This is a genomic window from Mesorhizobium humile (assembly GCF_033977215.1).
Taxonomy (GTDB): domain Bacteria; phylum Pseudomonadota; class Alphaproteobacteria; order Rhizobiales; family Rhizobiaceae; genus Mesorhizobium; species Mesorhizobium humile.
This window is the reverse complement of the sequence record NZ_JAVIIV010000002.1, coordinates 225007-455692: the sequence shown is the minus strand read 5'-3', so window position 1 is coordinate 455692 and position 230686 is coordinate 225007. Positions and strand designations below refer to the sequence as shown.

The following is a 230686-nucleotide window of genomic DNA, read 5'->3' as shown; positions in this document are numbered from 1 at the left end:
TCCCGTCCGGCCAGATATGCGGCTGGTTCGGGAAGAGATCGTCCAACCGCAGGAAGACACGGCGGTTGCTTAAGGTGTGGTCGGACGCGACGTCGAATTCGATGATCCGGTTGTCCTCGGTCTCGACCAGATAGAGCATCTTGCCGTCATTCGACATGACGAGGCCATTGGCATTGTGCAGGTCGCCGGCGACCTTCTTAACGCTGCCGTCCCTGCCGATGTAATAGGCGGAAGCGTCGATCAGCGGGCCGCCCTTGCCGGAGCCGGTGAAATAGACGCCGCCGTCCTTGTCGGGCGCGAAATCGTTCGGCCCGCTGAACGGCTTGCCGTCCGTGTCCTTGTCATAGGGCGGCAGCGTTTTGCCCTCGGCCGAGATGCGGCCGATCGTGTTGTTGTCGTAGCAGGTGACGAGGAACTCGCCCGCCGTCGTCGGCAGCACCGCCGACGGGCCGCAACCATCCATCTTCCAAAAAATGTCGTTCTTCTTGCCGTCCCAGACGGTCACCGTGCCGCGACCGTATTCGACGTAGAAAAGCTTGTCCTGATACCAGATCGGACCTTCGGCGAACCACGCGTCGTCGTTGACGACCTTGACGTCGGCCGCCTGTGCGGCAGTCGTCAGGGCCAGGGCAAGCATCGTGCCCAGCAAATGCCGTTTGATCATGCGATTCCCCTTTTGTTTATTTGCTTGAAGTCCTCTTCGAATATCCCGTGCTCCCAGTCGCCGGGCGTTCGCGGCTTACGACCGCAGCCGCTTGCCTTCCGGGTCGAAAGGCGGATGCGCGAGCAGGACGGCGTCGTGCGGCCTGCCCAGTATGGCGACGGTCACCTTGTCGCCGGCCTTGGCGGTTCCGGCCTTGACGTAGCCCATCGCCAGCGACTGATCGACGAAATAGCCATAGGCGCCCGACGACACCTGGCCGATCGGCGTGCCGTCCGGCAGGAAGATCGGCTCGCCGCCGGTGGCGTCGGCATCCTTGGCCGAGACTGACAACATGATGAGTTCATCCCGCGCAGGCTTGTCGGCGACGGCGAGATAGGCTTCGCGGTTGAGGAAGTCCTTGTCCGTCCTGATCAGCCGGTCGAGCTTGACCTCTTGCGGCCAGTATTCCGGCGAATATTCGCGGCTCCAACTGCCGTAGCCCTTCTCGACCCGCAGCGACATCAGGGCCCGCGAGCCGACCGGTCCGGCGCCGACTTCCGCGCCTGCCTTGAGCAGCGCGCCATAGAGCTCGACCTGGTCGGCGGCCTTGCAGTGCAGCTCCCAGCCGAGATCGCCTGTGAAGGAGACCCTGAGCGCCACGACATCGACGCCGGCGACGGTGATCAGGCGCGAGCGCATGAACGGGAAGGCTTCGTTCGACAGGTCGTCATTGGTCAGCCGCTGCAAGAGCTCGCGCGATTTCGGCCCGGCGACGTTGAAGCCGCCGAGATCCTCGGTGCGCGAGCGGAAGGTCGTGCCTGCAGGCAGCGGCACGGATTTGAAGAAGCGCTGATGGAAGCGCTCGGCCATGCCCGAACCGATCACCATGAACTCGTCTTCCGCTAGCCTCGTCACGGTGAAGTCGCCTGCAATGCCGCCGCGCTTGCCGATCAGCGGCGTCAGGCAGGAATTGCCGACCTTGGTCGGCATGCGGTTGGCGAACACCGCGTTCAGCCAGGTCTCCGCGCCCGGACCCTTCACCTCGTATTTGGCGAAGTTGGAGATGTCGATGATGCCGGCATGCTCGCGCAGCATACGGGCTTCGCGGCCGACCGGCGTCCACCAGTTCTGGCGCGTAAAGCCGATCGTCTCCTCGCGCGGCTCGCCTTCCGCCGCGAACCACAGCGGATGCTCCCAGCCGAAATTGAGGCCGAACACGGCGCCCATCTCCTTCTGCATTTCATAAACGGGCCGGGTGCGCACCGGGCGCCCGGCGGCGCGCTCTTCGTTCGGGAAATGGATCTTGAAACGGTGGCTGTACTGGTCCTGCACGCGGGCCTTGGTGAAGGCCTTGCCGGCCCAATGGCCGAAGCGCGCCATGTCCCAGCCGAACATGTCGAGCGTGGGCTCGCCCTCGATCATCCATTCGGCCGCGAGCTTGCCCATGCCGCCCGACTGCGAGAAGCCGGGGATGATGCCGTTGCAGCAGAAATAGTTGCTGAGCTCCGGCACAGGCCCGAACAGCACGGCGCTGTCCGGCGACCAGATCATCGGGCCGTTGATCACCTTCTTGACGCCGGCGGTAGCCGCCGCCGGAACACGCTGGACGGCGCGCATCATGTTTTCCTCGATGCGGTCGAGATCGTCGGGAAACAGCTCGTGGCCGAAATCCATCGGCGTGCCGTCCTCGGCCCAGAATTTCATGTTGCGTTCGTAAGCGCCGATGAGCAGCCCCAGGCCCTCCTGGCGCAGATAATATTCGCCGTCGCGATCGGCGACCGATGGCAGGCGGCGCCCCATGGCGGCGATTTCGGGGATCGTCTCAGTGACGAAATACTGGTGCTCGGTCGGGATCAGCGGCAATTGCAGCCCGGCCATGGCGGCGACCTCCCTGCCCCACAGGCCGGCGGCGTTGACCACCCATTGGGTGCGGATGTCACCCTTCGGCGTGCGCACGATCCAGCTGCCGTCGGCTTGCGCCTCGGTCGCCGTGACCGGCGTGAAGCGATGGATCTCCGCGCCGCGCTGGCGCGCGCCGGCGGCATAGGCCGCCGTCACGCCCGACGGATCGACATTGCCGCCCTCCGGCTCGTACATGATGCAGCGTATGCCGCCGAAATCGACCAGCGGATGCAGCCGCTCGGCTTCGTCGCGGCCGACTTCGTAAAAATTCATCTTGTAGCGCCGCGCCTTGGCTTCCTGCAGCCTGAGCTGATGCTCGCGCGCCTCCGTCTGGGCGAGATAGAGCGAGCCCGGCTGGAAGATGCCGCAGCCCTGGCCGGTCTCGGCCTCCAGCTCCTTGTAGAGCGCCATCGTGTAATGCTGCAGGCGGCTGATATTGGTGGAATCATGCAGGCCGTGGATGTTGGCGGCCGCGTGCCAAGTCGAACCGGAAGTCAGCTCGCTGCGCTCCAGGAGGACGACATCCGTCCAGCCGAACTTGGCGAGATGATAGAGGATCGAGCAGCCGATCAGACCGCCGCCGATGACAACGGCTTGTGCATGAGTACGCATATCGAGGTTTCTTCCCTTTGTTCGGCGACTTGTTTCGCGCTCTTTCGAAACGCTCCGCGAGTTGGTTTAGCCGACTGGGCAATCACAGTCGCCGGCGAATTCAGGGGCGCAACACGCGCCCCTGAGTTACTTGTTGCGATTGACCGCTTCAGGCCTTGTCCAGCCAGACCTTGTCCAACTGCAGCTCGAATGTCTGGTGCATGCCAAGGTTCTTCACATAGGCGGCGTGATGACGGTAAAGCGATCGCCAGAACGCCTGAACGAGAATGCCGGAGTCCTGCAGGGTGAATTCGACGTCCTTCATCAGCTCCTTGCGCTTCTCGGGATCGGCGATGGCCATCGCCTCGTTGAGCTTTTTGTCGAAGTCTGGATTGGCATAGCCCGACTCGTTCCACGCCTCGCCGCTGCGATAGGCGATCGCCAGCACCTGAACGCCCAGCGGCCGCATGCCCCAGTCGGTGGTCGACCACGGATATTTCGTCCAGTCGTTCCAGAACGAGGAGCCCGGGATGATGGTGCGCTTGACCTTGAATCCGGCGTCGCGCATCTGCGCGGCGACCACGTCGGCCGGATCTTTCACATAGTCCGCGTCGTAGGAGATGAGCTCGAACTCGTGATCCGTCTGGCCTGCTTCGGCCATCAGGGCCTTGGCCTTGGCGAGGTCGCGCGGAACTTTCGGCAGCGCGTAATATTCCGGATGGATCGGGCAGACATGGTGGTTTTCGGCGACCTGTCCGAGGCCGCTATAGCCGAGCTTCAGCACCGTCTCGTTGTCGACCGCGAGCTGGATTGCGTTGCGCACCCGCTTGTCGTCGTAGGGCTTGTTGGTCACGTTGGTGCGCAGCACGATCGTGCCGGCGGTGACCACCTGCTCCTTGACCAGGCCCATGCTGTCATAGAGGTCGACGGTGCCACCGACGGTCTGGTAGTTGCAGTCGATTTCGCCGGCCTCGAAGGCGCTGCCGATTGCGGGATTGGAGGCGTCCGATCCGTAGTCGACCCAGTCGACGCCGTCGAGATAAGGTTCGCCGCCGAACCAGGCGAAGTCCTTGCGCCGCCTGACTGAAGCCGATTCACCGACCTTGTAGGAGATCAGCTCATAGGGGCCGGTGCCGGGCGTCTTGAGCATGTCGGCGCCGTTCTTGTCGAAGTCGCGATGGACGATGACCGCCGGATAATCGGAAAAGCCCGGGATGATGGTGACGTCCGACTGGCGGCATTTCAGCTTCACCGTGTGGTCGTCCACCTTGGTGATGGAGCCGGCGGCGGCCTGCTTGGTGGCGGGATCGATCAGGGAGCTCATGCGACCGGCCATCGAATTGCCCTCGGCCGCCTTATCGCACCAGCGCCCGATGTTATAGACGATGTCGTCGGCGTTGAAGTCGTCGCCGTTCGACCATTTCACGCCCTTGCGCAGATGCAGCGTGTATTCGGTGGCGTCGTCGCTCACCTCCCAGCTCTCGACCAGATGGCCTTCGAAAGTGAAGTCGGTGGTGTAGCGGATCATGTAGTCGTTGCACTGGCGCATCACATTGGCGATTTCCGACCAGTCCCAGGAGCGCGGATCCTTCATGTCCTTGATGATCATCTGCATCTTCAGGATGCCGCCCTTCTTGCCGGGCACGATCGCCGCGGCCTTGGCCGGCTCGATCCCTGCCATCGAGTAGGCGAGCGCCGTGGAAGCGCCCATCACGCTTGCCATGGCCAGGAATTCGCGGCGGTCCATCCCGCCCTTTTTGACTTCGGCTGCATAGCTTTCGATGACCGCCGGGACGCGGTCACCGTTGCTCTTGAACATTGTCATCGTTGTTCTCCGGTTCAGGGCTTTTTGCCCGTTGCATTCCCCTTGCGGCACGCATGTTAGGGTCGATGCAAAAATCCCGGAAGGGCTCGAACGGCCACAAACCGCAGAAACCCGGCCGTTGAGGCCTAAAAAAACGACGCCATTGGCCCGTCAAATTTTTGAGGGCGAAAATAGGGCTAAGGTCGCGCGGCGTCTTCCCTGGCCCTGGACAATATCCATTCCCTGACCGTGCGGGCGATGTTCCCTTTCGAGAGCTGACTCTCGGTCAGATAGTAATTCCAGGGGCTTGGCGGCCGGACCGGAAACGGCTCGACAAGCAATCCGCGGCGCATATAGGCATGCGCAAGCGAACGCTGCGTGGCGACGAGGCCGGCTCCCATCGCGGCGAGCTCGAGCGCGATGTTGGAGGCGTTGGTCGAAAGACCCTTGTCGTGATCCTCCATGTCGACGCCAAGCGCATCGGTCACCACCTGCCAGTATTCCTGGCGGCCATGCACGAAGATCCAGTCCACCTTGAGCATGTCCTGCGGCGTCTTCAGCGCATGTCCGCCCTCGAGCAGACCGGGAGCGCAAAGCAGGACCAGTTCGTCGTTCCAGAGCGGGGTCGCCGAAGGCGGCCTGTCGTCGAAGCGCCGCGTCGAGATAGTGATGTCGGCGATCTGCTCGCTCAAGTCTTCCCAGATCGTGCCGTGCAGCACGATCTCGATCTCGGGGTGCTTCTTGCGGAAGGCCGCCATGCAGCCGGCCAGCCAGTTTTCCGCAAGGCTCATCGGACATGAAACCACCACAGTGCGGTTGCGCGAGGAAGCAACGATCGCTTCGGTCGCCTGGTCGATCTGGTCGAGCGCCTGGCGCAAGGTCGGCAGGAACGCCTCCCCCATCTCGGTCAGCTTCAGGCTGCGCGGATAGCGGATGAAGAGCTGCCGGCCAATATAATGTTCGAGCGCGCGCACATGCGTGCTGACCGCCGCCTGCGTGTAGCCAAGCTCCTTGGCCGCCGTGGTGAAGCTCAAATGGCGGGCCGAGCTCTCGAACGAGCGGATATAGTTCAAGGGGGGTGGCGGCTTCATCCCGGTCTCCTAAAGAGCAATTCCAGGAAAAGTGTGAGCGGTTAGGCTCGGCGACTTCGCCGTAGCCTTCCGTCCGGAATTGCATCAAAACAAAGCGATAGTGCGGTTCGCCGTTTCCGTGAAACGGTGGACCGCACTAGCAATCGCCATAGCTATCGCACGGGCGACCGGCCATTCAATCGCAGACGAGCGACATGGCATCAATATTTTTGGCCAAAGCCGCCAAACTAATCGCGTGCCTGCGCGATGAACCCAATTTATTGATGTTGTGGAGAGACAGGGGAGATAAGCGCGTGGCTGTGCCGTCATACCGGCGTGAGGGGCCTGTCGTCAGTTCCGATACGTTCGCGCGCCTTGCCGATTTCGTGCTGCGGCGTCCCGCCTCCGTCTTCCCCCAGCCGGTGCTGGAACAGGCGCGTTACCTCCTTCTCGACACGCTCGGCATCGCCATTGCGGCCGGACCGATGGAAGCAGGCCGGATTGCCCGCGACACCGCCGTGCTTCTCTATGGCTCGAACGACCCGCAATACTCGGCCCGCATGCTGTTCGACGGACGCCGCGCCAGCATCGCCGGCGCGGCCTATGCCGTCGCCACGCAGACCGACAATCTCGACGGCCATGACGGCTACAGCCCGACCAAGGGCCATATCGGCGTCGCGGTCGTGCCGGCGCTTGCCGCGCTCGCCGAGGCGAGGCCCGACCTTACCGGGCCGGAAGCGCTGGCGTCCCTGGTGATCGGCTACGAAGTCGCTGGCCGGGCCGGCATCGCCTTGCATGCGACAGTGAGCGACTACCATACCTCGGGCGCCTGGAATGCCTTGGGCGTAGCGGCGGTGGCGGCACGCCTGCGTCGGCTCGACGAAACGCAATTGCGCGAGGCGCTCGGCATTGCCGAGTATCACGGCCCGCGCAGCCAGATGATGCGCGAGATCGCCACGCCGACGATGCTGCATGACGGCTCCGGCCCCGGTGCTCTCATCGGCCTCTCCGCCGCGGTGCTCGCCGAACGCGGCTTCACCGGCGCGCCGGCGATCACGGTCGAGGCGCCGGACGTCGCGGCGTATTGGCAGGATCTCGGCGTCTTCTGGCAATCATTGCATCAGTATGTGAAGCCTTACCCGATCTGCCGCTGGGCGCATGCGGCGATCGACGCGGTGCGCGGACTTTGCCTGGCGCACAATCTGACCTCCTCCGACATCGCCCATGTCCAGATCAACAGCTTCCACTATGCCGCCACGCTGTTCGACGGCATGCCGGACACGACCTCGAAGGCGCAGTACAGCCTGCGCTTCGCCGTCGCGACCTTCATCCTTCATGGACGCATCGGGTTGGAGCATATTTCCGGCGCCGGCCTCGCCGACGCCGCGGTCGCCGACATGCTCACCCGCATCATCGTGACCGAGACTGAGCGCCACAGCGCCCGCTTCCCGGCCGGCCGCTGGGCCGACGTCGTCATCACGACCAATGATGGACGCGTGCTGATGTCGGGCGACGTGCATGCGCGCGGCGGCCCGGAAGCGCCGATGACGGTGCAGGACGTCGAGGCCAAATACATGGAATTCGCCGCGCCGGTGCTCGGCTCCGACCGCGCCACGGCGATCCGCGACGCGGTGCTCTCGCTGGACGACCGCGACAGCCGCTTCTCCGATCTCTCGGCGCTGCTCTACGATCCTCCCAAGACGTTGAGCTGAGCGCGCAATGCCCCTCAGGCTTCTGAAATACGGTCTCAGCAGGGACTATCCAGTCAGCGGCGACATCCCCGCCACGCCCGAGCTGAAGCCGGTTTACGACGTCGTCATCATCGGCGGCGGCGGGCATGGGCTGTCCTGCGCGCATCATCTTGCCAAATACCACGGCATAAGCAGCGTGGCTGTGCTGGAGAAGGGTTACCTCGCCGGCGGCAACACCGCGCGCAACACCACCACCATCCGCTCCAATTACATCACGCCGGAAGGCATCGCTTTCTACAAGGAAGGCGTCGAGCTGTTCGAGCGGCTGTCGCAGGAGCTCGACTTCAACGTCATGTTCTCGCAGCGCGGCCAGCTCACGCTTGCGCATAGCGAGGCGACAATGCGCAGTTTTCACATGCGCGCCGAGATGGGCAAGCATATGGGCACGCGCACCGAGGTCGTCGACCAGAAGGGCGTCGAGGAGCTCTGCCCGCTGCTGAATATGGACTATGGCGGTCCGCTCGAAATCCTCGGCGGGCTCTGGCATGCCGACGGCGGGACGGCGCGCCACGATGCCGTGGCCTGGGGCTATGCCGCCCAGGCCTCGCGGCGCGGCGTTGAGATCCACCAGCGCACCGAGGTGCAGGGCTTCGAGGTGGTCGGCGACCGGGTCCAGGCGGTCAAGACGAACAGGGGCCGCGTCGCCTGCGGCCAGGTGCTGATCGCCACCGGCGGCATGAATTATGACGTGGCGCTGATGGCCGGTGTCGAGCTTCCCATCCGCTGCTATCCGCTGCAGGCGATGGTGACACAACCCTTGAAACCCTGGCTCGACACGCTGGTCTCGTCGGTCTCGCTGCACACCTATCTGGTCCAGTCGTCGCGCGGCGAGGTCGTCATCGGCGGCGGCTCCGACCCCTACCAGCTCTATTCGACGCGCTCGACACTCGACATGAAAGAGCACCTCGCCGAAGGCTCCGTCCACCTCTTCCCCTTCCTGCAAGGCGTGCGCCTGCTGAGGCAATGGGCCGGCATCACCGACATGACGCCGGACTACAGCCCGATCATGGGCGCAAGCCCGCTCGCCAATCTGTGGCTCGATTGCGGCTGGGGCACCTGGGGCTTCAAGGCGACCCCCGTCGCGGGCAAGCGCATGGCGCAGACGATCGCCGACGGCCGCGTGCCCGATATCCTGAAACCCTTTGCATTGGAGCGCTTCGAGACCTTCAGGCTGCTCAATGAAATGGGCGCGACCGCGGCGAGCCATTAGACCATGAAACTGCTCACTTGCCCCATGAACGGCCCGCGCAACATCGACGAGTTCCAGTCCTTCGGCCCGGTGCGTGCGAAGCTGGATCCGAACAGCACTGCCGACGCGGAATGGTCGCGCCATCTGTTCCGCGCCGAGAACCGCAAAGGCATCGTCGTCGAGTGGTGGCGGCACGTGCCGAGCAATTACTTCTTCCTGGCCGAGCGCGATCTCGTCAGCAACGAGATCATCCGCACCTTCGACGCGTCCGAACTGCGGGAGCGCGCATGAACCGGCTGCCCGCCCCTTTCGGAAACCGCATCGATCGCAGCCGTCGCATCCGCTTCACCTTCGAGGGCAAGCCCTTCGAAGGTTATGAAGGCGACAGCATCGCCAGCGCGCTTGCCGCTTCCGGCCAATGGGTGTTGTCGCGCTCGTTCAAGTACCACCGCCCGCGCGGCATCCTGTCGATGACCGGCGCCGACGCCAACGTGCTGGTGCAGCTGCCGTCCGAGCCGAACGCCGGCGCCGAGCGCACGCCGGTCAGCGAAGGGCTGCGGGTCAGCGCACAGAACGTCAACGGCTCGCTCGAGCGCGACCGCGACGCGATCATGGACAGGTTCGGCCGCTTCCTGCCGGTCGGCTTCTACTACCGCACCTTCATGGGTCCGCGCCGCGACAGCTGGCTGAAATTCTGGGAGCCGATCATCCGCCGCAAGGCGGGCCTGGGCGTGGTCGACACCAAGGCTCCACACCGGCATTTCGACAAGACGCACCTGCATTGCGACGTGCTCGTCGTCGGCGCCGGTCCGGCAGGACTGAACGCGGCGATTGCCGCCGCCGAGGCCGGCGCCGACGTGGTACTGTGCGACGAGAACCCCGAGATCGGCGGCTCGCTGAGTTATGGCCGCTACGATCCGGCCATCCTCTCCAACCTGTCGTCCCGGCTGAAGGCGCTGCCCAATCTCAGGGTGCTGACCGGCACCGTCTGCAATGGCTGGTATGAAGACAACTGGCTGCCGCTGATCCAGGGCAACCGCCTCCATCGCACACGCGCCCGCGAAGTGATTCTGGCGACCGGCGCCATCGAGCAGCCGGCCGTCTTCCGCAACAACGACCTGCCGGGGATCATGCTCGGCGTCGCCACCCAACGGCTGGTCCGGCACTATGGCGTGCGGCCTGGTCGGAGCGCCGTGGTGCTGGCCGCCAATGAGGACGGTTACCGGACAGCGCTCGATTTATTGGACGCAGGCGTAGCGGTCGTCGAACTTGTCGATCCGAGATCGGTCGGCGATGCCGGGCCGCTGGAAGCCGAACTTCGCGGCAAAGGTGTCGCCATCCGCAAAGGCGCAACCATCGAAGCGGCGGCAGGCACGTCTGGAAATCGTCACCTTGCCCGCGTCCGTGTCGGCGGGAGCTGGATCGCCTGCGACCTGCTGGCCGTTTCGATCGGTCAGGCGCCGGCGTGGCAATTGCCGTGTCAGGCCGGCGGCAAGGTCGGCTACGATGCCGCCGCGGAGATGATGACGATCACACTCCCGGAAGGCTCCGTCCATCTTGGCGGCGCCGTTGCCGGAACGGACGAATTGCCGGATGCAATCGGCAGCGGCCAACGAGCAGCGGCAGCCGCCCTTTCGCGGCTCGGCCATGCCATGGCGGTCGAACCTCCAATCACGCCGAAGAGCGTCGGGCCACGCTATGTTCAGCCGATCCTCGCCGATCCCAAGGGACGCGACTTCGTCGACTTCGACGAGGATCTGCAAGTCAAGGACCTGCAGAACGCGACCAAGGACGGCTATCGCGAGATCGAGCTCGTCAAGCGCTTCACCACCGTTGGCATGGGCCCGAGCCAGGGACGTCATTCGGCCCTGGCGACAGCCCGGGTCGTCGCCGAGGCGACCGGCCGGTCGGTCGCCGAGATCGGCATCACCACGGCGCGGCCTCCGGTCGGGCCGGAAACGCTCGGCGTGCTCGCCGGCCACCACGAAGCGCTGGAGCGCCGCACGGCGCTGCATGCGAAGCACGTCGCGCTGAACGCCGCGATGAAGCCGATCGGCGCATGGTGGCGGCCTTACTACTACGGCGACGCAAGCGGCGCTGAAGAAGCGGTCCGCGAGGAAACCCTCGCCGTGCGAGAGGGCGTCGGCCTGCTCGACGTTTCGACGCTCGGCAAGCTGGAGATCCGCGGGCCGGACGCCGGTGAATTCCTCGACCGCCTTTACACGATGGCGCATGCCAACCAGCCCATCGGCCGCGTGCGCTATTGCCTGATGCTCAACGAGATGGGATCGGTGGTCGACGATGGCGTCGCCTACCGGATGGCGCAGGACCAGTTCTATGTGACGGCGACCACCGGCGCCGTGGCGCGCGTCTATGCCGACATGCTGTTCCGGAATGCCGAATGGCGCCTGAAGGTGGACGTGCTCAACCTTACAGGGGCGTTTTCAGGCCTGAACGTCACCGGACCCAAGGCGCGCCTGGTTCTCGAGGCGCTGGAGAGCGACATCGATTTCAGCCGCGACGCCTTCCCCTATCTCAGCGGCCGCGAAGGCACCGTCGCCGGTGTCCCGGTGCGGGTGATGCGCATCGGCTTCACGGGCGAGCTCAGCTACGAATTGCATTGCCCGTCGAGCCAGGCGCCTCATCTCTGGGACGCGGTAATGGCGGCGGGACGGCCGCATGGCCTGCGCCCCTATGGGCTGGAGGCGTCGCGCATCTTGCGCCTGGAGAAAGGTCACATCCTGATCGGCCAGGACACGGATGCGATCACCACGCCGGATGAACTGGGCTTCGGCTGGGCCGTCTCGAAGAAGAAGCCTTTCTTCGTCGGCAAGCGCTCCATCGAGATGCGTGCGAGGCTCGGGCAGACCCGCAGGCTGGTCGGCCTGCAATTCCCCGCCGGCGCCCGCAACATTCCCGGCGAAAGCTGCCTGGTGCTGCGCGGCGGCGCGCCTGTCGGCCAGATCACGTCGGTCGGGTACTCGCCGTCGCTCGGGCGCCATATCGCGCTCGCCTATGTCCATGTCGACGACCAGGCGGAAGGCAGCCGCGTGACGGTGAAATGCCGCGACGGCGAACTGGTCGAGGTGCCGGTCGTCGCCCACGCCTTCTTCGACCCGACCAACGCGCGGCAGGAGATCTAGATGGCCGCCGACATCGCGACGCGCATCTATCCCTTCATGCCCGGCGGCGCGGCCGACGGCACGAAGCTGGTTTCTGGCGCGGTCGTGCTGAGCGATCTCACGGACAAGCCGCGCTTCGGCCTGAAAGGCGGCGGCAGCGCCGCCTGGCTCGCCGCGCAGGGTGTCAAACCGCCTGCCGTCAACCGCATCGGCGACCACCGTGGCATGCGGATCCTGCGCCTCGGCAACGAGGACATTCTGCTTCTCGCCGAGGGCGCCGGCGAGACGCTCGCCGAAATCAAGACCGCCTGGCAGACCGCGCCGTCGCCGAAAGGCTATTCGTCATGGCGCGAAGAAGGCTGGGCATGGATGCGGCTTTCCGGCCCTCGCCTTGCCGAAGCGATGAGCGGGCTTTGCGCGCTGGACCTTAGACCCCAAAAATTCGGTGCCGAAGACATCGCCCAGACCCGCGTCGGCCATATCGAGGCCGTGGCGTTCCGTTCGCCGGCGGGTTTCGACATACTCTTCGACGTCACCGCTTCCGCCTACTTCGCCCGCGCCGTCGCGGCGGTGGCCGGCCACACAGACCAGCATAGAGGACATCCATGACCCGCCCGCAAGGAACCATCGCCCCGATCCTGACGCCGTTCGAAGATGACGGCCGCATCGCGCGCGATCTCTGGATTTCCCACGCCAAATGGGTGCTCGGCCAGGGTGCGCATTTCCTCTCGCCCTTCGGCACGACGGGCGAAGCGCTCTCGGTATCCTTGCGCGAGCGCATACAGGCGCTGGAATGGCTGGTCGAGGCAGGCATCGCGCCCGACCGGCTGATGCCCGGCACCGGCGTCACCGCCCTGCCCGAAACGGTCGAGCTGTCGGCGCATGCCGTCAGTCTCGGCTGCGCCGCGGTCATGGTGCTGCCGTCCTTCTTCTACACCGGCGCCGGCGACAACGGTCAGGCGCGCTGTTACAGCGAGTTGATCGAGAAGGTGGCAAAGCCCTCGATGCGCGTGATCCTCTACCACATCCCGCAGAACTCGGGCGTGCCGGTCAGTCCGGCGCTGACAGCAAGGCTGAGCAAGGCTTTCCCGGACACCGTCGTCGCCTACAAGGACAGTGCCGGCGACTGGAACAACACCGCCGCCGTCATCGCCGCCGCGCCCGGCATTTCGGTCTTTCCGAGCTCCGAGGCGCAGCTCACCAAGGGTCTCGCCAGCGGCGCGGCCGGCTGTATTTCCGCCACCGTCAATCTGAACGCCGCCGCCATCCGCCGGCTCTATGACGCGGCCAGGAAGGGCGAGGATGTCGCCGAGGCGGATGCCGCCATCAAGGCGTTCCGAAAGGTGATCCAGGATGCCGGGCTGATCCCGGCGATGAAGGCGGTGCTTGCGGTCAAGTCCGGCGACCGGCGCTGGCTGAACCTGCGCGCGCCGCATGAGAATGCGACGCTGGAGAACGGCCAGGTCCTGCTTGCCGCCCTCGGCAGCGCCGCCGATCATATCGGCCGTAGCTGAGGTCGCGATGTCGGCGCGCCCAACCGTCATCCTGCACACCGACAAGCCGGCGGGCGCGCTTGCCGTGCTCGCCGAGACGCATCCGGACCTCGACGTCCATGCCTGCGACACCTATGCCGGCCTCCCCGCGCTGATCGAGCGGACCGCCGCGGAGGTGGTCTATTCGATCCGCTTTGACGGCACGCCGCGCTATCCGCGCCAGGCCCTAGTCCAGAGCCCGACCGTGAAATGGGTGTCGATCGGCGGCTCCGGCACCGACCATCTCGGCCGCTGGGATCCCGCGCATGTGACGGTGACGAATTCAGCCGGCGTCGCCGCCGGCATGCTGGCCGAATATGCGCTCGGCGCCATGCTCTCCTTCTCGCTCGACCTGCGCGGCTTCGAACGCCGGCAGCAGGCCCGCCAATGGGGCGGCAGCCGCGTCGAGCCGATCGAGGGCAAGACCGTCCTCATCCTCGGCCTCGGCAAGACCGGCGAGGCCGTCGCGCGCCGCGCGCAGGCGATGGGCATGCGCACGCTCGGCATCCGCGCGCGGCCGAAACCGATGCCGTCGCTCGATGAGGTGCATGGCCCCGACGCGCTGCTGGCATTGATCGGCCGGGCCGACTTCATCGTCTGCTGCGTGCCGCTGCTGCCCACCACGCGCGGCCTGCTCGGCGAAGCCGCCTTTGCCGCCATGAAGCCGTCCGCCGTGCTGATCGACATTTCGCGCGGCGGCGTCGTCGAGGAGAAAGCACTGCTCGCCGCACTCGACAACGGGCGGATCAAAGGCGCGGCGCTCGATGTCTTCGCCACCGAGCCGCTGCCGACCGGGCATCCGCTCTGGAGCTACGACAACGTCGCCGTCACGCCGCATTGCGCGGCGGTCTATGAAGGCTGGGACATCAAGTCGGTGCGCATGTTCGCCGACAATCTGGCCCGCTACCGCAAAGGTGAGCCGCTGGAAAACGTGATCAATCCGGAACGTGGGTACTGAGAGCAATTCCAGGAAAAGTGTGAGCGGTTTTCCGTCCGGAATTGCGAAAAAGAGAATCGGGAGGAATCCTATGTCACAGGACAGGCGCGGCGGTGGCCGCAGATCGAAGCTCGGACGCAGCGGTGGCGGCATCGCGCAATTGCCATGGCAGAGCGTCAAGAACCCCTACCCGCCCATGCAGATGCTCGATGAAGAGCGCATGGAGCAATTGCACAAGACCTCGATGCGCATCCTGTCCGAGCTCGGCATCCGCGTCATGAGCGAAAGGGTGATGGATCTGTTCGCCAAGGCTGGCGCCATCGTCGACCGCGAGAGCAACACCATCCGCATCGACGAGAGCATTGTCACCGAGGCACTGCGCAAGGCTCCCTCGTCCTTCACGCTGACCAGCCGCAATCCGGACAAGCAGGTTGAGTTCGGCGGCAATTCGCTGGTCTTCGGGCTGGTCGCCGGTCCGCCCAACGTGCATGACCGCGTCAACGGCCGCAGGCCGGGCAATCTCCCCGACTATCAGAACTTCATCCGGCTGGCGCACCACTTCAACGCCATCCATATCATCGGCAACCAGGTGGTGGCGCCGATCGAGTTGCCGGCCAATTCGCGCCATCTGGATACCTACTACGCCAATCTGACGCTGAGCGACCTCTCCTTCCACTGCACCGCCATCGGCCGCGCCAGGGCGATGGACGGCATCAACATGATGGCGATCGCGCGCGGCATCTCCGTCGAGGAGATGCGGGCTTCGCCGGGCGTGACGACGATCATCTCGATCAACTCGCCCCGCCTGTTCGACGACGCGATGGCGGAGGGTCTGATCGCCATGGCCGAGCACGGCCAGCCGGTTACCGTCACGCCATTCACGCTGATGGGCGCGATGACGCCGGTGACACTTGCCGCGGCACTTTGCCAGCAGAATGCGGAAGCGCTGTTCGGCGTGACGTTGACGCAGCTCGTCAATCCCGGCACGCCGGTGATGTATGGCGCCTTCACCTCCAATGTCGACATGAAGTCCGGTGCGCCGGCCTTCGGCACGCCGGAGAACGCCAAGGCCAACATCATCGCCGGGCAACTGGCGCGGCGCTACAACCTGCCCTATCGCACCTCCAACGCGAACGCCTCCAATGTGGTCGATTTGCAGGCGGCCTACGAGACCGAGATGGCGACATGGGGCGCGGTGCTCGGCGGCGCCAATTTGATCTATCACGCCGCAGGCTGGCTGGAGGGTGGCCTGACCGCGTCCTACGAAAAGCTCGTGCTCGACGTCGAGATCCTGCAGAACATGATGGAGTTCCTGCGGCCCTTGCCATTCCAGGAGGACGACCTCGGCTTCGAGGCGATCAAGTCGGTGCCGGCCGGCGGCCATTTCTTCGGCGCCGAGCACACCATGTCGCGCTACACCACCGCCTTCTACCAGCCGATGTTGTCCAACTGGCAGAACCATGGTGCCTGGCAGGAAGCCGGCGGCAAGGATGCCCTCGAACGCGCGACCGAGCTCTGGCAGCAGGCGCTGCACGATTACGAGGAACCGGTGATAGACCCCGCCATCCGCGAGGAGCTCGACGCCTATGTCGCGCGCCGCCGCGAGGAGATCGCCGCCAATCCGGAAGCTTAGAGCATGATCCCGAAAAGTGGGGACCGGTTTTCGGAAAAGATCATGCTCCATCAAAAGAGTTGGAAAGCCGTCTGATGCCCTATGATCTCCTCATCCGCGACGCAACGCTGATCTCCGGAGACGGCTCTGACCGCTTCCAGGCAGACATTGCCGTCACGATGGGCCGCATCGCGGCGATCGGTCGGCTGGACGACGCGCAAGGCATCGAGGAAATCGACGCCAAGGGCAAGATCGTCGCGCCCGGCTTCATCGACGTGCACACCCATGACGACGGCGCGCTGCTGGCGCCGCGCGGCATGGACCCGAAGATCAGCCAGGGCGTGACGACGGTGATTGCCGGCAATTGCGGCGTCAGCCTCGCACCTCTGCTGCTCGACCAGACCCCTCCACCGCCCTTCACGCTGGTCGGCGGCCGCGAGAATTTCCGCTTCGACCGTTTTGCCGACTATGTCGCCGAGTTGAAGCGCCGCGGCATCGCCACCAACGCGGCCCTGCTCGTCGGTCACACCACCTTGCGCCAGCGCTGCATGCCGGTGACCGACCGGCCGGCCAATGCAGCGGAAACGGCGGCGATGCAGGAAGCGGTCGCCGAGGCGATGGCCGAGGGTGCGTTCGGCCTCAGCACCGGGCTCGACTATCCGCCAGCCGTCAACTCCTCGACCGATGAGGTCAAGGCTCTCGCCGCCACGGCGGCAGGCCTCGGCGGCCCCTACGTCACCCACACGCGCAATTATTTCGAGACGATGGACGAGGCGATCGAGGAAGCGATCGACATCGCCGACCATGCCGGCGGCAAGCTGTTCATCTCGCACCACCAGTGCACCGGCCGCGCCAATTTCGGCAAGAGCCGGCCCTCGTTGGAGAGGATCGACCGGGCGCGCGAGACGATGGACATCGGCATGGACGTCTACCCCTATGCCGCGAGCTCGACCGTGCTTCGGCTGGAGCGCTGCGACACGGGCTTAAGAATCCTCGTCACCTGGTCCGATCCGCATCCGGAGATGGCGCGGCGCGAAATCGCCGACGTTGCTCGCGAATGGAACTGCACCGAGCGCGAAGCCGGCCAGCGTCTGCTGCCGGCTGGCGCGGTCTATTTCCAGCTCGACGAGGACGACGTCCGCAACATCATCGCCCATCCGCGCACCATGATCGGCTCGGACGGCCTGCCGCACGACATCCACCCACATCCGCGCCTCTGGGGCACGTTTCCACGTGTGCTCGGGCACTACGCGCGCGATGTCGGTCTGTTCAGCCTGGAGGAGGCCGTGTTCCGCATGACCGGCTTGCCCGCGCGTGAATTCGGCACCCAGGAGCGCGGTATTCTGGCCGAAGGCAATTTCGCCGACCTCGTCATCTTCGACCCCGAGACGATCATCGACACCGCCACCTTCGAGGAACCACGCCGACCCGCCGCCGGCATCGACCATGTGTTCGTCAACGGCGTCTCAGTCTGGCGCGGCGGCAGGGCGACCGGAGCGCTGCCCGGCGCGGTTCTCAAGCCCTCAGCTTCAAAGACGCTATTCAGAGGCGCATGTGGCTGCGGCGCCGGTCACAGCGACTCGTAGATCCGGTCGACGCTCTCCAGCGTGTAGGCGAACTCCACCGGCCGCGTGCAGCGCCAGCCGCCGAAAGGCTGGCCGGCAAGCGCCTTCAGTGCTTCGAGCTGGCGCAGTATGCCGCCGCCATAAAGCCGGTTCGCCATGTCGAGCAAGCCGGTGCGATGCATGGCCTCCGTCATGCTGCCGCAGGCTTCCTTGACCAGCCAGACGCGAAACCCCTGATAGACGGCGTCGAACACGCTTTCCGTCACGCAGCTGTCGGTAAGGACCCCGGTGACAACGAGGTTCTCGATGCCGAGTGTGGCCAGCCGTTGCGAAAGATCGGTGCGGCGAAAGGCGCTCGGCCAGTGTTTATGGATGACGATGTCGCCGGGCGCTGCCGCCACCTCGTTGCAGATATCCGCGCCTTCGCTGCCGGCCACAGCGGAGCGGAATTCATCGGTCAGGATTTCCTCCTGCCGCGCATAGCCGTCGCGCTCTTCCGGCTTCACCCAGGCCTGCGCATGGATGACCGGCATGCCAGCCTTGCGGGCGGCTTCGATCAGCGCGGCCGCATTGGCCAGCACGTCGTCATAGCCGACGACCGGCCATGCCGCGCCGAGGCGGTATTCATTCTGCAGGTCGATGACGAGCAAGGCGGTCCTGGCAAGGTTCATCTCTGGTCCGGTGAGTTGTCGAAATCGGTGACGAAACGCAGGAGCAGCCGGATCGCCTGATCGAGATCGGCGATCTCCATCGCTTCATGCGGGTTGTGGCTGCCGTGTTCATTGCGCACGAAGAGCATGGCGGTTGGGATGCCGGCGCCGGCGAAGGTGGCTGCATCGTGCCCCGCCCCGCTCGGCACATGCGGTGCCCGCATCCGCATCTTACTGGCGGCGCTGTCGAACCTCGCGATCAATGCCGGCGACATCGTCGCCGGCTCCCAGGTGAAGCGCGGCCCCGGCTCGAAGGTGACGCCGCGTTTGGCACTCACTTCAGCGAAAATCTCATGCAGCCTTGCCTCGATCCGATCCAGGACGGCGGCTTCGGCACTGCGCACATCGAGCGTGAAACCGAGCTCGCCCAGCACCCGGCTGCCGCCGTGCTGCGTCGGATCGGACTGCACGCGGCCGAAGGTGATAGTGGCCTCGCGCCCTTCGCGTTCGAGCGCGTCCCATTCGGCCTCGAGGTCAGCGATCAGGTCGGCAAAGCCAAGCACGCTGTCATGCCGCGCAAAGCGCGGCTCGGCGCCGGAATGGGCGTAGGCGCCAAGGCATTTCGCATCGACATAGCGGAAGCCGCCGGCAATCCCGGTGACGATGCCGACCGGCGCATCGGCGGCAACCAGCCGCGGTCCCTGCTCGATATGCACCTCGACGAAGGCGGCGATCCGATCGACATCGATGCCGGGCACGCCACGCCGCACGGCGTCGGGGTCGAACCCTTCCTCGCGCATGTGCTCGGCCAGTGTGCGACCGCTGTCGGACCGCTTCGCATCGAGCGCCCGCGGATCGAGCAGGCCAAGCGCCGCCTGGCTGCCGGGATAGGAGAGCGGAAACCAGACGGCTTCCTCGGCACGAGTCGCCAACACGACGAGGTCACGCGGCAACCGGATGCCTTTCTCGACCAATTCGGCGATCACCGCCAGGCCGGCCACGACGCCGGCAGCGCCATCGAAATTGCCGCCATGCGCGACGCTGTCGAGGTGCGAGCCAATGACGATTGCCGGCAGCTCGGGGTTACGGCCGCTGAGCGTCAGATAGAGATTGCCGGCGGCGTCGACGCGCGCGACCGCGCCGAGTTTTTCCCCGTCATTGCGCACGAGATCATGGGCGAAGCGCTCGCCGGGTCCGTAAGCGACGCGCGTGATCCCCGGCGCGTCCGTCGTAGCTTCGGCGAGCGCGTCCAGGATACGTCCCGCCAGTTTGCCACCGACCGTCAATGCGGCGTTGCTCATGAGGCGGCCAGCCGAGATTGAGCACCGCGCAGCCGATGCGGCGTGAGTTCTTCGAGCGATACGCCTTGCCTTGCGACATCGTCCGGCAGGCCGCCGCCGGCGATCAGGCTGGCACAGACGCGCGACAGTGCCGGCGACGTCTTGATGCCGTAGCCGCCCTGCCCGACCAGCCAGACGAAATCCGGGAACTCGTCATCCGGCCCGACCACCGGCGACCCGTCGGCGACGAAGGTCCTCAGGCCCGCCCAGGAACGCGACACGCGCTGAACTTCGATCGTGGTTGCCCGTTCGAGACGCTCGGCGCCGATCGCGACATCGATGTCTTCGGCAAAGGCGTCCACCGGCGCCGAAGGCGTCGCATCGGCTGGCGACACGAACAACTGCCCGGCATCCGGCTTGAAATAGAACTCCGCGCCGACATCGTTGACCAGCGGCCAGTCGCTAATGTCGAGGCCGGCCGGCGCCGGGATGTTGAAGGCGGTGCGGCGCTTCGGCTGTAGGCCGACCGGGCACACGCCCGCCATCGCCGCGATCTCGTCGCCCCAGGCGCCGGCAGCGTTGACGATAAGCGGCGCAAGGAATGTCCCCGCTTCCGTCTCGATCCGCCATTGACCGCCCTGTCGGCCGATACCTCTCACCCCGGCCTTGGTGACGATGCGAGCGCCGCGCGCCCGCGCGCCGCGCAAAAAACCCTGATGCAGGCCGTTGACGTCGATATCCATCGAATGCGGTTCGATATAGGCGCCGGCGAGATAATCCCGGCGCAGCACCGGCACGCGCGCGATCGCCTCGGCCGGCGTAATCGCGACGATCGAGGGAACGAGCGCCTGCGCGGCCGCCAGATCCTCGCGCAAAAGGTCAAGCTGGTCGGCGCGCGACACGTTGATCATGCCGCGTTTGCTGAGCAGCGGATAATCGGAAAAACCCGTCGGCGGCTCGGTGAGAAATGCCCGGCTGGCGAGCACGATGCGGCGGATGACGCCGTTGCCGTAATTCTCGGTGAAGCTCGCCGCCGAGCGTCCCGTGGTGTGATAGCCGCAATGGCTCTCGCGCTCGAGCAGAACCACCTTGCTGTCGCGCGAAATCTCGAAAGCCGCGCCGGCGCCAGCCATGCCGCCGCCGATGATGATAACGCCGGTCTGCTCGCTCATGCATCCCCCAAAACTGCCCCGCGCGGCACCGCGGGCGGTTCGCCCAGACGGCCGCGGCGCGCACGATCGCGGGCGCCGCGCCCTTCGGCCAGATTCTCGGCCAGCGAATTCTGCGCGGCGCAATCCCGTAATGCCAGGTCGCTGATAAAAGGCACCGGCTTGCCGGCGATAGCCATGCCCTTCAGCCGCGCCCAGACCGCGCGCCGCTTGCGCACTTGATGCGACTGCAATTCGCTGATCTCGGCGATACTGCTCTCGCGCTTGATCTGTAGCGCGCCGGCCCCGACAGCCGCGTCGAACAGCTCCAGCCCGCGCTTCGTGCGCACGATGATGCCGTTGAGAGATTCATCCTCGACGGCCGGTCCGCCATTCAGCCATGCGTCAGATACCGCGATATCCGCCACTTGGCCGATGGCATCAGGGCAGATTTTGCAGCGCGGCTGGATCATCCATTTGTCCTCGTCTTCCCACAGCTGCCGGTAGCTGATCTCGAAGCCGCGGCCGTCGCGAGTTTCGATGCGATTGAGGCCCGGGTTGCCGTGGCCTCGGTAGCGGAAGAGCGTCAGTTCGTCCTCGCTCAATCCGAAACGCTGCAGCACCTGTTCCGACTTGCTCAAGTCCGAAGCGCCGCCGCAGACGAAGGTGAGCGCATAGCGCATATATTCGTCGACGCGCGGATCGAGCCGCGCCAGATTGCGCACGGCGGTGATGTCGCAAGGCTTGGCGATCAGCGCGAACGGCTCGCCGCGGTCGAGGACGGCGTTGAAGTCGACCAATGTCGCCGCCGGACCATAGCGCGAGCCGGCGCCTTCGAGCACCGAAACGGCATCGAAGCTCAGCCGGCGTTCCGTGCGCATCGGCATGGAAGGCGATGCCACCACATGCAGCACGAACTTGACCCGTCCCGAGTTGAGCAGGAACTGCCCGAGCGCCGTCAGCGTCCCGCCGCCGGAGCCGACGAAGCGAACCGTAGGATTTCCGGCAGAGCCGAGCACGAGCCGTTCGACCGGCCCCCAGACCGTGTCCGTCAACGTGGCTTCCTTCATCTGGGTTGCCGGCGGACCGGCGATGCGCGTTCCCGGGCAGACGGCGTTGATCCTCGCCAATGTTGGCTTGTCCAACGCGCGTAGCGCCACCGGCCGCTCGCGCCCTTCCGGCGTCATCACTATGTCGACATCGCCGGCACCGGCGATAGAGCGACAGAGGCCGCAGCCGATGCAAAACCCGTTCTCGACGATCTCGCCGAGCGTCAGCGGCTCCGACGAGAGCGGCGGCGTGCCTTGGAGGGGCGGCGTGCGTTGGCTTTGGCGTGTTTCGATCGGGCCCATCGCGGTCTCAGACCGACTCCGAAATGCGCCGGTACTGGTCGGGGCGGCGATAGAGCGAAAAATTGAAATTTACCTTCCGACAGACCTCGATCAGCTCGAGATCGGCGCGATGGACGATGACCTCGTCGTCGAGCGACATCGCCTGCGCGGCAATCTCTCCGGTCGGCGCGATGATGCACGACCCGCCGATCAGCATCTGCCCGTCTTCCAGGCCGGCCTTGGCGGCGGCAGCGACCCAGAGCGTGTTCTGGTAAGCACCGGCCTGCATCGGCAGATGGTTGTGGAACATTCTCAGATGCGCCAGCGCCGGCGCCTCGTCGAGCAGCAGCGGCGTGTTGTAGCCGAGCAGCGCCACCTCGGCGCCGTTGAGGCAGAGCATGCGGTAGGTTTCCGGCCAGCGGCGGTCGTTGCAGATGGCCAGCCCGACCCGGACGCCGCGATAGTCGAAAACCGGAAAGCCGAGATTGCCCGGCTCGAAATAGCGCCGTTCGAGATGCGTGGTCGTGCCTTCTTCCGGCTCGCTCGAACCCGGCACATGCATCTTGCGATAGCGGCCGATGAAGGCGCCATCCGGTCCGACCAGATCCATGGTGTTGAAATGGCGCGTGCGGCCTTCTTCCTGCGTAAGCTCGCAATAGCCCAGCGCGAAGCCCACCTTCAGCCGAGCGGCGGCATCGTAGAGCCGCTGTGTCTCGGGTCCCGGCATCGAAGCTTCGAAGAAGGCGTCGATCTCGGCCTGGTCGTCGATGCGCCAGCGCGGGAAGAAAGTGGTGAGCGCCATTTCCGGAAACACCGCGATCTCGGCGCCGGCGGAAGCGGCCCTCTCAAGGAGATGGACGAGCCGCCCCACCGTCTCGGCGCGCGTGGCGCTGCGCTGGATCGGTCCGGTCTGGCAAACGGCGATGGTCAGGCATCGAGCCATGGTGTCCAATCCTCGACTGGTTTCCGGGAAAGCGCCGGATCGGCGGCAGCGCGCGCCACAAAACGCCCGAACCCCGGTTCGGCCCGCAGCTTGCCGTCGGCGACCACCGGCACGCCACGCACCAGCACGGTGGTCGGTCGGCCGGTGACGACCTTGCCCTCATAGGGCGTAAAATCGACTCGCGAATGCAGCGCCTCGTGCCCGAGCGTCCAGCGCGCCGTCGGATCCCACAGCGCCAGATCCGCGTCGAGCCCGACGGCGATGCTGCCTTTGCGATCGGCGAAGCCATAGATCGAGGCGGCATTGCGCGAGGTGAGGTCGAGATAGCGCCCGAGCGTAAGCCGGCCGGTCAGCAGCCCTTCCGAAAACAGCAGCGGCAGGCGCGTCTCGATGCCGGGAATGCCGCTCAGCGTCGTGGTGAAACCGGGCGTCTCGGAGCGGCCAATCTTGTCGGCGAAATAATATGGCGAATGGTCCGACGACCAGAGGTCGATGCCGCCATTGATCAGCTCTTGCCACAGATGCTCATGGCTGCGCGGCGAACGCGGCGGCGGTGAAAAGACGAAGCGCGCCGCGTCGATTGCCGAGCGGTCGAGATCGGCCGCGCCGAGAAAGAGATATTGCGGGCAGGTTTCCGCGATAGCGTCGACGCCGCGTGTCTTCGCCCGTGCCACCTCCTCGGCCGATTGCCAGGAGGAAACGTGCACGATGGTCATGCGCGCGCCGGTCATCTCGGCAAAGGCCAGTGCGCGATGCGTCGCCTCGCGCTCCATTGTCTCGCTGTGGGCGACGACATGGTAGCGGATATCGGTGCGGCCGAGATCGATGAGCCGCTGCCGCGTGCGCCGGATCGCGGCGTCGTTCTCGGCATGGACCATGACGACCCAGCCAAGCTCCCTCGCCGTATCGAGGACCTTGAAGAAGAGGTCGTCGTCGACGGCAAAACCCTGATAGGTCATGAACAGCTTGACCGAGGCGATGCCGCGTACCGCAAGCGCCCCAAGCTGGGCCTCGACATCGGCGCCGGTGCCCATGGTGACCACGGCATGCAGCCCGTAGTCGATCACGGCGCGTCCCGCCGCGCGCTCCAGCGCGCGGTCGATGGCGCCGACAGTCGTCATGTCCTGTCCTGGCATGCCGAACGGGACGATGCAGGTCGTGCCGCCAAAGGCCGCGGAGATCGTGCCGGATTCAAAGTCGTCGGCGTTGCCCGCCCCGCCCCAGACCGGCTGGTCGAGATGGCAATGCGCGTCGATGCCGCCGGGCAGCACCCAATGGCCGCTGGCGTCGATCGACGTCTCGCCGGACAGGCTTTTGCCGATGGCGGCGATGCGGCCGTCGTCGATGCCGACGTCGCACTCGGCCCAGCCGTCGTCGAGCGCCACGCGCCCGCCTCTGATCACCAGCTCATGCATTGACCAGCTCTTCTATTCAAATTGGCCCTCGCCGGCCGGCTTAGCCAACGGCCGCCGTCACCATGATCTCGACGCGATACTGGTCGCCGGCAAGCCGCGCTTCCACCGTGGCGCGCACCGGCATGGCGCTCCTGTCGATCCAGGCGTCCCATGCCGTGTTCATCATCTCGAAATCGGCAATGTCCCTGAGCCATATCTGCGCGCTCAAGAGCTTCGACTTGTCGCTGCCGGCCTTGGCCAGAAGCGCGTCGATCTTGGCCAGGATCTGCTTGGTCTGGCTGGTGGTGTCGCCGGAAAGATCATCCGCGGTCAGGCCGGCCACATAGACGGTGCCGTTGTAGCGGAGCACCCGGCAGAAGCGCTGGCCGTTTTCGAGGCGTTCGATCGTCATATCGTTCCCTTCCGCTGGTTCCCGGAGTTTTGGCTTTTTGCCTATGGTACGGAGGGTGCAAAACGACTGTAAAGCCCGCCGCGACCTGAGATGCCGCTTTCCTTCGCCGGCATGGCCAAAAAAATTCGAGCCATAGCCGCGTCAATCTTCGTTTGTGGCAATCGCCACAAAGTGTAGGTTCTGCTCGGGCTGCCGTCGGTCAACGGTGCCGCCAGGGAGCCGCCGCAGCCGCATTCATGAGGTCGATCGCTCAATCCGCGATGAGGCTTTGGCAAAATGCAGAGCGCTCCCGCGCCATGCTGCCGATCATGGTCGGCATCTGCCTCGCTTGTATCGGCAGCGCCATGCTGACCACCGCCGTGTCGCTGCATCTCGGCAAGCCCGGCATTTCTCCGCAAGTCGTGCAGATCGTGCTGACAGCCTATCCGGTGGGCTTCCTCGTCGGATGCCTGGTCACGCGCCCGGCTGTCGCCCAATACGGCCACGAGCGCACCTTCGTCACGATCCTGGTGCTGGCGCTGCTGGCGGCGTCCGGCTTCGCCTTCACCGACTTCCTGCCGAGCTGGATTTGCTTCCGCCTGCTCGGTGGCATGGCGATGGCGTCGCTATTCGTGGTCTGCGAAAGTTGGATCAACCTCTACGCCGAGCAGCACAATCGCGGCGCGTTGTTTTCGCTCTACATGCTGACGACGGCGATCGCAGTGCTGTTTGGACAACTCCTTGTCGCGCTGGTCGGCCCGCAATCGCCGCATCTGTTCCCGGTCGCGGCCGCGACCGTGCTGCTGGCGCTGATCTCCAAATTCATCGGCGGACGCTGGCCGGCGCTACCTACCGCCGATCCGGAGCATGCGAGTTCCGCAAGGCCGGTCAAGCGTCTTGGGCCGCTCGCGCTCTTCCGGCTGGCGCCGGTTACGGTCGTGGCGATCTTCCAGGGCGGTATCACCAACATGAACATCTTCGTACTGACGCCGATCTATGGCACGCAGATCGGGCTGTCGGCGGCAACGACAGTCGGGCTGGTCACGACCATCAGCATTGCCGGCATGCTGGCGCAGACGCCCGTCGGCTGGCTGTCCGACAGGTTTGAACGTCGCATCATACTGCTCGTCCAGGGCATCCTGTCGGTCACGCTCTGCGCCGCGATCGCCTGGCTCGGCAATTTTTCGGTGCCGCTGCTCTTCGTGCTGTTCTTCCTCTATGGCTGCACGGCGCTGACCGTCTATCCGGTGGCGATGGCCTTCGGCGCCTCGCAATTGCACAGCCGGCACATGGTGGGCGCCTCCGGCACGCTGCTCCTGCTCTATTCGATCGGCAATGTCGCGACGCCCGGCATCTCCGCCGGCCTGATGGACCATATGGGCGCGCCGGCCATGTTCCTGCTGCTCGGCGGCGGCGCCGTGCTGGTCACCCTAGCCGCCTGCTACAATCTGTTGCGCCGCCCAGTCACGCTGGCGGCCATGCAGGCGATCGAGGAGCGCGCCTGATGACGGATGCAGCAACGAACCGCCTCGAAGGCAACGTCATCCTTATCGCCGGCGCCGCCAGCGGCATCGGCGCGGCAATCGCACGCCGCTGCATTGCAGAAGGCGCAAGGATCGTCTGCGCGGATTACGAGCTCGAGCCCGCGACGAAGCTTGCCGAAGCGCTCGGGCCCACCGCCGCTGCTTGCCAGTGCGATGTGATGAAGATCGAGTCCGCGAAGGCGGCCGTCGAATTCGCGAAGCAAAAATTCGACCGGCTCGACGGGCTGGTGCACAATGCCGCCGCGCCTTCGACCAGCGCCACCGTCGTCGATCTCGACGAAAGCGCCTGGCGGCATGAGATCGACGTCGGCCTGACCGGCGCCTTCCTGATGAGCAAGTTCGCCGTACCGCTGATCGCGGCAAGTGGCGGCGGTTCGGTCGTCTTCATCGGCTCGCAATTCGGACGCGTCGCCACGACCCGCGCCGTCGCCTATTGCGCCGCCAAGGCTGGGCTGATCCACCTCGCCAAGGCGATGGCCGTGGATCACGCCGCCGAGAAGGTCCGCGTCAATAGCCTCTCCCCAGGCGCCGTGGCGACGACGCGCCTGTTGCGCAGATTTGCCGATTTCGAAGCCGCCAATGCCGGTCTCGGTCCTGCCCATCTGCTCGGCCGCATTGCCGAGCCCGACGAGATCGCCGCCGCGGCAGCCTTCCTGCTTTCTTCCGATGCGTCCTTCGTCACCGGATCCGACATGCTCGTGGACGGCGGCTTTGCGACGCGCTGAACCCGAAACCTCATTTCCGAAGGAGCTCCCATGACTCTCCTCGTCACCGGCGGCACCGGCTTTGTCATGAGCGTGGTCGCGCGCGCATGGCTGGACCGCGATCCGCACGCCCGCGCCGTGATTCTCGATCGCTCCGGCCTCGACGCGGCGGCCGAAAAGCATTTCGCTCCGGTGCGCGACCGGCTCACGGTGATCGCCGCTGACATCCTCGACCCGAAAGCCTGGTCCGCGACGCTCGACCAGCAGGGCATCACGGCAATCGTCCATGGCGCGACGATCACGCCGATCTCGCGCGGCAGCGCCTCGGAGGCCAAGCGCCAGCCGGAGGCCGAAGACCCGGCCCGCATCGTCGACGTCAATCTCATGGGCACCGTGCGGATGCTGGACTGGGCGCGTGCAAGGCCGGACCTCAAGCGCTTCATCTATGTCAGTTCCGGTTCCGTCTACCGCCACAACGGGCCGGACTGGAGCAGCGAGCCATTGCCGGAAGACGGCTATGTCGCGCCGCTGACGCTCTACGGCATCTCGAAATTCGCCTCCGAGATGGTCACCAACCGCTATGCCGACCTGTTCAGCCTGTCGGCGGTCTCGGTGCGGCTTGCTTCCGTCTACGGCCCGATGGACCGCGCCACCGAGAGCCGCAATTTTCGCCATGTCCCCAACCGCGTCGCACATATGGCGTTGGCCGGCGAGACGATCAGGCCGAACAGCCTGGAACCTGTCGGCGACTATGTCACTTCCACCGACGTTGCCGCCGCGATCCTCGCGCTGATCGATGCGCCGCGTCTCAACTATCGCCACTACAATATCGGCTCCGGATCCAGCCAGACCATCGGCGAGATCATCGGCTGGGCAGCCGAACGCGTGCCGGGACTGAAGGCCGAGGTGACGCCGGGAGACGACGCCAACATCGTCCAGGATGTGACCCTGAAAGGCGGCATGTGGGGCGCCTATGACATCGCCCGCATCCTGCGCGACACCGCTTGGCGGCCGCGTCCCGGCAAGGAAGCCTTCCATGCCTACATGGACTGGATCACCGCCAACGAGAACTGAGCCAACCAGATCAGGAGACAAGCCGATGCCGACCGATCCGCAGCAAGCAGCGCAGCCGCGCGATTTCGTCGGCTACGGTCCGCATCCGCCCTTCGTCACCTGGCCGGGCGGCGTCAAGCTCGCCGTCAACCTCGTGCTCAACTACGAGGAAGGCTCGGAATACAACTGGCTGGAGGATGGCCGCAACGACAATTGGGGCGAGTATAATCTCGCCTCCAGCCCGCCGGTGCGCGACCTCGGCACCGAGACGCATTTCGAATATGGCAGCCGCGCCGGCGTCTGGCGCCTGGCCAGGCTGTTTGACCGCTACGACATTCCCGTCACCTTTTCCGCCTGCGCCGTGGCGCTCGAGCGCAACCCGCCTCTGGTAGAGTGGATGAAGGCGCGCAGGCATGACCTGATGGGCCACGGCCTGCGCTGGATCGACTACACGACCATGGAGCGGGCTGAGGAAGAGCGTCATCTTCATCAGGCGATCGCGCTTTATGAAAAACTGCTCGACAAGCGTCCCATCGGCTGGAACTGCCGCTCGCTGCCCAGCGTCAACACGCGCGACCTTCTGGTCGAGGAAGGCTGCTTCCTCTACCATTCCGATCCCTGCAATGACGACCTGCCCTATTTCCTCGATCATCGCGGCACCGAGATCCTCGTCGTCCCCTACTCCAAGACGCTCAACGACAGCCGCTATCTCGTCGCGCCCGGCTACAGCAATCCGCGCGACTTCGCCGAGGACTGCCGCGCGGCCATCGACTATATGCTCTCGGAAGCCGGCGAGACCGGCGGTCGCATGCTGACCATCGGCATCCACGCCCGCTGGACCGGCCAGCCCAACCGTGCATCGGGGCTGCGCGAGGTGATCGAGCATGTCCAGCAAAGCGACGGCGCCGCCTTCATGCGCCGCGAGGACATCGCCCGCTTCTGGCATGCCAACCATGCCCGCTTCGAGCAGCGTGGTTGAGGGCGTGTTCGAAACATTGATCCGTGGTGGAACCGTGATCAACGCCGACGGCCTCAGCCGCGGCGATATCGGCATCGCCGCGGGCAAGGTCGCCGCAATCATCGCGCCCGGCGAAGCCGCCGAAGCAAGGACGGTCGTCGACGCCTCCGGCAGCTTCGTGCTGCCCGGCCTCGTCGATGCGCATGCGCATCTGCGCGACCCCGGCCTGACCCACAAGGAGGACTTTTCTTCCGGCACCCATGCGGCCGCGCTCGGCGGCGTGACGACAGTTCTCGACATGCCGACTGACGAGCCGTGGACCGCGACGGCTGAGCAGCTAGACGACAAGATGGCGACGGCCGAAGGCCGCATCCATGTCGATGTCGGCCTGCAGGCCGTGGTCAGCCGAGATCTGTCGCCTGTCCCTCGCCTGCTCGGCCTCGCGCCGGTGTCGTTCGAGCTGTTCACCGCCGACGTGCCGGATGCCTTCCTGTTCGACACGCTCGACACGGTCGCTGGGGCGCTGAGGGCTTTCAGAGACGCCGACACCTTGATCGGCATCTCGCCCGGCGACCAGTCGATCCTCACAGGCAGCACTGCGCGCGACCGCTCCGGCACCATCGCCGCCTTCCTGGACAGCCGCCCGCCGCTGGCCGAAGCCAACGGCATCGCTCGCGCGCTTGTCGCCGCGGCCTCAACCGAGGCGAGGGTCCACGTCCGGCAGATCAATTCCGAATTGGGTGTCGAGACCTGGAGCCGGCTGCGCGGCATGGCCGACGCCACCGTCGAGACCACGCCGCAAAACCTGTTCTTCACGGCGCAGGATTACGAGGCGCAAGGCGCCAATCTGAAGGCCTCGCCGCCGTTGCGCTCACCGCATGATATCGACGCGCTGCGCGCCGCGCTCAGCGCGGGACTGATCGACATCGTCGCCACCGATCACGCCCCGCACGCGCCGGCCGAAAAGGCGGCATCCTATTCGGCTTTCGCCGACATCCCCGGCGGCATGCCGGGACTGCAGACCCTGCTTCCCACCATGCTGAGGCTGGTGGACGAAGGGCTCATCGCGCTGCACGATCTTGTACGCATGTGCTCCAGAAACCCAGCCGAGCGCTTCGGCCTCGGCCGGCGCAAGGGGCGTGTCGCCGTCGGCTACGATGCCGATCTGCTCATCCTCGACCCGCGCCGATCCAGCACGGTCGCCAATGCCGACCAGGTGTCGCGGGCGGGCTACACGCCCTTTGACGGCTGGACGGTGAAAGCGCGCCTGACCAACGTCTTCCTGCGCGGCCATGAGATCGTGCGCGAAGGCAGGCTGGTCGGCCAGGCGCAAGGAAAGATCGTCACCCGGGAGAGCTGAACACCATGGCCTTGCTCGCAGGTAAAACCGCCATCGTCACCGGAGCAAGCTCCGGCATCGGCCGCGCGATCGCGCTGAAGTTCGCCGCCGAAGGCGCCAACGTCGTCGTCGCCGACACGGTCGAGCAGCCGATCGAAGGCGGCGAGAGCACCGTCGATAGGATTCGTGCTGCCGGCGGCACAGCCATCTACTCCAGAACGGACATCTCGGATTGGAACGCCGTCGATATGCTCGTCGGGGCAACGATCGCGCAATTCGGCCGGCTCGACGTGATGGTCAACAATGCCGCGATCTACACCAGCACCAACCTGATCGAGACCACGCCGGAACAGTGGAACCGCGTCATCGGCGTCAATCTGACGGGCTTTTTCTACTGCAACAAACGCGCCGTCATGCAAATGCTGGCCCAGGCGCCGGTCAACGAGGTGCGCGGCCGCATCATCAACATCTCCTCGCAGCACGGTATGGTCGCCTGCCCCGGCGATTTTCCCTATTCCGTGAGCAAGGGCGGCATCGTGCAGATGACGCGCCAGATCGCCGTCGACCATGCCGACGACCTGATCGTCTGCAACGCGATCGCCCCGGGCAAGATCATCACCGGCAAGCCGGGCGTCGCCAACGATCCTGACGCGCTCGACTATTCGCGCCGGCGCACACCCTGGCCGCGGCTCGGCCAGCCGAGCGACGTGGCGGGCGCGGCGTTGTTCCTCGCCAGCGACATGGCCAGCTACGTCACCGGCATAAACCTGATGGTGGACGGCGGCTGGATGGCGGGCTGACGGTCGCCAATCGGCCATTGCCCGGCACTCAGCGACAGGAACCTTTGCGGAAACCACCCGTTGACCCTGCTGCGAGGGGGGCCAACGATATCTGGAATCCGTTGCCTTGGACGCAAAAACTGAAAGAAAAGAGCGCGAAACCGCTCCCGCCGAGGAAACGCGGGCTCAGCCCCGGTCCGATCAGCAGAAACGCCCGGCGGGCGACGACAAGCCCGTTAAAGACAAGCGCGGCAACGAAGGGCTGGCGCAAGACACGCAGGCGGATAACGGTCCGTCGGACAGGTCCGGCCTCATCAGGCGCCATCCCTACATAGCGGCGATCGTCGCGATCCTCATCCTGTTGGTCATCGCCGCCGTGGTCATCTGGTGGATCAACGCACGTCAGTATGAATGGACCGACGACGCCTTCATCGACGCCCGCACGGTGACGGTCGGCGCGGAAATTTCCGGGCGCATCACCGATGTCGCCGTCACCGACAACCAACCGATCGAGGCCGGCGCGGTCCTTCTGCGCATCGACGACAGCGACTACCAGGCTTCGCTCAAACAGGCGGAAGCCGGCGTTGTGGCGGCGCAGGCCGAGATCGCCAACGTCCAAGCCCAGACCCAGGCGCAGAACGCCAAGATCGATGCCGCCGGCAAGCAGGTGGCGCAGGCGCAGGCTGCGCTCGAATTCGCCAGGTCCGAGGACCAGCGCAACCGCGAGCTCCTGGCCAAGGGCACGGCGACGCAACAGCAGGCGCAGCAGGCCGCTTCGACCTTGCGCCAGGATCAGGCGGCGCTCGATGCCGCCAACGCCAATGCCGAGGCGGCGAAAAGCCAGGTTGCGGTTCTCCAGGCACAAGGCAAGAGCGCCGAGGCCAAGCTTCGGCAGGCCGAGGCCAGCGAGGACCAGGCCAAGACCACCCTCACCCGCACGACCATCACCGCACCCGTCGCCGGCCATGCCACCAACATCACGGCCGCGAAAGGCACCTATGCGCAGCCCGGCCAGGTGCTGATGATGTTCGTGCCCAAGGACGTCTGGGTGAAGGCGAACTTCAAGGAGACGCAGCTCGACCTGATGCGGCCGGGCCAGCCTGTCGATATCGCCATCGACGCCTATCCCGAAAAGACATTCCACGGCCATATCGACAGCATCCAGGCCGGCAGCGGCACGGCGTTCAGCCTGCTTCCGGCCGAAAACGCCACAGGCAATTTCGTCAAGGTGGTGCAGCGTGTGCCGGTCAAGATCATGTTCGACCAGCCGCCCGGTGTCTATCTTGGTCCGGGCATGTCGGTCGTGCCGACGGTCAAGGTGCGATGAGTGACGCCGTAACAGCCCATGGCGACCAAAGCCGTTCGGCGGCTGGCGGCCGCAATCCCTGGCTGATCGCGATCGTCGTCTCGATCGCGACCTTCATGCTGGTGCTCGACACCTCGATCGCCAATGTGGCGCTGCGCAACATCGCCGGCAGCCTGGCCGCAGGCATGGACGAGAGCACATGGGTGATCACCACCTATCTCGTCGCCAACTCCGTCATCATCCCGGTCAGCGGCTGGCTGACCAGCGTCATCGGCCGCAAGCGCTACTACATGATCTGCGTGGCGACCTTCACGCTGGCGTCGCTGCTCTGCGGGCTGGCGCCCAACCTGCCGACGCTGATCGCGTTCCGTATCCTGCAGGGGCTCGGCGGCGGCGGCATGGCACCGAGCGAGCAATCGATCCTTGCCGACACGTTCCCGCCCGAGAAACGCTCCCAGGCCTTTGCGCTCTACGGCATCGCGGTCATTGTCGCCCCGACCGTCGGGCCGACCATCGGCGGCTGGCTGACCGACAATTTTTCCTGGCATTGGATCTTCTTCATCAACGTGCCGTTCGGCATCATGTCGCTGGCGCTCGTGCAATGGCTGGTGATCGAGCCCGACATTCTCGAGCGCGAGCGTCGCGAGCGGTTGAGCAAGGGGCTGAAAGTCGACTGGATCGGCTTCGTCCTGGTGGCGCTGGCACTCGGCTGCCTCGAAGTCTTCCTCGACGAGGGCCAGCGCAACGACTGGTTCGCCTCGACCTTCATCACCGCTTTCGCCGTGATCTCGGCCGTGTCGTTCCTGCTGCTTGTCCCTTGGGAGTGGACGAGGCGCGACCCGATCGTCGACATCCGCCTGCTTTTCAGCCGGCAGTTCGGCATGTCGTTCCTCGTCATGATGGCTGTGGGCGCGGTGCTGTTCAGCAGCACGCAGTTGGTCCCGCAACTGCAGCAGACGACCTTCGACTACACCGCCACCCTTTCCGGCCTGTCGATGATGCCCGGCGGCATCGCCATGCTCCTGCTGATGCCGATATCGGGGTTTGCCGCCGGCATCGTCCAGCCGCGCTATCTCATCATGATGGGCATGTCGGTGGTCGCGGTCGCGCTCTGGCACATGACCTCGCTGACGCCCGACGCCAGCTTCGGGTTCTTCGCCTACGCGCGCGTCTATATGATGATCGGCCTGCCGTTCCTGTTCATCCCGATTTCGACGGCCGCCTATGTCGGCCTGCCGCCGCAGAAGACCGACCAGGCATCCTCGCTGATCAACGTCGCCCGCAACATCGGCGGCAGCATCGGCGTGTCACTGTCCAACACGGTGATCGCCCAGAACGCACAGCTCCATCAGTCGGTGCTGGTCGGCCACACGGCGCAGTCGAGCGAGGCCTATCAGCAGACGCTTCGCCAGGTGACGGACCATTTCGTCGCCGAGGGCTCGCCGCTGGTCGAAGCCAGGCAGCAGGCCGTCGGCTGGATCGGACAGGAAATCGGCCGCCAGGCCTCGCTGCTCGCTTATGTCGATGTTTTCTTTTACTGCGCGATTGCAACGGCGCTGCTGGTGCCGTTTGCCCTCCTGCTGCGGCCACCCAAACAGTCGCCAGCGAAGCGTTAGCTATCCTGTCACCCGGAGCTTGCGCCTCAGCGCCCGCCGCGCCAAGCTGGTGGCTTCTGGAGGAACCTCATGCGCACCATCCTGGCATCGGCGCTGCTTTTGGCGGCGGCATTTTTCACGACCAATGCAAATGCTCTCGACAGCTCGAACACGCCGGTCGTGGTGACGCCGCTGGCGTCGAAGACGACGACCGCATCGGGCCAGCCGATCACGCTGCCGCAGAAGAATGTCGAGGTTCAGGTCTCGTCCTACCAGATTGCGCAGGGAGCGACCTTGCCAGTGCACAAGCACCCCTTCCCGCGCTACGCCTATGTCGAGCAAGGAACGCTCAAGGTCACCAATGTCGAGACCGGCGCCGCCAACACTTACAAGACCGGCGACTTCATCATCGAGACGATCGGGCAATGGCACCAGGCCACCAATATCGGCACCGATCCGGTGAAGCTTCTGGTGATCGACCAGGTCGAGCAAGGCGCCAGGAACACGATCCTGAAACAGTAGCCGGCAAGGCCTCGAAGCCGGCCTCTCGCCTCATCCCCAGGCGCTCACCGGTTGCCTTGTGGTGGCGTTCAGGCGGTTAAAGGCGTTGATCAGCGCGATCTGGATCACCAAAGCGGCGAGCGCCTTGTCGTCATAGTGGCGCGCCGCCTCGTCCCAGACGTCGTCCGGCACCGCGTCGGAGCGGTCGGCCAGCCGCGTCGCAGCTTCGGCAAGCGCAAGCGCCGCGCGCTCCGGGTCGGTGAAATATGGCGTTTCGCGCCATGCCGACACCGCAAAAATCCGCTCGTCCTTCTCGCCAGCCTTCTTCAGCTCGCGCGCATGCATGTCGACGCAGACGGCGCAGGCGTTGATCTGGCTGGCGCGCAGGTGAACGAGCTTGCGCGTCACATAAGGCACGTCGCCGGCCTCGGTCGACTTGTCGAGCGCGAGCAGCGCCTGCAGCGCGCCGGGAATGAGCATCACCGGGTTCTTCAATCTTGCTTCCATCATCCGTCTCCTCGGCTTCGCGCGACCGATAAGGCCCGCGCCAATCAATAACTTTCCAGTTATGAGTTATCCATAACTTTGCGGTTATGCATTGTCAAGCGAGATGCATGTCTGGCGAGTTGTATGGGCTGGCGAGTTGCATGGCTGGCGACTTCCATGGCTGGACCGATCGTTGCCGCTTTCGCGACGGCGCGCCCGATGCTAGGGCTGCCCATCTCGTCGAAAGCATGGATGGAAACCGATGGCGGACACGCAAAAACCCCTGATCGAAATCTGCGTCGAAGGCATTGACGGGCTGCTTGCCGCGCAGGCCGCCGGCGCCGACCGGGTCGAGCTCTGCGCCAGCCTGGTCGAGGGCGGCATCACGCCGAGCCTCGGCACGGTGCGCGCCGCGCTCGAAAGCGCGACCATCCCCTTCCATGTCATCGTGCGTCCGCGCGGCGGCGATTTCCTCTACAGCGAGACCGAATACCGCTCGATGCTCACCGACGTCGAAGCGCTTCGCGAGCTCGGCGTGACCGGCGTCGTGGTCGGCTGCCTGACCGCCGACGGCGCCATCGACGAGGCGCGCATGAGCGCGCTGGTCGAGGCCGCCGGCCCGCTCAACGTCACCTGTCATCGCGCCTTCGACATGACGCGCGATCCGGCCGAGGCGCTCGAAGCCCTAATCCGCTGCAAGGTCGGCCGGGTGCTGACCAGCGGCCAGCGCGACACGGCGGTCGAAGGCATCGAGCTTCTGGCGGAACTCGTTCGCCAAGCCGGCTCACGCATCATCATCCTCGGCTGCGGCGCGCTGGCGCCCGACACGATCGGCGAGGTACGCAGGCGGACCGGACTGGCCGAGATGCATTTCGCAGCACTTGCGGACGTGCCGAGCGCCATGCGCTACCGCAACCCGGATGTCGGCATGGGCGGCACCGACCTCGACCGCGAATACCGCACCACGGTGACCGACCAGGCCCTGGTGGCGGCGACGATCGCGGCCGCGAAGGCCTGACGATGATAATCGAACGCATTTCGCCCGCCGACGAGGCCGCCATCCTCGCGCTCAACAACGAGCATGCGGCGGAGCTGTCCTGGCTTGAGCCGGAACGGCTGTCCCATCTGCTCGGGCAAGCGTTCTACACCCGCCGCATCGGCGCGCTCGAAGCCTTCATCATGACCTTCGACCAGGATGCGCGCTACGACAGCCCGAACTTCCTCTGGTTTCGCCAGCGTTATCCGCGCTTCGTCTATGTCGACCGTGTGGTGGTCGCTGCCGTCGCGCGCGGCCGCGGCCATGCCCGCCGGCTCTATGAGGATCTGTTCGAGCAGGCCCGGCGCGCCGGCCACACGATCGTCACCTGCGAGGTCAACGCCGATCCGCCCAACCCTGCCTCCGATGCCTTCCACGCCGCGCTTGGCTTCGCCGAGGTCGGCGATGCGGTGATCCACGGCGGCAAGAAGTCGGTGCGCTATTGGGCAAAGCCGATCGCCGCCTGACCCCCCGAACCCGCTGGCCAGGAAAACAAGCCGAAGCTAATATAGAAGCTCCGTTGGCTGGGGGGCGGCATCATGGCGAGCAATGTCTTCCGCTTCGACGAAAGTTGGGACATCCCCGAAGGCACGCCGCAGGAAGTGTGGGACGTGCTGTCGGACGCTGAGCTTCTGCCACTCTGGTGGGGCGATGCCTACAAGGAGGTCGAGCCGCTCGACAAGAAGGGCAAGGGCGTCGTCGGCGCCCGCGCCAGGGCGAGAGCGCGCGGCGCCCTGCCCTATGAGCTGAACTTCATCATCGAGGCCGCCGAGCTCGAGCCCGGCCGGCTGGTGGTGGTGAAGACCTTCGGCGATTTCGACGGGCTCTGGCGAGCCGAGCTGTCGCCGTCCGGACAAGGCACGCATGTCGATCTGGTTTGGCAGGTCACGGTCGAGAGGCCGATCCTCAAGCTGCTGGCGCCGCTGCTAAGGCCAGCCTTCGCCTGGAACCATCGCTGGACGACGCCGCGCGGCGAAGCCGGGCTTCGCCGCTATCTCGCGGCGCGGAAGAACGGCGAGACCTGATCTCACCAGTTGCGGTTGAGCCAGCCGCGTGCGGGCTTTTCGACGATATAGTAACTGGCCAGCGCGCAGGCGAACACGGCCGCCAGCATCGGGATCGGCGACCAACCGTGCTCATCGACGAATTTGTAGAAGGGCTGCTGCCACAAATAGAGCGAATAGGACCACAGCCCGAGCATCACCATAGGCCAGGACGACAGCAGCCCCTTCACATAGCCGACCGCGAAGTCGAGCGTGTTGACCGCGAGCGCCAGCAGCGGCACGCCGACAAGATAGTGGATCGGCGTCGGCACCCGGTCGAGGAACAGCAACAGGCCGCCAACCGCGGCCCCGAGCGCCACATGCTGGCTTTGCAGGAAAGTCGGCAGGCGCCCGTCAGCCTTGAGCAGGCAGATCGCCGCGGACAGCAGGATCGAGGCGATATGCACGTCGGTGCGCCAGTAGGTGGTCTCGTAGCCCATGCCGAGAACCCCGTACGAAATCGCGCCGTTGGCCATTGCCAGCAAGGCCAGCACCAGAAGCAGCCGGATAACATTGGCGCGTCCTGAAACCACCACGCTGATCAGCGCGAGCAGGATATAGGAATGCTCCTCGACGCAGAGCGACCAGATGTGGTCGAGCGCGCCGGCGCGATTGATGAAGATGCCGGCGTAATTGTAGGTGAAGGTCAGCGCCGTCAGCGCCGCCTTCCATTTGAAGGCGATGAAGGTTCCGGTCAGGCCGATCATGGCGGCTATCGCGAACACCAGCAGCGCGGGATAGATGCGAGAGAAGCGGCGCTTGAAGAATTTCTTCAGCGGAAAGCGCTCGATGAACAGGATCTCGCCCATCAGCCGGCCGCTCAGCACGAAGAAGAACTCGACGCCGAGCACGCCGAGATTGAGCCCCGGGACCGGAAAGAAATGGCCGATCAGCACCATCGCGATCGACAGGCCTCGCCAGCCGTCGAGATAGGCCAGCCTTGCCCTGGCTTCCCTGTCGGCCGCGGCCCGCGGCAGGACAACGGACGCTGCGGAGATGTCGGTCATACCCTGCCTTCGCAACTCGAGGTCCGCATGCGAAGCGTTGCCCGCGTCTCGGACTGTCTGGTATTCCCGCCATGGTCATTTTGCAGTGCGGGATACTATTGTGCAAGTGCGAAAGCGGGAATACTCAGGTAGTTCCCGCCAAGTCGTTGCGAATACAGAAGGAAAAGGGGCCGCGAGGGCCCCTTTGTCTCACCCAGGCTGAGGGCGTTCAGGCGTTGGCCGCGGCCACCGCGCGCTTGGCCATCACCGCGATCAGGTTGGCGCGGTAGTCGGCGGAGGCATGGAGATCGCTCATCAGCCCCTTCGCCGGCACTTTGACGCCACCGAGCGCCGCGGCGTCGAAATTTTTCGCCAGCGCTGCCTCGATTTCCTTGGAGCGGAAGACGCCGTCCTCGCCGGCGCCGGTCACCGCCGCCCTCACCCCGTCCTTGCCCTTGGTCACGAACACGCCGACGATGGCGTAGCGCGAAGCCGGGTTGCGGAACTTCTGGTAGGCCGCCTTGGCCGGAGCGGTAAAGCTCACCGCGGTGACGATCTCGCCTTCTTTCAGCGCCGTCTCGAACAGGCCCTTGAAGAATTTGTCCGCCGGGATCTCGCGCTTGTTGGTGATGATCGTCGCGCCCAGCGCCAGCAATGCCGCCGGATAGTCGGCGGCCGGATCGTTGTTGGCGATCGAGCCGCCGATCGTGCCCTTGTGGCGCACCGCCGGATCGCCGATCAAGGACGCCATATGCGCAAGCGCCGGGCAGGCCTTCTTCAGCTTGTCGTCGGTGGAGACGTCGTAATGCGTCGTCGCGGCGCCTATTGTGACCGTCTTGCCGGACACTTTGACGCCCTGCAGGTCCTTGAGCCGCGACACGTCGACGAGGTCCGACGGCGCTGCCAGCCGCGTCTTCATGGCGGGGATCAAAGTCATGCCGCCGGAAAGCAGCTTGGCATCGCCGTTCTTCAAGAGCTTGGCGGCATCGGAGACCGAGGCAGCGCGGTGATAGTTGACTGAGTACATGTGTTTTTCTCCCTTCGGGAGAAAGCGAATAGGGAGTAGCGAATAGCGAATAGAACCTCCTCTATCCACGCCGCTTTTGTTCCCTATTCGCTACTCCCTATTCGCTATGCGCTTTTCAGTGCTTCGTCGCCCGGATGGTTGCCCACACCGTCGCTGGCGACGCCGGCATGGCGATGTCGACGACGCCGAGCGCATCGGTGATGGCGTTGATGACCGCCGGCGGCGAACCGATGGCGCCGGCCTCGCCGCAGCCCTTGATGCCGAGCGGATTGCCCGGACATGGCGTGTTCGAGGTCGAGACCTTGAAGGAGGGCAGGTCGCCCGCGCGCGGCATGGTGTAATCCATGTAGCTTGCCGTCAGAAGCTGGCCGCTTGAGTCGTAATGCGCGCCTTCCAGCAGTGCCTGGCCGACGCCCTGGGCGATGCCGCCATGCACCTGCCCCTCGACGATCATCGGATTGATGATGTTGCCGAAATCGTCGGCGGCGACGAACTGGATGATTTCCGTCGTACCGGTTTCCGGATCGATCTCGACCTCGCAGATGTAGCATCCGGCCGGGAAGGTGAAGTTGGACGGATCGTAGAAGGCCGTCTCCTTCAGCCCGGGCTCCATGCCCGCCGGCAAATTGTGGGCGGTGTAGGAGGCAAGCGCCACCTGGAACCAGGGCAGGCTCTTGTCGGTGCCCGCGACCTTGACCTCGCCATTCTCGATGACGATGTCGCCCTCGTCCGCTTCGAGCAGGTGCGCGGCGATCTTCTTGGCCTTGGCCTCGACCTTGTCGAGCGCCTTGACGATGGCCGACATGCCGACGGCGCCGGAACGCGAACCGTAGGTGCCCATGCCCATCTGCACCTTGTCGGTGTCGCCATGGACGATCGACACCGAATCGAGCGGGACGCCGAAGCGTTGGGTGACCAGTTGCGCGAAGGTCGTCTCATGGCCCTGGCCATGGCTGTGCGAGCCGGTCAGCACCTCGATCGTGCCCACGGCGTTGACGCGCACCTCCGCCGATTCCCAGAGGCCGACGCCGGCGCCGAGCGAGCCGACCGCCGCCGACGGCGCGATGCCGCAGGCCTCGATGTAGCAGCTCATGCCGATGCCGCGCAGCTTGCCCTGCTTGCCCGCATCCGCGCGGCGCTTGGTGAAGCCGGCATAGTCGGCGGCTTTCATCGCCGCGTCGAGCGATGCGTTATAGTCGCCGGCGTCATAGTTCATGATGACCGGCGTCTGATGCGGGAAGGACGTGATGAAGTTGCGGCGCCTGAGCTCCGCCGGCGACACGCCGAGCTCGCGCGCGGCGGTTTCCATCGTGCGTTCCAGAAGATAGGTGGCTTCCGGCCGCCCAGCCCCGCGATAGGCATCGACGGGCGCGGTGTTGGTGTAGACGGTGCGCACATTGGCGTGGATCGCCGGGATGTTGTACTGGCCCGACAGCAGCGTGGCGTAGAGATAGGTCGGCACGCAGGACGAGAACAACGACATGTAGGCGCCGAGATTGGCGATCGTGTCGACCTTGAACCCGGTGATCCGGTTGTCCTTGTCGAAGGCCATCTCGACGGTCGAGACGTGGTCGCGGCCATGCGCGTCCGACAGGAAGCTTTCGGTGCGGTCGGCCACCCATTTGACGGGGACGCCGGTCTTCTTCGACGCCCACAGGCAGACGATCTCTTCCGGGTAGATGTAGATCTTGGAGCCGAAGCCGCCGCCGACATCCGGCGCGATCACGCGCAGCTTGTTTTCCGGGGCGACGTTGTAGAAGGCGCTCATCACCAGCCGCGCGACATGCGGGTTCTGCGACGTCGTCCAGCAGGTATAATGGTCCTCGGCCTTGTCGTAATGGCCGAGCGCGGCGCGCGGCTCCATGGCGTTGGGCACGAGGCGATTGTTGACGATCTTCATGCGCGTGACATGGGCCGCCGACTTGATCGCCGCGTCGGTCGCCTTGGCGTCGCCGATCTCCCAGTCGAAGATCAGGTTGTTGTCGGACTCGGCGTGGATCTGCGGCGCGCCGGCTTGAATGGCCTTCGTAGCGTCGACAACGGCCTTCAGTTCCTTGTAGGTGATCTCGACCGCTTCCGCCGCGTCTCGCGCCTGGCCCTTGGTATCGGCGACGACGATGACCACGGCATCACCGACATAGCGCACCTTGTCGATCGCCAAAGGCGACCACGCGCCCATCTTCATTGGCGTGCCGTCCTTGGAGTGGATCATCCAGCCGCAGATCAAATTGCCGATCCCGTCGGCCTTGAGCTCCTTGCCGGTGAGCACGCCGACGACGCCGGGCATCGCTTGCGCTTTTTTCACGTCGATCTTCTTGATCTGCGCATGGGCGTGCGGACTGCGCACGAACACGGCGTGTTTCATGCCTGGAACCACCATGTCGTCGACATAGCGGCCGCCGCCGGTGATGAACCTCTTGTCTTCCTTGCGCGCCACGCGGGCGCCGACGCCTTCGATACCCATTGCGGAAATTCCTCCGGAATTCAGTGAATGGTGAATTGTGAAAGGGTGAATGGCCAAAAGGAAAAAAGCCGGCGGCTCTATTCACCATTCACCATTCACCACCTAAGCTGCCTGTTTCGCCCTGCCCTTGGCACCCTTCGACATCGCTTGCGATGCCGCGAGGATGGCCTTGACGATGTTGTGGTAGCCCGTGCAGCGGCAGATATTGCCTTCGAGCTCGGTGCGCACCGTCGCCTCGTCGAGCCCCTCGGGATGGCGCGCGATCATGTCGGTCGCCGTCATGATCATGCCCGGCGTGCAGAAACCGCATTGCAGCCCGTGATGCTCCTTGAACGCGGCCTGCACCGGATGCAGCTCGGCGCCGTCGGCGAGCCCCTCGATGGTGACGATGGTCGAGCCCGAGGCCTGCACGGCCAGCATCGAACAGGACTTCACCGCCCGGCCGTCGACATGCACGACGCAGGCGCCGCATTGCGATGTATCGCAACCGACATGCGTGCCGGTGAGTCCGAGATGTTCTCTGAGGAAATGCACCAGAAGCGTTCGGTCCTCGGCGTTCCCGCTGACCCGCCTCCCATTCACAGTCAACGACACGTCCGACATGCAACCTCCCTGGGTATCAACCTTGGTCATTGCCGAATGCCGCGCTTGTGCTTCGGCAGTGCGTTATTCGCGCACCGTACAACGGGCAAAACAGCCCTGCCAGCGGCGGTTCCATTGTACTTTCGATCATGGCAAAAGCTATGTGCAGCGCAGCAACCGGCCCCATTGCCAAATCGGGGATTGAAGGCAAAGATGCCTGCGACGCGCAGGCGTGCCTGACACGCATAAGAAAAGACACGCATAAAAATCAGCGTTGGAGGAATTGCGGAGAAGGCAGCTGGCCAGTTCTAGCACACGCTATGCATCGGGCCTTTCGGCGCTCACCACGGATGAGCCCGACCCGAATGCCTTTGCCCGGGCGGTCGCGGTCGAAGCGGCGGCCGTCGACGCCGGCTTCGCGCTTCTGTTCTTCTCCCAAAGCCTGGTCGACGCGGCGGCGCTTGCGCAAGCGCTGAAGGTCCATGCGCCATCGCTCGCCTATGCCGGCTGCTCGACCGCCGGCGAAATCACGCCGCAGGGACTGGAGGAAGGGCATATCCTTGCCCTGCTCTTGCCGTCGGCGTCGTTTTCGATCGTCTCCACCATGGTCGAGAACCTCTCCTCATCCGGCATGGACGGGATCACCGGTGAGGTCGTGGCGCTGCGGCGGCTGCTGAGCGGGCGCGCCGGCCAGGAGCGGGCGAAGAGCGTCTTCGCCCTCTGCTTCATCGACGGGCTTTCTTATGCCGAGGAAGCGGTGACCTCGGCCATCCACTGGGGGTTGGATGACATCCCGCTGATCGGCGGCTCGGCGGGCGACGACCTGAAATTCGAGACGACCAGCCTGATCTCGAACGGCAAGGTCACTTCCGACAGCGCCATCATCGTGCTGGTCGCGACCGAGATCCCTTTCCACGTCTTCAAGACCGACAATTTCATTCCGACCGACGAGAAGCTGGTGGTGACGGCGTCGGACCCAGATCATCGTGTCGTGCGCGAATTCAACGCCACCAACGCCGCGGAAGAATACGCGGCCTCCGTCGGCATCCTGCCGCAGACGCTGACACCGCTGAGCTTTGCCTCGCACCCCGTCGTGGTGAAGGTCGGCGGCGAATATTACTGCCGCTCTATCCAGCGCATGCATCCCGACGGCTCGCTGTCCTTCTTCTGCGCCATCGACGACGGCGTGGTGCTGTCCATCGCCCAGCCCAAGAACATGGTGGAAGCGACGCGTAGCGCTCTCCAGGATGTCGAGCATCGGCTCGGCGGCATCGACATGATCCTCGGCTTCGACTGCGTGCTGCGTCGGCTCGACGCCCACAACCGACAGGTCTTCCGCGATATTTCCGAGCTCTATCGGACCAACAAGGTCATCGGCTTCGGCACCTATGGCGAGCAGTATCGCTCGATGCACCTCAACCAGACCTTTACCGGCATCGCCTTCGGCGAGCGCCAGGCGGCCGAGTGAGCCGGATGCCGCTGCGCGACATCAACGACCTCGAACGGCTGAAGAAGATCAACGCGGCGCTGGTCAGCCGCGTCGAGCGGTCGATGGACCAGCAGGGCAACGCCTTCTCGCTGTTTCAGACCGCCATTTCGCTGGAAAACCGGGTGCGCAACCGCACCGAGGAATTGCACTCCACGCTGCGCCGGCTAGAGCAGTCCAACATCGACCTCAGCGCGGCGAAGGAAAACGCCGAGCTGGCGAACCTCTCCAAGACCCGGTTCCTCGCCGCCGCCAGCCACGACGTGCTGCAGCCGCTCAACGCCGCGCATCTGTCGGTCTCGGCGCTGGCCGAGGTGCAGACCAGCGATGAAGGCAGAAAGCTGGTACGCCAGGTCGAGCGCTCGCTGGAGACGATGGAAGACCTTTTGCGCACGCTGCTCGACATATCCAAGCTCGACGCCGGCGTGGTGCAGCCCGAAATCGGCGACGTCAGCCTGGAGGCGCTGTTTTCCTCGCTGCGCTCCGACTTCTTGCCCGAGGCGGAAAAGAAAGGCCTGTCGCTGAAATTCCGGCCGGTCAACGTCGTCGTGCGCTCCGACCGCACGCTTTTGCGCCGCATCCTGCAGAACATCCTCTCCAACGCGCTGCGCTATACCCGCTCCGGCGGCGTTCTGGTCGGCACCAGGCATCGCGGCGACACCATCCGCATCGACGTCGCCGACACCGGCTGCGGCATTCCCGAGGACCAGCGCGAGGCGGTGTTCGAGGAGTTCCACCGAGGCACCGCGACGCTTACCGATACAGGGCTCGCCGGCGGGCTGGGTCTCGGCCTCGCCATCGTGCGCCGCATGGCGGCCGCGCTCGGCCACCCGGTCACCTTCTCCTCGAAGGTCGGGCGCGGCACCATCTTCCATATCGACGTGCCGGTCGGCATGGCCCCGGCCGAGCCGGCGATGGCCGCCGCCGACATGGAGCGACCGCGCGGCTACGGCCTGTTCGGCACCAAGGTGCTGCTGGTCGAAAACGACATGGACGTGCTCTCCGCCATGACGTCGCTGCTCGAGCGCTGGCAATGCCTGGTGCGCGCCGCCACCTCGACCGACGATGCGCTCGACCTGCTCGGCGACACCGCCTGGGTGCCCGACATCATCATCGCCGACCAGCATCTGGACGGCGGCGACCTCGGCACCGCGACGATCGCCGAGGTGCGCGACTATCTCGGCCGCCCGGTGCCGGCGCTGATCGTCACCGCCGACGGCTCGGAGCCCGTCGCCAAGGCCGCCCGCGCCGCCGGCATAGAGCTGATGCGCAAGCCGCTGAAGCCGGCGCAATTACGCGCGCTGCTGGCACATCTGCTGGCTTAAGAGCGTTTCATCGTTTCACAGGAACGATGAAACGCTTTTTGTTCCTTACGCAGTTCCGAGCGGAAGCCGTTACACACTTTTCCTGGATATCTGCCTCCTTCTTTCGCTAAGTAAGTAAGAGCGCCATCTTTGTTTTGAGGTGATGCGTTGGATAAATCCGATAGAGCCTTCCAGCGCATCGAAACTTGGCCGTTTTTCGGTTGCTTGATCTCCGCTCACTTCGATTATCAAATAATTCTGTGGATAAGTGCCTCGTGACAATCCTGTGTCGTATTCGATACGCGCGAATTAAGTACCGTCAAGCAACTTGCTCGGGGGGGGGGGATTCATGAATAGGTTTTTTGTTGGCGCGGCAGTGCTTGCTGCGGGCGTTGTCGGTGCGGATATTTCTGCTGTTTCTTATATTAGCGGAAGTGCGGGGACAGCATCGCTGGCGCAAGAGGCGCAAGGCTCAGCCAATACCGGCTTTGGCAATGGCGGAGCGGCGCTAGGGTTGGTATCCCCCGATCAGCCCCAGACGAGCGGGTCCAGGTCGGGCGGCAGCCAGGCGACCGGGAGCCCGGACGCAGCCGCCAAGGTGGGGGCCCAGCCGGCGGATGCAACTGAGGCCGGCAGCGGCACGGAAGGCAAGGCAACCAACTCGGGTACGGCCAACCTAAATACGACGGACGCTGAAGCTACGTCGGAAGGGGCAACCACCACCGCCGCCGCAACCACGCCTGATAGTGCCGATATCGGAATGATTGGTGCGCCCAAAGTGGACATTCCAAAGGCTACTGGCAACGGCAGTCTGGGCTACTCCATCGCCATCGACGTTCCGGTCTTTCACGATATCGAGCCGCGGATGGCGCTCAACTACAACTCGTCCCGCAAGACCAAGCTCGGCGGCCTTTACCAGGGCTGGCTGGGTTATGCCTGGGGCCTCGACGGTTTCGACGTCATCGAGCGGGCGACGCCCGGCTATGGCATGCCGGCCTATGATACCAATGACATCTATCTGATCGACGGCCAGGCCATGGTCGCCTGCGTTGCCGGCATGGTCTCGCCGTCGTGCTCGACCGGTGGCACGCATGCGACGGAGAACGAAAGCTATCGCCGCATTGCGCTGAGCGGCACTACCAATGAATGGACGGTGACCGACACGGACGGTACCGTCTCGACCTTCCGCTCTGTCGGTGCGGTCGCCAATCTCAATCCGGCGGCCGGCACGCCGGCCTATGATCTGGCCTTCAGCTATCGCTGGCTGTTGACTTCCGTCACCGACACCAACGGCAACACGGTCACGTACAGCTACACCTGTCCGGCAAGCCCGGTCTGCCATCCGGCAAGCGTCACCTATGACGGCGCCAGCATCCAGTTCTACTACGAGACGCGTCCCGACCTGATCCGGATGGGCAATGGCCGTGACATCTCCGAGACCACGCAACGCATCAAGACGATCGGCATCTCGGTCTCCGGCGCCATGCGAGGCGCCTACAAGCTCACCTACGACCAGGCGCCGTTCTCCACCGCCTCGCGGCTGACGCAGGTCACCCGTTACGGCACTGATGCCGCCATCGCCGCCGATGGCGCCATCACCGGCGGCACCTCGAAATCGCTCGGCCAGATAACCTATCAGGATACAGACGGGGCGTACGGAACGAACAACACAAAGATATATGGACTTCTGCCGCCATTCAATTTTGGCATCAGCGAGAATGATTTTCCAAGCAAGGTCGGAGACCTAGACTTCGACGGTCGTGACGAGGTCTTCGGCAATTTCAGAACGTCAGGTTTTTGCTGTCGATACAAAGCGATCATTAAATTCGGAACTAGCGGCCTACCCGTAGAAACGAAGACTCTGAGCGCGGCTCCTGGTTCTGTCACCGACGATCCGGGCCGGTTCTTGCCCACCAAGCGGACTATGGACTTCCGGGAACGTACCGTTCCAGCAGAGGGGCAGTCTGGATCGCCGACCAACTGGTTCCTGCTTAGCGACGGTCAGTTGAATCTTACGAAAGCAAATTGCAAGCCGACCGCTCCAGCAGGTTATGACGCTAACTGTGTGGATGGGCGTCTATTCATTGCTGATATCGATGGCGATGGGGTAGATACTGCCAATTTGCTTGATCAGAATACTATTTCCTCACCCCGGTACAGAGGAGAATCGGATTTTTTCGGAAATGGCAGGCGTATGCCGTGGTTTGAAGATGGAAATAACATTCGTAAAGGCGTATTGGACGGTGGGCTTTGGAAGGCAGACAATCAGTCAATACCGATTGATTGCTATAGGTTTGGGGTTGATGTGCCGTTTTGCTTGAGTGGCGATATCAACGGTGACGGAGCCGACGATATTCTTCGTTACGATTTTGCGAATAATAAGGCGAAGGTTTATTTATCGACAGGGATCGGCTTTAAGAGTTATGCTGAGGTTACTGGGATTGAAGGTGGCTTTGGCATATTGCGAGATTTTGACAACGACGGTAAGGTCGACATCCTTACCATGACTGACTACCCAAAGTTCACAGGATTTGATACGCGCTACTTTAAAGTATATTCCATAAGGTCGTCGTTGTCTGGCGCCTTTTCTTCCGAAAGCTTCCCACTTCCTGCAGCGATAAAGGCAGGAATAGTTGTGGGCGATTTCAACGGGGACGGTCTTCCTGACTTCACCGACTACAACAACATGTTCATCTCGAATGCGGGGACGGGCAATCCGAACCTAGTGAAGCAGATCGCGACGGAGCTCGGCGGCACGGTGGCAGTGGAATACACGCCATCCTCGACCTGGGCGAACAATTATTTGCCGCAGGTGGTGCATGCGGTGACGAAGCTGTCGGTGAGTGACGGCCGCGGCCAGACGGCGGTGAGCACCTATCAGTATGCCGGCGGCAAATACGATCCCGTGGCGAGGAAGTTCTTAGGCTTTGCCTCGATCGTTGAGACCAAGCCGCTCGCCAACGGCGAGGTGGCGGCGCCGACGGTGACCACCACCTATCGCCAGGATCTGGCGAGCTATGGCCTGCCGTCGCTGACTGTGTGGAAAGATGGCGCCGGCGCGGTGCGCAAGCAGGTGGCCGAGACCTATGCGGTCAACACGGCGACAAAGCCCTACACCGTGCAGAACATGACGACCGACACGACGGTTGCCGAGAACATCATGCTTTCGACCAGGGTCGAGCGGACGTTCGATGCCTACAACAACGTCACAGATATCAAGGACTATGGCCGCACCGATGCTAGCGGTGATGAGAGCTGGACTGCCAGACGCTTCGTGCCGAACACTGGCGCCTACATCGTGTCGCTGCCTCGCGCCGAGAGCGTACGGGCGGGCATGGACGAGGCGTTGCCAATTCTTCGCTACCTGCTGAGCTACTACGACGGCAGCACGGCGACCAGCGATGCGCCTGTGAAAGGCAACCTGACGTGGCAGGTCGACTACGCCGATCTCGCCACACAAAGAGCGGCCCAGCAGATCATCACCTACGATGCGTACGGCAACAAAATCTCAGTCGCCAATGGCCTCGGCCACAAGACCGAATGGGACTATGACGCGACCTACCACGTCTATCCGGTGACGGAGCGGGCGCCAAAATATTTTGCCACCAGCGGGCAGACTGCCGACACAAGGTTCGTCTCGACCGCTACCTTCAATGCGGTGTGCGGCCTTCCTGCGACCAAGATCGACCCCAACGGCATCGTCAAGACCTTCACCTACGACCCGTTCTGCCGGCCCTATCAGGTCTCGCAGAACGTGCTTGGCGCCTATGTCAAGACGCGCTTCGAGAACGAAGGCAATCCGGCAACCCAGGCGCTGGTCAAATACACACCGCTGCCGAACGGCGCCGGCGAGGACTTCACCCGCTCTTACTATGACGGGCTCGGCCGGGTCTACCGCGTCGAGACGCCCGGAGAGACGGCGGCCGGCGCCAGGCGCATTGCCGACACCGACTATGATCAGCGCTCCAATGTGCTTCGCACCGCCTTCCCAAGGTTCGTCGGCGATACGGCGCAGTGGACCACCAATTCCTACGACTGGTCGGACCGACTGGTGAAGACCGTCAACCCGGACACCAGCCAGCGAACGTACACTCAGTGGCTCGACGCTGGCACCGGTGGCGTGAACCCACGCTACCAGGCTGTGCTTGCCTCCAACGAGCTTGGCCGCCGAACGGACACCTACACTTGGGTGCATGGCGAGCCGGTGATCATCATTCGCGATTCGACTGGCCTCGCCCTGTGGGAGAACCGGACCTACGACACCTTCGGACGACTGATCAGGCTGTCCGATCCCGGCGGCTCGACCTGGACCTACACCTATGACATGCAAGGCAACCGGCTGTCGGCTTCTGATCCCGATCTCGGCACCTGGACCTATGTCTACGATGCCGCCAACCGGCTCATCAGCCAGACCGATGCCAGGGGCACCGTCACCACTCTGAGCTACGACCAGATGGACCGGCTGACGCTGAAGACGGCAACGCCTTCAGGCGGCAGCCCGGTGACGCTGACCCAGAACACCTATGACCAGGCATCGGCCGGCAATTACAACGTCGGCCAGTTGACCCGTTCGGAGAATGCCGCTGCCGTCCAGCTCTATAATTACGACGGCCTCGGCAAGGTCGCGCGCCAGGACGCTACCATCGCCGGGATCACGCATGTCACATTCAACGTCCACGACGGGTCCGGCCAGAATGTGTATGTGCAGTATTTTCCCGTGCAACTCGACTTCGGCTCGAACGCCAACCGGCTGCAATACACGGCCGGCAACAGGCTCGCCTCCGCCCCCGGCTTCATCGCCTCGACGCTCTATGAGGCCGATGGGCAGACCAAGGAGATCAACTACGCCAACGGCGTGAAGACCGCCTTCACCTATTCGCCCACCCGCCGCTGGGTGACGCGCGTCACCACCTCGCGGGGCGTGACGGTGCTGCTCGACAACCAGTATGCTCGCGACAATCTCGGCCGCATCACCGGCACGACAGGGCTCACCGCCTCCGACAGTTGGACCTATGGCTATGACAATGCCGACCGGCTGACCTCGTCCGACAATCTCGGCGACAACACGCTCGACGAAACCTTTGTCTACGCCGCCAACGACAACATCGTCTCGCGCAGCCGTGTCGCCGGCACCTACACATACCCCGCAGCGACATCGCCCCGGCCGCATGCGCCAACCATCGTCGGCATCAAGACACTAGCCTATGATGCCAACGGCAACCTGACCTCCGACGGCAGCCGCACACTCACCTGGGACGAGGCCAATAGGCTGAAGACCGTTACGCTTGCCTCCAACACCGTCAACCTCACCTACGGTCCTGACGGCGCGCGGGTGAAGAAGGCTTCGACCTTCGCCACCACGCTCTATCCCGATGCTTCCGTCGAGATCGATCCGGCAATCCCAGGCTCGGAGGTCTACACCCGCTATCCGCACCCCGATGTGAAGGTGATCGGCGGAGCAAAATACTTTCTGCACCGCGATCACCTGGCTTCCGTGCGCATGGTCACCGACAGCTCGGGCTCAATCACTGAGGCCACCAACTACGCCACCTATGGCGAGCGCCTCAACTCAGGCTTCCAGACCCAGAAATCCTATATCGGCGAGCGCTTCGATCCCGAGACAGGCCTCCTCTACCTCAACGCAAGATACATGGATCCGGTGCTCGGAAGATTCATCTCGCCCGACGACTGGGATCCCACCAAGCAAGGCGTCGGCACCAACCGGTACGCCTATGCCCAGAACGATCCCGTGAACAAGAGCGATCCAAACGGGCATGCTGGGCTAGGAGGGTGGGAACCCCACGACGCCTGGGATGGCGATCGAGACGACGACGGAATACCGGATTCCTTTGATAGGTATCCGGGTATCGATGACCGCGCCATGCAGCAAGTAAATCCCATTGCATCTGAATTCGAGTTCGGCAACGGCCGCATCGGAGGAATGAGTAAGTGGACCGCGGCCAAGATTGCGGAGCAACTCGCCAATACAAAGCGTGTTGCGAAGCAGCAAATGATGGTAACAAACCGGATGAATGGCCGGTTCGCTGAAAAGATGGCACTCAACGCGTTTAAGGAGCGAACCGGCAAAGAGCCAACGACACAAGTTTCGTTCCGTGACCCTGTAAGCGGAGCTTGGGCAAAGATAGATGCCGTTGTATTTGATGGCAAAACGCGTAGCTTGCGCATCGATGAAGCCAAGGCGAACATGGGTGACCTAAACACGGCGCAGAAAAAGGTAATGACAGCTATTGCAAGTGGAACCGCTATTCCATTCGGCAAGAAGGCCCAAGACGCAGGCTTAATTCCTGGCCATGCCGTAGGAAAACAAGCTGACAGCATCACCACGACCAAGACAACCGTAGATACGGGATCTGGTAAGATTGACACCACGCCCTATCCCTGAATCGCGGAAAATTCGGGAAAGACGATCAAATATGTTGGACTCAAAAACTATCCGACAGAAAGTCACGGAAGCACTACGAGCGCACTTTGGAGCGAAATGGTTCAAGCCAGACAGTACGAGGCTGGTTATCGCAGGTACAGAAAACCGGACGGATTTCATTGTCGAAATTGACATCTATACCGAACGGCGGTACGGAGACTATGATTGTTCTGCAGTGGTCGTCATAAAGTGGAAAAAATTTTTGAACACATTCAAAGAATTCATTATTTGGTACAATAAAGTTTATCAAGCGTCTGCCCAGCCCTTAAAAAGCTTTCTAAGGGCGTCATTTAACGGAATTGAAGGAGATTTCTCGGCTAAAAGCCGAGATGCGTTTTTGGTTGAAAATGAAGAGCACGTAAATATATTTATAAAACAATGTATCGACGATCTTGACGGAAAAGTCGGCGAGTGGATTAAGAACTGGTTCACTTGGACATCTGCACTAGCCACCATGGACGACAATGAAAATCTGTGCGGGTCGTGGCGAGACACTGCATACTTCTGTCTGCTAGAACGAATTCAAGGACGTGAAGCTGCCTGCTCATGGGCTCAAGCTCTAGATTCGGAAAGTTGGCCAGAACTTCAAGCTGCTCAAATCCGGTACCTACGGTCAGAAGTTTGCAGAGGTACCTGATTGGAACCTTCGATAGCGTTCGAAATCTTTTTGCCCGTCAAAACCCCGCCTGATCCCGAAACAGCTCCGCATTGTCGAGCTTCGACACCTCGATCACCGCTTGCGTGCGACTGTAGACGTTGAGCTTGCGCAGGATCTCCGAGACATGCGCCTTCACGGTGGTCTCACCCACCTGCAGCTCATAGGCGATCTGCTTGTTCAGCATGCCCTGGCGCAGCATCTGCAGGACCCTGAGCTGCTGCGGTGTCAGCCTCGCCAGCCGCTGCACCATGTCGGCGCGGTCGGTGCTGTCGGGATCGGGCGGCTGGCCCTCGTAATTTTCCGGCACATAGACGGCGCCGTCCATCACCGAGCGGATGGCGGCGGCGAGATCGCTCTTGCGGGCGGATTTCGGGATGAAGCCGGCCGCGCCGTAGGACAGCGCCTCGGAGATGATCTTCGGCTCCTCATAGCCCGACACGATCACCACCGGCAGCCGCGGATAGCGGGTCCTCAGCTGCAACAGCCCCTCGAAGCCATGCACGTCGGGCATGCTCAAATCGAGCAGCGCGAGGTCGAACGGCTTTGCGTCGGCAAGAAGCTCGATCGCTTCCGAGATCGAACGTGCCTCGACCGTGTCGACGTCCGGATAGGCCATCTGCACGGCGCTGTGCAGCGCCTCGCGAAACAGCGGGTGGTCGTCGATGATCAGGAAGCGGGCGCGATCGCTGACGGAGGTCATTGCACAGGTTCAGTCATCGGTTCGGTTTCGGCCGCCACAGGATAGTCCCCTGACCATGGTCAGATTATTGGCAAATAGTACACGCCGCCCAATGGCACAGCGCATTGTCACTGAAACGACAGGCCGATGTGCCGGGACGTCGAGTCTTGCCCGCCCGCCAAAATCGGCGGAAGGTGCTAACGATTCATGCCAACACAGAGAAAAACCATGCCAGAATTCGTCCTTCCGCCGCCGGCGATTGCCTCGGTTGCCGTCGCAGGCTCGGCGGAGAGGTTCGCCGTGCGCCGCATCTTCTGCGTTGGCCGCAATTACGCGGCGCATGCGCGCGAGCTCGGCAATGACGAGCGCGACCCGCCCTTCTTCTTCACCAAGCCCGCCGACGCGGTGGTCGACAGCGGCGCCGAGATCTCCTACCCGCCGCTGACTTCGAACCTGCATCACGAGATCGAGCTGGTCGTCGCTATCGGCAAGGCCGGCTTCCGTATTCCGCGCGGAGACGCGCTGACCCATGTCTGGGGTTACGGCGTCGGTGTCGACCTGACCCGCCGCGACCTGCAGGACCAGGCGAAGAAGGCAGCGCGCCCCTGGGACTGGTCGAAGGCGTTCGACCAATCTGCGCCTTGCGGGCCGCTGGTGCCTGCCGCGAAAACCGGGCATCCGGAGAAAGGCCGCATCTGGCTTGCCGTCAACGACGCGGTGAAACAGGACGGCGACCTCGCCGAGCTGATCTGGCCGATCGCCGATATCGTCTCGATCTGCAGCGAGGCGGTCGAGCTTCAGCCCGGCGACCTGATCTTCACCGGCACGCCGTCCGGCGTCGGCGCGGTCCAGGCCGGCGATCAAATCACCGGCGGCGTCGACGGCATCGGCGAGATCGCGGTGACCATCGGGCAGCCGAAACGATGAGCGACCTCGTCCTTCACAATTACTATCGATCCTCCACCTCCTACCGGGTGCGGATCGCGCTGGCGATGAAGGGGCTGGACTATACCTATGTGCCGCATCATCTGCGCCATGGCGAGCATCTCGAGCCCGCCTATCTCGCCGTCAACCCGCAAGGCCTGGTGCCGGCGCTGGTGCTGGATGCCGGCAGGCTGCTGACCCAATCGCTGGCGATCATCGAATATCTCGACGAGATTAAGCCCGAGCCGCCGCTGCTGCCGAAAGATGCGCTGGGCCGGGCGCGTGTCCGCATGCTGGCGCAGATGATCGCCTGCGATATCCACCCCGTGAACAATCTGCGCGTGCTGACCTCGCTGCGCACTTTGTTCGGCGCCGGCGACGAGGATGTCGTCAACTGGTTCCGGCATTGGGTGAACGAAGGTTTTCAGCCGCTTGAAAAGATTCTCGCCTCCTCGCCCGAGACCGGCGCGTTCTGCCATGGCGACACGCCGGGCATGGCCGACATCTGCCTCGCCGCCCAGGTCACCAACAACGCCCGCTTCGGTGTCGACATGGCGCCCTATCCGGTGATCACGCGCATCAACACCGCCTGCATGGCGCTGCCGGCGTTCCAGAAGGCAGCACCGCAGAACCAGATCGATGCCGAGTAGAGAAGCCAGGGACGCGGACGAGCAAAAGGCGCTCGCCGACATCGAAGAGTACGGCTGCCACATCCTCTACGTGCTGGAGGAGGACGAGCACCCACCCTTCGCCTACTCGGTCGGGATCGAGCACAATTTTGGCGTCCCTGAACTGGTCGTCATCGGGCTCAAGCCGGAGCTTTCGCAGACCATCATCAACGAATATTGCCGACGCGTGCGCAGCGGCGAGAGATTCGGCGTCGGTGAGCGAGCGTCGGGTTTCTTGGGAGGTGGCTTCGACTGCCAGTTCGGCGCGGTCCACCCCGATCACTACCCTGAACATTTCGGTTGGGACATATGGTTTTACGATGGGCCTGATTTCCGGATCGTGCAGCTTATCTTTCCGACAACGTCAGGCGTTTGGCCGTGGGATGCCGAAGCCGATGAATGGTTTCGCAAACGACAGCCACTGCTTGACAGCCCGCCATAATTAGCGCAACGCCCGCCAGGCCGAACAGGCCGATCTCGGTATGCGACAGCGAAAAGGGCGGCGCGGCCAGCGGCAGCACCAGCGGCGCCCACAGCACGTTGAAGCTGGCGAAGATCAGCATGGCGGGCACCGGACGGGCAGGCCGATCCGGCGCCTTGAGGTGCATGCGGAGGATGAACGCCTGCTTGCGCCCGGCGAAACGCGGCTTACCGATTTCCGCCAGCAAGCGTGGCAGAATCGATTTCCGGTCAACCGGCGGTGGAATCGGCTATCGTCACTTCAAAATACGCAATTGTGGGAGTTGCCGATGAAAGCCGTCGTCTTCGAGAAATTCGGTCAGGCACCGACGATTCAGACCGTTCCCGACCCGAAGCCGGCCGCCGACGGCGTGGTCATCAAGGTCGAGGCTACAGGTCTTTGCCGCAGCGACTGGCATGGTTGGATGGGCCATGACGACGGCATCACGCTGCCCCATGTTCCCGGACATGAACTGGCCGGCGTCGTCGTCGCCGCCGGCAAGCAGGTCAGCCGCTGGAAGGCCGGCGACCGCGTCACCGTTCCCTTCGCCGTCGGCTGCGGCCGCTGCTTCGAATGCAATTCGGGCAACCATCAGGTCTGCGAGCACCAGACGCAGCCGGGCTTCACCGGCTGGGGCTCGTTCGCCGAATATGTCGGCATCGAGCATGCCGACACCAATCTCGTGCGCCTGCCCGACGCGATGGAATACGCCACCGCCGCCAGCCTCGGCTGCCGCTTCGTCACCTCCTTCCGCGCCGTCGTCGACCAGGGCCGGGTGACGCCCGGCGAATGGGTGGCGGTCCACGGCTGCGGCGGCGTCGGCCTCTCGGCGATCATGATTGCCAGCGCCATGGGCGCCAATGTGATTGCCATCGACATCGCCGACGACAAGCTGGAATTCGCCAAAAAGATCGGCGCGGTGGCGACGATCAACGCCTCGACGACGCCGAACGTGGTCAAGGCGGTGAAGCAGATCACCAATGGCGGCGCGCATATGTCGATGGACGCTCTCGGACACCCGACCACCTCCTTCAACTCGATCGCCAACCTGCGCCGGCGCGGCCGCCACGTTCAGGTCGGGCTGATGCTGGGCGAGCACGCTCGCCCGCAAGTGCCGATGGACAAGGTGATCGCCTTCGAGCTCGAAATCCTCGGCAGCCACGGCATGCAGGCCTACCGCTACTCCGCAATGATGGAGATGATCCGCACCGGCAAGCTGAAACCGGAACTGCTGGTCGGCAAGAAGATCAGCCTCGAGGAGGCCCCAGCCGCCCTGATGGCGATGGGTGGTTTCGAGGGCATCGGCATCGGGGTCGTGACGAAGTTTCAGTAGGCACCATCGAAAAACACCTTTACAACCAATGCGCGATAATTCAATCTTAGATTGAATACATCCGTTGTCGGGGGCAGCGATGCCTTCTTTTGCTTTGGCCGGTGTTGGGAGCGCGCGCGGAAGATAGTGCCGTTGCTAGCGGCCCTCAGACGCCCAGCCAAAGCGCCTCTATGGCGGCAAAAGAATCCACTCTGCGATTCGAGGATTTTCCCGCCAAGGTTTTCCAAAAGAAGCCCGCGAGGAACATCCAGATTCATCCTAATGATTCCTGGGCGCGCTGTAACACCGGATATTCGCGAAGCCATGAAGCGAGGCGCTGATTTCGCCGGGCACTTCGCAGTCGTTCTGGTCAATTGCGGCAACGCCTGCATTGCCGCGCGCATGATTGATTTGCGCACAGGTCAACTCTTTTGGATTCCGGGGGGCTATCAGCTTGATTTGGAGTATTATGTGCGCAGTCGCTTGATGAGGGTTGCATGGGCAGACCCTTCCGAAAATCCCGTATGCGTGCGTCAAGATTTTGAGTGGACGGGGCGCAAATTCGTCAAGCGCTACGAGGATCGCGAGAAAGCAGTAGATACCTCCGAGTGCCCTGGTTTAGCGTACATAGGCAAGCCGCCTCAGTAAGCATCGGCAAGGGCAGTACCCCTACCGCGCGAACTTCTTCGCCCCGAACACGCAGGCCACCACGCCGAGCGTGACGACCACCATCATCGGGCTTACCCGCTCGTGCAGCAGGCTCGCCGCCAGCGCCAGACCGAAGAAGGGTTGCAGCAACTGCAGCTGCCCGACAGCGGCGATGCCGCCTTGCGCCAGGCCGCGATACCAGAAGATGAAGCCGATCAGCATGCTGAACAGCGAGACATAGGCAAGGCCGATCCACGCGCCCGAGCCGATGCCGGCGAAGGATGGCGGCAGCGTCAGAAAGCTCAGCACCAGCATGACCGGCAGCGACAGCGCCAGCGCCCAGCAGATCACCTGCCAGCCGCCGAGCCGGCGCGACAGCGCCGCACCCTCCGCGTAGCCCAGCCCGCAGACGATGATGGCGCCCAGCATCAGGCTGTCGCCGACCGGTGATGCGGAGACACCTTGCGACAGGGCAAAACCCGCGACCAGCGCGCTGCCGATGCAGGAGAACAGCCAGAACGCCGGACGGGGACGGTCGCCGCCGCGCAGCACGCCGAAGATCGCGGTCGCCAGCGGCAGCAGGCCGACGAAGATGATGGAATGGGCGGTGGTGACGTGCTTGAGCGCCAGCGCGGTCAGCAAGGGAAAGCCGACGACCACGCCCAACGCCACGACTGTCAGCGATATGAGATCGCCGCGCCCGGGACGCTTCTGCCGGAACAAAAGCAGCATCGCGATACCGAGCAGACCGGCGATCGCGGCGCGGGCGGCGGTCAAGAATGTCGGATCGAAATCCGCCACCGCCACATGCGTTGCCGGCAGCGAGCCGCTGAAGATCAGCACGCCGATGAATCCGTTCAGCCAGCCGCTCGCAGTCTTGTCCATTCGAGGCTCCGTCGTTTCGCCCTCTATCGGCCGATGTCTATGGTCTCGCCAGAGACAATGGAGTACAATTCTACCGAACTGTAATGGCGTTTCAGGCAGTACGGATGGTGGATACCCCTTTGGAAATCGACGGCTCGCGCACGCTCGTCGAAAGCGTGATGGCGACGATCCGCCATCGCATTGCGGCCCGCACGCTGACGCCCGGCGCCCGCCTGCCGTCGATCCGGGCGCTCGCCAAGTCCTTGCAGGTGTCGAAATCAACGGTGGTCGAAGCCTATGAGCGACTTGCCGCGGAAGGCGCGATCCGTTCGCGGCCCGGCTCCGGCTTCTACGCCGCCGGCCAGCTCGCGCCGCTGTCGCTTGCCGAGATCGGTCCGAAGCTCGACCGGGCGGTCGATCCGCTGTGGGTGTCGCGGCAATCGCTCGAAGCGGGCGAGGAGATGTTGAAGCCCGGCTGCGGCTGGCTGCCCGCTTCCTGGATGCCGCAGGCCGCCTTGCGCCGTGCGCTGAGAACCGTCGCCCGCGCCGACGATGTAGCGCTTGCCGATTACGGCACGCCGCTTGGCCTGCCGCCGCTTCGCCAGTTGCTGGCGCGGCGCATGGCCGAGCACGGCGTCGAGGTCTCGCCCGACCAGATCATGCTGACCGATTGCGGCACCCAGGCCATCGACCTTTTGTGCCGCCTCCTGCTCGAGCCCGGCGACGCGGTGCTGGTCGACGATCCCTGCTATTTCAACTTCCATGCGTTGCTGCGCGCCCACCAGGCCAAGGTGGTCGGCGTTACTGTCACGCCTTCGGGTCCGGATATCGACCTCTTCGCCGAGGCGCTCGCCGAGCACCGGCCGCGCCTCTACATCACCAATTCCGGCATCCACAATCCGACCGGCGCGATCCTGTCGCCGGTCACCGCGCATCGGCTGCTGAAGCTCGCCGACCAGGCGGACCTCACCATCGTCGAGGACGATATCTTCGCCGACTTCGAGCACAGCCCTGCCCCAAGGCTCGCGGCCTTCGACGGCCTGCAGCGCGTCGTCCAGATCGGCTCCTTCTCCAAGACGCTGTCGGCCTCGGTACGCTGCGGCTTTATTGCCGCGCCACCGGACTGGATGGAGGGCCTGACCGATCTCAAGATCGCCACGACGTTCGGCGGCACGCGGCTGTCCTCCGAACTTGTGCTGAGCCTTTTGAAGGACGGCAGCTACCGCAAGCATGTCGAGCAGTTGCGCACGCGCCTGTCGCGCGCCATGGCCGAGACCGCCGGCAGGCTGAAGGCGATGGGCATCACGCCCTGGATCGATCAGCCCGCCGGTATGTTTCTCTGGTGCCGCCTGCCCAACGGCATCGACGCCGCCGATGTCGCCCGCCATGCGCTTTCGGACAATGTCGTGCTGGCGCCCGGCAACGCCTTCAGCCTGTCGCATACTGCCGGCCGCTTCATGCGCTTCAACGCCGCGCAGTGTGGGGACGAGCGTGTTTTCGGGGTGCTCGAGAAGGCGATGGCCAGGTCTCTTCGCAAAGTTGCTTAGCCTCGCCTAACGGCTTCCCGCTTTGGGTCGATCGAGATTCGGGCCGACCCTAGAGCAATTCCAGGAAAAGTGCGTAGCGGTTTTCCGTCCGGAATTGCGCAAAAACAAATGCTTAGAGCGGTTCGGCGATTCCGTGAAACGCTGAACCGCTCTAGGCCCGCTTGCGGCGTTCGTACATCATCACCAGCGTCTCGGCGGTCAGCGCCGGCTTCTGCTCGCCTTCGATCTCGACGGTGTTGGCCGCCTTCATCAGATACTGGCCGGGGCCGCGATCCTCCATGGAAAGCAGCGTGGTGCGCAGCCTGATGCGCGCGCCGACCCTCACCGGCGCCAGGAAGCGCACCTTGTCGAAGCCGTAGTTGAAGGCGGCCTGCGTGTTTTCCGGCACGATGCCCATCTCCAGCGCCAGCGCGCCGATGATCGACAAGGTCAGGTAGCCATGCGCGATCGTGGTGCGGAACGGGCTCTGCCGTTTCGCCCTTTCGGGATCGACATGGATCCACTGATGGTCGCCCGTGCATTCGGCGAACTGGTCGATGCGCTGCTGGTCGATCGTCGTCCAGTCGGACACGCCGAGCTCCTGCCCGGACATCGTGCGCAACTGTTCGAAGGTCGGCGGCGTCCTCGGCCGTGCTTCCGTCATTCCGGCTTTCCCATTACTCTTGCCTGTCTCCCGACCATGAAGCGGCGGCCTCTGTCAATTCGCCGCGCCGCGATTTTCGCCGGTAGAGTTGATGCTTTACGGCAAGCCGAAAACGTTCGGGCGCTTGGGCCGGTTGCATCGAATGTCAACCGATGATCGGTCCGAAGCGCCGGACAGCCTATTTCTTTTCGTAGCCGGCGCGGATCTCCGCCATCGCATCCCTGATCCGGTCGCGCAGGATCTCGACCGATTCGGTGCTGGATTTGCGCACGAGGTCAGCCACTTCGCTGGCATTCTTCAGCGTGGTCTCGAACGACCTGCGGGCAAACTCGGCCTGCCTGGTCATCAGCTCCTGCGGATTGCCGGGCGTCTGGTAGTTCTGCGCCATCCGCGTGATCTCATGCATGGCATTCTGCACCATCTCATGCTGCCTCGCCAGCACCGAGGATGCCCCTGCCGCACCCGCCCTCGCCGACTTTTCCAGGGCTTCGAGGTTCTTGCGGTGGTGGTCGAGGATCGACTGGACATCGACATTCGGCAGCTTGAGGTCGCGGCCGAACCTGCTGAACATGTCGAGGAACGAGTCGGATTCCGGTTGTTTTGCCATGCCCTGCCTCCCGATTTGCCGCCTTTGCGGCGTGCCAGAAGGAGAATAGTCCCAGTTGGGCCGGCGTCAATTGACCAGGAAAAGTCGCTCCGCCGTGTAAAGCGCGAGACCGGCCAGCCCGCCGATGATCATGCCGTTGAAGCGGATGTATTGCAGGTCCTTGCCGATGTTCGTCTCGATCAGCCGCGTCAGCTGCGCCAGGTCCCAGCGCTTGACCTGGTCGGCGATGAATTTCGACACGCCGCTCTTCTGGCTTTCCACGAACGAAGACAGCGCCACGACAAAGCCCTGGTTCATGTCGGCCCTGATTTGCGCGTCGTCGGCCAACTGCCTGCCGACCTCGACAAACATGTTGGCGAGGTGCTCGCGGATCGTCGAATTCGGCGCATTGACGTCCTGCTCGATGAACAGGCGCAGGCTCGCCCAGGTATCGCCGGCCAGCGCCCTCACCTCCGGACGGCCGAGAAAATCGCGCTTCAGCTTCTCGGCGCGCCTCGCATACTGCTTCGAGGTCCTGAGCCGCTCGATGAAGCCGAGCGCGAAGCGGTCGAATTCGGCGCGCATCGGATGATCGGGATCTGCCCTGACCTCATCGAGCAACGAACCCGCCGAAGCGACGATCTTCTTCAACAGATAGGCATCGGCACGAAACAGGTTGAACAGCGACGGCAATTCCTCGCGGATCTTTTCGCGCATCGTCGCCAGCGCCTGCTCGTCGTTCAGGAAACGCCCGACGACCCGGGTGAACTCGTCGAACAGCTTCTGGTGGCGGCGATCGTCGGTCAGCGCCGACAAGAGATCCGCCGCGAGCGGCGCCAGCGGCACCTTTTCGATCTGCTCCAGCACGCGGCTGGTGACGAAGTCGCGCAGGCCGGATTGCTCCACCGCCGTCAATGCCTGCGGCACCAGCCGCGCGACGAATCGCGACAGGCCGGCGGCGCGCTCGGCATCGCCCAGCCAGTCGGCGACCAGAGCGGCGAAGTCGACCTCGGCGAGCTTTTCATGCACCGGCTCCGGCGCCAGGAAATTGGCCTCGATGAAGCGACCGAGATTGTCGGCGATGCGGTGCTGGTTCTCCGGAATGATGGCCGTGTGCGGAATCGGCAGCCCCAGCGGCCGCCTGAACAGCGCCACCACGGCATACCAGTCGGCGATGCCGCCGATGGTCGCCGCCTCGGCGAAGGCGGCGATGAAGCCGAGCCACGGATAGGTAGCCTGGAAGGACTTGGCGAGCGCGAAGACAACGATGCAGATCGCGAGCGCTGCGGCGGCGATGAACTTGGTCCGTCGCAAGGCCGTGAGCTTCGCCTTGGCGTCGGCGTCGAATCGAACCGGCGCGAGGGCCGGAGCTGATTGTGACATGGAAAGGCCGTTTCCTGTTTGCACCCGCATCTATCTAGTGGCTGCGCCGCTAAAACGCTCGTTCGAAGCGCCGGAGCCATACCGGGCCGCTATCCGCGCCGGCACGCACAAAAAGTTGACACGACTATTCAGCTATGTACCGGTCCAGTCTGGAATTGTTCCAAACTATGGGCCATATTCGGCCCAAGCTAATATTTCGCGAGGATACCATGCGGCTCACGCGCCAGACCAATTATGCGATGCGCATCCTGATGTATTGCGCCGCAAATACCGACAGGCTGAGCCGCATCCCCGAGATCGCCGCCGCCTATTCGGTGTCCGAACTCTTCCTGTTCAAGATCCTGCAGCCGCTGGTCGAGGCAGGCCTGGTCGAAACCGTGCGCGGCCGCAATGGCGGTGTGCGGCTCGGCCGTCCGGCCGAGCAGATCAATCTGTTCGATGTCGTGCGCGTCACCGAAGAGAGCTTTGCCATGGCCGAGTGCTTCGAGAACGACGCCGCCGAATGCCCGCTCGTCGACAGCTGCGCCCTGAATTCGGCGCTGCGCGAGGCGCTCAACGCCTTCTTCGCCGTGCTTTCCCGCTATACGATCGCCGACCTAATCGCCGCGCGCCCGAACGTGCGCCACCTGCTCGGCATCGACCTGTTGGAGCAGCGCGCCCCGGCGGCGTGAGCTAAGCGGCCGACTGCGGCAGCACGAACGGCACGTTCCCCGCGGGCAATGCGCCGACCTTCAAGCCGCATTCGAACACCTTCTCGATCAGCTCGTCATTGAGCACGTCCATTGGCGCACCGGCGGCGGCCAGCCGACCGCTATGCAGAACGAAAATCCGGTCGGCATACATGGCTGTCAGATTGAGGTCGTGCAGGATCGCCACCACGCCGCCGCCGCGCCGGGCGAAATCGCGCGCGATGTTCATGATGATGAGCTGGTGCTTGACGTCGAGGCTGGAGACGGGCTCGTCGAGGAACAGATAGCGCGGCTGCCCTTCGAGCACCGGCGCCCACACCTGGCAGAGCACGCGGGCAAGCTGCACGCGCTGCTGCTCGCCGCCGGAAAGCTCCTGGTAGAAGCGGCCGGCAAAACCGTCGAGATCCACTCGCGCCAGTGCCCGCTCAGGCAAACGCGCATCCTCGCCTGGCAGCACCCCGGAGCGCCCGCCGATCAAACCCAGGCGCACGATCTCGCGCACGGTGAAGGGAAAGGATAGAGCCGTCGATTGCGGCAGCACGGCGCGCAGCGTGGCTGCCTTGACCGGCTTCATCGCCGACAGATCGCGGCGGTTGATCGTGACGGTGCCGGTGTAGGCGAGCTCGCCGGTCAGCGCCTTGAGCAGGGTCGTCTTGCCGGACCCGTTCGGCCCGACGATAGCCGAGACCTCGCCGGGCCGCGCCGCGAGGTCGACATGCGAGACAATGCGCTTGCCGCCGATCGCCACCGAGATGTCGCGCGCTTCGATCATGGCAAGCTCACAGATCAATGACGCCGCGCTTGCGCAGCAGGATCCACAGGAAGAACGGCGCGCCGGCGACCGCCGTGACGATGCCGATCGGCAGTTCGGCGGGCGCGACGATGGTGCGGGCAACCGCGTCGGCGAGCAGAAGCAGCGAGGCGCCGAGCAGGGCCGAGGCCGGCAGCAAATAGCGGTTGTCCGGTCCGATCGCCAGCCGCAGCACATGCGGCACGACGATGCCGATGAAGCCGATGCCGCCGCTGACCGCGACCGAAGCCCCGACCGCCGCCGACACCGCGACGATGGCAGTGTATTTCAGCCGCTGCACGGGAATGCCGAGATGACTCGCGGTTGCTTCGCCCAGCGCCAGCGCGTTGAGGCCGCGCGACAGGAACGGCATCGCCGACAGCGCCAGCACGATCACCGGCCCGACGGTGCCGATCTTCGGCCAGGTCGCACCGGCAAGCGAGCCGAGCTGCCAGAAGGTCAGGTCGCGCAGCTGCCGGTCGTCGGCCATGAAGATGAGGATGCCCGTGAGCGCCATGGCAAGGGCGCTGATGGCGATGCCGGCAAGCAGCATCGTGGCGACCGATGTCCTGCCTTGGCGCGTGGCGATGGCATAGAGCAGCAACGTCACCGCGAGCCCGCCGAAGAATGCCGCGAGCGGCAGCGCGAGCGTGCCGAGTAGAAGCGTGATGGGCGCAAGCCATGTGCTGCCGACTACGATGATCGCCACCGCGCCAAGGCTGGAGCCGGCGGAAACGCCGATCAGGCCGGGATCGGCAAGCGGATTGCGGAACAGCCCTTGCATCACCGCGCCGCAGACGGCGAGTGCGGCGCCGATCAGCATGCCGAGCAGCAGGCGCGGCATGCGGATGTCGTAGACGATCAACTGGTCGCGCGCGGCAAGCCCCGCATCGGCGGGCACGGCGCCGGTAAACCAGTCGCGGATGACGCGGACGGCCGACGCATCGGAAGCGCCCGACGTCAGCGACAGGAACACGCAGAGCGCGAGCGCCAGGCACAAGAGCGCGATGACGAACCTTGCGCGCGCCGAGCGGTCGCCATCGGCTGCCATCGCCCGGCCCGGCGCGCCTGCTATCGACTGCTCGGCCATGGCCACTCAGTCCGTGACCTGGTTGCCATAGAGCTCGACCGCAAGATCGTGGATGGCTTCGGCGGTGCGTGGGCCGAAGCCGAGCAGATAGCCGCCCGACATGCTGATCGTCTTGCGATCCGCGCCTGCCGGTGTCAAAGCGACGGCAGGGTTGGCAAACAATTCCTCTTCCGAGATCGGCGGGCCGCCGCCCTTCATGGTCAGGATGACGTCCGGCCTGGCGCTGACGATCGCCTCGTCGGTCATCCCTTTGTAGCCGGAAAAACCCTCGACGGCGTTGACCGCGCCGGTAAGCTTGATGATGCCGTCGGCAGCGGTGTCGCTGCCCGCGGCAAGGATCTTGCCACCCTGCGTCGACAGCACGAACAGCACGCGCTTGCGCTCCTTGATCGCAGCCGTCTGCTTTTCCGCCGCTGTCAGCTTCGCGTCCGTCTCCGCAGCCAGCTTCTCCGCCTTGGCCTCGACGCCCAGCGCTTTTCCGACGATGCGGATCTTTTCGAGGATGCCCCGATGATTGTAGTGGTCCGGCACCTCGATGAAAGGCACGCTCGACTTCTTCAGCACGTCGACCGCCTCTTTCGGGCCGCTGCCGTGCAGCGCCAGGATTCCGGTCGGATTGACCGACAGGACGCCCTCCGGCGACAGCGCGCGCATGTAGCCGACATCCGGCAGCTTCGCCGCCGCCTCGGGATAGGTGCTGGTCGAATCGCGGGCCACGAGACGGCCTTCCTCGCCGAGCGCATAGACGATCTCGGTGATCGAGCCGCCTATCGAGGCGATCCGCGAGGTGTCGGCAAAGACAGTCGTGCCTTCTTCCGCCTCGGCTGGCTGCATGGCGACAGCAAGCAGGACGCCAAACATCGGCGCAAGCGCCGCGCGGAAACTGAGAACAAAGCGCATTGGGTGCTACCTCATGCAGCGGTCGGATTGGGAATGCGGGGCAGGTTCTCGGCCAGGAAGCGCCAGTCTTCCCGCTCGCCTTCGCCTTCATGGCGCTTGCCGAAGAACTGGATGATCATGCCGCCATTGGCGTCATAGGCCTCGAGCGAGGTGACATGGCCGTCCTTGGTCGGCTTGCGCACCGCCCAGACTTCGTGGATGTGATCGGTCCTCAGATGCAGGTGGAAGGTCTCGTCCAGCACGTTGATCCATGGGCCCATCGGCTTGACCGATTTGATCGGCCCGGAATGGATCTGGATGCAGCCGCGGTTGCCGACGAAGCACATGATCGGCATCTCGCCTGCCGCCGCGTGGTGGAACAGGGCGCTCACCGCGTGATTGTCGAGCCGCCAGGCATAGTCCTGGCCCACCATGCGCACCGCCTCGCGGCGGCTGAGCTTCAGCGTCTTCAGCATGCCGAAGAACTGATGCACGTCGGTGAGCCCGCTCCAGCGGTCACGCAGATCGTCGATCGAGGCGACCGACCCCTGTGCCTCGCCCTCTCCTTCCGCCGCGCTTGGGAGGATCGCGACGGTCGGTTCCTGGTTCGGCGATTCGAGGCCCGCCACCAGTTTCTGATAGGCATAGAGATTGGATGCGGGCTTTAGATGCACCTTGTGCATCGCCTCGCCCGCCGCATCGAAGAACTGCAGGCTGCGGCGGATTTCGCCGCCGTCGCGCTTTTCGACCGCAAAGCCATGCGCCCAGACTTTCGGGAAGATGCGCAGGTCGATGTTCTCGCCAAGCACCATGGCGTTGTGGTTGCCGGTGACGACCTTGTCGTAGACGCCGATCTTTTCATGCACGGCGCTTTCGTTGCGGGTCAGCGCCATCACCTCGCCGACCGCCTCGAGGCCTGTCAGCAGATCGTTGACGCGCGGCTCGACGCGGACAGTGCCGACGCCGCAATGCGCCGCGACCAGCTCCGCTTCCGAAATGCCCAATTGCGCCGAGAGATCGCGCTCCCGCATTTTCGGATTGTCTTGCCTTGCCCGCCGGATTTCTTCCGGTGACGGCTTCACGCGCTGGTCCATGTCTTCCACTCGCAATGTCGTCCACCTGTATTGCCTGATGTCTGCTCGTCTACCGCCCGCCGGTTCCGATCACTTGTTGAGGATCAGCTTGCCCTGGCGGGTGATCTTGAGGCGGTAAAGCGCGCCGTGATGCTCGATGCCGATCTCGTGCTCGCCCTGGAACAGCGTGTTGCTGGAGAGCGTCCTCACCGCCAACGGCACCCTTTCGTAACGCATCTGCGTGTCCTCCGGGCGGCGGAAGCGATAGCGGAAATCGTTGGGGTTGTGCGTGTTCATCGGGTCGGTCCTTTCCTCTGACGGCCACCTCGGCCGCAGCCTCATAAAATGCCGATTAAATTCTTGACTCGAATAGTCATGTTTACTAGTCAGTGCATTACCGGACTAAATGAGTCAACATTTAAGACGCCGGACGTGATCAAAAATGCGAGCGAGCCACCGGCCAGCCAGCCACGAGCCTGAAAATCTGGAGTTGGGGCATGGGGTTGGTGACTTGGCGACGGACGGGCCTGGCGGGCGATAGCGCGGGCCCGGGCTTCCGATCGTTGGCGCGCGCAGTGGCGATATTGATGGCCGGTTCGGCGGCGATCGCGCTTGGCGCACCCGCGGCCAAAGCGCAGCAGGCCGCGCAGCCGGCGGCCGAGCAGCAGGCCGATCAAAAGAAGAAGGCGGATGAAAAGGCCGCTGCCGAAGGAACCCTTCTCGACAAGATCCTCGTCATCAGCCGCACCGGCGAAACGGCGATTCAGTCGCTGGCTTCCGCTAGCCATGTCGACCAGGAGCAGCTCGACCGCCGCATGGCGACGACGCCCAACGAGATGCTGCTCGGCGTGCCCGGCGTCGCCGTGCAGGCCGACGCGCGCCGCGTCTCTTCCAGCATAAACATTCGCGGCCTCCAGGATTTCGGCCGCGTCGCGGTCATCGTCGACGGCGCCCGGCAGGATTTCCAGCGCTCGGACCACGGCACGCAATCGACCTTCTATGTCGATCCCGAGCTGATCAAGTCGGTCGACGTGATCCGCGGCCCGACCGCCAACACCTACGGTTCCGGCGCCATCGGCGGCGTCGTCTTCTTCGACACCAAGGACGCGGCCGATTTCCTGAAGCCGGAAGAGACCTGGGCCGGCTCGCTGACCGGGCGCTATGAAAGCAACGGCAAGGGCTGGACCACCAGCGCCACCGGTGCCTACAAGATCAACGAGAGCTGGGACGTTCTCGGCAACATCGTCTACCGCGACTACGGCGACTACAAGAACGGCGGCGGCGACACCGTCGCCGGCACTGGCTTCGACGTGCTGAGCGGCCTGCTCAAGACCTCCATACGCCCGACCGAAAACAGTGAGTTGAAGCTCGGTTGGGTCGGCTCCAGCGACAGCTGGACGGAAACCAGCGGCGGCGTGCCGGCCAACGACGTCGATCTGAAGTCGAACACCTTCACCGCCCGCTATAACATCACCGATGATGCCAGGAGCTGGCTCGACCTCCACATCAACGCCTCCTACAACAAGACCAACCTCGACCTGACGACGCTTACCGCACAGAACCGCTTCGATCCCACCACCGGCCTGCCGGTGGTGCTGCCGGTGGGCTCAACCTCCACCTTCGATGTCGGCACGACCGGCATCGACATCTGGAACACCTCGCGTTTCGAGACGGCGAGCGTCGCCCACGAATTGACCTATGGCGGCGACTGGGTCGGCGACGATGTCGAGACCGGCGGCACGGCCGGCGGCGACAGCTTCTACACGCCGTCGGGCAAGCGCAAGGTCTCCGGCGCCTACATCCAGGACAAGCTGACCTGGGAATGGCTCGAGGTCATTGGCGGCCTGCGCTACGACAATTACAGCCTGAAGGACGACACGAACGAGACCTCCGGCGACCGGGTGTCGCCGCGCATCACCATCGGCGTTTCGCCCTTCGAAAGCGCCGGCCTGGCCGGCCTGCAGTTCTACGGCACCTATGCGGAAGGCTATCGCTCGCCCTCGCTGACCGAGACGCTGATCAGCGGCAACCATCCGGCCGGCGTCAGCTTCCCGTTCCTGCCCAACCCGAACCTTAAGCCCGAGACCGGCAAGACTGTCGAGTTCGGCGTCAACTACAAGCAGAACGACGTCATCGAGGGCGGCGACGCGCTGCGGCTCAAGGCTGCCTACTTCAACAACAATGTCGACGACTATATCGACCGCGTGACGCTCTCGCCCTTCGACCCGACCAGCGGCTGCCCGTTTGGCCCGGGCATTCCGATCTGCCTCCAGTACCAGAACTTCGCCAAGGCCAAGATCAACGGCTTCGAGCTGGAAAGCGTCTACGACGCCGGCTGGGGCTATGCTGGCCTGTCGGCCTCGATCATCAGTGGCCATACCATCTCGTATGAGGGCGAGCGCGCGGACCTTGCCACCATCCCCTCCTCGCAGGTGACGGCCCAGCTCGGCTTGCGCTTCCTCGAGGACAAGCTGACCGTCGGCGGCGAGGTGCAGTACAACGGCAAGCCCAGGGGCAATCCGGTGGCTAAGGACTTCACACTGGTCAACGCCTTCGCCAGCTACCAGGCGACGGACAATCTCAAGCTCGACTTCCGCGCCGACAATCTGTTCGACGTCAAATACACCAACCCGCTCAACGGAAGCACGACCGCCGTACTCTACGAACCCGGCATCACGCTGAAGCTCGCGGCAACCATGCGCTTTGGAGGCTGAGATAGACATGAAACGCTTGACGGCATCCTTTCGTCTGCTGACCTCGACGTTCGCGATGTCGCTTGCGATGGTGCCGGCGTGGGCCCAGTCCGCGCCGGCCCTCAGTCTCGAGCTCAACGCCGCGCAGCCCTCCGACAAGGGTTGCCGGCTGACGTTCGTCGTGAACAACGCGCTCGGCGCGGATCTCTCCAAGGCGGCTTTCGAGATCGCGCTGTTCAACGAGGCCGGCGTCGTCGACCGCCTCACGGCGCTCGATTTCAAGGACCTGCCGGCCGGCAAGACCAAGGTCACGCGCTTCGACCTCGCCGGCGTCGACTGCGGCAAGCTCAGCCGCGTGCTGATCAACAGCGCGACCGAATGCTCCGGCACCGGCGTCGAGCCGGCGGCCTGCATGCGCGGCCTGAAGACTTCGACCAAGACAGCCATCGCTTTCGGCGTCTAGAGGATGGGATTGCATCCAGCCTTCCCGCGAGACGCAATGGCGTGGCTTGCCCCCGGTCCGCCGCCATGGCCGGCAACCGATCTTGATTTGACAAGTCCCTATCGCGCGCGGCAGGTCTCGCCGCCAGATATGCAGGACATCAATCACACACCCGACGCGGACAGCGGACTGTCGGCTATGCCGACCGAGTCACTGCAGCCGCGGCAGCCGGCCGGTCGGCGCAAATGGCCGCTGGCCATCGTCGCTTCCGGCCTGCTTCATGGTGCCGCGGCCGCCGCGTTCCTGCTCGCGCCTGCCGGCACATTCGACTCCCTGGACGCCATCCAGGCCGAGGGCAGCGACCAGTCCGGCGCCGACGCCCAGGGCAGCGCCCTGAATGATGCGGCATCCGGCGCGGTGGATGTGACCTTGGTGCCGGATCCGCAGCCAGTGAAACGTCAGGCTGTCCAGCCCACGCCGCCTGCCGAAGCGCCCCAACCGGCCAACCAACCGGTGACGCCTCAACCACCCGCTGAAGCGGCCGACGAGGCCGCCTCCACGCCGCATATTCTGACGACCACCACTGCACGCCCAGACGATCAGAGTGTGCCCACGGGCAGCGAACCGGCGCCTGCAATCGAGCCGCAAAACGCCGAGGCGTCGCCTGCCGAGCCCGAACAGCCACCGGCCCCGGCCGCAGCGCCGAGCACACCAGCCGGATCGGCGGGGTCAGGCAAACCCGTTGAAACGCGCGGCACGGAAACAGCAGACGGCGATACGCGCGATGCGCCGGTGGTCGCCAGCAAGGGCAAGATAAAGGCCGCCGCCGGCACGGCCCTGGAATCCCGCTACAGCGGTGAAATCCAGAAGAGGCTTGCCCGCGCCAACCGCCGTGTTTCGAAATCGGTCCAGGCGCAAGCTCGCAACAACGCCAGGGTGGTTTTCGTCGTCGCGGCCGACGGCAGCATCAGCGACTTGCAGCTCGCCGAAAGTTCTGGGTCCGCCGAGCTCGATCAATTCGCTTTGACGCTGGTGCGCAAGCAGGCGCCGTTTCCACCCATTCCACCCGAGACCGGAAGGTCAAGCTGGGTGTTCAAGGCGCGGATCGGCCCTTTTTAAAACCGCGCGTCCTAGGAATTCGTCCATTTCGAAAGGAAGCCAATGTACATCGCCATGAACCGCTTCAAGGTCCAGAACGGCTCGGAAGAAGCCTTCGAGGACGTCTGGAAGAACCGCGATTCCAGCCTTTCCGAAATGCAGGGTTTCAGGGAGTTCCACCTGCTGCGCGGTCCGGTCAATGAAACCGAGGGCTATACGCTGTTTGCCTCGCATACCGTCTGGGCAAGCCAGGAGGATTTCGTCGCCTGGACGAAATCGGAAAACTTCCGCGCCGCCCATCGCAACGCCGGCGGCTCGAAGGTTCACTATCTCGGCCATCCGCAGTTCGAAGGCTTTTCGGTCGTCGAAGGTGCCTGAAACGCGCCGCCGTCAACTCGTCTCGATCTGACTATGCTGCGGCAAGCAAGCTGGCGTTGCCTCCCGCCGCCGTCGTGTCGACGCAGACCGCGCGCTCATGCGCATAAGCGGCCGGGTTGAGCACTTCGCTGACCAGCGGCACGATCGGCCCGCTGCGTTCGGCAATCACCTTGCGCACGATGCGCGCCGCCTCCGGCGTGCCGGAGAAAGCGACGACGTCGACCCGCAGCGAGCGTGCCTCGACCGGATCGGGACGACCGTCGATGGCCGCCAGCGGCAAGCCCTTGCCGGTCAGCGCCGACAGCGCCGCCGGCGCGCCCGGCGCCACCGCAAGCACGGCGTTGCCGGCCGCGAGTGCCTGGATCGTCTGGGAAAGCAGCGTCTCGGCATCCGGGCCGAGGCAGAGCACCCGGCCGCGTGGCGATAGCGACAGCGTGTTGGCCTCGCCGGTCGGTCCTGGAAGGTCGACCTGGCCGAAATCGAGGCTTGCGGCAGCGGCGATCGCCGCCGCGCCCTTGCCGCGCAGATGCTTCCTCAGGATCGCCACGCGGTCCGGCCGCGTCGACCAGCCGCCGAGCGTCGGATCGGGCAGATTGTCCGCAAGCTCGGTCGCCGTCACCTTGTGGCCCTCGCCAAGTTCGGTGCCGGCCTCGGGCCCCTTGCGGAAGCGGCGCAGGTAATGCGGTCCACCCGCCTTCGGCCCGGTGCCCGACAGCCCCTCGCCGCCGAAAGGCTGCGAGCCGACCACGGCGCCGATCTGGTTGCGGTTGACATAGATGTTGCCGGCATGGATGCCGTCGACGAAATGCTGGACGCGGCCCTCGATGCGGGTGTGCAGGCCGAAGGTCAGGCCGTAGCCCTTGCGGTTGATGGCGGCGATCACCTGGTCGATCTCGTCGGCATCGAAGGTCGCGACATGCAACACCGGGCCGAACACCTCGCGCTCCATCTCCTCGATGCCTTTGACGCGGAAGACATGCGGCGCGACGAAGCGGCCGGTTGCAGGCGCTTCGAGCTTGGCTATCAGCCGGCCTTCCAGTCCCTTCTTCTTGCAATAATCGCTGATCGAAGCTTGCGCCTCGTCGTCGATGACCGGGCCGACATCGGTCGAGATGGCCCAGGGATTGCCGATGTTGAGCGCTTCCATCGCGCCCTTCAGCATCTCCAGCATCTTCTTCTCGACGTCCTTCTGCACATAGAGCACGCGCAGCGCCGAGCAGCGCTGGCCGGCGCTCTGGAAGGCCGACGCGAGAATGTCGCGCACCGCCTGTTCCGGCAGTGCGGTGGAATCGACGATCATCGCATTCAAGCCGCCCGTCTCGGCGATCAGCATGGCATCGGGCGCGGCGGTTTCCGCCAGTTGCTTTTCGATCAGCTTGGCGACCTCGGTCGAGCCGGTAAAGCAGACACCGGCAATGCGCGGATCGGCGGTGAGCGGCGCGCCGACGGACGGGCCGTCGCCCGGCAGAAGCTGGATGACGTCCTCCGGCACGCCGGCCTCGCGCAGCATTTCGACGGCGCGGAAGGCGATCAGCGGCGTCTGCTCGGCCGGCTTGGCGATGACCGAATTGCCGGTGACCAAAGCCGCCGCGATCTGGCCGGTGAAGATCGCCAGCGGGAAATTCCACGGCGAGATGCAGACGATCGCACCGCGCGCTTGCGTGCCCGCTTCGGCATTCGCCGCCTCGGCCGCGTAGTAGCGCAGGAAGTCGACCGCCTCGCGCACTTCGGCCACGCCATCGGCGAGCGACTTGCCAGCCTCGCGGGTCGCGAGAGCGAAAAACTCGGCGGCGTTGGCCTCGTAGAGGTCGGCGGCGCGGTTGAGGATCGCGGCGCGCTCGGCAACCGGGCGCTTCGCCCAGGCGGGTTGCGCGTCGACGGCGATGCGCACGGCGGTCGCCACCTGCTTGGCCGCGGCCTCATGCACGGTGCCGACGATCTCGTCGGGCTGGGCCGGATTGACGACCTGCCGCTGCTTGCCGTAGCCGGCGGCGCGCGTGACCGGCTTGGCGTGCCAGCGGTCTGCTCCGGCGAATTCCGCCCTCGCCTTGTCGATGGCCGCCAGCGTCACGGTATCGGTGATGTCGAAGCCTTTCGAGTTGCGGCGTCCGGCGCCGAAGATCGCGGCGGGCCGGGCGATCGCCGGATTGGCGGCGGGCCCCTGCGTCTCGACGGCCTCGAGCGGATCGCGCGCGATCTCCTCCGGCTCGACCTCCTCGTCGGTCAACTGGTGCACGAAGGAGGAGTTGGCGCCGTTTTCCAGCAGGCGCCGCACCAGATAGGCAAGCAGGTCGGAATGCGCGCCGACCGGCGCGTAGATGCGGCAGCGCGTGCCCTCGGCCTGCCGCACCGTCTCGTGCAGTGCCTCGCCCATGCCGTGCAGGCGCTGGAACTCGAAGCTGTCGCGATCCTTCGCCATCGACAGGATCGCGGCAACCGTGTGCGCGTTATGCGTGGCGAACTGCGGATAGATGCGATCGGTCATCGACAGCAGTTTCTTCGCGCAGGCCATGTACGAAACGTCGGTGTTGACCTTGCGGGTGAAGACCGGATAGCCGGTGAGGCCGAGCGTCTGCGCCCGCTTGATCTCGGTGTCCCAATAGGCGCCCTTCACCAGCCGCACCATGATCCGGCGGTCATATTTTTTCGCCAGCGCATAGAGCCAGTCGATGGCGAAGGCCGCGCGTGGCCCATAAGCCTGGACGACGACGCCGAAACCGTCCCAGCCGGCAAGTTCCGGCTCGGCCAGCACACGTTCGATGACGTCGAGCGACAGGTCGAGCCTGTCGGCCTCCTCGGCATCGATGTTGAGGCCCATGCGCGAATGCCGGGCGGCAAGCGCCAGCGACAGGAGGCGTTCGGCCATCACCGGCAGCATCGTCTCGCGCTGCGCCACCTCGTAGCGTGGATGCAGCGCCGAGAGCTTGACCGAAATGCCGTGATTGTAGCGGATGTCGGGGCCGTTCGATCCAGAATCGAGTGACGAGATCGCATCCGCATAGGCGCGGTGGTAGCGGAGCGCGTCGGCCTCGGTGCGGGCCGCCTCGCCCAGCATGTCGAAGGAATAGAGGTAGCCCTTCTGCGTCATCGGCCGGCCGCGTTTGACGGCCTCGGCGATGGTGCGTCCGAGCACGAACTGCTCGCCCATCTCGCGCATCGCCGCGGCGACCGCCTTGCGGATCACCGGCTCGCCCAGCCTGCGCACCATGGCGCGCAGCGTGCCCTCGATGCCGCCCTCGCCTTCGTCGAGCACGCGGCCGGTCAGCATCAGCGCCCAGGTCGAAGCGTTGACGAAGATCGAGCTTGAGCCGCCCGAATGCGCCGACCAGTCATGCGGCGCGATCTTGTCGGCGATGAGATCGTCCATCGTCTCGGTGTCGGGCACGCGCAGCAGCGCTTCGGCCAGGCACATCAGCGCCACGCCTTCCTTGGTCGACAGGCCGTAGGCCGAGAGGAAGACCTCCATCAGCCTGGGATCGGTCGAGCCGCGCACCGCGCGAACCAATTCGGCGGCGCGGGCCGAGATCGCCTTGCGCTCCTCGGCCGAAAGCCCCGCCGTCGCCGACAGGCGTTTCACCGCCTCGTCTTCGTCGGGCAAATAATTGGCGCGGATCTGCTGGCGGATGGCGTCGAGCGGCATGTCGGGTCCATGAAAACGAGCGTGAGCGAACGGTCTGGCGGTCGCCGGACCGAATGGCGCAAGCTAGCACAGCTGCAAATTTCAGTCGGTCCAAAGAAATCGACAAGACAGTCCATTCAGACTATCATAGGGCAGTGTTTCAAATCGAATTGACTGCTATATCGGTGATCGAAGACCAATTGGACCGCATCGACCGTAATATCCTGGTCGCCCTTGGGCGCGACGGCCGGCTGTCGATGTCTGAACTCGCGAGCAAGGTCGGCCTGTCGAAGACGCCGGTGCAGGCGCGCGTGAAGCGGCTGGAGAAGGACGGCTATATAAGAGGCTACCGCGCCGTCATCGACCGCGAGCGCATGGGCGAAGGCCATGTCGCCTTCGTCCAGGTGAAGTTGTCCGACACGCGCTCGGCAGCGCTCGATGCCTTCAACCGCGCGGTGCAAGCCGTGCCGGAGATCGAGCAATGCCACATGATGGCGTCGAGCTTCGACTATCTGTTGAAGGTCCGCACCACCGACATCGCCGCCTATCGCCGGGTGCTCGGCGAGCGCATCTCGGCCCTGCCCCATGTCGCCCAGACCTCGACCTTCGTGGCGATGGAGACGGTGAAGGACAGGTAGCCCTCAATGACCAGCACGCGACTTCGGCTTCCCGGACTCGAAGCTAATACGGAGTTTTGATCCGGTCGCCTTTGCGAAACGCTGCAAGGTTCTGGTTGAAGGCATATTCCGACCGCTTTCCAGTCGGGCGATTACGGCTTGCGTCGTTCCCATGGCTGCCGCAACCTCTTCCTGCGTCATATCGGCTTCACCACGGGCTTTGATCAAAGCCTCAGCGATAGCGAACTCTTCCTCCAAAGCTTCGTATTCAGCAACGAATTGCGGATCTTTGAACCATTCCTTTGCCGCGTCTTCAACGGGAATTGTTTTCCGGCTCATTGAACCTCCTTTGCTCGCTTCAGAGCCAGTTCGATCTCGCCTCTTGGCGTCTTCTGTGTCTTCTTGATGAAAACCCGCACGATAACGACACGACGCTCAGTCGCGGTCACATAGACCGCACGGGCAATGCCGTCGCGGCCTTTCATTCGCATTTCCCAAAGTTTGCCTTCCAGGTGCTTCACATAGGGCTCGTGCACCTTCTGCAAGCCGTGAGCCTCGATAAGCCGTGATATCCGCAGAAAGCTTGCAAGAATGTCTTTCGGCTGAGCCTCAAGCTCCCGCCGCACTTCGGCATTGAGAAATTCGACGACCCAGCCCGTCGAAATAAATATATCTTTTTTGCAATGTATTTCAACAAGGATCGATGACAGAATTCATTCCGACAGCGTTTTCAGGAACGCCACCAGCGCCGCACGCTCGCGCTCGGACAAATCGAGCGGATGCACTTCGGAGACTCCCTCGACGGCAAGCGGCGCCTTCGAATAATGCGCCACCACCTCGTCGAGCGTCGCGAACTGCCCGGCATGCATATAGGGCGGCCGATCCGCCGCGCCCCTGAGCGACGGCGTCTTGTAGGCCCGCATGATCTGCGGACCGTCCTTGACCATGAAGCGCAGCTCGCGGCAGGCGCCCTCGTCGCCGTCGCGGAATTTGCCGAGGCAGTTGAACGGGTCGGCCTCGACCTGCGCCACGGCGTCGACCCGGCCCCGATCCAGCGGCAGCCCGTCGACCGGCGGCACGCCATTGTTGTGGAAGGAATTGTCGGTGAAGCGCGGCCCGTTGTGACAGCTCACGCAGTTGGCCTTGCCGATGAACAGCTTCAGCCCAAGGATCTCTTCCGGCGAGAACGCCGCGTCCTCTTCCGGTTTGGCGCCTGTCGCCAGATCGATGGCAAAGCGGTCGAAGCGCGTTTGCGCGGGCTCGATTGAGCGCTCGAAGGCGGCGATCGCTTTGCCGATATTGGCATAGACGCGGTTGACGTCGTCTTGCTGGCCGGCGGGCATGGCATTCCATGCCGCCCTCTCGGCGTCGCTGTCGAGCGGGCTGGCATTGGCCGGCACGGTGGAAAGGTCCGGCAGCGGCCCGAAGATGCGCTCATAGCGCTCGCCGAACCGCTTCTTGATGTAATGCGCGAAAGCGGCCCGGTTGCCGGCCTGCTCCAGCGGGTTCTCGAGCGGCGTCAGCGCCTGCGCCCAGAGGCTGTCGCGCCTTCCGTCCCAGAAGAACCAGGGATTGCGGGCCACGCCCGCCAGCGGCATGGTGCGCCGGTTGGTGCGGCCGACGCCGACCGCCTGCGGCAGGTCGTCCTGGAACTGGCGGTCGATCTTGTGGCAGGTCGAGCAGGACACCGTGCCGTCGCGGCTCATGCCGGCATCGAAGAACAGCGTCGAGCCGAGTGCGGCGGCCGCCGGCACATCAGCATACTGGTTCGTGGTATCGGGTTTTAAGGATGGCAGCGTGTTCAGCGCCAGCGACGCAATGGCCTTCTTCTCGGCGTCGCTGAACCGCGGCTCGCCGCAGCCGCCCAGTAGAGCGAGAACGGCCAGGGCGAAGAGGCTTACAACGCTGATCAGACGCTTCATCGTCCGCTCACAACACGACGTTGAAGACGACGGAATCGGAGCCGGCCGCCGCCGAGATGGCAAAGCGCAATTGCCACCAGCCGCTCATCGTGAATTTTATGCCGTCGATACGGTAGCGCCCGTCGCCCAGGTAATCGGTCGCCTGCGGGCTGGTCGGCAGGCCGTGATCGTGCTGCGGCATGCCGCCGGAGACGGTGATGGCCGCCCCCTCCACCGGCGCGCCGGCGGCGGTCTTCAGCGTCAGCAGCCAGGATTGCAGCTCGCCCTGCCGGACCACGCCGTGCTCCGGCTCGAAGCTCGCGACGAAAAGACCATTTGCCGTCTTCTTGGAGCGTGAAATGTCCGGGCCGGAGGCGGATTGCGGCAGCGTCAGATAGACCGCGGCCACGATGCCTGCCAGCAGAGCGGCCAGGCCGAGGCCCGCAAGAATGTAACGCCATATCGATGCCAAACCCGTTCCTCTTCGGCTGCTAACGTCGCGGGCCGCTTGTCGCGTCCCGCCCTGCCTGTGGGAAATCGCTTCTGGCGCAAAATTCGCCGCCAGCCAAGCATGGCGCTGCGGGCTGCAAAAAGCTACAGCAACAAGATCTTAGGAAGGGATACGTCCGCATGGCCAAGGGTATCGCGTCGATCGGCGAATGCATGCTGGAACTGTCGGGCCAGAGCGGCCCGAACTGGCGCATGGGTTTTGCCGGCGACACCTTCAACACGCTCTGGGCATTGCACGCCTTGAGCCCGGATCGGCCCGCGACCTACGTGTCGGCCTTCGGCGACGACCCCTTCTCGCGCGACCAGATCGCCTTCCTTGCCGCGAACGGCATCGGCGTGGGCAACAGTCCGGTCATTGCCGGCGCACGCCCTGGCCTTTACGCCATAACGCTCACCGGGGCCGAGCGCGCCTTCACCTATTGGCGAAACGACGCTGCCGCGCGCCAGCTCGCTTCGGATTCGGCCGCGCTGGCAAAAAGCCTTGAAAACCAGGCGCTTGTCTATTTTTCCGGAATCACCCTGGCAATTCTGGATGCACCGGCGCGCAAAACCCTGCTTTCGGCCGTGGCCACTGCTCGCAAGGCCGGCTCGCTCGTCGCCTTCGACCCGAACTACCGGCCGCGTCTGTGGCCGAGCCGCGAGGCGGCCCAGGCCGCGATCCTGGAGGCACTTGCGGTGACGGACATCGCGTTGCCGACTTTTCCGGACGAGCAGATGCTGTTCGGCGACGAGACCCCGCAGGCGACCGCGGAACGCCTTGGCAAGCTGATCGGCGAGGTCGTGGTCAAGAATGGCGAGCAGCCGGCCCTGGTTGGGCTGAACAGCGCTTCACAAATGGTTGACGCGGTGCATGTGGCCGCCCCCGTCGACACCACGGGCGCCGGCGATTCCTTCAACGGCGGCTATCTCGCCGCGCGAATTACCGGTCATGCGCCCGCCGACGCGGCGCGTCGTGCCCACAAAGTCGCCGCCGCGGTCGTGCAGGTTCGCGGCGCGTTGGCGCCGTTCGAGACATTGCGAACCGCGTTCGACAGTTAAGCGTTATCGAAGCTTCAGGCAGATTCACTTCAATAGGGAAGAACTTTAAGGCAACCGGAACCGATATTCCGTGACCTGATGATAGATCTGCCCGGGCCACAGCGTCGCCTGCGGGAAATAAGGCCGGTTCGGCGCGTCCGGCCAGGTCTGCGCCTCGAGGCAGAGGCCTGAAAACGCCTTGTAGTGGCGACCGTCGAGCCCCGGCGATGTCGGCGCGACGAACTGACCGCTATAAAGCTGCAGTCCCGGTTCGGTGGTCCACACTTCCATCTCGACGCCGGAATTGGCGCCTTGCACCCACGCCGCCTGGTGCAGCGGCCCGCGGCTGGAAGCCAGGCAGTAATTCAGGTCGTAGCGAAGCTGCTCGCCTTCCATTTCCATGCGCAGCGCCCGCGCCTGCCGGAAATCGAAAGGCGTGCCGTCGACCGGCTTCACAACGCCGGTCGGAATCATCTCGTCGTCGACGGGCGTGTAGGCGCCGGCGTTGAGCATCAGTCGGTGGTCGAGGATGTCGCCGGCCCCGCCATCGTCGAGATTGAAATAGGAGTGCTGCGCGAGGTTGCAGAGCGTCGGCTCCTCGCAGGTCGCGGTCAGTTCCATGCTGAGCGTGCCGGGGATCTTCAGCCGGTAGGTGCAGGTGACGTCGAGCGCGCCGGGGAATCCCATGGTCCCGTCCGGGTCGTGCAGCGTCAGCGTCACGAAATCGCGGCCGTGCAGCGAGACGGTCCATGGCCGGTGGAAAAAGCCTTCCGAGCCGCCATGCAGCGTGTGCTTGCCGAGAAAATTCTGCTCGGTCTGATAGCGGTTGCCGGCGATGGTGAAACGGCCGCCGCCGATGCGGTTGGCAAAGCGGCCCACGACCGCTCCAAAGAAGGCGCGGTCGGTCTCGTAGGGTTCGAAACGGTCGTAGCCCAGCACCAGCGGCGCGTCATGGCCACTGAGCCGGAGATCCTGGACGATGGCGCCGAGGCCGATGATGTTGGCGGTGAGGCCCCCGCCGCGGATGGCGAAGCGGCGCACGGCCTCGCCCGCCTGCGTCGTGCCGAAGACCTCGCCGTCTTTCATCGCCATGCCCGAAATGTCATTTCCGATCCGTGGATTTAGGCCGGCCGCGTATCATCCGGCAAGGGCAGGCTAAAGCAATTCCAGGAAAAGTGTAACGCGGTTTTCCGTACGGAATTGCGTCAAAACAAAGAGATAGAGCAGTTCACCGTTTCCGTGAAACGATGAACCACTCTAGCGCCTGCCCTGTCCCGGGGATCGATATCAGAGACCGAGGCCACCGATGCAGACATATTTGGTGTCGAGATAGTCCTCGATGCCCTGATGTCCGCCTTCCTTTCCGAGGCCCGATTCCTTGACGCCGCCGAAGGGCGCCTCGGGCGTGGTGATCAGGCCTTCATTGACGCCGACCATGCCGTATTTCAGCCCTTCCATGACGCGGAAGGCGCGGCCGAGATCGCCGGTGTAGAAATAGCAGGCAAGGCCGAACTCGGTGTCGTTGGCCAAAGCCACGGCCTCTTCCTCGGTCTCGAACTTGAACACCGGCGCCACCGGCCCAAAGATTTCTTCCTTCATGAAGCGCATCTTCGGCGACGCGTCGGCGATCACGGTCGGCTGGAAGAACGAGCCGCCCAGCGCATGGCGCTTGCCGCCGGCGACGACCTTGCCGCCCTTGGAGGTAGCGTCCGCGATCAGTTCCTCGACCTTCTCGACCGCCTTCTCGTCGATCAGCGGACCCTGCTGCACGCCTTCCTCCAGGCCCGAGCCGACCTTGAGATTGTTGCTGGCGGCGGCCAGCTTCTCGACGAACTTGTCATAGACGCCGGCCTGCACCAAGAAGCGATTGGTGCACACGCAGGTCTGGCCGGAGTTACGGTACTTGGCGGTGATCGCGCCGGTCACGGCACGGTCGATGTCGGCGTCGTCGAAGACGATGAACGGCGCATTGCCGCCGAGTTCCATCGACACTTTCTTGACCGTCACCGAGGACTTCTGAATGAGGAGTTTGCCGACCTCGGTCGAGCCGGTGAAGGTGATCTTCGACACCAACGGGTTGGCGCAAATCTCGTCGCCGATCTCGGCGGCCGAGCCGGTCAGGATATTGACGACGCCCTTGGGGAAGCCGACTTCCTCGGCGAGCGCGCCCCAGGCAAGACCGGAATAGGGCGTCTGCGTCGCCGGCTTGACCACCGCCGTGCACCCGGCCGCCAGCGCCGGACCGAGCTTGCGGGCCAGCATCGAGGACGGGAAATTCCACGGCGTGATGGCGGCGATGACGCCCACCGGCTCCTTGGTCACCAGGATGCGGCGGTCAGCCCATGGCGACGGCACGACATCGCCATAGGTGCGGCGGCCCTCTTCGGCGAACCAGAGGATGTAAGCAGCGGCCGAGCCGATCTCGCCCTTGGATTCGAACAGGGACTTGCCCTGCTCGATGGTCAAGAGTTCGGCCAGCACGTCCTGATTGTCCATCATCGCGTCATGCAGCTTGCGCAGAAGTTTGGAGCGCTCGAGCGCCGTCGTCTTGCGCCAGCTCTTGAACGCTTCGTTTGCCGCCGCGATGGCGCGGCGGGTCTCGGCCTTGCCGGCCTTCGGCACGGTGCCGATCTTGAGGCCCGTCGCCGGATTGTTGACGTCGATGGTCTGGCCGCTGTCGGCCTGCACCCATTCGCCATTGATGAGATTGGCCTGGCGCATGAAATGGCTGGTTTTCTGAAGCATGGTCTGGCCTCCGTTCGGCGCGCTGATCGGGCCGTTTTTCTGGATATCCGTTGAGGCGTGCTTAAGAGCCGCACGCCGGCGCATTGCTCTTACCTAGGGAAAGGCGGGCAAGCAATCACAAGATGGCATATAGGGGTTGGGCCAGCAAAGGCGAGCGAGTTCGGCGGCTCTATCCGAAGACGTGGATGACCACCGTCAGCCAGAACGACGTGGTCACCACCGCGCTGGCGGTGGCAAGGGTCATCTGGTTCGAAGCCAGCGCCTGGCCGGTGTTGAACTGAACGGCGATCAGGTAGGAGTTGATACCCGAAGGCAGTGCTGCAGCCACCACAGCGACCTTGGCCGTCAGCGGCGGCAGGCCGAGCAGCCAGACGAACACCAGCACCAGCGCTGGCATCAGGAACAGTTTCAGGCCCGACAGCGCCAGCGCCGGCCGGATATTGCCGGAGATGCCGAAGCGGCGCAGGCTGAGCCCCATGGCGAACAGCGCCACCGGGCCGGCTGTGTCGGCGAGCGTGTCGACCAGCCGTTCGACAAGGTCGGGCAGAGGCGCGCCGGTGAGGCGCCAGGCAAGCCCCGCCAGGATGCCGATGATCAGCGGATTGATGAACAGCCGCCTGAGGAAGCTTTTGATGACACGCAGCGGATGGACCGTCTCGCCGCTGCCGCGCCCGAACATCTCGAACAGCACGATCGAGGCCATCATCATGATTGGCAGGTGGACCGAGACCAGCAGCGACAGGACCTCGAAGCCGCTCGCGCCGAAGATGCCGAGGATGAAGGGCGCGCCGAGCAGCACGACGTTGGAATAGGCCGATGACACGCCGCCGACGATGCCCGCGCGCGCATCTCGCCCGAACAGCCGGGTCATCACCAGATGGCCCGCGGCCCATGTGATCGCCGCGGCCGCGAAATAAGCGCCCCACAGCGACCAAGGCGTGACGCCGTGGAAGTCCGATTTGACCATGGTCTGGAACAGCAGCAGCGGCATCGCCACGTTGACCGCGAACTCGGAAATGCCCTCCCCGCTCGCCGGCTTCAGATAACCGGTGAGCCCGGCCAGATAGCCGAGCGCCACGAGGCTGAAGACGAAGAGGACGGTTTCGGTGAGCGGAGTCATTTTCTGGGCGGAGACATTTTTCCCGTGATAGGCGAGCCCTGACCGCCATGCAATTGGCGCCATGCGCCGCTCCCCCGTAGCCGCTGCTTGTTTTCCGGCCGGCTTTGCGGTCCCTATATGCCAATCACGGCCTTGGCCCCTCCGGGCCGCCGAAGGACTTCCGATGCTGCGAATTGTTCTGGCGCTTTTTCTCCTAGCTGTTCCGAGCCTTGCCCATGCGACCGACGCCGGCTGGGCGCTGCTGCGCGACGGCGGCCATATCGTGCTGCTTCGCCATGCCTTCGTCACCGGAGCTGCCGACCCGGCCAATTTCGACGTCGGCAATTGCGCCACGCAGCTCAATTTGTCTGAGCGCGGCAAGCAGCAGGCAAGCCGTATCGGCGCGCTGTTTGCGGCACGCGCGGCGCCGATCGATCACGTGCTCTCCAGCCGCTACTGCCGCTGCCTCGACACGGCCCGCATCGCGTTCGAATCCGAGCCGCAGCCCTTCGCGCCGCTTGACCTGCTTAAGACCGATCCAGAAGAGAAGGCCGCGCAAATGGAAGCGGTCATGAAGGAGATCCGCGGCTATTCCGGCTCCGACAATCTGGTGCTGGTCACGCATCTGGAAAACATCCAGGCGCTCACCGGCATAGCGCCGCGCGAGGGCGAGGCCGTGGTGGTGGCGCCGGAAGGCGACGGCCTCAAGGTGCTGGGACGCGTCACATTCTAAGGGCGCCGGCCCGCGCGGCTCACTACTGTAGCCGAAATGCCACACCCGGAAGAAGCCGCAAATGCGCCGCGACAATGCCGCTTGCGACAACCCGTCGCAGGGTCTATAGGCGCGCTCCCGGTCACGAAAACCGAAGCGAGCACAACGGTTGGAGCTTTTGTCTCCGCCCGTGCAGGCGGCTTTGCCGCTCTGTATACGGCGCCGTTTCGGGTGTTGGGATTGCGGGTGTAGCTCACGGAGAGCGCCGGATTTGGGTCCGGAGGCAGGGTTCGACTCCCACACCCACGACATGGATAGCTCAGTTTGGTTAGAGCGTCAGACTCATAATCTGATTGTCGAAGGTTCGATTCCTTCTCCAACGGCCTGTTAAGCCGACACCCTTCCAAGGTGTTATCCAAAACGGTCCGGGGGCCGGAATGCTGAAGACTTGACGGACGGCTGAAGCCTTCGGGCCGAGGCCGTATCGAACGGTCCGAGGCCGTCGGCTCGCGGCCAGGCCCGCGGTGACGATCAAGGCGCGGTGTCGTCGGCAAGGGAGGCTTGGCCTCCGGCGCCCGCTTCACCGCCCCGCGATCCGCTCCCGAAGGCCCGCTTCGCGCGGATGCCACCGGTCCCCGGATCATTCATGCCGGGACATGAAGTACGAAACGACGTGAAACGAGAAAAGAAAAGGACGATCGACGCATGACGTGACGCCTCGCATGGGGCCATGCCCGACAGGAGTAAGACAATGACGACTATTCTCGACAAGGTTCTTGGACGCGAGCGCGTCCTCGTAAAGGAAAACGAACGTGCCCTCACCCTCTACAAGGGTGAGATCAAGGCTGTCCTGATGCCGGGTGAGCACGCGCTCGCCAACCGGCGCGGGAGCCTCGAGGTCTCCAGGCACGATCTGAAGAATCCGGAATTCGTTTCGGCATACGAGAAGGCGTTGTTCGACAAGCTCCCGGACGTGGCCGCGCGGCACTTCACGGTCGTTCGCACCGGGCGCACGGAGGTCGCCGTCATCGAGCGTGACGGGAGCCTCCACGCCGTGCTGGCGCCGGACCGCAAGCTCGTGCTGTGGACGGATGCCGGTCCGTGGAAGGTGACGACGATCGACACTTCGGCCGATCTCGCCATCGATCCGGCGGTCATGCGCCGGCTTGGCCAGGCCAGGAAGGCGGAGCTGATGTCCGTCCATCCAGTCGTGGACGGTCAGACCGGGCTGCTCTTCGTCGACGGTGTGCTTGTGCGCACCCTGACGGCGGGCGTGCATGGCTTTTGGAGCGTCGGACGCATGGTGCAGATCAAGGTCGTCGACCTCAAGCGCCAGTCGCTCGACGTCGCCGGGCAGGAAGTGCTGACCAGGGATCGCGTGACGATCCGCGTCAACATCGCCGCCGAGTACCAGGTCGTTGATCCGGTCAAGGCGGTGGCGACGGTGAAGGACTTCTCCGAAGCCCTCTACCGCGCCCTGCAGTACGCCTTCCGCAAGACGCTCGGCGCGCTCACGCTGGACCAGATCCTTGAAAAGAAGGTGACGGTCGACGAGGACGCCGCGGCCAAGGTGCGCGAGGACATGGCCGCGATCGGCCTGGAGGTCAGCGATATCGCCCTCAAGGATGTGATCCTGCCGGGCGATATGCGCGAGATCCTCAACCAGGTGGTTTCGGCCGAAAAGCAGGCTGAGGCCAACGTCATCCGGCGCCGGGAAGAGACGAACGCCACGCGTTCGCTGCTCAACACGGCCAAGGTGATGGCCGAGAACCCGGTGATGCTGCGGCTGAAGGAGCTCGAGGCTCTCGAGGCCATCGCCGGCAAGGTCGAGCGGCTCACCGTCCACAACGGGACGGGCGGGCTGCTCAACGACCTGGTTAAGCTCCGCGACTGATGCATGTCGCCCAAAAGTGGTTCCGGTTTTGGGACAATGGCATGCATTGGAATAAAAGCCGACGCAGCGCAAAATGGAAGGGCCGCCGGGTCGACCGGCGGCCCTTCTTGCGTTTGCCCGGCCCCCTACCCATCTGCGGCCGGCGCATCAGGCCTTTTCCTGCCGGGAAAAACCGATTAGACAGCGCCCAAAGCAAGATGCGGACAGATTCCGCCCGCAACCGAAGGAAGAGCCCTTGTCCACCACGTTCGAGAAAGTCGCCAAGATCATTGCCGATACCAGCGAGATCGATATCGACACCATCACGCCCGAGAGCCACACCATTGACGACCTCGGCATCGACAGCCTCGATTTCCTCGACATCGTCTTTGCCATCGACAAGGAATTCGGCATCAAGGTGCCGCTCGAGAAGTGGACGCAGGAAGTCAACGACGGCAAGGCTTCGACCGACGATTACTTCGTCATGAAGAACCTGTGCGCCAAGATCGACGCGCTGGTCGCGGCCAAGGCGGCCTGAGACTGTTCGAGCGCTGCCTTGACGCGCCCTGTCTGCTGACCCACAACAGCCGCCCATGAGTTCCCACGACGTCGTCATCACCGGTATCGGCCTTGTCTCTTCACTGGGAGAAGGTCCCGACGCGCATTGGCAGAAGCTCACGCAGCCCGGCTTCCAGCCGGTGCTCGAGGCTGAGCGCTTTGCGCCTTACACCATCCATCCCCTGCCCGAGATCGACTGGAACCTGCAGATCGCCAAGCGCGGCGACCAGCGCCAGATGGAAACCTGGCAGCGCCTCGGCACCTATGTCGCCGGCCTGGCGCTGGATGACGCCGGCATCAAGGGCGATGATGAGCTTTGCACGACCATGGACATGGTGGTGGCGGCCGGCGGCGGCGAGCGCGACGAAGCCGTCGATGCCGCGATCCTCGCGGCCTCCGAGAGCCGCAACGACCGCGACGTGCTGCTCAACGAGAAGCTGACCACGGAACTGCGGCCGACGCTGTTCCTTGCCCAGCTCTCCAACCTGCTCGCCGGCAACATCTCGATCGTCCACAAGGTCACCGGTTCGTCGCGCACCTTCATGGGCGAGGAGGGCGCCGGCGTATCGGCCGTCGAGACGGCGGCCGCGCGCATCCGCTCGGGACAATCGACCCATGTTCTGGTCGGCGGTGCCTTCCAGACCGAGCATTCCGACATGCTGCTCGGCTATGAGCTCGCCGGTTACCTGCATCGCGGCCCATGGAAGCCGGTCTGGCAACGCCAGGGCGCAGAAGGCGGCGGTGTGGTGACGGGCTCGGGCGGCGCTTTCCTGGTGCTGGAGCAGCGCGAGCACGCGAAAAACCGGGGCCGCAAGATCTACGCCGAGCTTGGCCCCGTAGTCTCCGGCCGTGCAAGGCGCCGGCGCGGCGAACTGAATGCCGAAATCGCGGCGCTGCTGAAAAAGGCCGCCCTTCCGGACGGCGATCTGCTGACGATTTCCGCCGCCTCCGGCGCCCACGCCGCTACGGCGGCCGAGAAGGCCGTGCTCGACGCCAACCCGGCTTTGGCCGTGCGTGCTTTCTCGACGCTGACCGGCCACATGAAGGAGGCTCAATTCCCCTTTGCGGTTGCGCTCGCGGCAATGGCCGTCGACCGCAAGGCCGGCTACCCTGTCTTCGATGCCACAGTGGAGCGCCCATTCCAAGGCGCCCCCAATTCCGTCCTTGCAACCGCGATCGGCTATCACCAATTCGAGGGCCTTGGGCTGGTGAAAGCCGCCTAGATCGGTTTTTCCGCAATTCCGGGCGGAAAGCCGCTACACACTTTCCTGGAATTGCTCGATAACGAGGCAGACAAAGCATGGCCAATCTTCGCGACCACATGGGCAGGCCAATCGTCGCCGTGACCGGCATCGGCGTGGTGACCTCGCTCGGCGTCGGCAAAGCAGACAACTGGGCAGCGCTGACCTCGGGGAAATCCGGCATCCATCCGATCACCCGCTTTCCCGTTGATCAGCTCAACACGCGCATTTCCGGCATGGTCGACTTCCTGCCGTCGAGTTCCAGGGGCGCCAGTCACCTCACTTACGAACTGGCCGAGACCGCCGCCCAGGAAGCGGTGTCGGAAGCCGGCCTCGATAGTGGCGATTTCGGTGGACCGCTGTTCCTCGCCTCGCCGCCGGTCGAGCTCGACTGGGCCGACCGCTTCTCGCTCTACAATGCCGACAAGCAGGATGGCGGCGCAGAAAGGCTGCTGCGCGTCGCGCGCGGGCTGAAGGAGCTCGACATCTTCGAGACCACCCAGTTCGGCTCGATCGCCGATCGTCTCGCCGACCGCTTCGGCACGCGCGGCCTGCCGATCACGCTATCAACGGCCTGCGCTTCCGGCGCCACGGCTATCCAGCTCGGCGTCGAGGCGATCCGCCGCGGCGAATGCGACAAGGCGCTGTCGATCGGCGCGGACGGTTCGGCGACGGCCGAGGCGCTGATCCGCTTCTCGCTGCTCTCCGCTCTCTCCACCCACAACGACATTCCTGAAAAGGCCTCAAAGCCTTTCTCCAAGGATCGCGATGGCTTCGTGCTGGCCGAAGGATCCGGCGCGCTGGTGCTGGAATCGCTGGAAGCCGCATTGGCTCGTGGCGCGACGGTCCTCGGCATCATGAGCGGCTGCGGTGAAAAAGCCGACGATTTCCACCGCACCCGCTCCAAGCCCGATGCCTCGCCGGCGATCGCGGCGGTGCGCGCCGCCCTTGCCGATGCGGGCATGAGCGAGGACGAGATCGAGTATGTCAACGCGCACGGCACATCGACGCCGGAAAACGACAAGATGGAGCATCTGTCGCTGTCCACCGTCTTCGGCGAGCGTATCGGCTCGATGCCGGTCTCGTCGAACAAGTCGATGATCGGCCACACGCTGTCGGCCGCCGGCGCGGTGGAGGCCGCCTTCTCGCTGATGACCATGCGCGAAAGCGTCATCCCGCCGACCATCAATTACGACAATCCCGATCCGGCGATCGTCCTCGATGTCGTGCCGAACAAGAAGCGCAACGCCGAGGTTGGCACCGTTTTGTCGAATTCCTTCGGCTTCGGCGGCCAGAACACCTGCCTTGTCATGGCGCGGGAACCGGTCTAAGCGGACTTTTTCAGCCAATGCATGTCGCGCAAAAGTGAAATCGGTTTTGCGATGACGACATGCATAAACAAAGAACTAAAGCGCAACGCGCTTTAGAACTGAACCGACAGGCCCTATGCGCGCATTGCAACTTATCGAGGACCGCCGCCTTGAAACGGTGGACCTGCCGCCTCCCCCGCCGCCTTCGCTGGGCGAAGTGACGCTCCGCATCAAGGCGGTGGCGCTCAACCATATCGACGTCTGGGGCTGGCGCGGCATGGCGTTTGCCAAGCGCAAGCTGCCGCTGGTCGTCGGCGCCGAAGCCGCGGGCGAGGTCGAGGCGGTCGGACCGGGCGTCTCCAATCTCTTGCCGGGGCAATTGGTGTCGATCTATGGCGCCCGCACCTGCGGGCTCTGCCGCGCCTGCCGCGAAGGCCGCGACAATCTCTGCGAGCATGTGTCCGGCGTCCATGGCTTCCATCTCGACGGCTTCGCCCAGGAAAAGATCAACCTGCCGGCACGCCTGCTGGTGCCCGCTCCTCCCGGCGTCACCGAGATCGGCGCCGCGGTCGCTCCGGTCACCTTCGGCACGGTCGAGCATATGCTGTTCGACAACGCTAGGCTGGAGCCCGGCGAAACCATCCTCGTCCATGCCGGCGGCTCCGGCATCGGCTCCGCCGCCATCCAACTCGCCAAGAAGATGGGCTGCACCGTCATCACCACGGTGGGCTCGAACGACAAGATCGACAAGGCCAGGGCGCTTGGCGCCGATCACGTCATCAACTACCGCGAGGACCGTTTCGAAGGCGTGGTGCGCAAGCTGACCAGGAAGAAGGGCGTCGACGTGGTGTTCGAGCATGTCGGCGCCGACACCTTCGCCGGCTCGATGCTGTGCCTGAAGCGCGGCGGCCGCCTCGTCACCTGCGGCTCGACCTCAGGCGTGTCGACGCAGGTCAACCTGATGCAGCTCTTCCAGCAACAGCTGAAGCTGCTCGGCTCCTTTGGCTGCCGCATGGAGAACATGGCCAACGCCATGCAGAAGATGGCGGCGGGGCTCGTTGCCCCGGTCATCGATACCGAGGTGGGTTTCGACGACATCGACGCCGCGCTGAAGCGCATGGAAGGCCGCGACGTCTTCGGCAAGATCATCCTGCGCGTTTCCTGAGACAGGATGGTCGGCAAGGTGTTCAGGAAAGCCCGCCGGGACTTGATGTTCCGCTACGGCTTGCGGCTGCGCCAGCTGGAGCACTGGCTGGTCGCCAAGCTCGCCATCGTGTTGCTCTCGCTGCTGCGCCTTCTGCCGCCGGACAGCGCGCTCAACTTCGCCGACCGCGTCACCCGCCGCATCGGTCCGCTGGTCGGGCGCCATCGCGTAGCAGTCAACAACCTGCGCCTCGCCTACCCGCAAAAGAGCGACGCCGAGATCGAGGCCATCGCACGCGACATGTGGGGCAACATGGCCCGCCTCGCGGCCGAATACATTTTCCTCGACGCGCTGTTCGACTTCGATCCGGACGCCTCTGAGCCGGGCCGGGTCGAGGTACGCGGCGTCGAGCATTTCCACGAGATCGCCGGCGAGAAGAAGCCGCACATCCTGTTCACCGGCCATCTCGGCAATTTCGAGTTGCTGCCAGTGGCCGCCGCCACGTTCGGCATGAACATCACGGCGCTGTTTCGCCCACCGAACAACCCCTATCTCGCCGACTACATCCACTCGACGCGCCGCTCCTCGATGGGCGCCCTGCTGCCCTCCTCCACCGGCGCGTCCTTCGCCCTTGCCGCCATCCTGGAAAAGGGTGGCAACATCGGCGTGCTGGTCGATCAGAAATTCTCGGGCGGCGTGGACACGACGTTCTTCGACCGCCCATGCCAGAGCAATCCGATGCTCGGCATGCTGGCGCGCCACTATGACTGCGATGTCTACCCCGCCCGCTGCGTCAGGCTGCCGGGCAACCGCTTCCGCCTGGAAATCGAGGACAAGCTGACCTTGCCGCGCACCGAAGGCGGCAGCGTCGATGTCGCAGCCACCACCCAGCTGCTCACCGATGTCGTCGAGCGCTGGGTGCGTGAGGATCCCGGACAGTGGATGTGGTTCCACAAACGCTGGGAAATCAGCGGCCGCCGCCGCAAGCGCGGACAGGCAAAACCCGCCAACTGAGATTCCGAACCACCGAGGCTAGAGCAATTCCAGGAAAAGTGCGTAGCGGTTTTCCGTCCGGAATTGCGTAAAAACAAAGACTTAGAGCGGTTCTGCGTTTCCGTGAAGCGCTGAACCGCTCTAGCGTATTTGCGGCCGGAAAAGCTTCGGGGACTTCACTACACACAAAATAGAAAAGCCGCGAAGATTGATCTTCGCGGCATCGATATTGGCTTGGCGATCAGGCCAGCAAAGCGATCTCAGAAGATCGGCACCCCGAAGTTCGGCCGGTAAGTGTCCATGGTCGCGCCATTGCGGTCTTCTGAAAGCAGGGTATCCGAGCCGAAGCTGGCCCTTAGCCCGACCACATACTTGTGGACGTTCACGCTGCCCGACGCCTCGGATATCGTCAGGTGGTCCCACTGATAGCGCCCAAACACGGACCAGGGCGTGCCGGAAAACCTGTAGGTCGCCTGCAGGGCGCCTGTGAGAGTGTCGAGATGACCGCCACCCGCGGACAGTCGCGAGTATCCAAGTTCACCATCGAAGCGAAGGTTGTCCTGAGCAAAGAAGCGCACCACGCCGCGGCCGCCCCAATTGTCGAAATGCTCGGATTCGCCGCTTGCCCGCAACTGGCCGTAGTAAACTTGGCCATAGAGCGTCACGTTGCCGAAATACGCCTGAGCCTCAGGACCGACAGTGAAGCTATAGAGGTTCGCGTCGCTTAGACCTTCGTCGCCGCCATATCCATTGAGCGTCGCAAACCCGCCAAGTGCATAAGAGCTCGGGTCGCGCCAGTAGCCATGAACGGCCCCGCCATAGCTGTAGATGTTCGTTCCCTGCACCCAAAGCGAATCGACGACGGCATCGGTCTGGATGTTCCAGCGGGCATCAATCGGGAAATTGACGCGAGCGGCGCCACCGGCCGCCGTGCCCGTCTCGTGATCGCCTGGGACCGAAAAATAAAGGCCGCCGAGATAGAGCTCGCCATAGCCCGAAATATGCGGCTGTGCGAGTTCCTGATCCAGAACAACCGGCGCATCGGCAGCGAAGGCTGAGGTGGCCGTTGCCGCGAGTGCGGCGCCTAGAAGAAATCGATACATCTGTAGTCCCCAAGCAAACGAGATTAGCGTCTGCTTATCTACCACTGCGCATTGATACAAACCAGTCGAACATGGCGTAAGCCATTGTTTTTCGTGGCATGTGAGGCTTTAAGGCAACGATCACCGAGGCGTAGGCAGCAGTCGCCGCCTGCGCCGGGTGAAATCCCCGGTCCGGCCAAACTCAGTTGGCCACGACGATCCGCGTGTTGCCGAAGCCGACTTCCTTGACCATCGCATAGAACATCGCGGCGTTGGCCGGATGCAGGCGCACGCAGCCATGCGAGGCCGGGCGCCCGAGATTTCTCACCGCCCCGGTGCCGTGGATGGCGTAGCCGCCGTGGAAGAACACCGAATAGGGCATCGGCGAGTTGTCATACTTGCGCGAATACCACATCCGGGCGGCCCATTGCGGCCGGTAGCTGCCGCGTGGCGTGAAGTAGCCCTTGCGCGCGGTCGACACGCTCCAGCGGTAAACAACCTGGCCGTATTTGCTGACGGTCATGGTCTGTGTCGAGACATCGATGTTGGCGACCAGCGTGGCCGCCCGGCTTGCGAAAGCCATGCCGAACAACGCGGTTGCCAGCACGGTTGCCATGAGAACGAACTTTTTCATGCGATCAAACCCCTTTGATTGCCCCCTGCCATTCGCGCGGTTTTTCCATCTTTTTGCCGGCAGATGCGTTAAGTACCACACACTCGTTGACGAATCCGCCAATCCAATGCGGTGAATTTGAACGATTTTCCCGGTATAGTTGCCGCTGCGACACTCACCCTCTGGAGTTTAGGAAGGCGCGTTGGGCCATGCCCGGATCGTCGTGTGGCAATGAGCGACTGGCTGCTTGCAAAAGTGCCGCGTTCCTTCTTCAATCCGCCGGATGAATGAACGACTTCTCAAGGCGGTCGAGGATCGGGTCGACGACCTCGTTGCGCTGACCGCGGACCTGATCCGCTTTCCGACCGTCAACCCGCCAGGCGAAGCCTACCGGCCATGCGCCGAGTTTCTCGGCGCGCGTCTCAGGAAACGCGGCTTCGAAACCGAGTTCATCCGTGCCGAAGGCGCGCCCGGCGACAGCGACCGCTATCCGCGCGTCAATGTCGTCGCCCGTTTCGACGGCCGCTCGCCCGGACCTTGCGTGCATTTCAACTCGCATATCGACGTGGTCGAGGCGGGCGAAGGCTGGACCGTCGATCCCTTCGCCGGCGTGGTGAAGGACGGCAGGGTCTATGGCCGCGGCGCCTGCGACATGAAGGGCGGCCTGGCGGCCTCGGTCATCGCCGTCGAGGCCTTCATGGAGGTCCATCCGGATTTTCCCGGCGCCATCGAGATATCGGGCACGGCGGACGAGGAATCGGGCGGTTTCGGCGGCGTCGCCCATCTGGCGCGGCTCGGCTATTTCTCGAAGCCGAAGGTCGACCACGTCATCATTCCCGAACCGCTGAACAAGGATCGCATCTGCCTTGGCCATCGCGGCGTCTGGTGGGCCGAGATCGAGACCAAGGGCGAGATCGCGCATGGCTCGATGCCGTTCCTCGGCGACAATGCGGTGCGCCATATGGGCGCCGTCCTGCAGGCTTTCGAGGACGAGCTGTTCCCGGCCCTCGACCGCAAGATGACGCGCATGCCGGTGGTGCCGGAAGGCGCCAGGCGCTCGACCATGAACATCAATTCCATCCATGGCGGCCAGACCGAGGATTTCCGGCCGGGGCTGCCCTCGCCCAACGTGCCGGATTCCTGCCGGCTCACCATCGACAGGCGTTTCCTGCTGGAAGAGGACATCGCCACCGTCAAAAGCGAAGTCACAGGCATCCTCGAGCGGCTGAAGCGCGAGCGCAAGAAATTCGACTACGAGATCCGCGACCTGATGGAGGTGCTGCCGCTGATGACCGAGCGTGACGCGCCGGTGGTGCAGGCCGTCGCGAAAGGCATCATGGCGGTGTTCGACCGCGAACCCGACTACGTCATCTCGCCCGGCACCTACGACCAGAAGCATGTCGCGCGCATCGGCCACCTCTACGATTGCATCGCCTATGGCCCGGGCATTCTCGACCTCGCGCACAGGCCGGACGAATGGGTGGGCATCGCCGACATGGTGGAATCGGCCAAGGTGATGGCGATCGGTCTCAACATCCTGCTGAGAGGCACGACGGACTGATTGCGCCGATCATGGGAAAAACATTTCCCGCGGCGGGACACGGCAGCATGAAACGCGATTTACTCGCGCGCGAAATCACGCTTCTATCCGCCAGCTTGACCACGTTTTGAGCAATGGGAGTTCAGCGATGAAACTGTGGAAGACCATCCTGGCCGCGGCTGTGCTGTCGCTTGCCGCCGCCACGTCGGCCTTTGCCGCGCGCACTGATCTCACGCTCGGGATCGTGCTCGAGCCGCCACATCTCGATCCGACCGCCGGCGCGGCCGCGGCCATCGGCGAAGTCACCTATGCCAATGTCTTTGAAGGGCTGACGCGCATCGACGACAATGGCCGGGTTCAGCCCGCTCTCGCCGAGAGCTGGGCAGTCTCCGACGACGGCAAGGCCTACACGTTCAAGCTGCATTCCGGCGTGAAGTTCCACGATGGCTCGGCCTTCAGCGCCGACGACGTTAAATTCTCGCTGGACCGGGCACGTGCCAAGGATTCGCTCAATCCGCAAAAACAGCTCTTTGCGCACATCACCGATGTCACGGCGGTCGATCCGGCGACCGTTAAGGTCACCCTCGACGGGCCGCAGGGCGATTTCCTCTACGACGTGGGCCAGGTTGCGGCGGTGATCGTGGCGAAGGGATCGGCCGACGGCAATAAGGACAAGCCGATCGGCACTGGTCCATTCAAGCTCGATCACTGGGCGAAGGGTTCCGAGATCACACTCGTCAAGAACCCGGACTACTGGGGTACACCCGTCGCGCTCGACAAGGCGACATTCCGCATCGTTCCCGACGCCGCCGCGGCTGTCCCCGCACTGCTCTCGGGTGACATCCAGGCTTTCGCCAACATGCCCGCGCAAGACGCGCTCGGGCAGCTCCAGTCCGACCCCCGCTTCAGCGTCGTGATCGGCTCGACCGAGGGCGAGACAATCCTGTCGATCAACAACAAGAAGCCACCCTTCGACAAGCTTGCGGTGCGGCAGGCGCTCGCCTCGGCGATCGATCGCAGCGCCATCATCGCAGCGGCCTCGAACGGTCTTGGAAAGCCGATTGGCTCTCATTTCTCGCCAGGCGATGCGGGCTATGTCGATCTCACCGGAGTCTATCCGCACGACATCGCCAAGGCCAAGGAGTATCTGAAGGAAGCGGGGCTGGAGAACGGCTTCTCGGCCACGATCAAGCTGCCGCCCGTGCCCTACGCACGCGACGGCGGCCAGGTGATCCAGTCCCAACTGAAGGAGATCGGGGTCAATCTGCAGATCATCCCGGTCGAATGGGCGGAGTGGCTGAGCCAGGTCTTCACCAACAAGGATTACGACCTGACGATTGTTTCCCATGTCGAGCCGAACGACATCGATATCTATTCGCGGCCCGGCTACTATTTCCAGTATGACAATCCGAAGTTCAACGATGTCATCAAGGCGCTCGGCACCACGGTCGACAAGGACAAGAGGCTGGAACTGCTGGGCGAGGCGCAGAAGATTCTCGCGCACGACGTGCCCGCCGTTTACCTGTTCGAGCTGCCCAAGATCGGCGTCTGGGACGCCAAGCTGCAGGGCATGTGGACGAACTGGCCGATCGAGGCGGACGATCTCACCAAGGTCAAGTGGACGGATTGAGGGCAGTCGGCCAAGGGCAAACGTTGCGTTCCGTCGCCCCCCTCTCTGCCCTGCCGGGCATCTCCCCCTCAAGGGGGGAGATTGCGCTCCCTTCGCTGCTTTCGCCAATTTCCTGCGCCGCGTTGGTGTCACCGGCGCGGAAACTGCTGATCTCCCCCCTTGAGGGGGAGATGGCCGGCAGGCCAGAGAGGGGGGCGACAGAACGCCATCTTTGCCCAGTCTCTGCACCCGCCAACCAAACCATCCCGCAATGACAGCCTATCTCGTGAAGCGCCTGATCATTGCGGCCCTCACACTGGTGCTGGCCTCGATCGTGGTGTTCGCGGTTATGGAGATCCTGCCCGGCGACCCGGCGCGCCTGATGCTGGGCATGAATGCCAGCGCCGAGCAGGTCGAAGTGTTGCGCGACCAGATGGGGCTGAACGCGCCGTTGGTGCTGCGCTATCTCCACTGGGCGGCGGGCTTGCTCAGCCTCGATTTCGGCCGCTCCTACACCTATTCGGTGCCGGTCATCGACCTGGTGCGTGAACGCGTCGTGGTCTCACTGCCGCTGGCGCTGATCGCGCTGGCGCTCTCGACCATCATCGCCATTCCGGTCGGCGTCTTCTCCGCCAGCCGCCAGGGCCGGGCGAGCGACACGCTTTCCATGGGCGCCGCCCAGCTCGGCGTCGCCGTGCCGAATTTCTGGTTCGCGCTGATGCTGATCTATCTGTTCGCCGTCTGGCTGCGGCTGGTTCCGGCCGGCGGTTTCCCGGGTTGGAGCGCCGGTATCTGGACGGCGCTGAAATCCCTGATCCTGCCCGCCATTGCCCTCGCCCTGCCGCAGGCGGCGATCCTGGCGCGCGTCGCCCGCTCGGCGCTGATCGAGGTGCTGAACGAAGACTATATCCGCACCGCGCGCGCCAAGGGCCTGCCCTACCGGGCCGTGCTGTGGCGCCATGCGCTGCGCAACGCCATGATCCCCGTGCTTACCATCCTCGGCCTGCAATTCGCCTTCCTGCTCGCCGGCACCATCATCATCGAGAATGTCTTTTACCTGCCTGGCCTCGGCCGGTTGATCTTCCAGGCCATCACCCAGCGTGACCTGATTGTGGTCGAGAGCATCGTCATGCTGCTGGTCGCCGCCGTGATCCTGATCAACCTCGTTGTCGACTTCTCCTACGCCATCGTTGACCCCCGCCTCAGGGGCCGGCAATGACCATGCGCGTCGACCTGCCCGAAGAGACCATTGCCGGCGTGCTGGCCAAGGCCTTCGGCAACCGCTCCTTCCTGATCGGGCTCATCATCACGCTGCTGGTCGTGGCCGTCGCGCTCCTCTCCTTCCTGTGGACGCCCTTTGACGTCACCAGGCTGGTGATCGCCGACAAGACGCAGCCGCCCTCCTGGGTACACTGGTTCGGCACCGACCATTTCGGCCGCGACATCCTGTCGATGATCATGGTCGGCGCCCGCAATTCGATCGCAGTCGCGCTGGTCGCGGTCGGCATCGGCATGGGCATCGGCGTGCCGCTCGGCGCCTTCGCCGCCGCGCGCGGCGGAATGGCCGACGAGGCGCTGATGCGCGTCAACGATCTCGTCTTCGCCTTTCCGGCTCTGCTTTCGGCGATCATGATCACGGCGATCTTCGGCCCTGGCGCCGTCAACGCCATCATCGCCATCGGCATCTTCAACATCCCGGTCTTCGCCCGCGTCGCCCGCGCCGGCGCTTTAGCCATCTGGCCGCGCGAGTTCATCCTTGCCGCGCGTGCCGCGGGGAAGGGCATGACGCGCATCAGCGTCGAGCACATCCTGCCCAACGTCGCGACGCTGCTGCTTGTCCAGGGCACGATCCAGTTCGCGCTGGGCATCCTCGCCGAAGCCGGGCTTTCCTATGTCGGCCTTGGCGCCCAGCCGCCGATGCCGAGCTGGGGCCGCATGCTGTTCGACGCGCAGACCCGCATGGTGACGGCGCCCTGGATGGCGATCTTTCCCGGGATGGCCATCGTCGTCACCGTGCTTGGTCTGAACCTGCTCGGCGACGGCATCGCCGACATCCTCGATCCAAAATCGCGGCGGCGCAGATGAGCCTGCTCGAGATCGAGAACCTGTCACTGACGATCGGCGCCACACCGATCCTCAAAGGCGTCGAGCTGACCATCGCGCCAGGCGAGGTGGTCGGCCTGGTCGGCGAATCCGGCTCCGGCAAGTCGATGACGGCGCTGACGATCATGCGGCTTTTGCCGCATCTGGCTCGTGCCGACGGCCGCGTCGCCTTCAACGGCATCGACATCCTTACCGCGAGCGAGGATCAGATGTGCGCCCTGCGCGGCGACGATATCGGCATGGTCTTCCAGGAGCCGATGACGGCGCTCAATCCGGTCAAGACCATCGGCGAGCAGGTCGCCGAAGGCATCCGCTGGCACACCAAGGCCGGCCGCGCCGAGGCCGAGGACCGCGCCCGAAAAATCCTCGACCGCGTCGGGCTGCCCGAGGCCAAATTCCCGCTGTCGCGCTACCCGCATGAACTGTCCGGCGGTCAGCGCCAGCGCGTCGTCATCGCCATCGCCTGCGCGCTGAAGCCGAAATTGCTCATCGCCGACGAGCCGACGACGGCGCTCGACGTGGTGCTGCAGGCGCAGATCCTCGATCTTTTGCGCGATCTCGTGCGCGAGAACCGCATGGGGCTGCTGCTCATCTCGCACGACCTCGCGGTGGTGACCGAGATGGCCGATCGCCTGACCATCCTGCGCCGCGGCGAGGTGACGGAGGCCGGCGACACCGCGCGCACGTTGTCGGAGCAACAGCATCCCTACACGCGCGAGCTGGCGCTGGCCTCCATGCACGTGCCGGCGCGCCCGAAACCGCACCTTGCCGGCTCGGCAAAACCCTTGCTCGAAGTCGATGGCGTCGGCCGGGATTATCCGGGACGGCGCATATCCTTGTTCCGGCCGGCGCGACCGATCCGGGCCGTCGACGATGTCTCGCTCACCATCGAGCCCGCGCAATCGGTGGCGCTGGTCGGCCGCTCGGGCTGCGGAAAGTCCACGCTTGCCCGCATGATCCTGGCGCTCGACAAACCGACGGCGGGCACGATCCGCTTTCGCGGCGAGCCCATCACGGGCAAGCCGGAAGCGGCGCTGAGGCCGGCCCGGCGCGATATGCAGGTGGTGTTCCAGGATCCTTACGGCTCCTTCGACCCGCGCCAGAAGGTGGAGAAGCTGGTGGCCGAGCCGCTGCATCTTCTCGAAAAGCAGCCGCCCCTGGCCGAACGCCGCGAGATGGTCGCGCATGCGCTGGATGAAGTCGGTCTCGGTCCCCGCGACATGGACAAGTACCCGCATGAATTCTCGGGCGGCCAGCGTCAGCGCCTCTCGATCGCCCGCGCCATCATCACGCGGCCGAAGCTGGTGGTCGCCGACGAGCCGGTCTCGGCACTGGACGTCTCGATCCGCGCCCAGATCCTCGACCTTTTCGCCGAGCTCAACCAGAAGCTCGGCATCGCCTATCTTTTCATCACCCATGACCTGACGGTCGCCCGCGCCATGGCCGACGAGGTGCTGGTCATGCATGAGGGCAAGATCGTCGAGCGCGGCCGGGCCGCCGATGTGCTCGACCATCCGCGTTCGGAAGCGGCGCAGGCGCTGGTCGCGGCGGCGCCCGACCTCCACCGCGCCATCGCGCGCAAAATGCAGGAACAGGGGTAGACGAACAGTCGGTTTCAGCTCTCCGGCTTCACCACATCGACTGGACGGATATCGAGCAGGTCAAGCGTGCGGCGCAGCAGCCGGACTTCGCTCTCCGCCAGCTTGGAATCGGCCTTGGCGATCTCGGCCATGTGGCGCGCAAGCAGCTTTCGCCGCTCGACATCGAGATCGCGGAACAGCGCGATCGCCTGCGAGCCGTTGGTCTCGTAGCCATAGTCGTTGAGATATTCGATGACACTTTCGATGCTGGCCTCCGGGATGCCGAAGGCTTCCTTGCAGATGTGCCGGAAGACGACCATCTCGCTCTCCGAGACCGAGCCGTCAGCCAGGATCATGCGGAACAGCATCAAAAGTTCCGCCGACAGCACCGGGTCGTCCGCCACCTTGCGCACACCCGGGTCACCGTCGAAGATCGAACGTATCTGGTCGAGCAGCGCCATCGCTATCAGCCTCCTCCGCGATTCCATCTGATTGTTAGAGCAATTCCAGGAAAAGTGTGAAGCGGTTTTCCGTCCGGAATTGCGCCAAAGCAAAGAACAGAGCGGTTCGGCGTGGAACGGCGAACCGATCTGGCGTGGAATTGGTCTTGCGCAAACTGGTCGAGCGTGATGCAAGCTGCGGCTCTCCTCGCCGCGACTTGCCTGATGATCGACCTTACCCTGCAGACCATCCTCATTTTGATTGCTGCCGCCTTTGCCGCCGGCTTCGTCGACTCGATCGCCGGCGGCGGCGGGCTGATCACGATCCCGGCGCTGCTGCTCGCCGGCTTTTCGCCGGTCGCCGCGCTCGGCACCAACAAACTGCAGGGCATGTTTGGTTCCGGCTCGGCCACCATCCACTATGCCGCCAACGGCCAGGTCGACCTGCGCCGTCAGCTGCCGTCGGCGCTGCTGGCGCTTGTCGGCGGCGCGGTCGGGGCACTTTTGGCGACGGTCGTTCCCGGCGATTTCCTGCGCGCCCTGCTGCCGCTGCTTCTGATCGCCATCGCGCTCTATTTCGCGCTGAAGCCGAACATGGACGACGTCGACCGCGCCGAGCGGCTGTCGCCTTTCCTGTTCGGGCTGATCATCCCGCCGCTGGTCGGCTTCTATGACGGCGTCTTCGGCCCCGGCGCCGGCTCCTTCTACATGCTCGCCTTCGTCACCCTTGCCGGCTATGGCGTGCTCAAGGCGACGGCGCATACCAAGCTGCTCAATTTCGCTTCCAACATCGGCGGCTTCATCGTCTTTGCCGCCGTCGGCGTCATCGATTGGAAGATCGGCCTGATGATGGGCGTGGCGCAATTCCTTGGCGCCCGTGTCGGCGCCAGCCTTGCCATCCGGATCGGCGCAAAGCTGATCAAGCCGCTGCTGGTGGTCGTCTGCCTGGCGCTCGCCGCGAAGCTGCTTGCAGACCCCGCCAATCCCCTGCGCCAGCTCATTGGTGTCTGAGGCGCCTGCTGATACTATCTGGGTGTGCGAATCATGTTGGAGGGACGGACATGAATCTCAGTGCACCTACCCAGATCGTGTTCATTATTTCATTGGTCATCGCCATCATCGGCCTTCTCGCCGCTCTTGGCGTTCTTGCATTCATTCCGCTTGCGTCTGTTTGGATCATGCTCATCGCCTATATCGTGCTCGCCGCCGGCTGCCTGATGCGCGGCGCGTGAGCGCAACATTCTCTGGCAACTCGGAGCGCCCGGCCCTGCCGGGCGCTTTTGATTTGAGGACGCGGTCTGCTAGGCTTGCGCCATGTCCGACGAGCCAGAGCGCCATCGACAGGATAATCGCTCTCCCGCCCTCCATTTCGAAATGGTCCGGCGCAAGCCCGCTGCCTCGCTCGCGGGTATCGTCACGGATATCTGCGGTTATCGGGAGACTTGCTCTGGCCATTTCCGCATCGTCGAATACGCCTCGCTGACCATACCGCTGGTGATCAGCTTTGCCGAAGCCTTCGCCATCGGACTCGGCCACACACCGGGCGACAACGATCGTTACGCCAGCTTTGCCGCCGGCCTCTATGCCGGTCCAGTCATGATCGAATCCTTCGGCGGCGCCTGCTGCGTCCAGGTCAATTTCACGCCGCTTGGCGCCAGGCAGTTCTTCGGCCTGCCGATGAGCGAGTTGCGGGACCGCATGATCGGGTTGGACGACGCGCTGGGTTTTGACGGCGTCGCTCTGCGCGAGCAACTCGGCGAGGCGTCGGGTTGGGACGCGCGCTTCGACATTACCGAGGATTTCATCGCTGGGCGTCTTGCCGAAGCAAATGGGCTTTCGCCCGAAATCGCCTGGGCCTACAGGACGGTCATAGAGTCGGGCGGCCGCACCCGCATTGCGGCCCTCGCCGGCGAGATCGGCTGGAGCCGCAAGCATCTGGCTGCCAAATTCACCGACGCGATCGGCATCGGCCCGAAGACCTTGTCACGCATCGTGCGCTTCAATCGCGCGCTTTCGCTGTCGAAGCAGCAGGACGATGACTGGGCCGGCATCGCCGCCGACTGCGGCTACGCCGATCAGGCGCATCTGGTGCGCGAATTTCGCCAGCTTGCCGGCGAAACGCCGACGGCGCTCGCAGCGTCGATGTAGGCGCCGGCGCGGTAACATTTCTTCAAGACGGGGAAACTGCCTTCGCACAAACTGGCATTCATCAACCGGCACAGGGAGATTGTCATGCCGACAGCAAACGAAGCACCCCGTCTCTATCCGGCCCTGCGTTACAGGAACGCCGCCGAGATGATCGACTGGCTGTGCGAAGCCTTCGGCTTCGAACTGCGCGCCCGCTACGGCGAAGGCGACACAATCCACCACGCCGAGCTGACCTTCGGTTCCTCGATGATCATGTTGGGCAGCGCGCGCGACGACGATTACGGCAAGATGGTCGGTGATCCAGGCGGGGGCGGCGGCAAGTCGATCTACATCGCCGTCGATGACGCCGATGCCGCCTACGCCAAGGCGAAGACGGCCGGTGCCAGGATCATCCAGGAACTGGTCGACCGCGACTATGGCAGCCGCGAGTTCATCTGCCTCGACCCGGAAGGCAATGTCTGGTCCTTCGGCACCTATTGGCCGAAGGCGGGAGAGAAGGCGTAGGACGTCTCGCCGACGTTGGGGATTGGCGACAGCGTCTCAACTTCGTCATCCACGGGCGAAGCAAGGAGCGAAGCGACGCGCGCAGACCCGAGGATCCATGCCGTTACTTTCGCCGAGGGACGCAGCGGAGCAAAATTCTGCACCGTTGCTGCGCCTTAAAGCATGTCTCCCGAAAGTGGGAACCGGTTTCGGGATAAAGACATGCGTAAAATCAAAAACCTAAAGCGCATGGAGCGAATCTGAAAGATCGCGACGCGCTTTAACGTCACGGAATGATTCTATGGTCTGCGCGCGTCGCTTCGCTCCTTGCTCCGCCATAGAATGACGATCCGATGAGCGTTTTCGCCAATCTCAGACGTTGGTGAGAGGCCTATCGCGCCAATCCGAAAATCGCGTCGCAGTCGAGATGCTTCTCCAGCTCGGCCGCGACCTCGTCCAGCGCCTTCTCGACGTCCGCACGATAATCGATGCCGCCTCCCCTGACGCCAAGGCTCTCAAGGTAGGCGGAGCGAAAAGCGTCGGCGGAAAACAGCCCGTGCAGGTAGGTGCCGATCACCTTGCCGTCGGCGGAGACCGCGCCGTCCTCGACGCCGTTTAGGATCGCCGACGGCCGCGCCGTGTCCGGGCCGGTGGTGCGGCCGAGATGTATTTCGTAGCCTTCGAGCGGCAGGCCGAACTGCACCGAATGCGCGCTTGAATTGCGCACGGTTTTTTCCGGCTCCATCACCGTTTCGATATCGAGCAGGCCGAGGCCCTCGGCCTCGGTTACGCTGCCTTCGATGCCGTCGGGATCGCGCACCATGCGGCCGAGCATCTGGTAGCCGCCGCAGATGCCGACGACATGGCCGCCGCGCTTGCGGTGCGCGAGAAGGTCGCGATCCCAGCCATTCTCGCGGAATTTGATGAGATCGCCGATGGTCGATTTCGAACCGGGGATGACCACCAGCCCGGCATCTTCCGGCAGCTTCTTGCCGGGCGGCACGAACACAACCTCGACCTGCGGCTCTGCCTTGAGCGGATCGAGATCGTCGAAATTGGCAATGCGCGCCAGCATCGGCACCGCCACCTTCAGCGCCCGTTTCTCGGCGGATGCGAGGCGTTCCAGCACGACGGAATCCTCCGAAGGCAGCCGGCCGGCGGCCTTCAGCCACGGCACGATGCCGAAGCAGCGCCAGCCGGTGAATTTTTCGATCGCGCCGATCCCGTCGTCGAACAAGGAGACGTCGCCGCGGAACTTGTTGATGAGATAGCCGGCGATCATGCGCCGGTCTTCCTCCGGCAGGATGAGATGCGTGCCGGCCACGGAAGCGATGACGCCGCCGCGATCGATGTCGCCGACCAGGATCACCGGCACATTGGCGCGCGTCGCAAAACCCATATTGGCGATGTCGCGGCTCCGGAGATTGATCTCGGCCGGCGAGCCAGCGCCCTCGACGATGACGAGGTCGGCGCCCTCGCCGACCTTGTCCCAGGAATCGAGCACCGCGTCCATCAGTCCGGCCTTCATCGCCTGGTAGTCGCGCGCCCGCGCCTCGCCATAGACCTTGCCCTGCACCACCACTTGCGAGCCGATATCGCTCTGCGGCTTGAGCAGCACCGGGTTCATATGGACGGTCGGCCGCACGCCGCAGGCCAGCGCCTGCAGCCATTGCCCGCGGCCGATCTCACCCTCGCCGGCCCTGTTGTCGTCGGGGATGTCGGCGACGGCCGCGTTGTTCGACATGTTCTGCGGCTTGAACGGCCTGACCTTCAGCCCACGATTTCTCGCGGCGCGGCAAAGCCCCGCGACCAGCACCGTCTTGCCGACATCGGAGCCGGTGCCCTGCAGCATGATCGCCTTGGCCATCAGCCCCTGCCCCTCAAGTCGTTCAACGAGCCGATCGTCGATTTCTGCGCCAGCGGCCCGCCGCGCCAGAGATAGAGCGCCATCAGCGGCTCCTTGCCGGTGCGCATGGCGTGGCTGACATTGGAGGCGTGGTGAATGACCTCGCCGGCCTCGCGGACATGGAAATCGCCCTCGCCCATCCGCCATTCCGTGCCGCCGGTCAGTGGGATGTAGATTTCCTCGGCGATGTGGTGATGGTCGGGATAGACGATGTCCGGCCCGAGGACCAGCAATCCGGCGGCGACCGCGTCATTGACGAAGTGTCCGCGCGCGCCGAACACTTCCAGCCAACCGTAATTGTCGATGAAGGTTTGCCCGAAATCGGCCGCTGTATAGGTCTGTCCCCAGCGCAACGCGCCCCGATGGTCGGCAACAAAATGCGCCAGCGGCTTGGCGTCGGCCGGTGCAAGCTCGGCGATGCGATCGAGATGGCGGAGGCAGCCGAGCGCGCGCGAATCGAGCGAACGGACAGGCATGTCCCAGCCGATGCGCGCGATCTCGTCCGCGACCCGGTCGCTGTCGACGCCGGCGATATAGGCGCGGAACCGCTCCAGCAACTCATCGAAAATTGTCGGCACGCAAGAGCTCCGTTAGTCATTCCATGCACAGCCGGTTCTCAACGGCCCGGGTTGCGCGGCGGCATCATTGGTCTAGATTGAGCGGCGCGCAAAGCCAAAAACGACAGGCCAGAAGGCCTGAAGCGACAGGGAGCACGCCATGGACGCGGCAGTCGATGCGGGCACTGGCCAATTCGAACTCAACGAGGAACAGCGCGCCATACAGGAGATGGCCCAGGCCTTCGCGGCGGACCGCGTCGCGCCCAATGCGCTCGACTGGGACAAGGCAAAGCACTTCCCCGCCGATGTCATCCGCGAGACCGGACCGCTTGGCCTTGGCGGCATCTATGTGCGCGACGATGTCGGCGGCTCGGCGCTTGGACGGCTCGATGCGGTGCTGATTTTCGAGGCGCTCGCCCACGCCGACCCGGCCTTCTCCTCCTTCATTTCCATCCACAACATGGCGGCCTCGATGATCGACCGCTTCGGCAGCGAAGAGCAGCGCCAGCGCTTCCTGCCGAAACTGACCTCGATGGAATGGCTGGCGAGCTATTGCCTGACCGAGCCCGGCTCGGGCTCGGATGCGGCTGCGCTGAAGACGCGCGCGGTGAAGAGCGGCGGCGACTACGTGCTCAACGGCGCCAAGCAGTTCATCTCCGGAGCCGGCGACAGCGACCTCTATGTCGTGATGGCGCGCACCGGCGGCGACGGCCCGAAAGGCATTTCGACCTTCGTCGTGCCCAAGGATGCACCCGGTCTCTCCTTCGGCGCCAACGAGCACAAGATGGGCTGGCACATGCAGTCGACCCGCCAGGTCATCTTCGAGGATTGCAAGGTGCCGGCCGAGAACCTGCTCGCCACCGAAGGCGCCGGCTTCGGCATCGCCATGGCCGGGCTCGACGGCGGCCGGCTCAACATCGCCGCCTGTTCGCTGGGCGGGGCGCAGTCGGCGCTCGACAAGGCGCTTGCCTATACGGGTGAGCGCAAGGCCTTCGGCTCCAAGATCAACCAGTTCCAGGCGCTGCAGTTCAGGCTGGCCGACATGGAGACGGAACTGCAGGCGGCCCGCATCTTCCTCTACGCAGCCGCTTCCAAGCTCGACCGCAAGGCGCCGGATGCCGGCAAATGGTCTGCGATGGCCAAGCGCTTCGTCACCGATATCGGCTTCGACATCGCCAACCAGGCGCTGCAGCTGCATGGCGGCTACGGCTATCTGCACGATTACGGCATTGAGAAGCTGGTGCGGGATCTCCGCGTCCATCAGATCCTCGAAGGCACCAACGAGATCATGCGCGTCATCATTGCGCGGGCGATGATTGGTAGGCAGTAGGCAGTAGGCAGTAGGCAGTAGGCAGTAGGGAAAGATGTCCGGCAAGATCAACTCGTACAAGGATTTGATCGTCTGGCAGCAAGCCATGGATTTGGCTGTCGCTACCTACTCATTGACCAAGGCATGGCCAAAAGAAGAATTGTATGGGTTGACCAGCCAAATTCGCCGCTCGGCCACATCTATCCCCGCAAACATTGCGGAGGGTTACGGCCGAGACAACACCGGCTCTTATCAGCAGTTTCTCAGAATAGCACAGGGCTCTCTGAAGGAGGTCGAGACGCACCTCCAGATCGCAGAACGCATCGGCCTGGCCACTCGTGATGAGGTTCATCACATGCTGTCAGCCACAGAAGCCATCGGAAAAATGCTTCGCCAGCTTATTATCAAGCTCGCACCTGAATAAACCCCCTACTGCCTACTGCCTACTGCCTACTGCCTACTGCCTACTGCCTACTGCCTACTGCCTACTGCCTACTGCCTACTGAAATTACGGAGCATCACTATGACAACCATCGCCTTCATCGGCCTCGGCAACATGGGGAATCCCATGGCTGCCAATCTCGTAAAAGCTGGCCACGCTGTGCTGGGCTTCGACCTCGTACCCGAAAACCTTACAGTCGCAAAAGAGCATGGTGTGACGGTGGTGGCGAACGCCGGCGCCGCGGTGAAAGACGCCGATGTCGTCATCACCATGCTGCCAGCCGGCAAGCATGTGCTGTCGGTTTACGAAGACATCGCGCCGAAAGCGAAGAAAGGCGCGCTGTTCATCGACTCCTCGACAATAGATGTTGAATCGGCGCGCAAGGCGCATGCGGTTGCCGCGAAGCATGGCCTGCAGTCGATCGACGCCCCGGTCTCCGGCGGCACCGGCGGCGCCACGGCCGGCACCCTCACTTTCATGGCCGGCGGCTCCGATGAGGCCTTCGCCACCGCCGAGCCGATCCTGAAGCCGATGGCCGGGCGCGTCGTCCATTGCGGCGGCGACGGTGCGGGCCAGGCGGCCAAGATCTGCAACAACATGATTCTCGGCATCTCTATGATCGGCGTCGCCGAAGCCTTCGTGCTGGCCGAAAAGCTCGGCCTTTCGCATCAGGCGCTGTTCGACGTCGCCTCCACCTCGTCGGGCCAATGCTGGTCGCTGACCACCTATTGCCCGGTGCCCGGCCCGGTGCCGGCCTCGCCGGCCAACCGCGACTACAAGCCGGGCTTTGCCGCCGCTCTGATGCTGAAAGACCTGAAATTGTCGCAGGAAGCAGCACAAGGCGCGGGCGCCGTGACCCCGCTCGGCGCCGAAGCCGCGCAGCTCTATGCCCTGTTCAACGCGCAAGGCCATGCCGGCGCCGATTTTTCCGGCATTATTAATTTCCTGCGTGGAAATTCAGCATAAGCTATTGCTTTTAAATCGTTATTTTCGATATTTTCTGGTCAGAAGCCGGCAAATTTAGATTTGCTTAAGGTCTCGCTAACTCACCGGTAACGATGTGCCTTTAAAACGGACTGCGAGGCGGACATCGCGTCTGCCCGGCGCTCCGGATCAGGTCTCGCGTACCGGAGCCCGTAAGTTTCGCAAGTATTGTCGTCGCGAAACGCCATGCGTATCTGGCAGAGCCGCGTTCCCGTCGGGACGCGGTTTTTGCGTTTTGAGGGCGTCACCAATTTCGTCATTCCAGGGTCTTCGCGACGGAGCTTCGCTCCTGCTGCGCCCTGGAATGACGACCGGTTGCGTTTCGCCTTGTCAGCGCTTCCGCAAATCGGCATCCGCGAGATCGAGCGCCTTGGCGATGCGCTCGCAGGCCATGTCGATCGTGTCGCGCGTCCAGATCAGCGGCGGCGACAGGATCATCGTGTCGCCGGTGGCCCGCAGCATCATGCCGTTCGCGATCGCATGGTCGCGCACCACGACCGCGGCACTTCCCGACGGCAGATAGCGTTCCTTGGTCGCCTTGTCCTTGACGATCTCGATCGCGCCCATCAGCCCGATCGAACGCACTTCGCCGACCAGCCTGTGCCCGGCGATGCGCTCCTGCAGCGCCTGCGCGAAATAGGGGCCGGTGTCGTTCTTGACCCGCTCGACCAGCCCTTCCTTCTCGATGATCTCGAGGTTCTTGAGCGCGACCGCGCAGGCCACAGGATGACCGGAATAGGTATAGCCGTGATAGAACTCGCCGCCCTTCTCGACCAGCGTGCTCGCAACGCGGTCGCCGACCAGCAGCGCCGACAGCGGCTGGTAACCCGAGGTCAGGGCCTTGGCCGTGGTGATGGTGTCGGGCTCGATGCCGAAGGTCTGCGCCGCGAACCACTCGCCGGTGCGGCCATAGCCGGTGATGACCTCGTCCAGCATCAACAGCACATCGTATTTGCGGCAGATGCGCTCGACTTCCGGCCAGTAGCTCATCGGCGGGATCTTCACCCCGCCGGCGCCCATCACCGGCTCGCCGATGAAGGCGGCGACCTTGTCGGCGCCGGCTTCGAGGATCGCGTCCTCGACCGCCTTCGCCGCGCGAATGCCGAAATCATGATCGCTTTCGCCAGGCAGCGCCAGCTCATAGGCGTAGGGCATCATCACATGGACGATGTTGGGCACCGCGCCGCCCAGCTGCTTGTGCATCGGCTCCATGCCGCCGAGCGACGTGCCGGCGACCGTCGAGCCGTGGTAGGCCGACTTGCGCGAGATGATGCGGTTCTTCTCCGGCTTGCCCTCGAGCGCCCAGTAGTGGCGCACGAGCCGCAGTGCCGTGTCGTTGGCTTCCGACCCGGACGAGCCGTAGAAGACCTGACTGACATGCTTGGGCGCCAGCTCCGCCAGCTTCTTCGACAACAGCACCGGCGTCGGCGTCGAGCATTTGAAGAAGGAGTTGTAGTAAGGCAGCTCCTTCATCTGTGTGTAGGCGGCCTCCGCCAGCTCGTCGCGGCCATAGCCGACATTGACGCACCAGAGGCCCGCCATACCGTCGAGGATTTCGGTGCCGTCGGCCTCGTAGATGAACGGCCCTTTGGCACTCGTGATGATGCGGGAACCCGCTTCTCGCAGTTCCTTGTGGTCGGTGAAGGGATGAAGGTGATGCGCGGCGTCGATCTGCTGAAGCTGCTTCAGCGAATAATTCTGATAGGTCATGGATTTGATCTTTCCTCTTGAATCAATCCGGCGGGAGCCGGGGGTGGATTCGTCAGAGGAAACGGGGCGGCGAATAGCCGATGCGGGCGCACAGCCGCAACAGCTCGGCGCGCAGCGTCCGCGGTGACGGCGTCACCGCGACCCCGAAGGCGCCTGATGTGCTGAAGCGGATCATGGCAACAGCTTATGCCGCCTGAGGCCTAGAATTCAAGCCGTTCCGGTTAGCGCCCGCTTGAGGAACATATAGCGCATCGCCGTCTGCGCCGCTTGCGGCCGGCGATCGCCGCGCCCGCCATGGCCGCCTTCGGTCTCCTCGAAGAACAGCGTCCGGCCGTGACCTGCCTCCTGCAGCCGCGCCGCCATCTTGCGGGCATGCCCGGGATGGACGCGGTCGTTGGCGGTCGAGGTCATCAGCAGCACTGGCGGATAGACGACATCGGCAGCGACATGCTGATAGGGCGAATAGGCGCCGAGCCATGCCGCCTCCTCCGGCTTCGACGGATCGCCATATTCGGCGACCCACGAGGCGCCGGGCGGCAGTTCGGTGTAGCGCAGCATGTCGAGCAACGGCACGTCGATGATGACCGCGCCGAACAATTCCGGCCGCTGCGTCAGCGACGTGCCGGTGAGCAGGCCGCCATTTGAGCCGCCCTGGATGCCGAGCTGCGCCGCCGTGGTGATGCCGCGCTTGACCACATCCTCGGCCACCGCCGCGAAATCGTCGAAGGCGTTCTGGCGCTTGCCCTTGAGCGCCGCCTGGTGCCAAGCCGGACCGAATTCGCCGCCGCCACGGATATTGGCCTGGACATAAGCGTTGCCCGTGTCCAGCCAGAGCTTGCCGCGAATGCCGGCATAACCGGGCAACAGCGGCACTTCAAAACCGCCATAGCCGTAGAGCAGCGCCGGCACCGGTCCCTTCTGGTCGCGCCGCCGCACCACGAAATACGGGATCATCGTGCCGTCCTCGGAGCGCGCCTCGAACTGCTCCGAAACATAGGGCGAGGCGTCGAAGCGGGCCGGCTGCGACTTCACGGTTTGAAGCATCTCGCCATTGTCGTCCGACCAGATGATCGAGCTCGGCGTCAGGAAATCGGTGAAGGAGAAGGAGACGCTCGACCCGAAATGCTCGACATGGCTGATGCCGACATTGCCGTTGTCGGGCAGCGCGACCGGTTTGAGCGACCAGCCATTGGCGGTGCGGTCGCAGGCGATGACCTTGCCACGCACATTGTCCATCAGATTGATGAACAGCCGGTCTTGCGTCCTGGCGAGGCCGGCGATCGAAACGCGATGCGCCGGTTCGAGCACGGTTTCGAACGGCCCGAACGTACCGGTGGCGATCCAGCGGTCGAAATCGACCGAATAAAGCCCGTCGGGCAGGCAGCGCGTGCCGTCCGGGGTCGTCCATGGGCTGCGCACGCCGAAGATCAGCTGTCCCTTGAAGATCGCGGTGTCGGTGGCGTCGTCGGGCAACGGGATGCGCCGGTTCTCGCCCGAATCCAGGCGCAGGAAACTGTGCGAGGTGAAGAAATCGAGCGTCTTGCCGAGCAATATGTGCCGCTTGTCGTCGTCGTACTCCACGCCGCCGCCGACCGCGAGGTCGTGCTTCGCGCCCTCGAAAATCAGCGTCGCGTCCTCGAGCTTCGTGCCGCGCCGCCAGAGCTTGATCACGCGCGGATAGCCGGACTGCGTCTTGTCGCTCTCCTCGAAAGCGGCGGAGACGATGACGGTATCCTTGTCCAACCAGGAAAAGCCCGACTTGGAGGCGCGCGCGGAAAAACCGCCGTCGACAAAGGATTTCGTCGCGATATCGAATTCACGCATCTCGCTGGCATCGCCGCCATCGGGCGACATGTGGAGCAGGCAGCGGTCGAAATCGGGATAGAGCCGGCTGGCGCCGCCAAAAACCCATTTGATGCCTTCCTTCGCCGAGAGCTGGTCGAAGTCGATGATCGTCTCCCACTCCGGCTTCTCGGTCTTGTAGGAAGCGACGGGCGCGCGCCGCCACAGGCCCAGCGCATTGGTTTTGTCCTGCCAGAAATTGTAGACGTGGCCGGCAAGTGCTGCCCCGACCGCCATATTGTCCTCGGCGGTCATCAGGTCGAGCGCGGTTTCGAAGGTGGCCTGATAGGAAGGATCGCCCTGCAGTTCGGCGACCGTCAGCACATTCTGGCGATGAACCCAGTCCAGCGCTTCCTTGCCGTTGCGATCCTCCAGCCAGAGGAACGGGTCGTTCGCGGTCGACTCGGGCTGGGTCTTGGTCATCGTGCTGGTCATGCGGGTCTCCATCTGGCGGCCCCGCCTACATCGCCTTCGCTGCCCTGATATTCAAGAGCCGTGGCGGGACTGATTACAAAACCCGCCGGCGCACGATCGTAAGGCCCACCGGAGACGAAAGCGGATGCTCCAGCCAAACCCTGTCAGGAACGTCGGCGCTGCAAGGAGCGATACAAGGCGAACGCCACCAGCAGCACATCGAGCCCGACGATGACGGTAGGCAGCCCCAACGGCCCGATCGCCTGCATCAGGGCGCCGGCGCCGGGCGGCCCGACAATGCCGCCGACGCCCCACAGCAACGCGAAGGCCGCATTGCCGGTAACCAGCAGTGAGCCCTTGAAGCGACTGCCGAGCTCGACCAGCGCCATCGTGTAGACGCCGTAGCCCACCGCGCCCATCACCAGAAGCACGCCCCAGATCAGCGGCGTGGTGATCAACAGCGGCAACAGGATCGCGCAACACGTCGTCGCCATGGCGCAGGCGAGGATCATCGGCCGCCCGCCGAAGCGTTCGGCGAGCAGGCCGAGCGGGATCTGCAGCACGATGTTGCCCAGGGAGAGCATCATCACCAGGGCGGCAAGCGTCGCTTCGGGCAATCCATAGCCGGCACCGAAGACGGGGACCAATGCGTAGGTGCTCTGCTGCACGGCTGCCGAAACCAGAACGGCCAGAAGCAGCGCCGGCGCCAGCCGGGCGAAACCGAAAAAACTGCCGGCGGGCTGCCCGTCATCCTCGAAACCGGTGAGCTTCGAGGAGACGAGCCGCAGAATGACCGCGCAAAGCGCGAAGCCGGCAATGCCGACGCCGAAAGGCGCCCAGCCGGCGGTGCCGACCAGCGTCAGCGTGAACGGCCCGGCCGCGTAGCCGGCGCCCATCAGCGTGTTGAACACGCCCATCACGCGCCCGCGCCGCGACGGCGGCGCCAGCGACAGCGCCCAGACCTCGCCCAGCACATAGAGCGGGTTGATGACCACGCCGATGATGAAGCGGATGACGTACCAGGCGACCCAGTTCTGCAGGTAGCCGATGGCCAGGAAGCACAGCGCGCCAATCAACGAGCAAGCGACAGCCAGGTTGCGCGCGCCGACCAGCCGCACGGCCGCCGGCACGAAGGAAGCCGACAGGATCAGCCCGACCGGCATCATGGCCGCGGACAGACCGATCAGGCCCGGCGAGAAACCCTGCTTCTGCATCAGCAGAGTGAACAGCGGCGAGCTCAAGCCTTGCGCCGCGCCGAACATGGCGAGCGCTGCCGTGACCCCGGCAAGGGCCGCCCATTGCGGTCGAGCTTCAGCGGTCTGGACGGAAGCGGTCATTGTGGCTCGCGGTTGAACATCACGGCATCATTATCAGCGGCGAGGGCCGCCCTGATGCCTCAGCTGGAGCAATTCGGCGATCCAGCGCGCTCCCCTTCCGTCATGTCGCTTCCCTCGCCCTAGTGGTCGCCGCCTCCTTACCGGCGGCATTGCCGCCAGTTCATTATGCCGCCAATTTCGCATCCTCACGAGGCTTCTCATGACTGCCGCCCTTCATCCCGCCGAGCCGGCACTGGCAACCGATCGCGCCCGCCGTGGCGGCCGCGCGGGAAAACGCGCCGGCGGCTCGGCCGCTTTCGAGCAGCCCACCTTCCGGCAGTTGAAGAACCCGCTGACGCCAACAAAGCTCGTTTCCGACGACGAGCTGGAATCGATCCACCTCGCCTCGCTGCGCGTGTTGAAGGAGATCGGCGTCGACGTTCTGCATGAGGAAGCCCGCCACATCATGAAGGCGCATGGCGCCGACGTGCGCGAAGGCTCGGAGCGCGTGCGCTTCGACAGCGACATGATCCTCGAGCTTGTCTCGCACTGCCCGTCGGAATTCACGCTGCACGCCCGCAACCCCGCGCACAATCTGCGTTTCGGCGGCAACAACGTCATCCTGTCGATGATGGCGTCTGCGCCAAACTGCTCCGACCTCGATCGCGGCCGCAGGCCAGGCAACCAGGCGGACTACCGCAATTTCCTGCGCCTGGCGCAGATGCACAACATCCTGCACTGCACCGGCGGTTACCCGGTCGAGCCGATCGACATCCATCCCTCCGTTCGGCATCTCGAGTGCGTCCGCGATCTCGCCATGCTGACCGACAAGGTCTTCCACATCTATTCGCTCGGCAAGGAGCGCAACGTCGACGGCATCGAGATCACCCGCATCGCGCGCGGCATCAGCCGCGAGCAGCTGATGCAGGAGCCGTCGGTCTTCACCATCATCAACACCAATTCGCCGCTCAAGCTCGACGTGCCGATGATGGAAGGCATCATCCAGATGTCGAGCATGGGCCAGGTCGTGATCGTCACGCCGTTCACGCTCTCCGGCGCCATGGCGCCGGTCACCGTCGCCGGCGCGCTGGTGCAGCAGAACGCCGAGGCGCTCTCGGGCATCGCCTTCGCGCAAATGGTGAAGAAGGGCGCGCCGGTCGGCTATGGCGGCTTCACTTCCAATGTCGACATGAAGTCTGGCGCGCCGGCCTTCGGCACGCCCGAATACATGAAGGCGCAGCTCGTCGGCGGCCAGCTTGCCCGCCGCTACAACATCCCCTACCGCACCTCCAACACCTGCGCCGCCAACACGGTCGACGCTCAGGCCGCCTATGAAAGCGTGTTCTCGCTGTGGGGCGCGATCCAGGGCGGCGGCAACCTGATGATGCACGGCGCCGGCTGGCTGGAAGGCGGCCTGCGCTGCTCCTACGAAAAGACCATCCTCGACATCGATCTTTTGCAGATGGTGGCCGAGTTCCTCACCCCGCTCGACCTCTCCGAGAACGCGCTCGGCTTCGACGCCATCCAGTCGGTCGGCCCGGGCGGCCATTTCTTCGGCACCCAGCACACGCAGGAGCGTTACAAGACCGCCTTCTATTCGCCGATCGTGTCCGACTGGCGCAACTTCGAGACCTGGACCGAAGCGGGCTCGCCAACGGCGATGGAGCGGACCAACAAGGTGTGGAAGGAGCGCCTTGCCTCCTATGAGGAGCCGTATATGGATCCGGCCATCCGCGAGGAACTCAACGATTTCGTCGAGAAGCGCCGCGCCGAAGGCGGCGCGCCGACGGATTTCTGATCTGCGGTCGGCCGGGCAACTGCCCACCGCTCGTCTTCATTTCTGATTCCACATTGCACAAGACGGACCTATCTGTATGAAATCTCACGTAAAAGCGGTTGTCATCGGCGGCGGCGTCGTCGGCTGCTCGGTGCTCTATCACCTCGCCAAGGCCGGCTGGACCGACATCATGCTGATCGAGCGCTCGGAGCTCACCTCCGGCTCCTCCTGGCATGCGGCGGGCGGCTTCCACACGCTCAACGGCGACCCGAACGTCGCCAAGCTACAGGCCTATACGGTCCAGCTCTACAAGGAGATCGAGGAGATTTCCGGCCAGTCCTGCTCGCTGCATCTGACCGGCGGCGTCATGATGGCCGACACGCCGGAGCGCATGGATTTCCTGCGGCTCGCCCACGCCAAGGGCCGTTATCTCGGCATGGACACCGAGTTGATCACCCCTTCGGAAGCCAAGGCGATGTTCCCGCTGATGGACGAGAAGAACTTCGTCGGCGCCATGTGGGACCCGGTCGAAGGCCATCTCGACCCGTCCGGCACCACCATTGCCTATTCCAAGGCTGCGAAGAAACTCGGCGCCGAGATCGTGCTACGCAACCGCGTCGTCGACCTGACCCAGCAGCCGGACGGCACCTGGAACGTCGTTACCGAACAGGGCACGGTCCATGCCGAGCATGTCGTCAATTGCGGCGGCCTGTGGGCGCGCGAGATCGGCCGCATGGTCGGCGTCGAATTGCCGGTGCTGGCCATGGAGCACATGTATCTGCTCACCGAGCCGATGCCTGAGGTTGAGGAATTCAACAAGTCGACCGGCCGCGAGATGATCGGCGTGCTCGACTTCAAGGGCGAGATCTACACCCGCCAGGAGCGCAACGGCATTCTGCTCGGCACCTATGAAAAGGCATGCAAGCCGTGGTCGCCAGTCAACACGCCGTGGGATTTCGGCCATGAGCTCTTGCCACCCGACATCGACCGCATCGCGCCGTCGCTGGAGATCGGCTTCAAGCATTTCCCCGGCATCGAGAAGGCCGGCATCAAGCAGATCATCAACGGCCCCTTCACCTTTGCGCTCGACGGCAACCCGCTGGTCGGCCCGGTGCAGGGCCTGACCAATTTCTGGTGCGCCTGCGCCGTCATGGCCGGCTTCAGCCAGGGCGGCGGCGTCGGCCTCGCGCTCTCCAACTGGATGGTGCACGGCGATCCGGGCTTCGACGTCTGGGGCATGGACGTGGCCCGCTTCGGCGAATGGGCGAGCCTTCGCTACACCAACGCCAAGGTGCGCGAGAACTATTCGCGCCGCTTCTCGATCCGCTTCCCGAACGAAGAGCTTCCGGCCGCCCGTCCGGCGCAGACGACGCCGCTCTACGACACCATGCTCGCCAACAATGCCGTTATGGGCGATTCGTGGGGCCTCGAGACCCCGCTCTGGTTCGCGCCGAAGGGCACGGAGCCCAAGGACATCGTCTCCTTCCACCGCTCCAACGACTTCGGCCCGATCGGCGAGGAAGTGCGCGCCACGCGCGACAAGGTCGGCGTCACCGAGATCGCCAACTTCGCCAAATACGAGGTCTCGGGCCCGGGCGCGGAGGATTTCCTCAACCGGCTGATGACCAACCGCATGCCGAAGGTCGGCCGCATCGTGCTGACGCCGATGGTCAACGAATTCGGCAAGCTGATCGGCGACTTCACCATCGCCAAGACCGGCGAGGACCGCTTCATGATCTGGGGCTCTTCGGCCGCACAGAAATACCATATGCGCTGGTTCGAGAAGCACCTGCCGAAGGACGGCTCGGTGCGCATCCATCGCTTCGACCAGACGCTGGTGGGTCTCTCCATTGCGGGACCTAAATCGCGCGATCTCTTGCAGAAGCTGGTCGATGTCGACGTGTCGACCAAGGCCTTCCGCTTCATGGATTTCCGCGAGATGGCGGTCGGTGGCGCGCCCTGCATGGTCAACCGCATCACCTATACAGGCGACCTCGGCTACGAGATCTGGATGGCGCCCGCCTATCAGCGCCTGGTCTATAAGGCGATCAAGGAAGCCGGCGCGGAATTCGGCCTAGTCGATTTCGGCATGCGCGCGCTGCTGTCGATGCGTCTGGAAAAGAACTTCCCGACCTGGTTCCGCGAACTGCGTCCGATCTACGGACCGTTCGAAGGCTCGATGGATCGGTTCATCAAGCTCGAGAAGAACGACTTCATCGGCCGCGAGGCTTCGGCAAAGGAGCACGCCGAAGGTCCGAAGCTGCGCCGCGTCTCCTTCATCGTCGACGCCATCGATGCCGACGTGATGGGCGACGAGCCGATCTGGGCCAAGGTCGGCAAGGATTACGGCACGGTGGAGAAGCCGCATGGCTACGGCGCGCCGCGCTTCGATGGGACGGGCAAGGAAGTCCGCGGCTCGAAGGCCGCCGAAGGCGCTTCCGCCGTGCGCGGCATCGTCGATGGCGAATGGCGCGTCGTCGGCTGGGTCACGTCGGGCGGCTATGCGCACTACGTACAGAAGTCGATGGCGCAGGGCTATGTCCCCGCGGCCCTTGCCGAGGACGAAAGCGCCGGCCTGTTCGAGATAGAGATCCTTGGCCATCGCCGCCCGGCGCGCATCAATGTCGAGCCGCCTTTCGACCCGAGCGGCGAGAAGATGCGGACCTGAAGCCCCACGAATTGTTGGATTGCGTCGGTTGCTATGGCATGGTCGGAGCCCGCGACCGACGTATCAACATGAGAAGACCATCCCCTTGCGGCAGCTAGAGAAATGGACCGACTGGCTCTGCGATAGACGGGTCGGCCCGGTCAGCGCCGGGGTCGCGTCGGTCCTCCTCTACTGCCTGACCCAGATCGTCGTGATGGCCCTGTTGTCCCATATTGCGGGCACGGGCGTCGGTGTCGACGATTCCGAGCAGTTGATGGAAATGCGGTTCCTGGCCGCCGGCTACGGCAGCTCGCAGCCGCCTTTATATACCTGGCTCGCCATGCTTGCGGCCTCGCTGGTCGGGACTAGCGTCCTTGCCCTCAAGATCGTCAAATACGGCCTGCTGGCCGCGGGCCTGGCAGCGTATTTCACGGCCATACGTCGCCTGGGCTACTCGAACCGTGCCGCTGCGGCCGGCATGTTCGGGGTGCTTCTGTTTCCCCAGATCTTCTGGGAGATGCAGCATGCCCTCACCCACTCGGTCGCCATATTCTGTTTCACCTCTGTGCTGCTTCTGGCGCTGGTCGAGGTGGAGAAGCGACGATCGGCCGTCGCCTATGCGTTTTTCGGTCTGGCGACGGCGGCCGCGATGCTGTCGAAATACAACATCGTCATCTTCCTTGCCGCCCTGTTCCTGGCATCCCTCTCGCTGCGCGAAACGCGTGAGGCCATCTTCGATCGCCGCTTCCTGATCAGCGTGGCCATAGCCATTGTCGCTTGCCTCCCGACATTTCACTGGAACATCACGCACCCGGATGACTTCCTGGCGCACAGCGGTGGCTTCGGCGCCGGCCAAGGTGATAGTCTCCTAGAGGCGGCAACACTCGCCCTGCGGGGCCTGGGCAACGCGATACTCAATTTCGCAGCTCTACCGATTGCTATCATCACCGTGGCGTTTTTCCTGGTGGCACGGAAAACTGCGACAACCCCACAGCCGGCGCGGTGGTCCGAGAAGCTGTTTTGGCGAACCATCGCCTTCGCCTTGCTGGTCACGCTGGTGGTGGTTCTGGCCGGTGGCATCACGCAGTTTCGCGATCGCTGGGTGCTGCCCGTGTTCGTTCTGTTGCCCGCGGCCCTTGCCATGCGCTTCGATGCAATCGGCGAGAGGGGCCGAAAAACGCAAGGTACCATCGTCTTTGTCGGCGCCGTCCTTGCCGTCCTTGTGCTGCCGCTGAGCTGGTACATGCATCTGCATGGCGGCGACAGCCGGGGCAGTATCGTGCGCATGGATTACCGGTCGCTCTACGACCAGATCAACGCCGACGGACCGGTCAGCACCGTGGTGTCGAGCTGGTTCTGGGTCGGCAATCTGCGCCTGGTCAATGCCGATCTCATTGTGCTCGATGACGAGATACCGGACTTCGCCCGGTCGATCCGCGAGCCGGCGGTGCTTGTCCTGACCGATGACAGGGAACCGTCCTCGGACGTCTTCGAGGAGATGGCGAAGGCCGGATATGGGATGGACACCGTCCACCGCACTGTCGACGTACCGCAGGCGTTCGGCTTTCCGCCGCGCAAGGTCACGATCACCAGGCTGCTCAAGAAGGCCGCGCAGTAGGTTTCGGGGGAACGAATGGACAAGCAACGCTTCGGCCGTCACCGCAAGATCATGCCGTTCGAACCAGGCTCGGTCGAGGCGCTGCGCGAGGCCTCCCGCGAGAAGGCGGCCTCGCTCAACCAGCATGTGCTGGGCTATGGCGCGGTGGCCGAGGCCGAATGGGCGGCGGCCGATATCGCCGCGCCCGACTTGGACGAAATGCGCAGGTACCGCCTGGCGCGCATTCGCTCCGAGCTGAAGCGCCGCGACTATGCCGGCGCCCTGCTCTACGACCCGGTCAACATCCGTTACGCGACGGACTCGACCAACATGCAGCTCTGGGTCGCGCACAACCCGACACGCCACTGTTTCGTCGCTACCGAAGGACCCGTGGTGCTGTTCGACTATTTCTCCTGCGAGCACCTGTCCGACCATTCGGGCGTCGTCGACGAGGTGCGCCCAGCCGTATCGTGGATGTATCTCTACAGCGGAGAACTCACCGAGCAGAAGGTCCGGCGCTGGGGTGCCGGCATCGCCGAACTCGTTGACGAGCATGGCGGCGGCAACCGCCGCATCGCCGTCGACCACATCAATCCCGAAGGCGTGGAGGAACTCGCCCGCCGCGGCATCGCGATAGGCAACGGCGAGGCGGTGATGGAGAATGCGCGCCTCATCAAATCGCCGGACGAGATCCTCGCCATGCGCCGCGCCATCGTCGCCTGCGAGGCGGCGATGGGCGAGATGGAAGCGGCGCTGAAGCCCGGCATCTCGGAGAACGAATTGTGGGCGGAGCTGCATCGCGGCAACATCGCGCGCGGCGGCGAGTGGATCGAGACGCGCCTTTTGTCCTCCGGACCACGCACCAATCCCTGGTTCCAGGAATGCTCCGCGCGCATCGTCGAGAATGGCGACCTTGTCGCCTTCGACACTGACCTCATCGGCCCCTACGGCTTCTGCGCCGACCTTTCGCGCACATGGCTCTGCGGCGACAGGCAACCGTCGAACGAGCAGCGCGACCTGTTCCGCATCGCCGCCGGCCAGATCTCTCAGAACACGGACCTGATGCGGCCGGGCATTTCCTTCCGCGATCTCGTCGAACGTTCGGCGGTGCCGCCGGACGACTGCTATCCGACACGCTACGGCGTGCTTTATCATGGGGTCGGCCTGGCGGACGAATATCCGACGCTGCCGCATGCCGGCGACTGGACCGCCGACACGCCGGACGGCGTGCTCGAACCCGGCATGGTGCTTTGCGTCGAAAGCTATATCGGCAGGCTTGGCGGACGCGAAGGCGTCAAGATCGAGGAGCAGATCCTGATCACCGAGAGCGGCAACGAGAAGCTTTCAGCCTACCCGCTGGACGAGCGGCTGCTCTGATCCGCTTTCGATAGAAGCGACGGCCTCGCGCATCGCGGTAATGATCTTTTCCGGCGTCGTTCTGGCGGTGATGTAGGGCAGGCCCTTGCGCCGCGCCGTCCAGCCGACCACCTTCACGCCTTTCGCCGCCGGCTCGAAGCGCTGCGCCAGCGCCCAGCTTTCGCAATCGATGGCGGCGACATCGGCCCTGCCTTCCGCGACCGCCACGATCGACGACCGGTGGCCGCCGCTCTCACTGCGCGAGGCGAAGATGTCCAGGCTCTCGCCCATGGCCTCCAGGTCGCGCGTCAGCCCGATCAGCCCGGACATCGAGTCCGGATTGTTGAAGGTGAAGCGCTTGCCGCGAATGAGATCGAGCGGGATGACAGCCTTGCCATCCCCCGGCGCGACGACTGACGGTCCGCCGTCCGCAGCCATCACCAAGGCGCTGGAATAAAGCTCCCCCTGCCCGCCTTCATAAACGTCGTAACTTGGTTGAGAAATCACCTGCACATGCTGAGTCAGGCCAAGTTCCATCGGCCCCCAGCAGGTTTGTCCGAAAAGCAGCGCCGGGCTCAGCCAGAGTTGGTGAAAATCGAGCTCGTCCGGGGGCAGCGTCGCGGGGTCGGGCGCGATCGGCTTGCCGACGTCGTCGAGGATCCCGCCTGGCACCGCCGGCAGTTCGCGATTGCTGCGCACGACGGCATCCGGCGCATCGATGCCCCTTTGCCGGAAGGCGTCGCGGAGCCGCGCCCATTGTGCGTCGACTTCGCCACGCATCTCAGGCCAGTCATACATCGGCAGGGCCGCAACAAACTTGCTCATGTCGAATGGCTTTCAAAGACAGGCGATCTTCAGCGCCTGCGTTCCGCCGCGGAAAAAGCGTCGCGGAAAGTCGAGATTACTCTTTCGGCGGCTCCGCCGGAACTGGCGCGGTGCCCAGTCCATTGACGTTGCGCGCCCTGACTCGCGGCTTGAAGGCGCGTCCGGGTTCCGGCGTGCGCCGCAGAACCGGGTGGACGATCGGCTCCTTGGCCTTGAAGGCGTGGGCTTTAAGCATCGCGAAATAGTTCGGATAGGCGTAACCGTTGTTCATCCGCAGCCACTCTTCGCGGCGCTCGCGAAACAGCTTCGGCAACCTGTACCAGGCGATGGTCGGGCTTTTGTGATGAACGAAATGCAGATTGTTGTTCAGGAACAGGAAGGAAAGCGGCGAACGCTCGACGATCACCGTGCGCCCTTCCGGATGCTCCGACCACTGGTGCTCGGCATAGGTGCGGATCGAGATCAGCGACTGGCCGAGCCACACCGGCACCAAGATGTAGAGCCACAGCGGGATGCCGAAACCAAACGTGACGATCGGCACCACAATGGCGAGACCGATGGCATGCAACAGCCAAGCCTTGCGGATCGCCTTGTCGCCGGCGGCGATCTGCTTGGCGTCGTCGATGAAGAAGCCGACCGAAGACAGCCAGGGACCGAGGACGCAGCGGCCGACCATGGTGTTGTTGATCCTGAGCAGAAACTTCATGGTCCGCGGCAGTTCTTCATGCATCCAGAGCGCCTGGTAATAGCTCTCCGGATCGTCAAGCGGATCGGTCAGGCGCTCGTCGGCGTGATGGCGAAGGTGGATCGTCTTGAAGCGGCGGAACGGCCAGACCATCCCTATGGGCAGGAAGACGAAGGCTTCATTGAACCTGGCGTTGCGGGTCGGATGACCGTGCAGCACTTCGTGCATGATCGAGGATTGCAGAGCCAGGATAAAGGGCAGGACGGCAAGCGCCAAAAGCGGATGGGATGGCCAGAGCAGGAAGCCGGTCGCGAGCCACGCGCCGTAGCAGAAGAGTGTGAGGATGGCTGTCGGCCATTCGACCGCCGGATTATCGCTTCGTCTCGTGCTGCTACGTCTCTTGTTCATGCTCGCCATGCTATCGACCACTGCCCTCCAGTCGCCGGAACCAACTCGATTCCTGACAACATTGTGTCAGGAGCCTGCCGTTACATCAACGCGACAATGCGCACAAACTGTTGCGAATGCGCATTTCTGGCCGCATATGTTATACATTGTAAACAAATGTGGGGATTCATTTCCACCTGAGCCACGTTCAGAACGGCTCTGGCGCAAATTTTTCCTCTCCGAAGCAGGAGCAGCGTGGTGGACAAGCGTGATCTGTCGACGACCTTTCGGGAGCGCCTGAAATTGCTCTTGACACGGTCCGACTTGAACCAGTCGGCCTTCGCGACGGCGGTCGGCATCGATCGTTCGGCGCTGTCGCAACTGCTCTCCGGCGCCTCGACCCGCCTGCCCCGCGCCGAGACGCTTCTCAACATCGCCGCCGAGTTCAAGGTGTCGCTCGACTGGCTGCTGGGCCTCAGCCAGGACGAAGGCGTCACCGGCGAAATAAGAGAAAGCCTGGAGATCGAGGAGGCGCCCGACGGCTTCGACCGCACGCTTTTGGCCAAATGGCATGCCGAGGCCGCCGGCACGAAGATCCGCTATGTGCCCGCCGGCATTCCCGACCTTCTGAGGACCGAGGCACTGGTGGAATACGAGGCCGGCATCACCAACAAGAGCCGTGAGGCGCAGGCTGGCGAGACGCAATACCGCATCGACTACACAAGGCGGCCGGAGACCGACATGGAGGTCTGCATGCCGCGCCACACGCTGGAGATCTTCGCGCGTGGCCTCGGCGTCTGGGATCGCTTTCCGGAAGCGGAGCGCCGCAAGCAGTTGCTGCACATGGCGGCGCTGCTCGACGACCTTTACCCGACTTTCCGGCTGTTCCTCTATGACGGCCGCATGCGCTATTCGATCCCCTATACGATCTTCGGCCCCTATCGCGCCGCGATCTATGTCGGCGACATGTACTTGGTGTTGAACGCCACCCAACCGGTCCGCACGCTCACCAGCCATTTCGACAATCTGATCCGGGCCGCCGACATCAACGCGCACGAGGCCGCGAGTTTTGCGCAAAGGCTGGCCGCAATGTCGTTCCCATCAGGCTCTGTCTGATCGCTGGCTTCGATATCATCTTGATGGTCGGCCAACGTCCTGGCCGCCGATCGTCGTTTCAGGGAAACCCATGCAAGAACCGCGTCACCTCGTCGTTCCTCCTCAGTCGGGCCGGTCCGTGCGCGTCAGGCGCGGCGATCTGATCCGCATCGTCGATCCCAGGGGCCAGCAGGTCTCGGACCTCTGGGCCTTCTCGACCGAGGGACGGCTCGACTGGTTGAGCACGTCGCAGACCCGCGACATCACCGAGCGGCTGTTCCCGAAACCCGGCGACCATTTCTACAGCGCCGCCGGCAAGATCATGCTGACGCTGATCGAGGACGCCTCGCCCGGCCCGCACGATATGCTCTACCCGGCCTTCGACAGCGCGCTTTACGAACGCGCCGGCCTGCCCAACCATCCGAACTGCCGCGACAATCTGATGAAGGCGCTCGGCGCGGAAGGCATCGAACTCCCCTTCGCGCCCGACCCGGTCGATCTCTTCCAGAACTCCATGCCGCAGCCCGACGGGACTTTGGTGGTCGAGGCCTCGATCAATCCGCCCGGCGGCTACGTCACGCTGCGCGCCGAACAGGACCTCCTTCTTGTCGTCACCGCCTGCTCGGTCGATCACCACCCGACCAACGGCGACGCCTGCACCGAGATCGAGGTCGAGATCACACCGGCTTCTTAAGGCCTTCACGGCCGCAAGCTCGTTGACTGGACATAAAGACTTCTTTATATCGTTATTTGAATTCGAGATACGAAAGCCAAAGCCATGACCGCGACCAACCCGATTGACGCACTGCTTGCCGAAAAGGGCGTGCTCCTGGCCGACGGCGCCACCGGCACCAATCTGTTCGCGATGGGTCTCGAGGCCGGCGAGGCGCCCGAACTGCTTAATGAGATTTCGCCCGAGACGATCGCCAACCTGCATCAGAACTTCGTCGATGCCGGCGCCGATATCATCCTGACCAATTCCTTCGGCGGCACCCGCCACCGGCTCAAGCTGCATCATGCGCAGGATCGCGTGCACGAGCTGAACAAGCGCGCCGCCGAGATTGCCCGCTCCGTTGCCGACAAGGCCGGCCGCAAGGTCATCGTCGCCGGCTCCGTCGGCCCGACCGGCGAGCTGCTGGTGCCGCTCGGCGCCCTGACTTACGACGATGCCGTAAATGCTTTTGTCGAGCAGATCGAGGGTCTCAAGGCCGGCGGCGCCGAAGTCGCCTGGATCGAGACGATGTCGGCGCCCGACGAGATCCGCGCCGCGGCTGAAGCCGCCATCCGCGTCGGCCTGCCTTATACCTATACCGGTTCCTTCGACACGGCCGGCCGCACCATGATGGGCCTGCTGCCGAAGGATATCCACGCCGTCGCCGACGGCCTCTCGCAGGCCCCGCTCGGTGTCGGCGCCAATTGCGGCGTCGGCGCTTCCGATATCCTCGCTTCGCTGCTCGACATGACCGAGGCGAAGCCGGAGGCGACCGTGATCGTCAAGGGCAATTGCGGCATTCCGGAATTCCGCGGCGCGGAGATCCATTATTCCGGCACGCCGGAGCTGATGTCCGATTATGTGCGGCTGGCGGTCGATGCCGGCGCAAAAATTGTCGGCGGCTGCTGCGGCACCTCGTTCGTCCACCTCGCCGCCATGCGCAAGGCGCTCGACGCGCACACCAAGTCGACGCGCCCGACCGTCGAGACGATCGTCGAGCGCATCGGCCCGATGCGCAACAAGACTGCAAGCGCCGGTGACGCAGGCGAAGGCCGCCGCGAACGCAGGCGCAGCCGCGCCTGACGGGCCCGATTATTTGCTGTTTTCGTCGTAGCGCGACAACGCCGTATTGAAATCGACGACGTTCTCGGCGCCCATCGTCATCAGGGCGCCCGATGCACCGGGGTCTGTGATCTGTTCCAGCATCACGCGAAAACGGTCGTTGTTCAGCGCCGAAAGCGCCGTATTGCGGGCCGCATCGACATCGCTCCTGATGCGCGCGGATTCCGCTGAAGGCGCGGATGGTCCCCGCAGCGGCGCATTGGCCGCCGTCGCGTTCGCGTTGCCGATTGTCGTGATATGCACTGCTGATCCCTCAAACCTTATCAGCACGGACTAACAGAAGCCCGTTGCGACGAGGTTCCGGAAAAGCCGCGCAATTTAACGATCGCAAAAAAGGCCGGCGGAGTTTTGTCGCACCGGCCTTCATCATTCGGTCTCTGCCTTTCGGCTCTCTACTTGTTGCCGTCCAGCGACGAGGCCAGTCGCACCAGCGACAGGAATTCGGCTCGATAGCCGAACGGATCGGCGCCGCGCGCGGCGTTGGCGATCTCCGCGATCCGGTCATAGCCGAAATTGGCGATCTGATCCTCGTCGCGCAGCTTCTGCCCGAAGGCGGCGACCGCAACCGAGAAGCGCTGGTCGACGCCGGCCTCGTCGAAGGACTTGACCTCGTTGGCCGCCGTCACCGGCGTGGTGATGAGCTTCGAGACATCCTCGTTCGGCAGCTTGTAGCGGATCTTGACGAAGGCATATTCGTCCGCATTGGCGACGCCACCATTGTCGACCTTGGCCTGGCCGTAGCGCAGCGGATCGACCTGCTCGCCGCCGCTGCCTTTCGGCGTGATCTCATAGACCGCCGTCACCGAATGTCCCGAGCCGATATCGCCGGCATCGACGCGGTCATTGTTGAAATCCTCGCGCTTCAGGGCGCGGGTCTCATAGCCGACAAGCCGATACTCCGAAACTGTGGCCGGGTTGAATTCGACCTGGATCTTGACGTCCTTGGCAATGGTGAACAGCGTCGAGGACGCATCGTCGACCAGCACCTTTTGCGCCTCGGCAAGTGTGTCGATGTAAGCCGCCGTGCCGTTGCCGTTCTGCGCGATGGTCTGCATCATCTGGTCGTTCAGATTGTCGTGGCCGAAGCCGAACACCGACAGGAAGACGCCGGTCTTGCGCTCCTGCTCGATCAGCCGCTTGAGATCCTCGTCATCGGTCTGGCCGACATTGAAGTCGCCGTCGGTGGCCAGCATCACGCGGTTGACGCCGTCCTTGACCAAGGATTGCTGGGCAAGCTTGTAGGCTTCGCGGATGCCTTCCTCGCCGGCCGTCGAGCCGCCGGGTTCCAGATTGTCGATGGCTGCAAGGATCTTCTGCTTTTCCGCCGCCTTCGTCGGCATCAGCACCGTGCCGGCATTGCCCGCATAGGTGACGATCGAGACGGTGTCGTCGGGCTTCAGCTTGCTCACCAGCAAGCGGAAGGCGGATTTGAGCAGGGGCAGCTTGTCCGGCTCGTCCATCGAGCCCGAGACGTCGATCAGGAAGACCAGATTGGCCTTAGGCTGCTCGGCCGGCTTCACGTCGAAACCCTTGATCGCCACATGCATCAGCTTGGTGTGCTCATTCCACGGCGTCGGCATGACGGTGACGGTCGAGTTGAAAGGCGTCTTGGCCGAATCCGGCCCTTTCCAGTCATAGGGGAAGTAGTTGATCATCTCCTCGACGCGGACCGTGCCGGGATCGGGCAGAGTGCCTTCCTTCAGCGAGCGCCGCACGAAGGAATAGGAGGCGGTGTCGACGTCGATCGAAAAGGTCGAGACCGGATCCTGTGCGGTTTCATGCACAGGATTGGTCTTGAAGGTCTCGATGCGGTCGCGGTTTTCCTCCTGCGGCTGCATCTGGTCGGCCGGCATGGGCGCGGGCTGCACCATTAGCTTGGAATCGGTGACGGCACCGGCAGGGATCTCGGCAGACTGCATGGCTGTTGCCGGCGCCTGGGCATTCGCGCGCCCGCCTGCGGCCAGTTGATCAACCTCCGCAGGTGCAGGCGGCGGCGCAGGCAATGCCTCGGGAGCCTGCTTGGCATAGTCCTTCAGCGTCCCGTTTTGCTGCCTCGTCTGGTCGTCGGATCGACTCAATTCAGTTTTCGGCGGCGACGCCGGCGCGACCTGCGCTTCATCCTCGACGCGCCTTTCATTGTCGGCGTCGGTTTTCTTCTCCTTGGCGGGCGCAGCCGCGAGCGGCTCGTTGATGGCCGGCTGGTTTGGCGCAGGCTTCTGCGCCGCCGGCTTATCGGCAACGGTTTCGGTGACCTTCCCGTGGTTGCCGCCGATGACCGGCGGCTGTTCCTTCAGCATCTCGAAAGCGGCATAGCCGGCGATAGGCAGCGCGACCAGCGCGGTGATGGCCGGCGTGGCAATGAGTTTCCGTTGCATGATGTCTCTCCAGAGCTTTCTTGCTCGCTCCGTGAGACGAAGGCCTGCGGGCATTCCTTGGGGGACCGGCGAAATTTTTTCGTCCAAGTCGAAAGCCTGCATCGCGGCGGCCAGCGCGCGCGCCTTCGCCTCGCCGTCAGGCGCCGGTATAGCGATGTCGCGCAGCCTTACGAGTTCGTTGTCGTCGACCATGGTCACACTTCCCCGGCTGAGCGCATCAGCACTTTCAGCCGTTTCTTCGCTTCATGGATGTGCCAGGAAACCGTCGTCTCCGAGATCGCCATCACCTCCGCCGCCGCGGCGTGGTTGAGGCCTTCGCCATAGACAAGCAGCACCGCGTCGCGTTGCTTGTCGGGCAGCATCCGCACCGCCGTCCACAGCGCCTCGGCCGGATCGTCGGCCTGCGCCTGCGCTTCGCCGCCAATCGACGCATAGGCGCCGAAGGCATCGGTCTTGGCAGTGTCGCGGGCACGCTTGCGCATCATGTCGCGCGCCGCGTTCAGCGTCATGGCATAGAGCCATGTCGTGAAGGCGCCGCTGCCCTGATAGTCGCGGATCGCGCGGCCGAGCCGCACGCAGACGTCCTGGGCGATGTCCTCGACATCGGCTTTCCTGCCGCACCAGCGATAGGCGGCGCGATAGACGAAGCCATAGTGCCTTTCGAGCAGTTTGCCGAAAGCCCCCCTGTCTCCGCCCCTCGCCCGCGCGATCAATTCGGCATCGGAGGCTTCGCTGTCGTCCAGCATCATCGCCATCATTTGTCTGTTGGACGAAGGCTAATGGCCAATCCTTGGGGCGATGAAAAGATTTTTCTGCGGCAGCGCCTTTTCCTTCTCCCCGCTCGCGGGGAGTGAGGAGTGGTCCGCGTAGCGGACGAAAAGCCAATTGCTTGGCTTTTCGAACGACGAACGCCCGAAGGGCGGATGAGGGGCAGCGCGAACGTTCGAAGGCTCGCGCCACACGGTGCTCTCTCCATGATCGGCGGGGAGACGGCTAACCCAATGTTTCTTTGAAGAACGTGGTCAGCCGCTTCCAATGCCGCTCGGCGCCCGTCTCGTCATAAACGCTGTGGTCCTTGACGCACCAGCCATGGCCGACGCCGACATAATTCTCGATGACGTGGTCGACCTCGGCCACCCGCAAGGCCTCCGCCAGCCGCGCCGACTGTTCCGGCGGGAAGCTGCGGTCGACGCCGGCGACCCCGACATAGACGCGCGCCTTGATCGAAGCCGCCTTGCGGTGCGGGCTGTCGGCCGCATCGCTTGCCAGATTGCCGCCGTGGAAGCTCGCCGCGGCGACGATGCGGTCGGGATTGGTCGCCGCCGCGTTCAGCGCCCGCGCTCCGCCCATGCAATAGCCGACGACACCGACCGGTCCCTCAATGCCTTCGGCCGCGAGCGCATCGAGGAAGCCGGCATTGTCGCGGATGGTCATCTCCTGCGTCGTTCCGGTCACCAGCGCCATCAACTTGGTCTTGGTTTCCTCCACCGTGAAGGCGGTCTTGGCGTCGAACGGACCGTAGGGCGCGTTGCGATAGAAGAGGTCGGGCACCAGCACCGCATACCCGTCGCCGGCAAGCCGTTCAGCCATCTCGTCGAGCGCCGGACGCGGCCCGAAGGCGTCCATATAGAGGATGACGCCCGCCCTGGCCTTGCCGGACGATCGAAAAAGTCCCGCCTTTGCCTTGCCGTCCCTGGTCTCGAACTCGATCTGCTTTCCGGTCATGATGCTCTCCGTTGCCTGTCGCGCGTTAGATATCGGCGAGCACCGTCCCGGCAAGCCATTCCCAGACCAGGCTGTTCAAGATTTCGTGCGGCCGCCCGGCCCCTTAGAGCCGCGCGAAAGCCGCCATGTGAAAAGCCTGCACCTCCGGCGGATAGCGATAGTCTGTACCAAAAGGGCAGGCGTTGCGGTCGAGGCAGCCACCGCTTCGGCACGGCTCGCCACGGGGGCCTCGAACATGGCCGAGACAGGCTTCATGGGCAAAGCCCTGCCCGGAATAGGCGTCGACCGGACAGGATTTCAGGCAGGGTTTTTCGACACATATGTCGCAAAGATGAATGGCCACGTGAGCATCGGGTAGCGGAATCTCATCCTCGAACAGCAAGGCGCCGCGATAGGCATGCCAGAGCCCGTATGTGGGATGCATGAGGATGCCGAGCGGTGACGGCTTCAGCCCTTCCGCCCTCATCGCCCATTGCTGGAACGGCAGATAAGGCCGGTCGGAAGGCGATACCGCGCGAGCGCCACGGCCTTGCGCGACCGCGCCGATCACCTCGCGCGACCAGGTGTCGAGCGGATTGGCGATGTCCCTCGCCTGCTGTCCCAGCCAACGCTGAAAATGCGGCCAAGGCGCCGCGCCCGCCTGCCCGACCAGCAGCACCGATTTGGCCGGGGCGCCGGAGGGTCCGGCCGGTGCAACCTGATCGTCGCCAAAGCTGAAACCGCCGCGAAGGATCAGACCGCTGGCCGCGAGCGCGGCCGCAATCTCCTCGACCGCGCCGCGGGAAAAGGTCATCCCTTCCGGTCCGGGTCGGAGAACGCGCTCCGCCAGACTTCCTTGTGAATGATGTTGGCGACTTTAGCCCGGCCTGACTCGGGCTCCTTTCACGTGAAGGCGTCGGCCATCGAGCCCTTCTTCTTGGCGATGAAGTCCTTCAGCGCCTCGTCGATGGCCGGATCGAGATGCGGCGCCTCGTAGCTTTCCAGCCAGCGGCGGGCGAGCTCGTTGGCGCGCTGCGGCGCGGTCTTCTCGCCTTCGGCCAGCCACTGCTCGTAGGAATTGTTGTCGGCGATGTTGGAGCGGTAGAAGGCCGTCTGGAAATTCGCCTGCGTGTGATCGCAGCCGAGATAGTGGCTGCCCGGACCGACCTGGCGGATCGCGTCCATCGCCTGGCCGTTTTCCGACAGGTCGACGCCCTCGGCAAACTTCTGCTGCATGCCGAGCTGGTCGATATCCATCATGAATTTCTCGTAGCAGGAGGCGAGACCGCCCTCGAGCCAGCCGGCCGAATGCAGCACGAAATTGGTGCCGGCAAGGATCGTCGAGTTGAGCGTGTTGGCGCTCTCGTAAGCCGCCTGCGCGTCCGGAACCTTCGAGGCGCAGAGCGAGCCGCCGGTGCGGAACGGCAGGCCGAGCCGGCGCGCGAGCTGCGCGGCGCCGTAGGAGACCAGCGACGGCTCCGGCGTGCCGAAGGTCGGCGCGCCGGACTGCATCGAGATCGACGAGGCGAAGGTGCCGAACAGCACCGGCGCGCCGGGCCTGATCAGCTGCGTGAACGAGGCGCCGGCGAGCACCTCGGCCAGCACCTGCGTCAGCGTGCCGGCGACCGTCACCGGGCTCATCGCGCCGGCCAGGATGAAGGGCGTGACGATGCAGGCCTGGTTGTGGCGCGAATAGACTTTCAGCGCGCCCAGCATGGTCTCGTCGAACACCATCGGCGAGTTGGCGTTGATCAGGCTGGTCAGCACCGTGTTGTTCTCGACGAAGTCGTCGCCGAACACCAGCTTGGCCATCGCCACCGTGTCCTCGGCCCGCTCCGGCGCCGTCACCGAACCCATGAAAGGTTTGTCGGAATAACGGATGTGGCTGTAGATCATGTCGAGGTGGCGCTTGTTGACCGGCACGTCGACCGGCTCGCACACCGTGCCGCCCGAATGGTGGATCGACGGCGCCATATAGGCGAGCTTCACGAAATTCTGGAAATCCTCGATCGTCGCGTAGCGGCGGTTGCCGTCGAGGTCACGCACGAAGGGCGGGCCGTAGACCGGTGCGAATACGGTCGCATTGCCGCCGATCTGCACCGAGCGCTCCGGGTTGCGCGCATGCTGGGTGTAGATCGAGGGCGCGGTCTTCAAGAGCGAGCGGCAGAGGCCCTTGGGGAAGTGCACGCGCTCGCCTTTGACGTCGGCGCCTGCTTCCTTCCACAGCGCCAGCGCTTCGGCGTCGTCGCGGAAGATGATGCCGATTTCTTCAAGCACCGTGTCGGTGTTCTTCTCGATCAGCGCCAGGCCTTCCTCGTTGAGGACCTCATAGACGTTGATCTTGCGCTTGATGTAGGTGAGCTGCGTGCCCGGACCGCCGCCCGAACGGGCCGCCCGGCGCGCCGCAGCGCCGCCGCTGGCGCCGCGTCCGCGCCGTCCGCCCGACGCTTCCTGCTCGACTGCCGCGTTATCGCTCATGATCGTTCTTCCTATAACTGGCCTGAATTGGCTGGAGCGGCCCATCGTCGCCGCTTCTTGCCGGATCGTAGCCATGCACCCTATTGGAAACGGCCAGCCAGCGCCAACGCCTGTCGCAAAATCGACAAGAAAAGCGCCAATTTTTCAGTCGCTTTCCTTTTGCGGGAAGTCGCAAATCAGCTATGGCTAGCTTGCCCTCGCGGGTTAGGTATTGGCGCATCGATTTTTAGGCTGCCGCAGTCATTCCGAGCAGCAAGGAGCCCGAGAAAAATGTCCGACGACGAGATCATCCTTTCCGAGCTTTCCGACGAGGAACTCGTGCAGCAGATGCATGACGACCTCTATGATGGTCTGAAGGAAGAGATCGAGGAAGGTACACGAATCCTGCTCGAGCGCGGCTGGGCGCCTTACAAGGTGCTGACCGAGGCGCTGGTCGAAGGCATGCGCATCGTCGGTGAGGATTTCCGCGACGGCATCCTGTTCGTTCCCGAAGTGCTATTGTCCGCCAACGCGATGAAGGCCGGCATGTTCATACTGCGCCCGCTGCTCGCCGCCACCGGCGCGCCGAAGCAGGGCAAGATGGTGATCGGCACCGTCAAGGGCGACATCCACGACATCGGCAAGAACCTCGTCGGCATGATGATGGAAGGCGCCGGCTTCGACGTCATCGACCTCGGCATCAACAATGCGGTCGAGAAATATCTCGACGCGATCGAGCAGCACCAGCCCGACATCATCGGCATGTCGGCGCTGCTCACCACCACCATGCCTTACATGAAGGTGGTCATCGACACGATGAAGGAAAAGGGCATCCGCGACGATTATGTCGTCCTGGTCGGCGGCGCGCCGCTCAACGAGGAATTCGGCAAGGCCGTCGGCGCCGATGCCTATTGCCGCGACGCGGCGGTGGCCGTCGAGACCGCCAAGGACTACATGAAGCGCAAACACAACGTTCGCGCTTCCGCCTGACCCAAGGCATCAGGATGGATCGACAAGAAAAGCCGCGCCTTGCAGCGCGGCTTTTTTGTTCCCAGATGATGGATGAGGCTGCTGATCAGTTGACCGTGTCTTTGACCGCCCTAGCCGTCGATTTGACGTCCTTGCCGACGCCCCGGATGGTGTTGGCGCAGGCGGTGAGTGCAAGCGCGCAGGCCAGGATGGCGATCGGCGCGATGCGTAGCAGTTTCATGGACGGTGTCTCCCTCGACAGATATTAAGCCCCGCAGCGAAAGCCGGCCCGACTTGGTCAAGACGCAAAAAACGGAACCGAATCAAACAGACAGGCTGCTCGTCATCGCCTGCGGGATGATTGCGCGCGAAGTTTTGGCCGTCAAGCAACAGCTAAAGCTCGACCATCTCGATCTGACCTGCCTGCCTGCCGAGTTCCATTTCTATCCGGACCGCATCGCGCCGGCGATGGACAAGGCGATCGAAAAGGCCAAGACCGAAGGCTACCGGCACATCTTCGTCGGCTATGCCGATTGCGGCACGGGCGGCCTGCTCGACCGCGTCATCGAGAAGCACGGCGTCGAGCGCATGGCCGGGCCGCATTGCTTTGCCTTCTACCAGGGCATGGACGCCTACGCGAACGTCGCCGACGGCGACATGATGTCGTTCTACATGACCGACTTCCTCTGCCGCCAGTTCGAGGCCTTCTTCATCAAGCCGCTCGGCCTCGACAGGCATCCCGAGCTGATCAAGGACTATTTCGGCAACTACGAGAAGCTGATCTACCTCGCCCAGACCGACGATCCGGAGCTCGACAAGGTCGCCGAGAAGGCAGCGGCCATGCTCGGCCTCGCCTATGAGCGCCGCTCGACCGGCTATGGCGACCTGACCGTGGAACTGGCGCGGGTGGCTCAGGGCGCTGCCTGAGAAGATCGGTTTTACGCCTCGTCCAGCGCGGCAAGCACATCGGCAAAACTCGTCCTGCAAACGAAGCCCAGCTTCTCCCTCGCCCGCGTCGGATCGTAGACGCGGTCGATCGAGGAGAACATCGTCCAGCCCTTCCTCGCATAGAGCCGGGGATAATCCGGGAAATAGCGCGCGACGACCGTCGGTGCGTCGGCGATCAGCTCGGCGCAATCCTTCGGTCTGAACGGCGTCGGCGCCGAGACGATGAAGATGTCGAAACCCAGGCTGGGCGCCTTCTCCAACGCCGCCACATGGGCTTCCGCCGCGTCCTCCACCGTCAGCCGCCGAAACAGCAATTCGTTGGCCTTGGTGTTGGCGTCCGATTGCTCGATCGCGTGCGCCATGTCGTCCGCCTCGGGAAAGAAGCGTGCCGTGCGCAGCACCACCACCGGCAGTCCATGCTCGATATGGTAGAGGCGGCAGAGATGCTCGGCTGAAAGCTTGGTTACGCCATAGATGTTGCGCGGCTCCGGCGACATCTCCTCCGTCAGCCAGGCCGCCTTGCGCGCCCCACCCTGAAAGCCTGCGCGGATCGCCTGCGAGATCATCAGCGATGTCGTCGAGGTGAAGACGAAGCGCTGGACGCCATATTCGACGGCCGCATCGAGCAGATTGAGCGTGCCTTGCACATTCGTCGCCACGAAGGCTGTATTCTCATGATGCTCGATGTTCGGCTTATGCAGCGCGCCGCTGTGAATGATGGCCTCGATGCTGTGCTCGCGGACAGTCTTCAGGACAAGATCGCGATCCGCGATCGAGCCGACGACCTGCGTGCGCGCCGAGGCAACCGGATCAAGGCCGATGATTTCATGGCCGAGTGCTTCGAGCCTTGGCCCGAGCGCGCTTCCCAACCAGCCGGACGATCCCGTGAGCAAGATCCGCATCGATCGAACCACCATTTTTCCGAGCTGCTGTTGTTAAGCACGGATGACAGACGATCGCGAACCGGTAAGTTGTGCGCCAGTGATAGAAAGAAGTTTGTTCCCGCCATTGATTGAGGAAACAAGATTTCATGACCTCTCGCCTGCTTCTTGCCGCCCTCGGCCTCATCGCCCTCACCTTGCCCGCCCATGCCGACGGCGAAGTGCAGAAGCTGATCACCGCTGCCGACAAGGCGCGACTGGATAAGTATGGCGAAACGCGCAAGGCCGCTCTCGAAGAGGCAAAGGCCGGCAATCCGACGGAGGTCAAGCAGTTGGATGAACTGCTCGCCAAGCCGCTCGTCGCCTTCTCCGACAAGGACCTTACCGGCAGCTGGAAATGCCGCACCATCAAGGCGGGCGGCTTGAGCCCGCTCGTCATCTACAGCTGGTTCAAGTGCAAGGTGACCGACGACGGCTCTGGCTGGCGGCTTGCCAAGATCAGCGGCTCGCAACGCACAACCGGCCGCTTCTTCGACGATGGCGAGAAGCGCGCCATCTATCTCGGCTCGTTCTCGGTCAACGAGGACAAGGCCAAGCCCTATGGCAGCGGCTCCGAAAGCGACCAGGTCGGCTACGCCTTCCGCAACAGCGCCACCGAATGGCGCATCGAATTCCCCGCGCCCTATTACGAATCGAAACTCGACATCATGGAATTCAAGCGCTGAACCGGACCTTCGACGCCGGCTGAAACGCCTTCGGCACACCAAGGATTAACCCGCCCCGCATAGCATGCGCCCGTTTTGGAGCGGGTGCTGGCCATGGCGGCGTCGGAATCGAATACGCGACCGGTCGTGGTCGTCACCGAAGGTGGCCCGCATATCTGGGCCATCGTCAACGCGCTTGCCGATCGCGTCGGCCCGGTGAGCGTCATTCTGGAATCCCCTGAATCCAAAAAACGTTTGCTGCGCGGCCGCGCGCGGCGCCAGGGCTGGGTCTCGGCGATCGGCCAGCTCGGCACGATGGTGCTGACGAGGCTCGGTAAGCGCTTCCTGGCCGGCCATGCCGAGCGGCTGATCGCCGAGGAGAAGCTCGACACCGAGCCGCGGCAAGGCCAGACGATCATCCATGTGCCTTCAGCCAACGGGCCGCAATGTCTCGATGCGGTCGCCAGGATCAATCCTGGCGTGGTGCTGCTTGCCGGCTGCAGGCTGCTGTCGAAGGATACGCTGGCAAGAATGCCTTGCCCGGTCCTCAACTACCATGCCGGCATCGCGCCGAAATATCGCGGCATGAATGGCGGCTACTGGGCGCTGGCCTCCGGCGATCGGGGGAATTTCGGCACCACCGTGCATCTCGTCGATGCCGGCGTCGACACCGGCGGCGTGCTCAAGCAGGCGCGCGGCAAGCCCAAGACGGGCGACACCATCGCCAGCTACGCGCTGCGGCAGGCCGCGTTTTCGCGCGATATCTGCGTCGAGGCGGTCGGCAATGCACTGGCCGGCAGGCTGGAAACAATCGATCCCGGCCTGCCGTCGAAGCAGTGGTATCACCCGACGATCTGGTTCTATCTCCGGACGGGCCTGACCAAGCGCGTCTGGTAGTCAGCCGGCCACAGATTTCAGCATTCGCTTTGCGTCATCGGCAGCGTCGCTTTTGAAGGCGCGCGCGTCGTCCCATAACAAGCGGCCTCATGGCGCTTGCGGCAATGCTCGCATCATCAAGGAGCAAGAGTTTCATGGCCGATCTGATCGTCGTCTATTGGCGCGACATCCCCGCCCAGGTCATCGTCAAGAAAGGCCGGCAGAACGCCAAGCGCGAGCTGCCGCTGCGCTTCACCGAGGCGATCGACATGTGCGCCATGCGCACCGGCGCCGGCGGCACCGACGACTATCTGGCCGAATGGCGCAAGGCCGAGCCAGTCCCGGTCGGCGACGACATCGAGGCCGAGGTCGAAAAGGCTTTCCAGGAACTCGACGCGAAATATGACCGCGAGCGGCTGGTCGCTCTGGTCAAGGCTGGCGGGAAAGAAAATGTCTGAGAAGCAGCCGACGGTCACTCAGGCCACTCTGGTCAAGAAGGCGGCGCCGAAATCCGACTACAAGCCTGCCGACGTGTCTCCGCAGCGGCGCGTCCAGCGCACGTTTGCCGTAAGACTGTGGTCCATCCGCCATTCGCGACTGCTGGAATGGTTCTACAGCAGGTTCGCCGACGTCTTCCTGCTTCTGCATCCGCTGTGGAAAGGCATCGGCTACGGCCGCGTCGAAGCCCCGGTGAAGTTTGTCGAGAAGCGCGTCAAGGGCTTCATGTTCGACTGCCGCATGTGCGGCCAGTGCGTGCTTTCCTCCACCGGCATGTCATGCCCGATGAACTGCCCCAAGCAGTTGCGCAACGGCCCGTGCGGCGGCGTGCGTGCCAACGGCAATTGCGAGGTCGAGCCGGACATGCCTTGCGTCTGGGTCAAGGCCTGGGAAGGTTCGCGCAACATGGTGCATGGCGACAAGATCCTGACCGTGCAGAAGCCGGTCGACCAGTCGCTGCGCGAAACCTCGGCGTGGCTGCGGGTGACCGCGCAGTCCGCCGCCGCGCGTGAAACGGCCCAGAACCCCGGAGCTTCGGCATGAACGCCCGCCAGCTCGACGAGAATCCGGCCGGCATCCATTTGCCGCTCGATCCCCTCCCCGGCCACACGTCGCGTGGCCGGCTGGAGCGCGTGCTGCGCCGCGGCGAATTCGCGGTGACGACCGAGCTCAACCCGCCCGACAGCGCGGATCCCGAAGATGTCTACAACCGGGCCAAGATCTTCGACGGCTGGGTCGACGCCATCAACGCGGTCGACGCCTCGGGCGCCAACTGCCACATGTCCTCGGTCGGCATCTGCGCGCTGCTCACCCGCATGGGCTACGCGCCGATCATGCAGATCGCCTGCCGCGACAAGAACCGCATCGCCATCCAGGGCGACGTGCTGGGCGGCGCCGCGATGGGCGTCGCCAACATGCTGTGCCTCACCGGCGACGGCGTCCAGGCCGGCGACCAGCCGGGTGCCAAGCCAGTCTTCGACCTCGATTCCATGTCGCTGCTCGAAACCATCCGCATCATGCGCGACAACGGCAAGTTCCTGTCCGGCCGCAAGCTGACGACGCCGCCTCAGGTCTTCCTCGGCTGCGCGGTCAATCCTTTCGCGCCGCCTTACGACTTCCGCCCGATCCATCTCGGCAAAAAGATCGCAGCCGGCGCCCAGTTCGCGCAGACGCAGTACTGTTTCGATGTGCCGATGTTCAAAACCTTCATGCAGAAGGCCCGCGACCTCGGCCATACCGAAAAGCTCTTCCTGCTCTGCGGTGTCGGTCCGCTCGCCTCCGCCAAGACGGCGAAATGGATTCGCTCCAACGTGCCCGGCATCCACATCCCCGATGCGGTGATCAAGCGGCTGGAAGGCGCGCAGGACCAGAAGAAGGAAGGCAAGCAGCTCTGCATCGACATCATCAACGAGGTGAAGGAAATTCCGGGCGTCGCCGGCATCCATGTGATGGCCTACCGCCAGGAGGAGTATGTCGCCGAGATCGTCGATGAATCCGGCGTGCTGAAAGGCCGCCAGCCCTGGCAACGGGAGATCCGCCGCGACGACCAGATCGTCGCCGAGCGGCTCGACCACATACTGCACGACGAGATTACCGAAACCCAGGTGGATATGGTGAAGACCGCGCATTGATGTATGTCGCCCAGAAGTGGGAACCGGTTTTGGGACAACGTCATACATTTACTTAGAGGCTAAGGCGCTGCCTGCACCCATCCGCTTGAACCAAATCAGATAACGATATAAAGAACTCTTTATATCCCGACGGAGAGATCGCATGACCCGCACCATCGTCGCCTCGGCGACCCGAGAAATCGTCATCGGCTTCGATCAGCCCTTCTGCGTGATCGGCGAACGCATCAACCCGACCGGCCGCAAGAAGCTCGCCGCCGAAATGGTGGCCGGCAACTTCGAGACCGTCATCAAGGACGCGCTGGAACAGGCCGCCTGCGGCGCCACCATGCTCGACGTCAATGCCGGCGTCACCTCGGTCAACCCGAATGAGACGGAGCCGGGCCTGCTGGTTCAGACGCTGGAGATCGTGCAGGGACTGGTCGATCTGCCGCTGTCGATCGACTCTTCCGTCAGCGCCGCGATCGAGGCTGGACTGAGGGTCGCCAAGGGCCGCCCGCTGGTCAACTCCGTCACCGGCGAAGAAGAGAAGCTCGAGGCCATCCTGCCGCTCGTCAAGAAGTACAATGTCCCGGTCGTCGCCATCTCCAACGACGAGACCGGCATTTCGATGGATCCGGATGTCCGTTTCGCCGTGGCCAAGAAGATCGTCCAGCGCTGCGCCGATTTCGGCATTCCCGCGCATGACGTCGTCGTCGACCCGCTGGTGATGCCGATCGGCGCGCTGGGTGATGCCGGCCGCCAGGTGTTCGCGCTGCTGCGCCGGCTGCGCGAAGAGCTCAAGGTCAACACCACTTGCGGCCTCTCCAACATCTCCTTCGGCCTGCCGCACCGCCACGGCATCAACGCCGCCTTCATCCCGATGGTGATCGGCGCCGGCATGACCTCGGCAATCATGAACCCGGTCCGTCCGCAGGAAATGGAAGCCGTGCGCGGCGCCAATGTGCTGAACGGCACCGACGAGAACTGCACCAACTGGATCCGCACCTACAAGGACTACAAACCGGCCGAAGGCGGCCAGGCCGTCGCGGCTCCGACCGCGGTCAACGCGCCGGGCGAAGGCGGGGCCAATGGCGGACGCCGCCGCGGCGGCCGTGAAGCCCGCATGGCCAGGGGATAAGCGCGCAATCGTGAGCCGCACCGCAAACAAGGCTGATCCGATCGCATCGTGGATGCGGTCGGACAGCTCTGCTTTGCGTTCAGGCCATGCCCAATATGGCGTCGAACAGCGCCATTCCCGCCCAGGATCCAAAAATGCCCGTCACGCCGCCGACGATGAAATCATCGTCATAGGCGGGCCAGTATGCGTGCAGCACCAGAGCTCCGACGATCGCGCCGAGAATCCCGGTGGCAAGGTATTGCGGATTGCGCAGCCACGAGCCCTTGATCACGCGCACCATGGTGAACGCGGTGAAGACGGCGGAGAGCAGCAGATCCGACATGGTTGGCCCCTGGACCAGCAGACTCTCCACCCAACAGTAAAACGATCCGTTAAACGGCATTTGCAATTGCCATCGAGACACGTGCCAGCATGAATCCTCCCCCCAACATCACCGATCCGCTTGTGCTGTTCATGCCGTCGGGCAAGCGCGGCCGGTTTCCCGTTGGAACGCCGGTGCTCGATGCCGCGCGCCAGCTCGGCGTCTATGTCGAAAGCGTGTGCGGCGGCCGCGCCACTTGCGGGCGCTGCCAGATCGAAGTGCAGGAAGGCAATTTCGCCAAGCACAAGATCGTCTCGTCCAACGACCACATCTCGCCCAAGGGCGCCAAGGAAGAGCGTTACGAGCGCGTGCGCGGCCTGCCTGAGCGGCGTCGCCTCTCCTGCTCTGCGCAGATCCTCGGCGACCTCGTCATCGACGTGCCGCAGGACACGGTCATCAACGCCCAGACCATCCGCAAGGACGCCGACACCAGGGTGATCGCCCGCGATACGGCGATCCGCATGTGCTATGTCGAGATCGAAGAGCCCGACATGCACAAGCCGCTCGGCGACCTCGACCGGCTCAAGATCGCCCTGATGAAGGATTGGGGCCTCAAGAACCTCGAATTCGACTTCTATCTCATGCCGCAGGTGCAGGGCATCCTGCGCAAGGGCAACTGGGCCGCGACCGCCGCCATCCACAAGGATGCCGACAGCGACATCGCGCGCGTCATCGCGCTGTGGCCCGGCCTTAAGAACGAGGCATACGGCCTCGCCTGCGACATCGGTTCGACCACCATTGCCATGCATTTGGTGTCGCTGCTGTCGGGCCGCGTCGCCGCGTCCTCCGGCACCTCCAATCCGCAGATCCGCTTCGGCGAGGATCTGATGAGCCGCGTCTCCTATGTGATGATGAATCCGGACGGCCGCGAGGGCATGACGGTTGCCGTGCGCGAGGCGGTTTCCGGCCTCGTCGACAAGGTCTGCGCCGAAGGCAATGTCCAGCGCGCCGACATTTTGGATTCCGTCTTCGTCGGTAATCCGATCATGCACCATTTGTTCCTCGGCATCGATCCGACCGAGCTCGGCGGCGCGCCCTTCGCGCTGGCCGTCTCCGGCGCGGTGCGCATCAAGGCCTCCGATATCGGCTTGAAGCTGAACCAGGGTGCGCGTCTTTACATGCTGCCCTGCATTGCCGGCCATGTCGGCGCCGACGCGGCCGCCGTCACCTTGTCGGAAGGCCCGCATCGCCAGGACGAGATGATGCTGATCGTCGACGTCGGCACCAATGCTGAAATCGTGCTCGGCAACTCGACGCGCGTCGTCGCCGCCTCCTCGCCCACCGGCCCGGCCTTCGAAGGCGCGGAAATCTCCGGCGGTCAGCGCGCCGCGCCCGGCGCCATCGAGCGCGTGCGCATCGATCCGGACACGCTGGAACCGAAATACCGCGTCATCGGCTCGGAACTGTGGTCCGACGAACCGGGCTTCATCGACAGCGTGCAGGCGACCGGCGTCACCGGCATCTGCGGCTCCGGCATCATCGAGGTGGTGGCCGAGATGTATCTCGCCGGCATCATTTCCGAAGACGGCGTCGTCGACGGCTCGCTCGGCATGCGCTCGCCGCGCATCGTGGCGAACGGCCGCACCTTCTCCTATGTGCTGAAGGAGGGCGAGCCGAAGATCACCATCACCCAAAACGACGTGCGCGCCATCCAGCTTGCCAAGGCGGCGCTTTATGCCGGCACCAAGCTGCTGATGGAAAAGCAGCACACTGACCATGTCGACCGTATCCATTTCGCCGGCGCCTTCGGCTCCTTCATCGATCCGAAATACGCCATGGTGCTCGGCCTGATCCCGGATTGCGACTTGGACAAGGTCTCGGCGGTCGGCAACGCCGCCGGCGCCGGCGCGCGCATGGCGCTGCTCAATCGTGGTTATCGGCGCGAGATCGAGGAGACGGTGAGCCGAATCGAGAAGATCGAGACGGCGCTGGAACCGAAATTCCAGGAGCACTTCGTCTACGCCATGGCGTTGCCGAACAAGGTCGACCCGTTCCCGAAGCTGGCGGCGGCGGTGAAGCTGCCGCCGCGCAAGGCGATGAGCGAGGACGGCACCGCCGGCGACGCCACGCCGCGCCGGCGCTCGCGCGAGGAGCGCGCGGCACGGCGCGGCCGCGACTAATTTTGCGACATCATTCCGCGGCCCCCTGCGGCCGCGGCCTTGCTTGCCTTGACGGCGCCCTTGGCACGCTGCGGGTGCAGCAGCCCGTTCAACGGCTTTTCGACTACCAGATAGAGCGCCGCCGAGAACGCGAGCGTGACGACCAGGATCGTTGCTGGCTGCAAGACCGCCGGGAGGCCGGCCCTCAGGACGACACCCGTCGCCAGGACACCGACCACGACATGCCATAGGTAGATCGAATAGGACGCATCGCCGAGAAAGCTGGGCAAGGAAGCGGGCTTGAACGGTCGCGCCCGCTCGGCAAAAACCGCGCCCGCCACGATGAGCGTGGCCGGAAGCCCCCAGTACAACGCGCGAGCCATGCCCGCGTCGAACAGCGGACTGGCCGCAAGAAGCAGAAATCCCACGCCAACCATCGCCAGCGTCACCCCGAGCGGGAGCCTGGCGCCCTGGAGCCACAAGTGCCCCACGACGACGCCGGCCGCGAACTCGAGCACGACCGGATCGGTGAAGGCGCGTGCGTATCCCGCGGGCAGGACGAAATGCAGCGCGACGACGGCAACAAGGGCGCCCACGAGAACGCCGAACCGCCAGCGCTCCCCTAGGAACAGGGCCAGGGTGAAGACGACATAGAACATCATCTCATAGCAAAGCGTCCAACCCTGTATGACGATGGGATGCGGCGCCCCCTCCTGCAGGACCGGCAGGAAGAACAGCGAGCCGACGAAATTCGCCACGCTGAAGAAATGGCCATAGAAGAACTGCGGCTTGATCAGGATGCCAGCCGCGGTCAGCAGCGTGACGATCCAGTAGAGCGGCACGATGCGGGTGATCCGGCGCCTCATGAAACGCCAGGGGTCCGCCGGCTTGCCGGCCGTCGTCACCCACATGATGAAGCCGCTGATGACGAAGAAGACGTCGACGCCGGCTGCTCCGACGTTGAACGGGCCGCCGAACTGTTCGCTGACATGGAAGCACACCACCGCGCATGCGGCGAGGCCCCGCAGATATTGAATACTGTGGATGCTGGTCACGATGCTCGGGTCCCAATCGAGCTACGCTGCAGTGCATGCAGTCGATATCGCATTGCACAATAACAATGCAGCAGTCCGTTGCTGTCAACCCGCGGATAGCCTCTATCGGGATGGAAGCCGGAATGCCCGCCGGCTCAATTCATTTGTATGCAAATGTTTCCGGATTCGCGCGATCCTGAAACCGAAACGCGGTTTTCGCGAAATCGATCCGATACATGTGTAAGCGATTTAACCGGCATCGAACGGCGGCTACGGATAACCCTCGGCCGCCGCTGCTCTTCAAGGGAGATGAAAATGTCGATGTACGATAACCTCAGCCGCTTCGGCGTGACCATCAGGCAGGCTCATGCCAGGAACAAGGCGATCCGCGCGCTGAACAGCCTGCCGGCGCATGTCCAGAAGGATATCGGCTGGCCGGCTTCGCCGCCGAGCGATCCGCAGGCAGCCCTTCATGCGCTGCTTCTGGGCACGCCGCGCTGATGACCTTCGCCGACAAATGCAAACTGCTCGGCAAGCGCCGGGGCCGCGACGCGGCCTTGGCGACCGGCGACAACAAATTGCGCGCGGCGCTGCTACTGAAGCGGCGCTAGAGCAATTCCAGGAAAAGTGTGACGCGGTTTTCCGTCCGGAATTGCTCAAACAAGAAACTGGCACCATCGGATCACGCCAATGTGCCAGCGGCGAAACCTTGAAATTTTTAACTGACATACAATGTTCGGAGAACGGGGGAATTCTCTTAGTCGGCTCCGCCTAGATCCGTGTATCCGTATGCCCAGTTTGAAAAGCCATCTCGTTTCATTCGTTCTGCGGCACAGCCGCAAGAAGGCGTTTTCCAGTCCCGAGAACCTGCAGCGCTGGATCGCCTACGCCCGCAAGACCGAGGACTATCATCCGCCTGCCTTGCTTAAGGGGCGGCTGGACATCACCGAGACCGACGTGGACGGCTTTCCCGTCTACGAGATCGCCCCGAGAACGGGCGAAAGCCGACGCATCCTTTACATGCATGGCGGCGCCTATGTTTTTCAAATCACGTCCTACCACTGGGGGCTGATCGGCGAGATGGCCGAGCGTCTCGGTTTCGGCATCACCGTGCCGATCTATCCCATCGCGCCCGAGCATGATTTCCATGACATGTTCGGCATGGTCGGCGACGTCTACCGGCGCATGCTCGAAGACACCGACGCCGAGGACATCGTCTTCATGGGCGATTCCGCCGGCGGCAACATGGCCGTCGTGCTGACCATGATGGCGGCCGAGGAAGGCCTGCCTTCGCCATCGCGTCACGTGCTGATCTCGCCCGGCCTCGACATGTCGCTGTCCAATCCGGAAGTGTTCGAGGCCGAGCGCAACGATCCCTGGCTGGGCATCCCCGGCGGACTGGAAGCGATCCGCCTCTACAGCGCCGGCATCGACCGTTCCGACTGGCGCATCAGCCCACTTTACGGCGATCTCTCGGTGCTGCCGAAGACGCTGCTGCTCACCGGCTCGCGCGATCTGCTCAGCCCTGACAACCTGATCTTCGCCGAACGTGCGCGCGCCGCCGGCGTCGAGGTCGACGTCGTCTATGAGGAGGGCATGTTCCACGTCTGGCCGCTGATCGAGATGCCGGAGGCGCGCCGCGCGCGCGACAGCATCGTCAACTTTCTTGCAAGCCCGGCACCGCGCCGGGCTCGGGCGCGACGCGGGACTAAGGCCGCTTTCGCGGGCCGCCCGGCACCCGCCGCTGAATAACTCAAAACTTGCCGGTTTCGCGGAACAGCTCGAACGTCGCGCGGATATGGTCGGCGACGGCCTTCACCGGCGCGCTGGCGTCCGGCGCCACCACCATGGCGAGATTGTAGGTGCCGATCTCCGGCATGCCGTCCTTGGCGCCCAGCGACACCATCTCGTCGCCGAGGAACGACTTCGGCAGCGGCGCCACCGCAAGATCCGCCATGATGGCGGCGCGCTGGCCGGCCGTGTGGGCGCTCATATAGGCGATGCGGTAGTTGCGGCCCTCGCGGCCAAGCGCTTCCAGGGCCCCTGCCCGCCATGCGCAGCCTTCTTCCCACAGCGACACCGGCAGCGGCTCGCGCAGATGCGCGCAGCCGCCCTTGGCGCCCGCCCACACGATCGGCTCGGTCAAAAGCACCTCGGCGCCGATCGCGCTGGTCTTGTAGGAATTGGTGAGCAGCGTGATGTCGAGCGCGCGGTCGTCCATGCGGCGGCGCAGATTGATGCTCTGGTCGATCGTGACGTCGACGGCGATCGACGGGTGCGACTGAGCAAAACGCTTCAGCACGTGCGGCAGCACGCGCTCGCCATAATCATCCGGGGAGCCGAGCCGCACCACGCCGACAATGTCGGGGATGATGAACTTCGACACCACTTCGCGGTTGATCGACAACAGCCGGCGCGCATAGCCGAGCAGCATTTCGCCATCCGTGGTCAGCGTTACCGAGCGCGCGTCGCGCGCGAAGACGGAACGGCCGAGGATGTCCTCCAGCTTCTTGATCTGCATGGAGACGGCCGACGGCGTGCGGAACACAGCGTTGGCGGCGGTGGTGAAGCTGCCCGTCTCGGCAATCGCCACGAAAGTGCGCAGCACGTCGAGATCAAGCAACGGCAAAGGATGATTGAGCGGGGCGTTCATGGCATCTTGCCTTCAATTTTTCTGATGCAATCCATCATTCCATTTCGTTTGATTGAACATCACTCCAGGCGCATAGTCAACTCGATCGATGCAGGATGCTGCCAAGAGCAGCCATGAAACGACCCTGACGCAGTCCTGCAATCGACATGAAATGAAGCTGAAACAGACCTGACTTAACGCAAATGACGGGCGCCTCCCTGCCCGCATCGAGGAGAAAGAAATGTCTATCCTGTCGTCCATCGGTCGGCTTGCGACCGAATTCAGCGCGGCCCGCGCCCGCTACCAGACCGAACGCGCCATCCATGCGCTGCCGTTCGAACTGCAGAAGGATATCGGCTGGCCGGAAGCCGCCGATGCCAAGACCGGCTTGCGCTTCGGTGTCGGAAGCTGGGCCGGAGCGAAGTAATCACGTGTGTATGGAGTTCTGAAGGCCTGCCGCCTCAGTTCGGCAGGCCTTTTTGTTTGTCTCGGGTCTTTTTTATTTGCATTCAAACGACTTTTGCAGCCATGCGGCAGCTGCATGACGCATATGAACCACCCGCATAGCGGGTTAACAAGCCGATTAAAGCCCTGTAAATAATGGGAAATCTTGGGCAAGCTGCCCAAAAATGTCGCAAACCATGTCGCTTTTCATATCAAGCGCTTCGTATTTGCGATTTAGTTTTTGCTGAAGCGAGCCTATATGAGCGTCAGCAAACGAGCTGCCCCACTCCTTAAGCGAAGGCGACCCGTCTGAGCAACCAAATGGAGATGATGATGAAGCTCTTTGCCCGCCTGTTCGCCCGCCGCGAAATGAACCTGACGACCGCTTTGGAGCGTCAGCGCCTCGCCAAGACCATGCCTGGCCAGACCGGCGCCGTGGCCGCTGCCCGTCTCGGCTTCATTGCCTGAGACGATCCGACATGCTGAATTCGACGCCGCCCGGCTCCGCCGAGGCGGCGTTTTCATTGAGAGCAACCGTCGCGAAACGACGAAACGCCTGATGCGCCGGCTCTCGTCGCCCATGCAGCGACGTGCTGTGGTTGCACGAATTGCCCATTTGCGACCCGTGTCGCAAATTTAATCTTCACTTAGCCGTCTACCCGATTGACAGGAATGGTTTTTCCTGTTGTCGCTATGCTGTTCGCGACATCCTGTTCGCGTCATGGCTGCGTGAGGTTTCCCCGTGAATGCCGTAAAGCATGCGATCAAGAGATCGTTTGTATTCTTCCTCATTCCCGATTTCACCATGATCGCCTTCGCGACGGCGCTCGATCCGCTGCGCTCGGCCAACCGGATGCTCGGCTATGAAGCCTATCGTTGGCGGCTGGCCAGCATAGACGGCAAGCCGGTGCGCGCTTCGAACGGCGTCGAATGCGCCGTCAACACCTCGCTCGAGGAAGAGCGCAAGAAGATGGCCGGGCCGGATCGGCCGAACATGGCGATCGTTTGCAGCGGCATTAATGTCGAGCGCTACCACAACAAGTCGGCCTTCGCCTGGCTGCGCGAGGAGTATAATCGCGGCGTCGCCGTCGGCGGCCTGTGCACCGGCGCGCATATCCTGGCCGCAGCCGGTCTCTTGTCCAACAAGCGCTGCGCCATCCATTGGGAGAACCTGCCGGGCTTCTCCGAGGCATTCCCGAAGGCCAATGTGTTTGCCGACCTCTTCGAGGTCGATCAGAACGTCTACACCTGTGCCGGCGGCACCGCCGCGCTCGACATGATGCTGAAGCTGATCGGCGACGATTTTGACGAGAGCCTCGTCAACCGCGTCTGCGAGCAGGTACTGACCGACCGCGTGCGCAGCCCGACCGACCGCCAGCGCCTGCCGCTGCGCGCCCGCCTCGGCGTGCAGAATTCCAAGGTGCTGACCATCATCGAGTTGATGGAGGCCAACCTTGCCGAGCCGCTGTCGCTGATCGAGATCGCCGACCATGTCGATCTGTCGCGCCGGCAGATCGAACGCCTGTTCCGCACCGAGATGGGCCGCTCGCCCGCCCGTTACTATCTGGAGATCCGGCTCGACCGCGCCAGGCACCTGCTCATCCAGTCGTCGCTGCCGGTGGTCGAAGTGGCGGTCGCCTGCGGTTTCGTCTCCGCCTCGCATTTCTCCAAATGCTACCGCGAGCTCTATGCCCGTTCGCCGCAGCAGGAGCGCGTCGACCGCAAGCAATTGCTGGCGGCTTAATCCAATAAGGCAGCGCCATGGTTACAAGCACCGCCCCGAGTGCCGATACACCGCCCGATCGCCGCAGCTTCCCCTTGGATACTGAGAAATGGGAGGCATTCCTGGCGGCGCTCGACGCCCCGGCGCGTGACCTCCCACGCCTAAAGCGCTTGCTGAGCGAGCCGAGCGTCTTTTCCGATCGCGATACAGCCTAAGCTGGTCTGGCTAAGTCTGCGCCGTCCGCATCGCCTCGATGCGGATGTCCTCGGTCAACTGCGCTTTCAGCACCGAGAATTCCGGGCTGGTCTTCAGCGTGTAGTGGCGCGGATGCGGCAGGTCGACCGCCACGTCCGACTTGATGCGGCCGGGCCGGGCGCTCATCACGATCACCCGCGACGCCATGAAGATCGCCTCCTCGATGTCGTGGGTGACGAACAGCACCGTCTTCTTGCGGCGCTCCCAGATGCCGAGCAGCAATTCCTGCATCAGCCCGCGCGTCTGGTTGTCCAGCGCGCCGAACGGCTCGTCGAGCAGCAGGATCGCGGGGTCGTTGGCGAGAGCGCGCGCGATTGCCGTGCGCTGCTGCATGCCGCCCGACAGCTGTTTCGGCCAATGGTTCTCAAACCCCTTCAGGCCGACGAGATCGACATAGGAAGCGACGATCTCTTTGCGCTCGCGCTCGGGCCTGCCTTGCTCGCGCAGGCCGAAGCCGATGTTTTCGGCGACCGTCAGCCAGGGAAACAAGGTGTAGGACTGGAACACCATGCCGCGATCCGGTCCCGGCCTGGTGACCGCCTTGCCGTCGAGCAGCACCTTACCCGTGCTTGGCGCCTCCAGCCCGGCGACGATCCTGAGCAGGGTAGACTTGCCGCAACCGGACGGCCCCAGGATGGTGATGAAATCATTGGCCGCGACCGCGAGATCGACCGGCTGCAGCGCCCGCACCGGCTCCCCGCCCCTGACCCCGGCAAAGGTCCGCGACACGCCCTCGATCAGAAGCTTGCTCACGCCAGGCTCCATGGATAGAGCCAGCGGTTGAGCGCCTTGAAGGCGAAATCGGACAGAAGCCCGATCAGCCCGATGACGATGATGCCGAAGATGATCTGCCCCGTCGCCAGCCGCGACTGGCTGTTGATGATCATGTAGCCGATGCCCGACGAGGAGCCGATCAGCTCGGCGACGATCACATAGGTCCAAGCCCAGCCGAGCACCAGCCGCAGCGTCTCGGCAATCTCCGGCGCGTTGGCGGGCACGACGACGCGCTTGACGACGCCGTTGTCGTTCGCCCCCAGCGTATAGGCGGCCTCGACCAGGTCGCGGCGCGTGGCGCCGACCTTGACCGCGATGATCAAAATGATCTGGAACACCGAGCCGACGAAGATCACCAGGAGCTTCTCCAGCTCGCCGATGCCGGCCCACAGGATGAGCAGCGGGATGAAGGCGGATGCCGGCAGGTAGCGCGCGAACGACACGAACGGCTCGAGGAAGGCTTCGACCGGCTTCCAGGCGCCCATGGCGATGCCGATCGGCACCGCGACGACCGAAGCCAGCACGAAACCGCCGAAGACACGCCAGATGGTGATCAGGATATCCAGCCAGAAGCCATCCTCGGTGAGCAGCCGCCAGCCATCCTTCAGCATCGACAGCGGATCGGCGAGGAAGATCCGGTTCACATGGCCGCCGAGCGTGATCCACGCCCAGAAGGCCACGAACAGCACGAAGAAGGCGATGCCGAGCACGGTTCGCGTGCCCGGCTGAACGGGGTGCAAGGGACGCAACATCAGGCCCTGTCCTTGAGGAGAAAAACCGATGGCGGCCTGGCGCCGCCACCGATTGGAGGACGCGCAATCAGTTGGCGACCGCGCTGGTGTCGGCAAGCGTCGTCACATCAGGCACTTCCTTGATCAACCCCATCTGCAGCAGGAGTTCGGCCGCGGTCTTGGAAAAGTCCTGGAAATCCTTGGTGAAGAACTGCTTGTTCTCCGCCTTGTCGGCCCATTTCAGGTATTTGGCCGAATCCTCGAACTCCTTGGCGGACTGCTTCACGTCGGCGCCCATGATCTCGTAGGATTTCTGCGGGTCCTTCTTGATCAGGTCGAGCGCGTCGAAATAGCTGTCGGCGAGCGCCTTGGCGGCATCGGGATTGGCCTTGAGGAAATCCGGCGTGCAGCCGACCGTATCCAGCACCATCGGATAGTCGAGCGTGGTGGCCAGGATGTGGCCCTGGTCGGTCTTGTCGCGGACTGCCGAAATGAACGGCTCGTAAGTGACGGCGGCATCGTTCTGGCCGGCGAGGAAGGCTTGCGCCGCCGCGTCCGGCTCCAGGTTCACGACCGTGACGTCCTTGGTCGACATGCCGTTCTTGTTCAGCACCCAGGCGAGCAGGAAATAGGGCGAGGTTCCAGGCGCGGACGAGGCGACATTCTTACCCTTGAGGTCGGCGACGGTCTTGATGTCGTTGCGCACGACGATGCCGTCGGCGCCGTAGGATTTGTCGAGCTGGAAGATCTGCTTGGTGGTGACGCCGCTGGCGTTCCACACCATCCAGGTCTCGACCGTGGTCGCCGCGCATTGCAAATCACCGCTGGCGATCGCCAGCGGGCGGCTCGCCTGCGGCACTTTCTTGAGCGTGACGTCCAGCCCGTGCTTTTCGAAAAGCCCGGCCTGCTTGGCCAAAGTCAACGGCGCGAAGCCTGTCCAGCCGCTGATGCCGATGGTGAGCGACGTGGCGGCCATCGCCGGCACGCTGAGCACGGCGGCCGCCGTCAGCGCCGCCGCGAAAATGGTGGTCCTGTTCATTGTGGTTCCCCTTTTTTGTGGTGAGCGCAAATTGTCTCACAGACGCCAAAAGGCTTGTCAATGAAGCAGACGCCGCTCTCGACGATGGTCCAATCCGACGCTTCCCGATCCGTCAGGGCATGCCCCGGCCGCGGTTGCGCCACATCTTCTCGCCAGCCAGGCAGTCGGCGGCAGGTTTGTCGTCGGCGAGCACGACCGGCGGATGCGCGGCCTCTTCCGCCGCCCATTGCGGCGAAGCGGGGCCGGCAAGCTCAAGCACCAGCTTACGGCGGATCGCTTCGGGGAACTGCGTCCAGTCATTGACCGGGATCATGAAGGCGCCCGGTCCGCCAATGACGCAGTCGCTGTAATAACGGTCGAGATTTTCCACATCGAAGGCGCCGCTGAAACCGCCGCGCGTCATCAGCGGCAGGCCGTTGATGGTGATGCCTTGCCTGACCACCTCGTCGCGCGTGAGGTCGACCGGCGCGCCCTGGTTGTTGGGTCCGTCGCCCGAAACGTCGATGACGCGCTTCGTGCCTTGAAAGCCACTCTCGGCGAACAGGTCGCTGCCGAAGCTCAGCGCGCCGGAGATCGAGGTGCGCCGGGCGCTGTCCGGCGGCCGTGCATTGAGTTGCGCCACCACCCTCTCGGCGTCGGCGCGATTGGCGATCACCGTCCACGGCACGATGACGCGCTGCCAGGTCGTGCCCGCCCATTCGACATAGGTGACGGCGATCTTGCCATAGGCGCCGTCGGCGATGGCCTTCAGCACATTGTCATGCGTCAGCGCCGCCGCATAACCGTGGCGCTGGATCTCCAGCTCGGCCGGCGACATGGAAAGCGAAACGTCGACCGCCAGCACCAGTTCGACATCGACCGGCTCGGCGGGAGAAGCTGGCGGCGCCAGCCAAAGCGCCAGCGCCAGCGCGGCACTGCCTGAAAGGATATGCCTTGCACGGGCATAAGCAGACATGGAGGAAGGTTAGGCGAAAATCGCCGCGCGCAAAAGCCGGGAATTCCGGGGCGCCGGGTTCCGACCGCGCGGGACCTTCCTAGAAATAGCGCGCGAGATTCGAACGGATGCGTTCCAGCACTGTATCGCCGGAAAGGTCGGGCACGAATTTCACGCCGGTGATCGCCTCATAGGCCTGGATATAGACCGCCGAGGCCTGGTTGACGATTTCGTCCGGAATTTTGGGAATCGGGTCCTTGTAGGGATCGCAGCGCGCCGACACCCACGAGCGGACAAAATCCTTGTCGAAGCTCTGCGGCCGCCCGCCGCTTTCGACCGCCTCGTCGTAGCTCGCCGCGATCCAGTAGCGGCTGCTGTCGGGCGTGTGGATTTCGTCCGCAAGCACGATGGTGCCGTCCGGCGCTGTGCCGAATTCATATTTGGTGTCGGCCAGGATCAGGCCGCGTTCGGCGGCGCGCTGCTGGCCGCGCGCGAACAACTGCAGCGCATAGCGCGATACGGTGTCCCACTGCGCCTGCGTGAGCAGCCGCTCTGCGATGATCTCGGCTTCCGACAGCGGCTCGTCATGGCCGCCATGGGCAGCCTTGCTGGTCGGCGTGATGATCGCTTGCGGCAGCTTTTCGTTGTCGCGCAGCCCATCCGGAAAACTGTGGCCGTAGAAGCTCCGCTCGCCCTTCCTGTACTTGGTCAGGATCGAGGTGCTGGTGGTTCCCGCGAGATAGCCGCGCACCACGATCTCGACCGGCAGCATGTCGAGCCGCGTGCCGACGACGACATTGGGGTCAGGATATTCCAGCACATGGTTGGGACAGATGTCGGCGGTTTCCTCGAACCAGTAGCGCGCCGTCTGGGTCAGCACCTCTCCCTTGAACGGGATCGAGGCCAGGATCGTGTCGAAAGCGCTCAGACGATCGGTGGCGATGATGATGCGGCGCCCGTCCGGCAGATCGTAATTTTCGCGCACCTTGCCATTGTAGCGGTTGGGCAGTTCGGGAATGAAGGCGTCGGACAGGATGCGCATGGACGTGTTGCTTTCACGGGCTTCTGATCGGGCCACATAAGCCGCTGGCCCCCTGTACATCAAGCCGGATGCTGCGGAACGGGCTTCTTGTTGCCGGCAGCGCGAAACGCCCGCCAGTTCGGCCCGAAGGACGGCGGAATCCACACCAGGATACCGGCTGTGGCCGCAGCCACAATGACCGCGAAACGCAGTATGGAAAGCACGACGCCGCAGAAGCCGACGATCCGCGTGGCGGTATCAGTGCCGAAGCGCGGCACAAGCAGATGCCTGGCGATCGCTCCGCCATCGAGTGGATAGGCCGGAAGAAGGTTGAGAATGGCCAAAACCGCATTCACCAGGGCGCCAAGCCAAAGCGTCCACTCAAGAAGCGTGCCCGGTCTCGGCAGCGGCGAACTGAAAAGACCGTCCGGATCGACCGGCAACAAGGGCCGGGCAAAAAGGTAATAGGCAGTTGCGAAACCCGCCGCCAGGACGATGTTCACCAGCGGCCCGGCGAAGGAGATCCACGCCCAGCCATAATGCGAAGCCACGCCGGGCTTGAACCAGGCAATTCCGCCGAAGAGGTAGAGGTCTATCCGTTGGGTGCCGATGCCTTGTCGCCGCGCTGCCCAGACATGGGCAAGCTCATGCAGAAACACCGACAGGAACAAAAGCGCGGCAAAGACGAGGGTATGGGTTAGAGCGGCCTGTGGACGCCTCGACCACTCATGCAGGAACGGCAAGGCGGCGGGAATGGCAAAGGTCCAGCTGACGCGAACGGCAACGTTCCCCTTCATCGTGAAGACGAATGCGTCGTTCTTCCTGTCCCAGCCGAACCACTGCAAGCTGACCACTCCGCCCAGCGCAACGCTATGCGAGAATCCTGCCGCGCAAAAGCAAAAAGCCCGACCGAGGTCGGGCTTTGCGTTCATCGCCTAGCTCTCAGCTTCTCGGCTTGAGGTTCTCCGGGTCATAGAGCGGCTTGTAGCCGACGCCGGCCACCTCGACCGGATAGGTTTCGCCAAAATACTCGACCTGCAGCTTGCGGCCTTCCTGGGCGAAGGCCCAGGGCAGATAGGCGAGCGCGATGTTCTTGCCGATCGTCGGACCATAGGCGACGGAGGTGGTGAAGGAGCGGCGGCCAAGCTCGTCGACCAGCGTCTCGCCGGTCGCGGGGTCCTGCACCGGCATGGTGCCGACCGGATAGCGCGCGACGCCCTTGGAATCGGTGTTCTCGGTCATCACCAGCGTGCACAGCATCGCCGGCTGGTGCTCGCGGGCGCGATATTCCAGATGCTTGGCCTTGCCGCAGAAGTCGTTCTCCTTGACCTTCGGGCGGGCAAGGTCGGCCTCGAGCAGATTGTACTCGGTGAGCAGGTCGGCGTTCTGCAGCCGCAGGCTCTTTTCCATGCGGCGCGTGTTGGCGTAGGTCTCGACGCCGAAAGGCATGACGCCGGTCGAGCGCAGCGCATCCCAGACGGCCAGCCCGTCCTCGTAACGCATATGCAGTTCCCAGCCCTGCTCGCCGACATAGGAGATGCGGAAGGCGGTGACGTCCTTGCCGCCGATGCGGATCGGCTTGATCGCCGCGAACGCGAAATTCTCCGGGGTCAGGCCGTTCGGGTCCTCGACCACCTTCTGCAAGGTCGTGCGGGCGTTCGGCCCCCAGATGCCGATGGTGACGTATTTCTCGGTCACGTCGGTGACGGTGGCATCGAACCCTTTGTCCTGCGCGGTGCGCTGCATGTAGCGGAAGTCGCGCGGGCCAGCGTCGGCGCCGTCGATCACGCGGCAGCGGTCGGCCATGCGGATGACGGTGAAGTCGGCGCGCACCATGCCTTCCTCGTCGAGGAAGTGGGTGTAGATGCCCTTGCCGATATTGTTGTCGCCGCCGATCTTGGCCGCGCACAGCCATTCGAGCAGCGCGACATGGTCGGGGCCTTCGACGTCATACATCGAGAAGTGCGAGAGGTTGACGATGCCGCAATCCTCGCTCATCGCCAGATGCTCGGCATTGGAGACGCGCCAGAAATGGCGGTTGTCCCATTCGTTCTCGCGCACCGGCACGCGGTTGCCGTACTTCTCCAGCAGGTGCTCATTGGCGGCGTAGCCGTGCGCGCGCTCCCAGCCGCTCAGCTCCATGAAATAGCCGCCGAGCTCCTTCTCGCGCTCCCAGAACGGCGAGCGGCGGATGTTGCGGCCCTTGGAGAAGGGCTCGCGCGGATGCACCGCCGGATTGTAGACCTTCATCGCCGTCTCGGTGCAGCGATCCCAGATAAACTGTTCCTGCGTCTGATGCGGGTAGAAGCGCGAATAGTCGATCGCATGATGGTCGACCTCGGTCCTGCCATCGGTCATCCAGTCGGCGATCAGCTTGCCCATGCCCGGGCCGTCCTTGACCCAGATGGCGACCGCGTACCACAAGCCCCTCACCTTCTGGCTTTCGCCCATGGACGGGCCGCCATCGGTGGTCACCTGTAAGAGACCATTGAAGGAATGGCCTTCATTGTAGCCAAGCTCGCCCAGGATCGGCGTCAGCTCCATGGCGCGCTCCAGCGGCGCCATGATCTGCTCCATGTCGAGATCGCGCTGCGACGGCGACAGCCGCGCCTGGTCCTTTTCGAGAAGATCGCGCGGGTGGCAGAGACGCGGATTGGTCTCCTCGTAATAGCCCCATTCGATCTGGCCGCCCTCCGCGGTCTTGGGATCGCCGGTGTCGCGCATATAGGCCGAGTTGCCCTGGTCGCGCAGCAGCGGCCAGCCGATCTCCTTGCCGGTGCCGGCGAACTCGTTGTAGGGGCCGAAGAAGGTGAGCGGATGGTCGATCGGCATGACCGGCAAATCCTCGCCGACCAGAGCCGCGGTCAGACGGCCCCAGATGCCGGTGCAGACCACGACATAATCGGCCTCGATCGTGCCGCGCTCGGTCACCACGCCCTTGATACGGCCGTTCTCGACGATCAACTCCTTGGCCGAAGTGTTGGCGAAAGCCTGAAGCTTGCCGGAAGCCACCCCTTGGTCGACCAGCTTGCCGGCCACCGTCTGCGAGCGCGGGATGACGAGACCGGCATCCGGATCCCAAAGGCCGCCCTGCACCAGATGCTCCTCGATCAGCGGGAATTTTTCCTTGATCTCGGCCGGCTCGATCAGCCGCGCGCGGGTGCCGAAGGATTTGGCCGAGGCGATCTTGCGCTTGATCTCGTCCATGCGGGCGTCGTCGCCGACGCGCGCCACTTCGAGACCGCCGACGCGCGCGTAATGACCCATCTTCTCGTAGAAATCGATCGAGTAGAGCGTGGTCCAGCACGACAGGAAATCATGGCTGGTCGTGTAGCAAAAGTCCGAGGCGTGCGCCGTCGAGCCGATATCAGTCGGGATGCCCGACTTGTCGATGCCGACGATGTCGTCCCAGCCGCGCTCGATCAGGTGATGCGCGACCGACGCGCCGACGATGCCGCCCAGGCCGACGATGACGACCTTCGCCTTTTTCGGAAACTCTGCCATTGCCCGCGACTCCAAGGGGATAGACGGGCGCGTTTGCGCGCCCTTCGAATGGCGCACAATATGCAGAGGACGCGGATTGAGCTACCGCCTGTTTGCGACACGCCGCAAGTGCGGCGCGACGGCTCGTGCAGGGGTGTTTCTTTTCAGGCGAAGGCCCAGATGTCCTCGGCCTGGAAGCCGACCTGGTAGCCCGCGGTCTTGAGCTTGACCACGACCTGGCCGATCTCGGCGGCCGGCAGTGCGCCGACCTCGATCTTGATCATGCCGGGGCGGTAGCGCTCGAGGTCGAGCTGGTCGAACACCATCCAGTCGGCGCCCTCGCAGTCGACCAGGAAAGCGTCGATATGGCGGATGCCGTTGCGGTCGAGCAGCGTCTGCAAGGTCTCCGACGGCACCTCGATGTCCTTCAGATGCGGCGCAAACTTGTTGAAGTTGGCGTCGGCCTCGCCCCAGGCGTTCTTGCCCGACATCAGGTTGGTGTCGGTGACCGACGAGCAGCCGATAAACTCGATCGGCAGCGTGCCGGCTTCGAGCGCCGCGGCATCGAAGGTGTGGACCGTGATCGTGCCCTTGGTCCTGGTCACCGCCACCGGCTCGATGACGAAGCGGCCGGTATCCGGGTAATTGGCGCGAAGCCGCTTCTGATTGTAGGGGATCGGCTCGACCAGCATGGCGCGCGCCCCGGGAATCCGGTGCAGCCAGGGCGTCACGTCGTCGAACAGCGCGCCGTCGCAGGCCCCGACATTGACCATCTGGAACGGTTGGCCACTGCCGCCGAAACGTGCCTTGAGCGCCGCCTTGGCCAGGAACTTCGTACCGCGCAAGGAGGGGCCGCGATCGAGCAGGCCGGCCGGAAGACCGAGCGACAGAAGAACACGCGCGAGGCTGGACAGCGAGCTCATGACTTGTCTCCGGGAATGACCTGCAGCGCAGCGCGCCGGCCGCCCTGGCTTGCCGATGCCCACAGCGCCATCAGCGGCGCGGTAAGCAGCAGGAAGGGCGGCAAAAGGTTGGGGAAATAGATGCGGGTGTCGTGGATGGGGAAAACGGTGAACTTCGCCAGCACGCCGAGTACCAGCGCCGCCAGCAGGACACCGGCGCGGCGGTCGAGCCGGAAGCCGGCGCGGTTCAAGCCGAACCAGCCGGCCAACGCCAGGACCGAGACGCCGACCCAGCTGTTGGTGCTGATGGCGCGCACCACCGACGCGGCGAAAGCCTTGAGATAGGCGGTCACCGAAAATGGCGGCTCGAACCCGTCCATATTGTAATGCTGCTCGATGCTGGAGAACCAAAGATGTGGCCACCAGCCGGGATGCTGGGCCCAGTGCGATATGGCGAAATAGGCGATGAAGGACGCCGCGAAACCAGCCAGCGCCCCCCATGCCCGCTCGCGGAAAGCGATGAGCAGCACCGCGAAAATGGCGAGGAAGACGATGTTGTCCGGCCGCGCCATGAAGGCCAGGAACAGCAGGATCGCCGTCGCCGCCTCGCGCTTGCGCATATAGGCAAAGGCCCCGCCGAGGAACAGCGCCGAGCATAACAGGTCCGGCGTCGAGGCGCGCGCCGCGTCGCCGAAATCGGCCATGATCAGGATCGCGCCGACGACCGGCGCCAGCGCCAGCGCGCCTTGTGCGCGCAGCCAGGCGAGCGTGATGGCGCCGAACAGAAGCACCGAGAACACCTGCACCAGCCGCATCGCCTCGACCGGCGAGACGGCATGGCTGAGGCTGGACAGGACCTCCGCATAGAGGAACTTGATCCGGTACATGCCGAGCAGCGAATGGAAGTCGGCGGCGTTGTCGCTCATGTGGCTGCGGAAGCCGCCGCCATCGTCGGTCAATGTCTTGTAGTCGCCGGCCGACACGCCGGCCTTGACCGTGCTGTAGGCATAGTCATGCAGCGCCTGCGGATCGGGATAGGCGCCCTCCTCGGCGATCGCCAGATAGGGCAGCATGTCCCAGTTGGCGTCGGGCATGAACCAGGCGGTCGCGGCGGTCAGCAGGATATACAGCGAAAAGGTGATCGCCCCGATCGATGCGGCCCATTTCGCGTAAGCCCCCTCGCCCCACGCCAGGCCGGCGCCGGTCAGCCGTTCCAGCGGATTGGTCGGAGCGGACGGCCTGGTCAGCATGCTCGGCGGCCTCTACTTGCCGACCTGGCTTTTCACGAAATCCTTCACGATTCCCACGATGCCGCGCGACAACAGGCTGTCGAAGGCATCGACGAAGCGGTCGACATGCTCGGGCTGGCACATCAGCGGCGGCTCGAGCCGGATGACGTTGCGGTTGTACTCGGTGAAGGCGACGAGCACGTCGTAGTCGCGCAACAAGAGCGAGCCGACGAAGCCCGACAGCGAGCCCTTCAGCTTGTCGTCGAGCACGCTCACCACCGGGCGCAGCACCATGGGCAGGGTCTGCGAGAAATCGTGGAACTCGAGCCCGATCATAAAACCCTTGCCGCGCACGTCCTTGATGATCTTCGGATATTTTTCCTTGAGCGCCCGCAGCCGCTGCAAAAGGTACTCGCCGGTCGAGGCGGCGTTGTCGATCAGCCCCTCGTCATAAAGCACGTTGATGCCCTCGATCGCGGTGACGCAGGCCTCGCCCATGCCGCCGAACGTCGCCATGGCGTGAATCATCGCCGTCTTCGGCGTGCCATAGGCCTTCATGTAGACCTCGCGCCTGGCGATCATGGCGCCGACGGCCGCCTTGCCGGCGCCGAGCGACTTGGCCAGCGCCGTCACGTCCGGCACCACGCCATAATGCTCGAAGGCATAGAACCGGCCCGAGCGGCCATAGCCGCACTGCACCTCGTCGGCGACCCACAGCACGCCATGCCGGTCGCACAGCGCGCGCAGCTTCTGCCAATATTCCGTCGGCGCCTGGATGATGCCGCCGCCGCCCTGGATGGTTTCGAGCACGATGACGCCGATCTCGGGATCGCTCTTGAACAGCCGCTCGACGGCGTCGATGTCGGCGAAGGGAACGCGCACGACATTGTCGGCCACCTTGAAGTCGGCGCGGTAGAGCTGGCCGTCGGTGATCGCCAGCACCCCCTTGGTCTTGCCGTGGAAGGAATTCTCGGCATAGACGATTTTCGACCGCTTCGGGCCTGCAGCGCGCTCGGCGAGCTTCACCGCCGCTTCCATGGCCTCCGAGCCGGACGAGCCGAGGAACACCATGTCGAGGTCGCCGGGCGAGCATTTGGCGATGTTGTGCGCAAGCGCTGCCGCATACTGCGACATGAAGGCAATCGCGATCTCCTGGCGCTTCTCCTCCTGGAATTTCCTGCGGGCTTCCAGGATGCGCGGATGGTTGTGGCCGAAGGCCAGCGAACCGAAGCCGCCGAAGAAATCGAGGATCTTGCGGCCGTTCTGGTCGATGTAGAACATGCCCTCGGCGCGCTCGATCTTCACCTTGTGGAAGCCGAGCAGCTTCATGAAATGCAGCTGTCCGGGGTTGAGATGCGCCTTGAACAGGTCGGTGATGCGGGCGACGTCCATCGCCTTGGCCTGCTCGACGCTGATCAGGTCGGGCTTGGCGATCGAGGTTGGCGAGAGCGCCGGCGCGTCGACCAGCGTGCGCGCGCCCGTGTGTTCCGGCTTGGCCATGACGGTCATCTGAAATCTCCCCTTCGCGCTCTATTCGGCAGGCACGTGTCTGGTGGCGACGGCGTGGCCGTCCTTCTTGGCGCGGTATTCGCTGTAGGCCGCGATCAGCATGTCCTCGTCGCGATATTGCGGCACCCAGCCAAGCTGGCGCTCGGCCTTGGACACGTCGAGCACGCATTCCTCGTCGGCGATCAGATACTGTTCCGGATCCATGATCGGCATGTTGAGCAAATCGAGCAGGTCGAGCGTGCGCTTGACCGCCCAGCCCGGCGTCGACAGCAGGATCGACCTCGAGCCGGCATGGCGGATCAGGTCGCCGAGCAGTTTCTTGACCGGTGGCGGATTGAGGGAGCCGAGATTATAGGCCTCGTTCGGCACGCCGGCTTTCCAGGCCGCGCGGGCGGCCTCCGCGCAGTCGAACACCGAGATGAACTGATAAGGGTTCCGGCCCGAGCCGATCATCGGCACCGGAAGATTCCAGTCGATCAGCTTGAACAGCTTTTCCAGGATGCCGAGGCGTCCGGGGCCGATGATCAGGCGCGGCCTGAACAGCGAGATCGACATGCCGCGCTTGCGCCATTCGGCGGCAAGTTCCTCGGTCTTCAGCTTCGACAGCCCGTATTCGCCGAGCGGCGAGACCGGATGATCCTCGGTCATCGGCAGCACCATCGTGTGGCCGTAGATCATGTCGGTCGTATAGTGGACCAGTTTCGCGGCGCCGGCCCTGTCCATCGCCTGTATGATGTTCTCGGTGCCGTGGAAATTCACCGGGAAGAAGAAATCATGCCGCTTGGCGCGCACCTGGATCGGCGACAGCATCTTGGCCGACAAATTGTAGACCATGTCGTCGGCCTTGAGCCCGGCCGCCGCGACCGAGGCCGGATCGGTGACGTCGCAAGTGACGAAACGCATGGAGCGGTAATGCGGCAGGTCGCTCTTGACGATGTCGGCGACGACGACGGTCTCGCCGTCCGCGACAAGCTTGGGGGCAAGGTGACGGCCGACGAAGCCGTCGCCGCCGAAAATCACATGTCTCATCGAACGATCTCGCTTGTGCCGATCTTGTCGGGGGTGATGGATGCGGTCTGGTCCTCGTGCCCGCGGCCGCCCATCTCCCGGCCACTCTGCGCGATCAGGATCGTGCCGACGCAGATGCAGGCGATGCCGGCGATGCGCCAACCATTGAGGTCCTCGCGGAAGACGAAATAAGCAAAGATCGCCACTGCGACATAGGCGAGGCTGAGGAACGGATAGGCGAAGCTGAGCTCGACCTTGGACAGCACGTAAAGATGCGACGCCATCGAGATGACGAAGGTGCAGAGACCCAGGAACACCCAGGGGCTGAACACGATCTGCAAGAGCTTGACGAGCGGATTGACGCCTTCGAAGGAGAGCGGCCCCATCGACATCATGCCCTGCTTCAGCATCAGCTGCGCCGCGGCATTGGTCATCACCGTGAAGAGAATGAAGATTATGTATTTCATTGTTGCCACCCCGCCCCTTGGGCGGTCCTATTACAAACCTGCAAATATTTCGTGAAGCCCAGACGGTATTTTGAGTGAACCATGGCGTAACGCTTCGTTTACCGTGATTTATTCGATTTTTATCTATTCCGCGGCTTCCGAGAACCTCTCCTTACATCCAGTTTTTTCGCCGTCCGCATCCAGAAGCTCGACAGGAAGGCTGGGTCGCGGAGCGCCTCCATCTGCTGCCATTGCGGGAACGACGCGGCAAAGATCTCAGGCCCCATCCGGGCGTCCTTGTAGGGGTTCACCGCCCCGCCCGCTTCGACCGCTATGCGGTCGAGTTCGGTGAGCAGCCGCAACGTCCTTTCGCCCCGGTTGGGGAAATCGAGCGTCAGCGTGTAGCCAGGCCGCGGGAACGACAGCAGCGCCGGCGAGCGGACATCGCCGAAGCGCTTGAGCACTGTGAGGAACGAGCCCTCGCCCGCCCGCCGTGCTGCCTCGAGCAGCACCGGCACGATGCGACGCGCATTGGCTTCCGGCGCCACGCTTTGGTGCTGGAAAAGCCCGCGCGGCCCGTAGAGCCGGTTCCAGTCGCGGATGCCGTCGAGCGGAAAGAAGAAACCCTGATAGCTCGCCTGGCGCGGAGTCGCGGACTTGCCCTTTTTCCAGCGATAGGCCGCATTGAAGGCGGTGAGGAAAGGCCGATTGAGGACATTGAAGGGCGGCAGCACCGGCACGGAAAGCCGGCTGCCGGCGCGCGCGGCGGCGTGCGAGCCGTGCTCGGCATGGTTGCCGGTGAACAAAAGCCCGCGCCCGCGCTCATGGCCGCCGGCAAGCTGATCGATCCAGGCGACGGCATATTCATTGGCCTGGTCGGCAGCCTCGGCAAGATCGAAGAATTCGCCGAGATCGCGAAACCGTGTCGCCTTTTCCATTATGTCGAGCGAGGGCACCCGCATCAGCTTGATCGATGCCGAAAGGATCAGTCCGGTCAGCCCCATGCCGCCGATCGTTGCCGCGAACAGGCGGACATTGTCGGTCTGCGAGCAGCGATAGGTTCGGCCGTCGGACCGAAGCAGCGTCAAGGCTTCGACATGGCAGCCGAAGGTGCCGCGCCGATGGTGGTTCTTGCCGTGGACGTCATTGGCGATCGCGCCGCCCAGCGTCACGAACTGCGTGCCTGGAACCACGGCCGGAAAGAAGCCGTGGGGTGCGGCGTGGGCGATGATGTCGCAAAGCAGCGTACCGGCATCCGCTTCGAGCACGCCGGTCTCGGCGTTGAAGGAACGGACACGGTTGAGCGGCCGCATGTCGACCACCATGCCGGCATCGTTCTGGCAACTGTCGCCATAGGAGCGGCCATTGCCGTAACCGAGCAGCGATCCGGCTTTCGCCTCGCCGCGCTTCAGCAAGGCGATCGCCTCGTCCGCCGGGATCGCCTTGCGCGCCGGCGGGGTCGCCAGCCCGAAGCTGCCGAAGCGCTCGTGCCCCATCACCATCCTCCGGCGACGAGGAAGACCGCGCCGATGGCGACGACGATCTGGCTGCGCCAGTCGCGGATGATGAAGACGACCGGATCGTCATGCATCTCGTCGCGACGGGCGAGGATCCAGACGCGCATCGTGAGGTAGAGCACGATCGGCGCCAGCGGCCATATCAGCCAGGGATGCGGATAGAGCTCGCGCACCGCCGGGCTGTCCATATAGAGCGCCAGGACCAGCGCCGAGGAGAAGGCGGAGGCCATACCGGCCTGGGCGACGATTTCCTGGTCCTCGGTGCGATAGCCGCGGCCGGCGATGCGCTCGCCCGGAGGAATGGCCGTGGTGCGCAGTTCGACGAAGCGCTTCACCAGCGCCAGCGACAGGAAAAAGAAGATCGAGAAGGCGAGCAGCCAGAAGGAGACGTCGACGCCGGTGGCCGCCGCACCCGCCAGCACGCGGATCGTGTAGAGGCCCGCAAGCGTCAGCACGTCGACCAGAAGCATGCGCTTGAACGACAGCGAATAGGCGGTGGTGACGGCCATATAGCCCAAAAGCACGCCCAGGAATTCGATCGGCAGGAACAGGCTGGCGGCGATGCCGATCGCGAGCAGCGCGACGATCGCGCCGAGGCCGAACGGAATGGACAACGCACCGCTGGCGAACGGCCGGTTGCGCTTTGTCGGATGCTTGCGGTCGAGCGCTAGGTCGAAGAAGTCGTTGAGGATATAGATGGCGGACGCCACGGCGCTGAAGGAGACGAATGCCAACAGGCACTGCCAGATCATGTTCGGGTTGAAATATTCGTGCGACAGCACCATCGGCACGGCGATCAGCACGTTCTTCAGCCACTGATGCATGCGCAGCATCTTGACGTAGGTCCTCAGCGTCGGCTTCGGCGCGGGCATGGCCTCGGCTTGATGCGCCGCCTGCCAGCGCCGGGCGCTGCGGTCAGGCGCCACCACGAGCGCGTTGCGCGCGGCGTCGAACACTTTGAGATCGTGCCGGCTGTTCCCGGCGTAGTCGAAGCCCGCATCGCCATAGGCAGCGACAAGTGCCGCGCATTTCTTGGCCGAGGTCATGTTGTGCGGGCCGTCGGTCGCCAGCACGCGATCGAAGATGCCGAGATGCGCCGCGATCGCCTCCGCGAACTTGCGCGGCGTTCCTGTCGCCAGCACGATCTTGCGACCCTCCCGGTGCTCGGTGCGCAACCGGTCAACAAAGTCCTGGCGGTAAGGCAGCGAGGCCGGGTCCATGTCGACGCGGCCGGCGATTTCCTGCTTCAGCCGAGCCGGCCCGCCGGTCAGCCAGAGAGCCAGGAGAAAGAGATAGAGCGGGTTTTTCTTGAGCAGGATGAACAGGCCTTCCCACAGAAGGTCCGTTGCAATCAGCGTGCCGTCGAGATCGACCGCAAGCGGAATTGCGTTCCTGTCCGACCTCGCGTCCATTGTCCTGCCCCGATCGAGCGCAGGATCCCGAAATTCCGATTAACGGAAAGATCACGCGCCAACTCAACCCACGCCGATGCCGGCGTCCTCGGGTCGGATATAGCCGGTCATGACGCAGCGAACGTTAAAACGCTCGGTTGTAACGCGTGGTCTTACCGGTTTTTCGGCGTCATCGTTAAGCGTCGGCTACCGGAAACGATAAAAGGCCGGACATCGGTCCGGCCTTTGCCAATCTTGCGGTGAAGTTTACTTGATGCGGGCCGCGCCGCCCGAAATTTCGACCGTTTCCGAGCCGGTCAGGGCTTCGAGGTCACCATTGGGCAGGGTGACGAAGCAGCCGTTCGAGCAGAACTCCACCGTCTCGCCGGCGGCAAGCGTCAGCTCGCTCTTGGCACCACCTTCGGTCACGACCAGGGTCCGCGTCTGAGCGTCCCTGTTGATCGCGCTGGCGGCGAAAGCCGAACCGCCCAAGGCCAGCAAAGCGATGGCGGCAACGACAGACTTCCACATTGCAATTCCGGTGTTTCACACACCGCCTCTGTTCAAATTTGCAAGGCATTCTCGCCCTTTGCATCGAAGCTTATATGAGATGTTACCTGAACCGCAACTGAATGCCGCATTCATGCCACAATCGGTTTCGGCGGACGTATTTAGTAGAAGCGGCTCGCTGGCGATGGGCCGCGCGGCTTCAAAATCAGGTCTGCTAAGAGAGCAGGGACTCGTTTGCGGGCGTTGTTATATTCTTGAAGACGCTCAAGCCCCACGCCAACTCGGCAAAATGATCAGCAGCACTTTGAAAAACCGGCTCCGCAAACGTAACGGTTATAACCGAGCCGTCGGTGGAAACAGAGGAGTTTGGGAACATCTTTTCAGCGATAGATCGCGTAATTAATGTCGCGTTTTCTCGCTCCTTAGAGCCGTATCGTTTGTCAAAATGAAGTGAAATTGATCCAAATCGAAAATCAGATATATTTGAATCCAATCTCTTCGATCCAAAATTTTCAATTTTTGACATTTTTTGACTTAAATTGTCTAACTGCTGCTGGATGAGAATATATTCCGGCGTAGAAGTTTCCGGTATTTGCACAACACCCCGCGCTCTAATAACCGGGTTGTCTGCCTTATAGGCAGAATCGATCACAGCAGAAATCGATGCAGTGAGATTTGAACGGGCTACCTTAAGGTCTACTGGATCTGCGTAATCGAAAGGTATCGCCCGGTACAATTTAACGTCAAATGGGATTGCAGTTCCTTTCTTAAACATATGAATAATAGGCAATTCCTTCATGTGACGAATACCCATCTCGTAAAACGCATTGGGATTCAGCTCAGACATATCTGCTATCACAAGGTCATCATCTAGAAGGTGTCCAATTATCTGAGCGTCTATCATGCCAGGCTGATCGATTTTATCCGACCTAAAAACTGTAAACTGATCTCTGAAATTATGATCAAGGACGTGCTCGATGATCTCGTGTAAAAGCCAATCGGCGTGTCGTCTGGTAGCGCTTCCATCCTCTCCAATTGGGCAAACAACGAAACAGGATTTCTTCTTAGAAACGCCCTTGTCAGATTTGTCGCCAGTCATTTTCCGCCCCCGCTGATGTGCCAAGGTCGCCCGCATTTTTGGAAAAAGCAAGCAGCTGAACGAGACGCGAAAGAATGGAGCAATGCAGAAGCATCGCTTTGCTTCGTCAATTCGAATCCGAGTGCGCGACCCGTTAGGGGCTTATCGGAAGTCTCTCAGCCCGGGTCTGGCTTGCGGCCCTTCCGTTTCATCTTGGCCAGCCGCTCCCGCTCCGCCGCAGCCTCCGCTTCCAGCTTCTGGCGCTCGGCGAATTCGGCCTCGATCTTGTCGTCGTCGATCGGCCAGGCTTCGTGCTTCTTGCTCTCGACCACGGCGCGCGGCGTCGAGGGAATCTCGACCTGCTCCTCCTCGAAGACATCGAAGATGGCGAAGCGGATGTCGTTCTGCACGACGCTGCCGTTCATGACGTCGGCGACGAACACGCGGATTTCGAATTCGAGCGCGGCCGCCCCGAAATTGGCGAAGAGAACGAACGGCTCGGGGTTTTTCAGCACCATCGGATGGGCGCGCGCAATGTCCATCAGGATGGCATGGACTCGCTTGACGTCGCTGCCATAAGCGACGCCGACCTTGATGTCGATGCGCCCGAGCTTGTTGCGATGCGTCCAGTTGCCGACCGCATTGTTGATGAGGTTCGAGTTGGGCAGGATCACCGCCTGGCGCTGGAAGGTCTCTATCTCCGTGGCGCGCACGCTGATCTTCCTCACCGTGCCGCTGACGTCGCCCGCGACGATCCAGTCGCCGACCTTGAACGGCCGCTCGGCAAGCAGGATAAGACCCGAAACGAAGTTCGAGACGACGTTCTGCAGGCCGAAGCCGATACCCAGCGAAAGCGCGCCGGCAACCAGCGCCAGGTTCGAAAGATCGATGCCCGCGGCCGAGATGCCGACCAGGCCGGCAAGCGCGACGCCCGCATAACCGACGCCGAGGCGAATGGAGTTGCGTACCCCGGTATCGACTTTGCCGCGCGCCATCACCGAGCCATCGAGCCAGCCCTGGAACCAGCGGGTCAGGAAATAGCCGATGACGAAGACGACGATACCGGTGAGGATGCCGAGGAAGGAGATCGTCACCGAGCCGATCTGGACACCGGTGGCGAGCTTATAGGCCCAGGCCTGGATGTCGCCGGGCTGGAAGCCCCACATCAAAAGGATCAGCGGCAGGAAGATCAGCACGATCATCAGGTTGATGGCGATGCTGACCACCAGGCCGAGCTGGTCGAGGGCGGTGTCCTCGTAGCTGGAATTTTCCGAGAGCCATCGCCCGACCGAAGTGTCGGCGAAGCCGCCCTCCTCCCCGATCGCGCGGGCCGACAGGAAGCCGATATAGGCCGTCACCAGCACGGTGCCGGTCACCACGACCTGGAACGAGACGAAAAGCGCCAGGCCGATATAGCCGAGCAGCGCCGCCGCGATGGTGAACAGGCCAAGCCCGATGGCAAGGAAGCGAAGCCATGCCGGCCAGGGGCGCCATGAGCCGTCAGCCGCCCTGAACGGCCGCAGCAGCCCCATCAGGATCAGGATGACGCCGACGATGATAGTGCCGACGAAACCCCTGGCGATCGTCAGCGAAAGCGGCGAACCCATTTTCTCGTTGACGACCGCGAGGAAGTAGTTGAGGCCGAGCACGATCGCCATGGCGGTCGTCAGCCCGACGAGCCAGCGCGCGGGGCCGGTCGCGACCGGGATCAGGCGCCAGTTGGGCAGGCGCGGTTCGAGCGCCGCGTTGGTCAGCCGGTTGACACAGAAAACCATGCCGATCACCGTCAGCAAGGCATTGAGGAACGTGCCGATATCGCCGCGCAGCACATTGTAATAATTGAAGAAGAACACAGCCGAGGCGAAGAAGACGCCAAGCGCCAGCGTCGGCAGCAGCGTCGACCAGAAAGCGACCGACAGGCGGCTGAGATAGGACGGCTCCTCGACGGTCGGGTCGGCCTCGAATATGCGGCCGAACAGGCGCCTGCCGCCGATCAACAGCACCGCCGCCAGCGCCAGCGCCATCAGCGTCGCCGCGAGGATCGCCTGGAACTTGAACCTGACGGCGAAGCTCAGCCAGGACGATACCGACTTGTAGAGGCCCGAGAACTGGTCATGCGCGTCGGAAAAGGCCTGCGGGCTCAGCGCTTCGGTGAGGTCATAATGCTTGGTGATGACGCTGCGGAAAAGCTCGCTGCGCATGACGGCGATCTTGTCGACCAGCCCGTTGACGCGGATAGACAGGTTTTGCGCGCTGGCGACGACCGCGTTGATCTGAGCCTTTTCCGAGGCGAGCGCGCTGCGCTCGTTGCTGACGATCACCGGCTCGGGAGGCTGCCCCTGCGCCGGTGGCGCGCCGAGCACCCCGATGCGATTGTTAATGTCGGTGAGGCGCTGCCGGAACGCCAGCGCGCTGGTCAGCGCCGCTCGCGAAATATCCTCGAGCTGCAACCGGATGTCGACCAGCCCCGCATCGTCCTGGTCGGGGTCGCTCAGTTTCTTGTCCAGGCCGTCGGTCTTGGCCGTCAGGTCCTGGATGACCTTGGTCTGGTCGGCGATGAGCTGCGACGAGCCATGGCCGATCGCCTGCGCCGACGCCTCCAGCGCCGGCTGCCCGAAGGCAGCGACGATGACGACCAGGATCAGGCGCAGCAGGCGGAAGAACATGACTGTGTTGGCGACTCGCGGCCGAAAAATCCTCGAAATTTCCGCCCTTGATAAAGACCGGCCTATCGGGCGGCAAGCCGTCCCGATCGCATCGGCGAGAGTCGGCCTGTCGAAAAGCGATGGCGCAATCTTGGCTTTGCGCTTCCCGCCTGCTCTATAGTCTGCCGCCTCGCACAATAAGGACGATAAGAAGAATGGCGGAATATTCAGCCTTTTCGCTGCTCAAGAACGCGCTGACCGGCAACAAGGATTGGAAGCCCGCCTGGCGCAAGCCGGACCCCAAGGCTTCCTATGACGTGATTGTCATCGGCGGCGGCGGCCATGGCCTTTCGACCGCCTATTATCTCGCCAAGGAACACGGCATCACCAATGTCGCGGTGCTGGAAAAGGGCTGGCTCGGCTCCGGCAATGTCGGCCGCAACACCACGGCGGTGCGCTCCAATTATCTCTTGCCGCAGAACACCCGCTTCTACGAGCATTCGATGAAGCTGTGGGAGAACCTCTCGCACGACCTCAACTACAACGTCATGTTCTCGCAGCGCGGCTGCCTGAATCTCGCGCACACGCCCGCCCAGCTCGACGATTATGCCCGGCGCGGCAACGCCATGCGCCATCTCGGCGTCGACGCCGAACTGATGGGCGTCGACGCGATCAAGCGGCTCGTGCCGGCGCTTGACGTCTCAGGTTCGGCCCGTTTTCCCGTCCTTGGCGGGCTGATGCAGCCGCGCGCCGGCACCGCCCGCCATGACGCCGTGGCCTGGGGCTATGCGCGCGGCGCCGACCGGCGCGGCGTCGACATCATCGAGAATTGCGAGGTTACCGGCTTCCTGCGCGACGGTGGCCGCATCACGGGCGTTTCGACGACGCGCGGCGAAATCCGCGCCAAGAAGGTCGCGCTTGCGGTTGCCGGCAGCACCGGCCAGGTCATGCAGCTCGCCGGCATTTCACACATGCCGATCGAAAGCCATGTGCTGCAGGCCTTCGTCTCGGAATCGCTGAAGCCCATCGTCGACACCGTTCTCACCTTCGGCATGGGCCATTTCTACATTTCGCAATCCGACAAGGGCGGCCTCGTCTATGGCGGCGACCTCGACGGCTACAACAGCTACGCCCAGCGCGGCAGCCTGCCGATCGTCGACGAGGTGATGAGCGAGATGCTGGCGCTGTTCCCCGGCCTGGCCCGGGTGCGCATGCTGCGCTCCTGGGGCGGGCTCTGCGACATGACGATGGACGGGTCGCCGATCATCACCACCGGTCCGCTGCCGGGCATGTATCTCAATTGCGGCTGGTGCTACGGCGGCTTCAAGGCGACGCCCGCCTCGGGCTGGTGCTTTGCCTACACCATAGCCAAGGACGAGCCGCACGAGTTCAACGCGCCTTTCACGCTCGACCGTTTCTATCGTGGCTTGATCATCGACGACAAAGGCCAGGGCGCGAACCCGCGGCTGCACTAGGGTTTGGAATAAAGATGCTGATCACTTGTCCCTATTGCGGCCCGCGCGACGTCATCGAATTCACCTATCAGGGCGACGGCAACCGCGAGCGGCCGCAGCCCGCCTCACAGGACCTCGACGCCTGGAACGCCTATGTCTACGACCGGCTGAACCCGGCCGGCGACCACAACGAGATCTGGCAGCATTCCGGCGGTTGCCGCGCGCATCTGAGGGTCGTGCGCAACACGCTCACGCATGATATCCTGAGCACCGCCTTCGCTCGCGGCGGCCACAAGGCGGAGGGCCGCTCGTGAGCCCTCGCCGCACCGAGACAGGCGGTCTTATCGACCGGCTGCGCACCATCCGCTTCACCTTCGACGGCGCGCCCTATACCGGCCATGCCGGCGACACGCTGGCCTCGGCGCTGCTTGCCAACGGCGTGACGCTGTTCGGCCGCTCCTTCAAATATCACCGCCCGCGCGGCCTGCTCGCCGCCGGTGTCGAGGAGCCGAACGCGCTGGTGACGGTGCTGCGCGGCGAAGTGCGCGAGCCGAACATCCCGGCTACCATGGTCGAGATCTATGACGGGCTCGTCGCCGTCAGCCAGAACCGCACGCCTTCGCTCGCCTGGGACATCAGCGCCGTCAATCAGCTCGGCGGCAAGATCCTGTCGGCCGGCTTCTACTACAAGACCTTCATGGGTCCGGTGATCGGCCCGCTGAAGGGCACGCGCTTCTGGATGTTCTGCGAGCATTTCATCCGTCGCTCCGCTGGCCTCGGCAAGGCTGGCACGGCACCCGATCCGGCGCGCTACGAGCGTATGAACGCTTTCTGCGACGTGCTAGTCGTCGGCTCTGGTCCGGCCGGCCTGATGGCGGCAAAGGCCGCCGCCGACCAGGGCGCCCGCGTCATCCTCGCAGACCTCGAAGCCCACTTTGGCGGCTTCGCCAACTGGTCGGGCGAAACCATCGACGGTATGCCCGCCGCCGACTGGGCCCAGCGCACCGTTGGGCAGCTCGAAGGCAACGACAATGTCCGCCTTTTGCCGCGCACCACGGTGTGGGGCTATTACGACGGCAACACGCTGGCCGCCCTGGAACGGGTGACCGACCATAAGGAAGTGGCCGCCAAGGGCGAGCCGCGCCAGCGCTACTGGGCGATCCGCGCGGGCACGGTGGTTCTCGCCACCGGCTCCTTCGAGCGGCCGCTGGTGTTCCCGGGCAACGACCGGCCCGGCGTCATGCTAGCGCATGCGGCGGAACGCTACGCAGTTGAATATGGCGTGCTGCCCGGACAGCGCGTCGCCCTCTTCACCAACAACGACAGCGCCTACCGCTCGGCCGTTGCCTTGAAGAAGGCCGGCGCCGCCATCATTGCCGTCGTCGATGTCCGCGGTGAAGTCTCGAACGAGATGCGCCGGCTGGCGAGTGATGCGGAGGCCGAGCTGCTTGCCGGCCATGCCGTGGTTGCGACCGAGGGCGGCAAGGCCCTCACCGGCCTCAAGGTGCAGCGCTTCGACGCCATGAGCGGCGCGCTGAGCGGCGACGAACGCAGCATCCATGCCGACAGCCTTCTGATGTCGGGCGGCTGGTCGCCGACCATCCATCTCGCCAGCCAGGCCGGGGCGAAGGCCGAGTGGAATCCGGCGAGACAAGCTTTCCTGCCGCCCAAGCCGACGCAGCGTTGGATCGGCGCCGGCGCCTTCACCGGCAGTTTTTCCACCGCCGAAGCCATTGCCGAAGGCCGCGCGGCCGGCCTTCAGGCGGCTGGCGGCGCGGCTTCATCCGCTCCCCTGCCCGTCGTCGAGGCGGCCCCCGGCGATCCCGATCCGGCGCCGGTCTTCGAGATCAAGGCCAAAGGCAAGAGCTTCGTCGACTTCCAGCACGACGTGACCGCCGAGGACGTGCGGCTGGCGCATCGCGAGGGCTTCGTCTCGGTCGAGCATCTGAAGCGCTACACCACGCTCGGCATGGCGACCGACCAGGGCAAGAACTCCAACGTTCCCGGTCTGGCCATCATGGCCGAGGCGCTCGGCAAGCCGATCCCCGAAGTCGGTACGACGCGCTTCCGTCCGCCTTACACGGCGGTGTCGATCGGCTCGTTGGCCGCCGAGCGCTTCGGCGACCTCAAGCCCGAGCGGCTGACGCCGATGCATGACTGGCACCTCGCCAATGGCGCGCGGATGTATTCGGCCGGCCTCTGGTACCGCCCGATGATCTACGGCCTTGCCGGCGAGACGGTCGAGCAAGCCTATGTCCGCGAAGCCAGGGCCACGCGCGAAAGCGCCGGCATCGTCGATGTCTCGACGCTGGGCAAGATCGCCGTGCAGGGACCGGACGCGGCCGAGCTCCTCGACCGCGTCTACACCAACATGTTTTCCACGCTCGCGGTCGGCAAGGCCCGTTACGGCCTGATGCTGCGCGAGGACGGGCTTGCCTTCGACGACGGCACCACCTGGCGGCTCGGCGAGCAGGAATTCCTGATGACCACCACCACCGCCAATGCCGGCAAGGTGATGCAGCATCTGGAATATTTCCTCGACGTCATCTGGCCGGAACTCAAGGTCACCGTCACCTCCGTCACTGACGAATGGGCGGGTGCCGCGATCGGCGGACCGAACGCGCGCGCCATCCTCGCTTCCTGCGTCACCGGCACCCCCGTCGACAACGCAACGCTGCCCTTCATGGGCATCGTCCGTGGCCGGATCGCCGGCGTTCCGGTGATGATCTGCCGGCTGTCCTTCTCCGGTGAAATGGCGTTCGAGGTCTATTCCGGCGCCGGCTACGGCACCCGCGTCTGGGAAGCCTTAATCGAGGCCGGCAAGCCTTTCGGCCTGGTCACTTACGGACTCGAGGCGCTGGGCACGATGCGCATCGAGAAGGGCCATGTCACCGGCGCCGAGATCGACGGCCGCACCACCGCGCGCGACCTCCATCTCGACTGGATGCTGTCGAAGAAGAAGCCCTTCATCGGTTCGGCCATGATGGACCGGGAAGGCCTGATCGGCTCCGACCGGCTCGAGCTGGTCGGGGTAATTGCGCTCGACAACCGAGCGCTCAACGGCGGCGGGCATATCGTCGAGGAACTGGACGAAGCCAATCCGCACGACTCGCTCGGCCACATCACCGCCTGCTGTTATTCGCCCGCGCTGGGCAAATATATCGCGCTGGCCCTGGTCAAGGGCGGCAAGGCACGTCACGGGACCCGCGCGTTCGTCTCCGACCCGCTGCGCAACCGGTTCGGGCCGATCGAGATCGTTTCCAACCATTTCTACGATCCTGACGGGAGCCGCATGCATGGCTGAGCAGCATTTGCCCGAACACCAATCGCCGCTCGAGCCGGAGTATCATCCGGGCTCGCACGGCAATTTCGAACATGGCGTCGACGTCATCCTGTCCGAGACGCGGCCAGGCTCGATCCTGCAGCTCGCCGCCTGGCCGGGCGAAGAGAAGCGGCTGATCGAGATTGTCGGCAAGGTCACCGGGCTCGCTCTGCCGGACGGCGCCGGCGGCGGCGTAAGCAGCGGTGTCCGCGCAGTTTTCGGTTTCGCGCCGGGGAAATTCACCGTGGCGGACGAGGCCGAAGGTCTGGCCGCTTCCTTTGCCGGCGCCATCACGCCGGCCATCGGCACGCTGACGGATCTTTCGCATGGCCGCACCGCGATCCGTATTGCCGGCCCGAAGGCCGAATGGGTAATGGCGAAATTCTTCGCCATCGACTTCGCCTTGCCGGCCTTCCCGCTCGGCGCTGGACGTTCGACCAACCATCACGACGTCTTCGCGCAGATCCAGCGCACAGGCGCCGACCAATTCGACATCTATGTCTTCCGCTCCTTCGCGCGCTCGTTCTGGAAGGCCTTGTGCCACGCCAGCGAGGAAGTCGGTTACGAGGTGCAATAGTCCAGCGTTGCAGGACCAGGAATTGGTCCAGTCGGCAATCTGGCACTACGGACGGCCACAACTGCTGCTTGAGCCTTGGGCCAACAGGGGCGATAGGTAAAGAATCACGGGCGTTTGCCGCGGCAAACGCCCGTCCAGGCAACCAGTTCAACCATACCCTTCCATGACTGTAGAGACTTCGGCGACGGCCACGACCCGCTTTGCTCCGGCGGAGGGTCCCTCGATGCTGTTGCCGGCAACCGTCGCCTGCGGCGTGTTCATGACCAGCCTCGACCAGAACGTCGTGGTCACCGCGCTGCCCGGCATCGGCGAGAGCCTCGACCGTCCACCAGGCCAGCTTGGCCTGCTGATCACCGTCTATGTCGCGAGCCTCATCGTCACCATGCCGCTCGGCGGCTGGCTGGCCGACCGCTTCGGCCTGCGCAACGTCTATTGCTTCGCGCTGCTCGTCTTTGCCAGCGCTTCGGCGCTGTGCGGCCTTTCGGAAAACATCTGGATGCTGGTCGGCTCTCGTGCCCTGCAGGGCTGCGGCGGCGCGCTGATGGGCACGCTCGGCCAGGTGGTGATCCTGTCGAGCTTCCCGCGCGGCCGCACGCTCAAGATCAACATGTATATCTCGCTCGCTGGCCAGTCCGGGCCGCTGGTCGGACCGCTCGTCGGCGGCGCGCTCACCACTTACGTCTCCTGGCGCTGGATCTTCTACATCAACATCCCGATCGCGCTGACCGCCGCGATGCTGGCCGCCTCCATGTTCCCCACGACGACCAAGCCGGTCCGCACGCCCTTCGATTTTCCGGGTTTCCTGCTCGTCGGCATCGGCATGGCGCTGCTCGTCTTTGGCATGGATTCGGTCGCCGCCAAGGATGCCGCGGGCAGCCTGATCGGCATCGAGCTCGGCCTGGCGATCGTCATCCTGACGATTGCCGCCTTCTATTGCCTGCGCGCGCGCAACCCCTTGCTCGACCTCCATCTGTTGCGCATTCGCACCTTCCGCATTGCCTTCCTCACCGGCGGCAGCCTCGACACGATCGGCCTCAGTTCCGTGGTCTTCCTCTTGCCGCTGATGTTCCAGCTCGGCTTCGGCATGAGCGCGGTGCAGGCCGGATCGCTGACCTTCGTCGCCGCGATCGGGTCGTTGATGATGCGCTTCTTCATGCCGCGCCTGTTGAACCGCTTCGGTTTCAGGCGCGTGCTGGTCACCAACACGCCGATTGTCGCCCTCCTCGTTGCGGGCTTTGCCCTGATGCAGGAAAGCCTGCCGGCCTGGACCGTGCTTGCCTACATCTTCACCTTCGGCGTCTTCCGCTCGGTGCAGTGGGCCTCGACCGGCAATCTTTCCTATTCGGACATCGCGCCCGAGCAGCTCGCGCGCTTCAGTGCGCTCTATTACATCCTATGGCAGCTTGCGGTGGCGATCAGCGTCGGTCTCGCGGCGGCGCTGCTGTCGCTGCTTGCCGGCGGCGGCAAGGCCAGCGTCGACGACTATCGCATCCTGTTCGTCATCGAAGGGCTGATCACGCTTTGCGCGCTGTCGGCGTATCTGAGGCTGACGCCGCAGGACGGCGCCCATGTCAGCGGGCACGGCGCGCATATGAGCACCGATTAGCCGGCCGAGAAATTCGGCGTCATTATTCCGCGAAGCTTACCCAGTCCTCGAGCGGCGCGCGGTCGGTGCGGAAATCATTCTCCGGCTTCGACGTGTCCTCGTAGCCGAGCGCCATGCCGCAGACGACGATCTCCTCGTCGGGAATACCGAGCACCGGCCTGATCTGGCGGTGATAGGGCGCGAAGGCCGCCTGCGGACAGGTATGCAGCCCCCTGCCCCGCGCCGCCACCATGATGTTCTGCAGGAACATGCCGTAGTCGATCCACGACCCCTGATTCAGCCTCCGGTCGATCGTGAAGATCATGCCGACCGGCGCGTCGAAGAAAATGAAGTTGCGGTCGTGCTGCGCGCGCATCTTGTCGACCTCGCGCCGGCCGATGCCCAGCGCGCCGTAAAGCCCGAAGCCATTGGCGCGGCGGCGCGTGAGGTAAGGTTCGAAGAACTGGTCGGGATAGTAGCGATATTCGTCCCACTCGACCTTTTCGGCGCGGATACCTGAGTTGAGGATGGCATCGCTGATACGCTGCTTGACCTCGCCCTTGGTCACATAGACGCGCCACGGCTGCATGTTGGTGCCGGACGGCGCGCGCGCGGCGACGGCCAGGATCGCGCGGATCGTGTCGTCATCGACCATATCGGGCAGGAACGCGCGCACCGACCGGCGCGAGAGGATCGCCTCGTCGACGATCTCCGCATCCGACGCGATCCGGATGTTCTTCTCAAGCATGGGTCGTCCCTTTTGGCATGGCCAGAAACCCGCAACCCGGTTTCCTTAACGACCATCCGCAGACTATAAGCTAAAACTGGTCCCCGACCGGACGCCCCACTCGCCGCTCGTGCGCGAGCCTTTGCATCAACCGCCGAAAACGCGCAAGCAAATCTTGTGGCCTATGAAAATCTCCTTGATTTTTTCATGATTTTATCCTCTCATGAAATTTATCCAGATTTTTTCACGAGCAACCTTTGACTCCAACCGCGACCAAATCGGAGCAGGACAATGGCGACCGGCTGCTGGCCGGCGACATCCGTGCGCTCCGCAAGGCGCGCGGTCTCACGCTCGCCGAAATTGCGCTCAAGTTAAGCCGTTCGGTCGGTTGGGTCAGCCAGGTCGAGCGCGGCCTCTCGGTTCCTTCGCTCGGTGACTTGAGGGCATTCGCCAGCCTCTTCGACGTTCCGATCAGCCTGTTCTTCAGTCATGATGTGCCTGTCGAAGAGGAACGCGGCGTGGTCGTGCGCGCGGGCAGCCGCCGCTCGCTTGGCACAAGTGAATCCGGCCTGGTGGAGGAGCTTCTATCGCCCGACCTCGGCGGTAGCTTCGAGATGCTGCGCTCGGTCTTCGCGCCGGGCGCGGAGCTGAAGACCGAAACGCGCCGTCCCACGGAAGAAGCGGGCTATGTCGCGTCGGGCACGTTCGAGATCGAGATCGACGGCGTCTGGCATCGTCTCGGCGAAGGCGACTCGTTCCGCTTCGAGGGCAAGCCGTTCCGCTGGCGCAATCCCGGCGCCGAGCCGGCGGTGGTCATCTGGGTGGTTTCACCGCCGGTATATTGAGTAACTTTGGAGGAAGACATGGCGGGTTTGCCGACCACGGCACGCGTGGTGATCATCGGGGGCGGTGTCGTCGGCTGCTCATCGCTCTATCATCTCTGCAAGGCGGGTTGGACCGACTGCGTGCTTTTGGAAAAGAACGAGCTGACCTCCGGCTCGACCTGGCATGCCGCCGGCAACGTGCCGACCTTCTCCTCGTCCTGGTCGCTGATGAACATGCAGCGCTACTCGACCGAGCTCTACCGGGGGCTCGCCGAAGCGGTCGACTATCCGATGAACTACCATGTCACCGGCTCGCTCCGGCTTGCCCATAGCAAGGAGCGCATGCAGGAATTCCAGCGCGCCAAGGGCATGGGCCGTTATCAGGGCATGGACATCGACGTCGTCGGCCTCGACGAGATCAAGCGCCGCTATCCCTTCATCGAGACGCATGAGCTGAAGGGCGCGCTCTATGATCCGAGCGACGGCGACATCGACCCGGCGCAGCTGACACAGGCTTTAGCCAAGGGCGCGCGCGACATGGGCGCCAAGATCATCCGCTTCTGCCCGGTCACCGGCGTGCGCCGCGAAAACGGCGAATGGGTGGTCGCCACGCCGCAGGGCGAAATCCGCTGCGAGATCGTCATCAACGCCGCCGGCTACCGCGCCGCCGAAGTCGGAAAAATGTTCGGCCGCGAAGTGCCGATGATGGTGATGAGCCATCAGTACATCCTGTTCGAGGAGATCCCCGAACTCGCCGCCTGGACGAAGGAACAAGGCCACAAATTGCCGCTGCTGCGCGACGTCGACACGTCCTACTATTTGCGCCAGGAAAAGAGCGGCATGAATCTCGGCCCCTATGAGCGCAATTGCCGCGCGCACTGGGCTGGCCACAACGACCCGATGCCGGAGGATTTTTCCTTCCAGCTTTTCCCCGACGATCTCGACCGCCTCGAGCATTACCTGGCCGACGCCGTCGCCCGCGTGCCGATCCTCGGCACCGCCGGCCTCTCCAAGGTGATCAACGGACCGATCCCCTATGCGCCGGACGGCAACCCGCTGATCGGGCCGATGCCCGGCGTGCCGAACGCCTTCGAGGCCTGCGTCTTCACCTTCGGCATCGCGCAAGGCGGCGGCGCCGGCAAGGTGCTGGCCGAATGGGTGACCGAAGGCCAGACCGAATGGGACATGTGGTCCTGCGATCCGCGCCGCTTCACCAGCTTTGCGTCGGCGCCCGACTACTGCGTCGCCAAGGGCATGGAAATCTACGGCAACGAATACGCCATCCAGTTCCCGCGCCATGCCTGGCCGGCCGGGCGCGACCGAAAGCTTTCGCCGCTGCATGATCGCATCAAGGCGCTGGGCGGCCAGTTCGACGCCTATAATGGCTGGGAGCGCGCCACCTGGTATGCCGGGCCGGGCGACGACACGTCCGAGGAAGCGACGCTGACCTTCCGCCGCGACGGGCCCTGGCAGCAGCGCGTGCGCGAGGAATGCCTGGCGGTGCGCGACGCCGCGGGTATCCTCGACCTGCCCGGCTTCTCGCGCTTCAACCTCGAAGGTCCGGGCGCGGCCGACTGGTTGGCAACGCAGGTCACCGGTCTTGTGCCGAAGCCTGGCCGCATCGGCCTCGTCTATTTCGCCGACGACAAGGGCCGCATCGTCACCGAAATGTCGGTGGTGCGCCATGGCGAGGACCAGATGACGCTGATCACGGCGGCGGTGGCGCAGTGGCACGATTTCGAATGGCTGAAGTCGCGCATGCCCGCCGACGCGGCCTTCACGCTGACCGACCGGACGGAGGAATATTCCACGCAAATTCTCGCCGGCCCGAACTCGCGCAAGATCCTGGCCGAAGTCAGCGACGCCGATCTCTCGCTGCCCTGGCTGACGCATCAGGAAACGACCATCGCCGGCCGCTGGGCGAAATTGGTGCGCGTCTCCTTCGCCGGCGAGCTCGGCTGGGAGATCCACACCAAGGTCGCGGACACGGCGACCGTCTTCGACGCCGTCTGGGCCGCCGGCCAGAAGCACGGGCTGAAGCCGTTCGGTATGTATGCGCTGGATTCGCTGCGGCTGGAGAAAGGCTACCGCGCCTGGAAGGGCGATCTCTCGACCGACTATTCGATCCTGCAGGGCGGCCTGGAGCGCTTCGTCAAATGGGACAAGCCCGACTTCCGCGGCAAGACGGCCTTGCTCAATGAAAAGCAGCAGGGCGTGAAGAAGCGCTTCGTCACGCTGGTGGTCGAAAATCCCGGCGACTGCGACGCGCCCTATATGTCGACGCTCTGGCACGGCGGCAGCATCGTCGGCGAGACGACGTCGGGCGGCTGGGGCCACCGCGTCGGCAAGTCGATTGCGCTTGGCATGCTGCGCGCCGATCTCACGCAGCCGGGTACGGCCATCGAAGTCGAGATTTTCGGCGATCGCTTCAAGGCCATCGTCCAGAACGACGAGCCGCTGTGGGATCCGAAGAATGAGAGGTTGCGGGCATGACCTCCGTCATCCTCACTGACGGCGGCATGGGCCAAGAACTGGTCCGGCGCAGCAGGTCCGAGCCGACGCCGTTGTGGTCGGCCAGGGTCCTGATCGACGAGCCGGACCTGGTGCGCGACCTGCATGCGGAATTCATCCGTGCCGGTGCGCGTGTCATCACCATCAACACTTATTCGGCAACGCCGGAACGCCTGGCGCGCGAGGGCGCCGAAGATCTGTTCAAGCCTTTGCAGAAGCGCGGCATCGAACTGGCCCACCAGGCTCGTGACGAGGCCGGCGACACTGCGATTGCCGGTTGCCTGTCGCCTCTGTTCGGCAGCTACGCGCCGGCGCTGACCATATCATTCGAGGACACGCTCGACATCTATCGCCGCATTGTTGCCGAGCAGGCGGACGGCGTCGATCTGTTCCTGTGCGAGACGATGGCTTCCGCCGAGGAGGCCCGCGCGGCCGTCACCGCGGCGTCGGAGAGCGGCAAGCCGGTATGGGTGTCCTGGACGCTCGCCGATCATGGCACGCCACGCCTGCGCAGCGGCGAAACCATTGCCGCCGCGGCGGACGCCCTCGGCGACCTGCCGGTCGCCGCTAGGCTGCTCAACTGCTGCCGGCCCGAGGCCATCGCCGCCGCCTTGCCCGAACTCGTCGCGCTGGGTGGACCGGTGGGCGCCTATGCCAACGGTTTCACCTCGGTCGAGGCGCTGAAGCATGGCGGCACCGTCGAGGTGCTGCATGCCCGCCATGATCTCGATCCGCAAGCCTATGCCGACCAGGCTATCAGCTGGGTCGATGCCGGCGCCGGAATTGTCGGCGGCTGCTGCGAGGTTGGCCCTGCCCACATTGCCGCCCTGCGCGACAAGCTCACACAGGCCGGCCACCAGATCTCGGGAGTGTCCTGATGCCAAAACCGTCAAAACGCATTACCGGCATCGTGCCTTCGGGCAAGGATGGTTGGGAAGTCCACTTCGCCGCCTGGACCCGCAAGCAGGCTGGCGAAGACATCATCGTGCTGTCCGTCGGCGACCATGACTTCGACACGCCGTCGGAAACGATCGAGGCCTGCGTGACCGCCGTGCGCGGCAGCAACCATCACTACACGCCGCTCCCCGGCCTGCCGCGCCTGCGCAAGGCTATGGCGGCGGCCTCCACCGCCTGCAGCGGCATTCTGACCGAACCCGACGAGGTCATCGCCACGGCCGGTGGCCAGGGGGCGCTCTATGCCGCCGTGCAGGGCGTGCTCGATCCGGGCGATCACGCCATCGTCGTCGCACCCTATTACGCCACCTACCCCAATACCTTCAGCGCCGCCGGCGCCAGCTTCACCGTGGTCGAGACGCCGGCCGAAGACGGGTTTCAACCCCGCGCGGACATGATCCGCGCCGCGCTCAAGCCCAATACCCGCGCCATCCTGATCAACACGCCGAACAACCCGACGGGTGCTGTCTATTCGCGCGAACGGCTCGAGCAACTGGCCGAAATCTGCAAGGAGCATGACCTCTGGCTGCTGTCGGACGAGGTCTACTGGACGCTTGGCGGCGGCGAGCACATCTCGCCGCGTTCGCTTCCCGACATGGCCGAGCGCACGCTGGTCATCAACTCCATGTCGAAAAGCCACGGCATGACCGGCTGGCGCATGGGCTGGCTGACCGGGCCGAAGGCGATGATCGCGCTGATGATCGACCTCAATCTGGTCACGACCTACGGCCTGCCGGCCTTCATCTCGATCGCCTGCGCCGAGGCGCTGGAGAACCACTATGGCGTGAAGGACATCGCCGAGCGCTATGCCGCGCGGCGCACCGTCTTCCTCGACGCCCTGCGGGGCGCCAATGAGGTCACCGTGCGCGGCTCCGAAGGCGGCATGTACATCATGCTCGATGTCTCCGCCGTCGAGCCGGACGACGAGAAATTCGCCTGGGCGCTGCTCGACAAGGAAAAGGTCGGTGTTATGCCCGGATCGAGCTTCGGCGACGCCGCCGCCGGGCACATCCGCATCAGCCTCTGCCAGTCCGAAGCCATCCTCAAGGAAGCAGCGCTTCGTGTTCGCCGCTTCGCTTCCAACTATCGCCGCGAGGCCGCATGACCAAGACCATTCCGACCAAGGCCCGCGCGGTGATCATCGGCGGCGGCGTCTCCGGCTGCTCGGTCGCCTATCACCTGGCCAAGCTCGGGTGGACCGACATCGTGCTGCTCGAGCGCAAGCAGCTCACCTCAGGCACCACCTGGCACGCGGCCGGCCTGATCGGCCAGTTGCGCGGCTCGCAGAACATGACCCGGCTGGCGAAATATTCGGCCGACCTCTACGTCAAGCTCGAAGCCGAAACCGAGGTCGGCACCGGCATGCGCCAGGTTGGCTCGATCACCGTGGCGCTGACCGAGGAGCGCAAGCACGAGATCTACCGGCAGGCATCGCTGGCCCGCGCCTTCGATGTCGATGTGCGCGAGATTTCGCCGAGCGAAGTCAAAGAAATGTATCCGCATCTCAATGTGTCGGACGTGGTCGGCGCCGTGCATTTACCGCTCGACGGCCAGTGCGATCCGGCCAACATCGCCATGGCGCTGGCCAAGGGCGCGCGCCAGCGCGGTGCGACGATCATCGAGAACGTCAAGGTCACCAAGGTCCACACCAGGAACGGCCGCGTCTCGGGCGTCTCCTGGGCGCAGGGCGAGGAGCAAGGCACGATCGAGACCGACATCGTGGTCAACTGCGCCGGCATGTGGGCGCGCGAGCTTGGGCGGCAGAACGGCGTCACCATTCCGCTGCACGCCTGCGAGCATTTCTATCTCGTCACCGAGCCGATCCCGGGCCTGTCGCGCCTGCCGGTGCTGCGCGTGCCGGACGAGTGCGCCTACTACAAGGAAGACGCCGGCAAGATGATGCTCGGTGCTTTCGAGCCGGTGGCAAAACCCTGGGGCATGGACGGCATCCGCGAGGATTTCTGCTTCGACCAGTTGCCCGAGGACATGGACCATTTCGAGCCGATCCTCGAAATGGGCGTCAACCGCATGCCGATGCTGGGCACCGCCGGCATCCATACCTTCTTCAACGGCCCCGAAAGTTTCACGCCCGACGACCGCTACTATCTCGGCGAGGCGCCGGAACTCGCCGGCTACTGGATGGCGACCGGCTACAATTCGATCGGTATCGTCTCTTCCGGCGGCGCCGGCATGGCGCTGGCGCAATGGATCAATGACGGCGAAGCGCCCTTCGACCTCTGGGAGGTCGACATCCGCCGCGCGCAACCTTTCCAGAAGAACCGCCGCTATCTGAAGGAGCGCGTGTCGGAGACGCTCGGTCTGCTCTACGCCGACCATTTCCCCTATCGCCAGATGGCGACCTCGCGCGGCGTGCGCCGCTCGCCTTTGCATGAACATCTCAAGGCGCGTGGCGCCGTCTTCGGCGAAGTGGCGGGCTGGGAGCGCGCCAACTGGTTCGCGCGTGACGGCCAGGAGCGCGAGTACCGCTATTCCTGGAAGCGGCAGAACTGGTTCGACAACCAGCGCGAAGAACATCTTGCCGTGCGCAACGGCGTCGGCCTGTTCGACATGACCTCCTTCGGCAAGATCCGCGTCGAGGGCCACGACGCCTGTGCCTTCCTGCAGCGGCTCTGTGCCAACGACATGGACGTCGCGCCGGGCAAGATCGTCTACACGCAGATGCTCAACCAGCGCGGCGGCATCGAGAGCGACCTCACCGTGACCCGGCTTTCCGAAACGGCCTATTTGCTCGTCGTGCCGGGCGCCACGCTGCAGCGCGACCTCGCCTGGCTGCGCAGGCACGTCGCCGACGCGTTCGTCGTTATCAGCGACGTGACCGCCGCCGAAGCCGTCATCTGCGTCATGGGGCCTGACTCGCGAAAATTGATCCAGAAGGTCAGCCCGAACGATTTTTCCAACGAAGCCAATCCGTTCGGCACGTTTCAGGAGATCGAGATCGGCATGGGCCTCGCCCGGGCGCACCGCGTCACCTATGTCGGCGAGCTCGGCTGGGAGCTCTATGTCTCGACCGAGCAGGCCGCCCATGTTTTCGAGGCACTCACTGAGGCCGGCGCCGAGGTCGGCCTGAAGCTTTGCGGCCTGCATACGCTCGATTCCTGCCGTATCGAAAAGGCCTTCCGCCATTTCGGCCACGACATCACCGACGAGGACAATGTCCTGGAGGCGGGCCTGGGCTTTGCCGTCAAGACGAGCAAAGCCGGCTTCATCGGCCGCGACGCCGTGCTCAGGAAAAAGGAAGCCGGCCTGTCACGCCGGCTGGTGCAGTTCCGCCTGAAAGACCCGCAGCCTCTGCTCTTCCACAACGAGGCGATCCTGCGCGACGGCAAGATCGTCGGCCCGATCACATCAGGCAATTACGGCCACCATCTCGGCGGCGCGATCGGCCTCGGCTACGTGCCGTGCCAGGGCGAAAGCGAGGCGGACGTGCTGGGCTCGTCCTATGAGGTGGAAATCGCCGGCGAGCGCTTCGCGGCCGAGGCATCGCTGAAGCCGATGTATGACCCGAAAGCGGAACGGACGAGGATGTAGCCTTTTTTCTGTCCGCGTCGGGCAGGATTGCCCGCAGGCGTGACCATGGGACCGTTGTTACTTGTCCGGCATGGTTGAGGGATCGCGAGCACCATGACGAATACCGACAATCACGATTTCGTCGGCGGAAGGCTCGTAGTAGATCAGGTACGGATAAGGCCTCACGACGATCCGGCGCATCGGCCTTTCGTCTGTAGCGACGCCGCTTAGGGGATGTTCAAGCAATAAATTGATGACCGCATGGAGTCTGGCTTGGATCCGCCTCGCTCCTTTGGGTGACTGCAATGCTATATTGCCGAGAACCTCATCCAACTCGGCCAACGCCGCCAGTGTATAACGAAGCTTCAAAGGCCGTGCTTCGCCCAAACAGCACGAACTTCCTCGTCGGTTGCAAATTCACCGCGTGCAGCCTGCGCCCGGGACATCGCGAGCGAGGCTTTTTCCTCTCGGCTCAGTTGATGAACAGGTTCGTCTCCGTCGTCACCCGCGAGGCGCAAGAGGACACGCGCATACTCGTCTTGCAATTCAGGAGGCAAGGTGCGGACGCGTTCGACAGCATGTTCGAAAAGCTTGGTCATGCCATTAATATGCACTTCATTTCCGCATAAAAAAAGGCAAACCCGTTCGGCGCTATCCCGCAGGATCGCTGACGTCCCCTAAAACCGCTCCAGCGTTCTGCGAACTTTGACCAAAAATCCGGCCCTGCTCTTCGGCGTCGAGGCATCCATCAAATAGTGTGCCAGGAAAAACGTCTTGCAGCGCGTGGCGCACAGCGCCCGCATGCCGCGCAGGATGGTCTTGCGGCCGGGCTGGCCGACGACGACGCTCCACCAGGTCGGCGCGCCGCAGGTGGTGATGACGCCGACCTTGGTCACATACCGCATCAGCGACGTGATCCGCCCCCTGCCGCCTGGCAGTTTGAAGGCGATGTCCGTGGCCCACACGCGGTCGAACCATCCCTTCAGCATCGCCGGCAGGCCGTACCACCAGGTCGGATAGATGAAGAGGATCGCCTGCGCCCATTGCAGATGCTCGAAATGCGGTGCCAGTGCCGGGTCTTTCGGCGCCCGGTCGTTGTAGAAGCGCCGCTCCTCGCAGTTCATCACCGGATCGAAATTCTCGGCATAAAGGTCGAGCAGCCGCACATCCCAACCCCGCCCCTTCAGCACCTCGACGGCAGTATCGCGGATCGCCGCGCAATAACTCTCCGGCACTGGATGGCAATAAACCACCAGCACGCGCATCAGAAAGCGTCCATCGTGGCCGCGACCTTCGCCATGAAGACGTTGCGCGTCTCGTCGGTCGACAGATTCATCGAATAATGCGCGAGATAGGAGACGGGAGCGCCGGGCTTGATCGTGGCCCGCAGCATGCGCTTGACGATCTTGCGCGGCGGATCGCCCATCAGCATGGCGCGAAAACGGCTGCCGCCATAGGTGGTGATGGCCGCCATTTTTCGGATGTTGTGCAGCGTCGGCCGCACCTTGCCGTCGACCAGCTTGAACGACACGCCGGGCAGGAAGACGCGGTCGAAGAAACCTTTCAGGATCGCCGGATAGCCGTAATTCCAGACCGGAAACGACAGCACCAGCGCTTCGGCGTCCTGCAGTCTTTCGACATAGCCGGCGACCGCGTCGTCCGGCCCGCGCGGATCGTGGTAGCCGAGCCGCTCGACGCGTGTGAGCCTGGGATCGAAGTCCTCGGCATAGAGGTCGCAGTCGTCGACCGCATGCCCCGCCGCGGCGAGCCGCTCGACGATCGTCCTGTGCAGGCCGGCGTTGAAGCTGGTCTCAACCGGATGAGCGTAGAGGACGAGGATTTTCACGGAAGAGCATCCCGCGGGTCAGCGCGCCGCACGTTCGCCATCGGCTCAACTCGCCTTTTGCAGCCCTTGGAACAGGAAGGGCTTACCCGAGCGATAGTCATAGGCAGGGTTCTCCCAGGCGATCATCTTGCCTGGGTTGAGCAGCCCTTGCGGATCGGTCGCGCGCTTGAAGGCAAGCTGCGCTTCGTCCGTTCGCTTCATGCCTCCCTCCTCCAGTGTGTAGCGGTGGGGGTTGAAGATCCAGCAGCCATTGTCCTCGTGGATGCGGATGATCTCGTCCAGCCGCTCTTCCGTGGTGAAGCGCACCAGCGGCAGGCCTGCCGCGCCGATCGCCCCGTCGAAGCGGATGAATTCGAGATGCGCCGGCACCTCGTCGCCGAAGCGCTCGACCATCGCCTTGACGTGGGCCAGATGATCCGGCGACGGATAGCGAGCCTGGAGATAGGTGATGGTCGGATCGACCCGGATCGCCCGCAGCGTCGTGTGGTTCCAGGTCAGTTCGTAGGCCGGCGGCAGTCCCTTGAGGTCTGCCTCCCGGTCGGCCCGGAAAACGATCTCGCCTTTGGTGCTGCGCACGAAGGCGACGAAAGCGTCCATCGCGTGTGGCGCGATCATGCAGACCACGATGCTCTGCTCACGCCGGAAGAATTTCTGGTGCCGCTTGAAATAGTCGTAAGGGATGGGTGCCGCGATCGGCGTGATCAGCTTCGCCAATATGCCGTCCTGGATAGCGAGGTCGTTGCCGAAGCCGGCCGCGTCCATGAAATCGTCGAAGCCGACGATGGCGTCGATCCAGTCGTAAGAAGCGGTCAGCGGCATCTCGACCTCGGTGATGATGCCGTTGGTGCCGTAGGCGTGCATGACCTTGAGCACGTCCTCACCGGTGAGATCCATGACACGCGGCTCGGCTTCCATGGTCACGGTCCTCAGCCGGATGACATTGCCGAGGTCGCGCAAGCCACCCCAGCGGATCGAGCCGACGCCGCCCGAACCGCCGGCGACGAAGCCGCCGATCGAGGCCGTGTTGTAAGTGGACGGCGACATCCTGAGTTCCTGAACGGAATGCGCCCGCGTCGCCTTGTCGATGTCGGCCAGAACCGCGCCTGGCCCGGTCACCACGCGCCCGGGCGCGATCGTCTTTATCTCTTTCATCTCGGCGAGGTTGAGCACCACGCCGCCCGACAGCGGCATCGCCTGCCCGTAATTGCCTGTGCCGCTGCCGCGCGGCGTCACCGGAACGCCGTGCTTGTGGCAGGCGGCGAGAACGCGGATGACCTCATCCTCGTTCTTCGGCGTGACGATCAGGTCGCCCTTGACGTTGTCGAGCTGCGCTTTCAGCACCGGACTGTACCAGTAGAAGTCGCGGCTCTTCTGCTGGACGATGGCCGGATGGTCGTCAACCTTGATTCCGTCAAGATCGCGCTTCAGCGCAGCGATATCCATCATCCCACCATCAGTTCGTCGAGTTCGGCATAGTCGGGCAGTTGGCGTTCGATCGCCCTGCCCTGGCGCACCACGATGCGATCCGATTCGGGCCGCGACAGCAATTCGGTCCAGCTCCGCCCCTTGAAGACGATGAAGTCCGCGCTGCCGCCGGCGGCAAGCGTCCCGGCGCCATCGAGCCGCATCACCTCGGCCGGCGTCGCCGCCACCGCCTTCGGCCAGTCGCCGACCGGATGATCGAAATGCAGGATGCGCGTCGCCATGCGGTAGACCTCCAGCATGTCGAGATCGCCATAGGCGTAGAATGGATCGCGCGTGTTGTCGGAGGCGACCGCCACCTTGATGCCACGCGCCCTCATCTCGTGCAGCAGCGTCACGCCGCGCCAGCGCGGCGTCGTCTCGTTGTTGCGGCGGTCCTGCAGATAGAGGTTGCACATCGGCAGCGACACCACGGCGAGCCGCGCCTTCGCCACCTTGTCCAGCGTGTCGAGCACCTCGAGGTCGGGCTGGCGCGCCAGCGAGCAGCAATGGCCGACCAGGATGTTGCCCTCAAAACCGTTCCACAGCGAAGCCTCTGCGATCTTCTTCAACGAGATGGCCGCGACATCGTCGGTCTCGTCGGCATGGAAATCGAGATCGAGCCCATGCTTGATCGCCTGCGCGAAAACCTGGTCAAGCAGTTCCTCGAGATCGGGCACCATGTAGGTCACGACACCCAGCACACCCTTGGCCGCGGCGACGCGCTTCGCCAATTTCTCGAACCATTTCTTGTCGCGCACGCCTTCGATTCCGAGCAGGCACGCGGCCTGCAGGTCGATCCGCCCGCGCCATTTTTCCCGCATCATCTCAAACACCGGCCAGGAGATTTCTTCCTGCGGCGCGACACTGTCGAGATGCGTGCGCAAGGCCTTGGTTCCATGCGCATAGGCTGAGCGCAGCGAGAAATCCATGCGGCGCGCCACATCCTCGGCGCTCCAGCGCGCGGTGCGATCGGCGCCGGTGGCGTTGAGCGCGCCCATGAACGTGCCGTCGGGATTGGGTTTTCGCGGCCAGATATGGCCCTTGTCGATATGGGTGTGGCAGTCGACGAAGCAGGGCAGCACGATCCGGCCGGCAAGGTCGATCGCGTCGGCCTGCGCCTTCGACCTTGCTTGGGCGACAATGCTCGCGATCTTGCCGTCGGCGACGGCCAGCTCAGCCAGCGCGAAACCATCCGCGTCGAAGGGCACCGCAAGGCCGGGCGTCAGCGACCGATGAACACGGGCATTGGTGAGCCGGTAGGAACCAGAGGCAGGTATCAAGATCTGGTCCTCGCGATTTCCACTGCTGCTTCAACCACTCTAGCGCTCCTGCTTCAGAGCGCTCTCGTGCCAGCGGCGCAGGATGAGGTGCGACACCAGCGACAGCACCAGGAAGATCAGTATCCCGGTGAGCGAGATCAGGATCAGCGCCGCGAACAACCTGGGAGCGTTGAGCCGGTAGCCTGCCTCGATGATGCGCGAGGCGAGGCCCGACGACTGCCCCTGCGCGCCAGCGACGAATTCGGCGACCACCGCACCGATCAGCGACAGGCCGCCGGCGATCTTCAACCCGCCGAGGAAATAGGGCATCGCCGCCGGCAGCCGCAGATAGCGCAATTGCTGCCAGCGTGTCGCGCCGTTGAGCTTGAACAAGTCGCGCAGGTTTCTGTCGACCGAGTTCAGGCCGAGGGTCGTGTTGGAGAGGATCGGGAAGAAGGCGACGATCCAGGCGCAGAGCAGCAGTTTGACGGTCTGGTTGTTCACATAGATGTTGATCAACGGAAAGATTGCGACGATAGGCGTCACCTGCAGCACGATGGCGAAGGGGAAGAACGACATCTCCACCCATTTCGACTGCGCGAACAGAACCGCCAGCCCGACGCCGCCGATTACGGCGAGAAGCAGGCTTAGGAAGGTGATCCTGAGCGTCACCAGCAGCGAGGAGAACAGCAGCCCCGCATCATTGTGCAGCGTCTGCAGCACCACGCCCGGCCGCGGCAGGATGTATTGCGGGATCTCGTTCCAGACGCAGATGCGATCCCAAAGCCAGATCGCCAGCACCATGATCGCCAGCGGCAGCACCCATTTGCCGATCCGTTCCAGCCGCTCCTGGCGCGCGCGGCGCGCCTCCTCGGGATCGAGCTTCAATGCAGTGTCGTCAATGGCCGTCATGATGAGGTCCGGCGGTTGAGTTGATGGCGTCGACCAGCACGTCCGAGGCCTGCCGGCAAAGCGCGGCGTAGTCGGGTGAAGTCCGGAACACCTCGTCGCGCGGATAGGGCGCGCTGATGGGGAGCTCGCCGAAAACGCGGCCCGGCCGCGCGGCCATGACAACGACGCGGCTGGACAGGAACACGCTCTCGAAGACGCTGTGGGTGACGAAGACCACGGTGAAACGCTCGTCCTGCCACAGTTCCAGAAGGTCGTTGTTGAGCTTGAAGCGAGTGATCTCGTCGAGTGCGGCGAAGGGTTCGTCCATCAGAAGGATGCGCGGCTTGGTCACCATTGCCCGGGCGATCGAGACGCGCATCTTCATGCCGCCGGAGAGCTCGCGCGGCACGGCGTTCTCGAAGCCGGTGAGATGGACGCGCGCCAGCATCTCCATCACCGCCGGTTCGGCCTTGGCACGCGACACGCCTTTCAGCCTGAGCGGCAGCCAGACATTGTCGAAGACGCTCGCCCAAGGCAGCAGCGTCGGCTCCTGGAAGACGAAGCCGATGTTCGAGCGGTCGATCGAGCCTCGCCAATCGAGCTGCCCGGAGGTCGGCGTCGACAGGCCGGCGATCAGCCTGAGCGCGGTCGACTTGCCGCAGCCGGACGGGCCGAGCAGGCTGACGAAATCGCCCTCGCGAATCGCAAGATCGACCTTGCTCAGCGCCGTCACGCCGTTGGAAAAGATCTTGCCGACATTGCGCAACGCCAGCAGCATCGGGGCCTCGCCCGATGCCGCCGGCGTCTCAGCCACTTTCTCCTGGATCATCTCAGGCAGGCCGCCTTACTTCTTCAGCTCCAGCCCAACGCCCTTGTTGATGAAAGCCAGCGTGTAGGCCTTCTTGATGTCGATGCCCGGCTGCGCGACCTTGGCCTTGACCATCTTGTCGTAAAAACTCTGGATGCGCGCGTCGGTCATGGCACCGATGCCGAGCTTTTCCGAATCGCCGGAATCGACGACGCCGAACTTCTTCAGCTGCTCGATCGAGAAGGCGATCTGCTCATCCGTCATGTCCGGATTGTCCTTCTTGATCATCTCGTTGGCGGCTTTGTTGTCGCCGTAGAGGTAATTGTACCAGCCCTTGGCCGAACCATCGACGAAGCACTGCACCACCTCCGGCCGCTTGTCGATCGTGTCCTGCATCACCTCGATGGTCGTCGCATAAGTATCCCAGCCATAATCGGCGAGCAGAAACTGGTTCGGCACGAAGCCGCCTTGCTTCTGCACGGCGAACGGCTCGGACGTCACGTAGCCCTGCTGGATCGACTTCTTGTTGGCGATGAAGGGCGCCGGATTGAACGTATAGGGCACGCGCTTGGCGGCATCGTAGCCGAGATCTGTGACCATCCACTGGAAGAAGGTCTGCGCGCCTTCGTCACCCATGATGTACTGGTCGGCGTTCTTGAGGTCTTCCCACTTGTCCAGCCCCTCTCCCGGATGGGACATGATGACCTGCGGGTCCTTCTGGAAGTCGGACGCGACGACACGCATCGGAATGCCCTGCTGCACGGCGTCGAAGGCCGAAAGCAGATTGCCGCCCATATAGAAATCGATCTTGCCGGCCAGTAGCATCGGCCGGCCGCTGACCTGCGGGCCGCCCTGCATGATGGTGACATCGAGGCCGCAGGCGGCGTAGGTGCCGTCGGCAACGGCCTGATAGTAGCCGCCATGCTCCGGCTCGGCCAGCCAGTTGGTGCCGAACGTCACCTTCTCGTTCGCGGCAGCAGCCAGCGTGCCCGCCACCAGCAAGGCGATCGACCCCGCCAGGATCTTTCTATTTCCGATCATAAACTCACCCTCTCTTGGCTCCGGCGCGCGACGCGCTGGGCTCGACACCATTGGTTCAAGAAGCAAGACACATGCCACCGCCCGGGCCGCCCGCTTGCGCGGCAGTCATTGCCGAGACCGGAAGGGTCATGCTGTACGAAAGGCATCGTGCCTATTTTTTGAACGCCTGTCCATAATCGCCCTGGCGGCATGCACCGCATCTTGAAGCTTTCATGAATCGAGCCTTAGTCTTAAGGCGCACAGGAGAATGCCATGCTGAAATACCTTGCCCCCAAGACCATCAAGCCGCCCTTCGCTCGCTACAGCCACGGCGTTGAAATACCCGCTGGAAAACGGCTGGTGCTGTGCTCCGGTCAGCTGGGCGTCGGGGCCGACGACCATGTTCCCGAGGACGCCGGAGCGCAGGCCGAGCTCTGCTTCAAGAACATCGCCGCGATTCTGAGCGAAGCCGGGATGACCTTGAACGACACCGTGCGCATCAACGCCTTCGTCACCGGCCGCGAACACCTGCAGGCCTATATGGACGTCCGCAATCGGCTCTTTTCGGACCCGGCGCCCGCCTCCACGCTGATGATCGTTTCCGGCTTCGCCCGTCCGGAATTCAAGGTCGAGGTGGAAGTGTTGGCAGCAGGCTAGCTGTTGCCGGGGATAGCCTTTAGACCTCAGGCCGGACGCAGAACAATCGGGAGATGAAACGTGACGACAAGACGAGTGTGGTGGGGCGACTACCGGACGACCGAATATGCCTCGATCGACGCCGAAGCGACCATCGCCGTGCTGCCGGTGGCGGCGATCGAACAGCATGGCCCGCATCTGCCGGTCTCGACCGACACCTCGATCATGGTCGGCATGCTGGAGACGGTGATTGCGCGGCTGCCCGACGATCTCGACATCCGCATCTTGCCGGTACAGGCGGTCGGCAAGTCGAACGAGCACCTGCATGCGCCGGGAACGCTCACCTTGCCCGCCACCACTTTGGTCGATGCCTGGACCGAGCTTGGCCTCTCGGTCGCCCGCGCCGGGGTGAGGAAACTGATCATCGTCAATTCGCATGGCGGCAACGAAGAGATCATGGGCATCATCTCGCGCGAATTGCGCGTGCGCGCCAAGATGCTGTCGGTGAAGACGAGCTGGCAGCGTTTCGGCCGTCCGGCCGGCATGTACACCGAGCTCGAGGACCGTCACGGCATCCATGGCGGCGATGTCGAGACCTCGCTGATGCTGCACTTCCGTCCTGATCTCGTCGACATGACCAAGGCGGATAACTTCGTCTCCAATGTCGCCCGCGCCGAAAAGGAATTTGCCCTGCTGCGCCACACCGGAACGCACGCCTTCGCCTGGATCGCCAGCGACCTCAATCCAAACGGCGTGGTCGGCGACGCCTCGATCGCCACGGCCGAGAAGGGCCGCCTGACGGCGGAAATGCAGGCCGACGGTTTTATCAAGCTGGTCAGGGATGTTCGTAAGGCGAAGCTTGCGGACTGGCTGTCGTAGCTAAAACGCAGGCTCAACTTCCAATAGTTAGTTCGAAGGGTACCCCCTCGAACGCGTCGGCACCGCGCCCGATCGCATCGATCGCCGCGATCATGCGGCCGTCGCGCTGAAGCAGCATGTCGGCGACTGAAATCAGCCGTGGATTGGGCGTGGCCGTCGGCGAGAGGAAACGCAGCGTCTTGGCGAGCTCCATCTCGTCGCGCTTGGGCGAAAGCGCCGCCGCGATGATGTAGGCCGACGCGGTCGAGCGGCTGACGCCGGCATAGCAATGCACAACCAACGGCTTTGCCCGGTCCCAGCGATAGGCGAAGTCGAGCAGGGCGCGGACATGCTCCTCCCCGGGCATGGTCATGCCTTCCTGCGCGATGGCGATGTCGTGCATGACCAGATGCAGGTGGTTTTCCGCCAGGATCGAGGCCGGACGGACCACTTCGGTGCCTGCGGCAAGCAGCGAAAGCAGCCGCTGCGCACCGGTCCTTGCCACGGTTTCGTCGACCTTCGACAGTGAACAGACGTGGATCATCTTTCGATCTCCTTCGGCGCATCCTCGCGCCTAGAGCATGATGCCGAAAAGTGTGAAGCGGTTTTCGGACGACATCATGCTCTTTCTTTTTAATTTAGAGCCGGATTCAGATTTCAGGTCGTTTCGACCTGAAATCATCCGGCTCTATGGCCCAGGCGGCAAGCGCGCTTTCAAGGCGTTGCCACTCCGCCTCGTTGCCCGGCAGACCGAAGCGCAAGACCTGCGGCCGCTCGGCAAAGTGACGGACCAGCACGCCGCTCGAGCCAAGTGCCGAAAACAGGCCCGACGCCCCGGGAAACGACAGATAGCGGAACAGGCCGGTGCCGCCGGCGACCGGAACATCGAATCGGCCAAGCAGCGCGTCGAGCCGCCTGGCATCCTGTGCCAGGCGTTGCCGCATCTCGGCCTGCCACTTTGCATCCGACAGCGCGCGGATGCCATATTCGAGCGCCGGACCAGCCACCGCCCAGGGCCCTAGCTGCACATCCAGCCGCTCGGCCGTCAGTTGATCCGCCAGCGCGAAGCCGAGCCTTACGCCGGCGAGGCCGAAGAACTTGCCGAACGAGCGCAGCACGACGATGCCGCCCTCTCCGACATCGCCGGCCAGGCTTTGCTCGATCGGGCCGACATCCATGAAAGCCTCGTCGACGACCAGCAGCCCGCCCTTGGCGCGAAGCCGCGCGGCAAGGTCGAGCAGGCGGGCCTTTTCGATCACCCGCCCGTCCGGATTGTTGGGATTGACCACCACCGCAAGATCCGCTTCGGCCAGCGCGTCGAAATCGCCGACTTCGGCGACCGCATGGCCGGCGATGGCCGCGGCCCGGGCGTGTTCGGCATAGGTCGGGCCGAGCACCAGCGCCTTGCCGGGGCGCAGCAGCGAGGCCACGCGCGGCAGCAGAATCTGCGTGCCGGGCGCCGCCGCCACGTGTGCCGCTGACGGCGCGCCATAGGCCGAAGCCGCAATTTCGGCCAATTCGCGCAGTTGTGCTGCCTCCGGCAATCGTGACAGGGCGATGGCGGGCAATTCGAAAAGCGGATAGGAGTGCGGATTGATACCTGTCGAAAGATCCACGAAAGGTTGTGGCGCATGAGGAAAAAGCGCGCTTGCGCGGCCAAGGCTGCCGCCGTGATCAACCGCTGCAATCGCTCCGCTTAGAAGCTTCATGTCGATCCTGATCGCTTTCCTGTCACTCGCTGTCGAACGTGCCCTCGGCTATCCGGACTGGCTGTTCAACGCCATCGGCCATCCGGTAACCTGGATCGGCAGGCTGATATCCTTTCTCGATCGCCGGCTCAACCGCGCGACGGATTCCGACGAATTGCGTCGCCGCCGCGGCGTCCAGGCCTTGCTCGTCATTCTGCTGGTGCCCGGCCTGATTGGCCTGGCCCTGCATGTGCTGTTGTGGATGATGTTCCCCACGGGCCTCGTCATCGCCGCGATCCTCGGCTCCTCGCTGCTGTCGCAGAAAAGCCTTGCCGAGCATGTCGAGGAGGTCGCCGACGCGCTGGAGACCGGCGGCCTGACGCTTGGCCGAATCGCCGTGTCGCGCATCGTCGGCCGCGATCCCGAAAAGCTCGACAAGGCGGGCGTCGCGCGCGCCGCGATCGAAAGCCTGGCCGAAAACTTCTCCGACGGCATCGTCGCGCCTGCCTTTTGGATCGGCATCGGCGGGCTTGGCGGCGGTGCGGCCTACAAGGCCGCCAACACCGCCGATTCGATGATCGGCCATAAGACGCCGCAATATGAGGCCTTCGGCCGGGCGGCCGCCCGCTTCGACGACCTGATCAACCTGCCGGCGTCGCGGCTGACCGGCCTGCTCATCGTGCTGGCGGCCTTTCTTGTACCCGGCGCCAGTCCGCGCAAAGCCTGGCTGGTCATGCGGCGCGACGCCAGGAAACACCGCTCGCCCAATGCCGGCTGGCCGGAGGCGGCGATGGCCGGCGCGCTGGGGCTTTCGCTCGCCGGACCGCGCAGCTATGGCGGCGAGGTCGTCGAGGACGCTTTCATGGGCGAGGGCGGCCGCCGCGAGGCCGAAAGCACCGACATCCGCCAGGCGCTGAAGCTCTACCGTGTCGCCGACTGGCTGCTGCTCGGCCTGTTCGCCATCCTCTCGGCGATCGTGATCTACCTGACCATTTTGATCAGCGGCCACGGCGCCAGCGCACTTTAGAACTCGATCCCCTGCTGGGCTTTCACGCCCGCCGAGAAATGGTGCTTGGTCAGGCCCATTTCGGTGACCAAATCGGCCGCCTCGACAAGCAGCGGCTTGGCATTGCGGCCGGTGACGATGACATGCAGATCGTCGCGGCGCGCCTTCAGTGCCGCGACCACCCTTTCCAGGTCGAGATAATCGTAGCGAAGCGCGATGTTGAGCTCGTCGAGCACGACAAGGCTGATCGACGGATCGGCCATCAGCTCCAGCGCCTTAGCCCAGGCGGCTTCGGCGGCGGCGATGTCGCGCTTGAGATCCTGGGTCTCCCAGGTGAAGCCCTCGCCCATCGCGTGCCAGACGACGCGGTCGCCGAAGGCGGCGAAGGCGTCTTTCTCGCCGGTATGCCATTTGCCCTTGATGAACTGGACGACGCCGACGCGCTTGCCATAGCCCAACATCCTGAGCGCCAGGCCGAAGGCCGCAGTGGTCTTGCCCTTGCCCGGGCCGGTGTTGACGATCAGCAGGCCCTTCTCGATCGTCTTGCCGGCCACCTCGGCATCCTGCACCGCCTTGCGCTTGGCCATCTTGGCGCGATGGCGTTCGGCTTCTTTGTCTTCTGTCTCGACCATGTCATTTCACCTTGAGCGGCAGCCCCGCCACCATCAACAGCACACTATCGGCTATCGCCGCGACCTGCTGGTTGAGCCGGCCGGCGGCGTCACGAAACCGGCGCGCCAGCGCGTTGTCGGGCACGATGCCGAGCCCGACTTCATTGGACACCAGGAACCACGGCCCGCGCGGCCGCGACAGCACATCCGCCAGCCGCCGGCATTCGGCCTCGACATCATGTTCGGCCAGCATGTGATTGGTGAGCCACAATGTCAGGCAATCGATCAGCACAGCCTGGTGATCCGGCAAGGCTTCGATCGCGCCGGCAAGGTCGAGCGGCGCATCGACGGTGACCCAGCCTTCGCCACGCCGCGACTGGTGCAGCGCAATGCGCTCGCGCATCTCGTCGTCATAGGCCTGTGCGGTAGCGATGTACGTCCAGGGCAATGGATGGGCGATCGTCAGGTTCTCGGCGTGCGAGCTCTTCCCCGAGCGTGCGCCGCCCAGGATGAAGATCAGCTTCCGATCGGAAGCTTTATTGCCGCTCGCGGCTGTCGCGCCGGTCATTCCCTGCCTTTCCAGGTTGGAATCTCCTCGTAGCCCAAAGGCCGACGGTGCGCGAACCTTAGGCAGAAGCGCAATCACCGGCAAACCAAATTCCGCCACCGCACGGCCCGATTGCGGCACGGCCTACGGATGCTACGAGCCGGCGATCCGGGCGGCGACGAGCTGCTGCAGCCGCCACAGATGCGCATCGTGGATGCCGCGTTGCTCCAGGTTCTTCACCGTGTTGTAGAGATAATCGGCGCCCGAACCCCAATGGCCGCAGGAGGTCGCCAGCCTCTCGACAACCTTTTCCTCGCTTAATGCACCGGCATAGGTTGTACCCTGCCGGTTGATGACGAAGGCCAGCGCCCGCAACGGGCCGCCACTGCTTGTCATGTTGAGCAGGCGCGGATGGTAGCTGGTCGGCTTCAGCGTCACCTCGCGCCGCAGGATCTTGTCGAGTTGCTCGCGCCTGTCGCCTTCGCCAAGCCGAAAGGCGACGCCCTTGCATTGGCCACCACGATCCAGCGCCATCATCAGGCCCGGACTGTCCTTGGTCCCCCGCCAGCGCGTCATGTTCATGCAGAAGGATCTGTGCCAGCCGCGCAGCAGGGCCACCCGCTCCTCGATATGCTCGATCTCGGGCTTCCAGATCAGGGAGCCGTAGCCAAACAGCCAGAGCGGTTCATTGGCGGGAAGCTGAGCCTCCAGCATGCGCACCATTGCGTCATAGTCGGCATCATCCAGATGCGCGGCATCGGGATCCGGCCCCGCATCCTCGACCGTGCGAAAGCAACGGGCGACCAGTTCCTCGGTAAGCGACATGGTTCTTGGCAGCATGCGCGCGACCTTAAGGTTCACGCGCGGGCGCTACAACCCGGAGGGCCGCCAATTGACAACGGCTTTGCCCGGGTGTCGGCTGTCGGCAGAGCAAGCATGATCCCGAAAAGTGGATGCCGGTTTTCGGAAAAGATCATGCTCGCTTTTACCGTTAAAACGCCTTCGGCAGGTAGCGCCAGGTGACGAAGCCGCAGAAGGCGGCCAGGATGCCGAGCGTGACGAACACCGAGCCGAGGCCGAAGAAGGTGAGCACCACCGAATAGACGAGCGGCGGCGTCAGCTCTGAGAAATCGAGATAGGTGCGGTAGACCGCAGCCATCTGCGCCTTCTCGTACGAGCGCACGGAGCGCATGAAGGCGGTCGAGCCGAGCGCGTCGAGCGCGATGGTGAAGAGTGCGCCGCAGAGCAGCAACGCGCCGGTCAGCAAGGGCGCGGCCTCGCCGACGCCGCCCGCCGCGAACAACACCGCCGACATGGCGAAATAGGCGAAAGTCATGACGCGCCGTCCGCCGAAACGCCTGCCCGCCCTGCCCCAGAAAATCGCCATGAACAAAAGCGCATTGCCGGCCGAAACCAGCAAGCCGCCGGCGAGTTTGCCCTGGCCGGTGATCACCATGAACAGCGGGCCGTAGACGAAGAACGTCGTCCAGAAGCAGGAGCGGCCGAACGCGATCAGCCAGGCAAGCCTGAGCCTTGGCTGCTTGACGAAGCGACCGATATTGGCAAGCGGATTGGCCGGGCGCGACTTGCCGGGCCGGATCGACTGGTTGTCGGTCAACCGGTAGAACCAGAACAGGCAAAGCAGCGCGAACGCAAAAACCACGACGGCGCCATGCGCGGCATAGATGCCGAAATGGGTGTAGAGGAAGATGCCCAGCGTCGGCCCGCCGGTCCAGGCAAACATCGACCAGGCCATGCGCAGCGATTCCGCCTGCATGAAGTCGGTCTTGCGGATGTGATCCATGATGTAGAGGTTGAGCGTGATCGACAACGCGCTCGCCCCCATGACGCGGCAAAGCATGCCGGCAATCTGTCCGGGCAGCGTGTGGGTGACGAAGAAGGCGGAGCCGATCGCCAGCAGCACGCAGCCTGCCGTGTAGACCCAGCGCCGCGCGAAGCGGCGGATGAGAATCGGCATGAACAGCGTGACCGAAAGACCCATGAGGGACACGATGGTGTAGAGGATCGAGACGATCCGCTCGTTGTGCAGGATCTCGTAGGCCTGGATCGGGATGACGCTGGAGATCGTGGCGCGGGCGAAGGATTCCACCGCATAGAGCGAAGCGAAGGTGCGCGCATCCGCCGGCCGCAGGGCCGGAAGCCAGATCGGATGGCGCACATGGGTGGACATCGGCCCTCCGAAACGTGAATCACCCCTCAAATCTGGCCGGACCAGCTGCCGGCCAGTAGCAGGAAACCGACCCCCAGAGGCCGAAAAGCGAAGCCTGCCAAAGGCTTTCCGTCACTGGCCTAAAGCGGAATTTCATGGCTGCCATGAAACGCGTTGATGGCTGCCTGCTTCTGTCGTCCACTTGAACCGTGATAGTCATTCGGCTCGACTGAATCGGATTGCGTGACGATGAGCCTTCAAACGATGAGCGACCCTGTTCAGGACGCACCGAAGTCCAGCCGCATCGTCGCCTTTGATGTCCTGCGCGGCGTCGCGCTGCTCGCGATGGCGAGCTACCACTTCACCTGGGATCTCGAAAACTTCGGCTACACCACGCCAGCCCTCACCGCGTTCGGCTGGTGGAAATTGTACGCTCGCTGCATTGCCTCGACCTTCCTGTTCCTGGTCGGCGTCAGCCTTTTCCTCGCCCATGGCCGTCACATCCGCTGGCCTGGCTTCTGGAAGCGTTTTGCCATGGTCGCCGTGGCGGCGATCGCCATTTCCGCCGTCACATATTTCGTCACCCCCGACGGCTTCATCTTCTTCGGCATCCTGCACGAGATCGCGCTGGCCAGCCTGCTCGGCCTCGCCTTTCTGAGGCTGCCCTGGCTGCTGACGGCAATCATTGCCGCGGTCGTCATTGCTGCTCCCTACTATCTGCGCTCGGAGTTCTTCGACCATCCGGCGCTGTGGTGGGTCGGCCTTTCCGCCACCAACCCGCGTTCCAACGACTATGTGCCGCTTTTCCCGTGGTTTGGCGCGGTGCTTGCGGGCATCGCAGCGGTCAAGCTTGCTTCCGCATCGGGCTTGCTCGCCCGTCTGGGAACATGGGCGCCCGGCCGCTGGTCGAACCCGCTGACCTTCATCGGCCGTCACAGCCTCGCCTTCTACCTCATCCACCAGCCGCTTCTGTTCGGTTCTGTATGGCTTTTCTCCCAGGTCATGCCCGCCGCCCCTCAGGACAAGGAAGCCGGCTTCCTGCCGGCTTGCCAGGCGCAGTGCGAACAGCAGCGGGACAGCAAGTTCTGTACGAGCTATTGTGGCTGCATGCTGGACACGCTGAAGGGCGAAGGGTCTCTCGATAAGCTCTACGCCAACGACCAGTCCAGTGTCTGGAAATCGCATCTGGCCGATCTGGCGGAAACCTGCACCGCCGCGACGGAGGACCAGATGGAGGGAGGGCAGCAATGACGGGTATCGTGAAGCCCAGACACGGGATCATTCCCTGGCCGCCGGTGATCTATGTCGTGGCGATTGCGGCGAGCGTCGTCCTCGGCATGCTCTACCCGCTGCCCTGGATCGGCGACATCTTCGGCGATCTCCTGTTCGGCGTCGGCTGGGTGGCGCTGTTCGGCGTCGCCATGCTGTGGATCACGGCCATCCGCGCCATGTTCAAGGCCAGGACGACGCTCGATCCCAATGCCGAGCCAGACCACCTGGTGACGTCCGGCCCCTTCGGCATCACCCGCAACCCGATGTATCTCGCCAACACGCTGCTGCTGATCGGCGTCGCCTTCATCACCGGCATCGCCTGGTTCCTGATCTTTGCCTTCCTCGCCGCCTTCGCGACGCAGAAGCTGGCGATCGAGAAGGAAGAAAAGATCCTGGCGGCGAAGTTCGGCAAGAAATACCGGGACTACGCAAAGCGGGTGCGGCGCTGGATTTGAGGCTGCCTCGCTTGGATCGGTCGCGGGGTCAGGTTCTGGGCAGGTAAGGTTGCGTGTTTCTCATTGGCCGCAACGCCTGATCCATCGTCATTCTAGGGCGGAGCAAGGAGCGAAGCGACGCGCGCAGACCCTAGAATCCATTCCGTGACGTTGAGGCGTCGCCGCGGTGCAGAATTCTGCTCCGCTGCATCCCACGGCTAAAATCACGGAATGGATCCTCGGGTCTCCGCGTCCGCTTCGCTCCCGCTCCGCCCGTGGATGACGAAGCTGAGAGACTCCGGCCAATCTCGAACGTTTGCGACAGTTAGCATTCGGCTATCAGCGGGCTACGTATTCACGCCGAGCTCAGCCAGTCGCTCCACGCAGGACTCTTCGGCCTGGTCGAGCTCGGCCAGCGTCTCCTCCAGGTCGCGGCGCTTCTGGCGCAAGTCCTCGCGCTTCTCCTCGATGCGCTTGATCATCAGCTTGAGCTGGCCGACCTCGCCGGGCGGCTCCTTGTACATCTGGATGATCTCGCGGATCTCGTTGATCGAGAAACCGAGCCTTTTTCCCCGCATGATCTGCCGGATCAGATGCCGGTCGGACGGCCGGAACAGCCGCGTGCGGCCGCGCCTCACAGGCTGCACCAGCCCCTCATCTTCGTAAAAACGCAAAGTCCGCGTCGACACGTCGAACTCGCGTGTCAGCTCGGTGATCGTATAATATTCCCGCATTCCCACTCCCAAGCCCGGGCATCGCCGCTTGGAGCGTCGCCCTTCCCTCCGATCAGACCCATCTCGCGCCGGAATCGGCCCGTGACCCCGCGGCAACCTCGCACGGCATTTACGTAAAAGTCAATTAACGCCGGCTTGTTGATTTAGGGAACTCTAAACCACCATGTCGCCAGCCCGAGGAAAGCGAAAAACCCGACACAGTCGGTGACGGTGGTGACGAAGACCGCCGAGGCCACCGCCGGATCGATCTTGAGGCGGTCGAGCACCAGCGGGATGAGTATCCCGGCAAGTGCTGCGGCAAACATGTTGATGATCATCGCCGCTGCGATGATGCCGCCCAGATTGGGGTCGCGGAACCAGAAGCCGGCGACCATGCCGATGAGCACCGCAAACACCACGCCGTTGATGAAGCCGACACCGAGCTCGCGACGGATGATGCGGGCGGCGTTGTAGATATCGAGGTCCTTGGTCGCCAGCGCGCGCACGGTCACCGTCATGGTCTGCGAGCCGGCATTGCCGCCCATGCCGGCGACGATCGGCATCAGCACCGCCAGCGCCACGATATGCTCGATCGTGTGGTCGAACAGGCCGATGACCGAAGCGGCAAGGAAGGCGGTCACAAGGTTGACCAGCAGCCAGGGCACGCGCGAGCGCGAGGTGGCGAGCACCGTGTCGGACAGTTCTTCGTCGCCGACGCCGCCCATGCGCAACAGGTCCTCCTCCGCCTCCTCCTGGATAACGTCGACCACATCATCGATGGTCAGCACGCCGACCAGCCGCCCGTTCTCGTCGACCACGGCGGCGGAGAGCAGGTTGTATTGCTCGAACTCCCGCGCCGCCTCTTCCTGGTCCATCGTGGCCGGGATCGCATGCAGGGTCTCATGCATGACCTCCTCGACCTTGACCGCGCGCTTGGTGCGCAGGATCTGGTCAAGATCGATGGCGCCGAGCAGCTTGAAGCTCGGGTCGATGACGAAGATCTGGCTGAAGCGGTCGGGCAGGTTCTTGTCCTCGCGCATGTAGTCGATGGTCTGGCCGATCGTCCAGAATGGCGGCACGGCGACGAACTCGGTCTGCATGCGCCGACCGGCGGTCTCTTCCGGATAGTCCAGTGCCCGCCGCAGCCTGATGCGCTCGGTGAAAGGCAGTTGCGACAGGATCTCATCCTGGTCTTCCTTCTCGAGGTCTTCCAGGATGTAGACGGCGTCGTCGGAATCGAGCTCCTGCACCGCCTGCGCGATCTGCTCGTTGGGCAGATTGTCGACGATGTCCATGCGGATCGCTTCGTCGACCTCGGTCAGCGCCGAGAAGTCGAAATCGGTGCCGAGCAATTCGACCAGCGCGCGGCGCTGTTCGGGGTGAAGCGCCTCCAGCACGTCGCCCAGTTCCGACTGGTGCAGGTCGCCGACTTCACGTTTTAGGGTGATCGTGTCGCGGTCGGCGATCGCCGCGCCGATCTGGGCAAGGAAGGAGGCGCGGACAGCGCCGTCCTCGCCATAGATGTCGGCGTGATGCTCCTCGGCGGACGCGGCGCCCCTCATCTGTCTGTCCTGGCCTTCCACCAGCGCCTCCCGCAACGAGGAATCCCCAAACGAGGTCTAGTGCATGATCCCGAAAAGTGGAAACCGCTTTTCGGGAAATCCAAACCCTGTGCGGCAGATAGCGCGGCGACAGGATTCGTCTTCGAAGGAAGTCGCTCTAGCGCTCGGAATAGCCAAGGAAATGTGGCGGTTGTCTTCGCCTCGCAACCGCTCGATAACAGCGTGGGGCGCCCGCGTCGCGGACGTGACAATCGCTTCAGCCGACGCGACAGCGCATGTCGCTGGGGAAAGAGCACCCCTTCCCCATTGAGGCAGAATTGTCATGATGGATGATCCCCCAGGATCAGCGCATCGCTAAACGGTCCGAGGACAAACGCTGCCCTTGAACATCAAGTCCGCAAAGACGAACCAGGCAAATGCCGAGCAGCGCGTTCGCGTGGTCGTTGCCGAGCGCAATCCATTCGTCGTTTCGGCCCTGCGCGAAATGCTCGAATGCGACGGCCGCTTCGATTTGCTCGGTGCCGTGCACAGCGGCGCACAATTCCTGGAACTGGCCGCCGCCACGCAATTCGATGTCGCCGTCGTCGGCTGGAAGCTCGCCGACATGGACGGCGCCGACGTCCTCGCGGAAGTTCAGAACCGCAAGCTCGGCGTGCGCATCACGATCTTTTCCAACGACCACGACATCGGCATCCTGAAGCAATGCGTGCGCCTCGGCGCGCAGGGCTATTGCTTCCAGTTCGACGATCCGCCGGTGATCTTCGAGACGATCCTGGCGGTGGCGCATGGTCGCATCTGCATTCCCTATATCGACATCAACAAGGTCAACGACACGCCGCTGTCGAGGCTCACCGTGCGCGAGCGGGAATTGCTGGCGGTGCTTTCCGACGGCTGGACCAACCTGCAGATCGCGACGCGGACCGGGATTTCCGAGAATACGGTGAAGTACCACCTGAAGAATCTCTACGACAAGCTGGACGTGCGCAACCGCGCCATGGCCGTGGCGCTCTATTCCAGCGAGAAACAACGCACGCCCAAATCGCCTATCGGGTAGGCCAACCGGGTAGGACAGTCCCACCCGCAAGGGCCAACAACTTACCCGGCAAGGTGTTGTTGGCGAGCCTCTTCAAGACGAAACTTCCTCCACAATCACAAACGATCGGAGGAGTTTCGCGCATGGCTGGGTTCACGCATCTTTTCATCCCGGGGCCCACCAACATTCCCGAGCAAGTCCGGCAGGCCATGAACCTGCCGATGGAGGATATGCGCGCTTCCTCTTTCCCCAACCTGACGCTGCCGCTCTTCGAAGACATCAAAAAGGTCTTCAAGAACGAGACCGGCCGCGTCTTCATCTACCCCTCCTCCGGCACCGGCGCCTGGGAAGCGGCGATGACCAATGTGCTCAGCCCCGGCGACAAGGTTCTGATGTCGCGCTTCGGCCAGTTCTCGCATCTGTGGGTCGACATGGCCGAACGCCTCGGCTTCGAGGTCGACGTCATCGACTGCGAATGGGGCACCGGCGTCCCGCTCGAAATCTATGCGGAGCGGCTTAAGGCGGACAAGGCGCACCTCATAAAGGCGGTCTTCTGCACGCAGAACGAGACCGCGACCGGCGTCACCAGCGACGTCGCCGGCTGCCGCGCCGCGCTCGATGCCGCGAACCACCCGGCGCTTCTCTTCGTCGATGGTGTCTCCTCGATCGGCTCGATCGACTTCCGGCAGGAGGAATGGGGCGTCGACTGCGCTGTCAGCGGTTCGCAGAAAGGCTTCATGCTGCCGGCCGGCCTCGGCTTCCTGTCGGTCAGCAAGAAGGCGCTGGCCGCGTCGCGGGTCGCGACCCACCGGCATTGTTACTTTTCCTTCGAAGACATGATCCGCACCAACGACGGCGGCTATTTCCCCTATACGCCGGCCACCCAGTTGCTGCGCGGCCTGCGCGCTTCGCTCGATCTCATCGCCGAGGAAGGGCTGGAGAACATCTTCGCCCGCCATCATCGGCTGGCCGAAGGCGTGCGCAAGGCCGTCGACGCCTGGGGCCTGAAGCTCTGCGCCAAGGCGCCGAAATGGCATTCCGACACCGTCAGTGCCATTGTGGTGCCGGAAGGCATCGACAGCGCCAATGTCGTCAAGCGCGCCTACCAGAAATACAACACCTCTCTCGGCGGCGGCCTCAACAAGGTGGCCGGCAAGGTCTTCCGCATCGGCCATCTCGGCTGGTTGAACGAGGTGATGGTGCTTGCGTCGGTCTCCGCCGCCGAGCTGACGCTACTCGATTGCGGCGTCGACCTTGCGCCGGGCTCCGGCGTCGGCGCGGCCATCGAGCACTTCCGCCGCACGGCCGACGTGCCTGTCGCCAAGGCGGCGTGAGGAGCGCACCATGAGCCACACCATCAACCACCTGAAGAAACTGAGGCTGCAGCGCAGCGAACTGGCTGTACCCGGTTCGAGCCCCGAGATGATCGACAAGGCGGCGAACAGCGCCGCCGACTTCATCTTCCTCGACATCGAGGACGCGGTGGCGCCGCCGGACAAGGAGCGTGCCCGTAAGAACATCATCCAGGCGCTGAACGACATCGACTGGCGCGCCAAGGGCAAGACCGTGTCGGTGCGCATCAACGGCCTCGACACCCATTACATGTACCGCGACGTCGTCGACGTCATGGAACAGGCCGGCGACCGGCTGGACACCATCCTGGTGCCGAAGGTCGGCGTGCCGGCCGACCTCTATATGGTCGAGGCCATGGTCAACCAGATCGAGATGGCCAAGGGCTTCAAGACCCGCGTCGGCCTCGAAGCGCTGATCGAGACGGCGCTCGGCATGGCCAATGTCGAGGCGATCGCCGCCACGCCCGGCCGGCTGGAAGCGATGCATTTCGGCGTCGCCGACTATGCCGCCTCAAACAAGGCGCGCACCGTCAACATCGGCGGGCTCAATCCGGACTATCCCGGCGACCAGTGGCATTTTGCGCTGTCGCGCATGACTGTCGCCTGCCGCGCCTACGGCCTGCGCGCCATCGACGGACCGTTCGGCGATTTCTCCGACCCCGAGGGCTACAAGGCAGCCGCCCGACGCGCCGCCGCACTCGGCATCGAAGGCAAATGGGCGATCCACCCTTCGCAGATCGCCCTGGCCAACGACGTGTTCTCGCCGCCGGAGAAGGAAGTCACGCGCGCCCGCCGCATCCTCGAAGTGCTGAAGGAGGCGGAAGCGCTCGGCAAGGGTGCCGCTGCGCTCGACGGCAAGATGATCGACGCGGCGTCGGAGCGCATGGCGCGCAACGTGCTGGTGGTCAACGAGGCGATCGAGCGCGCCAGCCAAACTTTGTTGGCTAATGGGCCGCATGCCGCCGCCGCGCAGTAGAAAAATACCGGGAGGACAAGATGGACATCCACGAATACCAGGCCAAGGAACTGCTTGCCCGCCACGGCGTGCATGTACCGCGCGGCGGCCTCGCTTACAGCCCCGAACAGGCGACCTACCGTGCCAGGGAGATCGGCGGGGCCAAATGGGTGCTGAAGGCGCAGGTTCATTCCGGCGCGCGCGGTAAGGCGGGCGGCATCAAACTCTGCTCGAACGACGAGGAGATCTCCAACGCTGCCGAAGCCATGCTCGGGCGCAAGCTTGTGACCCAGCAGACCGGCCCGCGCGGCAAGCTGATCTCTCGCCTCTATCTTGAGGAGGCCGTCGACATCGCTCAGGAGCTCTATCTCGGCTTCGTGCTCGACCGCAAGGAAGAGCGCGTCATGATCGTGGCGTCGGCCGCCGGCGGCATGGAGATCGAGGATATCTCTGAAAAGAAGCCTGATTCGATCATCCGCGCCACCGTCGACCCCGGCGTCGGCATGCAGGGTTTTCAGGCGCGCGAGATCGCCTTTGGCCTCGGCCTTGAAAGCAACCTGATCGGCAAGGCCACCGAAACCATCCTGGGCTGCTACCAGGTGTTCCGCGACTACGACGCCTCGATGCTGGAGATCAATCCGCTGGTGGTGACGCGCGACGGCAGCCTCGTCGCGCTCGACGCAAAAATGTCGTTCGACGAGAACGCGCTGTTCCGTCGTCCCGAGATTTCCGAGCTGCGCGACAAGAGCCAGGAAGACCCGCGCGAGACCTTCGCAAGCGACCGCGGCCTCTCCTATGTCGGGCTCGAGGGCAATATCGGCTGCATCATCAACGGCGCCGGGCTGGCCATGGCGACGATGGACATGATCAAGATCGCCGGCGGCGAGCCGGCCAACTTCCTCGACATCGGCGGCGGCGCCTCACCCGAGCGGGTGGCAAAATCCTTCCGCGCCGTGCTCGGCGACAAGAATGTCGAGACCATCCTGGTCAACATCTTCGCCGGCATCAACCGCTGCGACTGGGTCGCCGAAGGCGTCATCAAGGCGATCCGCGAGGTCGGTGTCGACGTCCCGCTGGTGGTGCGCCTTTCCGGCACCAAGGTCGACGAAGGGCGCAAGATCCTCGCCGATTCCGGCGAGGCGGTGATCGTCGCCGACACGCTGGCCGAAGCCGCCGAAAAAGCCGTCGCCGCCTGGCGCGAAGCCACCAAGAACAAAAAAGCAGCCTGAGGGAGGTCGATAAATGGCAATCCTGCTCAACCGCAGCACGCGCGTGATCGTGCAAGGCTTCACCGGCAAGATCGGCAGCTTCCACGCCGAGGACATGAAGCGCTACGGCACCAAGCTGGTCGGCGGCGTCACCCCCGGCAAGGGCGGCCAGACGCATCTCGGCCTGCCCGTCTTCAACACGGTCAAGGGCGCGGTGCGTGAGACCCGCGCCGAGGCCAGCATCGTCTTCGTGCCGCCGCCCTTCGCCGCCGATTCGATCATGGAAGCGGCGGACGCCGGGATAAAACTCTGCGTCTGTATCACCGACGGTATCCCCTCGCAGGACATGATGCAGGTCAAGCGCTACATGCGCCGCTACCGCTTCGAGGACCGCATGCGGCTGGTTGGCCCGAACTGCGCCGGCGTCATCACGCCTGGACAGGCGCTGATGGGCATCATGCCTGGCAACATCTACCTGCCCGGGCGCGTCGGCATCGTCGGCCGTTCCGGCACGCTGGGCTATGAGGCCGCTTCGCAGATGAAGGCGCTGGGCATCGGCGTTTCGACCAGCGTCGGCATCGGCGGCGACCCGATCAACGGCTCGTCCTTCAAGGACATCCTGCAGCTTTTCGAGCGCGACGAGGATACCGACGCCGTGGTGATGATCGGCGAGATCGGCGGCCCGCAGGAAGCCGAAGCCGCGATCTGGGCGCGCGACAACATGCGCAAACCGCTGATCGCCTACATCGCCGGCCTGTCCGCCCCGAAGGGCAGGCGCATGGGTCATGCCGGCGCCATCATCTCCGCTTTCGGCGAATCGGCGCAGGAAAAGGTCGAGATCCTCAAGGAAGCCGGCGTCGTCATCGTGCCGACCCCTGCTTCTTTCGGCGAGGTCGTGGCCGACACGCTGGCGCGGACGAAGAAGGCTGCTTGACAGCTGGCCAGGCGAAAGTCGCGGAAAGCAGAACGTGAAGCCAGTCTCGGGCCGGCGATCTTCGCGGTCGCCGGCCCGGATCGGCTCGCCTTACGGTCGACGCGACCTTGGTCAGAGCAATTCGAGAAACTGTGCGCAGCGATTTTCTATCTGGAATTGCGTGAAAACAAGCGCTTAGCGCAGCTCAGCGGCAATGGGCGGGACAGCGGCTTTGGAACAGAGCAAACGCATCAGGTTTCGTGAGGACGAGCGCAGCTTGCTGCTGCGTCTGCTGCTTCAGGTCGCAAGCGCACGCGAGCCCGAGATCGCGGCGGTCCTGAGCGGACGCAGGTCGCTTGTCTCCCTCGCCCCGGAACAGCGCATCCCGGCGCTTCAGGCGAGCGGCGTGTGGTTCCAGTTGCTGACGATTGCCGACGAATTGCTTGCCATGCGGGCGCGGCGCGAACTCGAACAGGGCGCGGGTGTCGACGACGTGCCCGGTTCGTTCGCCAGCGTGATTGCCGGGATGGCGGCGAACGGCCACTCGGCGACGGAAGCGCAGGCGGCGCTCGACGAACTCTGCGTCGGCCCGACCATGACAGCGCATCCCACAGAGGCCAAGCGCGTCACCGTGCTGGAGATTCATCGCCGCATCTATCGCAAGCTGACCGAGCTCGACCAGCCGCGCTGGGCGCCGCGCGAACGCGATCTCTTGGTCGCCGATCTCGAAAGCGAGATCGAGCTTCTGTGGATGACGGGCGAGCTGCGGCTGGAGCGCCCGACGGTCGAGCGCGAGATCGCCTGGGGCCTGCATTTCTTCCGCGAAGTCATCTTCGAGGGGACGCCGCAGCTCTATGGCAAGCTTCAGGACGCCTTCGCGCGTCACTATCCGGGCGAGCCAATAAAAATTCCGTCCTTCATGCGCTATGCCTCGTGGATCGGCGGCGACCGCGACGGCAATCCGAATGTGACGGCCGAAGTCACCGCCCACGCCATGGCCGAATACCGCGACACCGCCATAGGCTGGTATCTGACGCAGGTGCAGCGGCTGGTGTCGGTGCTCAGCGCCAGCTCGAACGTCATCGAGCTGCCGGCGACCTTCAGGCAGGTGCTGCAATCAGCGCTTGATAAAAGCGGAGAAGCTGACGAGATCGCCGCCCGCAACCCTGACGAACCGCTCCGCCAGTTCGCTTCTGCCCTGCTTGCCCGGCTGGTCGCCACGCGCGACGGCGGCACGGCGGCGTACCCCTCGGCGGAGGCGTTTCGCACCGATCTGCGCGCGCTGTCTTGGGTTCTGGAAGCGATCGGCGGGCGCGCGGTGGCCAGGCGCTTCGTCCAGCCGCTGCTTTGGCAGGTCGGAAGCTTCGGTTTCCGCACCGTCTCGCTCGACATTCGCCAGAACTCCACGGTCGTCAACCGGGTGCTGGCCGAGCTGTTCGCGCTGACGGATCCGGTCGTCCCAGGCACACCGGGTTGGTCGGCGCGCATTCGCGCAGCCCTCAGCCAGGGCGAGCGGCTGGAGATCGACGAAGGACGGCTCTCGCCGGAAGCGAGCGAACTGCTTTCGACGTTCTCGGTTATCGCCAGGCAAGTCTCGGGCTCCGATGCCGACGCCGTCGGCTCCTTCGTGCTCAGCATGACCCGATCGGCCGACGATCTGCTCGCGGTCTATCTGCTGGCGCAATATTGCGGGCTATCGACCGCGCCAGGTGGCGGCGGCACGATCAGGCTGCGGATCGTGCCGTTGTTCGAGACCATCGCCGATCTGCAGGCCGCCCCTGCCATACTCAACGGACTGCTCGGCGTTTCGCTGGTGCGGCGGACGGTGCGCGATTTCGGCGCGCGCCAGGAAATCATGCTCGGCTATTCGGATTCCAACAAGGACGGCGGATTCCTGGCATCCAATTGGGAACTGGCAAAAGCGCAAAAGCGCCTCGCCGCCATCGGCCGCAAGCACAACACCAGGATCAGTTTCTTTCACGGTCGCGGCGGCTCCGTCAGCCGTGGCGGCGCGCCGACCGGCCGCGCGATCGCGGCACAGCCGCAAGGCACTGTGGCCGGAGCCATGCGGGTGACCGAGCAAGGCGAGGTCGTATCGTCGAAATTCGCCAATCGCGGCACCGGCCTCAACCAGCTCGAGGTCCTCGCCGCCGCCGTGCTGGCGCACGGTATCCGATCAACCGGCGATGCCGGTGCGAAGGAATCGCCGGAGTTCGACGAAGCGCTGGAAGCGCTCGCGGGCATGTCGCAGGCATCCTATGCCGGGTTGATGGCCGAGCCGGGCTTCCTCGACTATTTCAACCAGGCGAGCCCGGTCGCGGAACTGGCGCTCTTGAAAATGGGCTCACGCCCGGATCGCCGTTTCGGTGCCAGCGGCATTGCCGACCTGCGCGCCATTCCATGGGTGTTCGCCTGGAGCCAGAACCGTCACCTGCTGACCGGCTGGTATGGCATCGGCAGCGCCCTGAGCGCCTTCGTCACGGTGCGCGGTGAGACTGGGCGCGAGCTTCTGGCACGCATGTTCGAGCACTCGCGCTTCTTCCGCCTGATCGTCGACGAGGCCGAAAAGACGCTCTACCAGTCCGACATGGAGATTGCGCGGCTCTATGCCGGCCTGGTGTCCGACGGCGATGCTGCCGGACGGATCTATGCGCGCATCGCCGCCGAATACGAATTGACGCGACGCCTGATCGGCGACCTCACGGGAGGCGATCTTTCCGCGCGCTTCCCGATGTTCAAGCGGCGTTTCGACAATCTGCGCCGGCAGATGGACGATATTCACCGGCTGCAGGTCGATCTGCTGCGCGAAGTCCGGACAAGCGCCGCCGCGGCGGAGCAGAAGCGGGCGACCGACGCCCTGCTTGTGTCGATCAACTGCATCTCGGCAGGTCTGGGCTGGACGGGGTAGGCCGTTTGGCCAAACTGCGGAAAAACGTCCTCGCGTCAAACTCTGGCGGCGGTGTGGTCTTCATGCCCGCCGCCGCTTTCATCTTGATCCGAGGGAGCCGCAGGCAGCGACGAGAACAGTCGCTTGCCGGTGCCGAATTCAGCTGGCTTTAGGAAGAATGGTGCGGTCGAGAAGACTCGAACTTCCACGGGTTGCCCCACAGCGACCTCAACGCTGCGCGTCTACCAATTCCGCCACGACCGCACGTGGTAGGAGCCGGAACCGTCCGGCCCGGGGCCTGTAGCAAATCGTTTCCGGCGAAACAAGTGCGCTGAGCGGAATAATCGCGAATGCATGTCGCCCAAAAGTGCGGAGCGGTTTTGGGAGACCGACATGCATCGGACAAAGCGGCTTGCACACCCCTTCCAGGCCCGGCTTCTCGCCGGCGGAACTGGACGTTTTGGCCGATTGCCGCCATATGAATGGAACATCGAGAAAGTTCCATGACAGAACGCAGCCAGATCGCCACGTCGTTCCTGCCGCTCCCCGGTTCGGCGCCGGTGGAATGGATGATCGAGCCCGGGCTCACCGCCTATCCGGACGCGCTGGCCTTCATGGAGGCGCGCGCCGAAGCGATCCGCAGCGGAACGGCAGGCGAGATGGTCTGGCTGGTCGAGCATCCGCCGCTCTACACCGCCGGCACCAGCGCCCGCAGCGAGGACCTGATCGACCCCGACCGCTTCCCGGTCTTTGCCGCCGGCCGTGGCGGCGAATACACCTATCACGGCCCGGGACAGCGCGTGGCCTATGTGATGCTCGACCTGAAGCGGCGGCGCGAGGATGTGCGCGCCTTCGTCGCGGCGCTCGAGCAATGGATCATCTCCACGCTTGCCGCCTTCAATGTGCGCGGCGAGCGGCGCGAGGACCGCGTCGGCGTCTGGGTGGTGCGGCCGGATCGCCCTGCCCTGCCGGACGGCACGCCGGCCGAGGACAAGATCGCGGCGATCGGCATCCGGCTGCGGCGCTGGGTGAGCTTCCATGGCATCGCTATCAACGTCGAGCCGGACCTCGGCCATTTCGGCGGCATCGTGCCCTGCGGCGTCTCGGATCATGGCGTGACCAGCCTTGTCGATCTCGGACTGCCGGTCACCATGGCCGATCTCGACCTCGCGCTGAAATCGGCGTTCGAGGACGTGTTTGGGCCTGCAGCCGTTCCGGTTGCCGAGCCTGCCCGCAAGGCCGGCTGAGAGTCGCTCCGCCGGGAGTGTGTTGAGATTCGGGTCAGGTCGAGACGAAGTCGAAGACGGGCGCGAAGCGACCGAACAAGGTGGATTCCGAGAACCGGCCTACGCCGGCCGTAGCCTTCATGGAGCGAAGACCCCTATGAGGGCTTCGGCCGGCGAAAGCCGGAGCGGAGCGTACTTGAAGTACGTGAGCACCGGAAGCGCAGGAAGCCGCCGTTTGCAGGCCGACCTCATCTGAAACTCAGCACACTCTACATCAGTTGTGCCGAGGCCCACAGCATGCCGTAGCCATGGATGGCGAAGACGGCGAGCAGCGCGCCGGCAATGGCCAGCCGGTCGAAGGGCCGGATCGGCTTCAGCTCGTGTCGCGGCTTTACGCCGCTGCCCATGGTGATCAGGCTGAGGATCGCGAACACCGCGCCGGCGATCAGCAGGAAGCTCGGTGAGAAACCGGCCTGCCAGCCGAGCGCCAGGAGCGCCGACAAAAGCAGGAAGGACGCCAGCGCGAGTGCCGCCGGACCCGGGCAGATCTGGCGCAACACCTGGCCGCCGTCGAACTTCCACACCGGCACCAGATTGGCGATGTTGAACAGCGAGGCGCAGCCGGCAAGCGTGGCCAGGAGCATGGCGGCGAGCCGATGTCCTTCGCCGTTGGCGAAGCCGCTGGCGGCGATCAGCACCGGCACCAGGAAAGCGGAGAAGCCGGCGCCCATAAGCGCCACGAAGGCGACCTCGAAGCGGCTGTCATAGGGCCTGCCGCCGATGGCGATGCCGCCAAGCAGCGGGATGAAGATCATCCGCGCCCGGCGATGCCCGGTCAGCCGGAAGGCGGCCATATGGCCGAGCTCGTGCAGGGCGACCACCGACGTCAGGATCGCGGCAAGGGCCAGGCCGCCGATATTGAGGCCGAAGAACGGCCACAGGATCAAGGCCGAAAGCAGGGCAAAGCCGACCTGGCTCAGCGGACGCTCGAACCAGCCGCCCTTGCGATACGTGCCGGTAGCCGCCCAGACGTCCAGCTTGCGGAGCTCGCGGCGCATGGCGAAGAAACGGAAGATAAGGAACGCGACGCCGCGATAGCGATCGGTCTGGGTAAGCGTGACACGCGTGGCATCGCCCTCGGGCACGAGTTCGGCGGTCTCGCGATAATTCGCCCAGAACGATGGATCGAGCGCCGTGTCGTCGACGACGATCATCGAGAAGTAGCTTCCTTCCTTCACATCCTCGAACCGCGCCTTGCGGTCGATCGGCCGGCCGTCCCGTCCTTCCCAGGAGAGCCGGATCAGCGCCGTCCCCTCGCTGTCCAGGGGCTCGGCGGAAAGGATTTCGCCCGACCACCCGGCATCGCCGCCGAACGGCCACAGCGCCTGCCAGAGGCGATCACGGTCGGCCTTGATTACGCGGCGCGCCGTCACCGTGCGCAGTCCGAGCGGCACGGTCATCAAAAGAAAGATCAGTCCGAGATTGCCGGCCACGAGGGTGACCGTGACGATGACCGACACTTGCCTTCGCTCCCTGTCTTGAAGGAGCAGCCTAACGGCGGCGCGGCCAAGAAAGACTTAACAAACATGGGCGGGCTCTTGCCCGTCCCTGGCGGGCTCTTATCCGTTCCGGGCGGGTCTTCCCCGTCCCTGGGCAGGTTCTCGCCCGCTCGAACAAACGGGCGGGCATTTGCCCGTCCCGTATGGCGGCAAGGCCGCCTGATCACATGGCGCCGATCCAGATCGCCATCGAAACGAGAAAGGTGCTCATGCAAACCAGCGAGACGACATCCTGAACCAGATCAGACATAACTCTCTCCGTTGTTGGTATGTTCGTAATTTGTTCTAATTTTGTTCGAATGTCAACGACCATCCTGGCACGACGACAGGCAGAGAATTTTGCACGGTAAATGAAAGGTTAATCGCTCGCTGCGAGGAAGGCGCTGTGCTGCGAGCGCCCCTTAAGGGCCACGAGATCAAACGCTATCGGTTGCCAACCGTCGCGCGCAACGTGCTGATGGATGCCTGTTGTCTTGGCGGCAGGAGCGCTCGAAACCTACGACTGCGGGCAGCCGCAGGTTTCCCGATTGAAGCCCTGGACGCACCGGTATGAGCCGCCATGCGGACATCCGAAAAGCAGGGAGTAAGCGGTCGACAAAGCGACCGCCAGGAACAACAGCACGACAATCCCGAGAATGACCTTTTTCACGGCGGCCTCCGACCGGCGAGAGGCCGCATTCTATCACGTTCGTGACAGAGGCCTCGCGCTGACAAGCGTCGCCGTCTAAAAGCCGGCTCCAGGCCTACGCTGGGTCGACCCGGCCTTAGAGAGGCACCACCTTGCCCTCGGCCAGCGTCACGCGCCGGTCCATGCGCGAGGCGAGCTCATGGTTGTGGGTGGCGATCAGCGCGGCAAGGCCCGACTGCCTGACCAGTGCCTCGAGCGCGTCGAATACATAGGAAGCGGTGACCGGGTCGAGATTGCCGGTCGGCTCGTCGGCCAGGAGCACCAGCGGCGCGTTGGCGACCGCGCGGGCAATGGCGACGCGTTGCTGTTCGCCGCCGGAAAGCTCGGCCGGCCGGTGCTGCGCGCGCTTGCCGATCTGCATGTAGTCGAGAAGCTGGGCTGCCCGTTCCGAGGCGTCCTTGGCGGGAAGCCCCTTGATCAGCTGCGGCATCATGATGTTCTCGAGCGCCGAGAACTCCGGCAGCAAATGATGGAACTGGTAGACGAAGCCGACATCGTTGCGGCGGATCGCGGTGCGCTCGTCGTCCGACAGCCGGCCGCAGGCACGGCCGGCGAGGATCACGTCGCCCGCGTCGGGCCGCTCCAGCAGCCCCGCCGTGTGCAAAAGGGTGGACTTGCCGGTGCCCGACGGCGCCACCAGCGCCACCATCTCGCCGCGCCGGAGCGAAAAGTCGGCGCCGTTCAAAATGGTGAGCTTGCGCGGCCCCTGGACGTAGTGCCGTTCGACGCCCTTCAACTCGATAATGGCCTCGGCCATCATTCGTACCTCAGAGCTTCGACGGGATCGAGCCGGGCGGCCCGCCAGGCCGGGAACACTGTCGCCAGGAACGACAGGGCAAGCGCCATGATCACGACATAGGTCGTCTCGCGCGGATCCATCTTCGCCGGCAGCTGGCTGAGGAAATAGAGCTCGGGATTGAACAGGATCCTGCCGGTCATCCAGGAGAAGAACTGGCGGATCGATTCGATGTTGAGGCAGATGACGACGCCGAGCAGCACGCCGGCGATGGTGCCGGTGACGCCGATCGCCGCCCCCGTCATCAGGAAGATGCGCAGGATCGCGCCGCGCGAGGCGCCCATCGTGCGCAGGATGGCGATGTCGTGGCCCTTGTCCTTCACCAGCATGATGAGGCCCGAAATGATGTTGAGCGCCGCCACCAGCACGATCAGCGTCAGGATCATGAACATGACGTTGCGCTCGACCTGCAGCGCCGAGAAGAAGGTCTCGTTGCGCTGGCGCCAGTCGACGAGATCGACCGGGCGCTGCGCCGCCTGCTCGACCAGCGGCTTCAGCGCATCGACATTGTCGGGATTGTCGACATAGATCTCGATGGTCTGCGCGCGCCCGTCCATGTTGAAATAGAGCTGCGCCTCCGAGAACGGCATGTACACGATCGAACTGTCATATTCCGACATGCCGACCTCGAAGATCGCCACGACCTTGTAGCCCTTCATGCGCGGCGTGGTGCCGAGCGGCGTCACGTCGCCGTCGGGAGAGATCAGCGTGATCGTGTCGCCGAGCACCAGCCCGAGGCTCTCCGCCATACGCTTGCCGATCGCCACGCCCTCGCCGGTGTCGAAACCGTCGAGCGTGCCCTGCTTGATGTTGCTGGAGACGATCGAAATCTTGCCGAGGTCTTCGCCGCGGATACCGCGCACCAGGGCGCCCGTGCCGCCGCCGACATTGCCTTGCGCCAGCACCTGGCCGTCGATCAGCGGAATGGCGTATTTGACGCCAGCGACACCGTTGATGCGGCTCGCCACCTGGGCGTAATCCTCCAGCGGCGAATCGAGCGGCTGCACGATGAGATGGCCGTTGACGCCGAGGATGCGGGTGAGCAGTTCGGCGCGAAAACCGTTCATCACGGCCATGACGACGATCAGCGTCGCGACGCCGAGCATAATGCCGAGAAAGGAGATCGAGGCGATGACCGAGATCACCGTTTCCTTGCGCCGCGAGCGCAGGTAGCGCCACGCCACCATGCGCTCGAATCCGGAAAAGGCGCCCGCCCCTGATCTGGCCGCTGTCGCCGCCTCGCTCATGCGGCGATACCCAGGCGCTTCTTGGCCTCGGCGATCGGCAGCGTCTCGCGCTCGCCCGACTTGCGGTTCCTGATCTCGACCTCGCCGGCGGCCACGCCGCGCGGGCCGACGATCACCTGCCACGGCAGGCCGATCAGGTCGGCGGTGGCGAACTTGCCGCCCGGCCGCTGGTCGGTGTCGTCATAGAGCACGTCCTTGCCGGCTGAAGTAAGCGCTGCGTAGAACTCGTCGCAGACGCGGTCGCATTCGCCGTCGCCGACCTTCATGTTGATCAGGCCGATATCGAAGGGTGCCACCGCCTCCGGCCAGATGATGCCGTTTTCGTCATGGCTCGCCTCGATGATCGCCGCGACCAGCCGCGACGGGCCGATGCCGTAGGAGCCGCCGGAAGCATAGTGATCCTTGCCGTCGGGGCCGGTCACCTTGGCGTTCATCGGCTTGGAATACTTCTCGCCGAAGTGGAAGATATGGCCGACCTCGATGCCGCGCGCCGAGAGCCGGTCGCCTTCGGCGACTTTCTCCCAGGCCGCCTCGTCATGCATTTCGTCGGTGGCGGCGTAAGGCGTCGTCCATTTCTGCACGATCTCGCCGATCTCGGCATCGTTGGAGAAGTTCGTGCCGGCGCCCGGCACGTCGAGCGACAGATAGGCGCGGTCACAGAACACCTTGCTCTCGCCGGTTTCGGCCAGGATGATGAACTCATGACTGAGATCGCCGCCGATCGGACCGGTGTCGGCGCGCATCGGAATGGCCTGCAAGCCCATGCGGGTGAACGTCCTGAGGTAGGACACGAACATGCGGTTGTAGGCGGCCCTGGCGCCCTCGAAATCGAGGTCGAAGGAATAGGCATCCTTCATCAGGAATTCTCTGCTGCGCATGACGCCGAAGCGCGGCCGCACCTCGTCGCGGAACTTCCACTGGATGTGGTAGAGGTTGAGCGGCAGGTCCTTGTAGGACTTCACGTAGGCGCGAAAAATCTCGGTGACCATCTCTTCGTTTGTCGGCCCGTAGAGCATGTCGCGGTCCTGGCGGTCCTTGATGCGCAGCATCTCCTTGCCGTAGTCGTTGTAACGGCCGCTTTCGCGCCACAGATCCGCCGACTGGATGGTCGGCATCAGGATTTCCAGCGCGCCGGCGCGGTCCTGTTCCTCGCGGATGATCCGGCAGACCTTGTCCAACACGCGCTTGCCCAATGGCAGCCACGAAAAGCTGCCCTGCCCTTGCTGGCGGATCATACCGGCGCGCAGCATCAACCGGTGCGAGACGATTTCGGCCTCGCGGGGATTTTCTTTGAGGATGGGCAGGAAATAGCGCGACAAACGCATGGACTGGTCCGTGAATGAAGATGGCGGCGCGGGGAATCGGCGCACCTTAGGCTGCTTGCCCGGGTTTCATAGCCATTTCATGGCCGAATGGAAACCCGAGTGCCCCAAAGTATCGGGGCCTTCTGCACCTTACCAAAAAGGCGATTTTGGCCGCAAAGTGCCGCAAATGGCTTTTTGATCGATTCACAAGCAAGCCCTGCCGCACTATTGTGCAGTGCAGCACGATATTGCCTGTTTCGAGGCAAAATTCTTCGTGACATTTTCACCTGCCTTGGTCTAGTGTGCCCCGATAACCGAGAGGGCGGAGAAAAATCTGCTCTCCTACGCGGTCAAAGTCTTGGGAGGATGCGATCTAGGCGCGGTAACTCGCTGCCGCCGGACACCGGAAACGGATCGGACGCGTTTAAATTGCAAGGCCTCGTGCCTTGCATTTTTTTTGTGCAATCATCTGCTTAGCACAACCATCTGCCAAACAGCATCAGGCGTGACCAGCCGTTGAAATCGGAAGCCGGCTTCCGATTTCAACCTTGGCGCGCGCATGCTGCCCAATACTTGCGGAGACTGTATCTTCAGCGTCAGTGACTGCCGTTCGGACTAAAGTCCGGCATGATCCGCATGATGTCGTCGAAGCTGAATCCCAGGCCCATCGTAAGACCGTAGAGAACGCCCATCACGATCACCGTCACGATCGTCGCGCGGATGAAGGCGCGCAGCATATGCGGGCCGCGCGGTGCGCTGGAAACGGTGCCGAGCGTGACATCCTGGTCGTCGTCCTGGGTGCGCAGGCTGAACGGAAGAACAACGAACAGCACCAGCCACCAGGTGACGAAGAACAGCGCGGCGAACAGAATCCAGTTCATGCCTGCTCCAGTTCGACGAGCGTGCCGAAGAAATCCTTGGGATGCAGGAACAGCACCGGCTTGCCATGCGCGCCGATCTTCGGGTTGCCGTCGCCCAGCACGCGCGCGCCGCTTTGTTTCAAATGATCGCGAGCGGCCAGGATATCATCAACCTCATAGCAGACGTGATGCATGCCGCCGGAGGGGTTCTTCTCGAGGAACGCGGCGATGGGCGAAGCCTCGCCCAGCGGCTCCAGCAGCTCGATCTTGGTGTTGCCGACATCGACGAACACGACGGTGACCCCATGTTCCGGCAGCGCCTGCGGCGCGCTCAACCGCGCGCCCAGCGTATCGCGATAGGCGGCCATCGCCGCGGCCAGATCCGGCACGGCAAGCGCGACATGGTTCAGGCGTCCAAGCATTGGCGGTTTTCCTTAGGCAGTAGGCAGTAGGCAGTAGGCAGTAGGCAGTAGAGAAGAAGCAAATTTGGCGAGCTGAAACGCAATCGCCTTTCCTATTGCCTACTGCCTAATCCCTATTGCCTATTCCGTCATCTCGTCACAAACACCGTCACCAGCGGCTTCTTGCCCCAGGCTTCGTTGGCGGCGCCGCGCACGGCACGGCGCACCGCTTCCTGCACCAGGTCGAGGTCTTTTCGGCGCTGGCGCGGAATGGAGTCCACCGCGCCGATTGCCGCATCGAGCATCAGGTCCTCCAGCGTCTCGCCGCGGGCATCGGCCTCGGCGACGCCGATCGCCACCAGGTCGGGGTCGCCGGCAAGCTCATATTTGTCGTCGAGCACGACATTGACCGCGACATGGCCGGCAAAGGAAAGCTTGCGGCGGTCGCGTATGCCCATCGCCTGGTCGGTGCCGATCAGATTGCCATCCTTGTAGAGCCGGCCGAACGGCACCTGGTCGATGATCGTTGCGGGACCAGGCCAGAGCCGAAGCATGTCGCCGTCGCGCACCTGCGCCACCTGGCCGATGCCCGACGTCGACATCAGCGAGCCCTGCGCCACCAGATGCGCCGCCTCGCCATGCACGGGAACGCCGATCTGCGGCCGCACCCACTCATACATCTTGCGCAATTCGCTGCGCCGCGGATGGCCGGAGACGTGCACCAGCGCGTCGCCGTCCTCGATGATCTTCATGCCGAGGTCGATCAGCCGGTTCTTGATCTCGAGGATCGCTTTTTCGTTGCCGGGAATGGTGCGCGAGGAAAACACCACCGTATCGCCGGCCGTCAGCGCCACCGACTTCATCTCGTCGCGCGAAAGCTTTGCAAGCGCCGCCAGCGGCTCGCCCTGGCTGCCGGTGCAGATGATCACCAGGTTCTCGCGCGGGATATAGCCGTAGTCTTCCTCGGCGATGAACTCCGGCAGGCCGTCCATATAGCCGAGCTCGCCCGCCACATCGATGACGCGCTTCAGCGAGCGGCCGAGCACCAGGCACTGCCTGCCGGCGTCGCGCGCCGCCCTGGCGATCGAGACGATGCGCCCGACATTGGAGGAGAAGGTGGTGACCGCGACGCGGCCCTTGGCTTTCTCGATGACGCCCTTGAGGCCTTCGCCGACCGCCACTTCCGAGGGCGACTCCCCTTCCCTCAGCGCGTTGGTGGAATCGCAGATCAGCGCCAGAACGCCCTTGTCGCCATAGGCGCGGAAACGCGCCTCGTCGGTCATCGGGCCGATCGTCGGCGCCGGGTCGATCTTCCAGTCGCCGGTGTGGATGACGGTGCCTGCGGGCGTGGTGATCGCCAGCGACATCGGCTCGGGGATCGAATGCGCCACCGGAATGGCCTCGATCTCAAACGGTCCGACGGTGAATTTCTCGCCCGCACGGTAGATCGACGCCGGTATTTTCGGCGCATTCTGCTCGCCCTGCCGCTTGGCTTCGAGCAGGCCGGCGGTGAACGGCGTCATCCATACAGGCGCCTTGAGCTTCGGCCAGATATCGAGCAGCGCGCCGTAATGGTCCTCATGCGCATGGGTGATCACGATGCCGCGCAGCCCGTCGATATTCTCCTCGATGAAGCGCGTATCGGGCAGGATGAGATCGACGCCGGGATGCGCGCTGTCGGGGAAGGTGACGCCGACATCGACGATGATCCATTCGCGCGCGTCGGCGGGCCCATAGCCGTAGAGGGCGAAGTTCATGCCGATCTCGCCGACGCCGCCCAGCGGCGCGAAGACGAGCTCGGCGTTTTCCTTATTCGCCATGAATTCTTTCCTTCCTGGCCGTCAGGCCAAGCCGTTGGAGCAATGCCGGGAAATGCGTGTCACGGTTTCCGTCCGGAATTGCACTGAACAAAATTATACCCGGGCCGAGGCGACAGCGCCGAAATGCACGTCGCCGGCCGCGATCGTCAAAACCGATCCCTTATCGTCGCGGATCACGAAACGGCAGTCCTCGTCAATGGTCTCGAAGACGCCGCGCACCACATTGCCGTCAATTCTGACAGCAACCTCGCCGCCGAGGCCCGCCGCACGGCCAAGCCAGCGCTTTCTGATGGCATCGAGCCCGCGCCCGTTATCCCACATCCGGGCATTCTCGCTCCAGGCATCCGAAAGCGCCAGGAACAGTATCTCGGCGTCGCACTCGGCGCCCAATGCCTGCAGCGACGTCGCCGGATAAGGCAAGTCCTCGGGATAGGCCACGACATTGACGCCTATGCCGACGGCGACTGCGAAACGGCCGCCCTCCAGCATCGCCGATTCCAGCAATATGCCGGCAAGCTTGGCGCCCGAGGCCAGCACGTCGTTCGGCCACTTCAGTTCGAAGCGGTTGCGGCCCTGGCTCGCGCCATCCAAGGCGACGGCGATCCGGCCCTTCGGCACGACGGCGTCGAGCGCGTCGGCCAGCGCCAGCCCTGCGACAAAGCCGAGCGTCGCGGCAAGCCGCAGCTCGCCGCCCGGAACCAGAAGCAGTGTCGCCGCGAGATTGCCTTCAGGCGTTGCCCAGACACGGCCACGGCGGCCGCGACCGCTTTCCTGCTTCTTCGAAACGACCCAGAGCTTGCCGGGATCGCCGGCGCGCGCGTGATCCAGCGCCAGCGCGTTGGTCGAGCCGACGCTGTCATGCGCCTCGAGCCGGAACCCCTCCGACGCCGCGGTTGGAGCCAGCCGAAATGCCATCCCGTCAGAAGAAGGTCTTGGCGGCGGCTTCGGCATAGCTGCCGATCGGCCCGCCGATCAGCACATAGAACAGCACGAAGGCGCCGCTGACGCCGAGCACGAGGCGCAGCTCGCTGGCCATAGGCACGAAACCGCCGACCGGCTCGTCGAACCACATGATCTTGATGATGCGCAGATAGTAGTAGGCGCCCACCACCGAGGCCAGCACGCCGATGATCGCCAGCGCGTAGAGATGCGCGTTGATGGCGGCGAGGAACACGTACCACTTCCCCCAGAAGCCGGCGAGCGGCGGAATGCCGGCCAGCGAGAACATCAGGATGGTGAGGATGGTGGCCATGATCGGGTTGGCCGAGGAAAGGCCGGCGAGATCGCTGATCTGCTCGACATTGCCTTCCTTGCGCCGCATCGCGAGGATGAAGGCGAAGGTGCCCAACGTCATCACCAGATAGATCAGCATGTAGATGGCGACGCCGCGCACGCCGGCCTGGCTGTTGGCGGCAAGGCCGACCAGCGCATAACCCATATGGCCGATCGAGGAATAGGCCATCAGGCGCTTGATGTTGGTCTGGCCGATCGCCGCGAATGCGCCGAGCGCCATCGAGGCGATCGAGATGAAGACGATGATCTGCTGCCAGTCGGCGGCGATCGGCTTGAAAGCGCCCATGGTGACGCGCACGATCAGCGCCATCGCCGCCATCTTCGGCGCCGCCGCCAGGAAAGCGGTGATCGGCGTCGGCGCGCCCTCATAGACGTCCGGCGTCCACATATGGAACGGCACGGCCGAGATCTTGAAGGCAAGGCCGGCAAGCACGAACACCAGGCCGAAGACGAGGCCGAGCTGGCGCTCGCCGCTGCCGAGTGCCGTCGCGATCTCCTGGAAACCGGTGTTGCCGGTGTAGCCGTAGACGAGGCTGATGCCGTAAAGCAGCATGCCCGACGACAGCGCGCCGAGGACGAAATATTTCAGGCCCGCCTCGGTCGAGCGCAGATTGTCGCGGTTGATCGCCGCCAGCACGTAGATCGCCAGCGACTGCAGCTCGAGCCCGAGATAGAGCCCGATCATGCCGTTGGCCGAGATCATCAGCAGCATGCCGAGCGTGCAGAGCAGGATAAGCACCGGAAATTCGAACTTGTCGAAATGTTCCTGGCGCGCAAAGCGCATCGACATGACCAGCGTCACCGCCGAACCGATCAGCGCCAGCATCTTCATGAAGGCGCTGAAGGAATCCTGCACGAAGGCGCCGCCATAGGCAGCGCCCCGCCCGCCGGAGAAGGCAAGCCACAGGCCGGCCACCACCAGCACGATGACGGCCAGCCCGGTCACGGTCATGGTGTTGTTGGAGCGCGAATAGGCTCCGATCATCAGGAGCACCAGCGCGCCGACGGCCAGGATCAGTTCCGGCGTCGAGAGCGAAAGGCTGGAGAGAAGGTCCGGCGTCATGGTCTATTCCCCAGTCAGTTCGCCGCCGCGGTCTGCGCGGAATTGATGGATGCGGTGACGTTGGTGACGAGCGCCTTGACCGATTGGGCCGTCGCGTCGAACACCGGCGCCGGATAGACGCCGAAGAAGATCACCAGCACCACCAGCGGGTAGATAATCGCCTTCTCGCGCGGCGACAGATCGAGCAAGTTCTTCAAGCTGTCCTTGGTCAGCGCGCCGAAGATCACGCGGCGATAGAGCCAGAGCGCATAGGCCGCCGACAGGATGACGCCGGTGGCGGCGAAGAAGGCCACCCAGGTGTTGACCTTGAACACGCCGAGCATGGTCAGGAATTCGCCGATGAAACCGCTGGTACCGGGAAGGCCGACATTGGCCATGGTGAAGATCATGAACACGGCGGCGTATTTCGGCATGTTGTTGACCAGGCCGCCATAGGCGTCGATCTCGCGCGTGTGCATCCGGTCGTAGATGACGCCGACGCACAGGAACAGCGCGCCCGACACGAGGCCGTGGCTGAGCATCTGGTAGATCGCGCCCTGCACGCCTTCCTGGTTCATCGCGAAGATGCCCATCGTGACGAAGCCCATATGCGCGACCGACGAATAGGCGATCAGCTTCTTCATGTCCTCCTGCATCAGCGCCACCAGCGAGGTGTAGATGATGGCTACGACCGAGAGCGTGAACACCAGCGGCGCGAACATCGCCGACGCTTCCGGGAACATCGGCAGCGAGAAGCGCAGGAAGCCGTATCCGCCCATCTTCAAGAGGATGGCGGCCAGGATGACCGAGCCTGCCGTCGGCGCCTCGACGTGGGCATCGGGCAGCCAGGTGTGGACCGGCCACATCGGCATCTTCACCGCGAAGGAGGCGAAGAAAGCGAGCCACAGCCAGGTCTGCATGTTGGCCGGGAAGTGATGCGTCAGAAGCGTCGGGATGTCGGTGGTGCCCGACTGGAAGAACATCGCCATGATGGCGAGCAACATCAGCACCGAACCGGCCAGCGTATAGAGGAAGAACTTGAACGAGGCATAGACGCGCCGCTTGCCTCCCCACACGCCGATGATGATGAACATCGGGATCAGGCCCGCCTCGAAGAAGACGTAGAACAGGACGATGTCGAGCGCGCAGAACACGCCGATCATCAGCGTCTCGAGGATCAGGAAGGCGATCATATAGGCCTTGACCCGCTTCTCGATCGCTTCCCAGGACGCAAGGATGGAAAGCGGCATCAGGAAAGTGGTCAGGATGACGAACAGCATCGAGATGCCGTCGACGCCCATATGGTAGGAGATGCCCGAATCCAGCCAGGCGTGCTTCTCGACGAACTGGAAGCCGGCCTGCGAATTGTCGAAGCCCGTCCAGATGAACAGCGAGACGACGAAGGTGAACGCCGTCGTGATGAAGGCGATGGCGCGGATGTTGCGGCGCGCGTTTTCGCTGTCGTCGCTGATGAACAGGATGAGCAGAACACCAACCAGCGGCAGGAAGGTGACCAGCGAGAGGATTGGCCAGTCGGTCATCAGAGCATCATCCAGGTGACGAGAGCGGCCACGCCGATCAGCATGGCGAAGGCGTAGTGGTAGAGATAACCGGTCTGCAGCTTGACGACGCGGTTGGTGACGTCGACGACGCGCGCCGAGATGCCATCCGGGCCGAGCCCGTCGATGATCGTGCCGTCACCGGTCTTCCACAGGAACCTGCCAAGGCGTTTGGCCGGCTGCACGAAGAGGAAGTCGTAGAGCTCGTCGAAATACCACTTGTTGAGCAGGAAGCCGTAAAGCAGGCGGTGATTGGCGGCTACGCTTCCGGGCAGTTCCGGTGTGCGGATGTAGAACTTCCAGGCAACCGCCAAACCGATGATCATGGCGACGAAGGGCGCCAGCTCCACCCAGAGCGGCAGCTCGTGGATCTCGTGCAGGATGTGGTTGTCCGGCAGCGTGAACAGCGACGCCTTCCAGAACTCGGCATAGCCCTCGCCGATGAAGGCGCCGTGGAAGATGATGCCCGCGAACAGCGCGCCGGCGGCGAGCACATAGAGCGGCACCAGCATCACCGCTGGCGATTCATGGACATGATGCATGACCTCGTGGCTGGCGCGCGGCTCGCCGTGGAAGGTCATGAAGATCAACCGCCAGGAATAGAAGCTGGTGAAGCAGGCGGCGACCACCAGCAGGATGAACGCGAAGCCCGCGACCGCATTGTGGCTGGCGAACGACGTGGCGATAATGGCGTCCTTGGAGAAGAAGCCGGCGGTGCCGATCACCGTTGCAGGGATGCCGACGCCGGTCAGCGCCAGCGTGCCGATGATCATCATCCAGTAGGTTGCCGGGATGAGCTTCCTCAGGCCGCCCATCTTGCGCATGTCCTGCTCGTCGGACACGGCGTGGATGACCGAGCCGGAGCCGAGGAACAGCAGCGCCTTGAAGAAGGCGTGCGTGAACAGATGGAAGATCGCCGCGCCATAGGCGCCGACGCCCAGCGCCACGAACATGTAGCCGAGCTGCGAGCAGGTCGAATAGGCGATGACGCGCTTGATGTCGTTCTGGACGAGGCCGACCGTTGCCGCGAAGAAAGCGGTGAAGGCACCGATGAAGGTGACGACGGTCAGCGCCGTATGTGACAGCTCGAACAGCGGCGAAAGCCTCGCCAGCATGAACACACCGGCGGTCACCATGGTCGCCGCGTGGATGAGCGCGGAGACCGGGGTCGGGCCTTCCATCGCGTCCGGCAGCCAGGTGTGCAGCGGCACCTGCGCCGACTTGCCCATGGCGCCCATGAAGAGCAGCAGGCAGACCACCGTCAGCGCCGCCTGCTTGTCGAGCGCATGGCCGAGGAAGGTGAGCACGGCGGCGCCCGCTGGCGCGCCTTCGGCCGGCAGGTAGGTGGCCGCATTGGCGAAGATGGTGCCCAGGTTGACCGAGCCGAACAGCACGAACACGCCGAAGATGCCGAGAGCGAAGCCGAAGTCACCGACGCGGTTGACGACGAAAGCCTTGATGGCGGCGGCGTTGGCCGACGGCTTCTTGTACCAAAAACCGATCAGCAAATAGGAGGCAAGACCGACCCCTTCCCAGCCGAAGAACATCTGGATGAGGTTGTCGGCCGTCACCAGCATCAGCATCGCGAAGGTGAACAACGACAGATAGGCGAAAAAGCGCGGCCGGTTCGGATCGTGATGCATGTAGCCGATCGAATAGATGTGAACCAGCGCCGACACCGTGTTGACCACGACCAGCATCACCACCGTCAGCGTGTCGACCCTCAGCGCCCAGGAGGCGTCGATGCCGCCCGACTGGATCCAGCGCAGCACCGGCACGGTGAACACCTCGCCATGGCCGAAGCCGACGGTGAAAAAGGCAATCCACGACAGCACCGCCGCGATCACCAGGAAACCGGAGGTGATGTATTCGGAAGCCTTGGCGCCGAGCGAATTGCCGAACAGGCCGACAATCAGGAAGCCAAGCAGCGGAAGGAAGACGATAGCCTGATACATGATGGTTCCCGTCAACCCTTCATCGCGCTCACGTCTTCGACCGCGATCGAGCCGCGGTTGCGGAAGAAGACGACAAGAATGGCAAGACCGATCGCGGCTTCCGCGGCCGCGACCGTCAGCACGAACAAGGCGAAGACCTGTCCGACGAGGTCATGCAGCGCCGCCGAGAACGCGACGAAATTGATGTTGACCGCGAGCAGGATGAGCTCGATCGACATCAGGATGACGATGATGTTGCGGCGGTTCAGGAAGATGCCGAACACGCCGAGCGTGAACAGGATCGCCGATACGGTCAGGTAATGTGCAATGCCGACGACCATCTCAGATGCCCTCGCCCGATTTGACCTTGCGGATTTCCATGCCCGTCGCCGGCGTGCGGCCGACCTGCGCGGCGATCGACTGCCGCTTGACGCCTTCCTTGTGGCGCAGCGTCAGCACGATGGCGCCGATCATGGCGACCAAGAGCACCAGGCCGGAAATCTGGAAATAATAGAGGTAGTCCGTATAGAGGATATCGCCGAGCGCGGCCGTGTTGGAGCGCGCGGCGAGGTCCGGCGTTGCCTTGGCGACCGTCGAGGCAAGCTGCGGCGCGAATGTGTAGCCGCCGAGCACGACGATCAGCTCCGCCGCCAGGATCAGCCCGACCATCGCGCCGATCGGCGCATATTGCAGGGCGCCCTGCTTCATCTCGGCGAAGTCGACGTCGAGCATCATGACGACGAACAGGAACAGCACCATGACCGCGCCGACATAGACGACGAGCAGGATCATCGCCAGGAACTCGGCGCCGGTCAGCATGAACAGGCCCGCGGCGTTGAAGAAGGTGAGGATCAGGAACAGCACGGAATGCACGGGGTTGCGCGACGAAATGACCATGAAGGCCGACGCCACGGCGATAAAGGCGAAGAGGTAGAAGAAGGCCGCCTCTAGTCCACTCAGCATGGGTTCCCCCGGGTTCCTGTCCGAACAGGACGTTCGTCCTGTTTGATTTTTGCGACCGCCTCCGGCCGGCAAGTTGCGTGTTCCTATCGCATGTTTCGATCGGGTTGAAAGACCCGATCGAAAGAAACATGCGACACTCTTTCATTCCGGAGGATGATCTTGTCCGAAAAGTCTGCAACTTTTCGGGATCATCCTCTGGACGAGGCCCCTCGCCCCGTCCATGCGTCAAATGTCAGCGATAGGGCGAGTCCAGCGCGATGTTGCGCGCCAACTCCCGCTCCCAGCGATCGCCGTTCGCAAGCAGCTTTTCCTTGTTGTAGTAAAGCTCCTCGCGCGTCTCGGTCGCGAATTCGAAATTCGGCCCCTCGACGATGGCGTCGACCGGGCAGGCTTCCTGGCAGAAGCCGCAATAGATGCACTTCACCATGTCGATGTCGTAGCGCACGGTGCGGCGCGTGCCGTCATTGCGGCGCGGGCCGGCCTCGATGGTGATGGCCTGCGCCGGGCAGATCGCCTCGCAGAGCTTGCAGGCGATGCAGCGTTCCTCGCCGTTCGGGTAACGGCGCAGCGCATGCTCGCCACGGAAGCGCGGGCTGGTCGGCCCCTTCTCGTGCGGATAGTTGATCGTTTCCTTCGGAGCGAAGAACTGGCGCATCGAAAGGAAGAAGGCGCTGACGAAATCCTTCAGCAGCAGCGATTTTGCGGCCTGGGCCAGAGCGGACATCACGCAAACCCCGTGATCTTGAGGAACGCCGCGGTGGCCACGACCATGAACAGCGAGATCGGCAGGAAGACTTTCCAGCCCAGCCGCATCAGCTGGTCGTAGCGGTAGCGCGGCACGAAAGCCTTCACCATCGAGAACATGAAGAACATCAGGCAGATCTTCAGCACGAACCAGATCACCCCCGGCACCCAGGTGAAGGGCGCGAAGTTGAACGGCGGCAGCCAGCCGCCGAGGAACAGGATGGTCGCCAGCGCGCACATCAGTACGACGGCGACATACTCGCCGAGGAAGAAGAGCAGGAATGGCGTCGACGAATATTCGACCATGTGGCCGGCGACGAGTTCCGATTCCGCCTCCACCAGATCGAAAGGCGGGCGGTTCGTCTCGGCAAGCGCGGAAATGAAGAACACCACGAACATCGGCAACAGCGACAGCCAGTGCCAGTCGAGGAAGGTATTGGGCAGGCCGAGCCTGGTGCCGAGGCCGTCCTGCTGCGCCATGACGATGTCGGAGAGGTTGAGCGAGCCGACAGTGAGCAGCACGGTGACGATGACGAAGCCGATCGAGACCTCGTAGGACACCATCTGCGCGGCCGAGCGCAGCGCGCCCAGGAACGGGTATTTCGAATTGGACGCCCAGCCGCCCATGATCACGCCATAGACCTCAAGCGAGGAGATGGCGAAGACATAGAGGATGCCGACATTGATGTTGGCGATCGCCCAGCCCTCATTGACCGGAATGACCGCCCAGGCCGAAATCGCCAGCACCGCCGACACCAGCGGGGCCAGCAGGAACACGCCCTTGTTGGCGCCCGACGGGATCACCGGCTCCTTGAAGACGAATTTCAAAAGGTCGGCGAAGGCCTGCAGCGTGCCCCACGGGCCGACGACGTTCGGGCCGCGCCGCAATTGCACCGCCGCCCAGATCTTGCGGTCGGCGTAGAGCAGGTAGGCGACGCCGATCAGAAGGACGACGATCAGCACGACCGACTTCAACAGGATCAGCAGCGCCGGCAGCACGTAGAAGGAGAAGAACGTTTCCATGCTTATTCCGCCGCCTGCTTGAAGCCGCTCTTGGCCAGCGCCGAGCATTCGGCCATCACGGCCGACGCCCGCGCGATCGGGTTGGTGAGATAGAAGTCCTTCACCGGCGAGGTGAAGGTGCCCTTGTTCAGTCGGCCGCCGAGCTTCGCCACCTTGGCGATGTCGTCGCCGCTGCCGGCCTGCACCTGGTCGATGCGGGCAAGATGCGGGAATTCGCCATAGAGCTTGGCGCGCAGCTGCGCCAGCGAATCGAAGGGCAGCTTCTTGCCGAGCACGTCGGAGAGCGCCCGCACGATCGCCCAGTCCTCGCGGGCCTCGCCAGGAGCGAAGCCGGCGCGATTGGTCTGCTGCACGCGGCCTTCCGTGTTGACAAAGGTGCCGGACTTCTCGGTGTAGGCGGCGGCCGGCAGGATGACATTGGCGCGGTGCGCGCCGGCATCGCCATGCGTGCCGATATAGACGACGAACGCGCCACCGGTCCTGGCCATGTCGATCTCGTCGGCGCCGAGCAGGAAGAGCACGTCGGTGTCGCCCAGCATGCCGGCGACGTCCTTGCCGCCCTCGCCCGGCACGAAGCCGACGTCGAGGCCGCCGACTCTTGCCGCCGCGTTGTGCAGCACCGCAAAGCCGTTCCACTCGGCCGTGACCGCGTTGACGGCGGCCGCGAGCTTCGCCGCCTGGCCGAGCACCGCGGCGCCGTCGGCACGTGCCAGCGCGCCCTGGCCGACGATGATCAACGGATGCGTGGCCTTGCTCAGCACTTCGAAGAATTTGCCGGTGCCGTCCGCCAGCCCTTTCAGGGATTCCGGACCGGCGCCGATGAGCTCATAGTCGTAGCGCGTGTCGCCGATCTCGCCGATGACGCCGACCGGCAGATTGCCGACGCGCCAGCGCTTGCGGATGCGGGCGTTGAGCACCGAGGCCTCGAAGCGCGGATTGGCGCCGATGATCAGCACCGCGTCGGCCTGCTCGATGCCCTCGATGGTCGGGTTGAAGATGTAGCTGGCGCGGCCGAGCGACGGATCGAGCGCGGCGCCATCCTGGCGGCAGTCGATGTTCTTCGAGCCGAGCGCCGCCATCAGAAGCTTGAGCGCATAGATTTCCTCGACCGCCGCGAGGTCGCCGGCGATCGCGCCGATCCGCTCGGGCGCCGCCTTGGCCACCTCGTCCTTGATGGCGGCGAAGGCTTCCGCCCAGCTTGCCGGTGCCAGCTTGCCGTTCTTGCGAACGTAAGGGCGGTCGAGACGCTGCGTGCGCAGGCCATCCCAGATGAAGCGGGTCTTGTCGGAGATCCACTCCTCGTTCACCTGTTCGTTGACGCGCGGCAGGATGCGCATCACCTCGCGACCGCGGCTGTCGACGCGGATCGCCGAGCCGACGGCGTCCATGACGTCGATTGATTCCGTCTTGGTCAGTTCCCACGGCCGCGCCTGGAAGGCGAACGGCTTGGAGGTCAGCGCGCCGACCGGGCACAGGTCGATGACGTTGCCCTGCAGTTCCGACGTCATCGCCTGTTCGAGATAGGTGGTGATCTCGGCATCCTCGCCGCGGCCGATCAGGCCGAGCTCGGAAATGCCGGCGACCTCGGTGGTGAAGCGGACGCAGCGCGTGCAATGGATGCAGCGGTTCATCACTGTCTTGACCAGCGGGCCGATATACTTGTCTTCGACCGCGCGCTTGTTCTCGTGATAGCGCGAGGAATCGACGCCGAAGGCCATCGCCTGGTCCTGCAGGTCGCATTCGCCGCCCTGGTCGCAGATCGGGCAATCCAACGGATGGTTGATCAGCAGGAATTCCATCACGCCTTCGCGGGCCTTCTTGACCATCGGCGTGTTGGTGAAGATTTCCGGCGGCTCGCCGTTCGGACCGGGGCGCAGGTCGCGCACGCCCATGGCGCAGGACGCCTGCGGCTTGGGCGGACCGCCCTTCACCTCGATCAGGCACATGCGGCAATTGCCGGCGATGGACAGCCGCTCATGGAAGCAGAAGCGCGGCACTTCCGCGCCGGCGTCCTCGGCCGCCTGCAGCAGCGTGTAATGGTCGGGTACCGTGATCTCTTTCCCGTCGACCTTT

209 protein-coding genes and 2 tRNA genes (2 of these 211 running past the window's edge) are annotated in these 230686 nt (G+C 64.0%); 102 read left to right on the top strand and 109 right to left on the bottom strand.

The window, feature by feature from the left end:
* The 4 genes from RFM52_RS05050 to RFM52_RS05035 form a co-directional block, all read right to left on the bottom strand.
* Window positions 1-664, bottom strand: partial view of an SMP-30/gluconolactonase/LRE family protein gene (locus RFM52_RS05050; RefSeq protein ID WP_320295427.1) — the 5' portion only. It extends 239 nt beyond the left edge of the window; 664 of the gene's 903 nt are visible here — the first part of the coding sequence; the start codon lies at window positions 662-664; its stop codon lies off the left edge, out of view.
* A 75-nt stretch (window positions 665-739) separates the two neighbouring features.
* Complete coding sequence (locus tag RFM52_RS05045; RefSeq protein WP_320295426.1) at window positions 740-3157, bottom strand: GcvT family protein; 2418 nt, start codon at window positions 3155-3157, stop codon at window positions 740-742.
* 148 nt (window positions 3158-3305) lie between these two features.
* Window positions 3306-4961 carry an ABC transporter substrate-binding protein gene (locus tag RFM52_RS05040; protein ID WP_320295425.1) on the bottom strand — a complete coding sequence of 552 codons (1656 nt, stop codon included), beginning with the start codon at window positions 4959-4961 and terminating at the stop codon, window positions 3306-3308.
* A gap of 176 nt (window positions 4962-5137) precedes the next feature.
* A complete protein-coding gene (locus tag RFM52_RS05035) occupies window positions 5138-6031 on the bottom strand; it encodes a LysR substrate-binding domain-containing protein (protein ID WP_320295424.1) in 894 nt (297 codons plus the stop codon).
* A 293-nt stretch (window positions 6032-6324) separates the two neighbouring features.
* Here RFM52_RS05035 and RFM52_RS05030 point away from each other — a divergent pair, with 293 nt between their 5' ends.
* From RFM52_RS05030 to RFM52_RS04990, 9 genes are all read left to right on the top strand, one after another.
* Window positions 6325-7722, top strand: a complete 1398-nt coding sequence (locus RFM52_RS05030) for an MmgE/PrpD family protein (protein ID WP_320295423.1) — start codon at window positions 6325-6327, stop codon at window positions 7720-7722.
* A gap of 7 nt (window positions 7723-7729) precedes the next feature.
* Window positions 7730-8971 (top strand): FAD-dependent oxidoreductase, encoded by a 1242-nt coding sequence (locus RFM52_RS05025; protein WP_320295422.1) that lies wholly within the window; start codon window positions 7730-7732, stop codon window positions 8969-8971.
* A gap of 3 nt (window positions 8972-8974) precedes the next feature.
* Window positions 8975-9241: a sarcosine oxidase subunit delta gene (locus RFM52_RS05020; RefSeq protein ID WP_320295421.1), complete on the top strand. Its 267-nt coding sequence runs from the start codon at window positions 8975-8977 to the stop codon at window positions 9239-9241.
* Window positions 9238-12093 carry a 2Fe-2S iron-sulfur cluster-binding protein gene (locus RFM52_RS05015; protein ID WP_320295420.1) on the top strand — a complete coding sequence of 952 codons (2856 nt, stop codon included), beginning with the start codon at window positions 9238-9240 and terminating at the stop codon, window positions 12091-12093. Before RFM52_RS05020 ends, RFM52_RS05015 begins: the two co-directional genes overlap by 4 nt.
* The gene (locus tag RFM52_RS05010; RefSeq protein ID WP_320295419.1) at window positions 12094-12681 is read left to right on the top strand and encodes a hypothetical protein; all 588 of its coding nucleotides are present in this window, start codon (window positions 12094-12096) and stop codon (window positions 12679-12681) included.
* Window positions 12678-13586 carry a dihydrodipicolinate synthase family protein gene (locus RFM52_RS05005; RefSeq protein WP_320295418.1) on the top strand — a complete coding sequence of 303 codons (909 nt, stop codon included), beginning with the start codon at window positions 12678-12680 and terminating at the stop codon, window positions 13584-13586. The genes RFM52_RS05010 and RFM52_RS05005 overlap by 4 nt, the downstream gene beginning before the upstream one ends.
* A 7-nt stretch (window positions 13587-13593) precedes the next feature.
* A complete protein-coding gene (locus tag RFM52_RS05000) occupies window positions 13594-14562 on the top strand; it encodes a D-2-hydroxyacid dehydrogenase (RefSeq protein ID WP_320295417.1) in 969 nt (322 codons plus the stop codon).
* A gap of 70 nt (window positions 14563-14632) precedes the next feature.
* Entirely contained in the window at window positions 14633-16174 is a 1542-nt protein-coding gene (locus tag RFM52_RS04995; RefSeq protein WP_320295416.1) for a trimethylamine methyltransferase family protein, read from the top strand.
* A gap of 74 nt (window positions 16175-16248) precedes the next feature.
* Window positions 16249-17739 carry an N-acyl-D-amino-acid deacylase family protein gene (locus RFM52_RS04990; RefSeq protein WP_320295415.1) on the top strand — a complete coding sequence of 497 codons (1491 nt, stop codon included), beginning with the start codon at window positions 16249-16251 and terminating at the stop codon, window positions 17737-17739.
* On the opposite strand, the gene RFM52_RS04985 is transcribed toward RFM52_RS04990, so the two are convergent.
* The 7 genes from RFM52_RS04985 to RFM52_RS04955 are packed head-to-tail and all read right to left on the bottom strand — an operon-like array spanning window position 17724 to window position 24876.
* A complete protein-coding gene (locus tag RFM52_RS04985) occupies window positions 17724-18389 on the bottom strand; it encodes a cysteine hydrolase family protein (protein WP_320295414.1) in 666 nt (221 codons plus the stop codon). The two genes, RFM52_RS04990 and RFM52_RS04985, sit on opposite strands and share 16 nt — an antisense overlap.
* Complete coding sequence (locus RFM52_RS04980; protein ID WP_320295413.1) at window positions 18386-19669, bottom strand: Zn-dependent hydrolase; 1284 nt, start codon at window positions 19667-19669, stop codon at window positions 18386-18388. Before RFM52_RS04980 ends, RFM52_RS04985 begins: the two co-directional genes overlap by 4 nt.
* Window positions 19666-20820, bottom strand: a complete 1155-nt coding sequence (locus RFM52_RS04975) for an NAD(P)/FAD-dependent oxidoreductase (protein WP_320295412.1) — start codon at window positions 20818-20820, stop codon at window positions 19666-19668. Before RFM52_RS04975 ends, RFM52_RS04980 begins: the two co-directional genes overlap by 4 nt.
* Window positions 20817-22148: a Coenzyme F420 hydrogenase/dehydrogenase, beta subunit C-terminal domain gene (locus tag RFM52_RS04970; protein ID WP_320295411.1), complete on the bottom strand. Its 1332-nt coding sequence runs from the start codon at window positions 22146-22148 to the stop codon at window positions 20817-20819. Before RFM52_RS04970 ends, RFM52_RS04975 begins: the two co-directional genes overlap by 4 nt.
* A gap of 7 nt (window positions 22149-22155) precedes the next feature.
* Window positions 22156-23070, bottom strand: coding sequence for a nitrilase-related carbon-nitrogen hydrolase (locus tag RFM52_RS04965; RefSeq protein ID WP_320295410.1), 915 nt, complete (start codon window positions 23068-23070; stop codon window positions 22156-22158).
* Window positions 23055-24485: a dihydropyrimidinase gene (hydA, locus tag RFM52_RS04960; protein ID WP_320295409.1), complete on the bottom strand. Its 1431-nt coding sequence runs from the start codon at window positions 24483-24485 to the stop codon at window positions 23055-23057. Before hydA ends, RFM52_RS04965 begins: the two co-directional genes overlap by 16 nt.
* A 40-nt stretch (window positions 24486-24525) precedes the next feature.
* A complete protein-coding gene (locus RFM52_RS04955; RefSeq protein ID WP_041007422.1) occupies window positions 24526-24876 on the bottom strand; it encodes a RidA family protein in 351 nt (116 codons plus the stop codon).
* 296 nt (window positions 24877-25172) lie between these two features.
* On the opposite strand from RFM52_RS04955, the gene RFM52_RS04950 reads away from it, so the two are divergent.
* The 9 genes from RFM52_RS04950 (at window position 25173) to RFM52_RS04910 (ending at window position 34655) form a co-directional block, all read left to right on the top strand.
* A complete protein-coding gene (locus RFM52_RS04950) occupies window positions 25173-26360 on the top strand; it encodes an MFS transporter (protein WP_320295408.1) in 1188 nt (395 codons plus the stop codon).
* Window positions 26360-27124, top strand: a complete 765-nt coding sequence (locus tag RFM52_RS04945) for an SDR family NAD(P)-dependent oxidoreductase (RefSeq protein WP_320295407.1) — start codon at window positions 26360-26362, stop codon at window positions 27122-27124. The genes RFM52_RS04950 and RFM52_RS04945 overlap by 1 nt, the downstream gene beginning before the upstream one ends.
* A gap of 30 nt (window positions 27125-27154) precedes the next feature.
* Window positions 27155-28177: an NAD-dependent epimerase/dehydratase family protein gene (locus RFM52_RS04940; protein WP_320295406.1), complete on the top strand. Its 1023-nt coding sequence runs from the start codon at window positions 27155-27157 to the stop codon at window positions 28175-28177.
* Window positions 28178-28202: 25 nt separating this feature from the next.
* A complete protein-coding gene (locus RFM52_RS04935; protein WP_320295405.1) occupies window positions 28203-29135 on the top strand; it encodes a polysaccharide deacetylase family protein in 933 nt (310 codons plus the stop codon).
* Window positions 29110-30474 (top strand): dihydroorotase, encoded by a 1365-nt coding sequence (locus tag RFM52_RS04930; protein WP_320295404.1) that lies wholly within the window; start codon window positions 29110-29112, stop codon window positions 30472-30474. The genes RFM52_RS04935 and RFM52_RS04930 overlap by 26 nt, the downstream gene beginning before the upstream one ends.
* A gap of 5 nt (window positions 30475-30479) precedes the next feature.
* On the top strand, window positions 30480-31253 hold the full coding sequence (locus tag RFM52_RS04925) for an SDR family NAD(P)-dependent oxidoreductase (protein ID WP_320295403.1): 774 nt from the start codon (window positions 30480-30482) through the stop codon (window positions 31251-31253).
* A gap of 106 nt (window positions 31254-31359) precedes the next feature.
* Window positions 31360-32559 (top strand): HlyD family secretion protein, encoded by a 1200-nt coding sequence (locus RFM52_RS04920; protein ID WP_320295402.1) that lies wholly within the window; start codon window positions 31360-31362, stop codon window positions 32557-32559.
* Window positions 32556-34154, top strand: coding sequence for a DHA2 family efflux MFS transporter permease subunit (locus RFM52_RS04915; protein ID WP_320295401.1), 1599 nt, complete (start codon window positions 32556-32558; stop codon window positions 34152-34154). The genes RFM52_RS04920 and RFM52_RS04915 overlap by 4 nt, the downstream gene beginning before the upstream one ends.
* Window positions 34155-34223: 69 nt before the next feature.
* Window positions 34224-34655, top strand: coding sequence for a cupin domain-containing protein (locus RFM52_RS04910; RefSeq protein WP_320295400.1), 432 nt, complete (start codon window positions 34224-34226; stop codon window positions 34653-34655).
* Between the two features lie 30 nt (window positions 34656-34685).
* On the opposite strand, the gene RFM52_RS04905 is transcribed toward RFM52_RS04910, so the two are convergent.
* Window positions 34686-35141 carry a carboxymuconolactone decarboxylase family protein gene (locus RFM52_RS04905; protein WP_320295399.1) on the bottom strand — a complete coding sequence of 152 codons (456 nt, stop codon included), beginning with the start codon at window positions 35139-35141 and terminating at the stop codon, window positions 34686-34688.
* Between the two features lie 241 nt (window positions 35142-35382).
* On the opposite strand from RFM52_RS04905, the gene RFM52_RS04900 reads away from it, so the two are divergent.
* The 3 genes from RFM52_RS04900 (at window position 35383) to RFM52_RS04890 (ending at window position 37181) form a co-directional block, all read left to right on the top strand.
* Entirely contained in the window at window positions 35383-36138 is a 756-nt protein-coding gene (locus RFM52_RS04900) for a copper homeostasis protein CutC (protein WP_320295398.1), read from the top strand.
* Window positions 36139-36140: 2 nt separating this feature from the next.
* Window positions 36141-36623 carry a GNAT family N-acetyltransferase gene (locus RFM52_RS04895; protein ID WP_320295397.1) on the top strand — a complete coding sequence of 161 codons (483 nt, stop codon included), beginning with the start codon at window positions 36141-36143 and terminating at the stop codon, window positions 36621-36623.
* A gap of 72 nt (window positions 36624-36695) precedes the next feature.
* The gene (locus tag RFM52_RS04890; RefSeq protein WP_320295396.1) at window positions 36696-37181 is read left to right on the top strand and encodes an SRPBCC family protein; all 486 of its coding nucleotides are present in this window, start codon (window positions 36696-36698) and stop codon (window positions 37179-37181) included.
* A 2-nt stretch (window positions 37182-37183) separates the two neighbouring features.
* Here RFM52_RS04890 and RFM52_RS04885 read toward each other — a convergent pair whose 3' ends face one another.
* From RFM52_RS04885 to RFM52_RS04870, 4 genes are all read right to left on the bottom strand, one after another.
* Window positions 37184-38206, bottom strand: a complete 1023-nt coding sequence (locus tag RFM52_RS04885; protein WP_320295395.1) for an acyltransferase family protein — start codon at window positions 38204-38206, stop codon at window positions 37184-37186.
* Between the two features lie 208 nt (window positions 38207-38414).
* Window positions 38415-39212 carry an FAD binding domain-containing protein gene (locus tag RFM52_RS04880; protein ID WP_320295394.1) on the bottom strand — a complete coding sequence of 266 codons (798 nt, stop codon included), beginning with the start codon at window positions 39210-39212 and terminating at the stop codon, window positions 38415-38417.
* Between the two features lie 115 nt (window positions 39213-39327).
* Window positions 39328-41676 (bottom strand): xanthine dehydrogenase family protein molybdopterin-binding subunit, encoded by a 2349-nt coding sequence (locus RFM52_RS04875; RefSeq protein WP_320295393.1) that lies wholly within the window; start codon window positions 41674-41676, stop codon window positions 39328-39330.
* Between the two features lie 102 nt (window positions 41677-41778).
* Window positions 41779-42279 carry a (2Fe-2S)-binding protein gene (locus RFM52_RS04870; RefSeq protein WP_320295392.1) on the bottom strand — a complete coding sequence of 167 codons (501 nt, stop codon included), beginning with the start codon at window positions 42277-42279 and terminating at the stop codon, window positions 41779-41781.
* A gap of 262 nt (window positions 42280-42541) precedes the next feature.
* Here RFM52_RS04870 and RFM52_RS04865 point away from each other — a divergent pair, with 262 nt between their 5' ends.
* From RFM52_RS04865 to RFM52_RS04850, 4 genes are all read left to right on the top strand, one after another.
* A complete protein-coding gene (locus RFM52_RS04865; protein WP_320295391.1) occupies window positions 42542-43726 on the top strand; it encodes an FIST signal transduction protein in 1185 nt (394 codons plus the stop codon).
* Window positions 43727-43731: 5 nt separating this feature from the next.
* Window positions 43732-45069 carry an ATP-binding response regulator gene (locus RFM52_RS04860; protein ID WP_320295562.1) on the top strand — a complete coding sequence of 446 codons (1338 nt, stop codon included), beginning with the start codon at window positions 43732-43734 and terminating at the stop codon, window positions 45067-45069.
* A gap of 328 nt (window positions 45070-45397) precedes the next feature.
* Window positions 45398-51451: an RHS repeat-associated core domain-containing protein gene (locus tag RFM52_RS04855; RefSeq protein ID WP_320295390.1), complete on the top strand. Its 6054-nt coding sequence runs from the start codon at window positions 45398-45400 to the stop codon at window positions 51449-51451.
* Window positions 51452-51482: 31 nt separating this feature from the next.
* On the top strand, window positions 51483-52127 hold the full coding sequence (locus RFM52_RS04850) for a hypothetical protein (protein ID WP_320295389.1): 645 nt from the start codon (window positions 51483-51485) through the stop codon (window positions 52125-52127).
* A 37-nt stretch (window positions 52128-52164) separates the two neighbouring features.
* On the opposite strand, the gene RFM52_RS04845 is transcribed toward RFM52_RS04850, so the two are convergent.
* Window positions 52165-52848, bottom strand: coding sequence for a response regulator transcription factor (locus RFM52_RS04845; protein ID WP_320295388.1), 684 nt, complete (start codon window positions 52846-52848; stop codon window positions 52165-52167).
* Window positions 52849-53055: 207 nt separating this feature from the next.
* Between RFM52_RS04845 and RFM52_RS04840 the strand changes: the two genes are divergently transcribed.
* The 4 genes from RFM52_RS04840 to RFM52_RS04820 all read left to right on the top strand — a co-directional run bounded on the left by RFM52_RS04840 (window position 53056) and on the right by RFM52_RS04820 (window position 56212).
* On the top strand, window positions 53056-53754 hold the full coding sequence (locus RFM52_RS04840) for a fumarylacetoacetate hydrolase family protein (protein ID WP_320295387.1): 699 nt from the start codon (window positions 53056-53058) through the stop codon (window positions 53752-53754).
* Window positions 53751-54401, top strand: a complete 651-nt coding sequence (maiA, locus tag RFM52_RS04835; RefSeq protein WP_320295386.1) for a maleylacetoacetate isomerase — start codon at window positions 53751-53753, stop codon at window positions 54399-54401. The genes RFM52_RS04840 and maiA overlap by 4 nt, the downstream gene beginning before the upstream one ends.
* On the top strand, window positions 54391-54861 hold the full coding sequence (locus tag RFM52_RS04830; protein WP_320295385.1) for a DUF4262 domain-containing protein: 471 nt from the start codon (window positions 54391-54393) through the stop codon (window positions 54859-54861). Before maiA ends, RFM52_RS04830 begins: the two co-directional genes overlap by 11 nt.
* A 307-nt stretch (window positions 54862-55168) precedes the next feature.
* Entirely contained in the window at window positions 55169-56212 is a 1044-nt protein-coding gene (locus tag RFM52_RS04820) for a zinc-dependent alcohol dehydrogenase family protein (RefSeq protein WP_320295384.1), read from the top strand.
* Here RFM52_RS04820 and RFM52_RS04815 read toward each other — a convergent pair.
* Window positions 56206-56469, bottom strand: a complete 264-nt coding sequence (locus RFM52_RS04815) for a hypothetical protein (RefSeq protein ID WP_320295383.1) — start codon at window positions 56467-56469, stop codon at window positions 56206-56208. The two genes, RFM52_RS04820 and RFM52_RS04815, sit on opposite strands and share 7 nt — an antisense overlap.
* A gap of 4 nt (window positions 56470-56473) precedes the next feature.
* Here RFM52_RS04815 and RFM52_RS04810 point away from each other — a divergent pair, with 4 nt between their 5' ends.
* Window positions 56474-56839, top strand: coding sequence for a hypothetical protein (locus tag RFM52_RS04810; protein WP_320327833.1), 366 nt, complete (start codon window positions 56474-56476; stop codon window positions 56837-56839).
* Between the two features lie 21 nt (window positions 56840-56860).
* Here the strand turns inward: RFM52_RS04810 and RFM52_RS04805 are convergent, their stop codons facing one another.
* On the bottom strand, window positions 56861-57724 hold the full coding sequence (locus tag RFM52_RS04805) for a DMT family transporter (RefSeq protein ID WP_320295381.1): 864 nt from the start codon (window positions 57722-57724) through the stop codon (window positions 56861-56863).
* A gap of 104 nt (window positions 57725-57828) precedes the next feature.
* Here RFM52_RS04805 and RFM52_RS04800 point away from each other — a divergent pair, with 104 nt between their 5' ends.
* The gene (locus tag RFM52_RS04800) at window positions 57829-59250 is read left to right on the top strand and encodes an aminotransferase-like domain-containing protein (RefSeq protein WP_320295380.1); all 1422 of its coding nucleotides are present in this window, start codon (window positions 57829-57831) and stop codon (window positions 59248-59250) included.
* A 151-nt stretch (window positions 59251-59401) separates the two neighbouring features.
* On the opposite strand, the gene RFM52_RS04795 is transcribed toward RFM52_RS04800, so the two are convergent.
* The 3 genes from RFM52_RS04795 to RFM52_RS04785 form a co-directional block, all read right to left on the bottom strand.
* Window positions 59402-59893 carry a MaoC family dehydratase gene (locus RFM52_RS04795; protein ID WP_320295379.1) on the bottom strand — a complete coding sequence of 164 codons (492 nt, stop codon included), beginning with the start codon at window positions 59891-59893 and terminating at the stop codon, window positions 59402-59404.
* Window positions 59894-60071: 178 nt separating this feature from the next.
* Entirely contained in the window at window positions 60072-60500 is a 429-nt protein-coding gene (locus RFM52_RS04790; protein ID WP_320295378.1) for a phasin family protein, read from the bottom strand.
* Between the two features lie 66 nt (window positions 60501-60566).
* The gene (locus RFM52_RS04785; protein ID WP_320295377.1) at window positions 60567-61862 is read right to left on the bottom strand and encodes a DUF445 domain-containing protein; all 1296 of its coding nucleotides are present in this window, start codon (window positions 61860-61862) and stop codon (window positions 60567-60569) included.
* Between the two features lie 209 nt (window positions 61863-62071).
* On the opposite strand from RFM52_RS04785, the gene rirA reads away from it, so the two are divergent.
* A complete protein-coding gene (gene rirA / locus RFM52_RS04780) occupies window positions 62072-62533 on the top strand; it encodes an iron-responsive transcriptional regulator RirA (RefSeq protein ID WP_320295376.1) in 462 nt (153 codons plus the stop codon).
* A gap of 1 nt (window position 62534) precedes the next feature.
* Here rirA and RFM52_RS04775 read toward each other — a convergent pair whose 3' ends face one another.
* From RFM52_RS04775 to hemP, 5 genes are all read right to left on the bottom strand, one after another.
* Window positions 62535-63323, bottom strand: a complete 789-nt coding sequence (locus RFM52_RS04775) for a heme ABC transporter ATP-binding protein (protein WP_320295375.1) — start codon at window positions 63321-63323, stop codon at window positions 62535-62537.
* A 7-nt stretch (window positions 63324-63330) separates the two neighbouring features.
* The gene (locus RFM52_RS04770; protein WP_320295374.1) at window positions 63331-64431 is read right to left on the bottom strand and encodes a FecCD family ABC transporter permease; all 1101 of its coding nucleotides are present in this window, start codon (window positions 64429-64431) and stop codon (window positions 63331-63333) included.
* 6 nt (window positions 64432-64437) lie between these two features.
* Entirely contained in the window at window positions 64438-65331 is an 894-nt protein-coding gene (locus tag RFM52_RS04765) for a heme/hemin ABC transporter substrate-binding protein (protein ID WP_320295373.1), read from the bottom strand.
* Between the two features lie 11 nt (window positions 65332-65342).
* Window positions 65343-66404: a hemin-degrading factor gene (locus tag RFM52_RS04760; RefSeq protein ID WP_320295372.1), complete on the bottom strand. Its 1062-nt coding sequence runs from the start codon at window positions 66402-66404 to the stop codon at window positions 65343-65345.
* Window positions 66405-66473: 69 nt separating this feature from the next.
* Entirely contained in the window at window positions 66474-66680 is a 207-nt protein-coding gene (gene hemP / locus RFM52_RS04755) for a hemin uptake protein HemP (RefSeq protein ID WP_320295371.1), read from the bottom strand.
* 200 nt (window positions 66681-66880) lie between these two features.
* On the opposite strand from hemP, the gene RFM52_RS04750 reads away from it, so the two are divergent.
* The 4 genes from RFM52_RS04750 to hmuQ are packed head-to-tail and all read left to right on the top strand — an operon-like array spanning window position 66881 to window position 70994.
* Window positions 66881-69097 carry a TonB-dependent hemoglobin/transferrin/lactoferrin family receptor gene (locus tag RFM52_RS04750; protein WP_430699244.1) on the top strand — a complete coding sequence of 739 codons (2217 nt, stop codon included), beginning with the start codon at window positions 66881-66883 and terminating at the stop codon, window positions 69095-69097.
* A gap of 7 nt (window positions 69098-69104) precedes the next feature.
* Window positions 69105-69539, top strand: a complete 435-nt coding sequence (locus tag RFM52_RS04745; protein ID WP_320295369.1) for a hypothetical protein — start codon at window positions 69105-69107, stop codon at window positions 69537-69539.
* Between the two features lie 36 nt (window positions 69540-69575).
* Complete coding sequence (locus RFM52_RS04740) at window positions 69576-70637, top strand: energy transducer TonB family protein (RefSeq protein ID WP_320295368.1); 1062 nt, start codon at window positions 69576-69578, stop codon at window positions 70635-70637.
* 42 nt (window positions 70638-70679) lie between these two features.
* Complete coding sequence (gene hmuQ / locus RFM52_RS04735; RefSeq protein ID WP_140647668.1) at window positions 70680-70994, top strand: heme-degrading protein HmuQ; 315 nt, start codon at window positions 70680-70682, stop codon at window positions 70992-70994.
* A gap of 31 nt (window positions 70995-71025) precedes the next feature.
* Here the strand turns inward: hmuQ and putA are convergent, their stop codons facing one another.
* On the bottom strand, window positions 71026-74634 hold the full coding sequence (gene putA / locus RFM52_RS04730; protein WP_320295367.1) for a bifunctional proline dehydrogenase/L-glutamate gamma-semialdehyde dehydrogenase PutA: 3609 nt from the start codon (window positions 74632-74634) through the stop codon (window positions 71026-71028).
* Window positions 74635-74798: 164 nt separating this feature from the next.
* On the opposite strand from putA, the gene RFM52_RS04725 reads away from it, so the two are divergent.
* A complete protein-coding gene (locus tag RFM52_RS04725) occupies window positions 74799-75251 on the top strand; it encodes an Lrp/AsnC family transcriptional regulator (protein WP_320295366.1) in 453 nt (150 codons plus the stop codon).
* Window positions 75252-75254: 3 nt separating this feature from the next.
* Here the strand turns inward: RFM52_RS04725 and RFM52_RS04720 are convergent, their stop codons facing one another.
* The 4 genes from RFM52_RS04720 to RFM52_RS04705 form a co-directional block, all read right to left on the bottom strand.
* On the bottom strand, window positions 75255-75569 hold the full coding sequence (locus RFM52_RS04720) for a helix-turn-helix domain-containing protein (RefSeq protein WP_320295365.1): 315 nt from the start codon (window positions 75567-75569) through the stop codon (window positions 75255-75257).
* Window positions 75566-75856: a type II toxin-antitoxin system RelE/ParE family toxin gene (locus RFM52_RS04715; protein ID WP_320295364.1), complete on the bottom strand. Its 291-nt coding sequence runs from the start codon at window positions 75854-75856 to the stop codon at window positions 75566-75568. The genes RFM52_RS04720 and RFM52_RS04715 overlap by 4 nt, the downstream gene beginning before the upstream one ends.
* An 87-nt stretch (window positions 75857-75943) precedes the next feature.
* Complete coding sequence (locus RFM52_RS04710) at window positions 75944-77152, bottom strand: cytochrome-c peroxidase (RefSeq protein WP_320295363.1); 1209 nt, start codon at window positions 77150-77152, stop codon at window positions 75944-75946.
* A gap of 7 nt (window positions 77153-77159) precedes the next feature.
* Window positions 77160-77603 (bottom strand): FixH family protein, encoded by a 444-nt coding sequence (locus RFM52_RS04705; protein ID WP_320295362.1) that lies wholly within the window; start codon window positions 77601-77603, stop codon window positions 77160-77162.
* 158 nt (window positions 77604-77761) lie between these two features.
* On the opposite strand from RFM52_RS04705, the gene RFM52_RS04700 reads away from it, so the two are divergent.
* A complete protein-coding gene (locus RFM52_RS04700; RefSeq protein WP_320295361.1) occupies window positions 77762-78679 on the top strand; it encodes a sugar kinase in 918 nt (305 codons plus the stop codon).
* Window positions 78680-78724: 45 nt separating this feature from the next.
* On the opposite strand, the gene RFM52_RS04695 is transcribed toward RFM52_RS04700, so the two are convergent.
* The 3 genes from RFM52_RS04695 to RFM52_RS04685 form a co-directional block, all read right to left on the bottom strand.
* Complete coding sequence (locus RFM52_RS04695) at window positions 78725-79750, bottom strand: aldose epimerase family protein (RefSeq protein ID WP_320295360.1); 1026 nt, start codon at window positions 79748-79750, stop codon at window positions 78725-78727.
* Window positions 79751-79945: 195 nt separating this feature from the next.
* Window positions 79946-81403, bottom strand: coding sequence for an NAD-dependent succinate-semialdehyde dehydrogenase (locus tag RFM52_RS04690; protein WP_320295359.1), 1458 nt, complete (start codon window positions 81401-81403; stop codon window positions 79946-79948).
* Between the two features lie 169 nt (window positions 81404-81572).
* A complete protein-coding gene (locus tag RFM52_RS04685; RefSeq protein WP_320295561.1) occupies window positions 81573-82523 on the bottom strand; it encodes an AEC family transporter in 951 nt (316 codons plus the stop codon).
* A 163-nt stretch (window positions 82524-82686) separates the two neighbouring features.
* Here RFM52_RS04685 and RFM52_RS04680 point away from each other — a divergent pair, with 163 nt between their 5' ends.
* The 8 genes from RFM52_RS04680 to RFM52_RS04645 all read left to right on the top strand — a co-directional run bounded on the left by RFM52_RS04680 (window position 82687) and on the right by RFM52_RS04645 (window position 90354).
* Window positions 82687-83235, top strand: a complete 549-nt coding sequence (locus RFM52_RS04680; RefSeq protein WP_320295358.1) for a histidine phosphatase family protein — start codon at window positions 82687-82689, stop codon at window positions 83233-83235.
* 290 nt (window positions 83236-83525) lie between these two features.
* A tRNA-Ile gene (locus RFM52_RS04675) sits at window positions 83526-83594 on the top strand.
* A 371-nt stretch (window positions 83595-83965) separates the two neighbouring features.
* Complete coding sequence (locus tag RFM52_RS04670) at window positions 83966-85108, top strand: slipin family protein (protein WP_320295357.1); 1143 nt, start codon at window positions 83966-83968, stop codon at window positions 85106-85108.
* A gap of 235 nt (window positions 85109-85343) precedes the next feature.
* Window positions 85344-85625, top strand: coding sequence for an acyl carrier protein (locus tag RFM52_RS04665; protein ID WP_027167184.1), 282 nt, complete (start codon window positions 85344-85346; stop codon window positions 85623-85625).
* A 55-nt stretch (window positions 85626-85680) separates the two neighbouring features.
* Entirely contained in the window at window positions 85681-86868 is a 1188-nt protein-coding gene (locus tag RFM52_RS04660) for a beta-ketoacyl-ACP synthase (protein WP_320295356.1), read from the top strand.
* Between the two features lie 77 nt (window positions 86869-86945).
* Window positions 86946-88217: a beta-ketoacyl-ACP synthase gene (locus tag RFM52_RS04655; RefSeq protein WP_320295355.1), complete on the top strand. Its 1272-nt coding sequence runs from the start codon at window positions 86946-86948 to the stop codon at window positions 88215-88217.
* A gap of 115 nt (window positions 88218-88332) precedes the next feature.
* Entirely contained in the window at window positions 88333-89361 is a 1029-nt protein-coding gene (locus tag RFM52_RS04650) for a zinc-binding dehydrogenase (protein ID WP_320295354.1), read from the top strand.
* Window positions 89362-89367: 6 nt separating this feature from the next.
* The gene (locus RFM52_RS04645; RefSeq protein WP_320295353.1) at window positions 89368-90354 is read left to right on the top strand and encodes a lipid A biosynthesis lauroyl acyltransferase; all 987 of its coding nucleotides are present in this window, start codon (window positions 89368-89370) and stop codon (window positions 90352-90354) included.
* A gap of 239 nt (window positions 90355-90593) precedes the next feature.
* Here the strand turns inward: RFM52_RS04645 and RFM52_RS04640 are convergent, their stop codons facing one another.
* The gene (locus RFM52_RS04640) at window positions 90594-91436 is read right to left on the bottom strand and encodes a hypothetical protein (RefSeq protein WP_320295352.1); all 843 of its coding nucleotides are present in this window, start codon (window positions 91434-91436) and stop codon (window positions 90594-90596) included.
* Between the two features lie 181 nt (window positions 91437-91617).
* A complete protein-coding gene (locus RFM52_RS04635; RefSeq protein ID WP_320295351.1) occupies window positions 91618-92049 on the bottom strand; it encodes a L,D-transpeptidase in 432 nt (143 codons plus the stop codon).
* A gap of 262 nt (window positions 92050-92311) precedes the next feature.
* Here RFM52_RS04635 and RFM52_RS04630 point away from each other — a divergent pair, with 262 nt between their 5' ends.
* From RFM52_RS04630 to RFM52_RS04610, 5 genes are all read left to right on the top strand, one after another.
* Complete coding sequence (locus RFM52_RS04630) at window positions 92312-93589, top strand: acetylornithine deacetylase/succinyl-diaminopimelate desuccinylase family protein (protein ID WP_320295350.1); 1278 nt, start codon at window positions 92312-92314, stop codon at window positions 93587-93589.
* 127 nt (window positions 93590-93716) lie between these two features.
* On the top strand, window positions 93717-95198 hold the full coding sequence (locus RFM52_RS04625; RefSeq protein WP_320295349.1) for an ABC transporter substrate-binding protein: 1482 nt from the start codon (window positions 93717-93719) through the stop codon (window positions 95196-95198).
* A gap of 250 nt (window positions 95199-95448) precedes the next feature.
* Window positions 95449-96396 carry an ABC transporter permease gene (locus RFM52_RS04620; protein WP_320295348.1) on the top strand — a complete coding sequence of 316 codons (948 nt, stop codon included), beginning with the start codon at window positions 95449-95451 and terminating at the stop codon, window positions 96394-96396.
* Window positions 96393-97262 (top strand): ABC transporter permease, encoded by an 870-nt coding sequence (locus RFM52_RS04615; RefSeq protein WP_320295347.1) that lies wholly within the window; start codon window positions 96393-96395, stop codon window positions 97260-97262. Before RFM52_RS04620 ends, RFM52_RS04615 begins: the two co-directional genes overlap by 4 nt.
* Window positions 97259-98881, top strand: a complete 1623-nt coding sequence (locus RFM52_RS04610) for an ABC transporter ATP-binding protein (RefSeq protein WP_320295346.1) — start codon at window positions 97259-97261, stop codon at window positions 98879-98881. The genes RFM52_RS04615 and RFM52_RS04610 overlap by 4 nt, the downstream gene beginning before the upstream one ends.
* 14 nt (window positions 98882-98895) lie before the next feature.
* Here RFM52_RS04610 and RFM52_RS04605 read toward each other — a convergent pair whose 3' ends face one another.
* A complete protein-coding gene (locus tag RFM52_RS04605; protein ID WP_320295560.1) occupies window positions 98896-99327 on the bottom strand; it encodes a TerB family tellurite resistance protein in 432 nt (143 codons plus the stop codon).
* Between the two features lie 198 nt (window positions 99328-99525).
* Here RFM52_RS04605 and RFM52_RS04600 point away from each other — a divergent pair, with 198 nt between their 5' ends.
* The 4 genes from RFM52_RS04600 (at window position 99526) to RFM52_RS04585 (ending at window position 101952) form a co-directional block, all read left to right on the top strand.
* The gene (locus RFM52_RS04600) at window positions 99526-100311 is read left to right on the top strand and encodes a TSUP family transporter (protein WP_320295345.1); all 786 of its coding nucleotides are present in this window, start codon (window positions 99526-99528) and stop codon (window positions 100309-100311) included.
* Between the two features lie 50 nt (window positions 100312-100361).
* Window positions 100362-100532, top strand: a complete 171-nt coding sequence (locus tag RFM52_RS04595) for a hypothetical protein (protein ID WP_112127440.1) — start codon at window positions 100362-100364, stop codon at window positions 100530-100532.
* Between the two features lie 82 nt (window positions 100533-100614).
* On the top strand, window positions 100615-101448 hold the full coding sequence (locus tag RFM52_RS04590) for a helix-turn-helix domain-containing protein (protein ID WP_320295344.1): 834 nt from the start codon (window positions 100615-100617) through the stop codon (window positions 101446-101448).
* A gap of 84 nt (window positions 101449-101532) precedes the next feature.
* A complete protein-coding gene (locus tag RFM52_RS04585; protein WP_320295343.1) occupies window positions 101533-101952 on the top strand; it encodes a VOC family protein in 420 nt (139 codons plus the stop codon).
* Window positions 101953-102322: 370 nt separating this feature from the next.
* Here RFM52_RS04585 and RFM52_RS04580 read toward each other — a convergent pair whose 3' ends face one another.
* A complete protein-coding gene (locus tag RFM52_RS04580; RefSeq protein ID WP_320295342.1) occupies window positions 102323-103798 on the bottom strand; it encodes a cobyric acid synthase in 1476 nt (491 codons plus the stop codon).
* The gene (locus RFM52_RS04575; protein WP_320295341.1) at window positions 103798-104415 is read right to left on the bottom strand and encodes a dimethylsulfonioproprionate lyase family protein; all 618 of its coding nucleotides are present in this window, start codon (window positions 104413-104415) and stop codon (window positions 103798-103800) included. Before RFM52_RS04575 ends, RFM52_RS04580 begins: the two co-directional genes overlap by 1 nt.
* A 139-nt stretch (window positions 104416-104554) precedes the next feature.
* Between RFM52_RS04575 and RFM52_RS04570 the strand changes: the two genes are divergently transcribed.
* The 3 genes from RFM52_RS04570 (at window position 104555) to mmsB (ending at window position 107111) form a co-directional block, all read left to right on the top strand.
* Window positions 104555-105724: an isobutyryl-CoA dehydrogenase gene (locus RFM52_RS04570; protein ID WP_320295340.1), complete on the top strand. Its 1170-nt coding sequence runs from the start codon at window positions 104555-104557 to the stop codon at window positions 105722-105724.
* Window positions 105725-105758: 34 nt separating this feature from the next.
* The gene (locus RFM52_RS04565) at window positions 105759-106127 is read left to right on the top strand and encodes a four helix bundle protein (RefSeq protein WP_320295339.1); all 369 of its coding nucleotides are present in this window, start codon (window positions 105759-105761) and stop codon (window positions 106125-106127) included.
* Between the two features lie 99 nt (window positions 106128-106226).
* Window positions 106227-107111, top strand: a complete 885-nt coding sequence (mmsB, locus tag RFM52_RS04560; protein ID WP_320295338.1) for a 3-hydroxyisobutyrate dehydrogenase — start codon at window positions 106227-106229, stop codon at window positions 107109-107111.
* A gap of 348 nt (window positions 107112-107459) precedes the next feature.
* On the opposite strand, the gene RFM52_RS04555 is transcribed toward mmsB, so the two are convergent.
* The 4 genes from RFM52_RS04555 to RFM52_RS04540 form a co-directional block, all read right to left on the bottom strand.
* Window positions 107460-108839 carry an aspartate aminotransferase family protein gene (locus tag RFM52_RS04555; RefSeq protein ID WP_320295337.1) on the bottom strand — a complete coding sequence of 460 codons (1380 nt, stop codon included), beginning with the start codon at window positions 108837-108839 and terminating at the stop codon, window positions 107460-107462.
* A gap of 52 nt (window positions 108840-108891) precedes the next feature.
* Window positions 108892-109014, bottom strand: a complete 123-nt coding sequence (locus tag RFM52_RS04550; protein ID WP_040969798.1) for a hypothetical protein — start codon at window positions 109012-109014, stop codon at window positions 108892-108894.
* A 32-nt stretch (window positions 109015-109046) separates the two neighbouring features.
* Complete coding sequence (locus RFM52_RS04545) at window positions 109047-111116, bottom strand: prolyl oligopeptidase family serine peptidase (RefSeq protein ID WP_320295336.1); 2070 nt, start codon at window positions 111114-111116, stop codon at window positions 109047-109049.
* A gap of 143 nt (window positions 111117-111259) precedes the next feature.
* Entirely contained in the window at window positions 111260-112432 is a 1173-nt protein-coding gene (locus RFM52_RS04540) for an MFS transporter (RefSeq protein ID WP_320295335.1), read from the bottom strand.
* 199 nt (window positions 112433-112631) lie between these two features.
* On the opposite strand from RFM52_RS04540, the gene RFM52_RS04535 reads away from it, so the two are divergent.
* The 4 genes from RFM52_RS04535 to RFM52_RS04520 all read left to right on the top strand — a co-directional run bounded on the left by RFM52_RS04535 (window position 112632) and on the right by RFM52_RS04520 (window position 119809).
* Window positions 112632-114209, top strand: a complete 1578-nt coding sequence (locus RFM52_RS04535; protein ID WP_320295334.1) for a trimethylamine methyltransferase family protein — start codon at window positions 112632-112634, stop codon at window positions 114207-114209.
* A 76-nt stretch (window positions 114210-114285) separates the two neighbouring features.
* Entirely contained in the window at window positions 114286-116856 is a 2571-nt protein-coding gene (locus RFM52_RS04530; RefSeq protein WP_320295333.1) for a GcvT family protein, read from the top strand.
* An 85-nt stretch (window positions 116857-116941) separates the two neighbouring features.
* Complete coding sequence (locus tag RFM52_RS04525) at window positions 116942-118453, top strand: ArnT family glycosyltransferase (protein ID WP_320295332.1); 1512 nt, start codon at window positions 116942-116944, stop codon at window positions 118451-118453.
* A 15-nt stretch (window positions 118454-118468) separates the two neighbouring features.
* The gene (locus RFM52_RS04520) at window positions 118469-119809 is read left to right on the top strand and encodes a M24 family metallopeptidase (protein ID WP_320295331.1); all 1341 of its coding nucleotides are present in this window, start codon (window positions 118469-118471) and stop codon (window positions 119807-119809) included.
* Here the strand turns inward: RFM52_RS04520 and RFM52_RS04515 are convergent.
* The gene (locus tag RFM52_RS04515) at window positions 119777-120613 is read right to left on the bottom strand and encodes a phosphate/phosphite/phosphonate ABC transporter substrate-binding protein (protein ID WP_320295330.1); all 837 of its coding nucleotides are present in this window, start codon (window positions 120611-120613) and stop codon (window positions 119777-119779) included. The genes RFM52_RS04520 and RFM52_RS04515 overlap by 33 nt on opposite strands.
* A gap of 76 nt (window positions 120614-120689) precedes the next feature.
* Window positions 120690-121715 (bottom strand): fatty acid desaturase, encoded by a 1026-nt coding sequence (locus tag RFM52_RS04510; protein ID WP_320295329.1) that lies wholly within the window; start codon window positions 121713-121715, stop codon window positions 120690-120692.
* A gap of 228 nt (window positions 121716-121943) precedes the next feature.
* On the opposite strand from RFM52_RS04510, the gene RFM52_RS04505 reads away from it, so the two are divergent.
* The 3 genes from RFM52_RS04505 to bmt all read left to right on the top strand — a co-directional run bounded on the left by RFM52_RS04505 (window position 121944) and on the right by bmt (window position 124575).
* Window positions 121944-122801, top strand: a complete 858-nt coding sequence (locus RFM52_RS04505) for a helix-turn-helix domain-containing protein (RefSeq protein WP_320295328.1) — start codon at window positions 121944-121946, stop codon at window positions 122799-122801.
* 70 nt (window positions 122802-122871) lie between these two features.
* A complete protein-coding gene (locus tag RFM52_RS04500; protein WP_320295327.1) occupies window positions 122872-123474 on the top strand; it encodes an urea carboxylase-associated family protein in 603 nt (200 codons plus the stop codon).
* 84 nt (window positions 123475-123558) lie between these two features.
* Window positions 123559-124575: a betaine--homocysteine S-methyltransferase gene (gene bmt / locus RFM52_RS04495; protein WP_320295326.1), complete on the top strand. Its 1017-nt coding sequence runs from the start codon at window positions 123559-123561 to the stop codon at window positions 124573-124575.
* A 9-nt stretch (window positions 124576-124584) separates the two neighbouring features.
* Here the strand turns inward: bmt and RFM52_RS04490 are convergent, their stop codons facing one another.
* From RFM52_RS04490 to RFM52_RS04465, 6 genes are all read right to left on the bottom strand, one after another.
* Window positions 124585-124884, bottom strand: a complete 300-nt coding sequence (locus tag RFM52_RS04490) for a hypothetical protein (protein ID WP_320295325.1) — start codon at window positions 124882-124884, stop codon at window positions 124585-124587.
* A gap of 122 nt (window positions 124885-125006) precedes the next feature.
* Window positions 125007-127181, bottom strand: coding sequence for a vWA domain-containing protein (locus RFM52_RS04485; RefSeq protein WP_320295324.1), 2175 nt, complete (start codon window positions 127179-127181; stop codon window positions 125007-125009).
* Window positions 127182-127183: 2 nt separating this feature from the next.
* Window positions 127184-127744: an RNA polymerase sigma factor gene (locus tag RFM52_RS04480; RefSeq protein WP_320295559.1), complete on the bottom strand. Its 561-nt coding sequence runs from the start codon at window positions 127742-127744 to the stop codon at window positions 127184-127186.
* 238 nt (window positions 127745-127982) lie between these two features.
* The gene (locus RFM52_RS04475) at window positions 127983-128714 is read right to left on the bottom strand and encodes a dienelactone hydrolase family protein (protein WP_320295323.1); all 732 of its coding nucleotides are present in this window, start codon (window positions 128712-128714) and stop codon (window positions 127983-127985) included.
* Window positions 128715-128817: 103 nt separating this feature from the next.
* Window positions 128818-129507, bottom strand: a complete 690-nt coding sequence (locus tag RFM52_RS04470; RefSeq protein WP_320295322.1) for a 4Fe-4S dicluster domain-containing protein — start codon at window positions 129505-129507, stop codon at window positions 128818-128820.
* Window positions 129508-129596: 89 nt separating this feature from the next.
* Window positions 129597-131171: a trimethylamine methyltransferase family protein gene (locus RFM52_RS04465; RefSeq protein WP_320295321.1), complete on the bottom strand. Its 1575-nt coding sequence runs from the start codon at window positions 131169-131171 to the stop codon at window positions 129597-129599.
* A 270-nt stretch (window positions 131172-131441) separates the two neighbouring features.
* Here RFM52_RS04465 and RFM52_RS04460 point away from each other — a divergent pair, with 270 nt between their 5' ends.
* Window positions 131442-132140 carry a corrinoid protein gene (locus RFM52_RS04460; protein ID WP_320295320.1) on the top strand — a complete coding sequence of 233 codons (699 nt, stop codon included), beginning with the start codon at window positions 131442-131444 and terminating at the stop codon, window positions 132138-132140.
* An 85-nt stretch (window positions 132141-132225) separates the two neighbouring features.
* Here the strand turns inward: RFM52_RS04460 and RFM52_RS04455 are convergent, their stop codons facing one another.
* Window positions 132226-132360: an entericidin A/B family lipoprotein gene (locus tag RFM52_RS04455; protein WP_041003961.1), complete on the bottom strand. Its 135-nt coding sequence runs from the start codon at window positions 132358-132360 to the stop codon at window positions 132226-132228.
* Window positions 132361-132413: 53 nt separating this feature from the next.
* Between RFM52_RS04455 and RFM52_RS04450 the strand changes: the two genes are divergently transcribed.
* Entirely contained in the window at window positions 132414-133046 is a 633-nt protein-coding gene (locus tag RFM52_RS04450) for a DUF1638 domain-containing protein (protein WP_320295319.1), read from the top strand.
* 11 nt (window positions 133047-133057) lie between these two features.
* Here RFM52_RS04450 and RFM52_RS04445 read toward each other — a convergent pair whose 3' ends face one another.
* Entirely contained in the window at window positions 133058-133969 is a 912-nt protein-coding gene (locus RFM52_RS04445; RefSeq protein ID WP_320295318.1) for an NAD-dependent epimerase/dehydratase family protein, read from the bottom strand.
* A gap of 128 nt (window positions 133970-134097) precedes the next feature.
* On the opposite strand from RFM52_RS04445, the gene RFM52_RS04440 reads away from it, so the two are divergent.
* The 6 genes from RFM52_RS04440 to RFM52_RS04415 all read left to right on the top strand — a co-directional run bounded on the left by RFM52_RS04440 (window position 134098) and on the right by RFM52_RS04415 (window position 138774).
* On the top strand, window positions 134098-134673 hold the full coding sequence (locus RFM52_RS04440) for a DUF4893 domain-containing protein (protein WP_320295317.1): 576 nt from the start codon (window positions 134098-134100) through the stop codon (window positions 134671-134673).
* A gap of 93 nt (window positions 134674-134766) precedes the next feature.
* Complete coding sequence (locus RFM52_RS04435; protein ID WP_320295316.1) at window positions 134767-135549, top strand: formyl transferase; 783 nt, start codon at window positions 134767-134769, stop codon at window positions 135547-135549.
* A 134-nt stretch (window positions 135550-135683) separates the two neighbouring features.
* Complete coding sequence (locus tag RFM52_RS04430) at window positions 135684-135986, top strand: virulence factor (RefSeq protein ID WP_320295315.1); 303 nt, start codon at window positions 135684-135686, stop codon at window positions 135984-135986.
* Complete coding sequence (locus RFM52_RS04425; RefSeq protein ID WP_320295314.1) at window positions 135979-136569, top strand: methylenetetrahydrofolate reductase C-terminal domain-containing protein; 591 nt, start codon at window positions 135979-135981, stop codon at window positions 136567-136569. The genes RFM52_RS04430 and RFM52_RS04425 overlap by 8 nt, the downstream gene beginning before the upstream one ends.
* Window positions 136566-137657 (top strand): methylenetetrahydrofolate reductase, encoded by a 1092-nt coding sequence (locus RFM52_RS04420; protein ID WP_320295313.1) that lies wholly within the window; start codon window positions 136566-136568, stop codon window positions 137655-137657. Before RFM52_RS04425 ends, RFM52_RS04420 begins: the two co-directional genes overlap by 4 nt.
* Window positions 137658-137799: 142 nt before the next feature.
* Window positions 137800-138774, top strand: a complete 975-nt coding sequence (locus RFM52_RS04415; RefSeq protein ID WP_320295312.1) for a methyltetrahydrofolate cobalamin methyltransferase — start codon at window positions 137800-137802, stop codon at window positions 138772-138774.
* 79 nt (window positions 138775-138853) lie between these two features.
* Here the strand turns inward: RFM52_RS04415 and RFM52_RS04410 are convergent, their stop codons facing one another.
* Window positions 138854-139096 (bottom strand): hypothetical protein, encoded by a 243-nt coding sequence (locus RFM52_RS04410; protein WP_320295311.1) that lies wholly within the window; start codon window positions 139094-139096, stop codon window positions 138854-138856.
* 89 nt (window positions 139097-139185) lie between these two features.
* Between RFM52_RS04410 and RFM52_RS04405 the strand changes: the two genes are divergently transcribed.
* Complete coding sequence (locus tag RFM52_RS04405; protein WP_320295310.1) at window positions 139186-141255, top strand: ASKHA domain-containing protein; 2070 nt, start codon at window positions 139186-139188, stop codon at window positions 141253-141255.
* Here RFM52_RS04405 and RFM52_RS04400 read toward each other — a convergent pair.
* The gene (locus RFM52_RS04400; RefSeq protein WP_320295309.1) at window positions 141252-142289 is read right to left on the bottom strand and encodes an acyltransferase family protein; all 1038 of its coding nucleotides are present in this window, start codon (window positions 142287-142289) and stop codon (window positions 141252-141254) included. The genes RFM52_RS04405 and RFM52_RS04400 overlap by 4 nt on opposite strands.
* Before the next feature lie 294 nt (window positions 142290-142583).
* On the opposite strand from RFM52_RS04400, the gene RFM52_RS04395 reads away from it, so the two are divergent.
* Both RFM52_RS04395 and RFM52_RS04390 read left to right on the top strand, forming a co-directional pair.
* Window positions 142584-142769 carry a hypothetical protein gene (locus RFM52_RS04395; RefSeq protein WP_095765549.1) on the top strand — a complete coding sequence of 62 codons (186 nt, stop codon included), beginning with the start codon at window positions 142584-142586 and terminating at the stop codon, window positions 142767-142769.
* Window positions 142770-143057: 288 nt separating this feature from the next.
* A complete protein-coding gene (locus RFM52_RS04390) occupies window positions 143058-144020 on the top strand; it encodes an alpha/beta hydrolase (RefSeq protein WP_320295308.1) in 963 nt (320 codons plus the stop codon).
* Window position 144021: 1 nt separating this feature from the next.
* Here RFM52_RS04390 and RFM52_RS04385 read toward each other — a convergent pair whose 3' ends face one another.
* Complete coding sequence (locus RFM52_RS04385; RefSeq protein ID WP_040981895.1) at window positions 144022-144921, bottom strand: LysR substrate-binding domain-containing protein; 900 nt, start codon at window positions 144919-144921, stop codon at window positions 144022-144024.
* A 220-nt stretch (window positions 144922-145141) separates the two neighbouring features.
* Between RFM52_RS04385 and RFM52_RS04380 the strand changes: the two genes are divergently transcribed.
* The 4 genes from RFM52_RS04380 (at window position 145142) to RFM52_RS04365 (ending at window position 147282) form a co-directional block, all read left to right on the top strand.
* Window positions 145142-145327, top strand: coding sequence for a hypothetical protein (locus tag RFM52_RS04380; protein ID WP_320295307.1), 186 nt, complete (start codon window positions 145142-145144; stop codon window positions 145325-145327).
* Window positions 145328-145677: 350 nt separating this feature from the next.
* Window positions 145678-145812, top strand: a complete 135-nt coding sequence (locus RFM52_RS04375) for a hypothetical protein (RefSeq protein WP_112099240.1) — start codon at window positions 145678-145680, stop codon at window positions 145810-145812.
* A 337-nt stretch (window positions 145813-146149) separates the two neighbouring features.
* Window positions 146150-147088, top strand: coding sequence for a GlxA family transcriptional regulator (locus RFM52_RS04370; RefSeq protein ID WP_263482302.1), 939 nt, complete (start codon window positions 146150-146152; stop codon window positions 147086-147088).
* A gap of 17 nt (window positions 147089-147105) precedes the next feature.
* Window positions 147106-147282, top strand: coding sequence for a type II toxin -antitoxin system TacA 1-like antitoxin (locus RFM52_RS04365; RefSeq protein ID WP_320295305.1), 177 nt, complete (start codon window positions 147106-147108; stop codon window positions 147280-147282).
* 10 nt (window positions 147283-147292) lie between these two features.
* On the opposite strand, the gene RFM52_RS04360 is transcribed toward RFM52_RS04365, so the two are convergent.
* The 17 genes from RFM52_RS04360 to RFM52_RS04280 form a co-directional block, all read right to left on the bottom strand.
* A complete protein-coding gene (locus tag RFM52_RS04360) occupies window positions 147293-148075 on the bottom strand; it encodes an ABC transporter ATP-binding protein (RefSeq protein WP_320295304.1) in 783 nt (260 codons plus the stop codon).
* Window positions 148072-148848 carry an ABC transporter permease gene (locus tag RFM52_RS04355; protein WP_320295303.1) on the bottom strand — a complete coding sequence of 259 codons (777 nt, stop codon included), beginning with the start codon at window positions 148846-148848 and terminating at the stop codon, window positions 148072-148074. The genes RFM52_RS04360 and RFM52_RS04355 overlap by 4 nt, the downstream gene beginning before the upstream one ends.
* Window positions 148849-148915: 67 nt before the next feature.
* Entirely contained in the window at window positions 148916-149866 is a 951-nt protein-coding gene (locus RFM52_RS04350; protein WP_320295302.1) for an ABC transporter substrate-binding protein, read from the bottom strand.
* Window positions 149867-149978: 112 nt separating this feature from the next.
* The gene (locus tag RFM52_RS04345; RefSeq protein ID WP_320295301.1) at window positions 149979-150821 is read right to left on the bottom strand and encodes a DUF1194 domain-containing protein; all 843 of its coding nucleotides are present in this window, start codon (window positions 150819-150821) and stop codon (window positions 149979-149981) included.
* Window positions 150822-150900: 79 nt separating this feature from the next.
* Window positions 150901-151842 (bottom strand): phosphoribosylaminoimidazolesuccinocarboxamide synthase, encoded by a 942-nt coding sequence (locus tag RFM52_RS04340; RefSeq protein ID WP_320295300.1) that lies wholly within the window; start codon window positions 151840-151842, stop codon window positions 150901-150903.
* 59 nt (window positions 151843-151901) lie between these two features.
* Window positions 151902-152666 (bottom strand): site-2 protease family protein, encoded by a 765-nt coding sequence (locus tag RFM52_RS04335; protein ID WP_320295299.1) that lies wholly within the window; start codon window positions 152664-152666, stop codon window positions 151902-151904.
* 97 nt (window positions 152667-152763) lie between these two features.
* Window positions 152764-155325, bottom strand: coding sequence for a GcvT family protein (locus RFM52_RS04330; RefSeq protein ID WP_320295298.1), 2562 nt, complete (start codon window positions 155323-155325; stop codon window positions 152764-152766).
* Window positions 155326-155468: 143 nt separating this feature from the next.
* Complete coding sequence (locus RFM52_RS04325) at window positions 155469-156227, bottom strand: FkbM family methyltransferase (RefSeq protein WP_320295297.1); 759 nt, start codon at window positions 156225-156227, stop codon at window positions 155469-155471.
* Window positions 156224-157456, bottom strand: a complete 1233-nt coding sequence (locus RFM52_RS04320; protein ID WP_320295296.1) for a hypothetical protein — start codon at window positions 157454-157456, stop codon at window positions 156224-156226. The genes RFM52_RS04325 and RFM52_RS04320 overlap by 4 nt, the downstream gene beginning before the upstream one ends.
* Window positions 157457-157468: 12 nt before the next feature.
* Window positions 157469-158944 carry an aspartate aminotransferase family protein gene (locus RFM52_RS04315; RefSeq protein WP_320295295.1) on the bottom strand — a complete coding sequence of 492 codons (1476 nt, stop codon included), beginning with the start codon at window positions 158942-158944 and terminating at the stop codon, window positions 157469-157471.
* Window positions 158945-158965: 21 nt separating this feature from the next.
* Entirely contained in the window at window positions 158966-159973 is a 1008-nt protein-coding gene (locus RFM52_RS04310) for an NAD-dependent epimerase/dehydratase family protein (RefSeq protein WP_320295294.1), read from the bottom strand.
* Window positions 159970-160419, bottom strand: coding sequence for an EamA family transporter (locus RFM52_RS04305; RefSeq protein WP_320295293.1), 450 nt, complete (start codon window positions 160417-160419; stop codon window positions 159970-159972). Before RFM52_RS04305 ends, RFM52_RS04310 begins: the two co-directional genes overlap by 4 nt.
* Window positions 160420-160538: 119 nt before the next feature.
* On the bottom strand, window positions 160539-161894 hold the full coding sequence (locus RFM52_RS04300) for an FAD-binding oxidoreductase (protein WP_320295292.1): 1356 nt from the start codon (window positions 161892-161894) through the stop codon (window positions 160539-160541).
* Window positions 161894-163327: a UbiA family prenyltransferase gene (locus RFM52_RS04295; protein ID WP_320295291.1), complete on the bottom strand. Its 1434-nt coding sequence runs from the start codon at window positions 163325-163327 to the stop codon at window positions 161894-161896. Before RFM52_RS04295 ends, RFM52_RS04300 begins: the two co-directional genes overlap by 1 nt.
* 246 nt (window positions 163328-163573) lie before the next feature.
* Window positions 163574-163837, bottom strand: coding sequence for a hypothetical protein (locus RFM52_RS04290; RefSeq protein WP_027167119.1), 264 nt, complete (start codon window positions 163835-163837; stop codon window positions 163574-163576).
* Window positions 163838-164030: 193 nt separating this feature from the next.
* Window positions 164031-164915 (bottom strand): hypothetical protein, encoded by an 885-nt coding sequence (locus tag RFM52_RS04285; RefSeq protein WP_320295290.1) that lies wholly within the window; start codon window positions 164913-164915, stop codon window positions 164031-164033.
* A gap of 155 nt (window positions 164916-165070) precedes the next feature.
* Entirely contained in the window at window positions 165071-167560 is a 2490-nt protein-coding gene (locus RFM52_RS04280; RefSeq protein WP_320295289.1) for a mechanosensitive ion channel family protein, read from the bottom strand.
* A gap of 194 nt (window positions 167561-167754) precedes the next feature.
* Between RFM52_RS04280 and RFM52_RS04275 the strand changes: the two genes are divergently transcribed.
* The 5 genes from RFM52_RS04275 (at window position 167755) to RFM52_RS04255 (ending at window position 174498) form a co-directional block, all read left to right on the top strand.
* Window positions 167755-169014, top strand: a complete 1260-nt coding sequence (locus RFM52_RS04275; protein ID WP_320295288.1) for a sarcosine oxidase subunit beta — start codon at window positions 167755-167757, stop codon at window positions 169012-169014.
* 14 nt (window positions 169015-169028) lie between these two features.
* Window positions 169029-169307, top strand: coding sequence for a sarcosine oxidase subunit delta (locus RFM52_RS04270; protein ID WP_320295287.1), 279 nt, complete (start codon window positions 169029-169031; stop codon window positions 169305-169307).
* Window positions 169304-172297, top strand: a complete 2994-nt coding sequence (locus RFM52_RS04265) for a sarcosine oxidase subunit alpha (protein ID WP_320295286.1) — start codon at window positions 169304-169306, stop codon at window positions 172295-172297. The genes RFM52_RS04270 and RFM52_RS04265 overlap by 4 nt, the downstream gene beginning before the upstream one ends.
* Window positions 172298-172304: 7 nt before the next feature.
* The gene (locus RFM52_RS04260; RefSeq protein WP_320295558.1) at window positions 172305-172892 is read left to right on the top strand and encodes a sarcosine oxidase subunit gamma; all 588 of its coding nucleotides are present in this window, start codon (window positions 172305-172307) and stop codon (window positions 172890-172892) included.
* A gap of 223 nt (window positions 172893-173115) precedes the next feature.
* A complete protein-coding gene (locus tag RFM52_RS04255; RefSeq protein ID WP_320295285.1) occupies window positions 173116-174498 on the top strand; it encodes an MFS transporter in 1383 nt (460 codons plus the stop codon).
* A 22-nt stretch (window positions 174499-174520) separates the two neighbouring features.
* On the opposite strand, the gene RFM52_RS04250 is transcribed toward RFM52_RS04255, so the two are convergent.
* Window positions 174521-175225 (bottom strand): nitroreductase, encoded by a 705-nt coding sequence (locus RFM52_RS04250; protein WP_320295284.1) that lies wholly within the window; start codon window positions 175223-175225, stop codon window positions 174521-174523.
* Between the two features lie 281 nt (window positions 175226-175506).
* Between RFM52_RS04250 and RFM52_RS04245 the strand changes: the two genes are divergently transcribed.
* Genes RFM52_RS04245 through RFM52_RS04225 form a run of 5 tightly spaced genes read left to right on the top strand, consistent with a single transcriptional unit; the run spans window position 175507 to window position 183042 of the window.
* A complete protein-coding gene (locus tag RFM52_RS04245; RefSeq protein ID WP_430699246.1) occupies window positions 175507-176049 on the top strand; it encodes a helix-turn-helix domain-containing protein in 543 nt (180 codons plus the stop codon).
* 18 nt (window positions 176050-176067) lie between these two features.
* Window positions 176068-178521: a GcvT family protein gene (locus RFM52_RS04240; RefSeq protein WP_320295282.1), complete on the top strand. Its 2454-nt coding sequence runs from the start codon at window positions 176068-176070 to the stop codon at window positions 178519-178521.
* Complete coding sequence (locus RFM52_RS04235; protein WP_320295281.1) at window positions 178518-179417, top strand: homocysteine S-methyltransferase family protein; 900 nt, start codon at window positions 178518-178520, stop codon at window positions 179415-179417. Before RFM52_RS04240 ends, RFM52_RS04235 begins: the two co-directional genes overlap by 4 nt.
* Window positions 179417-180598 carry a pyridoxal phosphate-dependent aminotransferase gene (locus RFM52_RS04230; protein WP_320295280.1) on the top strand — a complete coding sequence of 394 codons (1182 nt, stop codon included), beginning with the start codon at window positions 179417-179419 and terminating at the stop codon, window positions 180596-180598. The genes RFM52_RS04235 and RFM52_RS04230 overlap by 1 nt, the downstream gene beginning before the upstream one ends.
* Window positions 180595-183042 (top strand): GcvT family protein, encoded by a 2448-nt coding sequence (locus RFM52_RS04225; protein WP_320295279.1) that lies wholly within the window; start codon window positions 180595-180597, stop codon window positions 183040-183042. Before RFM52_RS04230 ends, RFM52_RS04225 begins: the two co-directional genes overlap by 4 nt.
* A 57-nt stretch (window positions 183043-183099) precedes the next feature.
* Here the strand turns inward: RFM52_RS04225 and RFM52_RS04220 are convergent, their stop codons facing one another.
* From RFM52_RS04220 to RFM52_RS04180, 9 genes are all read right to left on the bottom strand, one after another.
* Window positions 183100-183390 (bottom strand): type II toxin-antitoxin system RelE/ParE family toxin, encoded by a 291-nt coding sequence (locus tag RFM52_RS04220; RefSeq protein WP_320295278.1) that lies wholly within the window; start codon window positions 183388-183390, stop codon window positions 183100-183102.
* Window positions 183387-183620 carry a hypothetical protein gene (locus RFM52_RS04215; protein ID WP_320295277.1) on the bottom strand — a complete coding sequence of 78 codons (234 nt, stop codon included), beginning with the start codon at window positions 183618-183620 and terminating at the stop codon, window positions 183387-183389. Before RFM52_RS04215 ends, RFM52_RS04220 begins: the two co-directional genes overlap by 4 nt.
* 78 nt (window positions 183621-183698) lie before the next feature.
* Complete coding sequence (locus RFM52_RS04210; RefSeq protein WP_320295276.1) at window positions 183699-184286, bottom strand: NAD(P)H-dependent oxidoreductase; 588 nt, start codon at window positions 184284-184286, stop codon at window positions 183699-183701.
* Window positions 184286-184867, bottom strand: coding sequence for an NAD(P)H-dependent oxidoreductase (locus tag RFM52_RS04205; protein ID WP_320295275.1), 582 nt, complete (start codon window positions 184865-184867; stop codon window positions 184286-184288). The genes RFM52_RS04210 and RFM52_RS04205 overlap by 1 nt, the downstream gene beginning before the upstream one ends.
* Window positions 184868-184912: 45 nt before the next feature.
* On the bottom strand, window positions 184913-186310 hold the full coding sequence (locus RFM52_RS04200) for an FAD-binding oxidoreductase (protein WP_320295557.1): 1398 nt from the start codon (window positions 186308-186310) through the stop codon (window positions 184913-184915).
* Window positions 186310-187611 carry a cytosine deaminase gene (locus RFM52_RS04195; RefSeq protein ID WP_320295274.1) on the bottom strand — a complete coding sequence of 434 codons (1302 nt, stop codon included), beginning with the start codon at window positions 187609-187611 and terminating at the stop codon, window positions 186310-186312. Before RFM52_RS04195 ends, RFM52_RS04200 begins: the two co-directional genes overlap by 1 nt.
* 39 nt (window positions 187612-187650) lie before the next feature.
* Window positions 187651-188502, bottom strand: a complete 852-nt coding sequence (locus tag RFM52_RS04190) for an ABC transporter permease (RefSeq protein ID WP_320295273.1) — start codon at window positions 188500-188502, stop codon at window positions 187651-187653.
* Window positions 188489-189310, bottom strand: coding sequence for an ABC transporter ATP-binding protein (locus tag RFM52_RS04185; RefSeq protein WP_320295272.1), 822 nt, complete (start codon window positions 189308-189310; stop codon window positions 188489-188491). The genes RFM52_RS04190 and RFM52_RS04185 overlap by 14 nt, the downstream gene beginning before the upstream one ends.
* A 15-nt stretch (window positions 189311-189325) precedes the next feature.
* Window positions 189326-190330: an ABC transporter substrate-binding protein gene (locus RFM52_RS04180; RefSeq protein ID WP_320295271.1), complete on the bottom strand. Its 1005-nt coding sequence runs from the start codon at window positions 190328-190330 to the stop codon at window positions 189326-189328.
* A gap of 252 nt (window positions 190331-190582) precedes the next feature.
* On the opposite strand from RFM52_RS04180, the gene RFM52_RS04175 reads away from it, so the two are divergent.
* Both RFM52_RS04175 and RFM52_RS04170 read left to right on the top strand, forming a co-directional pair.
* On the top strand, window positions 190583-190966 hold the full coding sequence (locus RFM52_RS04175; protein ID WP_320295270.1) for a RidA family protein: 384 nt from the start codon (window positions 190583-190585) through the stop codon (window positions 190964-190966).
* A 60-nt stretch (window positions 190967-191026) separates the two neighbouring features.
* Entirely contained in the window at window positions 191027-191824 is a 798-nt protein-coding gene (locus tag RFM52_RS04170) for a creatininase family protein (protein ID WP_320295269.1), read from the top strand.
* 13 nt (window positions 191825-191837) lie between these two features.
* On the opposite strand, the gene RFM52_RS04165 is transcribed toward RFM52_RS04170, so the two are convergent.
* Complete coding sequence (locus RFM52_RS04165) at window positions 191838-192347, bottom strand: tyrosine phosphatase family protein (RefSeq protein WP_320295268.1); 510 nt, start codon at window positions 192345-192347, stop codon at window positions 191838-191840.
* 106 nt (window positions 192348-192453) lie between these two features.
* Window positions 192454-193512, bottom strand: a complete 1059-nt coding sequence (gene cobD / locus RFM52_RS04160; RefSeq protein ID WP_320295267.1) for a threonine-phosphate decarboxylase CobD — start codon at window positions 193510-193512, stop codon at window positions 192454-192456.
* Between cobD and cbiB the strand changes: the two genes are divergently transcribed.
* Window positions 193511-194518, top strand: a complete 1008-nt coding sequence (gene cbiB, locus RFM52_RS04155; RefSeq protein WP_320295266.1) for an adenosylcobinamide-phosphate synthase CbiB — start codon at window positions 193511-193513, stop codon at window positions 194516-194518. The two genes, cobD and cbiB, sit on opposite strands and share 2 nt — an antisense overlap.
* On the opposite strand, the gene cobO is transcribed toward cbiB, so the two are convergent.
* The 4 genes from cobO to RFM52_RS04135 form a co-directional block, all read right to left on the bottom strand.
* Window positions 194515-195129 carry a cob(I)yrinic acid a,c-diamide adenosyltransferase gene (gene cobO, locus RFM52_RS04150; protein WP_320295265.1) on the bottom strand — a complete coding sequence of 205 codons (615 nt, stop codon included), beginning with the start codon at window positions 195127-195129 and terminating at the stop codon, window positions 194515-194517. The two genes, cbiB and cobO, sit on opposite strands and share 4 nt — an antisense overlap.
* Before the next feature lies 1 nt (window position 195130).
* On the bottom strand, window positions 195131-195676 hold the full coding sequence (gene cobU, locus RFM52_RS04145; RefSeq protein ID WP_320295264.1) for a bifunctional adenosylcobinamide kinase/adenosylcobinamide-phosphate guanylyltransferase: 546 nt from the start codon (window positions 195674-195676) through the stop codon (window positions 195131-195133).
* A gap of 132 nt (window positions 195677-195808) precedes the next feature.
* A complete protein-coding gene (locus RFM52_RS04140; protein ID WP_320295263.1) occupies window positions 195809-196495 on the bottom strand; it encodes a gamma-glutamylcyclotransferase in 687 nt (228 codons plus the stop codon).
* 151 nt (window positions 196496-196646) lie between these two features.
* A complete protein-coding gene (locus RFM52_RS04135) occupies window positions 196647-197846 on the bottom strand; it encodes an MFS transporter (RefSeq protein ID WP_320295262.1) in 1200 nt (399 codons plus the stop codon).
* A 228-nt stretch (window positions 197847-198074) separates the two neighbouring features.
* On the opposite strand from RFM52_RS04135, the gene RFM52_RS04130 reads away from it, so the two are divergent.
* Window positions 198075-199076 carry a heparan-alpha-glucosaminide N-acetyltransferase gene (locus RFM52_RS04130; protein ID WP_320295261.1) on the top strand — a complete coding sequence of 334 codons (1002 nt, stop codon included), beginning with the start codon at window positions 198075-198077 and terminating at the stop codon, window positions 199074-199076.
* Window positions 199073-199552, top strand: a complete 480-nt coding sequence (locus RFM52_RS04125; protein ID WP_320295260.1) for a methyltransferase family protein — start codon at window positions 199073-199075, stop codon at window positions 199550-199552. Before RFM52_RS04130 ends, RFM52_RS04125 begins: the two co-directional genes overlap by 4 nt.
* A 326-nt stretch (window positions 199553-199878) precedes the next feature.
* Here RFM52_RS04125 and RFM52_RS04120 read toward each other — a convergent pair whose 3' ends face one another.
* Window positions 199879-200265, bottom strand: a complete 387-nt coding sequence (locus RFM52_RS04120; RefSeq protein WP_027168973.1) for a MerR family transcriptional regulator — start codon at window positions 200263-200265, stop codon at window positions 199879-199881.
* Between the two features lie 143 nt (window positions 200266-200408).
* A complete protein-coding gene (gene mgtE, locus RFM52_RS04115; RefSeq protein ID WP_320295259.1) occupies window positions 200409-201806 on the bottom strand; it encodes a magnesium transporter in 1398 nt (465 codons plus the stop codon).
* A 382-nt stretch (window positions 201807-202188) separates the two neighbouring features.
* On the opposite strand from mgtE, the gene RFM52_RS04110 reads away from it, so the two are divergent.
* The 6 genes from RFM52_RS04110 (at window position 202189) to RFM52_RS04085 (ending at window position 210175) form a co-directional block, all read left to right on the top strand.
* Window positions 202189-202860 carry a response regulator transcription factor gene (locus RFM52_RS04110; RefSeq protein WP_320295258.1) on the top strand — a complete coding sequence of 224 codons (672 nt, stop codon included), beginning with the start codon at window positions 202189-202191 and terminating at the stop codon, window positions 202858-202860.
* A 122-nt stretch (window positions 202861-202982) separates the two neighbouring features.
* A complete protein-coding gene (locus RFM52_RS04105) occupies window positions 202983-204173 on the top strand; it encodes an aminotransferase class V-fold PLP-dependent enzyme (protein WP_320295257.1) in 1191 nt (396 codons plus the stop codon).
* Between the two features lie 10 nt (window positions 204174-204183).
* Window positions 204184-205167, top strand: coding sequence for an HpcH/HpaI aldolase/citrate lyase family protein (locus RFM52_RS04100; protein WP_320295256.1), 984 nt, complete (start codon window positions 204184-204186; stop codon window positions 205165-205167).
* A gap of 20 nt (window positions 205168-205187) precedes the next feature.
* Window positions 205188-206375 (top strand): malate--CoA ligase subunit beta, encoded by a 1188-nt coding sequence (locus RFM52_RS04095; RefSeq protein WP_320295255.1) that lies wholly within the window; start codon window positions 205188-205190, stop codon window positions 206373-206375.
* Window positions 206376-206388: 13 nt separating this feature from the next.
* The gene (gene sucD, locus RFM52_RS04090) at window positions 206389-207288 is read left to right on the top strand and encodes a succinate--CoA ligase subunit alpha (protein WP_320295254.1); all 900 of its coding nucleotides are present in this window, start codon (window positions 206389-206391) and stop codon (window positions 207286-207288) included.
* Window positions 207289-207544: 256 nt separating this feature from the next.
* The gene (locus tag RFM52_RS04085; protein WP_320295253.1) at window positions 207545-210175 is read left to right on the top strand and encodes a phosphoenolpyruvate carboxylase; all 2631 of its coding nucleotides are present in this window, start codon (window positions 207545-207547) and stop codon (window positions 210173-210175) included.
* A 158-nt stretch (window positions 210176-210333) separates the two neighbouring features.
* Here the strand turns inward: RFM52_RS04085 and RFM52_RS04080 are convergent.
* Window positions 210334-210418 (bottom strand) — tRNA-Leu (locus RFM52_RS04080).
* Between the two features lie 239 nt (window positions 210419-210657).
* Between RFM52_RS04080 and lipB the strand changes: the two genes are divergently transcribed.
* Window positions 210658-211401, top strand: a complete 744-nt coding sequence (gene lipB / locus RFM52_RS04075; protein ID WP_320295252.1) for a lipoyl(octanoyl) transferase LipB — start codon at window positions 210658-210660, stop codon at window positions 211399-211401.
* A 248-nt stretch (window positions 211402-211649) separates the two neighbouring features.
* Here the strand turns inward: lipB and RFM52_RS04070 are convergent, their stop codons facing one another.
* The 16 genes from RFM52_RS04070 to nuoG form a co-directional block, all read right to left on the bottom strand.
* The gene (locus RFM52_RS04070; RefSeq protein ID WP_320295251.1) at window positions 211650-212900 is read right to left on the bottom strand and encodes a site-2 protease family protein; all 1251 of its coding nucleotides are present in this window, start codon (window positions 212898-212900) and stop codon (window positions 211650-211652) included.
* A gap of 803 nt (window positions 212901-213703) precedes the next feature.
* Window positions 213704-214384, bottom strand: a complete 681-nt coding sequence (locus RFM52_RS04065; protein ID WP_320295556.1) for an ABC transporter ATP-binding protein — start codon at window positions 214382-214384, stop codon at window positions 213704-213706.
* The gene (locus tag RFM52_RS04060; RefSeq protein WP_320295250.1) at window positions 214384-215670 is read right to left on the bottom strand and encodes a lipoprotein-releasing ABC transporter permease subunit; all 1287 of its coding nucleotides are present in this window, start codon (window positions 215668-215670) and stop codon (window positions 214384-214386) included. Before RFM52_RS04060 ends, RFM52_RS04065 begins: the two co-directional genes overlap by 1 nt.
* Entirely contained in the window at window positions 215667-216995 is a 1329-nt protein-coding gene (proS, locus tag RFM52_RS04055; RefSeq protein WP_320295249.1) for a proline--tRNA ligase, read from the bottom strand. Before proS ends, RFM52_RS04060 begins: the two co-directional genes overlap by 4 nt.
* A 575-nt stretch (window positions 216996-217570) precedes the next feature.
* The gene (locus RFM52_RS04050) at window positions 217571-217855 is read right to left on the bottom strand and encodes a DUF1467 family protein (protein WP_320295248.1); all 285 of its coding nucleotides are present in this window, start codon (window positions 217853-217855) and stop codon (window positions 217571-217573) included.
* Complete coding sequence (mce, locus tag RFM52_RS04045) at window positions 217852-218256, bottom strand: methylmalonyl-CoA epimerase (RefSeq protein ID WP_320295247.1); 405 nt, start codon at window positions 218254-218256, stop codon at window positions 217852-217854. The genes RFM52_RS04050 and mce overlap by 4 nt, the downstream gene beginning before the upstream one ends.
* Window positions 218257-218384: 128 nt before the next feature.
* A complete protein-coding gene (locus tag RFM52_RS04040) occupies window positions 218385-220055 on the bottom strand; it encodes a ribonuclease J (protein ID WP_320295246.1) in 1671 nt (556 codons plus the stop codon).
* A gap of 93 nt (window positions 220056-220148) precedes the next feature.
* Window positions 220149-220970, bottom strand: coding sequence for a biotin--[acetyl-CoA-carboxylase] ligase (locus RFM52_RS04035; RefSeq protein ID WP_320295245.1), 822 nt, complete (start codon window positions 220968-220970; stop codon window positions 220149-220151).
* A gap of 4 nt (window positions 220971-220974) precedes the next feature.
* Window positions 220975-222411, bottom strand: a complete 1437-nt coding sequence (gene nuoN / locus RFM52_RS04030) for an NADH-quinone oxidoreductase subunit NuoN (RefSeq protein WP_320295244.1) — start codon at window positions 222409-222411, stop codon at window positions 220975-220977.
* Between the two features lie 14 nt (window positions 222412-222425).
* Window positions 222426-223931 (bottom strand): NADH-quinone oxidoreductase subunit M, encoded by a 1506-nt coding sequence (locus RFM52_RS04025; RefSeq protein ID WP_320295243.1) that lies wholly within the window; start codon window positions 223929-223931, stop codon window positions 222426-222428.
* Entirely contained in the window at window positions 223931-225904 is a 1974-nt protein-coding gene (gene nuoL, locus RFM52_RS04020) for an NADH-quinone oxidoreductase subunit L (protein WP_320295242.1), read from the bottom strand. The genes RFM52_RS04025 and nuoL overlap by 1 nt, the downstream gene beginning before the upstream one ends.
* Window positions 225905-225915: 11 nt before the next feature.
* The gene (gene nuoK, locus RFM52_RS04015) at window positions 225916-226224 is read right to left on the bottom strand and encodes an NADH-quinone oxidoreductase subunit NuoK (protein WP_027168992.1); all 309 of its coding nucleotides are present in this window, start codon (window positions 226222-226224) and stop codon (window positions 225916-225918) included.
* Window position 226225: 1 nt separating this feature from the next.
* On the bottom strand, window positions 226226-226846 hold the full coding sequence (locus RFM52_RS04010; RefSeq protein WP_320295241.1) for an NADH-quinone oxidoreductase subunit J: 621 nt from the start codon (window positions 226844-226846) through the stop codon (window positions 226226-226228).
* A 232-nt stretch (window positions 226847-227078) separates the two neighbouring features.
* Window positions 227079-227570, bottom strand: a complete 492-nt coding sequence (nuoI, locus tag RFM52_RS04005) for an NADH-quinone oxidoreductase subunit NuoI (RefSeq protein ID WP_042643165.1) — start codon at window positions 227568-227570, stop codon at window positions 227079-227081.
* On the bottom strand, window positions 227570-228613 hold the full coding sequence (nuoH, locus tag RFM52_RS04000) for an NADH-quinone oxidoreductase subunit NuoH (protein WP_320295240.1): 1044 nt from the start codon (window positions 228611-228613) through the stop codon (window positions 227570-227572). Before nuoH ends, nuoI begins: the two co-directional genes overlap by 1 nt.
* A gap of 2 nt (window positions 228614-228615) precedes the next feature.
* Window positions 228616-230686: the 3' portion of an NADH-quinone oxidoreductase subunit NuoG gene (gene nuoG / locus RFM52_RS03995; RefSeq protein WP_320295239.1), read on the bottom strand. The gene runs 11 nt beyond the window's last position; the window shows 2071 of its 2082 coding nt (coding positions 12-2082); its start codon lies off the right edge, out of view; the stop codon is at window positions 228616-228618.

Coding starts and splice junctions, on each gene's coding strand:
- RFM52_RS05045 (WP_320295426.1), bottom strand. CDS start 3,157: ATGCGTACTCATGCACAAGCCGTTGTCATCGGCGGCGGTCTGATCGGC.
- RFM52_RS05040 (WP_320295425.1), bottom strand. CDS start 4,961: ATGACAATGTTCAAGAGCAACGGTGACCGCGTCCCGGCGGTCATCGAA.
- RFM52_RS05035 (WP_320295424.1), bottom strand. CDS start 6,031: ATGAAGCCGCCACCCCCCTTGAACTATATCCGCTCGTTCGAGAGCTCG.
- RFM52_RS05025 (WP_320295422.1), top strand. CDS start 7,730: ATGCCCCTCAGGCTTCTGAAATACGGTCTCAGCAGGGACTATCCAGTC.
- RFM52_RS05020 (WP_320295421.1), top strand. CDS start 8,975: ATGAAACTGCTCACTTGCCCCATGAACGGCCCGCGCAACATCGACGAG.
- RFM52_RS05015 (WP_320295420.1), top strand. CDS start 9,238: ATGAACCGGCTGCCCGCCCCTTTCGGAAACCGCATCGATCGCAGCCGT.
- RFM52_RS05010 (WP_320295419.1), top strand. CDS start 12,094: ATGGCCGCCGACATCGCGACGCGCATCTATCCCTTCATGCCCGGCGGC.
- RFM52_RS05005 (WP_320295418.1), top strand. CDS start 12,678: ATGACCCGCCCGCAAGGAACCATCGCCCCGATCCTGACGCCGTTCGAA.
- RFM52_RS05000 (WP_320295417.1), top strand. CDS start 13,594: ATGTCGGCGCGCCCAACCGTCATCCTGCACACCGACAAGCCGGCGGGC.
- RFM52_RS04995 (WP_320295416.1), top strand. CDS start 14,633: ATGTCACAGGACAGGCGCGGCGGTGGCCGCAGATCGAAGCTCGGACGC.
- RFM52_RS04990 (WP_320295415.1), top strand. CDS start 16,249: ATGCCCTATGATCTCCTCATCCGCGACGCAACGCTGATCTCCGGAGAC.
- RFM52_RS04985 (WP_320295414.1), bottom strand. CDS start 18,389: ATGAACCTTGCCAGGACCGCCTTGCTCGTCATCGACCTGCAGAATGAA.
- RFM52_RS04980 (WP_320295413.1), bottom strand. CDS start 19,669: ATGAGCAACGCCGCATTGACGGTCGGTGGCAAACTGGCGGGACGTATC.
- RFM52_RS04975 (WP_320295412.1), bottom strand. CDS start 20,820: ATGAGCGAGCAGACCGGCGTTATCATCATCGGCGGCGGCATGGCTGGC.
- RFM52_RS04970 (WP_320295411.1), bottom strand. CDS start 22,148: ATGGGCCCGATCGAAACACGCCAAAGCCAACGCACGCCGCCCCTCCAA.
- RFM52_RS04965 (WP_320295410.1), bottom strand. CDS start 23,070: ATGGCTCGATGCCTGACCATCGCCGTTTGCCAGACCGGACCGATCCAG.
- hydA (WP_320295409.1), bottom strand. CDS start 24,485: ATGCATGAGCTGGTGATCAGAGGCGGGCGCGTGGCGCTCGACGACGGC.
- RFM52_RS04955 (WP_041007422.1), bottom strand. CDS start 24,876: ATGACGATCGAACGCCTCGAAAACGGCCAGCGCTTCTGCCGGGTGCTC.
- RFM52_RS04950 (WP_320295408.1), top strand. CDS start 25,173: ATGCTGCCGATCATGGTCGGCATCTGCCTCGCTTGTATCGGCAGCGCC.
- RFM52_RS04945 (WP_320295407.1), top strand. CDS start 26,360: ATGACGGATGCAGCAACGAACCGCCTCGAAGGCAACGTCATCCTTATC.
- RFM52_RS04940 (WP_320295406.1), top strand. CDS start 27,155: ATGACTCTCCTCGTCACCGGCGGCACCGGCTTTGTCATGAGCGTGGTC.
- RFM52_RS04935 (WP_320295405.1), top strand. CDS start 28,203: ATGCCGACCGATCCGCAGCAAGCAGCGCAGCCGCGCGATTTCGTCGGC.
- RFM52_RS04930 (WP_320295404.1), top strand. CDS start 29,110: ATGCCCGCTTCGAGCAGCGTGGTTGAGGGCGTGTTCGAAACATTGATC.
- RFM52_RS04925 (WP_320295403.1), top strand. CDS start 30,480: ATGGCCTTGCTCGCAGGTAAAACCGCCATCGTCACCGGAGCAAGCTCC.
- RFM52_RS04915 (WP_320295401.1), top strand. CDS start 32,556: ATGAGTGACGCCGTAACAGCCCATGGCGACCAAAGCCGTTCGGCGGCT.
- RFM52_RS04910 (WP_320295400.1), top strand. CDS start 34,224: ATGCGCACCATCCTGGCATCGGCGCTGCTTTTGGCGGCGGCATTTTTC.
- RFM52_RS04905 (WP_320295399.1), bottom strand. CDS start 35,141: ATGGAAGCAAGATTGAAGAACCCGGTGATGCTCATTCCCGGCGCGCTG.
- RFM52_RS04900 (WP_320295398.1), top strand. CDS start 35,383: ATGGCGGACACGCAAAAACCCCTGATCGAAATCTGCGTCGAAGGCATT.
- RFM52_RS04895 (WP_320295397.1), top strand. CDS start 36,141: ATGATAATCGAACGCATTTCGCCCGCCGACGAGGCCGCCATCCTCGCG.
- RFM52_RS04890 (WP_320295396.1), top strand. CDS start 36,696: ATGGCGAGCAATGTCTTCCGCTTCGACGAAAGTTGGGACATCCCCGAA.
- RFM52_RS04885 (WP_320295395.1), bottom strand. CDS start 38,206: ATGACCGACATCTCCGCAGCGTCCGTTGTCCTGCCGCGGGCCGCGGCC.
- RFM52_RS04880 (WP_320295394.1), bottom strand. CDS start 39,212: ATGTACTCAGTCAACTATCACCGCGCTGCCTCGGTCTCCGATGCCGCC.
- RFM52_RS04875 (WP_320295393.1), bottom strand. CDS start 41,676: ATGGGTATCGAAGGCGTCGGCGCCCGCGTGGCGCGCAAGGAAGACAAG.
- RFM52_RS04870 (WP_320295392.1), bottom strand. CDS start 42,279: ATGTCGGACGTGTCGTTGACTGTGAATGGGAGGCGGGTCAGCGGGAAC.
- RFM52_RS04860 (WP_320295562.1), top strand. CDS start 43,732: ATGCCGCTGCGCGACATCAACGACCTCGAACGGCTGAAGAAGATCAAC.
- RFM52_RS04855 (WP_320295390.1), top strand. CDS start 45,398: ATGAATAGGTTTTTTGTTGGCGCGGCAGTGCTTGCTGCGGGCGTTGTC.
- RFM52_RS04850 (WP_320295389.1), top strand. CDS start 51,483: ATGTTGGACTCAAAAACTATCCGACAGAAAGTCACGGAAGCACTACGA.
- RFM52_RS04845 (WP_320295388.1), bottom strand. CDS start 52,848: ATGACCTCCGTCAGCGATCGCGCCCGCTTCCTGATCATCGACGACCAC.
- RFM52_RS04840 (WP_320295387.1), top strand. CDS start 53,056: ATGCCAGAATTCGTCCTTCCGCCGCCGGCGATTGCCTCGGTTGCCGTC.
- maiA (WP_320295386.1), top strand. CDS start 53,751: ATGAGCGACCTCGTCCTTCACAATTACTATCGATCCTCCACCTCCTAC.
- RFM52_RS04830 (WP_320295385.1), top strand. CDS start 54,391: ATGCCGAGTAGAGAAGCCAGGGACGCGGACGAGCAAAAGGCGCTCGCC.
- RFM52_RS04820 (WP_320295384.1), top strand. CDS start 55,169: ATGAAAGCCGTCGTCTTCGAGAAATTCGGTCAGGCACCGACGATTCAG.
- RFM52_RS04815 (WP_320295383.1), bottom strand. CDS start 56,469: ATGAATCTGGATGTTCCTCGCGGGCTTCTTTTGGAAAACCTTGGCGGG.
- RFM52_RS04810 (WP_320327833.1), top strand. CDS start 56,474: ATGATTCCTGGGCGCGCTGTAACACCGGATATTCGCGAAGCCATGAAG.
- RFM52_RS04805 (WP_320295381.1), bottom strand. CDS start 57,724: ATGGACAAGACTGCGAGCGGCTGGCTGAACGGATTCATCGGCGTGCTG.
- RFM52_RS04800 (WP_320295380.1), top strand. CDS start 57,829: ATGGTGGATACCCCTTTGGAAATCGACGGCTCGCGCACGCTCGTCGAA.
- RFM52_RS04795 (WP_320295379.1), bottom strand. CDS start 59,893: ATGACGGAAGCACGGCCGAGGACGCCGCCGACCTTCGAACAGTTGCGC.
- RFM52_RS04790 (WP_320295378.1), bottom strand. CDS start 60,500: ATGGCAAAACAACCGGAATCCGACTCGTTCCTCGACATGTTCAGCAGG.
- RFM52_RS04785 (WP_320295377.1), bottom strand. CDS start 61,862: ATGTCACAATCAGCTCCGGCCCTCGCGCCGGTTCGATTCGACGCCGAC.
- rirA (WP_320295376.1), top strand. CDS start 62,072: ATGCGGCTCACGCGCCAGACCAATTATGCGATGCGCATCCTGATGTAT.
- RFM52_RS04775 (WP_320295375.1), bottom strand. CDS start 63,323: ATGATCGAAGCGCGCGACATCTCGGTGGCGATCGGCGGCAAGCGCATT.
- RFM52_RS04770 (WP_320295374.1), bottom strand. CDS start 64,431: ATGGCCGAGCAGTCGATAGCAGGCGCGCCGGGCCGGGCGATGGCAGCC.
- RFM52_RS04765 (WP_320295373.1), bottom strand. CDS start 65,331: ATGCGCTTTGTTCTCAGTTTCCGCGCGGCGCTTGCGCCGATGTTTGGC.
- RFM52_RS04760 (WP_320295372.1), bottom strand. CDS start 66,404: ATGGACCAGCGCGTGAAGCCGTCACCGGAAGAAATCCGGCGGGCAAGG.
- hemP (WP_320295371.1), bottom strand. CDS start 66,680: ATGAACACGCACAACCCCAACGATTTCCGCTATCGCTTCCGCCGCCCG.
- RFM52_RS04750 (WP_430699244.1), top strand. CDS start 66,881: ATGGGGTTGGTGACTTGGCGACGGACGGGCCTGGCGGGCGATAGCGCG.
- RFM52_RS04745 (WP_320295369.1), top strand. CDS start 69,105: ATGAAACGCTTGACGGCATCCTTTCGTCTGCTGACCTCGACGTTCGCG.
- RFM52_RS04740 (WP_320295368.1), top strand. CDS start 69,576: ATGGCGTGGCTTGCCCCCGGTCCGCCGCCATGGCCGGCAACCGATCTT.
- hmuQ (WP_140647668.1), top strand. CDS start 70,680: ATGTACATCGCCATGAACCGCTTCAAGGTCCAGAACGGCTCGGAAGAA.
- putA (WP_320295367.1), bottom strand. CDS start 74,634: ATGCCGCTCGACGCCATCCGCCAGCAGATCCGCGCCAATTATTTGCCC.
- RFM52_RS04720 (WP_320295365.1), bottom strand. CDS start 75,569: ATGAGCCGGAAAACAATTCCCGTTGAAGACGCGGCAAAGGAATGGTTC.
- RFM52_RS04710 (WP_320295363.1), bottom strand. CDS start 77,152: ATGAAGCGTCTGATCAGCGTTGTAAGCCTCTTCGCCCTGGCCGTTCTC.
- RFM52_RS04700 (WP_320295361.1), top strand. CDS start 77,762: ATGGCCAAGGGTATCGCGTCGATCGGCGAATGCATGCTGGAACTGTCG.
- RFM52_RS04695 (WP_320295360.1), bottom strand. CDS start 79,750: ATGGCGATGAAAGACGGCGAGGTCTTCGGCACGACGCAGGCGGGCGAG.
- RFM52_RS04690 (WP_320295359.1), bottom strand. CDS start 81,403: ATGCTTCAGAAAACCAGCCATTTCATGCGCCAGGCCAATCTCATCAAT.
- RFM52_RS04685 (WP_320295561.1), bottom strand. CDS start 82,523: ATGACTCCGCTCACCGAAACCGTCCTCTTCGTCTTCAGCCTCGTGGCG.
- RFM52_RS04680 (WP_320295358.1), top strand. CDS start 82,687: ATGCTGCGAATTGTTCTGGCGCTTTTTCTCCTAGCTGTTCCGAGCCTT.
- RFM52_RS04670 (WP_320295357.1), top strand. CDS start 83,966: ATGACGACTATTCTCGACAAGGTTCTTGGACGCGAGCGCGTCCTCGTA.
- RFM52_RS04660 (WP_320295356.1), top strand. CDS start 85,681: ATGAGTTCCCACGACGTCGTCATCACCGGTATCGGCCTTGTCTCTTCA.
- RFM52_RS04655 (WP_320295355.1), top strand. CDS start 86,946: ATGGCCAATCTTCGCGACCACATGGGCAGGCCAATCGTCGCCGTGACC.
- RFM52_RS04650 (WP_320295354.1), top strand. CDS start 88,333: ATGCGCGCATTGCAACTTATCGAGGACCGCCGCCTTGAAACGGTGGAC.
- RFM52_RS04645 (WP_320295353.1), top strand. CDS start 89,368: ATGGTCGGCAAGGTGTTCAGGAAAGCCCGCCGGGACTTGATGTTCCGC.
- RFM52_RS04640 (WP_320295352.1), bottom strand. CDS start 91,436: ATGTATCGATTTCTTCTAGGCGCCGCACTCGCGGCAACGGCCACCTCA.
- RFM52_RS04635 (WP_320295351.1), bottom strand. CDS start 92,049: ATGAAAAAGTTCGTTCTCATGGCAACCGTGCTGGCAACCGCGTTGTTC.
- RFM52_RS04630 (WP_320295350.1), top strand. CDS start 92,312: ATGAATGAACGACTTCTCAAGGCGGTCGAGGATCGGGTCGACGACCTC.
- RFM52_RS04625 (WP_320295349.1), top strand. CDS start 93,717: ATGAAACTGTGGAAGACCATCCTGGCCGCGGCTGTGCTGTCGCTTGCC.
- RFM52_RS04620 (WP_320295348.1), top strand. CDS start 95,449: ATGACAGCCTATCTCGTGAAGCGCCTGATCATTGCGGCCCTCACACTG.
- RFM52_RS04615 (WP_320295347.1), top strand. CDS start 96,393: ATGACCATGCGCGTCGACCTGCCCGAAGAGACCATTGCCGGCGTGCTG.
- RFM52_RS04610 (WP_320295346.1), top strand. CDS start 97,259: ATGAGCCTGCTCGAGATCGAGAACCTGTCACTGACGATCGGCGCCACA.
- RFM52_RS04600 (WP_320295345.1), top strand. CDS start 99,526: ATGATCGACCTTACCCTGCAGACCATCCTCATTTTGATTGCTGCCGCC.
- RFM52_RS04595 (WP_112127440.1), top strand. CDS start 100,362: ATGAATCTCAGTGCACCTACCCAGATCGTGTTCATTATTTCATTGGTC.
- RFM52_RS04590 (WP_320295344.1), top strand. CDS start 100,615: ATGTCCGACGAGCCAGAGCGCCATCGACAGGATAATCGCTCTCCCGCC.
- RFM52_RS04585 (WP_320295343.1), top strand. CDS start 101,533: ATGCCGACAGCAAACGAAGCACCCCGTCTCTATCCGGCCCTGCGTTAC.
- RFM52_RS04580 (WP_320295342.1), bottom strand. CDS start 103,798: ATGGCCAAGGCGATCATGCTGCAGGGCACCGGCTCCGATGTCGGCAAG.
- RFM52_RS04570 (WP_320295340.1), top strand. CDS start 104,555: ATGGACGCGGCAGTCGATGCGGGCACTGGCCAATTCGAACTCAACGAG.
- RFM52_RS04565 (WP_320295339.1), top strand. CDS start 105,759: ATGTCCGGCAAGATCAACTCGTACAAGGATTTGATCGTCTGGCAGCAA.
- mmsB (WP_320295338.1), top strand. CDS start 106,227: ATGACAACCATCGCCTTCATCGGCCTCGGCAACATGGGGAATCCCATG.
- RFM52_RS04555 (WP_320295337.1), bottom strand. CDS start 108,839: ATGACCTATCAGAATTATTCGCTGAAGCAGCTTCAGCAGATCGACGCC.
- RFM52_RS04550 (WP_040969798.1), bottom strand. CDS start 109,014: ATGATCCGCTTCAGCACATCAGGCGCCTTCGGGGTCGCGGTGACGCCG.
- RFM52_RS04545 (WP_320295336.1), bottom strand. CDS start 111,116: ATGACCAGCACGATGACCAAGACCCAGCCCGAGTCGACCGCGAACGAC.
- RFM52_RS04540 (WP_320295335.1), bottom strand. CDS start 112,432: ATGACCGCTTCCGTCCAGACCGCTGAAGCTCGACCGCAATGGGCGGCC.
- RFM52_RS04535 (WP_320295334.1), top strand. CDS start 112,632: ATGACTGCCGCCCTTCATCCCGCCGAGCCGGCACTGGCAACCGATCGC.
- RFM52_RS04530 (WP_320295333.1), top strand. CDS start 114,286: ATGAAATCTCACGTAAAAGCGGTTGTCATCGGCGGCGGCGTCGTCGGC.
- RFM52_RS04520 (WP_320295331.1), top strand. CDS start 118,469: ATGGACAAGCAACGCTTCGGCCGTCACCGCAAGATCATGCCGTTCGAA.
- RFM52_RS04515 (WP_320295330.1), bottom strand. CDS start 120,613: ATGAGCAAGTTTGTTGCGGCCCTGCCGATGTATGACTGGCCTGAGATG.
- RFM52_RS04510 (WP_320295329.1), bottom strand. CDS start 121,715: ATGGCGAGCATGAACAAGAGACGTAGCAGCACGAGACGAAGCGATAAT.
- RFM52_RS04500 (WP_320295327.1), top strand. CDS start 122,872: ATGCAAGAACCGCGTCACCTCGTCGTTCCTCCTCAGTCGGGCCGGTCC.
- bmt (WP_320295326.1), top strand. CDS start 123,559: ATGACCGCGACCAACCCGATTGACGCACTGCTTGCCGAAAAGGGCGTG.
- RFM52_RS04485 (WP_320295324.1), bottom strand. CDS start 127,181: ATGGTCGACGACAACGAACTCGTAAGGCTGCGCGACATCGCTATACCG.
- RFM52_RS04480 (WP_320295559.1), bottom strand. CDS start 127,744: ATGGCGATGATGCTGGACGACAGCGAAGCCTCCGATGCCGAATTGATC.
- RFM52_RS04475 (WP_320295323.1), bottom strand. CDS start 128,714: ATGACCGGAAAGCAGATCGAGTTCGAGACCAGGGACGGCAAGGCAAAG.
- RFM52_RS04470 (WP_320295322.1), bottom strand. CDS start 129,507: ATGACCTTTTCCCGCGGCGCGGTCGAGGAGATTGCGGCCGCGCTCGCG.
- RFM52_RS04465 (WP_320295321.1), bottom strand. CDS start 131,171: ATGAGCGATAACGCGGCAGTCGAGCAGGAAGCGTCGGGCGGACGGCGC.
- RFM52_RS04460 (WP_320295320.1), top strand. CDS start 131,442: ATGTCCGACGACGAGATCATCCTTTCCGAGCTTTCCGACGAGGAACTC.
- RFM52_RS04455 (WP_041003961.1), bottom strand. CDS start 132,360: ATGAAACTGCTACGCATCGCGCCGATCGCCATCCTGGCCTGCGCGCTT.
- RFM52_RS04445 (WP_320295318.1), bottom strand. CDS start 133,969: ATGCGGATCTTGCTCACGGGATCGTCCGGCTGGTTGGGAAGCGCGCTC.
- RFM52_RS04440 (WP_320295317.1), top strand. CDS start 134,098: ATGACCTCTCGCCTGCTTCTTGCCGCCCTCGGCCTCATCGCCCTCACC.
- RFM52_RS04435 (WP_320295316.1), top strand. CDS start 134,767: ATGGCGGCGTCGGAATCGAATACGCGACCGGTCGTGGTCGTCACCGAA.
- RFM52_RS04430 (WP_320295315.1), top strand. CDS start 135,684: ATGGCCGATCTGATCGTCGTCTATTGGCGCGACATCCCCGCCCAGGTC.
- RFM52_RS04425 (WP_320295314.1), top strand. CDS start 135,979: ATGTCTGAGAAGCAGCCGACGGTCACTCAGGCCACTCTGGTCAAGAAG.
- RFM52_RS04420 (WP_320295313.1), top strand. CDS start 136,566: ATGAACGCCCGCCAGCTCGACGAGAATCCGGCCGGCATCCATTTGCCG.
- RFM52_RS04415 (WP_320295312.1), top strand. CDS start 137,800: ATGACCCGCACCATCGTCGCCTCGGCGACCCGAGAAATCGTCATCGGC.
- RFM52_RS04410 (WP_320295311.1), bottom strand. CDS start 139,096: ATGTCGGATCTGCTGCTCTCCGCCGTCTTCACCGCGTTCACCATGGTG.
- RFM52_RS04405 (WP_320295310.1), top strand. CDS start 139,186: ATGAATCCTCCCCCCAACATCACCGATCCGCTTGTGCTGTTCATGCCG.
- RFM52_RS04395 (WP_095765549.1), top strand. CDS start 142,584: ATGTCGATGTACGATAACCTCAGCCGCTTCGGCGTGACCATCAGGCAG.
- RFM52_RS04390 (WP_320295308.1), top strand. CDS start 143,058: ATGCCCAGTTTGAAAAGCCATCTCGTTTCATTCGTTCTGCGGCACAGC.
- RFM52_RS04385 (WP_040981895.1), bottom strand. CDS start 144,921: ATGAACGCCCCGCTCAATCATCCTTTGCCGTTGCTTGATCTCGACGTG.
- RFM52_RS04380 (WP_320295307.1), top strand. CDS start 145,142: ATGTCTATCCTGTCGTCCATCGGTCGGCTTGCGACCGAATTCAGCGCG.
- RFM52_RS04375 (WP_112099240.1), top strand. CDS start 145,678: ATGAAGCTCTTTGCCCGCCTGTTCGCCCGCCGCGAAATGAACCTGACG.
- RFM52_RS04370 (WP_263482302.1), top strand. CDS start 146,150: ATGATCGCCTTCGCGACGGCGCTCGATCCGCTGCGCTCGGCCAACCGG.
- RFM52_RS04365 (WP_320295305.1), top strand. CDS start 147,106: ATGGTTACAAGCACCGCCCCGAGTGCCGATACACCGCCCGATCGCCGC.
- RFM52_RS04355 (WP_320295303.1), bottom strand. CDS start 148,848: ATGTTGCGTCCCTTGCACCCCGTTCAGCCGGGCACGCGAACCGTGCTC.
- RFM52_RS04350 (WP_320295302.1), bottom strand. CDS start 149,866: ATGAACAGGACCACCATTTTCGCGGCGGCGCTGACGGCGGCCGCCGTG.
- RFM52_RS04345 (WP_320295301.1), bottom strand. CDS start 150,821: ATGTCTGCTTATGCCCGTGCAAGGCATATCCTTTCAGGCAGTGCCGCG.
- RFM52_RS04340 (WP_320295300.1), bottom strand. CDS start 151,842: ATGCGCATCCTGTCCGACGCCTTCATTCCCGAACTGCCCAACCGCTAC.
- RFM52_RS04330 (WP_320295298.1), bottom strand. CDS start 155,325: ATGGCAGAGTTTCCGAAAAAGGCGAAGGTCGTCATCGTCGGCCTGGGC.
- RFM52_RS04325 (WP_320295297.1), bottom strand. CDS start 156,227: ATGAGCTCGCTGTCCAGCCTCGCGCGTGTTCTTCTGTCGCTCGGTCTT.
- RFM52_RS04320 (WP_320295296.1), bottom strand. CDS start 157,456: ATGCTGACCAGGCCGTCCGCTCCGACCAATCCGCTGGAACGGCTGACC.
- RFM52_RS04315 (WP_320295295.1), bottom strand. CDS start 158,944: ATGACCGTCATGGCCAAGCCGGAACACACGGGCGCGCGCACGCTGGTC.
- RFM52_RS04310 (WP_320295294.1), bottom strand. CDS start 159,973: ATGAGACATGTGATTTTCGGCGGCGACGGCTTCGTCGGCCGTCACCTT.
- RFM52_RS04305 (WP_320295293.1), bottom strand. CDS start 160,419: ATGAAATACATAATCTTCATTCTCTTCACGGTGATGACCAATGCCGCG.
- RFM52_RS04300 (WP_320295292.1), bottom strand. CDS start 161,894: ATGGGGCACGAGCGCTTCGGCAGCTTCGGGCTGGCGACCCCGCCGGCG.
- RFM52_RS04295 (WP_320295291.1), bottom strand. CDS start 163,327: ATGGACGCGAGGTCGGACAGGAACGCAATTCCGCTTGCGGTCGATCTC.
- RFM52_RS04290 (WP_027167119.1), bottom strand. CDS start 163,837: ATGTGGAAGTCTGTCGTTGCCGCCATCGCTTTGCTGGCCTTGGGCGGT.
- RFM52_RS04285 (WP_320295290.1), bottom strand. CDS start 164,915: ATGACTGGCGACAAATCTGACAAGGGCGTTTCTAAGAAGAAATCCTGT.
- RFM52_RS04280 (WP_320295289.1), bottom strand. CDS start 167,560: ATGTTCTTCCGCCTGCTGCGCCTGATCCTGGTCGTCATCGTCGCTGCC.
- RFM52_RS04275 (WP_320295288.1), top strand. CDS start 167,755: ATGGCGGAATATTCAGCCTTTTCGCTGCTCAAGAACGCGCTGACCGGC.
- RFM52_RS04270 (WP_320295287.1), top strand. CDS start 169,029: ATGCTGATCACTTGTCCCTATTGCGGCCCGCGCGACGTCATCGAATTC.
- RFM52_RS04255 (WP_320295285.1), top strand. CDS start 173,116: ATGCTGTTGCCGGCAACCGTCGCCTGCGGCGTGTTCATGACCAGCCTC.
- RFM52_RS04250 (WP_320295284.1), bottom strand. CDS start 175,225: ATGCTTGAGAAGAACATCCGGATCGCGTCGGATGCGGAGATCGTCGAC.
- RFM52_RS04240 (WP_320295282.1), top strand. CDS start 176,068: ATGGCGGGTTTGCCGACCACGGCACGCGTGGTGATCATCGGGGGCGGT.
- RFM52_RS04235 (WP_320295281.1), top strand. CDS start 178,518: ATGACCTCCGTCATCCTCACTGACGGCGGCATGGGCCAAGAACTGGTC.
- RFM52_RS04230 (WP_320295280.1), top strand. CDS start 179,417: ATGCCAAAACCGTCAAAACGCATTACCGGCATCGTGCCTTCGGGCAAG.
- RFM52_RS04225 (WP_320295279.1), top strand. CDS start 180,595: ATGACCAAGACCATTCCGACCAAGGCCCGCGCGGTGATCATCGGCGGC.
- RFM52_RS04215 (WP_320295277.1), bottom strand. CDS start 183,620: ATGACCAAGCTTTTCGAACATGCTGTCGAACGCGTCCGCACCTTGCCT.
- RFM52_RS04210 (WP_320295276.1), bottom strand. CDS start 184,286: ATGCGCGTGCTGGTGGTTTATTGCCATCCAGTGCCGGAGAGTTATTGC.
- RFM52_RS04200 (WP_320295557.1), bottom strand. CDS start 186,310: ATGGATATCGCTGCGCTGAAGCGCGATCTTGACGGAATCAAGGTTGAC.
- RFM52_RS04190 (WP_320295273.1), bottom strand. CDS start 188,502: ATGACGGCCATTGACGACACTGCATTGAAGCTCGATCCCGAGGAGGCG.
- RFM52_RS04185 (WP_320295272.1), bottom strand. CDS start 189,310: ATGATCCAGGAGAAAGTGGCTGAGACGCCGGCGGCATCGGGCGAGGCC.
- RFM52_RS04180 (WP_320295271.1), bottom strand. CDS start 190,330: ATGATCGGAAATAGAAAGATCCTGGCGGGGTCGATCGCCTTGCTGGTG.
- RFM52_RS04175 (WP_320295270.1), top strand. CDS start 190,583: ATGCTGAAATACCTTGCCCCCAAGACCATCAAGCCGCCCTTCGCTCGC.
- RFM52_RS04165 (WP_320295268.1), bottom strand. CDS start 192,347: ATGATCCACGTCTGTTCACTGTCGAAGGTCGACGAAACCGTGGCAAGG.
- cbiB (WP_320295266.1), top strand. CDS start 193,511: ATGTCGATCCTGATCGCTTTCCTGTCACTCGCTGTCGAACGTGCCCTC.
- cobD (WP_320295267.1), bottom strand. CDS start 193,512: ATGAAGCTTCTAAGCGGAGCGATTGCAGCGGTTGATCACGGCGGCAGC.
- cobO (WP_320295265.1), bottom strand. CDS start 195,129: ATGGTCGAGACAGAAGACAAAGAAGCCGAACGCCATCGCGCCAAGATG.
- cobU (WP_320295264.1), bottom strand. CDS start 195,676: ATGACCGGCGCGACAGCCGCGAGCGGCAATAAAGCTTCCGATCGGAAG.
- RFM52_RS04140 (WP_320295263.1), bottom strand. CDS start 196,495: ATGCTGCCAAGAACCATGTCGCTTACCGAGGAACTGGTCGCCCGTTGC.
- RFM52_RS04135 (WP_320295262.1), bottom strand. CDS start 197,846: ATGTCCACCCATGTGCGCCATCCGATCTGGCTTCCGGCCCTGCGGCCG.
- RFM52_RS04130 (WP_320295261.1), top strand. CDS start 198,075: ATGAGCCTTCAAACGATGAGCGACCCTGTTCAGGACGCACCGAAGTCC.
- RFM52_RS04125 (WP_320295260.1), top strand. CDS start 199,073: ATGACGGGTATCGTGAAGCCCAGACACGGGATCATTCCCTGGCCGCCG.
- RFM52_RS04120 (WP_027168973.1), bottom strand. CDS start 200,265: ATGCGGGAATATTATACGATCACCGAGCTGACACGCGAGTTCGACGTG.
- mgtE (WP_320295259.1), bottom strand. CDS start 201,806: ATGAGGGGCGCCGCGTCCGCCGAGGAGCATCACGCCGACATCTATGGC.
- RFM52_RS04105 (WP_320295257.1), top strand. CDS start 202,983: ATGGCTGGGTTCACGCATCTTTTCATCCCGGGGCCCACCAACATTCCC.
- RFM52_RS04100 (WP_320295256.1), top strand. CDS start 204,184: ATGAGCCACACCATCAACCACCTGAAGAAACTGAGGCTGCAGCGCAGC.
- RFM52_RS04095 (WP_320295255.1), top strand. CDS start 205,188: ATGGACATCCACGAATACCAGGCCAAGGAACTGCTTGCCCGCCACGGC.
- sucD (WP_320295254.1), top strand. CDS start 206,389: ATGGCAATCCTGCTCAACCGCAGCACGCGCGTGATCGTGCAAGGCTTC.
- lipB (WP_320295252.1), top strand. CDS start 210,658: ATGACAGAACGCAGCCAGATCGCCACGTCGTTCCTGCCGCTCCCCGGT.
- RFM52_RS04065 (WP_320295556.1), bottom strand. CDS start 214,384: ATGGCCGAGGCCATTATCGAGTTGAAGGGCGTCGAACGGCACTACGTC.
- RFM52_RS04060 (WP_320295250.1), bottom strand. CDS start 215,670: ATGAGCGAGGCGGCGACAGCGGCCAGATCAGGGGCGGGCGCCTTTTCC.
- proS (WP_320295249.1), bottom strand. CDS start 216,995: ATGCGTTTGTCGCGCTATTTCCTGCCCATCCTCAAAGAAAATCCCCGC.
- RFM52_RS04050 (WP_320295248.1), bottom strand. CDS start 217,855: ATGAACTGGATTCTGTTCGCCGCGCTGTTCTTCGTCACCTGGTGGCTG.
- mce (WP_320295247.1), bottom strand. CDS start 218,256: ATGCTTGGACGCCTGAACCATGTCGCGCTTGCCGTGCCGGATCTGGCC.
- RFM52_RS04040 (WP_320295246.1), bottom strand. CDS start 220,055: ATGGCGAATAAGGAAAACGCCGAGCTCGTCTTCGCGCCGCTGGGCGGC.
- RFM52_RS04035 (WP_320295245.1), bottom strand. CDS start 220,970: ATGGCATTTCGGCTGGCTCCAACCGCGGCGTCGGAGGGGTTCCGGCTC.
- nuoN (WP_320295244.1), bottom strand. CDS start 222,411: ATGACGCCGGACCTTCTCTCCAGCCTTTCGCTCTCGACGCCGGAACTG.
- RFM52_RS04025 (WP_320295243.1), bottom strand. CDS start 223,931: ATGACCGACTGGCCAATCCTCTCGCTGGTCACCTTCCTGCCGCTGGTT.
- nuoL (WP_320295242.1), bottom strand. CDS start 225,904: ATGTATCAGGCTATCGTCTTCCTTCCGCTGCTTGGCTTCCTGATTGTC.
- nuoK (WP_027168992.1), bottom strand. CDS start 226,224: ATGGTCGTCGGCATTGCACATTACCTGACCGTATCGGCGATCCTGTTC.
- RFM52_RS04010 (WP_320295241.1), bottom strand. CDS start 226,846: ATGCTGAGTGGACTAGAGGCGGCCTTCTTCTACCTCTTCGCCTTTATC.
- nuoI (WP_042643165.1), bottom strand. CDS start 227,570: ATGTCCGCTCTGGCCCAGGCCGCAAAATCGCTGCTGCTGAAGGATTTC.
- nuoH (WP_320295240.1), bottom strand. CDS start 228,613: ATGGAAACGTTCTTCTCCTTCTACGTGCTGCCGGCGCTGCTGATCCTG.